Origin of the sequence: Streptomyces sp. NPDC006335, from assembly GCF_040612795.1 — a bacterium.
Taxonomy (GTDB): domain Bacteria; phylum Actinomycetota; class Actinomycetes; order Streptomycetales; family Streptomycetaceae; genus Streptomyces.
In genome coordinates, this window is sequence record NZ_JBEXQX010000006.1 from 57,672 (window position 1) to 287,092 (window position 229,421).

The 229,421-nt window shown below is 70.7% G+C and carries 207 protein-coding genes, 1 tRNA gene and 4 pseudogenes (2 of these 212 cut by a window edge); 117 read left to right on the top strand and 95 right to left on the bottom strand.

The window, feature by feature from the left end; translation table 11 throughout:
• The 5 genes from trpA to ABZ098_RS18910 form a co-directional block, all read left to right on the top strand.
• On the top strand, positions 1-357 hold the 3' end of the coding sequence (trpA, locus tag ABZ098_RS18890; RefSeq protein WP_356592468.1) for a tryptophan synthase subunit alpha. It extends 477 nt beyond the left edge of the window; 357 of the gene's 834 nt are visible here — the last part of the coding sequence; the start codon falls outside the window, past its left edge; its stop codon occupies positions 355-357.
• Positions 358-399: 42 nt separating this feature from the next.
• Positions 400-942, top strand: a complete 543-nt coding sequence (locus tag ABZ098_RS18895; RefSeq protein WP_356592470.1) for a hypothetical protein — start codon at positions 400-402, stop codon at positions 940-942.
• 108 nt (positions 943-1,050) lie between these two features.
• Positions 1,051-1,593: a hypothetical protein gene (locus ABZ098_RS18900; RefSeq protein WP_356592472.1), complete on the top strand. Its 543-nt coding sequence runs from the start codon at positions 1,051-1,053 to the stop codon at positions 1,591-1,593.
• 299 nt (positions 1,594-1,892) lie between these two features.
• A complete protein-coding gene (locus ABZ098_RS18905; protein WP_356592474.1) occupies positions 1,893-2,207 on the top strand; it encodes a hypothetical protein in 315 nt (104 codons plus the stop codon).
• A gap of 149 nt (positions 2,208-2,356) precedes the next feature.
• Complete coding sequence (locus ABZ098_RS18910; RefSeq protein WP_356592476.1) at positions 2,357-2,647, top strand: SH3 domain-containing protein; 291 nt, start codon at positions 2,357-2,359, stop codon at positions 2,645-2,647.
• A 310-nt stretch (positions 2,648-2,957) separates the two neighbouring features.
• On the opposite strand, the gene ABZ098_RS18915 is transcribed toward ABZ098_RS18910, so the two are convergent.
• Both ABZ098_RS18915 and ABZ098_RS18920 read right to left on the bottom strand, forming a co-directional pair.
• Complete coding sequence (locus ABZ098_RS18915; protein ID WP_356592478.1) at positions 2,958-3,851, bottom strand: aminoglycoside phosphotransferase family protein; 894 nt, start codon at positions 3,849-3,851, stop codon at positions 2,958-2,960.
• Positions 3,848-5,245 (bottom strand): helix-turn-helix transcriptional regulator, encoded by a 1,398-nt coding sequence (locus ABZ098_RS18920; RefSeq protein WP_356592481.1) that lies wholly within the window; start codon positions 5,243-5,245, stop codon positions 3,848-3,850. Before ABZ098_RS18920 ends, ABZ098_RS18915 begins: the two co-directional genes overlap by 4 nt.
• 163 nt (positions 5,246-5,408) lie before the next feature.
• Between ABZ098_RS18920 and ABZ098_RS18925 the strand changes: the two genes are divergently transcribed.
• From ABZ098_RS18925 to ABZ098_RS18990, 14 genes are all read left to right on the top strand, one after another.
• Positions 5,409-5,885 (top strand): ATP-binding protein, encoded by a 477-nt coding sequence (locus ABZ098_RS18925; RefSeq protein WP_356592483.1) that lies wholly within the window; start codon positions 5,409-5,411, stop codon positions 5,883-5,885.
• Positions 5,886-5,918: 33 nt separating this feature from the next.
• Complete coding sequence (locus ABZ098_RS18930) at positions 5,919-6,437, top strand: hypothetical protein (protein WP_356592485.1); 519 nt, start codon at positions 5,919-5,921, stop codon at positions 6,435-6,437.
• A 186-nt stretch (positions 6,438-6,623) separates the two neighbouring features.
• On the top strand, positions 6,624-7,985 hold the full coding sequence (locus ABZ098_RS18935) for an ATP-binding protein (RefSeq protein ID WP_356592487.1): 1,362 nt from the start codon (positions 6,624-6,626) through the stop codon (positions 7,983-7,985).
• Between the two features lie 67 nt (positions 7,986-8,052).
• Positions 8,053-8,526 (top strand): roadblock/LC7 domain-containing protein, encoded by a 474-nt coding sequence (locus tag ABZ098_RS18940; protein ID WP_356592489.1) that lies wholly within the window; start codon positions 8,053-8,055, stop codon positions 8,524-8,526.
• Positions 8,526-8,939: a DUF742 domain-containing protein gene (locus ABZ098_RS18945; RefSeq protein WP_356592491.1), complete on the top strand. Its 414-nt coding sequence runs from the start codon at positions 8,526-8,528 to the stop codon at positions 8,937-8,939. Before ABZ098_RS18940 ends, ABZ098_RS18945 begins: the two co-directional genes overlap by 1 nt.
• A gap of 55 nt (positions 8,940-8,994) precedes the next feature.
• Complete coding sequence (locus tag ABZ098_RS18950; protein ID WP_356592493.1) at positions 8,995-9,555, top strand: ATP/GTP-binding protein; 561 nt, start codon at positions 8,995-8,997, stop codon at positions 9,553-9,555.
• Entirely contained in the window at positions 9,552-10,181 is a 630-nt protein-coding gene (locus ABZ098_RS18955) for a GAF domain-containing protein (protein ID WP_356592495.1), read from the top strand. Before ABZ098_RS18950 ends, ABZ098_RS18955 begins: the two co-directional genes overlap by 4 nt.
• Positions 10,182-10,274: 93 nt before the next feature.
• Entirely contained in the window at positions 10,275-11,519 is a 1,245-nt protein-coding gene (locus ABZ098_RS18960) for an acyl-CoA dehydrogenase family protein (protein ID WP_356592497.1), read from the top strand.
• A gap of 135 nt (positions 11,520-11,654) precedes the next feature.
• On the top strand, positions 11,655-12,491 hold the full coding sequence (locus ABZ098_RS18965; RefSeq protein ID WP_356592499.1) for a hypothetical protein: 837 nt from the start codon (positions 11,655-11,657) through the stop codon (positions 12,489-12,491).
• Positions 12,492-12,623: 132 nt separating this feature from the next.
• Positions 12,624-13,097, top strand: a complete 474-nt coding sequence (locus ABZ098_RS18970) for a hypothetical protein (protein ID WP_356592501.1) — start codon at positions 12,624-12,626, stop codon at positions 13,095-13,097.
• Between the two features lie 117 nt (positions 13,098-13,214).
• Positions 13,215-13,979: an SAM-dependent methyltransferase gene (locus ABZ098_RS18975; protein ID WP_356592504.1), complete on the top strand. Its 765-nt coding sequence runs from the start codon at positions 13,215-13,217 to the stop codon at positions 13,977-13,979.
• Between the two features lie 77 nt (positions 13,980-14,056).
• Positions 14,057-15,598, top strand: coding sequence for a hypothetical protein (locus tag ABZ098_RS18980; RefSeq protein ID WP_356592506.1), 1,542 nt, complete (start codon positions 14,057-14,059; stop codon positions 15,596-15,598).
• Positions 15,599-15,867: 269 nt separating this feature from the next.
• The gene (locus ABZ098_RS18985; protein WP_356592508.1) at positions 15,868-16,515 is read left to right on the top strand and encodes a hypothetical protein; all 648 of its coding nucleotides are present in this window, start codon (positions 15,868-15,870) and stop codon (positions 16,513-16,515) included.
• A gap of 432 nt (positions 16,516-16,947) precedes the next feature.
• Positions 16,948-17,811, top strand: coding sequence for a hypothetical protein (locus ABZ098_RS18990; protein ID WP_356592510.1), 864 nt, complete (start codon positions 16,948-16,950; stop codon positions 17,809-17,811).
• Between the two features lie 691 nt (positions 17,812-18,502).
• Here the strand turns inward: ABZ098_RS18990 and ABZ098_RS18995 are convergent.
• The 3 genes from ABZ098_RS18995 to ABZ098_RS19005 are packed head-to-tail and all read right to left on the bottom strand — an operon-like array spanning position 18,503 to position 20,894.
• The gene (locus ABZ098_RS18995; protein ID WP_356593062.1) at positions 18,503-19,102 is read right to left on the bottom strand and encodes a gamma-glutamylcyclotransferase family protein; all 600 of its coding nucleotides are present in this window, start codon (positions 19,100-19,102) and stop codon (positions 18,503-18,505) included.
• Positions 19,008-19,553 (bottom strand): GNAT family N-acetyltransferase, encoded by a 546-nt coding sequence (locus tag ABZ098_RS19000; protein WP_356592512.1) that lies wholly within the window; start codon positions 19,551-19,553, stop codon positions 19,008-19,010. The genes ABZ098_RS18995 and ABZ098_RS19000 overlap by 95 nt, the downstream gene beginning before the upstream one ends.
• A gap of 21 nt (positions 19,554-19,574) precedes the next feature.
• Positions 19,575-20,894: a hypothetical protein gene (locus ABZ098_RS19005; RefSeq protein WP_356592514.1), complete on the bottom strand. Its 1,320-nt coding sequence runs from the start codon at positions 20,892-20,894 to the stop codon at positions 19,575-19,577.
• Positions 20,895-21,129: 235 nt separating this feature from the next.
• On the opposite strand from ABZ098_RS19005, the gene ABZ098_RS19010 reads away from it, so the two are divergent.
• The 8 genes from ABZ098_RS19010 to ABZ098_RS19045 all read left to right on the top strand — a co-directional run bounded on the left by ABZ098_RS19010 (position 21,130) and on the right by ABZ098_RS19045 (position 26,475).
• Positions 21,130-21,711, top strand: a complete 582-nt coding sequence (locus ABZ098_RS19010) for a hypothetical protein (protein WP_356592516.1) — start codon at positions 21,130-21,132, stop codon at positions 21,709-21,711.
• Positions 21,711-22,190, top strand: coding sequence for an ATP-binding protein (locus ABZ098_RS19015; RefSeq protein ID WP_356592518.1), 480 nt, complete (start codon positions 21,711-21,713; stop codon positions 22,188-22,190). The genes ABZ098_RS19010 and ABZ098_RS19015 overlap by 1 nt, the downstream gene beginning before the upstream one ends.
• A complete protein-coding gene (locus tag ABZ098_RS19020) occupies positions 22,187-22,597 on the top strand; it encodes a DUF6302 family protein (RefSeq protein WP_356592520.1) in 411 nt (136 codons plus the stop codon). Before ABZ098_RS19015 ends, ABZ098_RS19020 begins: the two co-directional genes overlap by 4 nt.
• A 68-nt stretch (positions 22,598-22,665) precedes the next feature.
• Positions 22,666-22,863 (top strand): DUF5999 family protein, encoded by a 198-nt coding sequence (locus tag ABZ098_RS19025; protein ID WP_356592522.1) that lies wholly within the window; start codon positions 22,666-22,668, stop codon positions 22,861-22,863.
• Positions 22,860-23,525, top strand: coding sequence for a hypothetical protein (locus tag ABZ098_RS19030; protein WP_356592524.1), 666 nt, complete (start codon positions 22,860-22,862; stop codon positions 23,523-23,525). The genes ABZ098_RS19025 and ABZ098_RS19030 overlap by 4 nt, the downstream gene beginning before the upstream one ends.
• A 132-nt stretch (positions 23,526-23,657) precedes the next feature.
• Positions 23,658-24,122 carry a DUF6082 family protein gene (locus ABZ098_RS19035; RefSeq protein WP_356592526.1) on the top strand — a complete coding sequence of 155 codons (465 nt, stop codon included), beginning with the start codon at positions 23,658-23,660 and terminating at the stop codon, positions 24,120-24,122.
• Positions 24,123-24,322: 200 nt separating this feature from the next.
• A complete protein-coding gene (locus ABZ098_RS19040) occupies positions 24,323-24,637 on the top strand; it encodes a hypothetical protein (protein ID WP_356592528.1) in 315 nt (104 codons plus the stop codon).
• A gap of 59 nt (positions 24,638-24,696) precedes the next feature.
• Positions 24,697-26,475, top strand: a complete 1,779-nt coding sequence (locus tag ABZ098_RS19045) for a glycoside hydrolase family 15 protein (protein WP_356593064.1) — start codon at positions 24,697-24,699, stop codon at positions 26,473-26,475.
• A 245-nt stretch (positions 26,476-26,720) separates the two neighbouring features.
• Here ABZ098_RS19045 and ABZ098_RS19050 read toward each other — a convergent pair whose 3' ends face one another.
• The 3 genes from ABZ098_RS19050 to ABZ098_RS19060 all read right to left on the bottom strand — a co-directional run bounded on the left by ABZ098_RS19050 (position 26,721) and on the right by ABZ098_RS19060 (position 30,584).
• Positions 26,721-27,326 carry an HD domain-containing protein gene (locus ABZ098_RS19050; protein WP_356592529.1) on the bottom strand — a complete coding sequence of 202 codons (606 nt, stop codon included), beginning with the start codon at positions 27,324-27,326 and terminating at the stop codon, positions 26,721-26,723.
• A 186-nt stretch (positions 27,327-27,512) separates the two neighbouring features.
• On the bottom strand, positions 27,513-28,979 hold the full coding sequence (locus ABZ098_RS19055; protein WP_356592531.1) for a peptide deformylase: 1,467 nt from the start codon (positions 28,977-28,979) through the stop codon (positions 27,513-27,515).
• A 264-nt stretch (positions 28,980-29,243) separates the two neighbouring features.
• Positions 29,244-30,584, bottom strand: a complete 1,341-nt coding sequence (locus ABZ098_RS19060; protein ID WP_356592533.1) for a helix-turn-helix transcriptional regulator — start codon at positions 30,582-30,584, stop codon at positions 29,244-29,246.
• A gap of 225 nt (positions 30,585-30,809) precedes the next feature.
• Here ABZ098_RS19060 and ABZ098_RS19065 point away from each other — a divergent pair, with 225 nt between their 5' ends.
• The 23 genes from ABZ098_RS19065 (at position 30,810) to ABZ098_RS19175 (ending at position 51,483) form a co-directional block, all read left to right on the top strand.
• The gene (locus ABZ098_RS19065; protein ID WP_356592535.1) at positions 30,810-31,220 is read left to right on the top strand and encodes a 6-carboxytetrahydropterin synthase; all 411 of its coding nucleotides are present in this window, start codon (positions 30,810-30,812) and stop codon (positions 31,218-31,220) included.
• On the top strand, positions 31,217-31,963 hold the full coding sequence (locus ABZ098_RS19070) for a 7-carboxy-7-deazaguanine synthase QueE (RefSeq protein ID WP_356592537.1): 747 nt from the start codon (positions 31,217-31,219) through the stop codon (positions 31,961-31,963). Before ABZ098_RS19065 ends, ABZ098_RS19070 begins: the two co-directional genes overlap by 4 nt.
• Positions 31,964-32,019: 56 nt before the next feature.
• A complete protein-coding gene (gene folE, locus ABZ098_RS19075) occupies positions 32,020-32,658 on the top strand; it encodes a GTP cyclohydrolase I (RefSeq protein WP_356592539.1) in 639 nt (212 codons plus the stop codon).
• Positions 32,659-32,698: 40 nt separating this feature from the next.
• Positions 32,699-34,513, top strand: coding sequence for a non-ribosomal peptide synthetase (locus ABZ098_RS19080; RefSeq protein WP_356592541.1), 1,815 nt, complete (start codon positions 32,699-32,701; stop codon positions 34,511-34,513).
• On the top strand, positions 34,510-35,160 hold the full coding sequence (locus tag ABZ098_RS19085; RefSeq protein WP_356592543.1) for an HAD family phosphatase: 651 nt from the start codon (positions 34,510-34,512) through the stop codon (positions 35,158-35,160). The genes ABZ098_RS19080 and ABZ098_RS19085 overlap by 4 nt, the downstream gene beginning before the upstream one ends.
• The gene (locus ABZ098_RS19090) at positions 35,157-37,205 is read left to right on the top strand and encodes a hypothetical protein (RefSeq protein WP_356592545.1); all 2,049 of its coding nucleotides are present in this window, start codon (positions 35,157-35,159) and stop codon (positions 37,203-37,205) included. The genes ABZ098_RS19085 and ABZ098_RS19090 overlap by 4 nt, the downstream gene beginning before the upstream one ends.
• Positions 37,206-37,210: 5 nt before the next feature.
• A complete protein-coding gene (locus ABZ098_RS19095; protein WP_356592547.1) occupies positions 37,211-37,801 on the top strand; it encodes a phosphoribosyltransferase family protein in 591 nt (196 codons plus the stop codon).
• 13 nt (positions 37,802-37,814) lie between these two features.
• Positions 37,815-38,510, top strand: coding sequence for a 7-cyano-7-deazaguanine synthase (locus tag ABZ098_RS19100; RefSeq protein ID WP_356592549.1), 696 nt, complete (start codon positions 37,815-37,817; stop codon positions 38,508-38,510).
• Positions 38,511-38,612: 102 nt separating this feature from the next.
• The gene (locus ABZ098_RS19105; RefSeq protein ID WP_356592551.1) at positions 38,613-39,440 is read left to right on the top strand and encodes a TIM barrel protein; all 828 of its coding nucleotides are present in this window, start codon (positions 38,613-38,615) and stop codon (positions 39,438-39,440) included.
• Positions 39,441-39,482: 42 nt separating this feature from the next.
• On the top strand, positions 39,483-40,340 hold the full coding sequence (locus ABZ098_RS19110; protein WP_356592553.1) for a hypothetical protein: 858 nt from the start codon (positions 39,483-39,485) through the stop codon (positions 40,338-40,340).
• Entirely contained in the window at positions 40,328-41,032 is a 705-nt protein-coding gene (locus ABZ098_RS19115; RefSeq protein WP_356592555.1) for a ribulose-phosphate 3-epimerase, read from the top strand. The genes ABZ098_RS19110 and ABZ098_RS19115 overlap by 13 nt, the downstream gene beginning before the upstream one ends.
• Positions 41,029-41,820: an HAD family hydrolase gene (locus tag ABZ098_RS19120; protein WP_356592557.1), complete on the top strand. Its 792-nt coding sequence runs from the start codon at positions 41,029-41,031 to the stop codon at positions 41,818-41,820. The genes ABZ098_RS19115 and ABZ098_RS19120 overlap by 4 nt, the downstream gene beginning before the upstream one ends.
• The gene (locus ABZ098_RS19125; protein ID WP_356592559.1) at positions 41,813-42,631 is read left to right on the top strand and encodes a hypothetical protein; all 819 of its coding nucleotides are present in this window, start codon (positions 41,813-41,815) and stop codon (positions 42,629-42,631) included. The genes ABZ098_RS19120 and ABZ098_RS19125 overlap by 8 nt, the downstream gene beginning before the upstream one ends.
• Complete coding sequence (locus ABZ098_RS19130) at positions 42,628-43,767, top strand: hypothetical protein (RefSeq protein WP_356592561.1); 1,140 nt, start codon at positions 42,628-42,630, stop codon at positions 43,765-43,767. Before ABZ098_RS19125 ends, ABZ098_RS19130 begins: the two co-directional genes overlap by 4 nt.
• Positions 43,764-44,669, top strand: a complete 906-nt coding sequence (locus ABZ098_RS19135) for a nucleotidyltransferase family protein (protein ID WP_356592563.1) — start codon at positions 43,764-43,766, stop codon at positions 44,667-44,669. The genes ABZ098_RS19130 and ABZ098_RS19135 overlap by 4 nt, the downstream gene beginning before the upstream one ends.
• On the top strand, positions 44,666-45,238 hold the full coding sequence (locus ABZ098_RS19140) for an AAA family ATPase (RefSeq protein WP_356592565.1): 573 nt from the start codon (positions 44,666-44,668) through the stop codon (positions 45,236-45,238). The genes ABZ098_RS19135 and ABZ098_RS19140 overlap by 4 nt, the downstream gene beginning before the upstream one ends.
• Positions 45,235-46,065 carry an inositol monophosphatase gene (locus ABZ098_RS19145; RefSeq protein ID WP_356592567.1) on the top strand — a complete coding sequence of 277 codons (831 nt, stop codon included), beginning with the start codon at positions 45,235-45,237 and terminating at the stop codon, positions 46,063-46,065. Before ABZ098_RS19140 ends, ABZ098_RS19145 begins: the two co-directional genes overlap by 4 nt.
• Positions 46,059-46,736 carry a dTMP kinase gene (locus ABZ098_RS19150; RefSeq protein ID WP_356592569.1) on the top strand — a complete coding sequence of 226 codons (678 nt, stop codon included), beginning with the start codon at positions 46,059-46,061 and terminating at the stop codon, positions 46,734-46,736. The genes ABZ098_RS19145 and ABZ098_RS19150 overlap by 7 nt, the downstream gene beginning before the upstream one ends.
• A gap of 59 nt (positions 46,737-46,795) precedes the next feature.
• Positions 46,796-47,752 (top strand): aminoglycoside phosphotransferase family protein, encoded by a 957-nt coding sequence (locus ABZ098_RS19155; RefSeq protein ID WP_356592571.1) that lies wholly within the window; start codon positions 46,796-46,798, stop codon positions 47,750-47,752.
• Between the two features lie 78 nt (positions 47,753-47,830).
• Positions 47,831-48,880: a radical SAM protein gene (locus ABZ098_RS19160; protein ID WP_356592573.1), complete on the top strand. Its 1,050-nt coding sequence runs from the start codon at positions 47,831-47,833 to the stop codon at positions 48,878-48,880.
• 2 nt (positions 48,881-48,882) lie between these two features.
• Positions 48,883-49,977, top strand: coding sequence for an aminotransferase class I/II-fold pyridoxal phosphate-dependent enzyme (locus ABZ098_RS19165; RefSeq protein WP_356593066.1), 1,095 nt, complete (start codon positions 48,883-48,885; stop codon positions 49,975-49,977).
• On the top strand, positions 49,974-50,624 hold the full coding sequence (locus tag ABZ098_RS19170; protein ID WP_356592575.1) for an HAD family phosphatase: 651 nt from the start codon (positions 49,974-49,976) through the stop codon (positions 50,622-50,624). Before ABZ098_RS19165 ends, ABZ098_RS19170 begins: the two co-directional genes overlap by 4 nt.
• Positions 50,625-50,712: 88 nt before the next feature.
• Positions 50,713-51,483: a class I SAM-dependent methyltransferase gene (locus ABZ098_RS19175; protein ID WP_356592577.1), complete on the top strand. Its 771-nt coding sequence runs from the start codon at positions 50,713-50,715 to the stop codon at positions 51,481-51,483.
• 41 nt (positions 51,484-51,524) lie between these two features.
• On the opposite strand, the gene ABZ098_RS19180 is transcribed toward ABZ098_RS19175, so the two are convergent.
• Positions 51,525-52,172, bottom strand: a complete 648-nt coding sequence (locus ABZ098_RS19180; protein WP_356592579.1) for a hypothetical protein — start codon at positions 52,170-52,172, stop codon at positions 51,525-51,527.
• 339 nt (positions 52,173-52,511) lie between these two features.
• Between ABZ098_RS19180 and ABZ098_RS19185 the strand changes: the two genes are divergently transcribed.
• The 12 genes and pseudogenes from ABZ098_RS19185 to ABZ098_RS19240 all read left to right on the top strand — a co-directional run bounded on the left by ABZ098_RS19185 (position 52,512) and on the right by ABZ098_RS19240 (position 66,020).
• The gene (locus ABZ098_RS19185; protein ID WP_356592581.1) at positions 52,512-54,380 is read left to right on the top strand and encodes an ATP-binding cassette domain-containing protein; all 1,869 of its coding nucleotides are present in this window, start codon (positions 52,512-52,514) and stop codon (positions 54,378-54,380) included.
• 95 nt (positions 54,381-54,475) lie between these two features.
• A complete protein-coding gene (locus ABZ098_RS19190) occupies positions 54,476-54,970 on the top strand; it encodes an HIT domain-containing protein (RefSeq protein ID WP_356592583.1) in 495 nt (164 codons plus the stop codon).
• Complete coding sequence (locus ABZ098_RS19195; protein ID WP_356592585.1) at positions 54,967-56,331, top strand: MFS transporter; 1,365 nt, start codon at positions 54,967-54,969, stop codon at positions 56,329-56,331. Before ABZ098_RS19190 ends, ABZ098_RS19195 begins: the two co-directional genes overlap by 4 nt.
• Positions 56,328-57,932: an NUDIX domain-containing protein gene (locus tag ABZ098_RS19200; RefSeq protein ID WP_356592587.1), complete on the top strand. Its 1,605-nt coding sequence runs from the start codon at positions 56,328-56,330 to the stop codon at positions 57,930-57,932. The genes ABZ098_RS19195 and ABZ098_RS19200 overlap by 4 nt, the downstream gene beginning before the upstream one ends.
• Positions 57,929-59,224, top strand: a complete 1,296-nt coding sequence (locus ABZ098_RS19205; RefSeq protein ID WP_356592589.1) for a methyltransferase domain-containing protein — start codon at positions 57,929-57,931, stop codon at positions 59,222-59,224. Before ABZ098_RS19200 ends, ABZ098_RS19205 begins: the two co-directional genes overlap by 4 nt.
• The gene (locus ABZ098_RS19210) at positions 59,221-60,090 is read left to right on the top strand and encodes a methyltransferase domain-containing protein (protein ID WP_356592591.1); all 870 of its coding nucleotides are present in this window, start codon (positions 59,221-59,223) and stop codon (positions 60,088-60,090) included. The genes ABZ098_RS19205 and ABZ098_RS19210 overlap by 4 nt, the downstream gene beginning before the upstream one ends.
• The gene (locus ABZ098_RS19215) at positions 60,087-61,523 is read left to right on the top strand and encodes a phosphotransferase (RefSeq protein ID WP_356592593.1); all 1,437 of its coding nucleotides are present in this window, start codon (positions 60,087-60,089) and stop codon (positions 61,521-61,523) included. The genes ABZ098_RS19210 and ABZ098_RS19215 overlap by 4 nt, the downstream gene beginning before the upstream one ends.
• On the top strand, positions 61,520-62,560 hold the full coding sequence (locus ABZ098_RS19220) for a GNAT family N-acetyltransferase (protein ID WP_356592595.1): 1,041 nt from the start codon (positions 61,520-61,522) through the stop codon (positions 62,558-62,560). Before ABZ098_RS19215 ends, ABZ098_RS19220 begins: the two co-directional genes overlap by 4 nt.
• On the top strand, positions 62,557-63,213 hold the full coding sequence (locus ABZ098_RS19225) for a M15 family metallopeptidase (RefSeq protein WP_356592597.1): 657 nt from the start codon (positions 62,557-62,559) through the stop codon (positions 63,211-63,213). The genes ABZ098_RS19220 and ABZ098_RS19225 overlap by 4 nt, the downstream gene beginning before the upstream one ends.
• Before the next feature lie 38 nt (positions 63,214-63,251).
• Positions 63,252-65,564, top strand: a complete 2,313-nt coding sequence (gene fxlM / locus ABZ098_RS19230) for a methyltransferase, FxLD system (protein WP_356592599.1) — start codon at positions 63,252-63,254, stop codon at positions 65,562-65,564.
• A 40-nt stretch (positions 65,565-65,604) separates the two neighbouring features.
• Positions 65,605-65,730: pseudogene (locus ABZ098_RS19235) on the top strand (PIG-L family deacetylase); the annotation flags it as partial.
• Positions 65,718-66,020, top strand: a complete 303-nt coding sequence (locus ABZ098_RS19240) for a hypothetical protein (protein WP_356593093.1) — start codon at positions 65,718-65,720, stop codon at positions 66,018-66,020. The pseudogene ABZ098_RS19235 and the gene ABZ098_RS19240, both read left to right, overlap by 13 nt.
• A 185-nt stretch (positions 66,021-66,205) precedes the next feature.
• Here the strand turns inward: ABZ098_RS19240 and ABZ098_RS19245 are convergent, their stop codons facing one another.
• Entirely contained in the window at positions 66,206-67,042 is an 837-nt protein-coding gene (locus ABZ098_RS19245) for a sugar nucleotide-binding protein (RefSeq protein WP_356592601.1), read from the bottom strand.
• Positions 67,043-67,331: 289 nt separating this feature from the next.
• Positions 67,332-69,509, bottom strand: a complete 2,178-nt coding sequence (locus ABZ098_RS19250) for an NACHT domain-containing protein (RefSeq protein ID WP_356592603.1) — start codon at positions 69,507-69,509, stop codon at positions 67,332-67,334.
• 547 nt (positions 69,510-70,056) lie between these two features.
• Here ABZ098_RS19250 and ABZ098_RS19255 point away from each other — a divergent pair.
• Together ABZ098_RS19255 and ABZ098_RS19260 are read left to right on the top strand one after the other, a co-directional pair.
• On the top strand, positions 70,057-73,791 hold the full coding sequence (locus tag ABZ098_RS19255) for a hypothetical protein (protein WP_356592605.1): 3,735 nt from the start codon (positions 70,057-70,059) through the stop codon (positions 73,789-73,791).
• A 321-nt stretch (positions 73,792-74,112) separates the two neighbouring features.
• The gene (locus ABZ098_RS19260) at positions 74,113-78,783 is read left to right on the top strand and encodes an ATP-binding protein (RefSeq protein ID WP_356592607.1); all 4,671 of its coding nucleotides are present in this window, start codon (positions 74,113-74,115) and stop codon (positions 78,781-78,783) included.
• Between the two features lie 276 nt (positions 78,784-79,059).
• On the opposite strand, the gene ABZ098_RS19265 is transcribed toward ABZ098_RS19260, so the two are convergent.
• The gene (locus ABZ098_RS19265; protein ID WP_356592609.1) at positions 79,060-79,221 is read right to left on the bottom strand and encodes a hypothetical protein; all 162 of its coding nucleotides are present in this window, start codon (positions 79,219-79,221) and stop codon (positions 79,060-79,062) included.
• Positions 79,222-79,557: 336 nt separating this feature from the next.
• Positions 79,558-79,677 (bottom strand): annotated as a pseudogene (locus ABZ098_RS19270) (hypothetical protein); the annotation flags it as partial.
• A 388-nt stretch (positions 79,678-80,065) separates the two neighbouring features.
• On the opposite strand from ABZ098_RS19270, the gene ABZ098_RS19275 reads away from it, so the two are divergent.
• Both ABZ098_RS19275 and ABZ098_RS19280 read left to right on the top strand, forming a co-directional pair.
• Positions 80,066-80,209 carry a hypothetical protein gene (locus tag ABZ098_RS19275; RefSeq protein ID WP_356592611.1) on the top strand — a complete coding sequence of 48 codons (144 nt, stop codon included), beginning with the start codon at positions 80,066-80,068 and terminating at the stop codon, positions 80,207-80,209.
• Entirely contained in the window at positions 80,190-80,459 is a 270-nt protein-coding gene (locus ABZ098_RS19280; RefSeq protein WP_356592613.1) for a DNA-binding protein, read from the top strand. The genes ABZ098_RS19275 and ABZ098_RS19280 overlap by 20 nt, the downstream gene beginning before the upstream one ends.
• A gap of 510 nt (positions 80,460-80,969) precedes the next feature.
• Here the strand turns inward: ABZ098_RS19280 and ABZ098_RS19285 are convergent.
• Both ABZ098_RS19285 and ABZ098_RS19290 read right to left on the bottom strand, forming a co-directional pair.
• Complete coding sequence (locus tag ABZ098_RS19285) at positions 80,970-81,248, bottom strand: hypothetical protein (RefSeq protein WP_356592615.1); 279 nt, start codon at positions 81,246-81,248, stop codon at positions 80,970-80,972.
• Positions 81,140-81,397, bottom strand: a complete 258-nt coding sequence (locus ABZ098_RS19290; protein WP_356592617.1) for a hypothetical protein — start codon at positions 81,395-81,397, stop codon at positions 81,140-81,142. The genes ABZ098_RS19285 and ABZ098_RS19290 overlap by 109 nt, the downstream gene beginning before the upstream one ends.
• Before the next feature lie 789 nt (positions 81,398-82,186).
• Here ABZ098_RS19290 and ABZ098_RS19295 point away from each other — a divergent pair.
• Positions 82,187-82,306 (top strand): annotated as a pseudogene (locus tag ABZ098_RS19295) (3-hydroxyacyl-CoA dehydrogenase family protein); the annotation flags it as partial.
• Between the two features lie 210 nt (positions 82,307-82,516).
• Positions 82,517-82,774, top strand: coding sequence for a hypothetical protein (locus ABZ098_RS19300; RefSeq protein WP_356592619.1), 258 nt, complete (start codon positions 82,517-82,519; stop codon positions 82,772-82,774).
• 25 nt (positions 82,775-82,799) lie between these two features.
• Here the strand turns inward: ABZ098_RS19300 and ABZ098_RS19305 are convergent, their stop codons facing one another.
• The 10 genes from ABZ098_RS19305 to infC form a co-directional block, all read right to left on the bottom strand.
• Positions 82,800-83,345, bottom strand: coding sequence for an NUDIX hydrolase (locus ABZ098_RS19305; RefSeq protein ID WP_356592621.1), 546 nt, complete (start codon positions 83,343-83,345; stop codon positions 82,800-82,802).
• Between the two features lie 75 nt (positions 83,346-83,420).
• Positions 83,421-84,761: a transcriptional regulator gene (locus ABZ098_RS19310; protein WP_356592623.1), complete on the bottom strand. Its 1,341-nt coding sequence runs from the start codon at positions 84,759-84,761 to the stop codon at positions 83,421-83,423.
• 218 nt (positions 84,762-84,979) lie between these two features.
• Complete coding sequence (locus ABZ098_RS19315; RefSeq protein ID WP_356592625.1) at positions 84,980-86,032, bottom strand: PP2C family protein-serine/threonine phosphatase; 1,053 nt, start codon at positions 86,030-86,032, stop codon at positions 84,980-84,982.
• Positions 86,033-86,182: 150 nt separating this feature from the next.
• Complete coding sequence (gene pheT, locus ABZ098_RS19320; protein ID WP_356592627.1) at positions 86,183-88,681, bottom strand: phenylalanine--tRNA ligase subunit beta; 2,499 nt, start codon at positions 88,679-88,681, stop codon at positions 86,183-86,185.
• Entirely contained in the window at positions 88,681-89,802 is a 1,122-nt protein-coding gene (pheS, locus tag ABZ098_RS19325; RefSeq protein WP_266378797.1) for a phenylalanine--tRNA ligase subunit alpha, read from the bottom strand. The genes pheT and pheS overlap by 1 nt, the downstream gene beginning before the upstream one ends.
• Positions 89,803-89,941: 139 nt before the next feature.
• The gene (locus ABZ098_RS19330; protein ID WP_356592629.1) at positions 89,942-91,060 is read right to left on the bottom strand and encodes an ATP-binding protein; all 1,119 of its coding nucleotides are present in this window, start codon (positions 91,058-91,060) and stop codon (positions 89,942-89,944) included.
• A gap of 49 nt (positions 91,061-91,109) precedes the next feature.
• Entirely contained in the window at positions 91,110-91,955 is an 846-nt protein-coding gene (locus ABZ098_RS19335) for an RNA methyltransferase (RefSeq protein ID WP_356592631.1), read from the bottom strand.
• A gap of 96 nt (positions 91,956-92,051) precedes the next feature.
• Positions 92,052-92,435, bottom strand: coding sequence for a 50S ribosomal protein L20 (gene rplT, locus ABZ098_RS19340; RefSeq protein ID WP_007380809.1), 384 nt, complete (start codon positions 92,433-92,435; stop codon positions 92,052-92,054).
• A gap of 99 nt (positions 92,436-92,534) precedes the next feature.
• Entirely contained in the window at positions 92,535-92,729 is a 195-nt protein-coding gene (rpmI, locus tag ABZ098_RS19345; RefSeq protein ID WP_356592633.1) for a 50S ribosomal protein L35, read from the bottom strand.
• A 109-nt stretch (positions 92,730-92,838) separates the two neighbouring features.
• Positions 92,839-93,510, bottom strand: a complete 672-nt coding sequence (infC, locus tag ABZ098_RS19350; protein ID WP_356593068.1) for a translation initiation factor IF-3 — start codon at positions 93,508-93,510, stop codon at positions 92,839-92,841.
• 360 nt (positions 93,511-93,870) lie between these two features.
• Here infC and ABZ098_RS19355 point away from each other — a divergent pair, with 360 nt between their 5' ends.
• The gene (locus ABZ098_RS19355) at positions 93,871-94,245 is read left to right on the top strand and encodes a DUF1844 domain-containing protein (RefSeq protein ID WP_356592635.1); all 375 of its coding nucleotides are present in this window, start codon (positions 93,871-93,873) and stop codon (positions 94,243-94,245) included.
• A gap of 1 nt (position 94,246) precedes the next feature.
• Here ABZ098_RS19355 and ABZ098_RS19360 read toward each other — a convergent pair whose 3' ends face one another.
• Positions 94,247-94,978 (bottom strand): SseB family protein, encoded by a 732-nt coding sequence (locus ABZ098_RS19360; RefSeq protein WP_356592637.1) that lies wholly within the window; start codon positions 94,976-94,978, stop codon positions 94,247-94,249.
• Positions 94,979-95,128: 150 nt separating this feature from the next.
• On the opposite strand from ABZ098_RS19360, the gene ABZ098_RS19365 reads away from it, so the two are divergent.
• Positions 95,129-96,118, top strand: coding sequence for a serine hydrolase (locus tag ABZ098_RS19365; RefSeq protein ID WP_356592639.1), 990 nt, complete (start codon positions 95,129-95,131; stop codon positions 96,116-96,118).
• A gap of 16 nt (positions 96,119-96,134) precedes the next feature.
• Here the strand turns inward: ABZ098_RS19365 and mycP are convergent, their stop codons facing one another.
• Together mycP and ABZ098_RS19375 are read right to left on the bottom strand one after the other, a co-directional pair.
• The gene (gene mycP, locus ABZ098_RS19370; protein WP_356592641.1) at positions 96,135-97,319 is read right to left on the bottom strand and encodes a type VII secretion-associated serine protease mycosin; all 1,185 of its coding nucleotides are present in this window, start codon (positions 97,317-97,319) and stop codon (positions 96,135-96,137) included.
• Positions 97,316-99,469 carry a hypothetical protein gene (locus ABZ098_RS19375; protein ID WP_356592643.1) on the bottom strand — a complete coding sequence of 718 codons (2,154 nt, stop codon included), beginning with the start codon at positions 99,467-99,469 and terminating at the stop codon, positions 97,316-97,318. Before ABZ098_RS19375 ends, mycP begins: the two co-directional genes overlap by 4 nt.
• Before the next feature lie 269 nt (positions 99,470-99,738).
• Between ABZ098_RS19375 and ABZ098_RS19380 the strand changes: the two genes are divergently transcribed.
• Positions 99,739-100,941, top strand: a complete 1,203-nt coding sequence (locus tag ABZ098_RS19380; RefSeq protein WP_356592645.1) for an amino acid deaminase/aldolase — start codon at positions 99,739-99,741, stop codon at positions 100,939-100,941.
• A gap of 13 nt (positions 100,942-100,954) precedes the next feature.
• Here ABZ098_RS19380 and ABZ098_RS19385 read toward each other — a convergent pair.
• From ABZ098_RS19385 to ABZ098_RS19400, 4 genes and pseudogenes are all read right to left on the bottom strand, one after another.
• Positions 100,955-101,595, bottom strand: a pseudogene (locus ABZ098_RS19385) (DUF2510 domain-containing protein); the annotation flags it as partial.
• Between the two features lie 21 nt (positions 101,596-101,616).
• Positions 101,617-102,417 (bottom strand): 3-oxoacyl-ACP reductase, encoded by an 801-nt coding sequence (locus ABZ098_RS19390; protein WP_356592647.1) that lies wholly within the window; start codon positions 102,415-102,417, stop codon positions 101,617-101,619.
• Complete coding sequence (locus ABZ098_RS19395; RefSeq protein WP_356592649.1) at positions 102,414-103,787, bottom strand: aldehyde dehydrogenase family protein; 1,374 nt, start codon at positions 103,785-103,787, stop codon at positions 102,414-102,416. The genes ABZ098_RS19390 and ABZ098_RS19395 overlap by 4 nt, the downstream gene beginning before the upstream one ends.
• A gap of 43 nt (positions 103,788-103,830) precedes the next feature.
• Positions 103,831-105,189, bottom strand: coding sequence for a glutamine synthetase family protein (locus tag ABZ098_RS19400; RefSeq protein ID WP_356592651.1), 1,359 nt, complete (start codon positions 105,187-105,189; stop codon positions 103,831-103,833).
• A gap of 95 nt (positions 105,190-105,284) precedes the next feature.
• Here ABZ098_RS19400 and ABZ098_RS19405 point away from each other — a divergent pair, with 95 nt between their 5' ends.
• Positions 105,285-106,022, top strand: a complete 738-nt coding sequence (locus ABZ098_RS19405; protein ID WP_356592653.1) for an FCD domain-containing protein — start codon at positions 105,285-105,287, stop codon at positions 106,020-106,022.
• A 67-nt stretch (positions 106,023-106,089) separates the two neighbouring features.
• Positions 106,090-106,782 carry a gamma-glutamyl-gamma-aminobutyrate hydrolase family protein gene (locus ABZ098_RS19410; RefSeq protein ID WP_356592655.1) on the top strand — a complete coding sequence of 231 codons (693 nt, stop codon included), beginning with the start codon at positions 106,090-106,092 and terminating at the stop codon, positions 106,780-106,782.
• Here ABZ098_RS19410 and ABZ098_RS19415 read toward each other — a convergent pair.
• Complete coding sequence (locus tag ABZ098_RS19415) at positions 106,769-107,725, bottom strand: phosphotransferase (RefSeq protein ID WP_356592657.1); 957 nt, start codon at positions 107,723-107,725, stop codon at positions 106,769-106,771. The two genes, ABZ098_RS19410 and ABZ098_RS19415, sit on opposite strands and share 14 nt — an antisense overlap.
• 127 nt (positions 107,726-107,852) lie before the next feature.
• Positions 107,853-108,776, bottom strand: coding sequence for a LysR family transcriptional regulator (locus tag ABZ098_RS19420; protein ID WP_356592659.1), 924 nt, complete (start codon positions 108,774-108,776; stop codon positions 107,853-107,855).
• 70 nt (positions 108,777-108,846) lie between these two features.
• Between ABZ098_RS19420 and ABZ098_RS19425 the strand changes: the two genes are divergently transcribed.
• A complete protein-coding gene (locus ABZ098_RS19425; protein ID WP_356592661.1) occupies positions 108,847-109,971 on the top strand; it encodes a TDT family transporter in 1,125 nt (374 codons plus the stop codon).
• Here ABZ098_RS19425 and ABZ098_RS19430 read toward each other — a convergent pair.
• From ABZ098_RS19430 to ABZ098_RS19445, 4 genes are all read right to left on the bottom strand, one after another.
• Entirely contained in the window at positions 109,883-110,599 is a 717-nt protein-coding gene (locus ABZ098_RS19430; RefSeq protein WP_356592663.1) for a helical backbone metal receptor, read from the bottom strand. The genes ABZ098_RS19425 and ABZ098_RS19430 overlap by 89 nt on opposite strands.
• A complete protein-coding gene (locus ABZ098_RS19435; RefSeq protein ID WP_356592665.1) occupies positions 110,596-111,165 on the bottom strand; it encodes a helix-turn-helix domain-containing protein in 570 nt (189 codons plus the stop codon). Before ABZ098_RS19435 ends, ABZ098_RS19430 begins: the two co-directional genes overlap by 4 nt.
• A 293-nt stretch (positions 111,166-111,458) precedes the next feature.
• Positions 111,459-114,068 (bottom strand): ABC transporter permease/substrate binding protein, encoded by a 2,610-nt coding sequence (locus ABZ098_RS19440; RefSeq protein WP_356592667.1) that lies wholly within the window; start codon positions 114,066-114,068, stop codon positions 111,459-111,461.
• Complete coding sequence (locus ABZ098_RS19445) at positions 114,061-115,110, bottom strand: betaine/proline/choline family ABC transporter ATP-binding protein (protein WP_356592669.1); 1,050 nt, start codon at positions 115,108-115,110, stop codon at positions 114,061-114,063. The genes ABZ098_RS19440 and ABZ098_RS19445 overlap by 8 nt, the downstream gene beginning before the upstream one ends.
• 215 nt (positions 115,111-115,325) lie before the next feature.
• On the opposite strand from ABZ098_RS19445, the gene ABZ098_RS19450 reads away from it, so the two are divergent.
• The 3 genes from ABZ098_RS19450 to ABZ098_RS19460 all read left to right on the top strand — a co-directional run bounded on the left by ABZ098_RS19450 (position 115,326) and on the right by ABZ098_RS19460 (position 119,294).
• Positions 115,326-116,255 (top strand): 5'-3' exonuclease, encoded by a 930-nt coding sequence (locus ABZ098_RS19450; protein WP_356593070.1) that lies wholly within the window; start codon positions 115,326-115,328, stop codon positions 116,253-116,255.
• Between the two features lie 93 nt (positions 116,256-116,348).
• Positions 116,349-117,194, top strand: a complete 846-nt coding sequence (locus ABZ098_RS19455; RefSeq protein WP_356592671.1) for a siderophore-interacting protein — start codon at positions 116,349-116,351, stop codon at positions 117,192-117,194.
• A gap of 564 nt (positions 117,195-117,758) precedes the next feature.
• Positions 117,759-119,294 carry an amino acid permease gene (locus ABZ098_RS19460; RefSeq protein WP_356592673.1) on the top strand — a complete coding sequence of 512 codons (1,536 nt, stop codon included), beginning with the start codon at positions 117,759-117,761 and terminating at the stop codon, positions 119,292-119,294.
• Positions 119,295-119,350: 56 nt separating this feature from the next.
• Here ABZ098_RS19460 and ABZ098_RS19465 read toward each other — a convergent pair whose 3' ends face one another.
• Positions 119,351-119,932, bottom strand: a complete 582-nt coding sequence (locus ABZ098_RS19465) for a GNAT family N-acetyltransferase (protein ID WP_356592675.1) — start codon at positions 119,930-119,932, stop codon at positions 119,351-119,353.
• 1,054 nt (positions 119,933-120,986) lie between these two features.
• Here ABZ098_RS19465 and ABZ098_RS19470 point away from each other — a divergent pair.
• Together ABZ098_RS19470 and ABZ098_RS19475 are read left to right on the top strand one after the other, a co-directional pair.
• Positions 120,987-121,997: a hypothetical protein gene (locus ABZ098_RS19470; protein WP_356592677.1), complete on the top strand. Its 1,011-nt coding sequence runs from the start codon at positions 120,987-120,989 to the stop codon at positions 121,995-121,997.
• Between the two features lie 90 nt (positions 121,998-122,087).
• Positions 122,088-123,032 carry an RluA family pseudouridine synthase gene (locus ABZ098_RS19475; protein WP_356592679.1) on the top strand — a complete coding sequence of 315 codons (945 nt, stop codon included), beginning with the start codon at positions 122,088-122,090 and terminating at the stop codon, positions 123,030-123,032.
• Positions 123,033-123,048: 16 nt separating this feature from the next.
• Here the strand turns inward: ABZ098_RS19475 and ABZ098_RS19480 are convergent, their stop codons facing one another.
• From ABZ098_RS19480 to ABZ098_RS19505, 6 genes are all read right to left on the bottom strand, one after another.
• Positions 123,049-124,503: a cytochrome P450 gene (locus ABZ098_RS19480; protein WP_356592681.1), complete on the bottom strand. Its 1,455-nt coding sequence runs from the start codon at positions 124,501-124,503 to the stop codon at positions 123,049-123,051.
• 129 nt (positions 124,504-124,632) lie between these two features.
• Positions 124,633-125,253, bottom strand: coding sequence for an ATP/GTP-binding protein (locus ABZ098_RS19485; RefSeq protein ID WP_356592683.1), 621 nt, complete (start codon positions 125,251-125,253; stop codon positions 124,633-124,635).
• Positions 125,234-125,665 (bottom strand): DUF742 domain-containing protein, encoded by a 432-nt coding sequence (locus ABZ098_RS19490; protein ID WP_356592685.1) that lies wholly within the window; start codon positions 125,663-125,665, stop codon positions 125,234-125,236. The genes ABZ098_RS19485 and ABZ098_RS19490 overlap by 20 nt, the downstream gene beginning before the upstream one ends.
• Positions 125,662-126,069 (bottom strand): roadblock/LC7 domain-containing protein, encoded by a 408-nt coding sequence (locus tag ABZ098_RS19495; RefSeq protein ID WP_007380839.1) that lies wholly within the window; start codon positions 126,067-126,069, stop codon positions 125,662-125,664. Before ABZ098_RS19495 ends, ABZ098_RS19490 begins: the two co-directional genes overlap by 4 nt.
• Positions 126,066-127,655, bottom strand: coding sequence for an ATP-binding protein (locus ABZ098_RS19500; RefSeq protein ID WP_356592687.1), 1,590 nt, complete (start codon positions 127,653-127,655; stop codon positions 126,066-126,068). Before ABZ098_RS19500 ends, ABZ098_RS19495 begins: the two co-directional genes overlap by 4 nt.
• A gap of 249 nt (positions 127,656-127,904) precedes the next feature.
• Positions 127,905-128,570, bottom strand: coding sequence for a TetR/AcrR family transcriptional regulator (locus ABZ098_RS19505; RefSeq protein WP_356592689.1), 666 nt, complete (start codon positions 128,568-128,570; stop codon positions 127,905-127,907).
• Positions 128,571-128,852: 282 nt separating this feature from the next.
• On the opposite strand from ABZ098_RS19505, the gene ABZ098_RS19510 reads away from it, so the two are divergent.
• From ABZ098_RS19510 to atzF, 4 genes are all read left to right on the top strand, one after another.
• Entirely contained in the window at positions 128,853-129,719 is an 867-nt protein-coding gene (locus tag ABZ098_RS19510) for an urea amidolyase associated protein UAAP1 (RefSeq protein ID WP_356592691.1), read from the top strand.
• Positions 129,716-130,354, top strand: coding sequence for an urea amidolyase associated protein UAAP2 (locus ABZ098_RS19515; protein ID WP_356592693.1), 639 nt, complete (start codon positions 129,716-129,718; stop codon positions 130,352-130,354). The genes ABZ098_RS19510 and ABZ098_RS19515 overlap by 4 nt, the downstream gene beginning before the upstream one ends.
• On the top strand, positions 130,351-133,872 hold the full coding sequence (locus tag ABZ098_RS19520; RefSeq protein WP_356592695.1) for a 5-oxoprolinase/urea amidolyase family protein: 3,522 nt from the start codon (positions 130,351-130,353) through the stop codon (positions 133,870-133,872). The genes ABZ098_RS19515 and ABZ098_RS19520 overlap by 4 nt, the downstream gene beginning before the upstream one ends.
• 129 nt (positions 133,873-134,001) lie before the next feature.
• The gene (gene atzF / locus ABZ098_RS19525) at positions 134,002-135,648 is read left to right on the top strand and encodes an allophanate hydrolase (RefSeq protein WP_356592697.1); all 1,647 of its coding nucleotides are present in this window, start codon (positions 134,002-134,004) and stop codon (positions 135,646-135,648) included.
• A 70-nt stretch (positions 135,649-135,718) separates the two neighbouring features.
• On the opposite strand, the gene ABZ098_RS19530 is transcribed toward atzF, so the two are convergent.
• The 12 genes from ABZ098_RS19530 to ABZ098_RS19585 all read right to left on the bottom strand — a co-directional run bounded on the left by ABZ098_RS19530 (position 135,719) and on the right by ABZ098_RS19585 (position 148,085).
• Positions 135,719-138,583 (bottom strand): DEAD/DEAH box helicase, encoded by a 2,865-nt coding sequence (locus ABZ098_RS19530; protein ID WP_356592699.1) that lies wholly within the window; start codon positions 138,581-138,583, stop codon positions 135,719-135,721.
• Positions 138,584-138,623: 40 nt separating this feature from the next.
• Positions 138,624-139,514: a diacylglycerol kinase gene (locus ABZ098_RS19535; RefSeq protein ID WP_356592701.1), complete on the bottom strand. Its 891-nt coding sequence runs from the start codon at positions 139,512-139,514 to the stop codon at positions 138,624-138,626.
• Between the two features lie 31 nt (positions 139,515-139,545).
• The gene (gene tatC, locus ABZ098_RS19540; RefSeq protein ID WP_356592703.1) at positions 139,546-140,505 is read right to left on the bottom strand and encodes a twin-arginine translocase subunit TatC; all 960 of its coding nucleotides are present in this window, start codon (positions 140,503-140,505) and stop codon (positions 139,546-139,548) included.
• A gap of 48 nt (positions 140,506-140,553) precedes the next feature.
• Positions 140,554-140,841 (bottom strand): Sec-independent protein translocase subunit TatA, encoded by a 288-nt coding sequence (gene tatA / locus ABZ098_RS19545; protein WP_123988073.1) that lies wholly within the window; start codon positions 140,839-140,841, stop codon positions 140,554-140,556.
• A gap of 258 nt (positions 140,842-141,099) precedes the next feature.
• Positions 141,100-141,294, bottom strand: a complete 195-nt coding sequence (locus tag ABZ098_RS19550) for a hypothetical protein (protein ID WP_356592705.1) — start codon at positions 141,292-141,294, stop codon at positions 141,100-141,102.
• A gap of 55 nt (positions 141,295-141,349) precedes the next feature.
• Complete coding sequence (locus ABZ098_RS19555; RefSeq protein WP_356592707.1) at positions 141,350-141,640, bottom strand: hypothetical protein; 291 nt, start codon at positions 141,638-141,640, stop codon at positions 141,350-141,352.
• On the bottom strand, positions 141,637-142,701 hold the full coding sequence (locus tag ABZ098_RS19560) for a WYL domain-containing protein (RefSeq protein WP_356592709.1): 1,065 nt from the start codon (positions 142,699-142,701) through the stop codon (positions 141,637-141,639). Before ABZ098_RS19560 ends, ABZ098_RS19555 begins: the two co-directional genes overlap by 4 nt.
• A 19-nt stretch (positions 142,702-142,720) precedes the next feature.
• On the bottom strand, positions 142,721-143,674 hold the full coding sequence (locus ABZ098_RS19565; RefSeq protein WP_356592711.1) for a WYL domain-containing protein: 954 nt from the start codon (positions 143,672-143,674) through the stop codon (positions 142,721-142,723).
• 188 nt (positions 143,675-143,862) lie between these two features.
• A complete protein-coding gene (locus ABZ098_RS19570) occupies positions 143,863-144,234 on the bottom strand; it encodes an FKBP-type peptidyl-prolyl cis-trans isomerase (protein WP_020117713.1) in 372 nt (123 codons plus the stop codon).
• Between the two features lie 88 nt (positions 144,235-144,322).
• Complete coding sequence (locus tag ABZ098_RS19575) at positions 144,323-145,327, bottom strand: FKBP-type peptidyl-prolyl cis-trans isomerase (protein ID WP_356592713.1); 1,005 nt, start codon at positions 145,325-145,327, stop codon at positions 144,323-144,325.
• Between the two features lie 127 nt (positions 145,328-145,454).
• Positions 145,455-146,816, bottom strand: coding sequence for a Pup--protein ligase (gene pafA / locus ABZ098_RS19580; RefSeq protein WP_053192758.1), 1,362 nt, complete (start codon positions 146,814-146,816; stop codon positions 145,455-145,457).
• A 9-nt stretch (positions 146,817-146,825) separates the two neighbouring features.
• Entirely contained in the window at positions 146,826-148,085 is a 1,260-nt protein-coding gene (locus ABZ098_RS19585; RefSeq protein ID WP_356592715.1) for an MFS transporter, read from the bottom strand.
• A gap of 88 nt (positions 148,086-148,173) precedes the next feature.
• Here ABZ098_RS19585 and ABZ098_RS19590 point away from each other — a divergent pair, with 88 nt between their 5' ends.
• Positions 148,174-149,190, top strand: coding sequence for a LacI family DNA-binding transcriptional regulator (locus ABZ098_RS19590; RefSeq protein WP_356592717.1), 1,017 nt, complete (start codon positions 148,174-148,176; stop codon positions 149,188-149,190).
• Positions 149,191-149,259: 69 nt separating this feature from the next.
• Here ABZ098_RS19590 and prcA read toward each other — a convergent pair whose 3' ends face one another.
• The 6 genes from prcA to arc all read right to left on the bottom strand — a co-directional run bounded on the left by prcA (position 149,260) and on the right by arc (position 155,425).
• Positions 149,260-150,015, bottom strand: a complete 756-nt coding sequence (gene prcA / locus ABZ098_RS19595) for a proteasome subunit alpha (RefSeq protein WP_356592719.1) — start codon at positions 150,013-150,015, stop codon at positions 149,260-149,262.
• Between the two features lie 60 nt (positions 150,016-150,075).
• Positions 150,076-150,921, bottom strand: coding sequence for a proteasome subunit beta (gene prcB / locus ABZ098_RS19600; RefSeq protein WP_356592721.1), 846 nt, complete (start codon positions 150,919-150,921; stop codon positions 150,076-150,078).
• Complete coding sequence (locus ABZ098_RS19605; protein ID WP_356592723.1) at positions 150,873-151,478, bottom strand: endonuclease VII domain-containing protein; 606 nt, start codon at positions 151,476-151,478, stop codon at positions 150,873-150,875. The genes prcB and ABZ098_RS19605 overlap by 49 nt, the downstream gene beginning before the upstream one ends.
• Before the next feature lie 49 nt (positions 151,479-151,527).
• Positions 151,528-151,746: a ubiquitin-like protein Pup gene (locus ABZ098_RS19610; protein ID WP_053852487.1), complete on the bottom strand. Its 219-nt coding sequence runs from the start codon at positions 151,744-151,746 to the stop codon at positions 151,528-151,530.
• Between the two features lie 155 nt (positions 151,747-151,901).
• Positions 151,902-153,413, bottom strand: coding sequence for a depupylase/deamidase Dop (gene dop, locus ABZ098_RS19615; protein WP_356592725.1), 1,512 nt, complete (start codon positions 153,411-153,413; stop codon positions 151,902-151,904).
• A gap of 245 nt (positions 153,414-153,658) precedes the next feature.
• Positions 153,659-155,425 (bottom strand): proteasome ATPase, encoded by a 1,767-nt coding sequence (gene arc, locus ABZ098_RS19620; protein ID WP_053852485.1) that lies wholly within the window; start codon positions 155,423-155,425, stop codon positions 153,659-153,661.
• Between the two features lie 244 nt (positions 155,426-155,669).
• Between arc and ABZ098_RS19625 the strand changes: the two genes are divergently transcribed.
• Positions 155,670-155,975 (top strand): ferredoxin, encoded by a 306-nt coding sequence (locus tag ABZ098_RS19625; RefSeq protein ID WP_356592727.1) that lies wholly within the window; start codon positions 155,670-155,672, stop codon positions 155,973-155,975.
• Positions 155,976-156,032: 57 nt separating this feature from the next.
• On the opposite strand, the gene ABZ098_RS19630 is transcribed toward ABZ098_RS19625, so the two are convergent.
• From ABZ098_RS19630 to ABZ098_RS19640, 3 genes are all read right to left on the bottom strand, one after another.
• On the bottom strand, positions 156,033-156,611 hold the full coding sequence (locus ABZ098_RS19630; protein ID WP_356592729.1) for a hypothetical protein: 579 nt from the start codon (positions 156,609-156,611) through the stop codon (positions 156,033-156,035).
• Between the two features lie 215 nt (positions 156,612-156,826).
• Positions 156,827-157,729: a tRNA (adenine-N1)-methyltransferase gene (locus tag ABZ098_RS19635; RefSeq protein WP_356100130.1), complete on the bottom strand. Its 903-nt coding sequence runs from the start codon at positions 157,727-157,729 to the stop codon at positions 156,827-156,829.
• 38 nt (positions 157,730-157,767) lie between these two features.
• The gene (locus tag ABZ098_RS19640; protein ID WP_356592731.1) at positions 157,768-159,366 is read right to left on the bottom strand and encodes a site-2 protease family protein; all 1,599 of its coding nucleotides are present in this window, start codon (positions 159,364-159,366) and stop codon (positions 157,768-157,770) included.
• 1,122 nt (positions 159,367-160,488) lie between these two features.
• Between ABZ098_RS19640 and ABZ098_RS19645 the strand changes: the two genes are divergently transcribed.
• On the top strand, positions 160,489-161,370 hold the full coding sequence (locus ABZ098_RS19645; protein WP_356593072.1) for a RecB family exonuclease: 882 nt from the start codon (positions 160,489-160,491) through the stop codon (positions 161,368-161,370).
• A 14-nt stretch (positions 161,371-161,384) separates the two neighbouring features.
• Positions 161,385-162,056 carry a response regulator transcription factor gene (locus tag ABZ098_RS19650; protein ID WP_093774523.1) on the top strand — a complete coding sequence of 224 codons (672 nt, stop codon included), beginning with the start codon at positions 161,385-161,387 and terminating at the stop codon, positions 162,054-162,056.
• A 98-nt stretch (positions 162,057-162,154) separates the two neighbouring features.
• On the opposite strand, the gene ABZ098_RS19655 is transcribed toward ABZ098_RS19650, so the two are convergent.
• From ABZ098_RS19655 to metH, 4 genes are all read right to left on the bottom strand, one after another.
• Positions 162,155-163,735 carry an ABC transporter substrate-binding protein gene (locus ABZ098_RS19655; protein WP_356592733.1) on the bottom strand — a complete coding sequence of 527 codons (1,581 nt, stop codon included), beginning with the start codon at positions 163,733-163,735 and terminating at the stop codon, positions 162,155-162,157.
• A gap of 110 nt (positions 163,736-163,845) precedes the next feature.
• Positions 163,846-165,450: an ABC transporter substrate-binding protein gene (locus tag ABZ098_RS19660; RefSeq protein WP_356592735.1), complete on the bottom strand. Its 1,605-nt coding sequence runs from the start codon at positions 165,448-165,450 to the stop codon at positions 163,846-163,848.
• A 431-nt stretch (positions 165,451-165,881) separates the two neighbouring features.
• Positions 165,882-166,580, bottom strand: coding sequence for an HAD family phosphatase (locus ABZ098_RS19665; protein ID WP_356592737.1), 699 nt, complete (start codon positions 166,578-166,580; stop codon positions 165,882-165,884).
• Positions 166,581-166,689: 109 nt separating this feature from the next.
• The gene (metH, locus tag ABZ098_RS19670) at positions 166,690-170,211 is read right to left on the bottom strand and encodes a methionine synthase (protein WP_356592739.1); all 3,522 of its coding nucleotides are present in this window, start codon (positions 170,209-170,211) and stop codon (positions 166,690-166,692) included.
• A 305-nt stretch (positions 170,212-170,516) separates the two neighbouring features.
• Here metH and ABZ098_RS19675 point away from each other — a divergent pair, with 305 nt between their 5' ends.
• From ABZ098_RS19675 to ABZ098_RS19695, 5 genes are all read left to right on the top strand, one after another.
• Complete coding sequence (locus ABZ098_RS19675; protein ID WP_356592741.1) at positions 170,517-171,290, top strand: IclR family transcriptional regulator; 774 nt, start codon at positions 170,517-170,519, stop codon at positions 171,288-171,290.
• A gap of 322 nt (positions 171,291-171,612) precedes the next feature.
• Positions 171,613-172,413, top strand: coding sequence for an MIP/aquaporin family protein (locus ABZ098_RS19680; RefSeq protein ID WP_356592743.1), 801 nt, complete (start codon positions 171,613-171,615; stop codon positions 172,411-172,413).
• Between the two features lie 84 nt (positions 172,414-172,497).
• Entirely contained in the window at positions 172,498-174,036 is a 1,539-nt protein-coding gene (gene glpK / locus ABZ098_RS19685) for a glycerol kinase GlpK (protein WP_356592745.1), read from the top strand.
• Between the two features lie 53 nt (positions 174,037-174,089).
• Positions 174,090-175,706 carry a glycerol-3-phosphate dehydrogenase/oxidase gene (locus tag ABZ098_RS19690; protein ID WP_356592747.1) on the top strand — a complete coding sequence of 539 codons (1,617 nt, stop codon included), beginning with the start codon at positions 174,090-174,092 and terminating at the stop codon, positions 175,704-175,706.
• 160 nt (positions 175,707-175,866) lie between these two features.
• A complete protein-coding gene (locus tag ABZ098_RS19695) occupies positions 175,867-176,436 on the top strand; it encodes an SMI1/KNR4 family protein (protein WP_356592749.1) in 570 nt (189 codons plus the stop codon).
• Here the strand turns inward: ABZ098_RS19695 and mtnK are convergent.
• Genes mtnK through ABZ098_RS19715 form a run of 4 tightly spaced genes read right to left on the bottom strand, consistent with a single transcriptional unit; the run spans position 176,425 to position 181,280 of the window.
• Positions 176,425-177,597, bottom strand: coding sequence for an S-methyl-5-thioribose kinase (gene mtnK, locus ABZ098_RS19700; RefSeq protein ID WP_356592751.1), 1,173 nt, complete (start codon positions 177,595-177,597; stop codon positions 176,425-176,427). The genes ABZ098_RS19695 and mtnK overlap by 12 nt on opposite strands.
• 11 nt (positions 177,598-177,608) lie before the next feature.
• Positions 177,609-178,649: an ABC transporter permease gene (locus ABZ098_RS19705; RefSeq protein WP_356592753.1), complete on the bottom strand. Its 1,041-nt coding sequence runs from the start codon at positions 178,647-178,649 to the stop codon at positions 177,609-177,611.
• A 26-nt stretch (positions 178,650-178,675) separates the two neighbouring features.
• On the bottom strand, positions 178,676-180,196 hold the full coding sequence (locus ABZ098_RS19710) for a sugar ABC transporter ATP-binding protein (RefSeq protein ID WP_356592754.1): 1,521 nt from the start codon (positions 180,194-180,196) through the stop codon (positions 178,676-178,678).
• Positions 180,183-181,280 (bottom strand): substrate-binding domain-containing protein, encoded by a 1,098-nt coding sequence (locus ABZ098_RS19715; RefSeq protein WP_356592756.1) that lies wholly within the window; start codon positions 181,278-181,280, stop codon positions 180,183-180,185. The genes ABZ098_RS19710 and ABZ098_RS19715 overlap by 14 nt, the downstream gene beginning before the upstream one ends.
• Positions 181,281-181,796: 516 nt before the next feature.
• Between ABZ098_RS19715 and ABZ098_RS19720 the strand changes: the two genes are divergently transcribed.
• The 3 genes from ABZ098_RS19720 to mtnB are packed head-to-tail and all read left to right on the top strand — an operon-like array spanning position 181,797 to position 183,702.
• Positions 181,797-182,381, top strand: coding sequence for a cupin (locus ABZ098_RS19720; protein WP_356592758.1), 585 nt, complete (start codon positions 181,797-181,799; stop codon positions 182,379-182,381).
• Complete coding sequence (mtnC, locus tag ABZ098_RS19725) at positions 182,378-183,097, top strand: acireductone synthase (RefSeq protein ID WP_356592760.1); 720 nt, start codon at positions 182,378-182,380, stop codon at positions 183,095-183,097. Before ABZ098_RS19720 ends, mtnC begins: the two co-directional genes overlap by 4 nt.
• The gene (gene mtnB, locus ABZ098_RS19730) at positions 183,094-183,702 is read left to right on the top strand and encodes a methylthioribulose 1-phosphate dehydratase (protein WP_356592762.1); all 609 of its coding nucleotides are present in this window, start codon (positions 183,094-183,096) and stop codon (positions 183,700-183,702) included. The genes mtnC and mtnB overlap by 4 nt, the downstream gene beginning before the upstream one ends.
• Before the next feature lie 55 nt (positions 183,703-183,757).
• Here the strand turns inward: mtnB and mtnA are convergent, their stop codons facing one another.
• Positions 183,758-184,789, bottom strand: coding sequence for an S-methyl-5-thioribose-1-phosphate isomerase (gene mtnA, locus ABZ098_RS19735; protein ID WP_356592764.1), 1,032 nt, complete (start codon positions 184,787-184,789; stop codon positions 183,758-183,760).
• 351 nt (positions 184,790-185,140) lie between these two features.
• Here mtnA and ABZ098_RS19740 point away from each other — a divergent pair, with 351 nt between their 5' ends.
• Positions 185,141-185,812: a FadR/GntR family transcriptional regulator gene (locus ABZ098_RS19740; protein WP_356592766.1), complete on the top strand. Its 672-nt coding sequence runs from the start codon at positions 185,141-185,143 to the stop codon at positions 185,810-185,812.
• A 1-nt stretch (position 185,813) separates the two neighbouring features.
• Here ABZ098_RS19740 and ABZ098_RS19745 read toward each other — a convergent pair whose 3' ends face one another.
• Positions 185,814-188,267: an NACHT domain-containing protein gene (locus tag ABZ098_RS19745; RefSeq protein WP_356592768.1), complete on the bottom strand. Its 2,454-nt coding sequence runs from the start codon at positions 188,265-188,267 to the stop codon at positions 185,814-185,816.
• Between the two features lie 293 nt (positions 188,268-188,560).
• Between ABZ098_RS19745 and ABZ098_RS19750 the strand changes: the two genes are divergently transcribed.
• Entirely contained in the window at positions 188,561-189,577 is a 1,017-nt protein-coding gene (locus ABZ098_RS19750) for a PAC2 family protein (protein WP_356592770.1), read from the top strand.
• 41 nt (positions 189,578-189,618) lie between these two features.
• Here the strand turns inward: ABZ098_RS19750 and ABZ098_RS19755 are convergent, their stop codons facing one another.
• From ABZ098_RS19755 to ABZ098_RS19775, 5 genes are all read right to left on the bottom strand, one after another.
• On the bottom strand, positions 189,619-190,551 hold the full coding sequence (locus tag ABZ098_RS19755) for a superoxide dismutase (protein ID WP_356592772.1): 933 nt from the start codon (positions 190,549-190,551) through the stop codon (positions 189,619-189,621).
• A gap of 206 nt (positions 190,552-190,757) precedes the next feature.
• Positions 190,758-191,987, bottom strand: a complete 1,230-nt coding sequence (gene mshC, locus ABZ098_RS19760) for a cysteine--1-D-myo-inosityl 2-amino-2-deoxy-alpha-D-glucopyranoside ligase (RefSeq protein ID WP_356592774.1) — start codon at positions 191,985-191,987, stop codon at positions 190,758-190,760.
• Between the two features lie 125 nt (positions 191,988-192,112).
• Positions 192,113-192,925: an SCO1664 family protein gene (locus ABZ098_RS19765; RefSeq protein ID WP_356592776.1), complete on the bottom strand. Its 813-nt coding sequence runs from the start codon at positions 192,923-192,925 to the stop codon at positions 192,113-192,115.
• Complete coding sequence (locus tag ABZ098_RS19770; RefSeq protein WP_037715380.1) at positions 192,889-193,479, bottom strand: DUF3090 domain-containing protein; 591 nt, start codon at positions 193,477-193,479, stop codon at positions 192,889-192,891. Before ABZ098_RS19770 ends, ABZ098_RS19765 begins: the two co-directional genes overlap by 37 nt.
• Positions 193,480-193,575: 96 nt before the next feature.
• A complete protein-coding gene (locus ABZ098_RS19775; protein WP_356592778.1) occupies positions 193,576-194,262 on the bottom strand; it encodes a histidine phosphatase family protein in 687 nt (228 codons plus the stop codon).
• A 61-nt stretch (positions 194,263-194,323) separates the two neighbouring features.
• On the opposite strand from ABZ098_RS19775, the gene corA reads away from it, so the two are divergent.
• Complete coding sequence (gene corA / locus ABZ098_RS19780; RefSeq protein ID WP_356592780.1) at positions 194,324-195,319, top strand: magnesium/cobalt transporter CorA; 996 nt, start codon at positions 194,324-194,326, stop codon at positions 195,317-195,319.
• Between the two features lie 7 nt (positions 195,320-195,326).
• On the opposite strand, the gene ABZ098_RS19785 is transcribed toward corA, so the two are convergent.
• Positions 195,327-196,115: a ferritin-like domain-containing protein gene (locus ABZ098_RS19785; protein ID WP_356592782.1), complete on the bottom strand. Its 789-nt coding sequence runs from the start codon at positions 196,113-196,115 to the stop codon at positions 195,327-195,329.
• Between the two features lie 357 nt (positions 196,116-196,472).
• Positions 196,473-197,528: an LLM class F420-dependent oxidoreductase gene (locus ABZ098_RS19790; RefSeq protein WP_356592784.1), complete on the bottom strand. Its 1,056-nt coding sequence runs from the start codon at positions 197,526-197,528 to the stop codon at positions 196,473-196,475.
• Positions 197,529-197,702: 174 nt separating this feature from the next.
• Here ABZ098_RS19790 and ABZ098_RS19795 point away from each other — a divergent pair, with 174 nt between their 5' ends.
• Together ABZ098_RS19795 and ABZ098_RS19800 are read left to right on the top strand one after the other, a co-directional pair.
• Positions 197,703-198,686, top strand: coding sequence for an aldo/keto reductase (locus ABZ098_RS19795; RefSeq protein WP_356592786.1), 984 nt, complete (start codon positions 197,703-197,705; stop codon positions 198,684-198,686).
• Positions 198,683-200,983 (top strand): helix-hairpin-helix domain-containing protein, encoded by a 2,301-nt coding sequence (locus ABZ098_RS19800; RefSeq protein ID WP_356592788.1) that lies wholly within the window; start codon positions 198,683-198,685, stop codon positions 200,981-200,983. Before ABZ098_RS19795 ends, ABZ098_RS19800 begins: the two co-directional genes overlap by 4 nt.
• A gap of 60 nt (positions 200,984-201,043) precedes the next feature.
• Here ABZ098_RS19800 and ABZ098_RS19805 read toward each other — a convergent pair whose 3' ends face one another.
• A complete protein-coding gene (locus tag ABZ098_RS19805; RefSeq protein WP_356592790.1) occupies positions 201,044-201,712 on the bottom strand; it encodes a hypothetical protein in 669 nt (222 codons plus the stop codon).
• A 47-nt stretch (positions 201,713-201,759) separates the two neighbouring features.
• Between ABZ098_RS19805 and ABZ098_RS19810 the strand changes: the two genes are divergently transcribed.
• Positions 201,760-201,948 carry a DUF5703 family protein gene (locus ABZ098_RS19810; protein WP_007380901.1) on the top strand — a complete coding sequence of 63 codons (189 nt, stop codon included), beginning with the start codon at positions 201,760-201,762 and terminating at the stop codon, positions 201,946-201,948.
• Positions 201,949-202,009: 61 nt separating this feature from the next.
• Here the strand turns inward: ABZ098_RS19810 and ABZ098_RS19815 are convergent, their stop codons facing one another.
• The 3 genes from ABZ098_RS19815 to ABZ098_RS19825 all read right to left on the bottom strand — a co-directional run bounded on the left by ABZ098_RS19815 (position 202,010) and on the right by ABZ098_RS19825 (position 204,698).
• A complete protein-coding gene (locus ABZ098_RS19815) occupies positions 202,010-202,843 on the bottom strand; it encodes a chaplin family protein (protein ID WP_356592792.1) in 834 nt (277 codons plus the stop codon).
• Between the two features lie 149 nt (positions 202,844-202,992).
• Complete coding sequence (gene chpH / locus ABZ098_RS19820) at positions 202,993-203,226, bottom strand: chaplin ChpH (RefSeq protein WP_123988121.1); 234 nt, start codon at positions 203,224-203,226, stop codon at positions 202,993-202,995.
• A gap of 146 nt (positions 203,227-203,372) precedes the next feature.
• Positions 203,373-204,698, bottom strand: coding sequence for a M20/M25/M40 family metallo-hydrolase (locus tag ABZ098_RS19825; protein ID WP_356592794.1), 1,326 nt, complete (start codon positions 204,696-204,698; stop codon positions 203,373-203,375).
• Between the two features lie 195 nt (positions 204,699-204,893).
• On the opposite strand from ABZ098_RS19825, the gene ABZ098_RS19830 reads away from it, so the two are divergent.
• The 4 genes from ABZ098_RS19830 (at position 204,894) to ABZ098_RS19845 (ending at position 210,992) form a co-directional block, all read left to right on the top strand.
• A tRNA-Leu gene (locus tag ABZ098_RS19830) sits at positions 204,894-204,978 on the top strand.
• Positions 204,979-205,270: 292 nt separating this feature from the next.
• Entirely contained in the window at positions 205,271-209,146 is a 3,876-nt protein-coding gene (locus ABZ098_RS19835; RefSeq protein WP_356592797.1) for a Pls/PosA family non-ribosomal peptide synthetase, read from the top strand.
• Between the two features lie 77 nt (positions 209,147-209,223).
• Positions 209,224-210,600 (top strand): M1 family metallopeptidase, encoded by a 1,377-nt coding sequence (locus ABZ098_RS19840; RefSeq protein WP_356592799.1) that lies wholly within the window; start codon positions 209,224-209,226, stop codon positions 210,598-210,600.
• Positions 210,597-210,992 (top strand): YchJ family metal-binding protein, encoded by a 396-nt coding sequence (locus ABZ098_RS19845; RefSeq protein WP_356592801.1) that lies wholly within the window; start codon positions 210,597-210,599, stop codon positions 210,990-210,992. The genes ABZ098_RS19840 and ABZ098_RS19845 overlap by 4 nt, the downstream gene beginning before the upstream one ends.
• A 1-nt stretch (position 210,993) precedes the next feature.
• Here ABZ098_RS19845 and ABZ098_RS19850 read toward each other — a convergent pair whose 3' ends face one another.
• Positions 210,994-211,695, bottom strand: coding sequence for a FadR/GntR family transcriptional regulator (locus ABZ098_RS19850; RefSeq protein WP_356592803.1), 702 nt, complete (start codon positions 211,693-211,695; stop codon positions 210,994-210,996).
• Between the two features lie 137 nt (positions 211,696-211,832).
• On the opposite strand from ABZ098_RS19850, the gene ABZ098_RS19855 reads away from it, so the two are divergent.
• From ABZ098_RS19855 to ABZ098_RS19865, 3 genes are all read left to right on the top strand, one after another.
• Positions 211,833-212,339, top strand: a complete 507-nt coding sequence (locus tag ABZ098_RS19855) for a gluconokinase (protein WP_356592805.1) — start codon at positions 211,833-211,835, stop codon at positions 212,337-212,339.
• Between the two features lie 42 nt (positions 212,340-212,381).
• On the top strand, positions 212,382-213,779 hold the full coding sequence (locus tag ABZ098_RS19860; protein WP_356592807.1) for a gluconate:H+ symporter: 1,398 nt from the start codon (positions 212,382-212,384) through the stop codon (positions 213,777-213,779).
• A 107-nt stretch (positions 213,780-213,886) separates the two neighbouring features.
• Positions 213,887-214,504, top strand: a complete 618-nt coding sequence (locus tag ABZ098_RS19865) for a YdcF family protein (protein WP_356592809.1) — start codon at positions 213,887-213,889, stop codon at positions 214,502-214,504.
• A 14-nt stretch (positions 214,505-214,518) separates the two neighbouring features.
• Here the strand turns inward: ABZ098_RS19865 and ABZ098_RS19870 are convergent, their stop codons facing one another.
• The 4 genes from ABZ098_RS19870 to ABZ098_RS19885 all read right to left on the bottom strand — a co-directional run bounded on the left by ABZ098_RS19870 (position 214,519) and on the right by ABZ098_RS19885 (position 218,474).
• The gene (locus tag ABZ098_RS19870) at positions 214,519-215,139 is read right to left on the bottom strand and encodes a cytochrome b/b6 domain-containing protein (RefSeq protein WP_356592811.1); all 621 of its coding nucleotides are present in this window, start codon (positions 215,137-215,139) and stop codon (positions 214,519-214,521) included.
• Positions 215,123-215,851, bottom strand: coding sequence for a molybdopterin-dependent oxidoreductase (locus ABZ098_RS19875; protein WP_356592813.1), 729 nt, complete (start codon positions 215,849-215,851; stop codon positions 215,123-215,125). Before ABZ098_RS19875 ends, ABZ098_RS19870 begins: the two co-directional genes overlap by 17 nt.
• 111 nt (positions 215,852-215,962) lie before the next feature.
• On the bottom strand, positions 215,963-217,495 hold the full coding sequence (locus ABZ098_RS19880) for an APC family permease (RefSeq protein ID WP_356592815.1): 1,533 nt from the start codon (positions 217,493-217,495) through the stop codon (positions 215,963-215,965).
• A 28-nt stretch (positions 217,496-217,523) separates the two neighbouring features.
• On the bottom strand, positions 217,524-218,474 hold the full coding sequence (locus tag ABZ098_RS19885; RefSeq protein WP_356592817.1) for a hypothetical protein: 951 nt from the start codon (positions 218,472-218,474) through the stop codon (positions 217,524-217,526).
• Positions 218,475-218,997: 523 nt separating this feature from the next.
• Here ABZ098_RS19885 and ABZ098_RS19890 point away from each other — a divergent pair.
• The 7 genes from ABZ098_RS19890 (at position 218,998) to ABZ098_RS19920 (ending at position 224,230) form a co-directional block, all read left to right on the top strand.
• The gene (locus ABZ098_RS19890) at positions 218,998-219,891 is read left to right on the top strand and encodes a DMT family transporter (RefSeq protein WP_356592819.1); all 894 of its coding nucleotides are present in this window, start codon (positions 218,998-219,000) and stop codon (positions 219,889-219,891) included.
• A gap of 182 nt (positions 219,892-220,073) precedes the next feature.
• Positions 220,074-220,589 (top strand): NUDIX domain-containing protein, encoded by a 516-nt coding sequence (locus tag ABZ098_RS19895; protein ID WP_356592821.1) that lies wholly within the window; start codon positions 220,074-220,076, stop codon positions 220,587-220,589.
• 27 nt (positions 220,590-220,616) lie between these two features.
• Positions 220,617-221,009: a DUF202 domain-containing protein gene (locus tag ABZ098_RS19900; RefSeq protein ID WP_356592823.1), complete on the top strand. Its 393-nt coding sequence runs from the start codon at positions 220,617-220,619 to the stop codon at positions 221,007-221,009.
• The gene (locus ABZ098_RS19905; RefSeq protein WP_356592825.1) at positions 221,006-221,329 is read left to right on the top strand and encodes a DUF202 domain-containing protein; all 324 of its coding nucleotides are present in this window, start codon (positions 221,006-221,008) and stop codon (positions 221,327-221,329) included. The genes ABZ098_RS19900 and ABZ098_RS19905 overlap by 4 nt, the downstream gene beginning before the upstream one ends.
• A 151-nt stretch (positions 221,330-221,480) precedes the next feature.
• A complete protein-coding gene (locus ABZ098_RS19910) occupies positions 221,481-221,777 on the top strand; it encodes a hypothetical protein (protein WP_356592827.1) in 297 nt (98 codons plus the stop codon).
• A gap of 189 nt (positions 221,778-221,966) precedes the next feature.
• Complete coding sequence (locus ABZ098_RS19915) at positions 221,967-223,010, top strand: phosphotransferase family protein (RefSeq protein WP_356592829.1); 1,044 nt, start codon at positions 221,967-221,969, stop codon at positions 223,008-223,010.
• 5 nt (positions 223,011-223,015) lie between these two features.
• Positions 223,016-224,230 (top strand): acyl-CoA dehydrogenase family protein, encoded by a 1,215-nt coding sequence (locus ABZ098_RS19920; protein WP_356592831.1) that lies wholly within the window; start codon positions 223,016-223,018, stop codon positions 224,228-224,230.
• A gap of 17 nt (positions 224,231-224,247) precedes the next feature.
• Here the strand turns inward: ABZ098_RS19920 and ABZ098_RS19925 are convergent, their stop codons facing one another.
• Genes ABZ098_RS19925 through ABZ098_RS19935 form a run of 3 tightly spaced genes read right to left on the bottom strand, consistent with a single transcriptional unit; the run spans position 224,248 to position 227,293 of the window.
• Positions 224,248-224,841 carry a TetR/AcrR family transcriptional regulator gene (locus ABZ098_RS19925; protein WP_356592833.1) on the bottom strand — a complete coding sequence of 198 codons (594 nt, stop codon included), beginning with the start codon at positions 224,839-224,841 and terminating at the stop codon, positions 224,248-224,250.
• Positions 224,842-224,867: 26 nt separating this feature from the next.
• Positions 224,868-226,535: an AMP-binding protein gene (locus tag ABZ098_RS19930; protein ID WP_356592835.1), complete on the bottom strand. Its 1,668-nt coding sequence runs from the start codon at positions 226,533-226,535 to the stop codon at positions 224,868-224,870.
• Positions 226,532-227,293, bottom strand: a complete 762-nt coding sequence (locus ABZ098_RS19935) for an SDR family oxidoreductase (RefSeq protein ID WP_356592837.1) — start codon at positions 227,291-227,293, stop codon at positions 226,532-226,534. Before ABZ098_RS19935 ends, ABZ098_RS19930 begins: the two co-directional genes overlap by 4 nt.
• Before the next feature lie 188 nt (positions 227,294-227,481).
• On the opposite strand from ABZ098_RS19935, the gene ABZ098_RS19940 reads away from it, so the two are divergent.
• Complete coding sequence (locus ABZ098_RS19940; RefSeq protein WP_356592839.1) at positions 227,482-228,714, top strand: DUF1343 domain-containing protein; 1,233 nt, start codon at positions 227,482-227,484, stop codon at positions 228,712-228,714.
• 72 nt (positions 228,715-228,786) lie between these two features.
• A protein-coding gene (locus ABZ098_RS19945; RefSeq protein ID WP_356592841.1) for a serine-threonine protein kinase crosses the window boundary here: on the top strand, positions 228,787-229,421 show its 5' end (the start). Its footprint extends 682 nt past the window's final position; 635 of the gene's 1,317 nt are visible here — the first part of the coding sequence; it begins with the start codon at positions 228,787-228,789; its stop codon lies beyond the right edge, outside the window.

The window sequence follows — 229,421 nt, forward strand, 5'->3', positions numbered from 1 at the left end:
CTAGCGCCCCCGCACGCCTCCAGGGCCCGGCTCGCCGATCTCGGCAGCAGCACAACCGGCATGCTCTACGCCCCCGCGTCACCTGGGCTGACCGGCAACGGCCGACCGCTCAGCCCGTATCTGCCGCGCCAGGTGCGCCGCCTGCGCGAGTGCACCGGCCTGCCGGTCGCGGTCGGGATCGGTATTAGCACGCCTGACCAGGCCTCCCGGGTCTCTCTGTTCGCCGACGCGGCAGTGGTCGGCTCCGCCGTCATCCGCCGAATGCAGGCCTCCCCCAACGCTCCCGCGGCGGCCGCCGCGGCCGCCGCGGCCGACTTCGCCGAGGCCGTGCGTCACGGCCCGCCGCACGCGGCCTGACCCCCACACAGCCCCCTGCCCGACGAACCCGGAGATCCCAGCGTGACCGCCTCCGACCAGCCGCGCCCCCACTCCCCCGGCGACGCTTTCGTTCCCAAGTACCGGCTTCCGGACTGGTACCTGGACCACGCCACACCGCCCGCCGACCCCGCACCGGTGGCATGGCACAGCGTCGACAACCCGGCGATCGATTTTGCGGCCAGGTGCCGCATGTGCGCCGCCGCCGAAGTCGTGCCCGTCACCATCCGGTCCCACCAGGGCCTCCTCGTCTGGATGCGCGGCCAGTCACTCGACGGCCCTTGGTGCCGACGGTGCGGCACCTCGTTCATCCGCAAATACAGCACCCGGACCCTGTGCCTGGGCTGGTGGAACCCGCTGTCCTTGCTCGTCGGAGCCCCGGCCGCCCTGGTGGCCAACGCGGCCGCCTACCGGCAGCTGCGCCGCCTGCCGCCGCCCGTCCCGCTACCCGGGCACCCGCAGCCCGACCTCGGCAGGCCCGTCCTACAGCGACCGCCGGCCTACGTCGCGCTCATCCCCCTGGCCTGCTGCATCGCCCTCATCGCAGCCCTGGTCTCACGCATCTGACCCCGGCATCCCGGCACGTCGGCCGCCGCGCGCACCTGAAGCGGCCCGGCGGACCGACCCCACAGACCACCCCCCACAACACATCCGTCACTCACAGGAAGGCTCCACATGTCCAGCCTGAAGCGGTCCACATCCACCGCGGTCATCATCGCCGCCCTGGCAGGCAGTGCCGCCATCGCGACCGCCACCCCGGCGGCCGCCGCCAGCTACCACTGCAAGACCAGCACGAAGAGCATCGACGACCCGTCGTACTCCGGCCCGTGGGCCGACAACTGGGACTTCACGGTCCGGATCTGCGCGAAGCGCTCCGGCTCCACCGTCTACAGCTACGCCAACATCAGCTGGGACGGCCCGGTGTACGCGGATGCCGATGACACCTCGATCTTCGACGACGCTTATTTCAAGCTCCAGATCAAGAAGTCGCAGGCCGGCACCGACCCAGTGAAGAAGCAGGCGAACTTCGGCGGCATCGAAGCGAAGCTGGAGCACTCCGGCTCCGACGCCAACTACAACGGCAGCTACACCACCGGAACCATCTCCTACAAGATCGGCTCCACCAAGGGACTCGGCGACGGCGAGCTGAAGCTCGACTGGAACAACGACGGCGCGGGCGTCCGCACGTACCCCTTCACCGCGTCACCCACAGTCTGACCGCGGCCTCCAGTGTGCGCGTCCGGTGCGAGAACGCCCGGCTCGTCCCTGATCCGTCACCTCGGCTTGCCCCTGGAGCGGTTCCTCACCGCGGCGGGCTCCCCTCACCTGACGCACCCAACCACGCCGGCAATCCATCCGCGATTCGCGCGCGGGGCGCGAGCCCCGACGCAGTTCGGCATGCCCTTCCAGTCCCCCTGTCACCAGCAAGACGACACCTACAGAACGGAATCATTGTGAAGATGCGGAAGACCGCGGCCCGAACTCTGGGCCTCGGCGCGGCAGTTACGGCCTGCCTCATGCTTACGTCCGGCGTCGCCCAGGCGGGCAGCTTCGGCCCCAGGGCCATGGTCGACGTGTACGGGGTGAAGCGGGGCACGGCCCAATTCGTTGCGAACGGCGACAAACTCACCGTCTGCGACACCAGGGCGGACGGTTTCGCACCCAAGGTCAGCGTGTACCTGGCCAACACCGACACCCTCGTGTGGCGTGTCACGGCGAACCTCGGCAAGGGCTGGTGCGTGACCAGCTCCAAGAACCTGGGCGAGCGGACCCGGTACGACTTCTGGTCCACGGGCCTCAACCAGCGGCTCTACGTCGGTACGGCCGGATAACCGCCCCGCGATCCGCGCTGCCCAACTCGGGCTTCTGTCCAGCGGCTTCTCAGCCATCCTCCTCTGCTTCAGCGAAGGGAATATCCATGCAATTTCGTCGGCGAATTGCGACATTCGCCCTTTCTGCGAGTCTCCTGACTGGCGCTTCGGTGGCGCTCGCGCCCACCGCGTCCGCGGTCGGCTCCAGTGCCTGCACCGTCAACACCCCCGACGGCGATGACGTCGTCACGGTGAACGGAGCCAACTTCCGTACCGGCCCAGGCACCTCGTACTCGGTCAAGGGCTCGCTCTACAAGGGCGACCGGCTCCGCGACTACTGCACCAGGGCTGGGAGCGACGGCTACCTCTGGTTCTACGCCAAGCTCACGCAGAAGTCGGCTGGCGGTCTTCCCTCCGGCACGTACGGATGGATACGAATCGACATGATGCGCTCCCTCTGAGCAGGAGGTAGCGCAACCCATTGCTGGTCGGCGCTCACGTAATCCGCCGGGCGTCGAACTCGCCATACCGCAGCGGCCCCGTGTCCTCGCCGGAACCTGATCGCGCGAGGACACGGAAGGTCCGCTGGCGGCGGGCCCCGAAGATTCCCCCGTCGGGGCCCGCTCGGGAACAGGTTGCCGAGAGCTCACGGTAGGAACGCATTAGAAGTTGCCTATGGCCGCGGTAGTCAGGGCCGCCGAGTTCGGGCAGCCAGCCGAGCGATCAAGGCAGGTGGACCAAGAGGGACCAAGACGCGAGCGCACTCTGTCCCTACATGATTCCCTTCCATTTCCAGGGGCGTGGGCCGCAGCGACCACGCAGGCAGTCAACTCGGTACTGAGCCTGATCTATCCATTCCGGGTTACTGGCTGCGTGTTGAGCGGCCATGGTCACCATGCGGAGCTCACGGGCACCAGCCAGAGTCGCGTACCCGGGCCACTCCGTGACGTCGCACCCGTACGCCTCGCAGAAGGCGTCATACTCAGCCGCAGAGACTGCGCCTGTAGTGCGGGCTCGTACGGCGGTGGAAACCAGATCCCATTCCGGGGGCCCGAGGGAGAACCGTTCGAAATCCATCATCAGTCGGCGGGGGGTGCCGGTGATACGGACGAGGTTGCCAGGCCAGGCGTCCCCGTGGACGGCGCAGTCGGGGCGACCTGCGGGCCGCTCCGCCCAAGCCGCGGCAAGGTCTCGGTGGCGGGCGTGCAGCCAGGAGCGGTCGGCGTCATCGATGGTGACTGCCGCCTGGAGCCGCTCCGGGACCCGGACGAACGGGTCCAGGTAGCCGAGGTCGATGTCTGGGGCGGGCAGGTGGTGGAGCTCGCGCAGCAGGAAGGCCACATCAGCGACGGTGCCGTGCTCCTGTGGAGGGAGCTCCTCCCAGAACGTCACTGGTCGCTCGTGGGCCTCAACTGGTTGGTGGGGGACGTTGGCGAGCCGTACGGCCGGGATGGCGTTGTCGGCGAGCCAGCGGGCGACCCGCACTTCACGTTCAGCGGCCGCCATCTGCCCGGGCCTGGCGATTCGTACGATCACCCGGCCTGGGAGGCGCCATATCTGGTTCTCGGCCAGCCGTACCGGCTCGGCGCCGTCGCTGGCCAGGCCTGCGGCGGCGCACGCGGTGGTGAGGACGAGCCGGTCGGCCGTGGTCTCTGGAGCGGTCATGCTGTGACGGTAGTGGCGATCCTTTCCCGCAGTCCGACCGCCTCCGGGACCCGGGGGTGCTTCGCGGCGAACGCGGCAAGCTGACGGAGATCATCGGCGGCCCTGCGGGAGGTGAGACGCCCGGCTTCGTCGAGGGCCTTGTTGCCAATGGCGGCTGCCTGCCGGGGGTCGCCAGTGGCCATGACGAGGGACGCCAGTTTGGTGCGGGAGATCGCCCGGGAGCGTCGGTAGGCGTCGCTGTGCCCTCGGACCGCGTGTTCGAAGCGTCTGGCTGCACGGCCCGCGTCCTGACCCTCCCGCACGGCAAGATCGTAAAGCGCGTGGCCGGTGTCGCCGTTGTGCTGGGCCTCGTCGTAGTAGGCCATCCACGGCGGGTCCTCGTCGGGGCGGGCGTGCGCGAATGCGTCGTCGGCCTGACCGACCGCAGTCAGGCAGGCGCGCACGTTGCCGAGTTTCCCGAAGGCACGGGCCCTCGCGGAGTACAGCATGGCCTGCTCGGTCGCAGTGATCCGGTCGGATCGGACGAGGCCCGTCTCCGCATAGGTGAGGCCTTGGTCGGGGTCACCAGTCCAGATGGCCTGGCGGGCGAGGAAGGAGTAGGCCTTGGCCCGCAGATGGCGGTCGTCTGCCTCTTCGGCGGTCTCCGCGGCGAAGATGAGGGCGCGGGTGGCGTAGGGGTGGCGGTAGGCGTCGAAGGCGCTCGCGCCGACAACGATGGCCAGCCAGGAAACGGCCGCGAACAGGTCAGCGTGCAGATACTCGGGGCAGGGCCGGTGGAGGAGCCCGGCGGCCCGCTGCATGGCGGCACCTGCGACGTCGGAGACGACGCCCCCGCCTCCGTGCCGGTTGTCGAGATGGCTGATGACTGCGGCTGCTTCCCGGACTTCGGCGATGGTGCCGACGCCGATCGTCGGCGGCAGAGTCAAGGCCGGCAGCGCGAACGACTGGATGAGGTCCAAGGGGGTGGCGGCGGCGAGACTGCCAGCCCGGAGGAGGGCTCGTCGGTACATGGGATCAGGACTCCCTGAGCGAGGAGACAGACCGTCCCGGCCCACTGTGCCCGTTTTCGCCTGAACCGTCGCTTCCGCTCTTGTCGGCCGTTTCTCGGCATCAGCGGGCCTGCGGTCGGCATCGCGTTTCGCGAAAGCCATGCCCCACGCACGGTCGAAGAGCCCGTCGGCGTCCAGAGCATGGTCGAGGCGCTGGGCAACGTCCCGCTTGAGGGAAGGGTATTCGCCCTTCTCCACCAACAGGATGATGTCGTCGCTGACCTGCGCCAACTGGCCCAGAGCGCGCGCGGACAGACCCTCGGCCTTGCGTCGGCGGCGCAGTTCCGCACCGAACCACGCCTGCGGTGACGCGTCTGGATCGAGTCGTCTTTCCGGCTGCGGCATTTGATCGCCCCTCTCCCCGTGATGCCGATTTCTCAAGTATCGGCATCAGCCTCTACACGGCTGTCGGTCTGCTCTGCCTGAATGGTTGCGGAGCGGTTCAGTCCAGTACAACACCGCAACTACCCCCATATGAAGGGGGGTTGACCTATCGGACGGAGAATCGGTGACCTCGCTCGTCGACACCCCCACGGGCACTTCTGCGCGGTCCACATCCAGAAGCAGCAGCTACGAGTCCGAGATCGACCTCACGGCTGAGAGCCTCAAGACGGTGCGGCGCATCGTGCGTGCCCACCTGCGCCTGTGGGGCGTCGACGCCGACCAAGCGGAGTGTGTCCTGCTCTGCGTCAACGAACTCTTGACGAACGTCCTCCTGCACACCACGCCCGACCCCTGCGGGCATCGCACCGCGATCCTCCTCGTTCAACGGGTCGCCGGCGGCATCACCACGGTCGTCACCGACAAGGACCCCCGCTCGCCAGTCAGGACGACACCCGGGCCTCTGGACGAGAGCGGGCGCGGCCTCAACCTGGTTCGCGCCCTGGTTGACGAAATCCAGATCTCACCGACTCAAAGCGGCAAGGACGTGTGGTTCTTCGTCGCCGACCCCGACACGTGCGCGCTTCCCGCGCTTTCTCACTAACCTGCACGCCACCTCAACGGGAGACCTCCAGCCATGCCGCCCGCAGCTGACGCTGACCCGATCGGCCCCAACGACATACCCGGCGCTCTTGCCGCCGTCCCGCCCCCGCAGGTCAAGACCGACGTCAAGGTCGCGTTCGAGCAGAGCCTGAGGATGGTGGCGGGCGAGGACGTCACCCCACTCACCCGCGAGCGGGTGTGGGCTGTCCTGGAGGGCGGCGCCTGGCAGGGCAACATCAGCAAAGCAGCCCGTGTCGCGGCTGTCCTCGTGGAGAACGCTGTCCGCCATGGCGGGCCCTTCCCCGACGGGACGATCAGCCTGCGCATAGCCGTGGACGCAGAATCACGCGAGCTGATCCTTGAGGTCGAGGACGCCTTCCGTGAGTTCCCGGGCTTCCCCGTGGCCGCCCAGTGCAGCGACGTCGTATGGGGAAGGCCGCATGGACTGTGGTGGATAAGCCACTACAAGGGCCGCCTCGCGTGGACGGTGAAGACGGACCAAGACACCCAGACCGTCGGCAAGTGCGTGCAGGTCATCCTCCCGGTCTCCTGACGGGCGCCTTCAGCCCCTCTGCCCCTCTACTTCGAGGACCTCATGTCTGCCCCCACCTCCCTGCTCGCTCGGCCCGCCCACAGCCGGAGTGAGGGAAAGCACCGTTCAGTAGATCGGCTTGTTCGCGAACAGATCCGCGCCGCCGTCTTCGTTCCGCAGGTCATCAGTCTTGCCGCTCTCGCTGCCGTGACCGCCCTGTGGCGAACCACCACGCTGACCACCGGGCAACTCCTCGCGGTAGCGGCGTGTGGGCTGATCGTCGCGGCCGGAGCCGGCGCCCGCGGCGCGAACACCGCCGCCAAGGGCGCCTCAGCGGCACAACAAGCCGCTGACGCCGTACACCAGGAGCATCTGGCACAGATCACGACCGCGGCAGCCGCCTTGGACAAACTTATCCACTTCAACACCACGGAGCTTCTCCAGGGCGGCACACCTGCCATACCCGAGGTGAGTCCCGAACTCGTCGGGGTGAGCCCGGCCGCCAGGCTGGTCCAGCACCTCGGCGACCTCCAGGTCCACGTCGCCGAGGCCCTGGAACGGGTGCACTCCGAGTCCCAGTCCCAGGTGACCCTCGACATGCTGTCGCAGTTCGCCGAACGGGAGCACGCTCTTGTGGAGCGGATTCTCGGTCACCTCGACACCGTCCAGGCCAAGACCGACGACCCGGACCAGCTCGACATCCTTTGGAAGCTCGACCATCTCGTGACGCGACTGCGGCGTTGGGTGGAGAGCAAGTCCGCTGCCGCCGGGCAGTCGCTGCGCAGCGCTGAGAAGCCGGTGACCGTGGTGCAGGTCCTGCGGGGCGCCGTCCAGGAAGTCGAGCACTACCAGCGGGTCACGATCGCTGCGGGCACGGTCGGCGTCGACCTGGGACTGCCCCGCCATGTGGGCCCGGACGTCACCCATCTTCTGGCCGAACTCGTCGACAACGCCACGGTGTACTGCGACCGCCAGTTCAACGTGGAGGTGCGTGCCATGCAGGTGGCGACCGGGCTGACCGTGGAGATCGAGGATCGGGCGACCATCCCCATGGCGGCCACCGTGCGGACGGAGCTGAACCTGCTGCTGAGCGACCCCGACCGGGTCAACGTGCGCGGCTACGTCAAGCACGGCAAGATCGGCGTGCTGACCGCCGCGAAGATCGCTCGCGTTCACGGCATCGCCGTCCAACTGACGGAGAATCCCATGGGCGGCACCACGGCCGTGGTGACCGTGCCGAGGCGGCTCCTGGTCCCCATGCAGGCGCAGACGGCCCCGGCCCGGGTCTCGGCTCCGGCGGGGACACCTCCCGTGCCGCGTCACTTGCCGCGCCGCATGCCCGTACAGCCCGTCGCCGACGCGGCGTCAGCAGCCGCCTTCCAAGGTGGGGCAGATGTGCCCCCGCCGCTGCCCCGGCGCATGGCCGAGGCCACGCCTGAAGCACCGCCTAAGCGGGTGCACCGCCCGCGCAGCATGCCCGACTTTTCCCTGGCCGGCGACATCGATGAAGGATTCGAGGCAGCACGTGCCGCACAGGCCCGTCCGGGCCCGCCCACCTCACGCTCCTAGCCGACCCCTTACCTATACGCCCAGGCCGGCCGTGATGACGGCTTGGCCCACCTCAGGAAGCTCCGTCATGATCGAGACCAGCACGGACCACATCCACACCCGGCGCAAGGAAATTCGCAAGGAGATGGCCGCACGGCTCGCAGAGTTCGTCGCGGCGGTTCCCGGCGTTACTCACGCCCTGCTCTTGTCCCGGGACGCGCTGCCGCTGGTGACCAGCGGATTCCACCGCGACTACGCCGCGAAGTGGTCGGCCGTGTTCGGATCGATGACCTCCATGGCCGAGAACATCCCCGGTCGGAACGGTGAAACGGGCACCCTTAGCCAGCTGATCATCGAGCGGCACGACGCCCGGTTCCTTCTGGTGAACGCAGGCAGCAGCCAGCACTTCCTAGGCCAGGCGGGCACCCGCGACGGCGTCGTGGAGACGGCCCTCGTGGTGGTCTGCGAGCCTAACGCCAAGATGGGCGCGGTGGGGTACGAGACGGGCCTGCTCGTCAACCGGTTCGCCGAGTACATGATCGAGCCCGTCCGCGTCCGCTGATGGCTGGCCATGGCCAGCCGGTGCAGCCCCGGCGCGGGGCTACCGCGTTCGTCCGGAACTACGTCCTGACGGGCGGCCGCACCCGCGCACGGCACATGCTGAGCGCTGACACCATGGTCGAGGCCGGGCCGGGCCACCCCGGCAGGTTTTTCACCGACGGCGAGTATCACCAGTTCATTGCTCTGTGCCGGGTGCGGTGCCGATCGGTGACCGAACTGGCGGGCACGGTCGGTGTCCCTCTCTCGGTGGCTCGGGTCCTGATCTCTGATCTCCTCGACGCCCGCGTACTAGTCCTGCCCGTCGTCGGCACCGGCTTTGAGCGTGCCGACTCCCCCGACGACCCGCGCGGGGACTCCCCCTCTCGACAGCTCTTGGAGAAGCTCCGTGTCGGTCTCGTCAACCTGCCCGCCTGACCCCGCCAGCGCATCACCCCCGCATGCGGGGTCAGCACCGGCCGGCCCCATCGACATGCTCAAGATCCTCGTGGCAGGCGGGTTCGGCGTAGGTAAGACGACGTTCATCCGCACGATCAGCGAGATCACGCCGATCACCACCGAGGAGGTGCTGACCGAGTCGAGCACCGCCACCGACGACCTGGAGGGAGTGGCGGCGAAGGAGACCACGACGGTGGCCTTCGACTTCGGCCGGCTCACTGTCGGCGAACAGTTGGAGCTGATGCTGTTCGGTACCCCGGGCCAGGACAGGTTTGCCGACTTCTGGTTCGACCTGGCCCGGGGTGCCGTCGGCATCGTTGTCCTCGCTGACACACGACGCCTGGACATCAGCTTCCCGGCCGTGACGTTCTGCGAGCGGGCAGGCCTCCCACACATCGTCGCCGTCAACCAGTGGGACGGCGCGTACCGCTACCAACTCAACGACGTTCGCCGGGCGTTCCAGCTGCGGCCCCACGTCCCTATGACCACGTGCGACGCCCGGGAGAAGTCGTCCGTGCGCGACACCCTGCTGCGCCTGGTCGACCACGCCCTGGACCCCACCCCGCCCGCCACAGCCCTCTTGGATGCCCGATGACACAGCCCCCGTACAACTCGATGCCTTCCGATTTGCAGGCTGCGTTCCGGCCCGACATGGTCGTTCCGCCGCCTGGTGCCATCCAACTGGGCCAGGAGATCAGCGCGGCGCAGGCCCGCAGGATCGCCGAGGACCAGGCCCGCATCGACGTGCTCCACCAGTTGGGTTTCCCCGATGGGCCGGACCAGCTGATGGACCAGTTCGCCGACCACCTCGCCGAGGTGACCGGCATGGCGTACGCGTTCGTGAACCTCTTCTACGGCGATCAGACCTTCGTCGGCCTGCACATGCCGGATCCGGAAAGGGGCCTGGTGCCTGTCGGCCGGTCCATGGGCTTCGACCGCGGATGGTGCCCTGTCGTTGTCGAACAGAAGAAAGCCCTGCCGCTGTTCGACGTGTACGCCTCGCCTCGCTTCGCCGGGAACTACGTCGTCAACGCGGTCGGGATCCGCTCCTACATGGGAGCGCCCCTCATTCACGAGGAGACCGGCATCGCACTGGGCACCGTGTGCACGATCGACCCGGAACCGCGCACCGTACAGGACGCCCGCCATCTCATCGCCCGCGTCAAGGACGTCGGGGCCGAGGTCAAGAACGCGCTGCCCGCCTCCGCGCCTGCGCGCTAACCCCCTTTCGCCGCCCCCCACCCGGCAGCCCCACAACCGTGGGACCTGGCCGCACTGCGCCTTGCGACCCCGTACAGGGAGAGGGAGACGACCATGCCGACGACACCGCCCCCCGCACTCGAACCCATCCTCACCCCCGCCCACCTCAGGCTGTGGCAGGAGACCGACGCCTTCGCAGCCCAGTACATCGCGCCCTGTGTGCAGGGCATGGAGGCAAAGCCCCACAGGGTCGAGCGTCTGGCGGCCCAACTCATGGCGGAACGGCATTGGTTCGGGGTCACGATCCCCGCCCAGTACGGCGGGATGGCAGCCGGGCATGTCGCCAAAACGATCATCATCCACCGGACCGCCGTGGTCTCCGCCGCGGTGGCGGCCATCCTCCAAGCCAGCCTGATCCCAGTCGGAGCGGTGCGGCACTGGGGCACGGTCGAGCAGAAGGCCCAGTGGCTCCCGCAGGCAGCAAGCGGACAGACGCTCTTCTCGATCGCGGTCACCGAGCCAGAGATGGGCGGGCACATCGGCGGGATGGAGACGATCGCCGAACGGCAAGGCGACTGGTGGGTACTCAACGGCAAGAAAGCCCACATCGGCAACTCTCACCTTGCCGGCCTCCATGTGGTGGTCGCCCGCACGGCACCACCCGGCGTCGGCGCCTCCCAGGCTCTGACGGCGTTCCTGGTCGAGGACGACCGTAAGGGCCTGACCAAGGAACGACACCGGCCGGGACTGGGGCTGCACGGCTTTACCTTCGGCCGTCTGCGCCTCGACGGCGTCCGCATACCCGCGGCCAACGTACTCGGACCCATCGGCAAGGGCCTGGACATCGCGCAGAGCATCAGCATCACCTACGGCCGCCCCAACCTGACCGCCGTCAGCCTCGGCATCCACGAAGCCCTCGTCAACACCACGGCACAATGGCTGTCCAGCCGCCGCCGCTACGACGGATACCTCTCCGACCTTCCCGTCCCACGCGACCGACTCGGACGCATGCAGGCCCGCCTCCAGATCGCCGAGAGCTCAGCCTACGGAGCCGTCAATCTCTTCGACCGCGGCAAACGTTGCGACGCGCAGCTGATCGGGGCCAAACACAGCGGCCACGAACTGGCCGCCGACTCCGCACGGGACGCGATGGAGTCGCACGGCGCCCACGCCCTAGACGGCGACTACGCACTCCAACGTCTCTTCCGCGACATCCAGTGCACCTACTCACCCGCCGGGACCGCCGAGTTCCAGGCCATCCAACTGGCCAAGACCGCGCTCGACGAGCCCACGGTGGAGTGGTCCGAACACTTTGCCGCGGAAGCCGCCTGGGCCCGCCCGGACCCGACCCCCGCATAGACCCCCGTTCGCGGCATTCCACGAGCCTGCCGCGCACGGGTCCCACTTCCTGTGGCCGCGCCATGAGCCCGTCGTTGCTGGCACGTCGGCAAGGCCCCGCCTCGCTTCCGATCGTTCTCCTGAAAGCAGCACACGATGTCCTCCGTTGTCGTACGCAACGAAGCCGGTCCCTCCTCCGATTCGCTCGTGGACCGCCTCCTCTCCATAGGCGCAGAGAGCCTGCCGGTGGTCCAGGCAGTGACGGGACTGCCGCTGCCCGATCCAGTTGTCATCCGCACGATGACCGTCGACAAATGGCTGAGAGAGCACCAGGAGAGTGCCAAGCGACGTCTGGTGGCCGAGACCGAGCAGCTCGCCCCCTCCCTGCGAGAAAGACTGACTGCCAAGGTCAAGCACCGCGCCAGGACCACGTTCTTGAGCACATTCTGGCCGACGATGGCCGCCGAGACGGTGCTGTTCGAACCGGGGCGGCCCGAAGTGGTTCTCCTACCCGAAGCGCTTGAGCATGCCGGCCGCCTGGACGACATCCCTTTCCTGTACAAGGCCCTGGGGCACGAAATGACGCATCTGGGGCAGTACGCGGCCAGCGACGGCGCGGTGTGGACGGCCCAAGAAGCCTTCTTCCCAGCCCGTAGCGGCACAGCCGACCGGGCCTATGAGTACCTGCTGGAAGGACACGCCTACTGGGCGGACCGGGAGATCACCACCAAGATCCTCGGCAATCCCGTCTCAACCGACAAGCCCAGTCCGGAAGCATCCGACCGCTACCGGAAACTCTTCGCGATGCCCATGCGGCTGAAGGTCATCGAGGAGTATCGCCGGGCCTGCGACAGCATCGCCCGGATCATCGATGTTCACGGTCTTGCCGCCCTCAACAAGATCTGGACGAACCCTGATCTGGTGCCCCGGCGCAAGGAGACGGACGACCTCGTCGCATGGACGGCTCGGCTCACGGAGGGACACGCCGCCTGAGCCGCTGGCTGTCGTCTTCCGGAGAGTCGGTGATTCGGAGGACGGCAGCCAACTCTCCCGCACTGCACAAACACCGCGGCGGCCCCGGCGCCGCGCACGCCTTGCCCGAAACACCCCTAGGACACGAAGCCAGTGGAACAGAACCATGCCAGTAGCCCGCTGACCATCCGACAGTCGCAAGTCCTGACCTTTCTCACGCAAGCGAGTACTCGCCTCGGCTATGCGCCCTCCCTGCGCGAAATCTGCGAAGGGACCGGCCTCCGCAGCACGTCGACTGCCGCTCACCACATCAGGACCCTGGCGGAGCGGGGGCTGATCACCCATGACCCGAAAATCCCACGCTCCATCCGAGTCGTCGGAAACCTCTCCGTCCCCAGCCCGGCCGGCACTCCGCAGAGTGCAGCGTGCAGTCTCCTCGATGCGAGCGATGACGGCGAGGGAGCAGGCACGACGTTCGTCCTTCAAGCCCTCCTCGGACCTGGCGTAGGTCGCGCCCTGATCAAGGGCGCGGTGTTGACCGTGCAGTACGACCCGTCCTGCCTGGCCGACTCACGGGACGACGCCATCCTCATCGGCCGGGTAACGGGCATCACGCACCCCCTGTAGGACAAGCGTCCGACGCCGCACCTACCTCCGACAGACAGTCCTGTGCCTCGCCCGCGCCTCGACCTGTGACCCCCTGGTGCCCGAGGACCCGGCGCCCCGACCTTTTTGGAACAACCCATGATCGATACCTCTGTCCCCAACTCGGCCCGCGTCTGGAACTACTGGATGGGCGGCAAGGACCACTACCTAGTCGACCAAGAGCAAGGCGACGCCTACGCGGCGGTGGCCCCCCAGATCAGGGACATGGCCTGGGAGTCACGCGAATTCTTGATCCGCGCGGTGAGACACCTCGCAGAATGCGGCATTCGACAGTTCCTCGACATCGGGGCAGGCCTGCCGACGCACTACAACACCCACGAGGTCGCGCAGCGGATCGCTCCCGACTGCCGGATCGTCTACGCGGACAACGATCCCGTCGTGCTCATGCATGCCCGAACCTTGCTCCACGGCACGAAGGAGGGCCAGACCGCGTACATAAGCGCCGACCTGCGCGAGCCGGAGAAGATCCTCTCCGCGGCGGCCGACGTTCTCGACTTCAACCAGCCCATCGCCTTGATGCTCATGGGCGTCCTCGGGCACATCGAGGACTACGAAGAGGCGAAGGCGATCGTGCGCCACCTCCAGGGGAGCCTGCCCTTGGGCAGCTACTTCGCTCACTACGACGGCGTCGACACCAACGCGGATCTCCGGGCCGCCCAGCGCGGTTACGACGCCACCGGCGCCTTCCCCTACATGCTGCGCAGCCCCGAGCAGATCGCCACGTTCTACGACGGACTCACCCTGCTGGACCCAGGGGTCGTCTCGTGCCCGCGGTGGCGCCCGGACCCAGGTGCTGCCGACGAGCCGACAGACATCCACGGCGGCATCGCCCGAAAAGACTGACCGCTCCGCAATCGGACCTTGTTGTTCGCGCGGAGCAACCCAGCTCTGCCGGCTATCGCCCACTGCCCGCCAGACCCATGGACCAGCCGACAATGCCCCCAGCCCCTCATTTGCCTGCCCGAGCACCCCGCTATCTGACGCCCACGGAGCTGCATGTCGCCACGCAGCTCGTGGCCGGGGCGTCGAACGAGGAAGGCGGGATCGCCCTCAAAATCACGCCCCGAGCGTTTTCCGGCCATCTCGGCCGTATCGGCGCGAAGTTCGGCGCGTACTCCCGGCCAGAGCGCGCGCATGCGCTCCTCTCTACCGGCCAGGTCCCCCCGCCGCCCGCCCCATCTCCCGCGCCGCAATTCGACGCCACCGAGCTGCGGCTGATTCGCGCCCTGGCCAAGCACTCGGACCCCGTGCGCATCGCGAGCGCCGTCGGCATCGCAAAGTCCGAGGTCCGGACCCTGACCAAGTCGGTGGTCACGAAGGCCAAGGCGAAGAACACGACTCACCTGATCGGCCTGTGCCACACCTGGAAGCTGCTCGACGAGGCAGACGCACACGCCGACGGCAGCCGAAGCAGCGACACGATCCGCGCGCACCAGATGGGACCGGTGTTGCCCCCCAAGCCGCCATCTGACCGGATACGCGTCGGCTTCCTGAACTTGAAGAACGACGGCGGCCCCGAACCGGCACCGGGAGTCCTGCCCACGCTCTGGCATGACACGTACGACCTGCTCGTCGCCCTCCACTTCGACTGGCTCGGTTTGGGCGAGCTCACGCACTCCCAGACCCGCCCGAACGCCACCGACCAGGAGAAGAAGGCCGCGGAATTCCGCTGGCAGGAAGCCCAGAAGAAGACAGAGATGCGCGGCTTCCGCGCCGCGATGGGACAGGGTCGCAATCCGACCGGACTGCTGGTGCGGCCGTCGACGTTCACCATCGGCCCCCGCCCTCAGCAGCATCTGACCAAGGTCTTCAGGACACCCCCCACCGTGGTCGAGCTGGGCCTGCGCGAGGTCCCCAAGGCGCGGATCCTCACCGCGTCCCTCCACGCCAGCTACTGCAACCCGTTCGTCCGAGAGGCCGAGGTCTACGAACTCACTGCCCTGGTCGACAAGGTGAAGACCCACCTTCCCGCGGAAGGGACGAAAGCCGTGGCGTGCTGGCTCCTCGGCGACTTCAACGAGCTGCCCGTGCCCTCACCCGGTGACGTTCCGGACATCGACTGGAACGCCCCGGAACTCACCGACATGGTGCACCGCCTGCACCGAGCCCGCGAGCAACCTGACGGCACCTGGTGCAGCCGCACCGACGTCGACAAGATCCTTCTCCACAGCGGCATGCATGACCCGGCCCGCTACGCCGCCCGGCGCCTCGGTAAACCCGCCGCCCTGGCCACAGCGACCGCCGGCCGAGCCGACAGTGCCGTGGGCCAGGGTGGCCCCTGCCGCATCGACCGCGCAGCCGTAGACGGCTGGAGTATCCAGGCCGTCACCGATGTCCAGGTCATCCCTATGGGCGGCAGAAGCGACCACGACCTCCTGATCGTGGACTTTTCCCGTCGCAAGCTCATCGAAGGGCTTCGGCGAAAGTTTCAGCCGCTCGCGCCCTGGGCGCTGATGCGCTGATCTCTCTCAAGCCTGCCCCGCTGGCAACTCCCCTTCCGTCTCAGGAAACGCATGACCACCGTCTGGATCACCCCTATGGCCACCATCCTCGGCCCCGCCCTTGTGGGTTCCCTCACCACACTCTTGGCCTTCCGCACCGCGCTCCGGACCTTAGCCACCACCTTCACAGGCGTGGCCCACACCCTTTACGACGCGTCGCAGACACAGACCCCCGCCCCCACGCCTCAAGGCGGGGGCCACCGCCGCGTACGGCTGGGCAGGCGGCCGCGATGACCAGTAAGCGCGACTCGAAGATCGCCGCCATGCTCCGCGCCGGAGCCACCTACGACGAAGTCAGACGGCAGTTGAAGGTCGGCAACACGGCGATCATCCGCGTCCGCTACAGCTACACCATCACCTCGCCCCGCGCTAAGCGATCCGCCGATGACCTCGCCAGGGCCGAAGCCCAGGCCGTTGGCATGCTCCGCGCTGGAGCCACACACGCGAGCATCCGGGCCGCGACCGGCCTCAATAGCAACAAAATCGCTGAACTGCGAAGAGAGAACCGCATCCCCATCCCACTGAAGAACCGCAAGCCGAGGCTCGTCGCTGTCGACGAGGCGTTCAGGAGCTATACCCGGTCAGGCACCGACGGGCATGTGCTCTGGATCAAGCCCGCGGGCAGCCGCACTTTCGATTTCAAAGCTTCCGGCGGGAGATACAACGCCCGCCGCCTTGCTTTCGAGCAGCATCACGGTCGCCCGCCCGAAGGGCGCCTCAGGCGCACGCCTGACTGCGCGATTCCTAACTGCATCGCCGGCGCCCACCACGCCGACAACCGCATCAGCGACAGACACGGCTCCCCCTATGAGCCGGGCAGCGACAGACCCACACTCACGTCGTGCCCGAGTCCCACCAGCCCCTTGGCAGCTTCGTGACCCGGAGGAAACTGATCACGACCGATGAAGTTCGTGTCGTTTCATGGAATTTCGAACGCAATGGCACGACTTCCACTGGTGACGAGACCCGCTGGCATCTGGCCATGGTCAACCGCTTGTGGGCCACAGGCCAGTCCGCGGAGCGCAAGCGGCCTCCTGCCGGTTCGGCCGCCTCTGGTCCGGCACCCCGCCGCCGGACCACACAAGGGCACCCACCGCCTAACGTCCTAGTTCCTGAGGACCGACCAGCGCCACGACGACCAGCACAACCGCAACGCGCACGGCGGCTAGCAAAAGCGGCAACTCGCTGCACGTCTCCGCGCGGCCCCCTCTGGGTAATGCCCCCGGATCACCGAGGTGAACGTGCCCGCCCAGCGCTTCCCTCAAGGCCATTCCCTCACCGACCACTCCATCAACGAAAGACGGCACTCCATGAATCACAACGGATTCTCTCTGACCGCGGCAGAACTCGCCGGCCCAGGCCGGCCCAGCGAAGACCGCCTCATCCGAGCTCCAGGAGCCGTCATCGTCCTCGACGGCGTCTCCACCGTCACCGACGAAGAGCCCCGCGGCGGCTGGTACGCCGAAGCCCTCGGCAACCGTGTGGCCTCACTACTCGCCGCCGCCCCCTCATCTGACCTCAGGCAGGTCCTCGAACAGGCCATCGCCTGGGTCGTCGACGCGCACCGGCTGGTGCCGGGTACGTCCCCCGCCGCCACCATCGCCATCGTGCGACGCCACGGCGAACGCGTCGACGCCCTCGTCCTGGCGGACACACCCGTGATCGCACGCACCCTCGCCGGAGACGTCGATGCAGTGCGGGACGACCGGCTCGCCCGGCTGATCGCAGGCCGCCCCGAACGGACGGAATACCGCAGCTGGCTGCAGGCAGGCCGCGGCTTCCAGGACCCCGAGCACCGCGCACTGCTCCAGAAACTCAGGACCCACCAGCTGCGTCATCTCAACAACGGTGCACCGAACGGGTATTGGGTCGCGGAGGCCGTGCCCGAAGCTGCCCGCCACGCCGTGGTGCGCTCATGGCCCGCCGCTGATCTCGCCGACATCCTCGTCATGACAGACGGCGCCAGCGCTGCCGTCGAGGAGTACGGGCTCTACGCCACCTGGGACAGCCTGGCCCAGGCCTGTCTCACCGACGGACCGGACAGGATCGTGCAGGCCATCCGCGATGCCGAGGTGGACGATCCTGACGGGTGCCGTTGGCCCCGCTACAAACGCTCAGACGATGTCACCCTGGCCTTCCTCCGGTTCGCGCCCCTCGCCCGCTCGGCCGCATGAGCGCAACCGCCGACGCGAATCGTCAACGACCGGTAGGGACCCGGCCGAGCGCCAGAGAAGTCGTGCTGAACGTCGCGTTTGATCTGCACGCAGACGGTGCATGGGAGCGAACCAAGCTGCGGACCCTGGCATCTGCTGCTGGCGGGAGTCGACCAACGGTGGCGGCGGGCCCTCGCTAGTGGCGCGGATCTTGGCAACTGCCTCTCGGCAGTTATGAGCTGGACGCTCGCCTCCTGCCGTTCCCATCCCTTGCTCAACGGTGTGCTCGCGGGCTGCATCCATGAGGCGGCGGGCCCAGGCGGCGGGCGAGGGCTGGCCAACGTCATCACGGAGCTCTGTCAACGCCTGGCCAGTGCAGCCGGGACCAACGGACACCCCCGCCCTCTCGACCAGTTCCAGGCTGTTGAAGCCGTCGTCCGGATGACGCTGTCGTACCTCCTCGTCCCAGCGGAGTGTCACCAGCAGGCGCGTCTACAGATCGCGCGCACCGCGCGAGCCCTGCTCGTCGACAGCTGCCCTCCCAGGGGTCAACCCCTGAGCGGCGCGAGTGATGGCGAAGCCGGTGCCCGGCAGCCACCCGCCTGACCCAGGTCGCCCGAGCCCCCGTCGACGGGGAGTCTGTACCGAGCCGCAGGCGTGTGATCGGCCGAGGGCGGTCGAGGGCGTCCCTCTCGACCGCCGTTCGCTTCGCTCAGCTCTGGCCCACGCGCTCGGCCAACGACAGGCCTATCCGCGCGCACCGCGCGGCGTAGGTCTGGAGATGCTCGTCGGCGAAAGCGTCGGGGTCCCAGTCCTGGTCCAGGACTTCTCCGGCCGGCCATACATACGCCCATCCCGACCTGCCGGAGGCGAGCATCACTGGCCGGAGCTCGTAGACGTCATCCTCGAACGTGTCGAGGATTCGCCACTCCTTGTCGCTGAGGTCGGTGAGGATCATTCCGTCAGCGGAAGCGCCATGCGGGCTGTGGACGAGTCCGGGATACACACGGCCTTTGAGCGCAGCGGCTCTCCAGCCTGGTGCGGACGCTGGAGCACGTGCGGGTATGCGGCCCAGTAGGCCTTCAAGCACGGCATCGAACTGAAGGGTGCCGTAACAGAACAGGATGTCAGGTCCTGCCGTGAGTCGGTCCCGGCGACCAGTAGTCTCCGGGACCGAGGCAGAGTGAGTGATCGTTTGGATCATGAGCGTTCCAGTTTCAGCGTGAGGGCAAATACATCGCGTCGTAGACGGGCGACTCTGGGGCGTGCTTGATCTGTCCCATAATCGTGTACCCCCACCGCAGGTATGCATCGTGGGCGGGCTGATTGTCAACAATGCAGGTAAGGGCCGTGACGGTCTCAGAGCGACCGGCAATGACCGTGTCGTGGATCAGGCGGCCGAGCCCTTTGTTCTGCAACTCGGGGAGCACCATCAGTTCCCGCAGCCAGAACACGCCTCCGCCGTCCGCCAGTTCGACGAGGTCGGTCGGCCGCCGGTCACCCAGGGAAGTCCACCACGGTTTTTCTGGGGGCAGGGTCGCACCGTGCACGTATCCGACGATCCGACCGTCCTGGTGGGCGGTGACGGTCTCGAACCCCTCGGTGTCGTACGCGGCCTCCAGGCGTTCCTGGAAGGAGTCGGCGGAGAAGAACGGGTCACCGATGTACGGCGGTACGTCGTACACCTTGGCGTAGACGTCGACCAGTTCACCGGTTAGGGCCTTCACCGACTGCGCGTTGTGCCGCTGGAACTCCGGGTCCACGGTGTGTATCTCCTTTGTTGATCACGCGACGTGAGCGCGGATCTGTTCAAGTAGGTCCCCCACGCCGCGGGCACGGTGGTGGGGAAGCATTCCGTTGTGAACGATCTTCAACTGTGCGGCCGTCCGTGTGGAAGACATGCCGTTCTCGACGAGCCGGAGGGCTTCCGCCGCGGCGTTCAGGCCGCGATCGACGTCGCCGTTTGCGACCGCCGCAACCGACAGCCGGCCCAGGCACATCCCCCGGTTTCGGGAGTGGGCGACATCCTGTTCGGCTTCTGATCGAGCCAGCAACTTCTGCGCGCGGTCCGTCTGGCGGAGATCGAGACGACACATGCCCTCAAGGCAGGTCAGCTCCGCGAGATTGAGGAACAAGGCCCAATCCGGGTCCCGTTCATCCTCTCCGCTCTCCCACTCCTGCCAGGCCCTTTTGATGGCGGCTTCTGCGTTGAAGGCGTCTCCAAGACGCGCATACCCCTGAGCCTCCCGGATCGACAGGAGGGCTATCACTCGGCGGGGTGCGTCCCACAGTTCTGCGTGTCGCTGTCCGAGCTTGGCAAAGCGGACGGCCTCACGCCCCTTGTTCACGTCGACGGCCTGTCGAGCCATGTTGCTCAAGGTACGGCTGGCCAGCACGTCGTCGCTGGTGTAGTTGGCCGCGTTCAGCGCTTCGGAGAAGTACTGGCGCGCCTGCTCTTGCAGGCCGGCGTCGTAGCAGAACCACCCGAGCGAGGTGGTGAGCTTGCCCGCCAGCGCGTGGAGCTGCTGGCCCAGGGGCTCGTCGTAGATACCTCGGTCGATCATGTGGTGCGTCCAGAGCAGGTGTGCCCGGGTTGGCCGCCACAGCCGGTTCGCGCCGAACTGCTGGTCGATCGCATAGTTGTCGTCGGCCGCGGCTGACAGGAACGCCACCTCCTCCGGGACGATCCGCCACTCACTGGATCGGCTGGTGCCGACTGTGGTCTCGGCCAGCCACGGGGGAGGCGCCTCATCGGAGTGCGGTCCGGCGCCTTCCGTGACCATCAGGGGGCTAGAGGCGGGATCCTGAGTGATCAGTGGAACCGGCGTGAGAACCACCGGGCCACTGTCGTCGTTGGCCGATGGCTTCAGTCCCAGCTCCTCAACGGGCCGCCGCCAGTAGGCGGCTAGCACCGCGCGGCTGTCCGGGTGCGGCCACGGTGGTGGGTCCTTGGTCTCCCACTTCGAGAGCTGACGGACGGTGAAGGTGGGGAGCCCGCTGATTCGGCCCTCGGCGTGGAGTCGAGCGGCAAGGTCGGTGAGTTCCTTGACCATCGCCTCTTGCGTGCGGTTCGCGCTGATGCGTAACCGCTTCAGTTCACGCACATCCACCGCCCCCTTGCCGTCCAGTTTCGCCTCACGGTAGCGACTCCGATAGCGGTGCGTGAGGGTTCGCCAACGAAAGTCCCTGGTCAGGCATGAAGGGCGGCTGAAAGGGCGGGTAAAGGGCGGGTAGGAGGCAGGCAGAGTTCCGGCGAAAAGACCTGTTCACTGATCGGCGTCTTCGCTGCACTGGGTCACGCCGCACACACCGCGTGTGTCGTTGACATCGGGAGGGCTCATGCAGACCCGCGAGATCGCCGAGCACGAGATCGTGTCCGCTTGGCTCGCCGCGGCGACGGGCCGCCCGGAGACGGCCACCGCCCTGTGGCACGAAAACCCCCACTTGCCACGGCGCCTCGGGTGCGGCATGACCTTCGACATCGTGCTGGCCGACCGGTCCTTGATCGAGGCGGCGTACCAGCTCCTCGACCAGTACGAGCAGCCGCTGGGCCCCGCCGTGGTCTTCACCAACCTGCGCTCCGCGGCCGTGCTGGTGCCGCGTGGCACCGGAGCGGTCTGGCACAGCCTCATGGCAGCCTCACAGTGGCCCGACCGGCTCCCCCGGCCGGCGTGCCTCGGCGAAGGGCACGCGATCCTCGTGCCCGCGCTCGCCCCTCGGCCGCCGTCAGGAATCGTGCGCTGGCTGGTGCCCCCCGACGGCGAGCAGTCCGTCGGCGGTGCACCGCTGCTCACCAGTCCCGCCCCGCTCGCACGCTGCCTCTCCGAGGCGGGCGCCCTCCTCGCGCCGCCGGAACGAACCCCCCTCAGCAGGGCTGTGTCGGCAGTCAGGTCGGTCCTGCCATCCCCCAAGAGGACGTAATGACGACGACAGCCGTACGACCGTCCCACGCGGTCCCCCGCCGCGACCAGGACGTGATGAACCAGTGGGTCGACATCGACCCCCGCCACGCTGATGCCCCGCCCGGTCGGGCAGGTGCGCACTACGTGGGCGTCCTGCGCCGAATCGCCGCCGCCCGCATCCGGCACCACGGCCTTGGCGCCCTGACCGACGAGGTGATGCTCCTCGTCTCCGAGCTAGTGACCAATGCGGTGCTGCACAGCGGGACCCGGACAATCGGCCTGGAGATGGCTGTGAAGGACGGCTTTTTGAACATCGCTGTCATCGACGGCATGCCGGGCGTCGCGACGCTCAGGGAGGCCGACGAGGACGCGGAGTCAGGGCGGGGCCTCGCCTTGGTGCAGAGGGTGGCGAAGGAGCGCGGCGGGGCCTGGGGAACGAGGGACGGCGGCGCGACGACTTGGTGCCGCCTCGCCCTGCCGGAGGAGTCGGAGGAATGACGGCCGCCGCCCTCTCGGACATCACCGTCATGCCACCGGCCGAGGCCTACGACTTCGACTACTTTCGGGACCGGGTCGACGCCGAGCTCTTCTCGCGCAGCATCGCCATCCGTGTGTTCCGCATGCCGCTCCTCGCCGTGCCCGCGGGCCGGACCAGGCGCGGCGGGTGGTTCGGCGTTGACAAGCTTGCCATCGCGCTGGCTGTCCGCGACATCCTGGCACCTCTTAGCGGGTTCCCCGACCTGCGCATCACCTGGCAGCGCGAGCCGCGCGGTTCGTACATCGTCGAGTGGGGCGAGTGCCCTCCGGCCACCTGGTCGGACGAGAACGAACGCCTGACCTTCTACGGCCTCGTGCAGCCCAGCCCCGGTTGCCCGTGCACTCCCCTTTCGGCTGTCTCCAGCTGATCCCCACGGCCCCGTAGACCGCCCGAGAGAGCCCCAACCGTCCTACACACCCAAGGAAGAAGACCTCCATGTGTCGGCACGAACCCCCCTGCCCTACTGCGGACGCGGCCGATCGTGATGCGGCCGCCGTTGTCGCTCGCTGCGACGAACAGGGGTGGGTCCTTCTGTGCAATGGGGTCCTGCTCTTCGACGACACGGGCGAGCTACTCCCCAGCGGCAAGATCGTTCCCCCGCTCCGCCCCGTCCCAGCGAGCGTGGCGTCGTGAGCGATGACGGACCGCGCCAGTTCTACTGGCGGGGGGTGCGGGTGCCGTTCATCGCCCCGTGGTCCGGCGAGAAGCAGCCCCGCGTCCCGCTCGTGCTGCGCCCCAGCCTGCTTGGAGGCGAAATCGGGTACGAGGGTGAGCACCCCCGGCTAGACCGACGTAACGGCATCCTCTGGGTGCGAATGCCGGCAGTTCGCGGTGTCGGCTACCCGCGTCTCGCCAAAGTGCACGCGCTCCGACAGCGGCAGGCCATGGCTCACATGCTGTGCCAGGTGTGCGGTCGCTCTACGTATGGCCGCGAGGACGGCACCCATCTGTTCCTCATGGCCGACCGGGGCGGAGCCCCGATCAGCGAAGGCGAGACGACGGCCATGCCTCCCATCCACGAGTCCTGTGCCGCCGAAGCCCTTCAGCACTGCCCGCACATGAGCGACGGAGCCGTGGCCGCCTGGGTAAAGGACCCACTGCCGTGGGGAGTGGCCGGCGTCGAGTACAACCCCATCACGCTCGCTCCGATCCCCACTGCCCGCAAGGGCCAAGAGCTGACCTTCGCGCCCTACGAGTCTCCGCGAGTGCAGTGGACCATCGCCGCGCGCGACGTCGTCTCCTTGCACGGCTGCATCCCCGTCGACGTCAAGCACCTGGTGGCCCTGGCCGTATAGACCCGTCCGGCGGCCCGGTGCCCAACTCAGCCTGGATCGTCGGACGGCTCAACGCCGGTCGGGGAGCGGCGCTTCCTCCTCGCGCCCCGCACCGGCCACCCTGACCCGCCCCTTCCACATCAGGAGAGTGCCTTGCCCACAGTTTCAAAGACCTCGAGCGCCGTTCTCGCCGCCACGGCGGTCGGGATCGGGCTCGCGCGGGTCCTGCAGGTCGAGCGGTACCACCGGCGGAAGCTGGCACTGCATGCGGCGGAGATGCATCAGGCGTGGCTGTCCGACGTCGCCTCGGAGCCGGCGCTGCGGGCGGCCTGGGCGACCCAGGGCGAGAGCCTGTCGTCCGACGACTATGCGCTGTTGGTGCAGTGCAACCGGCAGGTCTCCCTATTGTCCGCAAAGTTCCGGGCCGGGCTCCTGAACCGGCACACGCTGCGCATTCAGGCGCGCTGGCTGATGAAACGCGAGATCGGCCGGACCTACTGGCGCGAGTTCGGCGCCTTCCGTGAACAGGAAGCGCAGGACCGCGTGGATCGCGTCTTCAACCGGATCCTGGCCGACGAGTACGTGGCATTCAGCGATCCGGACGCGGTCGCCGCATGAGGCCTTAGCGCCTGCCCTATAGAGCGCCATCCACGAGCGGAGGCACCGGTGAGCATTCCGGTAACGTCCCAGCCGGGCACAGGCCAGGCAGCCACACCCACGAAGTTGCCGTACGGGGAGCCAGTCGTGCTGGTCGTCTCGCTGAACCTGGAGCGAGACGGTGGCCCGGACACCCGGGCGGCGATATCCCGCAACGCTGGGTGGATGCCCACGAGCTGGCGGCCAGCCGCCGCCCCGACATCCTGCTCAGGCAGGAGGCAACCTACAGCGATCTTGACGACGAACGGCGCCTCAAGCGCCTCAAGGCCGATGAGGAACCGCTGGAGATGAAGGGTTACCTGTCACCCAACAACGGCGGCCGCAATCCCACCGCCATGTTCATCCGGCAGACGACCTTCCCGATCAGCGAGCGCGTGCACTGGGCGGAGATCGAGCCAGGGATCGCAGTCACCAGATCAGCCTTCCAGTCCCACGCCTACCTCGTACCCGCCACTACCGGAGACCGGACCGCATGAACACGCCGCGCATCTTGAACAGCCGCCAGCGCATTGAGGATTACGCGCTGATCGGCGACATGCAGACCGCTGCCCTAGTCGGCCGGAACGGATCGATCGACTGGCTGTGCCTGCCCAGCTTCGACTCTGCTGCCGCGTTCGCTGAGCTGATCGGGACGGACGCGCACGGATCGTGGCGGATCGGCCCCACCATCCCCGAAGGTGATCCCGCCCCGTACGCGGACCGTCGCCGGTACCGGGGGGACACGCTCATCGTCGAGTCCGAGTGGGACACAGCGACCGGGACCGTCCGCGTCCTGGATCTCATGCCGCCCCGGGACGGTCACCCGCAGGTGATCCGGATCGTTGAGGGTGTCATTGGCACGGTGGAGATGACGTCGACGCTGTCCCCGCGCTTCGGGTACGGCCGGACGATGCCGTGGATCTACGACGAGGGCGGGCGGATGGCCGCAGTCTCCGGGCCCAACGCACTGTGGCTCGATACCTCCGTGCCCGGCCAGGAGAAAGACGGCACCATCCACCACCATTTCACGGTCACGGCCGGCGCGCGCGTGGCCTTCGCCCTGAGCTGGCAGTCATCGCACGCCCCCGCTCCCGAAGTCCCCGCCGCCGGGGAGGCGCTCGCACAGACCAGCAGTTTCTGGGAGGAGTGGGCCCACCATCTGGCCTACGACGGCCCATTCCGCGAGCCGGTCATGCGCGCCCTGCTCACACTCAAGGCCCTCAACGACGCCCGAACCGGCGGGATCGTCGCCGCGCCCACCACTTCGCTGCCCGAAGAACTCGGCGGGGTACGGAACTGGGACTACCGGGCCTGCTGGCTGCGCGATGCCTCGGTCACCCTGTCCGCGCTGCTGCGCACCGGCTACGGCGACGAGGCCGTCGCGTGGCGGCGGTGGCTGTTGCGCACCCTCGGCGGAGATCCTGAAAACCTGCAGATTATGTACCGCCTCGACGGGAGCAGGGAGCTGCCCGAGCGTGTGCTGGACTGGTTGCCCGGGTACGAGGGCTCTCGACCGGTCCGCGTTGGCAACGACGCAGTGCACCAGTTACAGCTGGATGTACCCGGCGAGGTGATCGAAACTCTTGCCCTGGCCCATGAGCACGGCGTCGCACGGTGCGACAGTACCGAAAGCTTGATCCTGAAGCTCGTCGACTACGTGCGCCGGCACTGGCGCAAGCCCGATGACGGCATCTGGGAGGTCCGCGGGGCCCGCCAGCACTTCACGCACTCCAAGATCATGTGCTGGGTGGCGGTCGACCGTGTTGTCCGCCTTGCCGAAAACGGGCTGCTGGACACCGACTTGGGTGAGCTGGTGCGCCTGCGCGACGAAATCCACGCTGAGGTATGCGCGCAGGCCTACGACCCAGTCCGCAACACCTTCACGCAGTCGTACGGCTCTCAGAAGCTGGACGCCTCGCTTCTGCTGCTGCCGCGCACCGGGTTCCTGCCGGCCGAGGACCCACGCGTCGTCGGCACCGTGGACGCCGTCCGCAGAGAACTGGGCACCGACGGCGTCCTGGTTCACCGGTACCCGACCGCCGGCCATCGCGAGGGCATGGATGGGCTCCCTGGTGACGAGGGCTCCTTCCTCCTGTGCTCCTTCTGGCTGGTCGACGCACTCGCGCTCACCGGCCGCCTCGCCGAGGCCGAGGAGCTATTCGAACAGCTGCTGGCGCTGCGCAGTGACATGGGCCTGCTGGCGGAGGAGTACGACGCGGTCACCGGGCGGCAGCTGGGGAACTTCCCGCAGGCCTACTCGATGCTCGGCCTCGTAGACAGCGCTGTCCTGCTGCACGAACTACGAAGGGCGGCCGCGACCGTGATCACCGCGTGAGAACGCCGATCGCTACACGGAACCGCCGCACCGGTCGTCATGCTCATCCACTTCCTGGTCCTGGTCTTGCCCGCGGCCAGGCTATGGCATCTCCTGTGCGCCCTCTGAAGTACAGGGACGAAGGATGCTCGGTGAATCTGACCGACGACGAGAGCTGGGGTGCACGCTGCTCTGAAGGGGAGGCTGGACCGGATCGCCACACCCTGGTGGTTACCGACGTCGATCCAGTACTGACTGCGGGCGGGTCAATGTGCTGCTGGTGCCCCGAGCAGAGTGTGCTGCCACTGGGCCGGATCCATTGCGGTGGCGGCGTCCGCAAGGCTGCGGGCGGAACCAGTCCTCAGCGCGGCCCGGCACCTTTCGACCTTCCCGTCAGTGCGGTAGCCACTTGTCCGGTACTCCAGAGCCCGGTAGAGGCAGTCCAGCTTGTCGGCGTCGCGGGCACACCAGGCTTCGAGGGTCTCACCGGCCTCGAACTCCTCGACGGCCGCCGTCACAGTGCCTCGGACGGCCGGATGCGTTCCGGTTACCTGGTCGGCTGTCACCTTGCGTGGCTCCGCGGCTGTGACGTAGCGGCGGGTGACCGGCGTTTGATCGCCGATGCGGGTCCCGTGGAGATCGTGAAGCGCGCACAGCAGGGCGGTGCGGGCGGGATCAGCTCCCTCCATCGCGGCCAGCGCGACGCCGATGAGGGTAGTGCGGTGGCTGTGCTCGGCGACGGTCTCGGCGGCAGAGACGGGAACATCGTCGTAGTGCCAGCCGGTGCGCGTTTGGTTCCGCAAGGCGCCGGCCTCGAAGAGCAGGGCGGCTGTGCCGGCGGTCTCGGCGTCGGTGGGGGTCTGTTCGGGCACGTCGTTGCTCCTGGCGGTGCGTCAGTTCGTCTGCCGGAGAAGGTTAGGGACCGCTTCGATGTCGCGCCGCGATACCGGCGACAGGACCGCCGCGTCGAGAAGTTCGACGGCCCGTTCCTTGCCGTGCGGCCTTTCGTGACACCTCACTACAGCCCGCTGGCTCAGTCGCCGCCCCGGGATCCCGGCTCAGCCATACTTCCACTGCGTCCCGGTGCCTCGGTACTCCTCAACCGGGATCGGTTGGACACCGGGTCGCATGCGCTCGCGGTAGAGAACTCCGTCGAGGTGGTCGACCTCGTGGGCGACGAGACGGGCCATCCCTTGCGTGAAGCGGGAAAGCCGAGGGCTGCCGTCGAGGTCGCTGTGCGCGACAACGATGCTGAGGGGGCGAGGTACGCGGCCGCGGATGTCGAAGAAACTCAAGCATCCCTCGAACTGCTCGTCCTGGTCGGCGGACGTCTCCTCAATGGTGGCGTTGAGCAGCACGATCGGCTCGGCCTCCGGGTCCGGAGGGAGGACCACGGCTGCGGAACGGTCGATGCCGAGCTGAGGGGCGGCGATGCCCATGCCCTTGCCGAACGTGTGCAGTTCGCGGACCCGTTCGATCGCACCGAGGAGTTCACCGACGATGTGCTGCGCCTCAGCAATTTCCGCCGGCAGGTCGAACGGGCGGACCGGGCTCGTGAGGACAGGGGCGCCTTCCTGGACGATGCCGGCGTTCGCCATGGCCTGGCTCGCGGAGAGGGTGCTCACAGGGCTGTTCTCTTTCGTGTCGGGATTCTTCAGACGCCATTCCAAGCGGAAACGGGTGTGCAGGGGTGGGTCCATCGTGCTCCAGGCGAAGACCGTCCGGTCACCCCTCATGTTCTGTCGAGGCGGCGTACGCAGAGGCGCAAAGTCCGTACTCATGGAGGTCTCGGTCCCCCAGACTGTCGGCTCGGTCTCGGTTGGAAAGGCGAGTTCCACGGACAGGCGCCGGGTCGGCAGCCGGACAGCCCGCTGAAACCAGGGGCCCCATTTGTCGGCGCTGACGCTGTAGGAGTAAGTGATCTCCGCTTCCTGGCCCGGGTAGAGAGGGAAGCGGCTGGTGGCGCTCTGGAACTGAAGCCACACCTCCTTGAACGCGTCGCGGTCGTGTTTGACGGTCCAACCCATGGGCTCGTCGCCGCAGTGGGCTTCCAGCCCGAGTTCCTCCCAGGTCAACGGGTGGCGCCGGTACAGGGCGTTGGAGCGCTCAGGTTCGGAGGGGTAGCGATCCACATTGATGCGGACGAGGTATCTGGTGACGGGATCAGCACCGTCGTTACGCAGAAGCCGGCGCATGCGCAGGTGGAAGGTGCTGCCGTCGAGGTCCAGGGCCGCATCGTCTTCCAACACCAGCAGGGCTGTGTGGGAAGAGGGCTCGGCCAGCTCACCCTTCGTCGAAGATGCGTCCGTCCGCTGCCACGCAACCCACAAGGCGCCGCCTGCATCGAGTTCCGCATCCGCTCGGCGGGCGAGGTGGGCGCTCCCATGCTCGCGTCCGGCCTCGAGGTGGCTGACGTACGAGGGGTCGACGTTGAGTCGCGCCGCCAAAGCCCTCTTGGACAGACTGCGAACGGTGCGCCAATGCGTGAGTTCTGCGGCGAATGTGCCGCGCTCCTCGTTGTCCAAGGCGCCTTCCTTCTCCAGGAGTTGGGCAAGTCCATGAGTGAGGGCCCCTCACCGTCGCCTCATCCTGCCCGGCGAGAGCTCAATGGTGCTAGCAGGCGGGCGTTGTGTAGTGATCGGCGCGCGCCAGCGGCCACCCTTCACTCGTCGCTGCGGGAGGTCGGCTACTTGAAGCGCTGGGCACGCCTCGCAACACGTCATTTCGCCACTCGTTCTGTATCTGCAGCGCGCGTCCGACCGGCAACCTTCGTGAAGACCGTTGGTGTGTCACGCAGCGGCGAGGGCCAGCAGCTCAGGCACTCCTTCGACGCTGGAGTGTGCCTCGAAACGAGGAACGAGCCCTTGCACCAGCTCGACGCACCGGGGGGCGCCGATGCGCTGGGCGACCTGAAGTGCTTCCAGGGCGGCCGCGGCCGCCCGCTCGGGCTCTCCCAGGTCCAAGTGGCTACGCGCCTCGTAGGCACGGAAGACACCACTCGTCTTGGCACGGCTGGGTGGCAACAACTTCCGGCCCTCCCGGATGAGCTGGTGGGCACGCCGGGTGTCACCCAGGTCGAGCAGGGCCTGCCCCGAGTCGACGGCCAGATCGGCGCTGGAAATCCACGCACACCAAGGCGGCACCGGCTCCCCGGACGAGGCATCGAGGAGGTGTTCGGCTGCCGTGAGGGCACGCAAGGTAGCTCGCCGCTCGCCTTGTACCGCCAGGGCCCGCGCGAGCCGGAGCTGGAGCAGGGACCGGGCAGCCGGGTGCCGGGTCCCGGAAAGGGCCCGTTCGAGAATGCCGGCGGCCGTACGCGGATCGTCCCGCCAGGAGGCCTGGTAGGCGAGGTCGCCGAGCAGAGCCGCGCCCATGTCGCGGTCGCCTCCGGTGTGGGCGCTGTGCAGTCCGGCGATCCAGTACTGGCTCGCCTCGGCGTGCAACCCATAGTCGAAACGATGCCACCCCACGGTCTGGCTCAGGCTCGCGGCAAGTGCGTGGAGGCGCAGTTTGACCGGCCGGTTGTACCGGCTGCCTTCAATGATGTCTGTGACCGTGGTCAGGAGCGCGTCAACCAAAGGTGCAGTGTGTTGACGCTGCTCGGTTGCCCGAACGGCCAAGCGTGCGCTGGTCTCCTCGAGCAGAGCGACCAGGTCCTCCCCGACCGCTTTGGAGCCGTGCGCCGTCTGGGCCGTCAGGGCCGAGGTATCAGTCGACGCCCAGGTGCTGGCCAGTGTGACCAGGGCACTGCCGGAGACGGCGGTCAGGAAGGTACGGCGGGAGGAGCGTTCCATGGTCGTTCGCAATGCCTCTCGGAGGGCCGGGACCGGGCTGGTAGGACCGAGTGGGATCACCATGGCGCCGACGCCCGGGAGCCAGTTCGGCCACGAGTGAGGATTGACCACCTCGGCCGGAACTCCCAGCGTCTCGGCGATGTAGGACTGCGAGTCGGCATCGGGTGTGACGCCCTCTGTTTCCCATTTGTAGACGCGTTGCTTGGTAGCACCCGATCTCAGCCCGCGGCGTTCGGCCGCGCTGCGGATCTCCCGGGCGAGATCAACCCCTGTCATCCCGCGCGCGATCCGAGCCCGTGCCAGAGGGTGATTCTTCTCGGCCACGTCGTCATCCAATCAACGGTCCTTTCGCTGAGCGTAGCCGCGAGACGGTCGGGATTACCGCGGGATGACCGCCAACTCCTATGGCAATACGTGCAGTTGATCGACACTCGATCACCTCGGCGATCTGGTGCGTGGTGCGAGCGTACGGCCCGGCAGGGCTCAGCCCCGAGGGCCGACCCCTGCGTGAACTCCTCCGGCGGCCGGTGTCGCCTCGTCCCCAACTCACGAAGGAATGTCGTGGATCACAGTTCCATTCCGTTGCCGCCCGGGGCCTTCACCATCGGCAAGAAGTTCGGCTTCGAGGCAGGCCATCGTCTTCCCGGACTGGCGCCCGAGCACAAGTGCTCCCGCCAGCACGGCCACAGCTACGAGGTCGAGATCGTCCTGACCGCTTCGCGTCTGGAGGCACCCGGGTTCGTCACGGACTTCGGCGCGCTTGCCCCGTTCAAGGAGTTCCTGGCCATCGAGTTGGACCACCGCAATCTGCACGAGATCCTCCCCTTCGAGCCGACCTCGGAGCGCCTGGCCCAGTTCTTTGCGGGCTGGTTCATCCAGAACCTCCAATCGAATATCCCCGGCCGCCTGGTCGCCGTCGTCGTCCGCGAGACCGGCAGCAGTTGGGCCCGCTTCGAGGTGGAGGGGCAGTGACCACACTTGAGCCGATCACGGACGGACCGGCGACGGACGACGCCGGCTTCTGGCTGATTGTCGCGGAGTGTTTCGGCGTCGAGGTTCCAACCTTCCAGGGCGAGGGACCGAGTTGTGGGCACCCCGCCCTGTTCATCCGCCTGTCCCGGTGCAACCTCACCTGCATCAAGTGCGACACCAAGTACACCTGGGACTGGTCCCAGTTCGATCCCCGCAAGGAGTCGACGAAGAAGACGGTGGCCGAGCTCGTGGCCTGGGCCACCTCCTCGCCGGTGGAGCTGGTCGTGATCACCGGCGGGGAGCCGCTGCTCCAGCAGGCCCGCCTGGTGCCGCTCGTCGAGGCACTGCTGGCAGCCGGGAAGCGGGTGGAGTTTGAGACGAACGGCACCATCGCGCCGGTGTCTGAGCTGCTGGTCGACGGGGTCCGTTTCAACGTCTCGCCCAAGATCGCCAGCTTCGGCATGGACGAGGCCAAGAGCGTGGTGCCCGTCGCGCTGGAGGCGTTCGTGGCCTCCGGGCGGGCGGCGTTCAAGTTCGTCGCGTCCTCGGTGGCCGACCTCGACCGCATCGCCGAGCTCGTCGACGCCCACCGGCTCGCGCCGGTGTGGGTGATGCCCGAGGGCACCACCGCCGACGGGATCACCGCCACCACCTGGATCCTGGCGGATGCGGTCGCGGTCCGGCGCTGGCACTTCACCACCCGGCTGCACGTGCTCGCCTTCGCGGACGCGCGAGGCCGCTGACCTTCCCGCTCTGCCTGACCCGTTCGTTCCCCAGCACCTGGAAGCGAGAGAAGCCCATGACGACCTCGATCGCCGGCCCCGACGCTGCTCTGAACACTGCCCTCCCCGTTTCCGGCCGGCCCGCCGCGGTCATCGACACCGCGCGGGTCACCGACCTGATCTCTCAGCTCCTGATCGCGTTGGGCGAGGACCCTGCCCGCGAGGGGCTCATCGACACCCCGGACCGCGTCGCGGCGTGGTGGGACGACTTCCTGTCGCCGCACGGCGCCGCGGTGGCCACCTGCTTCACCGAGTCGCAGCTGAGCGATCAACTGGTCATCGTGGGCGGCATGAGCGTGTGGTCGCTCTGCGAACACCACATGCTGCCCATGAACTTGCAGGTCACGGCCGGATACGTGCCCGACGGCGAGGTGGTGGGCCTGTCGAAGTTCGGGCGCGTCGCCCAACACTTCGCTGGCCGCCTCCAGGTCCAGGAACGCTTCACCCGCGAGATCGCCGAGCACCTCACCGGCGTGCTCGGACGCAAGGACCTCGCCGTCGTCGTACGGGGCCTGCACCTGTGCATGAGCATGCGGGGCGTGCGGATGGAGGACGCCCGCACCACCACCGTGCACACCGGGGGCCGGTTCGCCACCGACCCGGTGCTCAACCAGCAGTTCGTCATCCTCGCCGCCGCCCAGTGGAACGCCACCTGACCCCGGGCTCCGCCGAGCAGACCAGAAAGGAGGTGAGCTGATGTCCACATCACCGGCTGTCGTTCTGTCGTGTGCCGAGACACCGCTCGGTCCCGTATCAGGTTCGGTGCTCTCTCTCATCGCCGGGCAGGCTCAGGATCGTGCCCACGTCTGCGCTGTGCGCTCGGGCGAGGAAGGGGTGACGTACGGGGAGCTGTGGGAGCGGGCTGGGCGGGTGGCCTCCGTCATCTTGGCCGTCGCAGGGGGCCGCGGAGAGCTGCGGGTCGCGATCGGCTTGGCGCCAGGTGCCGACTGGGTGGGGTGCCTGCTGGGCATCTGGCGGGCCGGGGCGGTGGCGGTCCCGGTCAACCTCGACCACCCGCCGGCCCGGCTGCGTCTGTTGGCTGGGAGCGCGGATCTGCTGGTCCACACGGGCGGGGCGATACCGGGCTGGTGGCCGGACGGCAGATCGGCCGTCGCCTTCCCCGGGACGGAAGCGGCGCGTTTGCCCGAATCTGGCCCCGAGTTCGCCGCGGCTGCGGGCGGCCGGGCCGCGTGCATCCTGCACACCTCCGGTTCGACGGGTGCGCCGAAACCCGTGGTGCTCCCGCACAGCGGACTGGCCCGCCGGATCGCCGACTTCGCGGATCTGTACGGCATCACGGCGGAGGATCGGATCGCGCAACTGTCCGCGGCCTCGGTCGATGTCGTGCTCTGGGAGACGCTGCTGGCCCTGACCGTCGGCGCAACCCTGTGTGTTCCCCACGGCCGTCAGCGGGTCCCCGGGATCGGACTGGTCCGGTGGCTCGCTGGGGAGCAGGTCACGGTCGCCACGATGACCCCGACCATGCTCGCGGCCTTACCGGAGGTGACGCTGCCCGAGCTGCGGCTGCTTGTCGTCGGCGGCGAGGCGTTGGCTGCGGCCCGCTTCCGCTACTGGATTGACCGACACCAGGTCGCCAACGCGTATGGCCCGACCGAGGCGACCATCGCCACCCACGTGGCACCGCACATCACGGCCGACGACCAGCCGGCGCTGCTGGGCCGACCCGTGCCGGGGGTGGAGGACTTCCTCCTCGACGGAGATGACCAGCCCGTGCCCGACGGACAGCCCGGTCACCTACACCTGGCCGGGGTGGGCCTTGCCGACGGGTACGCGGGGCTGCCCGACCGTACGGACCGCTCCTTCCCCACGCTCACGATCGGCGACCGGGCCGTGCGCGTGTACCGGACCGGTGACCGCGCCCGGCGGCGCCCGGATGGACAGTTGGTGTACGAGGGACGGATCGACCGACAGCTCAACCTCGGCGGCGTGCGCCTGGAGCCGGAGGAAGTCGAAGCCGCAGCGCTGGCCCTCGACGGCGTGACCGCGGCGGCGGCCCTCGCCGAACCGGCCGACGGCCGGGACGTCCTCGCCCTGCACGCGGCTGTCCCCAGCGGCCGGATCACCGAGGCGGCACTGCGCGCGCACCTGGCCAGCCGGCTTCCATCGACCGCCGTCCCCGCCCGCATACACCTGCACCCCTCGCTCCCGCTGACCGGGTACGGCAAACCGGATCTGCGCGCGCTCGCCGCCCTGGTCTCCCCCGGCGCCCCACCGGCCTCCGCGGACGGCACGGCTCCGGCCGCGGACAGCACGGCCGTGCCACTGCCGGACGCGGTCCGGAGGTGGTGGCGGCAAGCCACCGGCGCCGAGCCCGCCACCGCGACGAGCGACTTCTTCTCCTGCGGCGGGGACTCCTTGGCCTGCGTGGAGCTCCTGCACCGCATCAACGAGCTCTTCGGACACGAGATCCCCCTCGCGGACTTCACCGCCCAACCGACGCCCGCGTTCCTCGCCCGTGCTCTGGCCTCCGCCACCGAGGAGTCGGCATGAATTCCCGCGTGAGTGCCGCCCTGTTCGACCTGGGCGGAGTCATCCAGCACTTCCGGGGCAACGGCCGCGCTGAAGCCGAGAAGGCGGTCGGCCTGCCGCCGGGGACCCTGCGCCGTATCGCCTACAAGGGCTCGTTCGCGCTGGCCAACTACGGCGTCTACTCCCACCAGGAGTGGCTGGAGGCCGTCCGGGGCGACCTGGTGGCCGAGTTCGGGCCCCACGCGGGCGCCGCCGTGGAGGTGTGGGCGAAGGACCCCGGGGAGTTGGACGAGGACGCGGTGGCCGTCCTCAAGGGTGTCCGCGCCCAGGGCATTCCCGTCGGCATCCTCACTAACAACACCACCGGGCTGGAGGCGGACCTGGCCCGGCTCGGGTTCGACGCCTTCGACAAGCTGATCAACTCGGCGGACCTCGGCGTGATCAAGCCGTCCCCGGTGGCCTTCCGGCTGGCTATCGAGGCCATGGGTGTGCCCGCCGAGGAGATCTTCTTCGCCGACGACAACCCCACCAACGTCATCGCCGCCCGGCACGTCGGACTGCGCGCCGTCGAGTTCGTCTCCGTCCCGAGGCTCATCGCCGACCTTGCCGCATGCGGCATCACCCTGCCCCCGCCCACCCCGGACACGAAGGGGGAACGCCGCGGATGACCATCTTGGACCCGGTCGCGGCCCCGGACCTGCCCAACGGATTCTGCTGGGCCGAGGACCTCACCGAATGGTGCAAGCGCCTGGAAGGCGGACGGATCGCGCTGCTGCGGCCGGCCGACCCGCAGCGGGCCGCCCGTTGGGCGGACGTCGCCGCCTTCTACGGAGCCCAGCCTCCCCTAGCCTCCTATCCGGCCCCGGCCGGCGGGAGCTTCGTGGTCGGCGTCGGCGCGACCGGCCAGCTCGCCCAGAGCGCCGCCCGAGTCCTGGGCCGAGGCTTCGTCCACGTCGACGACCTGAACGGCGCCGTGACGGTGCCGGTCCCGGACGGCGGCAGCGTGCTGCTCACCGCCCCGGCCAGCACTTGTTCCCTGGCCGCCCTGGCCCCGCTGCTGCACACCTGGTCCCAGCGCTCGGTACGCGTCGGGCTGCTGACCGGAGTTGACCTTCCGGGCGTCGCCTTCTCGCTCGCCAAGATCCTGGCCGCCCGCACCACGCAGCTCGAGGAGCACGACGTGCTTCTCGACGGGCTGACCGGCACCGCCCGATGCGGGCTGGTACTCGACGAGCGCACCGCCCTGGACACCGCCGTCGGCGGCAGGTGGCGCACCGCCGTGGTGGAGGCCCACGGCTCGGGATCGCACGCCCTCCTCGGCCCCTACAGCGTGTGCGGGCTGACCGGCGAGCAGGAGCTCGACAGCACCGGCTCACCGGTGCCGGGCGGCTGCACCCCGGACCGGTGCCGCGCGGGCGGCACGCTCGCCCCCCTGCTGCTGCGCGACGTGGCGTGCCGGACGCTGGCGCTGTTCGTGTGCACCGCGCTCATCCTCGACCCGCGCGAGCACTACCCCTCCAGCGTGTCGCTCGCCCACGCCGCCTTGGAAGGGCATCCGGCCGCGGTGATCGGGATGGTGCACCAGGACCTGCCCGTGAACACCGAGCCGCGCCTGGCCGGCCGGCTGCTCGCCGCCGGCCGCCCGCTGGGGGCCGTCACCGCCGACCTCAACGACACCGTGGGTCGAACCAGCGGATACCTCCTGCTCGGCGACCCCGACCAGTCCTTGGGTGCCGCGCCCGAGCCCGGACCGGCGCCGGTCCTGACCCCGTGGCCCGCCCGGCGTCCAGCTCTCCTCACTGCGCCCTCCCCCGGCGGTCGGCTGACGGGGCTGGTGACCCGGGACGGGATCTGGCACGGCCCCGAGGACCCGGCACATGTCAAGGACGGGCACGCGGTGGCGCTCGGCCTCCGTACGGAGCTGACCAGCTGGCTGACCGCCCTGGACGCCGGCGCCCTGTTCGAGGACAACCTGCGCGCATGGGCGATGGCGGCCGACCGCCCCAAGAACCGCGTGGTCGAACGGCTCAAGGTCATGCGGCGTCATCGCGAAGCCGCCCGGGAGAGCGCCCTCGCCACGCTGCAGCTCGTCCAGAAGTCGCTGCGAGCCGGGTACGGGCCCCTGCCGGACCTTCCCGCCGAGCTCAACCGGCACGCCACCAGCTGGGCGAAGGCCCTGTCCGAGATGAGCGAGCACTCCCGCTTCGGCATGCTCGACCAGCTCACCGACGCCGCGAGCGCAACCCACACCCGATCCCACCGGCCCACGGCCGCCGGCCCCTGCGGATACTGCCGCGGCCCGCTGGAGCGGACCGTGTGGTCCGGGCCTGTGCCCGGCGCCGTGGAGCGGATCCGTGTCGCCTGTCCGCGCTGCGGCCTGGTGGCCGACCGTCCCACCTCGCCCGCCCACGAAGCCGTCCGCCTCCATGCGCCGGGTGAACTCGTGCCGGGCCGGACCGTACGGACCACTGTGAAACTGCCCGGTACGGCGCCGGGGGTGTGGCTGACCGTACAGCTGCGTGACCGCGGCCGGCACGCCCTCGCGACCCACCACCACCCCGGAGCCGTCGGCGCGACCCCGGTGGAGATAGCCGTCCCCGCAGACCTTCAGCCCGAGGTTCACCGCATCTGGGCCCTGATCGTCGACCGCTTCCTGCCCGCCTGGCACCAGGTTCGCGTGCCGAGCACGCCGGGCTCCCACCGTGAGGAGTAGCTTCCGTGACCACACCCACCTCCCCTCCCGCCTCCGCGCAGGCCCCCATACGCCTGACCTGGAACGGAGTCGAAGCAATCGTCAACGAGCTGGCCGTCCGGGCCAACGTTGACGGCGTGCCGGAGACTGTCGTCGGGATCATGCGTGGCGGGATGATCCCGGCCGTGATGATCGCCCACCAGCTCGGCATCCGCGATGTCCGGACGGTCGAGGTCACGCACACCGCGACGGACGGCGTCAACGCCACCAAGACCAGCGCCCCCGCCTACAAGAACCCCGCCTCCCTCGGCGATCTGGCCGCACGGGACGTCCTGCTGGTCGACGACATTGCGGGGAGCGGCGCCACTCTGGAGCGCACGCGCCGGATGGTCGAGGCGCTCGGAGTCCGGCGGCTGCGCACGGCGGTCCTGACCGTGAACCTGGCCAACTGGGCGGCGTCGGAGGCGCCTAAGGAGCGCATCGACTACGTCGGCGAGCAGACCGACACCTGGGTGATCTTCCCCTGGGAGACGGGGGACGGGCCTTCGGCGGCGGGCACGCCGAAGGCCGTCCAGGGCCAGATGCCCGCGCCGCGTGCCGCTGCCAGCCCGAGCTGAACCGGAGAACCCGATGGGCAACGACGTACTGCTGTACTCCGCCGGGCTGGACTCTTTCCCGGCCTGGTACTTCCTGGGCAAGCCGCGCGCGGTGTACTTCGACATCCGCCACCACTTCCGCGAGCAGGAACTTGAGTGCGTGCGCGAGCTCGCCGAGCGGTGCGGCATCGACCTGACGGTCAGCACCGCGCTGGACCTGTCCGACTGGGACACCCGCCCGCTCATCCCGTTCCGCAACATCTACTTCGCGATGCTCGCCTCCAACTACGAGGCGGACACCATCTGGTGCGTCGGCGTCAGGGGCGACCACACGCTCGACAAGAGCCCCGAGGCCTTCGCGCGGATGAGCGAGGTCCTCTCGGAGTTCGCCGGCCGTCCGATCAAGGTCGACAGCCCCTTCTGGGACATGACCAAGACCGACATCGTGCGCTGGTACGTCGAGGCCCGCCTGCCCGTACGGGACTTGCTGGACACCCTCTCCTGCTTCGAGCCGAGCGGGCGACGCGTGCACTGCGGGCGCTGCTCCAGCTGCCTGCGCCGGTGGATCGCCCTGGCCAACAACCAGATCGCTGGCGAGTTCGCCGCCAACCCGTGGGAGTGGGAGCGCGTGCAGAGCTACTACCTGGGCGCCATGCGCGACGGCACCTACCCCGAGCACCGGGCCGAGGAGTTCTTCGCTGCCCTGGAGACGGTCGGTGTCCCGACCTGACCGTGGCTCGCAGCGCTCTTTCTGCCTCTGAGCAGCACACCGACATCCCCAGTCCCGCACGGCGGTTTCGCCGTGGGCCCACCGGACGGAGACCTGACCACGATGAACACCGGCACCCTGAAGTTCGCCGCGAACCTGTCCATGCTGTACGGCCACCTGTCCCTCCTGGAGCGGCCCGCTGCCGCGGCCGCCGCCGGATTCGAGGCCGCCGAGATCTGGTGGCCCTTCGACTCCCCCGCCCCGGACGACCGCGACGTCGACGCCCTGGCCGGCGCCCTGAGCGACGCGGGCCTGCAGCTGGTCGCGATGAACTTCCTCGAGGGCGACATGCGCGCCGGCGACCGCGGGCTGCTGTCCGTCCCCGGCCGCGCGGACCGGTTCCGCGACAGCATCGACACCGCCGTCGCCTTCGCCGACCGGACCGGCTGCCGCGTCCTGAACGCCCTCTACGGCAACCGGCAGCCGGACGCGGACGACGGCGCCCAGGACGAGCTCGCCCTGGAGAACCTGGTGCTGGCGGCGCGCGCCGCAAACCAGGTGGGAGCGTCGGTGGTGCTGGAGACCATCAGCCGCCAGGAGGCCCCCAACTACCCGCTGAGCAACGCCGATGCGACGGTTGCCATGGCCGACCGCGTGAACGAAGCCTCGGGACTGTCGAACACCGGATTCCTGTGCGACCTGTACCACCACGGCCGCAACGGCGAGGACATCCCCGCCCTCCTGCAGCGCCACGAGAAGCGCATCGTGCACTTCCAGATCGCGGACACCCCCGGCCGCGGCCGCCCCGGCTCCGGAGTCCTCGACTACCCGGACTACTTCGCGCGCATCGACGCCTCCGGCTACGACGGCTGGATCGGCCTGGAGTACGAGCCGACCCGCAACCAGGCCGTCGACTTCGACTGGCTGCCCTCCCTGACCGCCCGCACCTGAACCAGCCGCATCCCGCCCGTCACCTGCCCGAAAGGAGGCCCGATGCGCCCCGGCACACAAGGCAGCACCGTCGGCCCCCCGCTAAACACCGACCCGGCCCCGTCAGCCCGCCCGCCGGCACCGGCCGGCCTGTGTCCCCCCGCGTGGCGGCTCGGCAGCACGCGCGGGCTGCTGGTCAGCACCGAAGGAGTCTGGGGAGCGGGCAAGACCACGACCGCCGAACTGGCCGGGAACCAGCTGCGGGCCGCGGGCTTCACGGTGGCCGTCCTCCACTACGGGCCCCGCCCCGGCACGATCAGGCGGCTGTCCGAAGTCCTCGAAACGCAGCCCCTGCGCGCCCGCACCGGCGCCGGCGGCTACGCACTCGCCCATCACGCCACCGTCGACGTCCTGCTGCGCCTGTGCCGCGAAGCCCACCAGCACCAAACGTTCTACGAGCCGGCGCAGGCCGAGCACGACGTCGTCATCATCGACCACGGCGTCTACTCCAAGATCGCCTGGGCGCTGACCGTCCTGACCGAGACCCAGCCCGACGCCCCCGCGGAGGAGACCCTTCAGCGCCTACTCGACATCGTGGCGCCCTGGTTCCTCCACCCCGACCTGGCCGTCTTCCTGAACACCCCCTGGCCGCTGGCCCGTGAACGCGCCATCGCCCGCGGCCGGGGAGGCGGCAACCCCGCCGCGATCGAGCGCCTGCTGTTCCTCCCCCGGTACGAGGCCGCGTACCGGCGGGTGCTCGACGCCCACCGCCCGCACGTCCTGCCCCTCCAGGTGGGCCTACGCGAAGCGTCGGAGGTGGCCGACGAGATGGCCGCCGCAATCACCGGCCGGCTCCGCGCCTCCCTGCCCGCGCCCCGTCCCCACGACCTTGACGAGATGAGTGCCCTGTGTCCTTCCTGACCGACCGCCCGCACGAGGGCACGCTGATCGACGCTTCTTTGTGGTCCGCCGACCTCGGGGCGCTGACCGCCGAAGTCGAGCGGATCGGTCCGCACGCCGACTCGTTCCACATCGACGCCTCCGACACCTCCTTCACCCGCGACGCGATCTTCTTCCCGGACCTAGTCCGTGCGCTGCGCCCCCGCACCACGGTTTCGTTTCACGTCCACCTGATGGCGCACCGTCCGGCCGAGCTGGCCGCGGCGTTCGCCGACGCCGGCGCGGACCTGATCACCGTCCACGCGGAAGCCGACGGAGCGTTAGAGGCAATCGACCGCATCCGCACCGGAGGCCAGGCGGCCGGTCTCGCGCTCACCCTGGACCTGGCCCCCGAGCGCGTCAAGGACCTCCTCGAATCCGTCAACGCCGTCACCATGGTCGGCACCCCGCTGGGCACCAAGGGCACCAGCATGGTCCCCGAAGCCCTGGACCGCATGCGGGTCATCCGCCAGATCCTCGACCGTCGCGGCACGGACATCCCCCTCCTGGCCGACGGCGGCATCCGCGAGCACACGGTGCCCGACCTCGTCGCCGCCGGTGCCAGCGGCGTCGTGGCGGGCTCCCTGCTTTTCGGCAGCGCCGACCCGGCCGCGACCGCCGCGTGGATCCGCAGCCAGCACACCACCGCGCACGCGGACGGAGGTGCCCGGTGACCTCCTCCGTGCTGCCCTTGTCGGGGTGGACGGTCAGCCTCGACCTGTGGGGCACCCTCATCACGCACGGAGACCGGAAGGCCGCGGCCGCCTGGCGGATCACGGAGTTCGGCCGCGTCCTTGACGCCTACGGCCACCACCCCACTCCGGAGAAGCTGAGCGGGATCGTGGGGCGCACCCGCCAGCAGGCGGCGCACCAGCAGCGCACGACCGGGGCGCAGCCGGACGTCGAGGCTCAGGTCGGGGCGGTGCTCGACGAACTCGGCATCGATCGGGGCGCGCCCGATCTGCTGAAGCTGCTGCTCGCGGTGCACACGCATGCGGTGCTGCGGGCCTGCCCGCAGCCGATCCCCGGGGCGAGCGCGGCCCTGGACGCGATCAAGGCCGCGGGCGGGCGCCTGGTGCTGACGTCCAACACGCTGGCGACACCGCCGGACGTCCACCGGCTCCTGCTGACCGATCTCGGCCTGCTGGACCGCTTCGACGACGTGCTGTTCTCCGCAGACCTCGGGGTGGCCAAACCCCACCCTGAGGTGTTCGCCGCCGTCGCCGAGCGGGCCGGCATGCCGCTGGACCGCATCGTCCACGTCGGCGACGACCCGCTCACCGATGTGGACGGCGCCCTGGGCGCCGGATGCCGCGCCGTCCACTACAACCCCCACCGCGAGGCCACCGCCGGGCCCCGCGTCCCCGACTTCGCCGACCACGCCGAGCTGCCGGACGTACTGGTCTCCTCGTGCAGCGCGGCCCCTGCGGAGCTGATCCCACGGAGTGCTTCCCATGACTGACCTGGCCACCGGCCCCGGCTCCAACGCGGACACGGCCCTCCTGACCGCTGCGGGCGACGGGGTGAACCGGCGCCTGTCCGACCTGCTCGCCACGGGGGCGAACGGCGACCCGGCCTGCTACCTGGCCGACCCCGACGCCGCCCGCGCCGTCGACAGCGACCCAGTCCTCTACACGGCGCACCGAGACATCCTCCCACCCACCCGGGCCCTGGGGGCCGAGTGGTTCGCCGACCTGTGCACCTACCAGCCCGGCCAGCTGCCCGGCGGCGAACTCAACCGCTCGATCGGCCACTGGAACACCCCGGCCCAGCTCGAGGTGTTCGAGGTACTGTCCGGGCGGGTGCTGATGATCACGGCCTGGCACGACTCGTCCGGTAGCCCCGTGCTGAACTGGCAGGCGTGCGGGCCCGGCGACCTGGTAGCCGTGCCGTTCGCAGCCTGGCACCAGACCTCGGTCCTGGACGGACCCGCCGTCGTGTTCAACATCTACACCGACCTGCCGGGCACCGAGCAGCAGCACACCAGCCGGCACGCCGCCCAGCACGCCGAGATCAAGTACCGCTCCAGCGCGCGGGTGGAGATCACCGCGATCCGGTCTGCAACCGGCTTCACCCTCACCGGGTCCCCGCGCGGCCGAGACCACTGGGGGCGCGGGGTGCAGGCCGTCGAGCCGGCCTGGTTGCGCGAGGCCGTCGGCTCCGACGGTCTCGTCGCCCTCCACACCTCCGGTGACCAGCTGTCCCGGCTGGTGGACGCCGCCCGCGCGCACCTGCCCCAGGCGCAGCCCTGGCCGGAAGGGGAGCGCCCGTGACGACCTCCGCTGCTGACCAGCTGCTTGCCCGGCAGCCGGGCGAATTCTGGGACACCACGTTCCGTCAGGCCGAGGCCAGCGTCTGTCTGCGGACCAACTCCAAGACCGCCTTCACCCACGCCACGGGCACCCTGTACGCCTACGAGCAGACCGGCCCCTCCTTCGCACGCTGGCAGATCGACCTCCTGGTCGACGGCGGCCCGGCGTGCGAAGAGGTCGAGGGCTTCGCCGACGCGCCCACGGTCGAGATCGGGCCCCGCCTGATGGCCGCCGTGCACGCGCGGCCCGGCGGCCACGCCTTCTGGGTGGAAGCACTGCACACCCTGATCGTGACCGATACCCAGCAGGCGACGATCACCGTGCGCTGCGCCCAGGAGAGCGCGGCGCTGCACTGGGCGGCACGGCTGCCCCGGCAGGCCATCACCGCCCAGCTATTGGAGAACGGCGCGGTCTATGCGCACACCGCAGCCTTCTCTCGGGGCGGGCGCGGCGTCGTCATCGCCGGACACCGAGGCCGCGGCAAGACCACCACCCTGCTCGCCTGCCTGCACCGCCTCGGCGCCGACTATGTCACCAACGACCGGCTGCTGCTGCGCACCGAGGGCGAGGGTCGGCTCGCCGGGTACGTGTGGCCCGCGCGGCTGCGGGCCGGCATCGGCACGCTGAGCGCCCTCCCGCACCTGGCTGACCTCGTCCCCGAGGACCAGCGCACGGTGCCCGCCGAACAGCGGTGGTCGAGCCGCCCCAAGGTGCCCATCGAGCCGTGGGACTTCGCCCGGCTGCTGTCCAGCGACGGCCGGGTACTCGGCTCGGTCTGCCCGAGCATGCTGGTGTTTCCCCAGCTCAGCCCCAACCGGACCACGGCGCACGTCGAGCCGGTCGGGGTCGACGAGGCCCGCGACGAGCTGATGCGCACCCGCCTGTTCATGACCGATCCCGGACGCGGGCCCAGCTCCCACATCAACCACTGGCTCTGGCCCGCGCCCGACCCGGCCGTCACCGACCGCGACCTGACCCACGTGGTCGTCGCCCTCGCCGAACTGCCCTCCTACCGGATCCACGCCGGCGGCGACCCGGCCGCTCTCGCCGATGCTGTCGGCCGCCTCCTTGACGCGGGCCCCGGGGTGCACGAGTGAACGCCCCCGCCACGCCCAGCCCTGCGACGCTGCCAGTGCTGCCCGGGGCCGCCGAGCCGGCCTCGACGGCCCTGCGATGGCTGTGCGATCCCCGCCCGGGCATCGTCCCGACCCTGCTGGCTTCGGCCCCGCTCGGCGCGGTGCTGGAGGCGGCCATCGACACCAAGCTGGTCTGCCTGCTGGCCAACCGCCTGCTCCACGACCGGCCGGACGCGGACCTTTCCCGTCCGATGCACTCCTTTCTCGGCCAGACCGTGCGCGCCAACGCGCTGCACAACCGACTCCACCGCGGTGAAACCGTTCGCATCGTGCGGGAGCTGGCCCACCACGCCGTGCCCGTCGCGGTGCTGAACGGACTCGCGTACGACACCGCCTTGTACCCGCCCGGCGGACTCCGGCAGTTCACCGACATCGACCTCCTGGTCAGCACCGCCGACCAGGACACGGCCCTGGAAGTGCTGGCCGAGCTCGGCTTCACGGAGCCCGGACGCGGTGCGCACACACGCCGGCGGTCCACGGGAGACGCGCTGACGCCCACCGTGAGCGTCGACATCGCCACCAACCTGGGCCACACCGCCGACTCGGCGGATGTACAGGCCGCGCTCGCCCGGACCGAGACCGAAGGCGGCGTCGACGGCGGGGAGGAGTTGCCGGTCCTCGCCCGGGCGGACGCGCTGCTGCACGCGCTCGCCCGTCTCGCCGCCCGCCCGCGGTGGTCCGGTCTTGCCGATGCCGCCCGCCTCGCCCTGGCCACCCCGGACCTGTCGCCCGGGGCCCGGGCGCCGCTTCCGGAGACAGCCCGCGCAGGCTGGGCGGTGCTGCGCACCCACCTGTCCGACCTGTTCACCAGCACGTCTTCCGGCACCGATGCCAGGCCGGGCCGAGGGGAGGCGGCCCGGTGATCATTCAACTGGCCGGGCTGCCCGGCACAGGCAAGAGCACCCTCGCCCGGGAATTGACCCGGAATCTCGGCCCGACGAAGACCCTGCTGCTCGACAAGGACCGCGTCCGCGACGCGCTGTTCGGCCCACACCTGGTCGACTACACCCAGGAGCAGGACGACTTCTGTGTCAGCGTCATGCACCTGACGGCGGCGCGGCACCTCGGCGAGCACCCGGGCGCGGCCGTGGTCCTCGACGGGCGCACCTGCTCACGCCGATACCAGGTCGAGGACGTGCAGCGGCTGGCCGAGGAAACCGGCCGGCCGCTGCGCATCATCGAATGCGTCTGCCCCGACGACGTCGCCGCCGCCCGCCTTCACAGGGACGTGCAGGCGGGCACCCACCCAGCCGCCAACCGCGACCCCGACCTCCACCGACGACTCAACGCATCCGCGGAGCCGATCACCGTCCCCGCGCTGCGTCTGGACACCAGCACCCCCGTCCCGGACTGCACCCGCACCGCCCTGGCCTACCTGATGGCCGAGCACCCGCCCACCCGACATGCTCCGAAGGGATCCCTCACCGCATGAGCCCCGAACTCCCGGTGCTACTCAACCTCGCCCGCTCGGTCACCGAACGGGCCGAGCAGCAGCTGCGCGGCCTCACCCCGGACCTGATCACCGCCAAGGGCGACCGCGACATGGTCACCAACGTCGACCTCGCCATCGAACGCGAGGCTCGCAAGGCCCTCCTGAACGGGGCCCCCGGCATCGGGTTCGTCGGCGAGGAAGAAGGCGGCGACACCGACGCCGACACCTACTGGATCATCGACCCGGTCGACGGCACCGCGAACTTCATCCGCGGCCTGCCGCTGTGCGGGATCTCCCTCGCGCTCGTCCACCACGGCGTGCCCGTCCTCGGCGTCATCCACCTGCCCCTGATCGGCCGCCGCTACTGGGCCGCCCAGGGCCTGGGCGCCTACCGCGACGGCCAACGCATCCGCGCCGCCGGCACCAGCACGCTGCCCGAGGCGATGATCGCCGTCGGCGACTACGGGACGGGCCCCGACGGACCTGAGCGCAACCGCGTCGCCCTCGCCATCCAGGCCCGTCTCGCCGAGCAGGCCCAGCGCGTGCGCATGCTCGGGTCCGCCGCCGTGGACCTCGCCCTCGTCGCCGACGGCACCCTCGACGCCACCATCACCCTGGGCAACCACGACTGGGACATGGCCGCGGGCGTCGTCCTCGCCCGCGAGGCCGGCGCCGTCGTCATGGACACCGACGGCAGCCCCCACACCCCCGCCTCGCTCACCACCATCGCGACTGCGCCCGGCCTGCGCGACGCCGTCCTGGACATCCTCGCAACCACCACCACGGGCACCGCGTGGGCGGCCAAAGCGGGGAGCCCGGCATGCTGATCGCGTTCGAAGGCTTGCCCGGCGCCGGGAAGACCACCCAGTCCCGGCTCCTCGCCGACCACCTCACCCGCGAGAAGGTGCCGGTCAACTACCTGCCCGACAACCTGACCCGCACCGAAGACACCCTGGGCAGCACGCTCCTGGACCTCTTCGCCAGCGGGGACCCCTTCTCCCGGCACGGCAGCGTCGTCACCGACACGATGCTCGCCACCGCCATCCGCACCAACACCGTCGCCACGCACATCGCCCCGGCCCTCGCGTCCGGACAGACGGTCATCGAGGACCGCGGCATCCACAGCATCCAGTCCTACAGCCTCGCCACCCTCCTGCAGAAACACACCGGCCGCCCCGCGGACGGCATCGGGTGGCTGCGGACGGTCTCCGCGATGTCCGGGCCGCCGGCCGACGTGGCCGTGTGGCTGCGCCTACCCGCCGACGAGGCCATCGCCCGGGCCACCCAACGCGAGGGCCGCCCCTACACCGCCGAGCAGCACGCCTTCCTGCGACACGTCCACGACGCCTACACCCACCTCGCCGCCGACGACACGGCCCTGGTCACCGTCGACGTCCTCGGGATCACCCCCCTCCAGGTCCACCAGGCCGTCGTCGACGCGCTCGCCGAACACGTCCCCGTACCCATCCCGACCGACCACAGTTCTTCCATGCAGTAGAGCGAACCGACCTGCTTTCTCACGTACCGACGACCACCAGACGCCACGGAGTACCCCGCATGCACCCCACGCGCCTCGCCCCGCCCGCCGAGCTCCTCACCGACCTGCGCGAGGCCTGCGCCGGCAGCGAGAACCGCCTCAAGGAAGTGCTGGCCGACCACGAACTGCGCCCCCTCACCGGCGGCTTCCAGAACCACGTCTACGCCTGGAGCGACCCCGAGGCCGGGCCCATCTGCGTCAAGCTCTACGCCAAGGGCAACCACCGCCGGCGCCTGGACCGCGAGTGGGCGGCCCTGACCCTGATCGCCAAGCACGACGTCAGCGACGTCCCCCGCCCGCTCTGGCTCGACCAGCACGAGAGCATCCCCGCCATCGGCATGACGCTGCTCAAGGGCACGCCGCTGCTGGAGAGCCCCGACCTGGAAGCCGCCCTCAAGGGCCTGGCCCACACCACCCAGCGCCTCCACGACGTGCCCCTGTCCGGGCTGCTCGCCGACCTCGAACGCATCGACTCCGGCTCTCACTACATGCTGCGCCTGACCGGCAGCTGGCCCGAACTCCTCGCGGGCCACGAGGACGACCCGCTGACCGCCGACATGCGCGCCCTGCTCACGGCGTGGCACGCCAGTGGCGACGCCGAACTCGTCGACGACACCACCACCCCGGCCGTGCTCTCCCGCGGCGACTCCAACCTCAACAACTGGCTCCGCGACGGAGCCTCCAGCCCCTGCGTCGACTTCGAGTACAGCGGGCACAGCACCGTCCACTTCGACGCCGCCGACCTGATCGAACACATCAGCGCCCGCGAGATCCCCGACAGCACCTGGATCACGCTCCTACCCGACCTCGGCATCACCCCCGCCAACCGCCACCTCTTCCTCGCCGCCCAGCGCACCTGCGCCCTGCGCTGGCTCGCCGTGCTGTGGAAGCAGCGGCACACCCGCGCCGACGAATTCGCCACCCAGCACGCCCGCGTACGGCTTCTCCAGAGCCCCGACAACCCCTGGCACGGCTGACTCCCCGTCCAACCAGCCGCCGAGCAGCGGCGGCCGCCCGCGCGCGGTCGCCCCGCTCCGACTACGTGAGGGAAGACCATGACCGCGATACCGAGGACCGCCAGTCTGCTGTGGGCGCTGCGTTCCTACTGCGCCTCGCACAAGTGCAAGCCCTGCTACTTCACCTGGCTCGACGAGCAGCGTGTCGACAAGACCCCCGGCCTGCTCTCGCACTTCTCGCCCCACGACCTGCCCACCGAGCAGGTGTTGGCCTTCGCCCGCACCCTTCCCGGCTCAGCCGTACGGCGAGTGTTCCTTGCCGGCGGCGAGCCGCTCATGTGGCGACCCATCCTCGACCTCATCGAGATCCTCAAAGGCGGAGGGCTCGAGGTCGTAGTGTGCACCAGCGGTGTGGCCCTGAACCTGCCGAACATGGCCCGCCGCCTGGTGGAGCTGAGCGTGGACGGCGTCTCCGTCTCCCTGGACTCCACCGATCCCGACTACAACGACACCTGGCGCCCGCCCCGCAAGGACGGCGACGGCTGGGAAGGCGTCATCAGCGGGATCAAGACCCTGCTGGCCGCCCGCGGCCCGGCGGCCCAGCCCCGGGTCGGCCTCTACACCGTCATCACCAAGCTGAACCTGCCGGACATCACCGGCGTACCGCAGCTGGCCGCCGATCTGGGCTGCGACTACGCCGTGCCCCAGCCGGTCGCCCTGCCCGAGGGACACAGCCTCCACGACACCCTGGCCCTCACGGACAGCGAACTTCCCCTCTTGGAGGAACAGTTCGACCGTCTCTACGCCTCCGGGCTCCCCCTCAAGCTGCCGCCGCGCACCTACCCCGGTCAGGTCGCCTCCGCCGTCCACCAGCTCACGGGAGCCGTCGAGGGCTGCTTCGGCGGGGACACCCTGTACTTCGCGGAACCCGACGGCTCGCTCTGGGACTGCCCATCCTCCCTCAAGATGGCCGCCACGCCTACCGAGCGTCACCGCACCATCAAGGGCGCCGACGCGGCCGAGCTGTTCGGCAGGCCCTCCGGCTGCGGAAGCGACTGCGCGCTGTTCAGCGTCGACTGCGTGAACATGTGGCCCCTGATGGACTTCGACCGGGTGCTGGACACCACGACCTCCGGGAGCCCGGCGTGACGATGACCTCCTACGCCCTGGACGCGCTGAAGGCGCCCCTCGACCGCATGCCGGACCCAGTCGGCCGCGCCGAGGCCGCCGCCCTGGAAGCCGAACTCGCCACCGTCCACGGGGTCCGGCACGCCATCGCGGTCTCCTCCGGCACGGCGGCGCTGCACACCGCGCTGATCGCCTGCAACGTCGGCCCCGGCGACGAGGTCCTCCTTCCCGCCGCCACCGTGATCATGACGGTGTCGGCCGTGACCGCCGCCGGTGCCCATCCTGTCTTCGTCGACGCCGCCCAAGACGGGCGCGGCATGGACCTAGCCGACGTGGCCGCCAAGACCACCGCACGCACCCGCGCGATCGTCCCCGTCCACCTCGCCGGACGGACCGACGGCCTGCTCGACCTGGCCGCCTACGCGCAGTCGGTCGGCCTGCACGTCGTCGAGGATGCCTGCCAGGCCCAAGGCAGCACCACCCGCGGCCGCGCGGCCGGAACGGTCGGCAGCATCGGCTGCTTCTCCCTGAAGGACGGCAAGATCATCTCCTGCGGAGAGGGCGGCTACCTCCTCACGGACGACGACACCCTCGCCGCCCGCGCCGCCGCGTACCCCACGCACTGGCTCATCCCCGCCCCCGGAGCACCAGCCGCCAGCCGGCGCGGGATGAACTACCGCCTGGCCGAACCCCTCGCCGCGCTAGCCCGGCACAATCTGAAGGGCCTGGACCAGGCCCTGTCCCGGCGCCGCGAGCAGGCCCGCCAACTCTACGAGCTCGTCGGAGACACCCCGGGGCTCACCGTGCACGCCCCGGGGCCCGAAGACACCCCCAACGGCTACAGCGCCCTGTGGCGGGTCGACCTCGACCGCCCCCGGGACTTCAGCACCCTCCTGGCCGAGGCCGGGGTCGCCAACTCCGTCGGCACCTACGGGCTCCGGGCGGCGCACCAGAACTCGGCCTGCCAGGACCTGAGCCCGGCCGACTGCCCGCGCGCCGCCGAGGCCGTGGACCGGATGCTGGCCGTCACCCTCCAGCAACGGACCACCGAGGCCGACCTGCACCGCTTCGCCGAGACCATCCGGCGCGAAGCCAAGACCTGGGCGGAGGGCCGATGACCGCCAACCCCCCGCCCCCGCTCGTGCCGGCGGTCGATCCCGCGGTGGACGAGCTGCTGCAGGACGTCGACGGTGTCGTCGTCGACTGGGATGGCACCGTCGTCGACAACGCCGAGATCCGGTTGAGCGCGCTCCAGCAGACTCTCGCCCCGTACGGCGTGGATGTCGACTCGCAGTGGTACACCCTGAACTGCGGGCTTCCCATCCGCGAGCTCATCACCCGGCTCGCGGGCCGGCGCACACTGCCCGTCGAGGAGATCGTGCACGCCAGTCGGCTCCTGCTCCTGGGCGGCCCGCCGCCGCGGCTGATCGACAGCACGATCGACCTCCTGCGCCGGGCCGAGGTTTTGGGCCTGCCGCGGGCCGTCGCCTCCGCTGCGGCCGGAGTCCTCGTCCATCACTTCGTCCAGCGGCTCGGCCTCGGCATGCTCCTGCCGGTCGTGGTGACGGCCGAGTCTGTGACGAGGGGGAAGCCAGCCCCCGACGCGTACTTGGAGGCCGCCCGGCTGATCGGGCGGGCCCCCGCCCGGTGCTTGGCCGTCGACGACGCACCGGACGGCATCACGTCCGCGCTGGAGGCGGGCATGCGGGTCCTCGCCGTCCGTGATGGCCTGCTCGTCCCCGTGCCCGGGCTCATCCCCGGGTGACCTGCGGTGCCCCTGCCCACCCCCTGGCAGGGGCACCGCGGGAACCCGCCAGAACCCGACCGCCTCACCCGTTCGCCCTCGGAGTGCCATGCCCCGCAACGAAACCGTCGCCGATCAAGAGCCCTGGTGGATCACCAACTACCGTGGCCGCGGCCCTCACCAGCGCTACGGTCACCACAACCATGCCAAGACGCACCGCACCGTCGGCTTCTTCATCCAGCACATGGACCTCGAGCCCGACCAGGCGATCCTCGACCTGTGCTGCGCCTTCGGCCACCACACGCACGAGTTCACCCGGCGTGGCTTCCACCGCGCGATCGGGGTGGACCTGTCCCCCGACATGCTCGCGCACGCGGCCTCGTCGGCCGGCACCCACGGCCGGCGCCCCTCGTTCGTTCGCGCCGGCGTCCGGGCACTGCCCTTCGGCGACGCGTCCGCCGACGCCGCCCTGATGCTGCGGAGCTTCGGGTTCCTCGACACCCCCGAGGAAGACCTCGACGTCCTGAAGGAGATCGCCCGCGTGCTGCGGCCCGGCTCCCTCCTGGGCATGGACCACTTCCCGCCCAACAGCGCCACGGCCAAAGTGGGCACCCGTGTCCTGAAGGGTCCCGAGGCCACGACCACCTTGCACACCACCTGGGGCCCGGTGACCGCCCGCCTCAACAGCCGCATGTCCACCCGCTACCCGGACGGCCGCGTCGAGCCGTACCGCAGCTCCTTGCGCCTCTACACCCCGGAGAGCCTTCGGACGGCCCTCGCCCAGGCCGGGTTCGCGGTGCACGCGACGTTCGGCGGGTATGACGGCAGCGCCCTCGGCGAGGACAGCACGCGATGCGTTGTCATCGCACGCCGGATATGACCGGCTCGGCGGCCCGGAGCCCGCGGCGGAACCGGGCGCCGTCAGTCGAACAGGGAGTCTTGCACCGTGGGCGGCGGGAGGTACTGCTCCTCGACCGGCTTCGGCGCGGTCCCTGCTATCTCCTCCAGCTCGGCGAAGGTCGACCACCGGCCCGCGGCCGCGCCGCGCTCGACCGCGCGCTGAAACATCTGGGCCACCGCCCATGCCTCCTGGGTGGCGGGCCGGCGACCCGGGCCGAGGGGCACGCCCAGGTTCTGAGCGAGCGGCTCGAACCCTCCCTCGACTTCGGGGCAGGCCCTTCGCGCCAACTCCACCGCGTCCCACCGGGTCAGGGAGGCCAGGCGCGGGCACGCGGCTCGCTCGGTGTGCAGCAGCGAGGCCTCGATGAAGCCCAGTGCCGCGACGATCCGGTGCGGCTGGGCCGTGACATGCCGCTCGATCTCCCGCAGGGCGAGGCCCGCCGAGCCGTCGGGGAGTTCGTGAGGCAGGCGGGGCGGCCGCGGTTTCTTCCAGGAGGAGTGGGGCTCCTCGCGGATCTCCTGGTGAACTCGCCACAGGGGCTGGAAGTCCGCGCCGCTGAGGGCGAGGGCGGCCACGGCCGCTGGGACGAGGCCGCCGGGCTGACGGCGCATCTCCACATCGACGACCACGAAGGTCGTGGAACCGAACTCGGCATCCATCATCCGCACCGGCACCACGATATCGACCTCGCGGTGCCACGGGGCACGTCCCAGCGTGGCCGCGCCCCGTCCGCTGAGCCCGTCGGCGCGATCCTCGGCGATTCGGCCAACTCCGCCACTCGGCAGACCCGTTGCGCCGGACGGATCCATGCATCTTCCACACGCCGCCGCCCGCTCTATCTCGGGAAATCCGGAGCGACTGAAACACACCAGTTCGATATCTCCGCCGGCTCGTTGAGCCTCACGGATCAGCCGTGACCGACAGATCGGGGTAGCAGCTTGAGCACGGGCAGTACATCCGCTCAGCAGGGTGAGGACGCACCCGAGGCGAGCCCGCCGGAGGACGCCGTGAGCACGCCGCAGGAGGAGGAGTTCCTCTACCGGGACACCTCCCGGCTCCAGGCCGGGGCGCAGATGACGACCGTCACGATGGCGCGGCGCCTGCCCGCGCTGGTGGTGCGGTCGTTGAAGATGGCCTGGCGGGTGGACCGGGTGGCAACGGCTGGCCTGCTCGCCTGTCAGGTCGGCACCGGCGTGCTCGCGGCCCTGGGTCTGCTGGCGGTCACCGGGACGTTGACCGCGCTGATCTCCTCCGGCGACATCTCTGACCGGCTGTGGGAGGCGGCTCCGCAGCTGGCCGTCATCGCCGTGGCGACCGGACTTCGCGCGCTGCTGGGCATCACCGTGACGTGGCTGACCGGGCGGCTGCGGCCGGTGCTGGCCCGGGCCGCGGAGCTCACCATGATCAAGGCGGCACTCGGCGCCGAGCTCGCCGCGAACAACCAGCCCGGCTACAACGACTTCTACGACATCGCTGACCGCGGTGCCCAGGTCACCCCCGACCTGGTGGAGGAAGCCCAGGACGTGCTGGCCGCCACCGCGACCCTGGCGGCCGGAGCCACCGTTCTCACCGTGATCCACCCGCTCCTCCTCCCCCTGCTGCTCCTGGCGTGCCTACCTCAGGCCGCTGCGTACGTGCGGGCCGCCCGCGTGGTGTATCTGGCCGGTCTGGAAACCTCCGGCCGCCGCCGGATGCTGCACAAACTGCGCTGGCACATGGCCTACATGGAATCCAGCGAGGAGATGCGAGCCTGCCTGGCCGGCCCCTTCCTTCTCGGCCGGTACCGGCGGCTCGCCGCCTCGGTCAACGCCGCCGAGCGCAAGGCCGCGAACACTGGCGCGTGGATGGGCCTGGCGGGCGCGGCCGCCGGCGGGATCGCCTCGGCCGCGGTGTGGGCCGCCCTGCTGTGGTTTCTGGCCTCCGGGCGCATGGACCTGGCGGCCGGCGGTGGCGCGGTCTTCGCCCTCCAGACCGCGACCGGATCCGTCCGCGGCATCATCAACGGCGGCGCCCGCCTCGTACGCACCGGCTGGTACGTCCAGGACTGGCAGAACTTCCTCGACAACGCCCATGGGCAGGCCATGGCGGGCTCCCGCGGCACGAAGACGCTGCCCGCGGCGCCCGAACGGTTCGAGGTCCGCGACGTCACCTACCGGTACGACGGCGCCGAGCGGGACAGCCTGAGGGGGGTGTCGCTGCAAGTGAGACGCGGCGAGATCGTGGCGCTGGTCGGGGAGAACGGATCGGGGAAGTCCACGCTGTCCCGTCTGATCTGCGGCCTGCTGCTGCCCACCTCCGGTGAGGTGGCCTGGGACCACACCACCATCGCCCAGATGGAGCCTTGGAAGGCGTGGAAACACGTCGCCCTGGCCCCGCAGCGGTACACGTACCTGCCGCTGACCCTCCGCGACAACATCACCTTCGGGCAAGGCGACACCGGCGACGCCGCCGTCCTGGCCGCCTGCCGGGCATCCGGAGCCGCGAACATGCTGCCCACACTCCGATCGGGCCTCGACACCCTGCTCACGTCCGAGTGGTTCGGGGGCCAGCAACTGTCCGGCGGACAGTGGCAGCGCGTGGTGCTCACCAGGGCTTTTCACCGCAATGCGGCCCTACTGGTCATGGACGAACCCACGGCCGCCCTCGACGCCCGGGCCGAGCACCACGTCTTTACCGGGCTGCGGGAGCTGGCCAAGGACCGGGCCATCCTGCTGATCACGCACCGGCTCGCCAACGTCGCCCTGGCCGACCGGATCGTCGTCCTCGACCAGGGTCGCCTGGTCCAGGAGGGGACGTACGCGCAGCTCACTCGGGAACCGGGCTTGTTCCGCTCCCTGTGGGAACTGCAGCAGCGCACCGGCGGGGAGGCAGCATGATCCCCGACCCTTCTCGGCCGCGTCCCGCGCCTTCGTCAGCCCCCGGCGCCTGGCCGGCACGCTTCACCTCGCACCGGGCTGGTACTGGCTGTCCGATGTGCCAGAACGACTTCAACGCCGAGGACCTCGGCTGGGGCCTCCTTGTCCGGCGCGGGGAGGTCAGCAACGCCTACCTGTGGCGCAGCGGCCATGTCCGCGGCTACGCCGTCGTGATCTACACCGGGCGGCATGTCGCCGAGCCCACCGAGCTGGACGAGCGGGAGGCGGCCGCCTTCTGGCGCGACGTCCTCGCCCTGGGCCGCGCTGTGGAAGTGTTCTACGAACCGCTGAAGATGAACTACCTGCTGCTGGGGAACCAGATCCCGCACGCCCACTGGCACTGCGTTCCGCGACGCGAAGCCGGAACGGACCCGGCTCCGGGTGGTCCGCTGCCCTTCGACGTGCTCGATCTCGGACGCCAGGACGAGGAGCAGGTGCAGGCGGAGGCCCGAGCGCTGCGACAGTTGCTGAACCCCACCGGGCCGGTTGGGGGCGGGGCGATGAATGACGTCGAGTCTGACCCTCACGCAAGCCGAGGGGGTACTCCATGACCTCCTCCGGCGCCCGCCCGTCGCTGTGGCGGCACCGCGACTTCCGCCGCTACCTGACCGGGCAGGCAGCCAGCGTGACCGGCAGTTCGATCAGCACCATGGTGATCCCCGTGCTGGCGGTGCTCGAACTGGACGCTACCACCGCCGAGGTCGCCTGGCTGACGTTCCTGAGCCAACTGCCGCCCGCACTGCTGGCGTTGCACGCCGGGGCCCTCGCCGACCGCCACTCCAAGCGGAAGCAGATGATCACCGGCGACCTGGTCAGCGCCGCTGCACTGGCCAGCGTGCCGGTGGCCGCTGCGCTGGACCGGCTGTCCCTGCCCCAGCTGATGGTGGTCGCGGCCGTGCAGGGCGCGGCGGGCGTGCTACACGATGCCGCCGCGATCAGTCTCCTGCCCAGCCTGGTCGACCGGTCCCTGCTCCAGCGGAGCAACAGCCGCATCGGCGGGCTCTTCGCCATCGCCGCCACCGCGGGCAGCAACCTCGGCGCCGCCCTGACCGCGCTCCTCGGCCCGGCCCGGGCGCTCCTCGGGGACGTCCTGTCCTACCTCGTCAGCGCCTGGTGCACCGCCCGCATCCAGGCACCCGACGGCCCCCGGTCAGCAGCGGAAGGCCGCCGGCTGCACACCGAGATCGGTGAGGGCCTGCGCTACGTGCACGGCGACCACCAGCTGCGCACGCTGACCCTCGTCAACGCCACGACGTCGTTCGCCCTGGCGCTCCTGAATACCTTGTGGGCGCTGTACCTGCTCCGGTCCCTCGCGATGAGCGCGACCGCCTTCGGCGTGGTCCTGGGGCTCGGAGCCGTGGGTGCAGCGGCCGGTGCGCTGGCCGCCCCGTCACTCGCGGCGCGGTACGGGCCCGGGCCGATGATGCTCGCCGCGCTCGCGATCACCCCGCTCACCCAGCTCCCTCTGCTCCTGGCCTTCCCGGGCCTCGCCTGGCAGTTCGCCGTCGGCGGCGCACTGTTCGTGCAGCTGGTCTGCGCCGCGGCCGCGGGGACGACCCAGCGCACCATTCGCCAGGTCGTCACCGCCGACGGCATGCAGGCCCGGATGCAGGCCGTGAGTACCTGGCTCACCTCCGGTGCACGGCCGGTGGCCGCGCTCCTCGCCGGCGGGCTCGGGACCTGGATCGGCGTGCGCCCCACCCTGATCGTCGGCACCTGCCTTCTCGTCGTCCCCCTGGTGGTCCTCTATCGGTCTCCGCTGCGCGGCCTGATGGAAATGCCTGGCTCAGCCGCCGCGGCTCCTGCTCCAGCAGAGGCTTTCACACCCCCGACGCCGCCGGGGCCGAGCGTCCCCAATCCCGCAGTCGCCGTGGATGTGCGGCGCGAGCGCTCTGCGGAAGGCGGCCCGTGAGCGCGAACCCTGATACGGCCCCTGGCCCGGAGCCGTCGGCGGCCTACCCGCCGCCGGGCGCGCCCCTCCAGCCCAGCACCTACTTCCTGCCCTCCAACGTCCGAGGTGATCACGTGCCGCCCTCCCGCTCTCATATCCGCGCGACCGTCGAGGCCTATCTCAGCCGGCATGCCGAGGAACGGGAGGCCCTGGAAGGGCTGCTGAATGTCCTGGACAGCACCGAGGAGCCGTCCAGCCGCACCACGCTGCCCGGTCACGTCACCTGCAGCGCGGTGGTCATCGACCGCGACCGTCGGGTGCTTCACATCGGCCATCGGGTGACAGGGCTGCTCCTTTGCCCAGGCGGCCACGTTGAGGCGGGTGACCGTACGCTCCTGGCCGCAGCCGTGCGGGAAGTGTGCGAAGAGGCCGGACTCCGCCCCGGCGACCTCTGCCTGACCACTCAGTTCCTCGGCGAGCCGATCGATGTGGACGTCCACGACATCGACCCCGATCCGGCCAAGGGCGAGCCCGCTCACCAGCACTTCGACGTCCGCTTCGCGTTCTACCTCACAGCCGAGCAACCGCCTGCCCTCGCTCTGCAGGACGAGGAAGTCGCCGGGGCCCAGTGGCTCCCGTACGCCGACGTGCGGTCCCCTACCTTGCGGGCCAAGCTCCTGGACGCCGAGGCGGACGGCCTCGATGGGCGCCCGGAGCCCGTCAACGCGAGCGCCCTGATCCACGACGGGGCCGGCCGGTACCTCCTTCATCTTCGGGATGACCGGGAGGGCATCTGGGAGCCTTGGGTGCTGGCCCTCCTCGGTGGCGGCCGTACGAGGGACGATTCCTGCCTTGTGGCGACGCTGCGGCGCGAGCTTGCCGAGGAGGTGCCGGGCCTGGAGCCCACGGAACTGGTGCCGTTCGCCGTGGAGGAGGCAACGAGCGTCCACGGCCTTGCGGTGCCCGTCCAGGTCTACGTCGGCCGCTGGAGTGGACATGCTGAGGCGGTGGAGCTCCGCGAAGGTGTCCTGTTGACGTGGTGCACCGTGGACATGCTCGACCGGCTGCGCCTGAGCCCCGGTCTCGGGGAGCTGATCCGGCGCCACGCGGCCGAACACCCCGCCGCCGAGGGACCGCCGGACGACACCGATTCGCTGCCCGAGGAGGCGCCGCCGGGGACCGAGCTGCACATCGTCGGCGTGCACCTCCATCTCCAGGACGACCAGGGTCGGATCCTCCTCGGCCTGCGCCACCCGGACTCCGCCTTCGCGCCGGACACCTGGCACTTCCTGGCCGGCCACTGCGAGCGGGAAGCCGCGATCGACTGCCTGATCCGGGAAGCGAAGGAGGAAGCAGGCCTCACCATCGCGCCTGAGGATGTCGACCTCGTCCACACGGTGCACCACGTCGACTCCCCCCACGTGCGGCCCAGGATCGCGCTCGTGTTCCAGGCCCGGTCCTGGGCCGGCGACCCGGAGGTCCTGGAGCCCGACCGGTGCGTGGAGTGGCGGTGGTGGAAGCCCCAGGAACTTCCGGGCGCGGTCGTGCCGTACACCCGCCGGGCGATCGACGGAATCCTTCGGGGGCGCCGGTACTCCGAGCAGGGCTGGGACGAGCGATGAGCACTCCGGACACCTGTCGCGCCGCAGGCGACCGGTCACTGGAGTGCACCGCTGGCCCGGTCGGCGGAGCCACGCCGACGGGTGCGGAAGCGGATCCGGCAGCCGCGCGGGCGGCGATGGTCGCCCGGCTCGAGGAGGAAGGGTCTCTGCGGCCGGGCCCGGTCCGCGACGCACTCCTCGCGCTGCCCCGCGAAGTGCTGATGCCGCAGGCGTACGTACGGCGCAGCGGGCCGGGCGAGGAGCCGCCGCGGTGGGATCTGCTGGACTGGTCGGCGCCGCAGGACCGCGCCGAGCTACTCGGGCTGCTGTACGGCGGGGGAAGTGTGCTCGTCCAGCACGAGGGGGAGCCGCTGCTGGGCCGGGCACGGGGGACGCGGTCGGGGGCGTCGATCACGTCGATGTCGACGGTGATGGGCCTGACCGCCTCGCTGCTGGAGGAGCTGGATCTGCGCCCGGGTCTGCGGGTGCTGGACGTCGGGACGGGCGCGGGGGTGACCGCCGCGGTGGCCTGCCAGGTCTGCGGCGACCATGGGGTTACGACCCTCGACCGGGACCGGCACCTCACCGACGCGGCCGCCGCCCGGCTGGCCGACCTCGGTTTCCGGCCGCAGGTGGTGTGCGGATCAGGCGAACAGGGCGTGCCGGGCCGGGAGTTCGACCGGATCTTCATGTCGTACACGGTGCAGCGCGTGCCGACGGCCCTGGTCGAGCAGCTCGCTCCGGAGGGCAAACTGCTGGCGCACGTGACCAGCGCCTCCCCGTCGTGGCCCGGCCTTGCCGTCGTCAGGCGCACCGCCGACGGGCAGATCACGGCGGAGCTGCGGGCCGTGGAGTTCGCCCACCGGGCGGGGCACGGCATGGCGCGGATCTGGCTCACGGAGGAGTTCCGGCACCGCATGGCCACCGAACCGGGCACGTGGACCCAGCGGAGCATCCTGGCGCCGCCCGCGGACAGCGACCGCGGTTTCTGGCTGGCGGCCGACCATCTCCTCGGCGGTGATCTGGTGCGGGACTTCGCATCTGAGCACCTCGCGATCGGCGCACCCGGCTGCGGATCCTGGATGCGCGCGGAACCGGCAGGCCACCGGCGCTGGAGCGTCACCGCCGCGGGGCCGCGGGACATCTGGAAAGAGATCCAGGACCTCGCCGCCCGGTGGCGGGCCGCACGCTCCCCCGATCGCTACCGCCTCTTCTTCGACGCGGACGGCGGGCAGCGCGCCGCGTCCGAGTGCGGACGCCTGTCCTGGCACCTGCCCGCCCCCCACCCGCTCGATGAGGGAGCCACCTCGTGACCTACGCCGACGGGCCCCTTCCGGGCCTTTCACCGGAGCAGGAGCCCATGTTCGAGGGCGCGGCGGTGACCTACGCCCGCCACCGCCCCGGCCTGCCGGACGCGGCGGTGCGCCTGCTCGCCGACACGCTGCGGGGCCGGCCGTCCCCGGTACTGCTCGACCTGGGCACCGGAACCGGACAGGTGCCCCTCGCGCTCCTGTCCGCCGGCGCTGACCTGACGCACATCGAAGCCGTCGACGTCAGCCCGCAGATGCTGCATCAGGCCAGGCAAGCCCTCACCCCCGTGCTCGGCCACTGCACCCTCACCCTGGTCCACGCGGCGGCCGACGCCTACGAGCCGCTCGCGACATTGCCGGGCGAACCGGATTCCGGCCCGGACCTGATCACCTGCTGCCGGTCCTACCACTGGATGAACAGTGAGGCGGTCCTGGAGATGGCCGACCGGGTCGCCACACCGGGTGCCGCAGTGGCGATCATGGGCGACGGGAGCCTGTGGACCCACAACGCCGACTGGACCCGTGCGCTGCGCGAGTTGATCCAGCTCTACCTCGGCCCCGAACGCAGGGCGGGCGCCCGCAGTTCCTACGCCGAGCCCCGCCGCTCGTATGAGGAGGACCTCGCCGCCTCAGCGTTCAACGACGTCACCGAACATCTCTTCCCGGTGACCCGCACCTGGGCGCCGCAGGAAGTACTCGGCTACCTGCGCACCACGTCCTTCGCTGGGGCTGAGCTCTTCGCAGAGCGGCACCAGGCGTTCGAGGACGAGGCCCTCGCCCTTCTCCACGCCCACGCGGTGGACGGATCTCTGGTCGAGGAAGCGACGTTCAGGGTTCTACTCGCCCGTCGTCCGGAGGGAGCGCGGTGAGCGGCGGGCAGCGGCACACCGAGCCGGTCGACGTCCACCTGATCCTGCGCCGGGAGACCCCGCAGGGGCCGCAGGTCCTGCTGTCGCGGCGGGCCGGGCAGGTGTACGCCGCCGGCCTGTGGCACCTGCCGTCGGGGCATCTGGACGGTCCGCACGAGGACGTGGTCACCGCCCTGATCCGCGAGGCGAGGGAGGAGACCGGTGTCGTCATCGACCCGGCCGACGTGCGGTCCGCCGTGACCGTGCACCACCGCAGTCCCGGAGGCGCCAGCCGCACCGGGTACTTCTTCGAGGTCCGGCAGTGGAAGGGCGAGCCCGGGATCGCGGAACCGGACGTCTGCGACGCGATGGACTGGGCACCCCTTACCGCCCGGCCCGCCCAGATGGTGGCGTACTGCCGTGCCGGATTGGACGCCTACAGCGCCGGCGCGCACCTTGCGGTGCACTTCCAACTGCCCGGCGACAGCATCGCCTTCGACCCCGGCGCCGACCGGCTGCGCCTCGTGCCGGACGTGACCGGCCAGGCGTCTGGTGCCCGTTCCGACGCTGCGGTCGTGGAGTTCGCGGAGCGGGCGGTCGGCCGAATCGCGCAGTGGACGGATACGTCATGGGCGCGCGAGGAGAGCCGCGTGTGGCGGGTCCACGGCGGCACCTGGTACGTGAAGGTGCACCACAATGAGCGTTTCCACGGCCGGGAGGTGCGAGGGCTACGGACGTGGGCGCCGGAGCTGGGGGCGCCCGCGCCCCGGCTGGTCGCCGCCGACGAGACGCTGCGGGCGGTGGTCCTCACCGCGGTGCCGGGCCGCCCGCTGCACGGCACCGTGTTGACACTGGGGCGGGAGAGGGCGGTCTTCCAACGGATCGGCGCGCTGGCCCGCCGCATCCACCAGTCCTCTCCCCCGCGGCCCGCTCCCGCCGGCAGCGGCCCCGCCGTGGCCAAGGCCGACCGGCACCTGGATGGGGCGCGGTCTCACTTGCTCCCGGGTGATGAGGAGTTCGTCCGCGAGCTCGTCCGCCAGGCCGAGGACCTGCAACCGCTGGAGTGGGTGGAGACCCACGGAGATTTCCAGCTCCGCAACATCCTCTACACCCCCGACGACGCGGACGAGACGGACGACCTTGATGTCTTCGTGGCGGTGATCGACCTCGAGCGTAGTGAGCCGGGGCCGGCGGTACGAGATCTGGTCCGCCTGTCCGACGCCTGGGCCGGCCGCCCCGACCTGTTCGAGGCGTTTCTGGCCGGGTACGGCAGGTCCCTGACCGCCGCCGAGGAGGCCCGCCTCGTCATCGACGCAGCGCTCGATTCCGTGAGCGGGATCGCATACGGCGCCGTCCACGGCGATCCGGAGCTGGTCGAACGCGGCCGGCGGACGCTGGCCCGGCTGCGCGCCGAGCACCGTGCAGCCCTCTCACCGACAGGAGATGTGACGTGAACGCCGACACGTCCCCCACTACCGCGGCCGAGCCGCGCGACGTCGCCGGGCGGCCGCCGGTCCGCGCGGCAACCGCCGCTGACGCCGAGGCCATCACCCGGATGCGCTCCGCATACGTCCTGTCCTCACCGCTGACCGAGGACTGGGTTCGGCAGTGCACGGACGAGCTGGCGCCACGGCTGACGCCGGAGGGAGACGCCCGGGCCTTCGTCGTCGACGCCCCCGACGGCACGATGGCCGCCTGCGCCCTCGGCCTGATCCACCCCGTGCTCCCGGCCCCGGCCTACCCCCGAGGCCGGGCCGCCCGCGTGCAGATGGTCGCCACGCACCCGAACCACCGGCGCCGCAGCTACGCCCGGGCCGTCGTATCCGCCCTCCTGAACCACCTCGCCGACGTCGAGGACGTCACCCTGTTCGAGCTGCACACCAGCCCGGAGGCCGCGCCCCTGTACCGGGACCTCGGCTTCAGCGGCAACCCGGCACTGATGCGGATGACCCGCCACCGCCCACCCGCCAGTGCCGTGCCCGGCGCGCAGCCGGACTCGACGTGGGTGCCGCCGCAGCAGTACGCCGACGCACTGCCCCGGGCGGCCTCGTACGTGTGCCTCTACGTCACCGACGAGGACAACCGGCCACTGCAATTGCACTCCGTCTACTCCCCCGGCCACCCCTGGCACATGATCGGCGGCGCGATGGATCTGGGCGAGCGGCCCTGGGACGCAGTGGTGCGCGAGTGCCGGGAAGAGACCGGCCTGACCGCCGCGGGTCCGCCCCGGCTGCTGGCCACCGTGTACGGGCAGCCCCGGGCGCAGCGTCCGTACAGCACGCTGCAGCTGATCTTCGACGGCGGGCGCCTCACCGATGCACAGATCCGGGGCATCACCCTCAACCCGCGCGAGCACGACGAGGCCCGCGTCCTGCCCTTGGCCGAGTGGGAGGCATTGATGCCGGCCCGGGATTTCGCGCGGCTGCGCGCCGTGGAGGAGGCCCGCAGCACCGGCGTGGCCGCATACGTCGACACCTGGGGGGACGCATGACCACCAGCAGCATCGTCTTGATGTCCGACCGGCGGGTCGCCGCGATCCCTGTCCAGGAGAGCGGCGAGGTCCTCCTCGACGCCCGTGTGCACGGCCTGAGGGTCGACGACCGTAAACAGGATGCTGCGGGCGCCTGGGCTCACGTCCGCCAGGGGGTGCTCACGCGGCTCCAGCAGGCGCAGGCGCTGCTCCCCGTCGGCGTGCAGTTGCTGTTCATCGAGGGCTACCGGCCCCCGGCCCTGCAGCGCCGGTACTTCGAGGAGTACTCCGGCGAGCTCGCCCGTGCCCACCCGGACTGGCAGGCCGCCGAGCTCCGGGAGGCCGCCAGCCGCTTCGTGTCACCGCCGGAGATCGCGCCGCACTCCGCCGGCGCGGCCGTCGACGTGACGCTGATCGACCACCGGGGCCGCGAGCTGGACATGGGCACGCGCGTCAACGCCTCCCCCGAGAAGTCCGAAGGCGCTTGCTACACCGACGCCCCCAACCTGAGTGCCCGGGCCCGCACGAACCGGGCCACCCTGGGCGGCGCGCTGTCCACCGCAGGCTTGATCAACTACGGGACCGAGTGGTGGCACTGGTCGTTCGGCGACCGGTACTGGGCGCTGCAGACCCAGCAGCCAGCCGCCCTCTACGGCCCCATCGAACTGCCCTGACACAGCACCACCACCCCCGCACGAACGAGGAGCGACCTGTGGGATACACCCGGACTGACTGGTCCGAGCACTACAACGGCGGGCGAGGCTTCCGGCGACTCGGCGACGAGGAGAAAAGCCTGCTGGTCGAGCACGCCCCGGCACCCGAGGGGGGTCGCGCGCTCGACATCGGCTGTGGCACCGGCGAGATGTCCGTCTACCTCGCCTCGATCGGCTACACCGTCGACGGAGCAGACTTCGCCGAGGGCGCGCTCGAGCGGGCCCGCGCGGAGCACGCCGGGGTGGAGGGGGTGCGCTGGCTGAGCCTGGATGTCGAGCGCGACGACCTGGCCGCTCTCGCCGAGGACGGCTACGACCTGATCGTCCTGCGGCTGTGCATCGCGTTCATCCGCGATCGCGCCCGTGTCCTTCGCGCTCTGGCCGCCCGGCTGCGCGAGGGCGGGGCGCTCGTCATCATCACGCCGATCGTGGAGCACACGCCGGAGGAACGGCGCCACATCGCCTTGGACGAGAATGAACTCGCCGCGCTCACCGACGGGTTCGAGCACGTCGAGCAGCTCGACGCGGCGGGCCTGGCGGTGCTGGTCCTGCGCAGACCGGCCGGATTCAGCGCGGAGGAGAAGCTACGGCCCGAGCCGCAGGCCGTCTTCGGTGCCGCAGTGGTGGTCACCGATACGTTCGGCCGGGTCCTGCTGGGACGCTCCACCCGACGCATGTGGGAGCTACCCGGCGGCCGCATCGAGACAGACGAGGCCGCACCAGCGGCCGCCGTGCGGGAGCTGAACGAGGAAACCGGACTGACGGCGCGCGTGGAGGACGCTCACGTCATCACCGTGCTGCACGACGACCGCCTGGACGTGCGCCGCGTCACCGCCGTGGTCCGCATCTCCCGTTGGGACGGTGAGCTCGCTCTGCCCGAGCCACACCGCTTCGTACGCTGGGAGTTCCACGACTTGAACACCTTGGTGACCCTCGGGAAGATCTTCGCGCCAAGTGCTCAGGCTCTGACCTCGGTGTGGCCCGGGGTGCTGCCGGGGCTCCCGCCGGTCCACTCCTACGCGTGCTCCGCCACCGCCCCGCCGGTGCCCGGGGAGCCGGCCGAGGCGGTCCGGCTGCGCGAGCGGATGGCGGACATCGTGATCAGCAAGGGCTGGGCACCCTCGCCGCGGGTCCAAGCCGCGTTGCGCGAGGTGCCCCGGCACCGATTCGTCCCCGAGACCCGGCTGGAGACGGCCTACCACGACGACCTCGCCGTAGTGACGGTCCGCGAGTCACCCCAGACAGCGCTCAGCTCCGTCTCCGCGGCCTGGCTGCAAGCCGACATGATCGAACAACTCCGGCTGGAGCCGGGGATGACCGTGCTGGAGGTCGGCTCCGGCGGATACAACGCGGAACTCCTGGCCCACGTCCTCGGGGAACGCGGGCGCGTGGTGACCGTGGACATCGACCCGTACGTGGTGCATCGAACGCAACGGCTGTGCGCGGAGGCCGGCAGCGGCCGGGTCACCGCCGTCCTCGGCGACGGCCGGCTCGGCGCGCCGGGCCACGTCCCGGCCGGAGGGTTCGACGGGATCGTGATCACGCACAACGCGTCCGACATCGCACCAGCATGGCGGGAGCAGCTCGCCGAGGGGGCCCGGCTGGTCGTGCCGCTGGAGATGGGCGGCTACACCCGCTCCCTCACCCTGGTCCGGCGCGGCGACGTGCTGCACTGCGAGCACTGGACGTACTGCGGGTTCGTGCGGGACCGCGGTGCCGCCGCTCGTACCGCCCCCGCCGTCCCTCTGGCCGACGGCAAGGTCACGTTGCGGTGGGAGGACGGGACGCCCGCCGGCACCGCCGGTCTCGACGAGGCTCTGCGCGGGCCCCGGCACGAGCGCTCTACGGGCCTGGTCGTCCGGGGGATCTTCAACTTCGAGACGTTGCAGGTCTATGCCGCAACGACCCTGCCGGGGTTCTGCCGTCTGTCCGCGCCGAAGGGGTCCACGTTCGTGGAGCAGCAGGACGCGGCCGCGATCCTGGCGGACGGCTCGCTCGCCTACTTGACCTACCGGAAGGTCAGGGATGCCCCGGAGCCGGCCGACCGCATGACGGAGTTCTTCATCCACGCCTACGGCCCAGCAGCGGAAGAGGTGGCAGAGCGCTTCGCCGAGTGCGTGCGCGTCTGGGACCGCAAGGTGCGCGAGAGCGGCTATCCGCCGATGACCGTCCACCCGGCCGCAACGCCCGACGACCAGCTGCCGCCCGGCGACGTGCTCGACAAGCCCAGCGCACGGCTTGTCCTCCAGTGGCCGGGCCGGACCCCCGCCGGCGCACTGAACCTCTCGACCGCAGGGGGACAGCGTGCCTGACTACGACGAGTTGATCCCCGAGAAGGCGGCGTCCTCCACGATGCCGTCCCTGCTCGGCGTGTTCGCCCATCCCGACGACGAGAGCCTCCTCGCCAGCGGCGTCCTCGCCCAGCACGCCGCCGCGCACGCGCGCACCGCCGTCGTCACCATGACGTGGGCGCCCGACAGGCGTACGGGACGCTCTACAACTACTGGGTCGGCTACTCCGTCCCGTCCCAGTTCAGCGCTACGGTGCCGTCCGGGGTCGTGGCGCCCGGCGGAAGGTGGCTGGCGCGCTGTCCCGCAGACGGACATCCTGCCCTCGCGATCGCGGACATCGACCTCGACTCGCAGGACGAAGACATCGACGTGGCCGTTCGCTGCGCCCGCCCGTGGCGGCGCACTGCGCGAGCCGGACTCTACGAGGGACGGACCCCCGTCGGGGATCCCCGCACCAATGCACGCACAGCGTTCTGAGACCGCCCTACTGCCAGCTTCCCTCGGCATCCCCACGGCCCCTCAGCAACCCGTCACCGAACTCGCCGGCCCGGCTGGCCCGAGTCAGTAACAGGGCGAGGGTCTGGGGGTTGTCGTCGGTGGTGGCGGCAAGCTCGCGTTGGTGGTCAAGGCGCGCGCTCAGAGCTGGCCCCAGCGCCGTCCGATCAGCGGTCGGGGTTTCGGCGCCGGAGGAACTCCCGGGCTCCGCGAAGGCGGGTGGCCAGGTATGTCTGGGTGACGCGGCTGTCGAGGTGGACGCGGAGTCCGCCAAGGAGGCCGCTGTCGGCGCGAAGGCCGGTCGGCAACAGCGATGGGTCAAGGCCGTCCCGCTGTGCAATGAGGATGCCGAGTTCGTGGCGGGTGACGGCGTCCGGGCCGGCGAGGTGAAAGACGCCAGCCGCATCGGACAAGGTGAGCTCCCACAGTGCGGCGGCCAGATCGCCGACGTGGACTGGGCATCGGACATCGTCCGTGAACAGGGCCCCGTCCCGCGTGCCGGCGGCCAGGGCGTGCACCATGCGTTCGTGCTCGGACTGGCCATCGCCGATGATCAGGGAGGTCCGTGCGACGACGGTGTCGTCCAGGAGCCGCACGGCGGTCTCGGCCGCCGCCTTCGCCGCCCCGTACGGCGTTACCGGGTCGGGTAGACACGTCTCGTCGTACAGGTCGTGGCGGCGGCCGGAGAAGACGGCGTCACTCGAGACGTGGACCAGGCGGATGCCGCGTTGAGCCGCGGCTTGGGCCAGGCGCATCCCGCCTTCGGCCGTGACTCCCCACTCGGATCCGCCACTGCTCGCGTTGACGACCGCCGTTGGGCTGACCGCATCCAGGACCTCCCGCAGGCTCGCAGGGTTGCGTAGGTCAAGGCGGTGCCACGTCACTTCGGCGTTCTCGCCGGGGTGTGAGTGGAAGGTGGCGGCCGTCTCCCGGCCCGCTGCACGTCCCTGGCGGGCCAGCTCACCGCCCAGGAACCCGCTGCCACCCACAATGAGTACCGTCATGTTTTCCCACGCTAGGACAGTTAGGTCCGTCCTGAGGGCCGAACCGTCTGAAGTGCATCGTGGGCCGGCGCGTCCAGCCGGTCGGTGCGGAATCACCTGGTGGCGTCGCCGACGCAGCCACGATCGACCGGCGGGGGTCGCGCGTGCAGCCCTGGTGGCGGGGTCATCCACACATCGCTCAGGCGACCCGTGGTCAGGCCAGGTCAGGCGGTACGGGGCATCGGCGCACGGACGGTCTGGTGATGACCACAGCTCGCACGGCAGACGGGGCAACATGCCGAGGAGCAGTTCAGGTAGGCGGCTGGGTTTGCGGGAGGGTTCCGCTGGGCTGTTGCAATGAATGGGAAACGAGCCAGCGCTGGATTTCTCGGTGACGGAATTGATACGCCGGCCCGGCGCGGCGCAGTAAGCCTGAGCCGCAGGCCCAGTCTAGAAATGTGATCAGACGGATGGGCAGGCGGTTTTGGGAACAGAACAGGAAGACAAGATACCGGCGGGTCGCGGGGAAGCCAGCTGCGATGCCGGTGGGAATTCGGGGCAGGATGCCGTCGACGAGCCTCGCTGTGATGCCTGCGGTGAGGCCGACGATGCCGCTGACGAAAGCGACGGTTCCGAAGGCGAGGCCGGTTTGCGGGCCCAGGACAAGCCCGGCCAGTACAGCAGCGGCCAGTCCCCAGGCGGCTCCCGACATCAAGCCATAGGCAAGATCATTACGCAGTATCTGCCGAGGACCTGCAGCGCTCGCCGGCTCCCCGATGGCGCCGACCACCAGACCGCCGATCAGGCCACAAGCGAGGCCGAAGCCGATCCCGAGCAGAGTATCGGCGAAGAGGGAGAGTCCCACGCCAGCGATAAGACCGGCGGTCAGCCCAAGGGCCAGATCAATGCGCCCGTGTGGCGTGGTGAGGCGGCCCCAGTGCAGGCGATGAGGGACAGGTGAGGTGTTGAGGGCAGCGACAACACCTGCGCCGGCCGCGACCACGACGACGCCGGGCGCGAAGACCGCCGGGTACGGAGTCACCCAGGCAACAGGAAGGGTGAAAAGGACGGTAACTGCGCTGAGTACGGCGTCCACGATACGGACTCGTTGGCGACCGGCCGATGGCCACAGCTCGTGGAGAAGTAAATCCGTTCTCGCAGCTCCAGCTGGTTCTGAGGGCGTGCCGGGGTGAACAGAAGCCAGATGGATGGCGAGCGTAGACAGCCAGCGCTGTACGTCATCCGCCTTGTACCGGCGCCGGAGACCTGTAGCGGAATGCTGGCGTGCAACTGCGTCGAGTTCTGTTGCGGCGGGGATGAGACGACTGAGTAGGTGGTTGTCGAGGGATGCCGGAGTCGTATGCTCCAGCAATTCGTTGGGATCTCCACTGTACTGGTAGATCGTTGCCGCGAGACTGAGCCGCCACGGCGTGGACAAAGCCCGGGCGGCGGGGCCGCCCGGATGGGAACCAAGGTGATGCAGAAGGGAATGCCAGCGGGGGGAGCCGCCGCTGCGCTGGGCGAGAAAGGCGGTAGCTCGCTGAGGGATGATGTGGGCGATATGGATGCGGGCGGCAGTCCGCAGCCGGTCAGCTTCGGGCAGGGCGTCGTAGTGGGCCCCGCGGCAGGTCAAAATTAGTGGAGCGGGTGAGAGGCCGTCCTGGTAGGTGTTGAGCAGACTCAGGGCGGTGCGGGCACGTGGTGCGTCGGGATCTGGCTGGGTGTTGCCTTGGGCGTCGAGGACGGGAAGACCATCGTGGCTAAGCAGGGGATCCATTTCGTCCAGGCCATCCAGGACCGGCAGCACCAAGCGGTGCTGGACCAACCGCGTGGCAAGGCGCGGCGGCCAGTCCAGGGCGTGTACGAGATGCCGAACAAGAAAGGCCTCCAGGCCCATGGCGGACGTGTCCCATTCAGCCAGCGACAGACGGACGGGAACCGGCTCAGTCTCGGACCGGTTCTCGATGATGGCCAGCAGCAGTTCCAAGGCCAGAACGGTCTTGCCGCCGCCGGGCGAACCGGTGACAACCAGTCGCGCTGGACGGGTGTCTCGGTAGAAGGTCACAATGTCCGGCACACTGGCAGCGCCGTCATTGAACAAAGTGCCCGAGGATGCTGTAGTTGCTGCGGCCCGCCGTTGACCGTCGGTCCGCAGCGTGAAGTGAAGGTTTATGCGCTCGGCGTCTCCTCCGACCAACCGTAGCCACTCGCGTTGTTCTGCTCGGCGAATCTGCTGGGCCAGCGTCGCTGCGGCAGCGCGGGCCGCAGCAGCGTCGTCCGGAGCCTGCGTCATCGCGCTCACAGCGGCAGGAACACCGGCGACCGCCACCACCAGGCTCGCAAGCGCCACTGGAAAGCCCAGCAGCGTGGCAGAGTCGACCGCCGACGCTCCCTCCCCCAGGACCCATACCGTGGCAATGACGACCACGAGGCCGCCGGCCCCAGCCAGCCCAACAAGAAACGTGCGCCCTCTGCGTCCCCAGGCCATGCCGGGAGCTTCCCCAGTCGCGCGGTGTCGTAGACCCAACGGCATCCGGTTCTGTGTGGGTAGGGCCGAACCCTGCACGGCACTTCCACTAACCGCGCGGCTGCTCAAGTCTCTCGTGGCATGCAGCGACTCCTATTGGCTCACCAGCACCCGGGCGCGAACCGCGAATCGGTCTTTGGTGCGCCCGCAGCGAGCCGATCGGACCCGGCGTCCGGGCGCACCCCTCGTAACACTACTGCTGCTGGAGCCACCAGCCGATGCCCGCCACTAGTGCTGAGCCCAGGGCCCAGCATGCGCCGCGGACGAGACTGAAGAGTGCGGCATGGCCCAGCTTTCGGGCGATAGGGGTCATGGTGTCGTGTTCCTCTCCTCGGTGGCTGCCGGCTCGTGGGCCGGACGTGGAGAACGGTTGCGTGTCGGGGTGGACGCTGTCCGAAAGGGCGGGCAAGGCGGGAGAACTGCCTCTACGCTCCTGGTCATCGGCGTGCCCGCCATGCCCCGAGGCGGGCAGTGCAGGGCAGGCGGGCGCAGGGGGAAGGTGGCGTGGGTGGGCAAGTCATCCAAAGCCCGTGAGCTGTACGAGGCGCTTCGGGCCCTGGAGGTCAGGGCTCGAGCTGGTTACGGCGAGCAGGTAGGGCACGCGTATTCGCGTCGCGCTCTTGCCAAGGCGGTCGGCGGCCGGCATTCGAAGCTCGACCGGCGCTTGGCCGGTTGGCTGCACGACGAGTGGGAAAGGGCAAAGACCCCACGGCTGAGCAGCACCGAGCAGTTGATCGCCGTTGTCCGACAGTTGAGCGCGTGGGCGGATGAGCGGTTTGACGAAGGCTGGTGGCGCACGCTCCTGGATCAAGCCCAGCCGCCCCGCTCGCCGCTCCCGTCCGCAAGGGCACGAGAGCGGGGGGACGAGAGCTACGCCGCGTGGATCGAAGACCACATCCTGTCGGCGCAGTTGGTGGACAGGGAGGACGAGCTTCAGGAACTGGCCGAGTTCTGTTCCGGACCGGATCTCCCCGGCGTGTCCGCGTACAGGTGGTGGCAGGCGCCTCCTTGGGCGGGCAAGTCCGCCTTGGTCGCTGACTTCGCGCTCCGGCACCGGCCGGACAGCGTGGACGTCGTGTCCTGTTTCATCACCGATCGCCTGGGCCGCAACGACCAGTCGGCATTCCTAGAGACGGTGATGCGACAACTGGCGCTGATCGCCCAGCGGGAAATCGAAGCAGCGGGAAGCCGTCCCGAGGATTTGCCCGGGCTGTACCGGGCCGCGGCGGAGGCGTGCCAGAGCCGGGGGCGGCGCCTGGTGCTGATCGTGGACGGCCTGGACGAGGACCAGGGCGCCGCATCCGGCGGGCCGAGTGTTGCCGCCCTGCTGCCGAGGGTCCCGCCGGCCGGGATGCGGGTGGTGGTCACGAGCCGGCCCAGTCCGCCCGTTCCGGACGACGTTCCAGACGACCACCCCCTCCGGGCCCGAGACGTCATCCGCACGCTCGCCCCGTGGCCCCACGCCACGGGCATCAGCGTCCTGGCACGGCATGAGCTGCGGCGGCTGCTGGACGACGAAGCGGTCGGGGTCCCGCTGCTCGGATTTCTGGTGGTGGCCCGGGGTGGCCTGACGGCCGCCGACCTGGCCCGTCTCGTCGGGGTACGCCCGTACCGGGTGGACCGACTCCTGCGGGGGATCACCGGCCGCAGTTTCGTACCGGGAAGCCACGGCCAGGTCCTGCTGCCCGACTCCCCTGTCACCCCGCACGCCCACGCCTTGGGCCACGAGGAGCTTCGCCAGGGAGCCCTGATCGCCTTGGGCGATGTGAGCGGGTATGAAAGGCAGCTGCACGTCTGGGCGGACGGCTACCGCGACCGGGAGTGGCCGTCGGACACCCCGTCCTACCTGCTCTACGACTACCCACGCATACTGCACAGCGCCGGCGATCTGAAGCGGCTGACCGACATCGCCCTCGATCCGCATCGTCAACGGGCCCTGATGGAGCGCGCTTCACTGGACACCGCTTTCACCCACATCGAACTGACCGCCCAGTTGGTGCGACGTCAATGCCCCGAGGACCTGGTGGCGTTGACGGCGCTCGCGGGGTCAACGGCCGTTCTTGCCGAGCGGGCCAGAGCGCTGCCGGCCGAGGTGCCGCTGACGTTCGCCCGGCTGGGACATGCTCGGCGTGCCATGGACCTTGCCCTCGTCGCCCCCTTCCCGGCGGAGAAAGCCATCCGTCTCGCAGGGGTCGCCCGTGTGCTGGTGGGAGTCGGCGACCGGCTCGCCGCCGAGGCGGCATCCGAGGCAGCACGATGGGCTGATCGCGCGCGCTGGGAAAGCGCTCCACCGAGCGGGGATGAACAGGACGCGAAGGAGGCCACCGGGGAGGCGGCCATAGCACTGATGGCCGTCGGCGAACTGAACCGGGGCCGCGAACTGGTCGGCTGGCTCGGGGCGTCGCCACATGCCGGCGACGAGGCGGGAGCCACTGTGGTGGCCCGGGCCGCTCTCGCCGCACGTTGCCATAACCCTGCTCTGACCGAGGAGTTGCTCGACCAGGCCGAGCGGTATGCCGAGGAACTGGCCACGATGTCTCCCGCCGATCCGAGCGCGCCGGTCGCGGCCTGGGCCGCCGTCGCCGCGGCCGACAAGGGGCCACGAGCCGACCGGATGTACGGGCGGATCAGCCAGTACGCCCTAGAGTTCCCGTCCCGGCTCACCGCCTGCTTCGTCCACGCCTCCGCAGCCTCAGCCCTGGCGAACGTCCGCCCGAAACAGGCAAACACGCTGGCAGACCAGGCGGCGGAACGTCTGGAGGCCGCGCTCGACGATCCCGAAGGTCTGCCGACGGACGACGGACGTGACCTGACCGTGCTGCTCTCACCCATGCTGACTGCCGTCGTACGGGCCCTCGTGAAGACCGGGTCGGTGGACCGTGCACGTGCTCTCGTCGCATGCGTACCAGAGGACAGGCACACCAGGGTGTGGGGCATGGACACGCTCGCAGGTGCTCTGGCCGTGCTCGCCGATGACGTCGACGACTCGGATCAGGAACCGTCGGCGCGGACACTGGCACAGCAGGCCTACCGCCTCGCGGAGCTAGGCGAGCGTGACGCGGCGAGCCGACGGCTGTCTCAAGCGCTGGAAGCGCTCGGCTCTACCCAAGGCCAAGGTCCCCGGCGTCTCCTGCCGCGGGAGACCTGGCTCATCTCGTTGTGTTCGGCGCTTTCGGCCATCGGCAGGCAGGGTGAGGGCGCGCAATTGGCTCGGAGTCTACGAAACCCGGTCGAGCAGGTGCAGGCGCTCGCTGCAGCAGCTGTCTCGGCCTCGCGGGCCGGGCATCTCGAGGATGCTCGACGCTTGGCGCACGAGGCTGCGGACCGAACCCGGGCCTTGGAAGGAGGCGACAACTTTTCCATCTTCGACGGCGCTCCGGGCCGAGATGTGGCCGACGCGAAAGGAGCTGCCGCGCAGGCCTTGGCCCACGCCGGCGACCGTGACCGCGCCCTGGCCCTTGCCGAGGAGACCGGCCCGGCGGATCACGACAGAAGACACCGTACCCTCGTGGCCATCGCGGCCGGCCTGCGGTCCTACGACCCGGTCCTCGCCGTAGACCTCATCGACCGCCAACGCGAACGTCTCCTCACCGCGGACCCGCACCGCAGTTGGAGCGGACGTATGGTCGATCTCAGCGAGCTCATCGCCGCCATCGCCGATGCCGACGCAGGATGTGTCGACCGTCTTCATCAGGCCGCCGAATGCGTGGCGCAACAACTCAGCACCTCGGTGACCTGGCTGGACACGGAGGATCGGCTCACAGTGCTGCTCCTACTCGCCCGAGAAGAACGCGACGAGGTCCGCAGCACGCTGATGTCGTGGGAGCAGAAGTCGACCGGGAGCGCCCCTTGGGGGCTGCCGACCGGGGCCATCGCCATCGCCCACGCAGCGCTCGGCAATCTTGACGCTGCACGCCATCGAGCGAACCGCCACAACGTCCCGTCCGACCGAGCCGAAGCCTTCGCGGCCGTGGCCGGTTACCTCGCCGGAATGCCAGCAGGTCTCCGCACGGTCTCGGACTCCACCAGCACCGCCTTCACCGAAACGTTCCGGACGTTCGCTCTGACGCACATTCCGCCCGACACGACGGAAACGGCTAAGGAGGCCCGGAAGTTCACGGCCAGTGCACTCAGGGGCGACGGTTGGCACTGCGCCTTGGACATCCTGGCCCACATCGCGCCGGCAGCTGTAGAACGCGTGCGGGACATCGTCTTTGCTCACCGCCGTCTTCCCCCCGCCTAACGGCTGAGCCGCGCACGAGGCTGGCTAGGCAGTTTCACGAACTCGCCGTCGGTACCGGGCGGCTGGACGTACGCGCCGATTGACCGGCTGGTGCCGGGTACGGGTGGGTAGCGCGGGCCGCGATCTTCACACGCGCAGTGAAGAGGCGGAAGTTCTTGGGGGAAGTGGGGAGGCGGTCACTAGAATCCCGTCGACAGCGGTGGGGATCGCCGGGGGGGGCATGTAGTGGACAGAGGAAACTCCCCGGCCGGAACGGGCGGCGCCGGCACCTTCTACGAATGCCACATCGCGGCCTTGGACCTGGGTTTCATGCTGTGTCGCGTGCCCGTGACAGGGCTTCACGCGGCGCCGACGGAGATCCGGCTCCAGCAGGGCGACACGGGGTTCCCGCTCGACGACGTGGTCGCCGTCGACCGGTCGGGACCGTTCGAGTTCGTGGTGGAAAAGCAGGTCAAGCGGACGCTGAAGGTTGCGCCGGGCGAGGAGGCATGGCGCAAGACGATCCGGCAATGCCTTGCGAGCCTGGAGAGGTTCGGAACACAGCTGGACCAGCGCCAGCGGTGGCTCGGCATTGTCGCGACCGGCCCGATGTCCGCCCTTCAGGACCTTCAGCGGCTGGCAGAGGCAGCCGACAAGCCGCATCTGGAGGACTTCCTCGCCGATCTTGGGATCCCCGGCCGACGGGGCGAGCCGTACCAGAAGATGTGGCGACACCTGACGGCGACAGTTGGCCAGTTGCTGACTGAGCCCCACGGACCTGCGCCGGAGCAACGGCACATCGACGAGACGGCCTTCCGCCTCGCGCGCCGGCTGGTGGTCCAGATCGAGCCCGAGCGGGAGGGCCCCAGCTACCAGGCGCTGCTCGGTCTGCTGGACACCGTGGTCGACAGTGCGCGCGGTCCGGGCCCGGCCGCGGTCTTCAGGATGCTGGTGGAGATCGCGCGAGAGTTCGGGCCGCAGGCCGGTGTGATCGATGTGGCGATGCTCCGCGATCTGCTTCACGTCCGCCACGCAGTACTGCGGGGCGATCCCCCAGCCCGCCCGGAGCTGGAGGCGGTGGACCGGTGGACGCAGCGGTTCCTGGACGGCGGCCGCGTCGCTCACCGGGTGGGTGGCCGGCTGCACCTGGAGCGGCAGCACCTGTCCCAAGCCCTGCGGAAAGCGGTAGGTACGCACGAGCGGGTACTGCTGACCGGGCCGGCGGGTGCCGGCAAGAGTGCCCTGGCCCGGTCCTTCGCCCGCACGGTGCAGGCCGCGGGCGGCACGGTCTTCGCGCTGTCGCTGACGGAGCGCACCTGGCGGTCGGCGGCCGACGTCGGGCAGGAGGTCGGGGCACGGCTGGAGCGGACGTTCGCCGCGGCCGCGGGCGGGGAGCGGCTGCTGCTTGTCGACGGCTGCGAGCAGGTCCTCACCGATGGCGGTGCCCTGCTGGCGTCGCTGCTGGACGTACTCCCCCGCGCCGACGGCGGCCGGTGGCGGGTTGTGGCCGTGGCCCGTGAGCAGGCGGCCGACAGGGTCGAGAAGGTCCTGGGCGGCGCCGAGCAGGGTGACGTCCACCGGTTACAGACGCCGGGGCTGGACGAGGACGAGGTCCGTGCCGTCCTCGCCGCGTTTCCCGCGCTGGCCCGGCTGTCCCGCTCTCGCCGTTCGGCGCGGCTGCTGCGCAACCTGTTCGTCGTCGAGCAGCTGGTGCGCGCAACGGTCGACGGTCATGGCCCGCGGCAGGTCCTGGGCGAGGAGGACGTCGCCGCATGGGTGTACGGGGGCCTGGTGCGTGGTGAAGATGTCCACCAGCCGGGGCGCGGGGGACCGGATGAGCGCACCGACGCCTACCTGGCCATGGCGGACATCGTCATCGGCGGTCGCGCCTGGGCTTCTCTGCGCGGTGTACCCGGCGCTGCCCGGGAAGGGCTCGTCAGTGACGGCATCCTGGTGCGCGACAGAGCCGAGTTCACCTTCGCCCACGACGTGCACCAGGACTACGCCATCGCCGTACGCCTGGACATGAGCGACGCCCCGGACCTGGCCGACGTGCCCAACCCGCGCCGGCTCCTGCGTGGGTTCCGGCTGTGGGCGCAGATGCTGCTGGCCCGCACCGCAGAACGTGCTCCGGGCCGGCTTGCGGCGGTCTGGCAGGACATCACCGCCCGGGCCCAGGCCGTAGCAGGCGTCGACGATGTCCGCTGGACGGACGTGCCCTACGAGGCGTTGTTCGAACTCGGCAGCGGCACGGCCGTATTGGAGGCCCTGACCGCTGAACTCCTCGACGACGGCGGGCTGATGCTGGCCGCCGCCGTCTCCCGCCGATTGCCCGACCCCGAAGCGGCTGTGCCGGTCCTGGCCTTCCTCCTCGCCCATCACGCGGACCTCGCGCCCCTCGCCGCCGACACAGCTTTGGTCTGCACGGCCACGTGGCTCCTGGCGCTGGGGGAACGGGTCCCGAAGGATCTGCTGGCGCGAGTGCCGCAGGCGGTGGCGGGCTGGTACGACGGCGAGCGGCGCCGCGCTCAGGAGGCGGCGTGCGCGCTGGCCGCGGCCGCCGGCCACCTGGACGACGCCGGCTGTGCGCTGCTCGCGGGCATCGCTTTCCGGCATCCCCTGTCGGTGCAGTGCGTGCTCGAGGACCGCCGGCTCAGCCGCCCCCTCGCACGCTGCGCGCCGACCCTGCTGGCCCGTCTCGCGAAGGCCTTCTACCTGGGCCATCCCTACGCGCGCGGCCATGTCGACCCCCGCGAGGGTGTGCGCGAACTCGGCTGGCCCTTCGTGGACAAGGTGACACGGGACCTGCGTGGCGGGCCGGACCCCGCGGGCCTGGGGCCCTTCGGCCTGCTGCTTGAACATGCGCCCGAGCACGGCCTTGCTCTGATCGGCGCGGTGGCCGACGCGGCCACCACCGCGGTGACCCGCCGCGGCGACGAGCACGCGGAGCGGCAGCTGGTGGTGACCTGGCCCTTGGCCGACGGCCCACGCACCTACACCGGCACGAGCCGGGTGTGCGAGTGGCCAACCGCAGGACAGCCAGGGCCGGCACCGGCGATCGCCGCACTCGCGGCGCTGCACCGGTGGGCCGACGCCCGCGCCAAGCAGGGTGCCCCGCTGGCCGAGGTCGTGGAGCAGGTGATGGGGTGCGGCACGAGCATCGCCCTGGTGGCTGTCATCGTGGATGTGCTGTGCGGACAGGCAACCCGCGTGGAGACAGAACTGGACCCGGCACTGGAGCAGTTACAGGTCTGGCTGATGCCCACAAGCAGCCGTCTGCACACGGCCATCCAGTCGATCGTGGTGCGCGCGGGGCGCGAACGCCAGGACGCCTACCGCCTCCTTGGCCGGCGGATCACTGCCGAGCACGCCAGCATGCGTGATCCGTGGCCCACCGCACCGGGAACCAAGGAGCGTCGGCGCACCCGCGATCAGATCGTGGAGACGATAGCCAAGCTGCTGGATTTCAACGAGTACGTCCCGGTCGACTTGGAGGGCACCAGGTACCTCACGTTGGTCCTGGTGCCGAACGTCCTTGCCACGCGCGAGGAGGGCTCCGCCGACCTGTACCGGTTCGCCGAACAGTACGTGCTCCGCGACGACGCCTGCCGGGCCCGGGACACCGGCAGCGCCGTCGACGTCCAGCGGCTGATCGAGCGGATGGCCGTGCTGGAGACCTCTCTCGAGGCCTCTCCCACCAGCGAGGACATCGGCGCGCTCAAGGACATCCGCGCGGCCGTGGCAGCCGTCATCCTCCAGAGCGCCGGCCGCCAGGTAGCTGTCGAGCCATGGCAACTGGACTGGGCGGCAGGGCAGATCATGGCTGCGGCCGCGGCCACCCCGGCAGCCCTCACGGAAACGGACCTGGTGTGCGAGGAGCACAACGACCAGGCCGGCGACCGCTCCGCCGCCGTCATCGTGCCCGTCCTGCTCGGCGATGAGGATCTGCGGCGGCGAACCGGCTTGAGCGCGCAGGAGGCGATCGACGCAGTCGCATGGCTGGCGGGCAGCGGCTTCGTCGAGGTCCGCGCGGCCCTGGCCGCCTCCCTGGCCAACCAGTGGGCGCACAGCCCGTGTCCGGGACCGTCCGACCTGCTCCATGGCGAAGGGCTCGCGGCGCTGACCACGATGGTGGCCACCGCCGGCCTGCACCCGGCCGACGAGCAGGGGACGAGACACCGCTACCAGCTGACCGATCCCGCCCAGACACTGAGCACCAGCACCACAGCCCTTCTTGACCTGCGCCTGGCGGCGCCGGCCATCGCCGCGCTCCACCACGCCGCCCGCACCGACTGCGGTCACCAGGCCCAGGCCGCCGCGTTGTCCGAGGCCCTGTGGGCCCACGACCGACGCACCTGGACCAGTCAGGACGCGAGTATGGCCGCCCACTCCCGATCCTGGCGCCAGGCCCACGACGAGATCACCGCCGCACAGGCACTCGCCGGGGACCGGCGACGCCTGGAGCAGTCCGTGGAGGCCTGTGCCGGTGCACCCAACGCGATCGTCGGCCTCCTGCTCGCACTGGCCCGGCAGGCCGTCACCCCCGCCCACGTCACCGAACTGCTCGCCCTGTGGCCAGGGCTTCTCGAGCACTTCCTCAGCCCCGAACGGCCACTGACCTGGCACCTGCGCGAGGCACTCCTCCCCTTCCCCGCCGACGGTGTCGACTGGCCTCCTCTGCCGACCGAGCACGTGATCAAGACATGGGCCACGGCGCATGCCGGGCATGCAACGTGTGCGGACCACCTCATCCGGGTCCTCGACCGGCACCGGCTGGACTCGCCCGCCGCCATGAATGTCGTGCTCGATGTCCTGGGCACCGACGCCGCTGCCATCACCTGCTCCAGTCGCAGCGCCGTCGCCTTCTTGCACCACGTCCTCAGCACCCCGCCGGTGCGCACCAGCGCGACCGGACAGCGCGCCCACCGCCTGCTCGACGCCCTGGCTGCCACCGGGGACGCCGACGCCCTGCGCGCACAGCACACCCTGGAGGAAGCACCCACCCTCGACTGACCGAACCACCGTAGGGGACTCTGCTTCGGTGCCGCGCGGCTGGTCGCCAACTAGCCACGCAACTGAACTGCTCGAAATCGAGATGGCATCTTGGGCATGGCCACGCCCCTTCCGCTGATGGGCCTATCCCTGAACCACTGGTACAGCCTCGGAGACGCACTCGCCCCCCACAGTCGAGGCCGTGGTCTTCCGCCCTCGCCAAGCGTCCTGTCCCCGGCTGACTCCTGTCAGCAACGAACACGCCCCGGCTTACCGGGGGTGTTCGTGTGTGTCAGGTCAGCGCAGGCCGTCTGTGTCGTCGTGCTCTTCGCCGACTAGGAGTGGCCGACGGTCGTCCCCCGGGTCCTCGCTGTAGATAACCGCGGAGACCGCGCTGTCGTAGGCATCGCTGAGGCCGTTGCCGCTTGTGCCGAGCATGTTCTCCCAGTCGATTCCCATGCCTACGGAGCCTAGTCGTATTGTTCGAGGAGCTCGGCAATGCGGGCGTTGAGCTCGTCAGCCCGGGCGAAGAGCGCTGCTTCTTCTTCCGGAGTGATGGCCGCCGCGCGACCGACTTTTCGCCGAACAGCTCCCTTGCGGGAAGCCGGTCGTTGCCGTGGGGGACTGCATCTGCGCCATCTGCGGACAGCCCTGGCGCCCAGCGGCTGGGGATCGAGGAAGCCGAGCGCGGCATCACGTGCACGCACGAGGGAACGTGGCGGCCTGCCCTCCGGTAGTTCCCATGACAGGGGGCCCGGTGCGCTACCCCGCGCATACCGGGCCCCCGTCGTCAGCTCACGCCGACTGAAGCTTCGCGACTGCCACGTCGATCCGCGCCGACGTCCGCTCCCGGCCCAGTACCTGCACCGACTCGAACAGCGGCAGCCCCATCGTCCGGCCCGTCACCGCGACCCTGCGCCTGTTCCCGTGCGCTGGTCCTGCGCGATCCGATCATCCCTGCGGCCCAGTCGTCCCACACCTCATCCGTTGCGGGGCTCTGGCGCGTGCGGGACGGTCATCGCAGAGCGCGCCTCGAAACACTTAGTGATCAAGTGAGGCAGAGGCGTCACAGGCATGTCCTACACGATGAGGTACGACAGTCCGGCCACGATCGATTCAGGTTCGAGTGGCGACGGATCGCCAGGTAAGTAGTGACACAAATTGAAGAACCATAGACTTGATTGACTAGTCGATACACGAGTCGATAGGCTATTCAGACAGACTTGATAGGTGAACCGGGGAGACGCTACTCGTGAGAACTTGACATGCGCCGGGAACCGACTCGACATCATCGCCATTCGCGTTGTCCAAGGACCAGACCAACCCCAGCCCGACCGTGCTGCGGCTGATCGCTGAAGAGCTCCACAGCCGGCGCCGCACCCGGGCCGTGATCGCCGAGATCACCGACACCGAAACCGAGGCATCCCATGACCAGCCCCCCGGCTGAGGACTCCCCCCACCTCACCGTCGCCGAACTGGCCAAGCGCTGGAAGACCACCCCGAACGGCATCCGAATCCGCCGCCATCGAGGTCGCGCTCCGAAGGGCTTCAAGAGCGGAATCCAAGTGCTCTTCCCGCTCTCCGAGGTCGAGGCATGGGAGGCCAAGCGGATGGCTGAAGACAAGCCCTCCCACCGCGGCACGACGGTCGAGCACCGGCCGGCCGAGCGGCTCCGTGCCCGCCGTGCGAAGGTCTAGCACCCCCTGAAAACGCCGAAGGGGCCACTCCGACTTGCTGGCCTCTACCGTTGCGAGCGCGGGGCGGACGAGCGGCCTACCCCTGACGCCACCTCCGCTTTGCAGGCGCCTGCAAACCCAGCAATACGTCCGCGTCCGGCGGTCGTACGGCGGAGCTAGGCGCTGCCGCGGTTCCGATCCTCTTCCTCTGTCTGAGGCAGCCGCTGGTCAGACAGCTGCTTTAGGCGAGCGTGGGCGGCAGCAGCTCCAGCGTCCTCTCCGATTTACCTCGCGAGTGCCCGCATGGTTGCCCGCGCCTGGTGTCGGCGGCGGCTGAAGTCTGGATCACTTCAGTGCCAGAGCTACGGAGGGTCACCCACCCGCGATCATGAACGGCCTCGCGTGGCGAGGAGGTCTCGTTTGCGGAGGAGGTCGAAGTTGGCGCGGCCGACCATCTACACCTTCAGCATCTTGATCATTCTGTGAATCAGGCTTGTAGAGTTTGGCTGAAATGAGCCAGAGGGGTACGCGTCAGCGACGTCGGGCAATGGTGAGCCCGTCACGCACCGGTAGCCTCACCGAGTTCATTCGCTCATCGGCCGCAACCCGGTCGTTCAGGCGCCGAATCGCCAGGTGGTGGTCCTCCTGGTATGCGGGATCGAGGGCGCGGCCGCCGAGAAGAGGTTGTCCAGCGCCACCAGTCAGCCGGGGCGCAGCCGGTGCACGACCTCCTCGAAGTAGGCCAGGTAGTTGTCCTTGTCGGTGCCGATGAAGGCGATGTCGATGACCGGCTCGGGACTGAGTGCGCACAGTGTCTGCAGCGCGGGGGCGATGCGTAGGTCGATTCGGTTGTCGTCGGCCAGGCGGCGGGCGATGCAGAGGGGTCGAGTAGCTGGTGAAGACGCCGACCTCGACTGCGAAGTGCGCGCCTGCCAGCCGGGGCAGCATCGTGATACCACGTGCGCGTGCTGCGCGAGGCCGGATTGGTCCGGCTGGCCGGACCGCCAGGTACGCGGCGGCACCGAGCAGTACTTCGCGCTCGTCAGCCATGGGTAGTTGACCCGGGGCGGGGCCCGATGGCGTGGGGATGGCCGCGAGGCGTTCCAGGAGCCGGTTGAGCGCGGCCTGGCCATCGTCGACGGTGGCTTGTTCGTCGTCGGTCAGCGGGATCGCTGCCCGCTTGCGTTGGAGATTGTCCTTCGCCTCTAGGAGCTGGGCCTTGCTGGAGTGTTTCGGCGTGTAGTCGTAGCGGGCGCAGGCCATGCGGTGCGGGGCACTGCTCGAAGCAGGTGTAGGTGTGCACCAGCCGTGGCCGAGGTCGAAGTACTGCCAGGGCTCACCCGGCGCGGCGGCGCCGGGGGTGACCGCGACGCGGTCGACCAGAACCTCGATCGTGCGGACGTTGCGGGAGAGGTACCCCGCGCCGTCGTAGGCCCGGGTCAGCGTGGTCGGGTTGATCTTCGCGTGAAATTGAACTGAGTGGACTGCGGCGAGCGGTGGCCGAGCCAGGCCAGCGCATCGGAAGTCCCCGTGCATCCTCAGATGGCGCAGGGGCCTGCCATTTCCCAGCTCACAGCCCTCTCCGCGAGGGTGATGCCAGGGAGTTCTCAGGGGGTGGGAGTCCGGCGAGGGAGTTCTCAGGGGGGTCCCGAGCGAAAGACACTGGAACATCGGGAAACACCACGAAATACGCTCTGGTCCTGGTCACAGCCCCATAAGAAGATCCCACCGCAGTTCAAGCCCACATCTTCTCGATGTACGAGGAGTACAAGGAGCCGCTGTACGCCGCTCCCCCGCTGCTCCAGCGCATGGTCGACGCGGGCCGGCTGGGCCGCAAGACCGGCTCGGGCTTCTACACCTACGGCTGACCCGCACCCTGTCCCTTCCAGGGTGCTGATGACACAGTGCTACGAACGCGGGCCCGGCACTCCTCGGAGCGCCGGGCTCGCGTCATTCACACACCGTGTGCGCGCCGGGCCCGCATATGCCTGTCGCACACTCTCCCCACGCGCCCACCAGGCGAGTTGACTCTTCATGCGCATGCAAGGGATGTGACGACTACGGAAAGGAGCGGACCTGTGACCGCCGAACCGGAGCATCCCGTGGTCCATGGAGAACTCGCAGAGTTACGACGTCGCCTCGACGTCGCGTACGCACGTGTCGAGGGCGGTCTCGCCCTGCTCAGTCACCGTACGGAGGAGACGGACAAGGAGATCGACGATCTGAGCGCACGGATCATCGCCCTGGAGCACGCCCGCTGGCCGCTTCCCGCGGTCGCGGCGATCACCGCCGTGGGCGCGCTCGTCGTGGCGATCTGGCAGGCCCTCGGTCACTGAGGCCTCGGGACATTCCGGTGGGGGATCAGGGCAAGGTGTCCTGACCGAGCCTCAGATGATGCAACAGGAGTAACGCGGCCGCCATGTTGGCGGCCGGGACCTCCCCACGGGCGACCATGTCGGGAACGAGCTTCAGGGGGACCCATTCCCGACGGTCCGACTCGAAGTCGTCCACGGGGTGCCCGATGTACTCGCCCTCGTCGGCCCAGTAGATGTGGTGCCGGGCGTCGGTGAGTCCGTTGGAGGGCTCCACGCTCATCAGGTGCTGGAGCGGCCCCGGTCGCCAGCCGGTCTCCTCCTCGAGTTCCCTGGCGGCCGCGAAGGCGATGTCCTCGCCGTCCTCGACCACGCCCGCGGCGAGTTCCCAGCCCCAGCTGTCAGTGATGAAGCGGTGGCGCCACAGCAGCAGGACCTCGTTGGCCTCGTTCACCACCGTGGCGACGGCGACGGGCCTCAGCCGTATCAGGAAGTGGTCGAGATGCCGGCCGTCCGGCAGTTCGACATCGGCGAGATTGACGCTGAACCAGCGGTTTTCATACACAGTTTGTTCGTTCTGTTTCGTCCACTGCACGGTTCTGCCACCTTCCGTCGAGTAAGTGGCAATATCGCAGCAGGGACTGTGGGGTGTCGGCCTCCGTGTGCCGGTCTACAGGGGCACTCGCAGTGCGCCGTCGATCAGTTCGGCTGCCTCGGACGTGCCCGCGCAGCCGCTCCGGACCAAGTGTTCGCGTACCGCTCTGAGTCTGTCGCGCAGGCGCTGGGACTCCATTCCCCGCGCCTGTTCCGCCATCTGCACGGCGGTGGCCACCGCCTTGTCGGCGTTGCCCTGGCGCAGCTCGATCGTGCTGAGCATGGCGAGCCGGTGCACCCGGCCCCGGTCGTGGGCCGGGTTGTCGACGGCTGCCGCCGCGTGCGCGGCGGCGGCCGCGAGTTCGCCGAGGCTGAGGAGCGCCTCCGCCACCTGGACGTTGACGAGGCCCGGCTGGACATAGCCGGTCTCGTCGGGCTCGTATCCGCGCCGGATGCGTTCGGCGGCCTGCTCGGCCCGCCGGATGCAGGACAGGGCGGTCGTGCCGTCGCCGAGGTGGGCGTACGCCTTGGCCTGCATCGCGTAGAGGTCGCAGGCGAGCGCCGGGGTGATGTGCTTGCCGGCGGCCCTGAGCGCGGCCTCGGCGAAGGCGACGGCCTGGCGGTACTCCCGCATGAACAGGGACTGGTTGACCAGCAGCGCGATGACGTACGCGCCGAGGCCCCTGTCCCCGCTGGCCTTGGCGAGCCTGAGGGCCTGGTGGAAGTAGCGCTGGGCGAGGCCGTGGGCGTCGGAGTCGTAGGCGCAGATGCCGGCGACGGCGACCAATCCTCCGGTGGCGCGGTGCAGTTGGCGGCCCGTCTCGTCGGTGTAGCTGCCGCGCAGCAGCGGGGCCGCCTCGGCGTTGAGGAAGCCGACGATCCGGGTGCGGGTCGCGATGCCTCCCGCCTTGCGGTACATCTGCTCGTAGTGGGTGCGCGCCGCGCGGAGCATCTCGATGTCGGCGGAGGTGACCCGGTGCCTGCCGCCCCGGGAGACGTCTACGTCCTCGGGCGGGTTCTCCCACTCCCACACCGGCATGACCGCGGGCGTGCCGGTGACCGCGGGGGCGCCCAGGATGTGCGGGCGCTGCTGTTCGTCGGAGCGCCACAGGGCGGTGGCCCGCTCGACGAAGCCGGACAGCGAGGTGCCGTGCGGGGCGGACGGTTCGCCGGGCACGCCGAGGCCGATGTCGTCGAGGGTGACGGGGCGTCGGAGGCGGCCCGCGAGCACCTCGCAGATCAGGTCGGGCACCTGGCCTCGCGGGCGCTGGCCCTTCAACCACCGTGCCACGGCGGTGTGTTCGTACCTCAGCGCGAGGCCGCGTGCCCTCCCGGCCTGGTTCACATGTGCGGCAAGCCCCGCGTGCGAGATCCCGGCTTCGTCGAGGATCGCGTCGAGCAGAGTGTTGGGCTGCATGGATGCCCCCCGGGTGGCTCGGTGCCGTCAGAGTAGTGGGTTCGTCTTCACACGGGGTGTGATCGGAGTGCTCGAATCCGCAGGGTGTGCGCACTGTTGCGGAGAGTTTCCAGCCGGTTGACTGAAATGCCTCGCAAGAGGCCGGCCGGGCCGCCGGCTCCCCCTCGTACAGTGCGGTGGCCTGGCCGTGGGCTGAACGGTCAGAGGTGTGTTGTCGGCTACGGGTGCGTGGTGGCTGGTCGCGCCCGCGCGGCGGAGCCGCTGATGTCGCCGCCCCGCGCCCCTTGAGCGGGTTGCGGTTGACGGTCGTTTCTCAGTACCAGTAAGGCCACGTCGTCCTTCGGTGTGCCGGCCGTGTGGTCGAGGAGCTCGGTGAAGACGGTGCCCAGCACGGACTGGGGAGGAGCCTCCACCGCCTTGCCCATTGCCTCGGGCAGCGAAAAGAACCGGCCACGACCGTCCCTCGCGTCTTCGACGCCGTCCGTGTGCAGCACCAGAGTCTCCCCCGGGAGCAGCTGACCGCACTCGAGTACCGGCGTCTCACCAGGCAAGGGGAACAGGCCGAGAGGAGGGAGAGGGTCCGCGCAGGACATAGGCTCGACCACTGAGCCGCTGAGCAGGTACGGCCACGGGTGACCGCAGTTGAGGGCGCTCAGCTCGCCGTCCACACCGATCTCCAGCAGCAGCACGGTCACGAAGTCCTCCACGGCCGTGCCGTCCCGTTCGGCGCGCTCGCGCAGGTGCCGGGCCAGCGCGCGGTCCAGTCTGCGCAGCACTCCGCCGAGGTCGGCCTCGTCGTGGACGGCCTCACGGAAGCTGCCGAGGACGGCGGCGGTCGTCCCGATGGCGGCCAGCCCGTGGCCGCGGACATCGCCCATGACGACCCGTACGCCGTGCTCCGTGGCGACGGCCTCGTACAGGTCGCCGCCGATGCCGGCGCCCCGGTCGGCGGACATCTGGGCCGCGGCCACGGTGAGTCCGTCGATGCGCGGGGGCAACGGCCGCAGCAGCACGCTCTGGGCGGCGCCCGCGACCTGGCGGGCCTGCCGGAGCTCCCGCAGCAGGGCGCGCCGGACGTGGACGATCAGGCCGGTGCCCACCGCGAAGAACACGGCACTGGTGGCGACCCGGGCGCCCAGACCGTTCTGCTGAGCGAGCGGGCAGGTCAGCTTGTAGGTGACCGCGACGGCACCCCACATGGTGGGCAGCCCCATCGAGAGCACACGGCGCAGCGATCCCAGCCGGGGAACCGCAGCCTTGACGCACATCATGCCGATGGCCCCCCCAAGCAGGCCCTGCACACGCAATCGGACCGGCCTCGTAAGGCCGGTCCGATTCTGTCGAGCGTGGCGGCCGAAAGGGCCAGATCGCCAGGAGAAGTCACCCTATCGAGTGAGGTGACCGACTATGGGGGTGCGCAGCTAGCTGCGCAGCGCCGCCCCCGTCCGCTCACTCGCCAGGGCGACCGCCGCGTCCCGAGCCGCGGAAGCCTCGTCCACGGTCAGCGTCCGGTCACCCGCGCGGAAGCGCAACGCGTACGCCAACGACTTCTTGCCGTCGCCGAGCTGCTCCTCGTTCTCGTACACGTCGAACAGCCGGATGCCCTCAAGGAGTTCACCCGCGCCCGCACGCAGCGCGGCCTCGACGTCGGCGTGCGGCACGAACTTGTCGACGACCAGGGCGACATCCTGCGTGGCGACCGGGAACGTGGAGATGCCGGGCGCCTGCGGGGTGTCGTCGCCGGCCGCCTCCAGGACGTCCAGGTCGAGCTCCATCGCGCAGGTGCGCGCGGGCAGCCCGAACGCCTTCACGACCCGCGGGTGCAGCTCACCGGCGTGCCCCACCACGGTGTCCCCGACGACGAACTCGGCGCACCGCCCCGGGTGCCACGGCCCGTACTGCCCACGGCGGACGACCAGTTCGACCCCGGCCTCCCGCGCGACCAGGCGCCCGGCCTCGACCGCGTCGGCCCAGTCGGCCGGACGGCCCTTGCCCCACCAGCCGGCCTGCTCGCGCGCACCGGCGAGCACCACGGCCACGTGGCGCGGCTGTTCGGGCAGCGCGGCGTCCAGCTCGGCGATCTCCTCGTCCGTGGGACGCCGGTCGACCGGCAGCACCGCGGCCACCCGCTGCTCCGAGCGCGGCAGGAACACCAGCCCGGTCTCGAACAGCGCCAGGTCGTGCGAACCCCGCCCGTCGTTGCGCCGCAGCGCACCGAGCAGCCCCGGCAGCAGCGAGGTCCGCAGCGCGGGCTCCTCGTCGTTGAGCGGGTTGGTCAGCTTGACGACACGGCGGGCCGGGTCGTCGGCCTCCAGGCCCAGCTGGTCGAAGACCTGCTCGGAGACGAAGGGGTAGTTCGGCGCCTCGACGTACCCGGCACCGGCCAGCACCCGCCCGGCCCGGCGGTGCAGCCGCTGGCGGTGGGTCAGGCCACGGCCGGCCGGCGGCCTGGGCAGCGTGGAGGGCAGGTTCTCGTAGCCCTCCAGCCGGATGACCTCTTCGGCCAGGTCGTTGATCTCCTGGAGATCGGGGCGCCAGGACGGCACGGTGACGATCAGCTCGTCCTGCCCGTACACGTCGCAGCCGACCTCCTGAAGACGCCGTACGACGGTCTCGCGGCCGTAGGAGACACCCGCGACCTTGTCGGGGTGGTCCGCCGGGACGCTGATGGTGTGCGGGGCCGACGGCGCGACGACCTCGGTGACACCGGCCTCGGCGGTGCCGCCCGCGAGCAGCACCAGCAGGTCGACCGTGCGCTGCGCGGCAGCGGCGGCGGCCTGCGGGTCGACACCGCGCTCGAAGCGCCGGGAAGCCTCGGAGGACAGCTTGTGGCGACGGGCCGTACGCGCGATGGAGACGGCGTCGAAGTGGGCCGCCTCGATGACGACGTCGGTGGTGCCCTCACCCTCGACGTGGTCGGCGATCTCCGTGTTGGCGCCGCCCATCACACCGGCGAGGCCGATCGGGCCCCGCTCGTCGGTGATGACCAGGTCCTCGGCGTGCAGCTTCCGCTCGACGCCGTCGAGGGTCTTGATCCGCTCGCCCTCCTCGGCCCGGCGCACCCCGATGGTGCCCTGGACCAGGGAGCGGTCGTAGGCGTGCAGCGGCTGGCCGAGCTCCATCATCACGTAGTTGGTGACGTCGACGGCGAGCGAGATCGGGCGCATGCCGACCTTCTGGAGCCGGCGCTGGAGCCAGAGCGGGGAACGGGCCTCGGGGCTGAGACCGGTGACGGTGCGCGCGGTGAAGCGGTCGCAGCCGAACGGGTCGGAGACCTGGACCGGGTAGCCGAAGGCGTTCGGGCCGGGTACGTCGAGCAGAGCCGGGTCGCGCAGCGGGAGGCCGTAGGCGATGGCGGCCTCGCGGGCCACACCGCGGATGGACAGGCAGTCGCCGCGGTTGGCGGTGACGGCGATGTCCAGGACCTCGTCGACCAGCTCCAGGAGCTCGATGGCGTCCTTGCCGACCTCGGTCTCCGGCGGCAGCACGATGATGCCATGGCTGCCGTCGTCGCCCATGCCCAGCTCGTCGCCGGAGCAGATCATGCCGTGGGAGGTCTTGCCGTAGGTCTTGCGCGCGGAGATCGAGAAGCCGCCGGGCAGCGTGGCACCCGGGAGGACCACGACGACCTTGTCGCCGACGGCGAAGTTCCGGGCGCCGCAGACGATCTCCTGGGGCTCGCCGGTGCCGTTGGCCTGGCCGACGTCGACCGTGCAGAAGCGGATCGGCTTCTTGAAGCCCTCCAGCTCCTCGATGGTCAGCACCTGGCCGACGACCAGGGGGCCCTTGAGGTCGGCGCCGAGGTGCTCGACGGTCTCGACCTCAAGACCCGCGGAAACGAGCTTGGCCTGGACGTCACGGCCGGTTTCGGTCGCCGGCAGGTCGACGTACTCCCGCAGCCAAGAAAGCGGGACCCGCATCAGATCTCCATCCCGAACGGCCGGGTGAACCGGACGTCACCCTCGACCATGTCTCGCATGTCCTCGACGTTGTGGCGGAACATCAGCATCCGCTCGATGCCGAACCCGAAGGCGAAGCCGCTGTACTTCTGCGGGTCCACGCCACAGGCGGTCAGCACCTTGGGGTTGACCATCCCGCAGCCGCCCAGCTCGATCCAGCCCTCGGAGGAGCAGGTGCGGCAGGGGCGGTCGGGGTTGCCGACGGACTCGCCGCGGCAGACGTAGCACACCATGTCCATCTCGGCGGACGGCTCGGTGAAGGGGAAGAAGTTCGGGCGCAGCCGGGTCTTCATGCCCTCGCCGAACAGGGCCTGGACCATGTGGTCCATGGTGCCCTTGAGGTCGGCCATGGTCAGGCCCTCGTCGACGGCCAGCAGCTCGACCTGGCGGAAGACCGGGGTGTGCGTGGCGTCCAGCTCGTCGGTGCGGTAGACGACACCGGGGCAGATCACGTACACCGGCAGCTCACGGCTGAGCAGCGAGCGGATCTGCACGGGCGAGGTGTGGGTGCGCAGCACGACTCCGGACTCGGTGCCGCCCTCGGGGCCCTCGACGAAGAAGGTGTCCTGCTCGCCGCGGGCCGGGTGGTCCGGGCCGATGTTGAGCGCGTCGAAGTTGAACCACTCGGCCTCGACCTGGGGGCCCTCGGCGACCTCGTAGCCCATGGCCACGAAGACGTCCTCGATGCGCTCGGAGAGCGTGGTGAGCGGGTGGCGGGCGCCGGCCGGTACGCGGTCGTACGGCAGGGTGACGTCCACCGCCTCCTCGACCAGCACGCGCTGGTCGCGCTCGGCCTCCAGTTCGGCCTGCCGGCCGGCGAGGGCCTTGTTCACCGCGCCCCGGGCCTGGCCGACGAGCTTGCCGGCGGCGGCCTTGGCGTGCGGGGGCAGGGCGCCGATCTCGCGGTTGGCGAGGGCCAGCGGGGAGGTGCCCCCGGTGTGGGCGACCTTGGCCTCCTGGAGCGCGTCGAGGGAGTCCGCTGCGGCGAAGGCGGCGAGCGCCTCTTCCCGCATGCGCTCGATCTCTTCCGGTTTCAGGGCCTCGACCTCTACAGGGTCGTACGACTTGTTCGGTGCCGACATCTCTTCCCGTGCTTCCGATTGGCTGGCTGAAGGTCCCCGTCACCGACTCACTCAGAGGTCAGAGGGCCGTCCATGGGACACATGGGTGCCAAAGGCCGAGTCTAACGGGGTGGGGATGTACGCATGTGCCCGCGGGCACTCAGGTCAGATAGGCCGGAGCGCTCACGGGCAACGTAAATCGGAACTCGGCGCCGCCCTGGGGGCCGCGGCCGACCGTGATGGTGCCGCCGTGGGCTTCGACGATGCCCTTGACGATGTAGAGCCCGAGGCCGGTGCCACCGCGCTTGCTGCCCCGCCAGAAGCGGGTGAAGACGCGGTTCATGGACTCCTCCGGGATGCCGGGACCCTCGTCGCTCACCGTGACCGACGTGCCGGTGTCCTCCCCTTCGCGGGGGGACGCCGTGGGCGTGATGTCAATGGTGACGGTTCCCTCGCCGTGCCGCACCGCATTTTCCAGCAGGTTGCTGAGCACCTGGTCGATCTTGTCGGGGTCGGCCCAGAGCATGGGCAGCGGCTGCTCCAGGCGGAGCAGGAACCGGTCGGCAGCGAGACCGGCGGCGACGTAGGCCTGGATGTGGCGTCCGACGGCGGCGCCGATGTCGACGGGCTGGCGGCGCACTTCCAGCCGCCCCGAGTCGATCCTCGAGATGTCCAGCAGCTCGGCGATGAGCCGGGTGACCCGGTCGGCGTCCGCGTCGACGGTCTCCAGCATCAGCCGCTTCTGGTCGTCGGTGAACCTCTCCCACTTGGCGAGGAGGGTCGCGGTGAAGCCCTTGACGGAGGTGAGCGGGGACCTGAGTTCGTGGGCCACGGTGGCGATCAGCTCGGCGTGGCTGCGCTCGGTGCGGCGGCGGGCCTCGGTGTCCCGGAGGGCGACGACGACACGGTGGACGGGCCCGGTGGGTCGGGTGCGCACGTACTGCGCGGAGACGAGGACCTCACGGCCGCCGGGCAGCAGCAGGTTCCGCTCGGGCTGTCGCCTGCGGATCGCGAGCCCGCCGTAGGGGTCCGTCACCTGCCACCAGCGCCGTCCCTCCAGGTCCTCTAATGGGAGGGCTTTTTCCAGCCGCTGTCCGAGGGCGTCCTCGGCGGGCAGGGCGGTGATCCGGGCCGCGGCGGCGTTGAAGCAGATCACGTGGCCCTGCTCGTCGGCGACGACGAGTCCGTCGGGCAGCTGGTCGGGGTCGATGCCGAGCCCGGCGAGACCACCGGCACAGGCCTCGGACACGCCCCGCGTGCTCCTCGTGCCGACACTCATCCCCGTACCCCACCTCTCAGGCGTCTGAGGGGCCCCCGAGCTGGTCACCCTACTGGTTCTGGGTGACGGAGCGGCACCCTCCGGAGGCGCGCTGTGCACGAGCCGACGCATAGAGACATACGGCGGCCGCGGTGGCGAGGTTCAGGCTCTCGGCCTTCCCGTGGATCGGGACGCGCACCACGGCGTCCGCGAGTGCGCGGGTCTCCTCCGGGAGCCCCCAGGCCTCGTTGCCGAACACCCAGGCGGTCGGGCCGCCCATGGTGCCCTGGTCGAGTTCGTCGTCGAGGTCGTCGGTCCCGGCGCCGTCGGCGGCGAGGATCCGCACCCCGGCCCGCCTGAATCCCTCGACGGCCTCCTCCACGGGCACACCGACGGCCACGGGCAGGTGGAACAGGGAGCCCACGGAGGCCCGTACGGCCTTGGGGTTGTACAGGTCGACGGAGGCGTCGGTCAGTACGACGGCCTCGGCACCGGCGGCGTCCGCGCAGCGCAGGACGGTGCCGGCGTTCCCCGGGTCCCGGACGTTCGCGAGCACGGCGACGAGCTTCGGCCGGGCTGCGAGGATCTCCTCGAAGGGTGTGTCGAGGAACCGGCAGATCCCGACGACCCCCTGCGGGGTGACCGTCGTCGAGATGTCCGTGATGACGTCCTCGGAGGCGAGGTGCACACGGGCCCCGACGGCCCGGGCCTCGCCGACGATGTCGGCGTACCGCTCCGCCGCCTCCACGGTGGCGAACAGCTCCACCAGCCCGTGCCCGGCGGCCTCCCGCACGGCCTGCGGCCCCTCGGCCAGGAACAGCCGCTCCTTCCCCCGGAAGTTCCGCTTGGCGAGCCGCCGGGCGGCGGAGACGCGGGGGGAACGGGGGGAGATCAGCTCGGGGGTGACGGGGGGCATGCTCTTCACCTTCGGAAGTGTTCGGGAAACAGCGGACCCGCAGGCTTCACAGCCTGCGGGTCCACTCAGTCACGTCGGCCTGGGCCTAGCGCGGCGTCACGCGGCCTTCGGCGCGTTCACGTCCGCGGGCAGAGCCTTCTGCGCGACCTCGACGAGCGCCGCGAAGGCGGTCGCGTCGTTGACGGCCAGCTCGGCCAGGATCTTGCGGTCGACCTCGATGTTCGCGGCCTTCAGACCCTGGATGAAGCGGTTGTACGTGATGCCGTTGGCGCGGGCAGCGGCGTTGATGCGCTGGATCCACAGCTGGCGGAAGTCACCCTTGCGCTTCTTGCGGTCGTTGTAGTTGTAGACCAGCGAGTGGGTGACCTGCTCCTTGGCCTTGCGGTACAGGCGCGAACGCTGACCGCGGTAGCCGGAGGCCGCCTCGAGGATCGCCCGGCGCTTCTTGTGGGCGTTGACTGCCCGCTTGACGCGTGCCACTTGTTAACTCCTTGTAGCGGGGCCGTGGTTGGACTCACACGGCCCGGAAACGATTGGGTCCCGGTCCTGACGTACGGCGCTCACGGGGGCGCCGGTACGTCACTTGCCGAGAAGCTTCTTGATCTTCTTGGCGTCGCCCGGGGCCATCTCGGCCGTGCCGGTGAGGCGGCGCGTCAGGGTCGACGGCTTGTGCTCGAGGTAGTGGCGCTTGCCGGCACGCTCACGGAGCACCTTGCCGGAGCCGGTGATCTTGAAGCGCTTGCTGGCACCGCTGTGCGACTTGTTCTTCGGCATAGCGCCGTTCTCTCCTCGTCGGTGGCGCTCCGGTGCCCGGTCCTGAAACCGGGCACTGTGAGCGTCGCTCTTGTATCGGTTGTGTCCTGGGGACTGGCGTCCCCCGGGGTCACGCCTCGGCGGAAGCCTCGGCCGGGGCCTCGGCCTCGACGTCGGTCTCGTCCTCGACGTAGTCGGACGCCGCGGCGTTCTGCGACTTGCCGGGGTTGGCCTTCGCGTCTGCCTTGCGGGCTTCCTGCGCCTGGCGGGCCTCGGCCATCGCCTCGGTCTTCTTCTTGTGCGGACCGAGAACCATGATCATGTTTCGGCCGTCCTGCTTCGGGTTCGACTCCACGAACCCGAGGTCGGCCACGTCCTCCGCGAGACGCTGCAGCAGTCGGTAGCCGAGTTCCGGCCGGGACTGCTCGCGACCACGGAACATGATCGTGATCTTGACCTTGTCGCCCTGCTTGAGGAACCGGACGACGTGACCCTTCTTGGTGTCATAGTCGTGCGGGTCGATCTTCGGCCGGAGCTTCATCTCCTTGATGACCGTGTGCGCCTGGTTCTTGCGCGCCTCACGGGCCTTCATGGCCGACTCGTACTTGAACTTCCCGTAGTCCATGAGCTTGCACACGGGCGGACGGGCGTTCGCCGCGACCTCGACCAGGTCCAGGTCGTACTCCTGCGCAAGCTCCAGTGCCTTGGCCAGCGGGACGATGCCCACCTGCTCGCCACTGGGACCGACAAGTCGCACCTCGGGAACGCGAATCCGGTCGTTGATGCGGGGCTCGGCGCTGATGGATCCTCCTCGGTTAGCACCACACGGCGGTCTGGCGGACAGCCGCGTATGTCATTTTCGTCAGACCTAACCGCGCCGAGGCACAAAAAATGCCCCGGACGATCACAGACGGGGCTCCAAACACTGCCGGAGCACCGCCGCGATGCCGCGGGGCGCGCTTTCGGGCGACTCCATCGTCCGTACGGAACGATGGTGGCCGCCTGACCGGGGTGACCCGCCGTCCCAGGGGGCGGTCGGGTGGGAGATCGGAGCCTCCACTTGTGGGCCGGACACGCGAATGTCCAGCCGGTCGTCACATAAGGTTAGCAGCAACCCGGGGGTGGTGCGAACCGCCGAGCGCCGGGCCCTATCGTGTGGGACATGAGTGACACCCCTCCCCCGTCTGCTGACACCGCCGGCTCTCCCGACTTCGACGAGATGACCCGCGACATCGCCGAGGTCCCCGCCGTCGAGGTGATCGTGACGGTCGCGGTCAACCTGATGAGCGCCGCCGCCGTGAAGCTCGGTCTGACCGAAGAGGGCGACAAGTACAAGGACCTCGACGAGGCCCGCAAGCTGATCCACGCCCTCGCCGGTCTGCTGGACGGCAGCGCGACGGAGATCAGCTCCTTCCACGCGGCCCCGCTCCGGGACGGCCTGAAGTCCCTCCAGCTCGCCTTCCGCGAGGCCTCCCTGGTCCCGGACGAGCCGGGCCAGGGCCCCGGTGAGAAGTACACCGGGCCGATCTACGGCTAGTTCATCCCCGTACGTACAAGGGCTCGCCCGGAGGCGTGGCACCGGCCGGCAGCAGTGCCAGGTCGAGGCCGCGCACCAGGCGGGCCCTCAGTGTCTCGTCGGCGGCGAGGCGCTCGGCGACGGCCCGCGCGGCCTCCGCGGGCTTCGCGGACGGCTCCAGCACGAGGGCCAGGGTGCCGTCGGCCTGCCCCGGCCCGAGGTGGGCGCGGAGCACGGCGGGCTCGGCGGCCACGGCGTCCCGTACGGCCCGGATGACCGCCGGATCGGCCAGCGGGTCGGCGCTCACGCGCCCCTCGGCGAGCGCGAGCAGCGCGGGTCCGGTCAGCTCGAAGGGCACCGGCCCCGCCAGGTCCAGTACGACGGTGTCGGCCTTCTCGTGCGCGGCGGCCTGGAGCGCCTGGTGCAGGGGTACGGCGACGGGGCGGGCCCCGGGGTCCCAGCGGGCCAGCGAGTCGGTGGAGGTGAAGGCCGGCAGGGCGGTCCGGGACCCGGCTTTCAGCGTCGGCACGGCCATGTCGCTGGTCTTCTCGCGGCGCAGCCCGTTCTCGTCCTCCTCGACCTCGCCGAGCACGGCGACCACGGGGACGAGCAGTCGGGCGCCCTTGAGGGCCTCCAGGACGGGGCCCACGGCGGCGCGGTCCTCGGCCCAGGCCGCGAGCGCCGCGTTCAGCCGGGGATCGGCGGAGCCGTCGTCGTCGGAGAAGCCGGGGTCGGGAATGTTCTTGTTCGCCACGGTCACCGACCCTATAGGGGGCTTGCTGCTGCGGTTGTGCGGGCCCGGAAACCCGCCCGTGACGGCTTTCACGGGTTTCTCAGAGTTCGCTGACACAGCTCTAACGTCCGCCTAACGGCCCGCACAGCCGACGGCCCGAGCATCGGCGCCATGGAGTCCTCCAGAGCCGCCCGGCGCCGCGCCCGCAGGTCCCCTCGACGGCCTCTGACGTACACCGCGCTCGCCGTCGTCGCCGTCGTCGGTGCCACGGCCGGCGGGACCGTGTACGTGAAGGCGCGGGCGCACCCCGCGGCGAGCGCCGTATCGTCGGCGGCGACGCCGTCGGTCTCGTCCTCGTCGGCGGACACGACTCAGGAGGCGGCCGTGGCGGACCCTGTGGTGGATCTCGACGTGCGGCTGGCCGACGCCATGAGGGCGGTGGACGTGACGGGCGAGCAGAAGGTCTCGGCGGCGGTGCTCGACCTGGAGACCGGCGACAGCGCGGTCCACGGCGACGCCGCCTTCGACACGGCGAGCATCGTGAAGGTCGACATCCTGGCGGCGCTGCTGCTCCGGCACCAGGAGGCGGGTACCCGGCTGAGCGAGCGGGAGAAGGCGTACGCCACGACGATGATCGAGAACAGCGACAACGCCTCGGCGTCCGCGCTGTGGGACGCCATCGGGCGGGCCGCGGGGCTCGACGCCGCCAACGAGACGTTCGGGCTGACCGGTACGGAGGGCGGCGACGGGGCGTTGTGGGGGCTGACCCGGACGACGGCGGCCGACCAACTCACGCTGCTCCGGCAGGTGTTCGGGGACGACTCGAAGCTGAGCGAGGCCTCGCGGTCGTACCTGCGGACACTGATGGGGCGGATAGCGGCCGATCAGCGGTGGGGGGTGTCGGCGGCGGCCGACGGGTCCGGCTGGGCGCTGAAGAACGGCTGGCTGCCGCGCAGTACGACCGGGCTGTGGGACGTCAACAGCATCGGGCGGGTGACGGTGGCCGGGCACCCGTACCTCGTGGCCGTGCTGTCGGACGGCAACACCACGCAGGCGCAGGGGATTTCGCTGGTGGAGGCGGCGGCGAAGGCGGCGGTGTCGGTGTTCACCGCCGAGGACGTGTCCGCGGCGGCCGACGCCACGAGTGCGGCGGCGCGCTGAGGGCTTCGGTCCGGCCTCAGAAGCTCTCGGAGGACCGACGGGGACCGCGGCGGCCGCGCCACAGGACCACCGCGGCGACCAGCAGGGCCACACCCAGGCCGCCCGCCAGCGGGGCCGCCCAACTGGCCGTGTCGTCCCCGGACTCGGCAGTGTCGGGGCCCGAGCCGAAGTACTTCTCGCCGTAGGACGCCGGTCGCAGGCCCTCCGGCTTCAGGCGGTCCGCCGCCTTGAGCGCGGCCGCGGGGTCGACGAAGCCGAAGCCCCGGGAGTCGTCACGGCCACCGGTGGGGGCGTTGCGGGCCGTGTCCTCCAGGAGGCGCTTGATCTGTGCGGGCCTCAGCTCGGGATGGGCGGCCTTGACGAGGGCTGCCGCGCCCGAGACGAACGCGGAGGCGGCGCTGGTGCCCCACCCCTCGTAGTACTTGTGGTCGGGATCGGCGATGACCACGTCGTCACCGGGTGCGGCGACCGTGGCGTACCAGCGGCGGGTGGAGAAGGAGGCGCGGGTGCCGAACTTGTCCACGGCGGTGGCGGCGATGACGCCCGGGTAGGCGGCCGGGTAGGAGATGTGGTCGCCCTTCTCGCCGCCGTTGCCCGCCGAGGCGACGACGACGGCGCCCTTCTTGAGCGCGTACTGGACGGCGTCGTCCTCGCCGGCCTCGGGGTGCGCCGAGGCCGAGTCGTCGCCGAGGGAGAGGTTGATGACGTCGGCGCCGTGGTCGGCGGCCCAGCGGATGCCCTCGGCGAGGGCGTTGCCGCGGGTGTTGCGGGCCCTGGCGCGGGCCGGGTCGCCGTCCTCCAGGATCACGCGGACGGGGAGGATCTTGGCCTCGGGGGCGATGCCCATGACCCCGTCGGCGTTGCCGGGCCCGTGTCCGTGACCGGCGATGATGCCGGCCATGGCGGTGCCGTGCCGGGCCCAGGCACGCTGGCCGCGCACGGCCCCGAAGCCGATCATGTCCTTGCCGGTGAGGACGTTGCCGACGAGGTCGGGGTGGTCGTTCTCGACGCCGGTGTCCAGGACGGCGACGGTGACGCCGGCGCCCTTGGTGGTCTGCCAGGCCTGCTGGGTGTGCATGGCGTCCAGGGCCCACTGCTTGGCGCGGATGCCGTCGGCGTGCGCGGCGGTGGGCGGGACGAGGGCGACGGAGGCGGCGAGGAGGACGCTCAGGAGGCCGGCCCTGCGGGTGGTGAGGCTCATGAGGACTGCTCCGGGGGCGAGGTGACGGTCTTGCGCAGGGCGCGTTCGACACGGTCGGCCAGGCCCTTGGCCTCGTTGCCCAGACCGGCCTGGGCAGCGGGGGTGGTGTCGCCGGACTCCATGGCCTTCTCGGCGGGCTCCGGGGTGTCGACCGCGCGGCCGTCCGCCCAGCCGGAGACCGCGTAGGCGACGACGGGGGCGTCGGTGAGGACGGAGATCGTCCAGGAGGCCCGCTGCCTGGCTCCGAACCCCGCCGCGAGGGTGTTCTTCGCGGCGTACGGGAGGGGCATCAGGTCGGTGCGGGTCTCCAGGCCCTCCCGGGTGAAGCGGGTGTCGAGGTCGCGCATGGCGGTGGCGTCGGCGTCGGCGAAGAGGAGGCCGACGGTGGTGACGTAGCTCTGGGTGGCGTCGGTGTAGGTGGCGCGCAGGAGGCGTTCGCAGCCGACGGGGGCGAGGGCCTTGCGCAGCAGGGGGTCGAAGGCGTTCTGGCAGCCGCTGTCCGGGGCGACGGCGATCCGCGTCCAGGTGCGGTCGGCCCCGCCGGGCCCGGCGCCCCGGCCGTCCACGGTCGGCGGGAACAGTTGGTCGACGGGCACGCTGTGCCACAGCTCGCCGGCCTGGGTGAAGGTGTCGCCGCCGCCTTCGTCCCCGGAGCCGCCGATCAGCCAACTCCCGGTCACGGCACCGCCGATGAGCCCGAGCCCGAGCACGACGCACGCGGCCACGGCGGCGATCCGGGGAGGGATCCGCACTCCCCACGACCGCTGCTTGTAACCGACCTCGGGCTCCCCGAACGACACGACGGGCCGCCCACTGCCGGGAGTTCCGGCGTGCGGGGGCATGGCGGCGCTCCACGAGAGGGCGGGGTCGGGAGTGAGGGGGGCGGCGGTCCGAGGCGGCGCGGCGGGCGGCGGAGGCGTACCCGTGCCACCGGAGGCGGGCGCCGCACGCGTGGGGCGCGGCGGGAACGCCGGGCGGGCGTCGGGCCCGGGCGGTACGGCGGTGCCGCCCGAGTCGGCCCGGCCGTCCCGGGCCGTCGGAACGGGCCGCATCCGGAAGGTCGTCTCCGAGGCGCTCTCGGCGGGGGCACCGGTACGCCGCGGGGGCACCGAGGGCTGGGACCGCGGCCGGGGCGGCGCGAACGCGCTGCCGGTGTCCGCCGAACGCGACCGGGCACCCGAAGCGGGCGGCATGGGGCCGGGGGCGGCCGATCCGGGGTTCGTGGAGGAGCCACCGGTGCCCGGCCGGTACGACTCACGCGGCGCGCTCACCGGACGCGACTGGGCACCCGGAGCGCGGTTCCCGGCGCTCGAAGCGGGCGGCATCGGGCCGGAGGCGGCCGGACCGGAGTTCGTGGAAGGGGACGCGGAGGAGCCACCGGTGCCCGGCCGGTACGACTCACGCGGCGTGCTCGCCGGACGCGGCTGGGCACCCGGAGCGCGGTTCCCGGCGCTCGAAGCGGGCGGCATCGGGCCGGGCCGGGGGGTGGAGTCCGTGCCGTCGGAGGCGGGTGGGGCGTCGGGGAAGCGGGCCGAGGCCGGTGGCGGGGGCGGGGTGCTGCCGGGGTGCGGGGGCTTCTGGCGCCGGGTGTCCTGGGGGCCGGAGTCCGCGGGCGTCGAGGGGGCGGGGCCGCCGGAACCGTCCCCGGCGGTCCTGCGGCCGTCCGACGCGGTGCGTGCCTCGTCACGGGTCGGCGTCGCAGCCGGGCCGTTGCCGTTCGTCGTGCGTATCGGCGGCCGGCCCGCGGCGGTCGGTCCCTGGGAACGCTCCCCGCCCGGCCGGCCGGACTCCCGTCCCGCGTTCATGGCGCCGGGCGCGCGGGACGCCGTAGCGCCGACGCCGTCCGGCGTGCGGGCGTCGGTGTCTGCCGCACCCTGCCAGTCGAACCCGGCGAACGCCTGTCGAGGCGCCGTCCCGGAACCGGAGCTCCTTCGGGTCCGTTCACCGAAGGCCTGCCAGTCGGAGTCGTCGTTCATCCGTCCGCCCGGCTCGACGATCTCCCGTCCGACCGACTCGACGGCTTCCCGTCGGCCCGGCTCATCGGACGGCTCGGGGCCGGGTCCGCCCGCGCCCACGGTCGGCGGCTGGGCCGGCCTCGGCGGGGTCGTCGGGCGTGGGGGAATGGAGGCGCGGCGTGCTTCCGTGCTCATGCGCCCCCCGTTTCCTCATGTCCGGGCCGTTCGGTCGTGCGCGGGCCTCGTCGGGGTCGTCGGTGTGGAAGACGGCCGTCCGGGCACGCATACCCGCACGGGAGGGCCGGCATCCCGGCGCGGCGGCGACGGGGGGCGTACGGCCCTGCGTGCGTGCGCGTCACTCTACGGGTTGTTGCCGGTCGAACGGGAACCAGTCCGCCAGGCCGGGGGCATCTGCCCGGAACGTCCCCCTACCCTGCGGTAATCCTGTCTGGCAGGCTTCGTTCATGACTGCGCGCGCCGCCGACCGGGCCCGTTACGACCGGGCCACCGCCCATCTCGACGCCCCTCTCGCGATCGTGGACCTGGACGCCTTCGACGCCAACGCGGACGATCTCGTCCGCCGGGCGGCGGGGAAACCCATCCGCGTCGCCAGCAAGTCCGTGCGGTGCCGGGCGCTGCTCGAACGCGTCCTGGCGAAGGAGGGCTTCGCGGGGATCATGTCCTTCACCCTCGCCGAGTCCCTGTGGCTGGCCCGGAGCGGCTTCGAGGACATCCTGCTCGCCTACCCCTCCGCCGACCGCGCCGGATACGCCGAACTCGCCGCCGACCCCAAGCTCGCGGCCGCCGTGACGGTGATGGTCGACGATCCCGCGCAGCTCGCCTTCATCGACGCCTCGCGCGCGGGCGGCACCGAAGTGATCCGGGTCTGCCTGGAGTTGGACACCTCGCTGAAGCTCCTCGGCGGCAGGGTCCGCGTAGGCGCCCGGCGTTCGCCGCTGCACTCCCCCGCCCAGGTCGCCGACATGGCTCGCGCGGTGGCCCGGCGCCCGGGGTTCGAGGTCGTGGGGATCATGGCGTACGAGGGACACATCGCCGGTGTCGGGGACTCGGTCGCCGGACGGCCGCTGCGGTCCCGGGCGGTGCGGCTGATGCAGGCCACCGCCCGCCGGGAGCTCGCCGAGCGCCGGGCCGCCGTGGTGCGCGCGGTGCGGGCCGTCGTACCGGGCCTGGAGTTCGTCAACGGTGGCGGCACGGGCAGTGTGCAGCACACCGCCGCGGAGGACGCCGTCACGGAGATCGGCGCGGGTTCGGGGCTGTACGTGCCGAGGCTGTTCGACAACTACACGTCCTTCAGCGGGCGTCCGGCCGCCCTCTTCGCGCAGCCCGTGGTGCGCAGGCCGGGCGTCGGCGTGGTGACCGTCCTCGGCGGCGGCTACCCGGCCTCCGGCGCGGCCGGTCCCGACCGGCTGCCGGTGCCGTATCTGCCGGAGGGGCTGAAGTACGACCCGCAGGAGGGGCCCGGCGAGGTGCAGACCCCGCTGCTCGGCGCCCCCGCGGACGACCTGCTGCTCGGCGACAAGGTGTGGTTCCGGCACGCGAAGGCCGGTGAGCTGTGCGAGCGGTTCGAGAGGCTGCACCTGATCGAGGGGGACGAGGTGACGGCGACCGTCCCGACGTACCGCGGGGAAGGCCACACCTTCCTCTGAGTCGACGCTCGGCCGGCCGGATCCCGCCGGTGATCCGGTCCATGTCGGTGAGCGGCGGCCCGTCCGGACCGGCGTCGAAGGCGAAGCGGACGAGGACGGCGTCCGGGGGTCCGCCGCGCCCGGTGTGAAGGCCAGCGACTGGACGTAGCCACCGGGTCCCTGGGCCGTCCGCACCCGCCAGCGGACCAGGTATCCGGCGCATCCGGCGACGGCCACGCGCTCCGACCTGACGACCCGGTGGCCGCGGATGCCGCCGTAGGAGCGGTCGGCTGCCCGCGGTATGTCCTTCTTCGCGAGGGCCGCCGCGGAGGTCCCGGAGACCGTATGCGTGAAGACCCTGCCCCCGTCGGTGGTCATCACGACGTTGTCGCGGGTCACGTGCCTGGAGGGGACCCAGCCGTCGGGCAACGGCAGGCTGATGCCGTCGAGTTCGTCGACCACGGCCGTCGGTGCCGTGTCCGCCACCACGTCGTCCGCCTCCCCCCGGGCGAGGGCGACGGCCCTGGCGCGCCCCGACGCCCCGCCGACCGCTCGTGGCGGGCCGGGGGCCTAGGGGACGCGCCGGTGGCCGGTCCAGGCGGTCCCGTCCCACCAGCGCTCCAGCAGCGGAGCGTCGGGGTCCGGGTACGAGCCGGGCGGGAGCGTCCTGCTCATCCAGGCACGGTAGGGCGGGACCTACAGCGGTGTGACGTACGCCCCCGAGATCCCGCCGTCGACGAGGAAGTCGCTGGCGTTGACGAAGGAGGAGTCGTCGCTGGCCAGGAAGGCGACGGCGGCGGCGATCTCCTCGGCCTCGGCGAACCGGCCGACCGGAATGTGCACGAGCCGGCGCGCGGCCCGCTCGGGGTCCTTGGCGAACAGCTCCTGGAGCAGCGGGGTGTTGACCGGACCCGGGCACAGGGCGTTGACGCGGATGCCCTCCCGCGCGAACTGCACGCCCAGCTCCCGGGACATGGCGAGCACGCCGCCCTTGGAGGCGGTGTACGAGATCTGGGAGGTGGCCGCGCCCATCCGGGCCACGAAGGACGCCGTGTTGATGATGGACCCCTTGCCCTGCCGCCGCATGTAGGGGATCGCGGCCTTGCAGCACAGGTAGACGGAGGTCAGGTTGACCTCCTGGACGCGCTTCCAGGCCTCGAGGCCGGTCTCCAGGATGGAGTCGTCGTCCGGCGGGGAGATGCCCGCGTTGTTGAAGGCGACGTCGACGCTGCCGTAGGTGTCGTACGCCGTCTTGAACAGGGCCTCGACCTGCTCCGGGTCGGTGACGTCGACCTTGACGAAGAGCCCTCCGACCTCCTCGGCGGCGGCCTTGCCGCGGGTCTCGTCCACGTCGGCGCAGACCACGTGGGCGCCCTCGGAGGCGAGCCTGCGGGCGGTGGCGAGGCCGATGCCGCTGCCGGCTCCGGTGATGACGGCGGTACGGCCGACGAGGCGGCGGCACACGATCTGCTCGGTCGGAGAGGTCGAAGAGGTCACTGGGTGGGGCCTTCCGTGCTGATGAAGACGTTCTTGGTTTCGGTGAAGGCGGTCAGGGCGTCCGGGCCGAGTTCCCGGCCGAGTCCGGACTGCTTGTAGCCGCCGAAGGGGGTCCAGTAGCGGACGCTGGAGTGGGAGTTGACGGACAGGTTGCCCGCCTTGACGGCCCGGGACAGGCGCAGGGCCCGGCCGATGTCGCGGGTCCACAGGGAGCCGGAGAGTCCGTAGGGGGTGTCGTTGGCGAGCCGGATCGCGTCCTGTTCGTCGGTGAAGGGCAGCAGGACGGCGACCGGGCCGAAGATCTCCTCACGGGCGGCCTCGGAGTCGGACGCCTCGCCGGTGAGGACGGTCGGCGCGAACCAGAAGCCGGGCCCGTCGGGGGCGCTGCCGCGCAGACCGGGGGCACCGGAGGGCACCAACCGCCGTACGCGGTCCAGTTGCTGACGGGAGATCAGCGGTCCCATCTGGGTCTTCTCGTCGGCCGGGTCACCCACCACGACGGCCTTCAGGGCCTCCGCGAGCAGCTCCCTGACCTCGTCGTACACCGACTCCTGGACCAGGATCCGGGTGCGGGCGCAGCAGTCCTGGCCGGAGTTGTCGAGGAAGGAGAAGGGGTCGACGGCCTGGGCGAGGTCCGCGTCCGCGAAGACGATGTTGGGGCTCTTGCCGCCGAGTTCGAGCGTGACCGGTTTGATCTGGCGGGCGCAGCGTTCCATGACGTCACGGCCGGTGCGGGTGGAGCCGGTGAAGACGATCTTCGCGACGCCGGGGTGCTCGACGAGTGCGGTGCCGGCGACCGGTCCGTGGCCCGGCAGCACCTGGAACACGCCCTCCGGGAGCCCGGCCTCCAGGGCGAGTTCGGCGAGGCGCAGGGCGGTGAGCGGGGTGGTCTCGGCGGGCTTGAGGACGACGGCGTTGCCGGCGGCGAGCGCGGGTGCCGTGCCCCAGGCCGCGATCGGCATGGGGAAGTTCCAGGGCGCGATGACGCCGACCACGCCGAGGGGTTCGAGGATGGTGACGTCGAGGCCGCCGGGGACCGGGATCTGGCGGCCGTTCAGTCGCTCCACTCCCCCGGCCGCGTAGGCGAGCAGGTCGCGGACGTTGCCGGCCTCCCAGCGGGCGTTGCCGAGGAGGTGGCCGGCCTCTCGGACCTCCAACCGGGCCAGCTCCTCGACGTGCTGGTCGACGACGTCGGCGAACCGGCGCAGCAGCCGGGCCCGGTCGGCGGGGGCGAGGGCCGCCCAGCCGGCCTGCGCCCTGGTGGCGCGGGCGACCGCCGCGTCCACGTCGGCCGCGGTGGCGGCGGGGACGGTGGCGACGACCTCCTCGGTGGCCGGGTTGAGGACGGTCAGCTCATGCTCGTACGACAACGAAGAACCTTTCACGAGCGGTCGGGATCACGGACTGTCGGGATCACAGGCGTTCGAAGGAGCGGCGCAGCTCCCAGTCGGTGACCGCCGCGTCGAAGGCCTCGAGTTCGACGCGGGCCATGTTGCGGTAGTGCGCGACGACCTCGTCACCGAAGGCGGCCTTGGCGATCGGGCTGTTCTCCCAGAGTTCGGCGGCCTCGCGCAGGGTGGTCGGGACGTGGGCGTACTCGCCGGTGTACGCGTTGCCGGTGCAGACCTCCGGCAGCTCCAGTTTCCGCTCGATGCCGTACAGCCCGGCCGCGACGAGTCCGGCGACGGCGAGGTGCGGGTTGACGTCGCCGCCGGGGAGCCGGTTCTCGAAGCGCAGCGAGCGGCCGTGGCCCACGACCCGCAGGGCGCAGGTGCGGTTGTCGTGGCCCCAGGCGACGGCCGTGGGGGCGAAGGAGCCCGGCTGGAACCGCTTGTAGGAGTTGATGTTGGGGGCGTAGAGGAGCGAGAAGTCCCTCAGGGCCGCGAGCTGCCCGGCGAGGAAGTACCGCATTACGTCCGACATGCCGTCCGGGCCCGCCATGGCGTTGTCGCCGTCGGCGTCGGTGAGTGAGAGGTGGATGTGGCAGGAGTTGCCCTCGCGCTCGTTGTACTTGGCCATGAAGGTGAGCGACACGCCTTCCTGGGCGGCGATCTCCTTGGCCCCGGTCTTGTAGATGGCGTGCTGGTCGCAGGTGGTCAGGGCCTCGTCGTACTTGAACACGATCTCGTGCTGGCCGGGGTTGCACTCCCCCTTGGCGGACTCGACGGTGAGACCGGCGGCCGTCATGTCGTTGCGGATGCGGCGGAGCAGCGGCTCGATGCGGCCGGTCCCCAGCACCGAGTAGTCGATGTTGTACTGGTTCGCCGGCGTCAGCCCCCGGTAGTTCGCGTCCCAGGCCTGTTCGTAGGTGTCCTTGAAGACGATGAACTCCAGCTCGGTGCCGACCTGGGCGGTGTAGCCGAGCTCGGCGAGCCGCTCCAGCTGGCGGCGCAGGATCTGGCGCGGGGCGGCGACCACGGGCGAGCCGTCGTTCCAGGCGAGGTCGGCGATCAGCATGGCCGTACCGGCGTTCCAGGGGACGCGGCGCAGGGTGCGGAGGTCGGGGTGCATGGCGAAGTCGCCGTAGCCGCGGTCCCAGGAGGACATGGCGTAGCCGTCCACAGTGTTCATCTCGGTGTCGACGGCCAGCAGGTAGTTGCAGCCCTCGGTGCCGTGGTGGAGTACCTCGTCGAGGAAGAAGCGGGCGGCGAACCTCTTGCCCTGGAGCCGCCCTTGCATGTCGGGGAAGGCCAGGACGACAGTGTCGATCTCACCGCTCGCGACGAGGGCGTGCAGCTCCTCGACGCTGAGCGGGGGTGTGCGGTCTGCCACGGGAGAGCTCCTTCGGCTGCTGCGCGTTTTTCCGACCGGGCCGGGAGCCATAAGGTATTGCTCTGAACCATTGCTTGGGAAGGGGGCTCGGCCATATGTCGGTGGACGCTGACGGCGGCCCGGACGACCGGTTGACCCCGGTGCTGCGGCCGGTCAGGGCGGGCAACGGCTTCGAGGAGGCGCTGGAGCAGATCCTCCAGGTGGTGCGGCTCGGGCTGGTGCCGGGGGGCGAGCGGCTACCGGCCGAGCGGGAGCTGGCGGAGCGGCTCGGGATCAGCCGGGTGACGCTGCGCGAAGTGCTGAAGGTGCTCCAGGACCAGGGACTCGTGGAGTCGCGGCGGGGCCGGTACGGGGGCACGTTCGTACTGCCCCGCGCCCATGCCGCGGTCGGCGAGGAGGAGCTGCGGCGCCGGATCGCCGAGGTGGACATCGAGGACGTGCTGCGTTTCCGGGAGGTCCTGGAGGTGGGCGCGGCGGGCCTGTGCGCGGCGCACGGCCTCGCGGACGAGCAGGCGCGGCGGCTGCGCGAGGCGCTGGCGGCCACGCAGGAGGCTCCGCTGGCGGACTACCGGCGCCTGGACACCCTGCTGCACCTCACCCTGGCGGAACTGTGCGGTTCCCCGACCCTGACCGCGCAGTACGCGGCGGTCCGGGCCTCGGTCAACGACCTCCTGGACTGCATCCCGCTCCTGGTCCGCAACCTGGAGCACTCGCAGCGGCAGCACGCGGCGCTGGTCGAGGCGGTCCTGGACGGGGACGCCGACGGGGCGCGGGAGATGATGCGGGAGCACTGCGCGGGGACGGCGGCACTGTTGCGCGGGTTCCTGGCGTGACCTTGCCTCCCGGGCCGCCGAGCCGCAAAGGTATGCGTATGGGCCATTGCAAGCCTGGGAGGACCGAGTGTCGACCGTACGACCGCTGATCGGCGTCAGCACCTATCTGGAGGCCGGTGCGCGCTGGCGCGTCTGGGAGCTGGAGGCGGTGCTGCTCCCGGCCGGCTATCCACGGCTGGTGCAGCGGGCCGGCGGCCTGGCCGCGATGCTCCCGCCGGACGCCCCGGAGCACGCGGCGGCGACGGTGGCCCGCCTGGACGGCCTGGTGATCGCGGGCGGTCCGGACGTGGAGCCGGTGCACTACGGCGCCACGCCCGACCCTCGCACGGGCCCGCCCGACCGCGCCCGCGACACCTGGGAACTGGCCCTGATCCAAGCGGCGTTGGCAGCGGGCGTCCCCCTGCTGGGCATCTGCCGGGGCATGCAGCTCCTGAACGTGGCCCTGGGCGGCACCCTCACCCAGCACATCGACGGCCACGCGGTGACCCCGGGCGTCTTCGGCCACCACGCGGTCAAGCCGGTCCCGGGCACGCTCTACGGCGACCTCGCCCCGGAGGAGACCTCCGTACCGACCTACCACCATCAGGCGGTGGACCGGCTCGGGAAGGGCCTCCTCCCCTCGGCGCACGCGGCGGACGGTACGGTCGAGGCCGTCGAACTCCCCGGCCCGCATTGGGTGTTGGGGGTGCAGTGGCATCCCGAGATGGGTGAGGACGTGCGGGTGATGCGGGGGCTGGTGACGGCCGCTAGCTCCAGGTGAGCCGTCGCCTGAGCCAGGCCAGGGCCGTGTCGCCCTGGGCCCGTTGGAAGGCCCGGAGGGTCGGGATGCCCGGGGGCGGGGGCAGCAGGGAGTGGTACAGGAAGTAGCCGGTCAGGGCGGCGAGGGCGGTGGTGACGGCGTCCGGGTCGGCGGTCGCTCCCAGCGGATGTGCCGTGAACAGTTCCTCGGGATCCGGGCCGCCCTGGGCGCGGACGCACGGCAGCATCACCAGCAGGTCGAACCAGGGGGTGCCGCGCAGGGCGTGCGGCCAGTCGACGAAGACGGTGCGGCCGTCGTCGGTGAGCAGGATGTTGTCGGCGCGGAGGTCGCCGTGGGCGAGGGTGTCGCCCGTGACGGCGTCGGGCCAGGGGGTGGAGAGTTCCGCGAGGCGGGTCAGGTGGGCGGCGGTCCAGGGGTCGAGGCGCTCGGCGAGATCACCGTGGCCAAGGAGCTCCTGCCAGCCGGTGAATGAGCCTGCCAGGGCCGTGGCGGCGGGCGGTGCGTCGAGCGGGGGCGGGGTGAGGGTGCGGCTCAAGTCCGTCACGGCGTCCAGGACGCGCGACAACTCGTCGCCGCGCCACGGGACATGAGGATGCCGGCCGGGGACGTCCTCGTAGACGAGGGCTACCCAGGTGCCGTCGTCGTAGGTACCGAGGAGACGGGGTGCCGGGACGGTGGCGGGAAGCGCGGCGGCGTTGCGGGCCTCGGCGCGGTGGAGCCCGGGGCTGTGGGGGTTGGTGTCGCCGCTGACGGCCTTGACGAAGGCACGGTGGCCGGTGGCGGTGCGGACGCGGGTGGCGGCGCCCGGGGAGAATCCGCCGGGCTGGGTGGTGGCGTGGGTGACCGGATCGCCGAGCAGGTCCACGACGGCGTCGCGCACGCCCGCGGGGAGTCCTTCCCAGGGGACGCGGACGCCGGTGGCGGGTGGAGCGGTGGCGGTCATGCGCACATGGTGCGGGTCAGCGGGGTCGCGGTGCGAAGGGTTTTTGGGCCCGGCCATGCGGACACGGAACCGGTCCACGGGGCCGCGACGCGAAGGGTTCTTGGACCCGGCGGGGGTGAGCCGAGGTTCACACCCGCGTCAGCGACAGCAGGTCCCGGGCCGGGCCCACCGGGCGGTGACCCGTGGGCCACACCGCCCGCAGGTCCCGGGCCAGCGACACCCCGTCCACCGGCACCCGCACCAGCCGGCGCATCGACAGTTCCTCGCCCACGGCCAGTTCGCTCAGGACCGCCGGACCCGCCCCGCTGACCGCCGCCGCCTTCACCGCCGTGGTGGACGAGAGCTCGATCAGGGGCCGGGCCAGGCCGCCCAGAGCCGCGTCCAGGACCTGACGGGTGCCCGAGCCCTTCTCCCGGAGGATCAGCGGCGTCGCGGCCAGTTCGGCGGCTTCCAGGGGGCGCCTGCGGCGGGCCCAGACGTGCCCCGGGGCGGTCACCACGATCAGGTGGTCGTGGGCTATCACCACCGAGTCCAGCCCTGACGGGACCGTCAGGCCCTCCACGAAGCCGAGGTCCGCCTCGTCCGAGAGCAACCGCTCCGCGACCGTCGCGGAGTTCCCCGCGTGCAGCGACACCGCCGTGTCCGGGCGGCCCGCGCGCAGGGCGAGCAGCCACCCCGGCAGCAGGTACTCCGCGATGGTCATGCTCGCGGCCACCCGCAGCCGGGAGTCCCGGCGCACCCGCAGCGCCTGCGCCCCGGCGTCGAAGGCCTCCGCGGCCTCCACGATCCGTCGCGCCCAGTCGGTCACCAGCGCCCCGGCGTCCGTGAGCCGGGATCCGCGGGGCGAGCGGTCGACCAGGGCCACCCCCAACTGCCGTTCCATGGAGCGGATCCGGCTGCTCGCCGCCGGCTGGGTGATGTCCAGCTCCCGCGCCGCCCCGCCCAGACTGCCCAGCCGCGCCACGGCCAGCAGCAGCTCCAGCGCGCCCAGATCCGGCACCCGGTGGGACAGTCCGCCGCTCACCGCCGCCCCTTGCTCCACACCGCTCATAAAGACAGCTTATGCCCCCATAGACCCGAACTCCCTGGTCGCCGCCCTCCCCGCACGACACCGTGGGGACATGGTCACCGCCGTCCGTCACCTCGGGCCGAACTGGTACGCCTGCGTCATGGGCACCGCGATCGTCGCCACCGCCGGCGTCGCGCTCCCCGTGCACCTCCCCGGCCTGCGCACGATCTGCGCCGCCGTCTGGCTCCTGTCCCTCGCCCTGCTCCTCGCCCTCCTCTGCGCCCGTGCCCTGCACTGGCGCCACCACGCCGACCAGGCCCGCGCCCACCTCCTCGACCCCGCCACGGCCCCCTTCCACGGCTGCCTCGCCATGGCCCTGCTGGCCGTCGGCGGCGGCGCCCTCACCGTCGGCAAGGACTGGATCGGGACGACGGCCGCGATCGCTCTCGACGCCGTGCTGTTCACCGCCGGTACGGCCGTGGGGCTCGCGGCCGCCGTCGTCGTGCCGTACCTCATGGCCGTACGGCAGCGGGCCGAGCCGGGGCAGGCCACGCCGGTGTGGCTGCTCCCCCTGGTCGCGCCCATGGTGTCCGCCGCCCTCGGGCCGCTCCTCGTGCCGTATCTCCCGGCCGGCCAGCCGCGCGAGACCCTGCTCCTCGCCTGCGTCGCGATGTTCGGGCTCAGCCTTCTCGCGACCCTCGTGATGCTGCCACTCGTCTTCGCCCGGATCGTCACCGGCGGCCCGCTCCCCCTCGCCCTGACCCCGACCCTCTTCCTGGTGCTCGGCCCGCTCGGCCAGTCCACGACGGCCGTCGGCAAGTTCGCGGACGCGGCCCCCGGTGTCGTGCCGGCCCCCTACAACCAGGGCTTCGGCGTCCTCGCGGTCCTGTACGGCGTTCCCGTGATGGGGTTCGCGCTGCTGTGGCTGGCCCTGGCCACCGCGCACGTGGTCCGCGCCCGTCGGCACGGGATGCGGTTCTCGATGACCTGGTGGGCGTTCACCTTCCCGGTCGGCACGTGTGTCACGGGCGCCGAGGCGCTGGCCCGGCACACGGGGCTCGTCGTCTACGACTGGCTCGCGACGGGGCTCTACGTCCTTCTCGTCGCCGCCTGGGGCACGGCCGCCCTGCACACCGCGCGCGGGCTGCTCAGCGGAGCGCTGCTCGCAGGGCCTCGCCCAGTGCCCGTGGTGCTGCGGCCAGTGACGGCCCGTACCACGTCAGGTGCCGTCCGCTGACGAGCGCGCAGGGCAGACCGGGGAAGGCCTCGGGGCCGTCGTCGGGAGTGAAGCGGTACGGCTCGTCGGGGAGGACGACCACGTCGGGGGCCGCCGCCCGCAGCTCCTCCAGCGGGATGCGCGGATAGCGGTCCGCGTGGGCGGCGTACACGTGGTCGACGCCCAGGCGGGAGAGCACATCGCCCGCGAAGGTGTCCCGGCCCAGCACCATCCAGGGCCGCCGCCAGATCGGCACGACCGCCGTCGCGCGCTGTGCAGGGGGTGCGAGCGCCGACCACGCCTCCTCGGCCTCGTCCAGCCAGCGCGGCCGTACGACGCCACACGCCTCGACGACCCGGGCCAGCTCCCGGAAGGCCTGCGGGACGGTGCGCACCTCGGTGACCAGGACCTGAAGGCCCGCCTCGCGCAGGACCGCGAGATCCGACTCCCGGTTCTCCTCCTCGTTCGCGATCACCAGGTCGGGGGCGAGGGCGGTGATCCGGTCGAGCTTCGGGTTCTTGGTGCCGCCGATCCGGGTGACGTCGAGGTCCGCCGGACGGGTGCACCAGTCGGTGGCGCCGACCAGGGCGCCGGGTGCCGAGCGGGCGATCGCCTCGGTCAGCGACGGGACCAGGGAGACGACCCTCACTGCCGGGGCCGGTCCCAGGCCGCCTCGACGTGCTCGGCCACGGCGACGACGACCACGCGGGTGTCGGAAACGGTCGCCCGCCAGCGGTGCCGTACCCCGCCGGTGAGGTACAGGGTGTCCCCGCGGCCCAGCCGGTACGCGCGGCCCTCGGCCTCGACGTCCACCGCGCCGTCGGCGACGTACAGCAACTGGTCGTTGCGGTACTGGAATTCACGGCCCGCGTCATGGTCGCCGGTGAACTCCTGGGCGTGCATCTGGTGGTGACCGCGCACCAGGGAGCGCATCCGGGGTTCACAGCCCGGCTCCGGGTCCTCGGCGTGCACGACGTCGACGCTGCACGCCGGGTCCGCGGCGGCGAGGAGCTCGACGGCCGTGGTGCGCAGGGCGTCGGCGACCTTCTCCAGGGAGCTGCGACTGGGGCGGGCGCGTTCGTTCTCGATCTGGCTCAGGAAGGGGACGGAGAGGCCGCTGCGCTCGGCGACGACGGCGAGGGTGAGCTCCAGCGCGCGGCGCCTGCGGCGCACGGCCGCGCCGACCCGAAGGGGCTGTTCTTTGTGGTCGCCCATGGCTCCGGCTCCCTCCTCCGCTCGTCGGTCCTGTGACCCGTCCCCTGATGAGTTGTCTGCACCCTACGCATGTTCGGCAAACCGTTTCATGCGGCCGTCGCATCGAGGTCACACGGCGTGCGACCGTACCTCACGATTCGCGCCAGCCGAACGGCCCCCTGGAAACAGCCAGGGGGCCGGGTTTCGGTCACCCGTCCGTCGCGGGCCGCCCAAGTCCCCTCGTCGGCATCGGAGTTCGGGCGATGACGTAGCTCTATGTGGTTGGCCGGATCCTTACCGTGCTCCTGGAGCGGTTATGACGGTGTCATCCGCCCGACCATCTCCGGGTGCTCCTTCAGCCAGGCGACGACCGCCCGCTCCTCGTGCCCCTGGCCGTACTTGTTGATCTCGCTCTCCAGGGTACCGAGCTCGTCCTCACTCATATGGAAACCCTTGATCCACTTGGTGAGCCGGGGGTACCGGTCGGGGAAGTCCTCGTTGGAGATGGTGCGGATCGTGTTGCCCTCGCCGAAGAGCTTCTTGTCGTCCTTCAGCTTGGTCAGGTCGTACCGGCTGTACGCCCAGTGCGGGGACCACAGGACGACGGCGACGGGCTGCTTCCTGGCGTAGGCGCGCTTCAGCTCGGCCAGCATCGCGGGCGTGGAGCCGTCGACGACCTCGTACTCCTTGTCGAGGCCGTAGCCCGGCAGGACCTTGTTCTTGAGGAGGTTCATCTCACCGGTGCCCGGTTCGATGCCGATGATCTTCCCGTCGAAGAGTGACGCCTTGCCCTTGAGGTCCTCGTACGTCCTCACGCCCTTGACGTACGAGGGCACGGCGACCTCCAGGGAGGTCGGCCGGTACCAGGTGCCGAGGTCCTCGAGTCTGTCCTTGCTCTGGTCCCAGTAGTTCTTCTGGGCGTACGGCAGCCAGGCGTCGAAGTTGAGGTCCAGGTCACCGGAGGCGAGGCCGGTGTAGACCGGGCCGACGTCCATCTGCTTGAGGTTCAGCCGGTAACCGCGCTTTTCGAGGACGTTCTTCCAGAGATACGTGACGGCGATGTCCTCGTCCCAGGGGAACCAGGCCACGTTCACCGGCCGCTTCGCCTCGGCCGGAGTGCCGCTGTCCTTGACGGGGGCCAGCTTGTCGACCAGGCCGGGGTTCCGCTTCAGCCAGGTGCGCACGGCGTCCTGCTGCCTGCCCTTGCCGGCCTTGTTGATCTCGGCCTCCAGGCTGGTGAGCTGCTTCTCGTCCAGCTTGAAGTTCTTCAGCCACTGCCCGACGACCGGGTTGTCGTCGGCGAAGCCCTTGCGGGCCACCGTGTGGATGCCGTCTCCCGAGCCCCAGGCGCCCTCGGGGTCCTTGAGCTTCTTCAGGTCGTAGTCGTTGTACGCCCAGTGCGGCGACCAGAGCGTGACGACGATCGGCGCCTTCCGGGCGTACGCCCGCTTCAGCTCGGCCAGCATGGCGGGCGTGGAGCTGTCGACGACCTTGTACTCCTTGTCGAGGCCGTAAGCCTTGAGCACCTTGTTCTTGAGGAGAGTCATCTCACCGGCGCCGGACTCGATGCCGGTGATCTTCCCGCCGAACCGCGAGGCCCTGCCCTTGAGGTCGGCCAGGGAGTCGACGTCCTTCATGTACGACGGGACGCTCAGCTCCAGGGACGTCTTGTCGTACCAGGCACCGAGGTCGTCGAGTTCGTTGCCGTACTTCTTCCAGTACTGCTCGTGGGTCGTGGGCAGCCAGGCGCCGGTCATGAAGTCGGCGTTGCCGGAGGCCAGGGAGGTGTAGAGCGGCCCGGCGTCGAACTGCTTGGCGTCCACCCGGTAGCCGCGTTCCTCCAGGATCTCCTTCCAGAGGAAGGTGGAGGCGACGCCGTCGTCCCAGGGGACGTAGCCGATGGTGATCTTCTTGCCCTGGCCGACGTCCTTGCCGGAGACGGCGGTGGCCTCGCCCGAGGTTCCGCCGAAGATCCCCATGCCGCCCGCGACCAGGGCGAGGACGACGACACCGATCACGGCGATCTGGGGGCGGGGACGGTACGACCAGATCCTGAGCCCCTGGCTCGCGCGGGCCTTGGCGGCGGCGCGGCGGCCCAGCGGGGAGACCTGGGTGCCGAGCGCGCTGGTCATGCGGTCGAGGTAGATCGCCAGGATCACGATGGCGACGCCGGCCTCGGAGCCGAGGCCCACGTTGAGCTGGCCGATGGCCTCGTTGACGTCGCCGCCGAGGCCGCCGGTGCCGACCATGCCGGCGATCGCGGCCATGGACAGGCCGAGCATGATGACCTGGTTGACGCCGGCCATCACGGTGGGCAGCGCCAGGGGGAGCTGGACGCGCAGGAGGGTGTCGCGAGGGGTGGTGCCGAACGCCTCGGCCGCCTCGACGAGTTCCTTGTCGACCTGGCGGATGCCGAGCTCGGTCATGCGGACGCCGGGGGCGAGGGCGAAGATCAGGGTGGCGACGATGCCGGCGGAGGCGCCGGTGCCGAAGAACAGGATCGCCGGGATGAGGTAGATCATCGCGGGCAGCGTCTGCATGAAGTCCAGGACCGGGCGGACCAGGCCGCTGACCCGGTTCGAGCGGGCCGCCCAGATGCCCACGGGGACGGCTATCACCAGCGCGATGATCGTGGCGACGAGGACCAGCGAGAGGGTCGTCATCGCGTCCTCCCACAGGTCGAGGGAGTCGATGAAGGCGAATCCCGCGAAGGTGAGGACGCCTGCCAGGGTGCCGCGCAGCCAGAACGCGATCACGGCGAAGATGCCGGCGAGGAGAAGGGGCTGGGGCGCCTGGAGGACGGCGTCGATACCGTCGTAGGTGCCGGTGAAGACGGTCTTGAGGAAGTCGAAGAGCCAGGCCACGTGGTCGAGCAGCCAGTCGACGGTGTCGTTGACCCAGTCGCCGAGCGGGATCCTAGGCATGGGCGGCCTCCTGAGGGGATTCCGCGTCGCCCATGAAGGCGATCAGGCGCTCCTGGCGGACCACGCCGACGAGCTCGCGCTTCTCGTCGAGCACCCTCACCGGGCGGCCGGAACGGGCGCTCATCGCGCAGAGTTCGGTGAACGGCGTGTCGGGCGTCGCGGTCTCGCCGTCGTCCGTGCCCTCGTCGCCGCGCACGTCCGTGTCCATGACGGCGGACGCGGTCAGGACGCGGGAGCGGTCGACGTCCTTGGTGAAGGAGGCGACGTAGTCGTCGGCGGGTCGCACGAGGATGTCCTCCGCGCTGCCGATCTGGACGATCCGGCCGTCGCGCATGACGGCGATCCGGTCGCCGAGTCGCATGGCCTCGTTGAGGTCGTGGGTGATGAAGACGATGGTCTTCTTGAGGGTCTTCTGGAGGCCGAGGAGCTGGTCCTGCATGTCCCGGCGGATCAGCGGGTCGAGCGCGCTGAAGGACTCGTCCATGAGGAGCAGGTCGGCGTCGGTGGCGAGGGCGCGGGCCAGGCCCACCCGCTGCTGCATGCCGCCGGAGAGCTCGTCGGGCCAGGACTTCTCCCAGCCCCCGAGGCCGCACAGCTCCAGGGCCCGGGTCGCCCGCTCGACGCGCTCGGCCTTGGCGACGCCCTGGACGGCGAGGCCGTAGGCGGCGTTCTCCAGGACGCTGCGGTGCGGGAAGAGCGCGAAGTGCTGGAAGACCATGCTGATCTTCCGGGCGCGGACCGCACGCAGTTCGCGGTCGGTGAGCGCGGTGAGGTCCTGTCCGTCGAAGCGGACGTGGCCCGCGGTGGGCTCCAGGAGGCCGTTGAGCATGCGCAGCAGGGTGGACTTGCCGGAGCCGGACAGGCCCATGACGACGAAGATCTCGCCGGGGTCCACGGTGAAGGAGGCGTCGATCACCGCCGCGGTGGCGCCCTCGGCCCGGAGCCCCTCCCGGTCGGCTCCCTCGCGGAGTCTCTCGACCGCCTCGTCCGGCCGTCTTCCGAAGACCTTGTACAGCTGCTCTGCCTCAAGCCTTGATGACACGCGTGCCTCTCGTCTCTTCGACCACGGGGGGAGACGAAGGGCCGCGAACAGTTGAAGGTGCAACCTGCCTCGCTCCGGGGCCGCGCCTGCCCACATGTCCCTGGGCCAAACACACGGATGTCCCCGGTTCACAGGACGCTGCCCTCGGTTCACAGGTCGCTCACACCGCCGAACGAGTCAAGCGGCGAGGGCCGGTGTCGGTGCCGTACGGCATGATGCGAGGCGTGACCGGACGACTGATGCTCCTCGACACCGCCTCGCTCTACTTCCGTGCCTACTTCGGCGTGCCGGAGTCGGTGAAGGCCCCGGACGGCACGCCGGTGAACGCCGTGCGCGGCCTCCTCGAATTCATCGACCGCCTGGTCAAGGACCACCGCCCCGACCTGCTCGTGGCCTGCATGGACGCCGACTGGCGGCCCCAGTGGCGGGTCGACCTCATCCCCTCCTACAAGGCGCACCGCGTCGCCGAGGAGCACGAGAGCGGCCCGGACGAGGAGGAGGTGCCGGACACGCTGTCGCCGCAGGTGCCGGTCATCGAGGCCGTCCTGGACGCGCTCGGCATCGCGCGCGTGGGCGTGCCCGGCTACGAGGCGGACGACGTGATCGGCACGTTCACCGCCCGGGCGACGGGCCCGGTCGACATCGTCACCGGCGACCGCGACCTGTACCAGCTGGTGGACGACGAGCGTCAGGTGCGGGTGCTGTATCCCCTCAAGGGCGTCGGCACACTCCAGCTCACGGACGAGGCGTGGCTGCGGGAGAAGTATGGCGTCGACGGCCGTGGGTACGCGGATCTGGCGCTGCTGCGCGGCGACCCGAGCGACGGCCTTCCGGGCGTGCCCGGGATCGGCGAGAAGACGGCGGCCAAGCTGCTGGCCGAGTTCGGCGACCTGGCCGGGATCATGGCCGCGGTCGACGACCCGAAGGCGAAGCTCACGCCGTCGCAGCGCAAGCGGCTGGACGAGTCGCGGCCGTACGTGGCCGTGGCGCCGAAGGTCGTGAAGGTGGCGGGGGACGTCCCGCTGCCGCGGGTGCAGACCGCGGTTCCGCGCGCGCCGCGTGATCCGGCGACGCTGGAGAAGCTGGCAGAGCGATGGGGGCTGGGTGGATCATTGCAGCGACTGGTTGCGACGCTCGGCGCGTAAATATTGCCGTCGCTTTTCCCGAGTGGCATGCCATCGCCAGGGGGGCTGATGCTAACTTAGGTAAGCCTAAGCATAGGGAACTGGGAGGTCGCCATGGCAGAAGGACCGGGACGCAAGCCGCGGAAACCCCATTCCGCGCAGGTCGTCCGCACCGAACGCCTCACCCCGCACATGCAGCGCGTGGTGCTCGGCGGCGACGGACTCGCCGAGTTCGCGGCGGACACCTGCACCGACCACTACGTCAAGATCCTTTTCCCGGCCGAGGGCGTGACCTACCCCGAGCCCTTCGACGTGCAGCGGATCCGCGAGGAGTTCCCACGCGAGCAGTGGCCCGTGACCCGCACGTACACCGTGCGCCACTGGGACCCCGAGCACCGCGAGCTCACGCTCGACTTCGTGATCCACGGCGACGAGGGCCTGGCCGGCCCCTGGGCGGTACGCGTCCAGCCCGGCGAGACCGTGCACTTCATGGGCCCCGGCGGCGCCTACGCCCCGGACCTCGACGCCGACTGGCATCTGCTCGTGGGCGACGAGAGCGCGCTGCCCGCGATCGCCCGTTCCCTCGAGTCACTGCCCGACGGCGCCCGGGCGCACGCCTTCATCGAGGTCTCCGGGCCCGAGGAGGAGCAGAAGATCGACTCCGACGTGGAGGTCGTCTGGCTGCACCGAGGCTCCCGCCCGGTCGGCGAGGCCCTGGTGGAGGCGGTTCGCGCGCTGGAGTTCCCGGAGGGGCGGCTGTGCGCGTTCGTGCACGGCGAGGCGCACTTCGTGAAGCAGCTCCGCCATCTGCTGCGGGTCGAACGCGGAATCCCGCGCGAGGACCTGTCCATCTCCGGCTACTGGCGCCTGGGCCACAACGAGGACGGCTGGCAGGCCTCCAAACGGGACTGGAACGCCCGCATCGAGGCGGAGCAGGAGGGCGCGGCGCCCGCCGCTTAGGACTCCGTTCCGGGCATTCACGTCCGAAAGGGGCGGCACCTTCGAGGGTGCCGCCCCTTTCGCGCGCCCGGGAGGGTTACATCTTCGCGTGCCCGTGAGGGGGCACACCTTCGCGTGCCCGTGAGGGGGCACACCTTCGCGTGCACGGGAGGGGTCACACCGACCGCTGGCACGACCGGAACGTCCGGAGCACAGGGCGGGGACGGCGGCGACCCCGTCGTCGGCGCGGACGCTGACACGGTGGACGTCGAGGGTGGTGACTTCACCGGCGCGGGGGTCGTGATCCGCGACAGCGCGACAGGACGTCCATGGACACGACGCATCGCGTACGGCCGGCCCGCGCGAGACCGGGAGGACGGGAGACCGCGAGACCGCGAGACCGAGGCGGCCGCGAGACCGCGAGGACGTGAGACCGCGAGGACGTGAGGACTTGGGCGCCACTTCGACATGCCTGCGTCACGCACCCGAAACAGCCCCTCCCTAATTTCTGTCACCCGACAGGAATTCAGCTCCCGCACCGCTGTTCCGCTCCCCGCCCTCATGCCGCCGAAGGCAGGTGCCGCCGTGACGACGACCAGTCCCTCCGACGTCCGTCCCGATCCCCCGCACTCCTCCTCTCCCTCCCCCTCCGACGACCGGTCCCTCGCCGAGTTCGGCTACCCCCAGGAGCTGCACCGCAGCCTGGGCCGGTACGCGTCCTTCGCGGCGGGGTTCTCCTTCATCTCGGTCCTGACGACCGTCTTCCAGTTCTTCGCCTTCGGGTACGCGTTCGGCGGCCCCGTCTTCTTCTGGGCCTGGCCGGCGGTACTGGTCGGACAACTGCTGGTGGCGGCCTGCTTCGCGGAACTGGCGGCGCGCTACCCCCTCTCGGGCGCGATCTACCAGTGGTCGTCCCGCCTCTCCACCCCGGCCTTCGGCTGGTTCGCCGGCTGGATCATGGTGATCGGGCAGATCGTCGTGGTCGCCGCGGCCGCGCTGGCCCTGCAGATGGTGCTCCCGGCGATCTGGTCGGGCTTCCAGATCGTCGGCACCGACCCGTCGCCGGCCTCGGCGGACGGCGCGGCGAACGCGGCGGTCCTCGGCGTGATCCTTCTCGTCCTGACGACCCTGGTGAACGTCCTGGACAACCGCGTCATGTCCGTGATCAACCGGGTCGGCGTGACCGCCGAGATCATCGGCGCGGTGCTGATCATCGTGCTCCTGCTGACGCACTCCGAGCGCACGCCGAGCATCACCTTCCACACCGGGGGCGCCGCGCAGAGCGGCCTGTTCGGGGCACTGCTGGTGGGCTCGTTCACGGCGGCGTACGTGATGATCGGCTTCGACAGCGCGGGCGAGATGAGCGAGGAGACCCGCAACCCCCGGCGCACCGCGCCCCGCACGATCCTCACCGCGCTCGGCGCGGCCGGCGCGCTGGGCGGCCTGATCGTCCTGGGCGGTCTACTCGCCGCCCCCAGCCTCACCGACGGGCGCCTGTCGGTCGACGGCCTCAGCTACGTCCTCACCAGCAGCCTCGGCGACGGCGTCGGCAAGGCCCTGCTGGCCGATGTCGTGGTCGCGATCGCGGTGGCCACCCTCGCCATTCAGACGGCGGCCTGCCGCATGCTCTTCTCCATGGCCCGCGACGGCCAACTGCCCTTCGCGGGCCGCCTCGCGCGCGTGAACCCCCGCACGGGCATGCCCACCGCCCCCGCCCTGGCCGTCGGCATCCTGGCCGCCGCCCTGCTGCTCCTCAACTTCGCCTCACCGGAGGCGTTCCTGGCGATCGGCACGACCTGCATCGTGATGCTGTACCTGGCGTACGCGATGGTCACGGGTCCCTTGCTGATCCGCCGTGTGCGGGGCGAGTTCACCTCGTCGGGCACCGACGAGGAGGGCGCCCGCCTGTTCTCGCTGGGCCGCTGGGGCATCCCGGTCAACGCCCTGGCCCTCCTCTACGGCCTCCTCATGACCGTCAACCTGGCCTGGCCCCGGGCCGCGGTGTACGACCCGGCGGGCGGACACTGGTACTTCCAGTGGTTCACGGTGCTGTTCCTGGCGGCGACGCTGGCGGTGGGCGTGGCGTGGCGCGCGGTACGGAGGCGCGCGGCGGCGGGGTAGCGGGACGGGTCGGGCCGGGTCGGGTCGGGTACGACCGCGGCTGCCGTCGGTGGTCTCTAGTCGCCCCGCACGCGCGCGTGCAGATGCATGTCGTGCCAACCGTCCGGATGCAGAACCGCACTCCGCTTGGTCCCTTCCAGAAGGAAACCCGTCTTGGTCGCCACCCGACAGGACGCCTCGTTGCGGACGGCGTGCATGAGCTCGAGACGGTGGAAGCCGACGTCGTCGAGAGCCCAGCGCGCCAGGGTGGTCGTGGCGCGCGCCGCGACACCCCTCCCCCGGGCCTCCGGGGTCGTCCAGTACGCCATCTCGGCCTGTCCGTCGTCGAGATGGATCTCGCGCAGGGCCACCCGGCCGAGCAGGAGATCGGTGTCCGCGTCCACCACGGCCCACTGAGCGGTCTGCTCCTGGGTCCAGGCCTTGCGCCACTCCTCGATCCAGCCGCCGACCTCGTCCAGGGAGTCGGCGGCACGGGCGTGCCACTGGTGCATCACCGGGTCCTGGAAGGCGGCGTGCACCGCGGGAGCGTCCTCGGGCCGCCAGGGACGCAGGAGCAGCCCGTCACCGGTGGGGAGGGTGGGTTGGGCGGTGCCGGCGAGGGTGCCGGGTAGGAGCACCGGGTCGGTGAGGTACGGCATGACCCGCATCCTGCCAACGTCGCGAAGCGCATCCCAACGGGTTTTTCCGCTCACGGACGATGAGACGCGGGCCCTCTCGCCCCACCCTCGGGCGCCCGATGTCGTGGCCCCGACCGCCCGGGCCGATGTGCCGTCCCCGCGCCGAACTTGCTTCCCAACTGCCGCAAACGAGGGTGGTACCCGCGGCGCATCGACGGGCTGAAATGCGCGGCCGTGCATCCGGCGGCCAGGGGATCCGCTCCGTGCGCCGGGGCTGCGCCCCCTTTTCCCCGGCCGGAAATCGTCGCATGGTGCGAAGTGGTGGGCTGTCAGGGCGAATTGCGAGCATGAGCGGTGTCGCACCCGGGCCCGTGAGGGTGGTGGCCGAATGCCTGCGACGGTCGGCGGAGGGCCTCGGGGACATAGTGCGTGCGAGGCACGGTCGCGGTTTGTTGAGTCGTGTACCAGTGCGAATCCACCCGGGATGAGCGCCGGCCTCTTACCAACCGGGCTGTCCGAAATGTCGCCGGGAACAGCGAGCCGGCGGCCACCCGGCAGGCCTGTCGCAGCGGTCCCCCGCGGCGCCTCGCACCAGCGCCAACTCGCCCCGCACAGTTGACGAAACCCACGGTGGCACTGGAAGGTAGGGATGATCCACGACCTCGCCTCCGACAACGCTGTCGCGGCGGTGGTGGCCACCGATTCTCCGTACCGTCCGGCTGCCGCCGCGAAGACAACGGCCGCCGGGCGCGCAGTTGACGAGGCCGGGTTCGTGCACGAGTTCAGCCACGCTGCGGTCGCAGCGTATGGAACACAACGCGTAGTTCATGGACTTCGTCGGCTCCGCCACCCGGAGGGCATCATGAATGGCTCTGCTCCAGGCGAGTCGCCCGAGCCGTTCCACTGATCGGGCACGCACACCTCGCTCGGCGCACGTCACCCTGGCCGTGACCCGCGCCCCCTCGCGTCCCGTATACCCCCGGAACGCCTGACGATTCCGTGTTCTACCCAAGCCGAAGGACCTGAGAAGGACTGGCCGTTCCAGGTCTTGAATACGCGACGGGAGATCAGCACGATGAGTATTACCTCGTCCTCGATACCTTACGCGTGGCGGGAAAATCCGAGCGTCGACCTGCTGCGCCGCGACGGCGACGCGTGGACGTACAGCATGGAGCTCCTGCCCGTCTCAGCCACTCCGGACGAGTGGTCGGCCATTCGACTCCCCGAATGTGCCGCATGGTGCTATCCAGCCGCGCCGAGGGACGAGTTGTTCCTGATGTACCACGTGTACGCGTGGATGTTCGCTCTGGACCTGCTGTTCGTGCGGACGTTCAAGGCCGACCGCGACCTCGCCGGAGCACGCGCCATGGTCGACCGGCTTCCTCTGTTCATGCCACTGGACGGCACCGCCCGCGCGATGCCCGAGCCGGAGAACCCCATCGAGAGGTCCCTCGCCGACATCTGGCTGCGGCTGGCCCCGACCCGCTCCACCGCGTGGAAACGCGACATGCTGAAAGCCCAGATGGAATATGCCGACGGGCAGTGCTGGGAGCTGGAGTGCATCCGAAACGGCCGGATCCCCGATCCGGCCGAGTACCTCGTACGCCGTCGCGGCTCGTACGGGGGCCCCGTCGGGGTCTGCCTCGCCGAGCACGTGGCAGGTGCGGAGGTTCCGGTGCGCGTGCGCCGCTCACGGCCGTTCCGTGCGCTGATGGACGCTTGGACGGACATCCAGGCGCTCCACAACGACATCCGCTCGTATCGCCGCGAGGTCGAGGACGAGGACGAGACATGCAACTCCGTCCTGGTGTTCGCGAGGTTCCTGGAGCTCACCATCGACCAGGCCGCGGCCTCGGTCACGCGGCTGCGCGCGGCCAGGTTGTCGGAATACGAACACTTGGAAACCACTCAGCTCCCCGAGCTCTGCGACCAGCTTCGGCTGGACAGCGAGGACCGCGCGCAGGTGTACGCCGTCATGAAGGCCCTGCGGGACCACCTCACCGGCTTCCACGTGTGGCAGGACAGCGCCACGCGGTATCAGACTCCGGCCCCGGGCCAAGGCCCCTCGAAGAGGCTTGGATATTGACAGGCCGCTTCCGTCACCGCTCCGGTGGCACACCCCTGCCGGCTCGCGGCTCGCCGCCGCTGTCGGTACCACCTCGTACGCTTGATCGTGATGAGACGCCGTACCCCGCCCCCGCCCTCTCCCCTGCCGCAGCGCGACGGGGTCGATCCGGTGCGGGTGCGGCTGCCGCCCGGCGACACCTGGGCGACCGTGCGGGATCATCTCGTGGCTCGGCTCGCGGCCGGGGCCGAGGTCATCGACGGGATGCTGGAGACGGGGCAGATCGTGGACGCCACCGGACGTCCGGTGACACGTGACTCGGCGTACGTGCCGGGGACGTCCGTGTGGTTCCACCGGGAACTGCCCGACGAGGAGCGGGTGCCGTTCCCGATCGACATCGTCTACCGGGACGAACACCTGGTGGTGGCCGACAAACCGCACTTCCTCGCCACCACCCCGCGCGGCAGCCATGTCGCCGAGACGGCCCTGGCACGGCTGCGCCGGGAGCTGGCCATCCCCACGCTCGGCGCCGCACACCGGCTGGACCGGCTGACGGCCGGCCTGGTGATGTTCACCGTGCGCCCCGAGGAACGTGGCGCCTATCAGTCGCTGTTCCGGGACAAGCGGGTGGCCAAGGAGTACGAAGCCGTGGCCCCGTACGACCCGGCCCTGCCCCTGCCCAACACCGTGCGCAGCCGCATCGTCAAGGAGCGTGGGGTCCTGGCGGCTCGGGAAGTCGAGGGGGAGCCGAACGCCGTCAGCCGGATCGAGTTGCTGGAGCACCGGGGCGAGCGTGCCCGGTACCGGCTGACGCCGCATACCGGGCAGACGCACCAGCTCAGGGTGCATATGAGCGCTTTGGGCGTGCCCATCCTCGGAGACCCCCTCTATCCGGTGGTCACCTCCCCCGTGGCACCCGGCGACTTCCGGCGTCCGCTGCAACTGCTGGCGCGTGTACTGGAGTTCACCGATCCGGTCACGGGACGCGAGCACCGGTTCGTCAGCCCGCGCGTGCTGCGGGCCTGGTCGTCCTACGAGGAGTGGGCGGCCGGATAACCCCGGTGGCCCAGGCTCACTCGCCACGCCACCAGCGCAGGAGACGTTGGAACGCACCGAGCCGTACGACGGGTTCGGGCACCGGAACCGGAGCGGCGGGCGCCGGAGCCGTCGGCTCCGGCTGCGGCATGCTGACCTGCCAGTCGGTGCGGCGCTGGGACGGAACCGGGTGCGCGGGGCGGGCCATGACGTCCTGCTGGGGCTTGGGCGCGAACTTCACCGGCAGCGCCACCAGATGCCGGTTGGAGATGGTCTCCTCCCACTCCAGCTCGTCCTCGTCGCAGGCGAGTTCGGCGTCGGGAAGCCGGGTCAGCAGCGCGTCGACGCCGACATCCGCGATGGCACGGCCGATGTCCTGGCCCGGGCACTCGTGCGGACCTCCGCTGAACGCGAGGTGGGAACGGTTGCCATGCATATGGGCCTTGGTGTCGGGACGGACACGCGGATCGACGTTACCCGGAGCGATGCCCAGGATCAGGCCGTCGCCCTTTCGAATGCGCTGCCCGCCCAACTCGGCGTCCTGCTTGGCGAAGTAACCCAAAATGGTACTGAACGGCGGTTCGTCCCACATGGACTGCTCCACCGCTTGCGGCACCGTCATCTGTCCGCCGTTCAACTGGGCACGGAACCGCGGGTCGGTGAGTACCACCCTCAGTACGTTGGCCAGCAGGTTGGCGGTGCTCTCGTACGCGATGATCAGGACGAGTCGCAGGTGCTGGCTGACCTCCTGATCGGTGAGCCGCGCCGGGTGGTTGATGAGGTGGCTGGTGAAGTCGTCCTCGGGTTCGGCCCGGCGGCGAGCGGTGAGCCGCATCAGGACGTCCATGATGTACTCGTTGCTTGCGATGGCTGTCTCGGTGCCCTTGGGCAGGTCGCGGGCGGCTTCGACGATCCGGTCGTTGTACTCGTCGGGCATGCCGAGGATCTCGCACATCACCATCATTGGCAGGCGCTCGGCGAACTGGCTGACCAGATCGGCGCTGCCCCGCTCACAGAACTTGTTGACGAGGTGCTGGGTCGCGCGGTTGATGTGGCGGCGAACACCACGGTGGTCGATGGTCGAGATGGCGCCGTTGACCGCGCCACGGAGCCTCAGGTGCTCGTCGCCCTCGGCGTGACAGCACAGCGGCTGCCAGGCGAGGTGCGGCATGAGCGGGTGGTCCGGCTTGACGGTGCCGTCCTGCATGGGGCCCCACAACCGGGTGTCACGGCTGAAGTGCGAGGGGGTGCGCACCATGTGCATGTTCTCGCTGTGGCCGAGTACCACCCAGATCGGCACGTCATCGTGCACCAGCGCTGGGGCCACGGTTCCGTGCTCGGTGCGGAGTTCCTCGTACACGGCCTCCAGGTCCTCCGCCCCGGGACCGTACAGCCGACGCAGTCCTCCGGGGCCGATGCCGTGCGCGGGGCAGCCGGGCGGGGGGCCCGCGGGGTCGTACGTACCGGCCGGGGTAAAGGGTTCAGGCGTCACGATGGTCGCTCCGGAGCTGAGGTCGATCTGGTCTGAGGGAAGTCATGGGCTGCCCCGGCCCGAGGGGTTCGGATGAGGCCGGGAGCGTGGGAGAGGGTCGTGCGGCGTACGGCTCTGCCAGGTCTCGCCTCACACAGGCGCCTTCTCCACCGCCAGCGAATGAAGGAACCGCATCAAGGTCATCAGCACGTCCCGGCTGGACGCCCGCCGGCGCGCGTCGCACTCGATGATGGGGATGTCCTCGCTGAGGTCGAGCGCGGTGCGGAGGTCCTCGATGGCGTGGCGGGGGCCGTCGGGGAAGGTGTTGACGGCGACGACGAAGGGCACGCCCCGTTCCTCCAGGCGGTCCATGACGTCGAAGCTGACTTCGAGGCGTCGGGTGTCCACCAGGACCACCGCGCCGAGTGCGCCTTCGAACAGGCCGTTCCACAGGAACCAGAAGCGCTCCTGGCCTGGGGTGCCGAAGAGGTACAGCACCAGTTGCTCGGTGATGCTGATGCGGCCGAAGTCCATGGCCACGGTGGTGGCCGTCTTGGTCTCGGAGCCGTAGTTGTCGTCGACCCCGATGCCGGCCTGGGTCATGGTCTCCTCGGTGGTCAGCGGTTTGATCTCGCTGACCGAGCCGACCATGGTCGTCTTGCCGACGCCGAAGCCGCCGACGATGACGATCTTGACCGCGGCTTCGGCGGTCTGGGGCAGGTGGTCCTCTGTTCGCGGACCGGGGATGGTGTCAGAGCCTTTGAAGTCCATGCATCACCGCTTCGAGGAGGGAACGGTCGGCCAGCGCCTGGCGGATCACAGGGGCGCGCGCCGTCACCAGTTCGGCCGTCAGCAGCTCGGTGAGCAGGACGGTCACCACGCTGAACGGCAGGCTGAGATAGGCGGACAGCTCGGCCACGGACAGGGGGGCCGTGCAGAGCCTGAGCAGCGCCGCCTGTTCGGGCGTGGCGGAGGGCGGTGGGTCGGCGTGCGCCACGATTAAGGTGACCAGGTCGAGTTCCGAGCGCTCGGTCCCGTCGGGGCCGGTGATGACGTACAGCCGCTCGGGGTTCTTCTTCGGTCCCTCGGGTGGGTCCTGGCCCTCCTGCGGGGGCTGCGGGGCCTGCGGGGTCGGTTCCTGACTGGCCTTGGGGAATCGCCGTCGGCGTTGTGGAGGAGTCATACGGTCTGCCCGTTGCGGCGGGGCGGACTCGTCAGGTGCGCGCCGATGCGGACGACCAGGTCGCTCATGCGAGCGCTCATGTGGCCGGGTTCGGTGATGATGTCGGAGAGCACCGCGAGATAGGCGTTGGGGCCGGCGGCCATCAGGTAGAAGTAGCCCCCGTGGATCTCGATGAGGACCATCTTCATCTTGCCGTCGCTGCCGGGGATCTCCCCGGCCACGGCGCCCGCCAGGCTCTGCAGGCCCGCGCAGGCGGCGGCGACGCGGTCGGCGGTGTCCGGGTCGCCGCCGTGCCGTGCGATGCGCAGGCCGTCGGCGGAGAGCACCACGATCATCTGGATGCCCGGTACGCCTTTGGCGAGGTCCTGGAGCATCCAGTCGAAGTTGCCTCGCTGCTGGATCACTTGAGGTTCCCCTCGTCTTCGGCCTCGGTACGGGCCGGTTCGTCGGTCGGCTGGGTGACTGCGGAAGAGGTGGGGCGCTTGAGGCCGTCCATGAACGCCTGGACCCACAGGCCCGGCGGGGTGTCGTCCGGCTTCGGCCCGGGCTCGGGTTCGCGCCGGGCCGTCGACCAGATGGTCGGGCGGCCTTCCCGCTCGGCGCGTTCGATCTCGGCCTGCTCGGCGTAGCGCTGGGTGAGGGAGGTCTTGACCCGGCTGCGGCGCTGCGGCAGCCCGTTGGCCGTCCACTCGGTGACCTCGGGGACGTCGTCCTCCATGGAGACCGGGGTCGTGAACTTGGGGCTGGTGGGGCGGCGCTTCTTGATCGTGCGCTTGGGGCCGGGCAGGGCGCCGAGTTCCGCCTTGGGCACGGCGGTGGCGCCGATGCCGTGGGCGAGTCCGACGCCGGGCTCGTCGGTGAGCATGTCGCTGGGCACGACGAGGATCGCGCGGACGCCGCCGTACGCGGAGGCACGCAGGGAGACCTGCATGTCGTACGCCTGGCAGAGCCGGCCCACGACGGCGAGGCCGAGGCGCGGAGACTCGCCCAGGTCCTGGAAGTCCACGCCGGCCTTGGCCCGCTCCAGCATGCCCTCGGCCCGCAGCCGGGCCTCCTCGCTGAGGCTGACGCCGGCGTCCTCGATCTCGATGCAGACGCCGGTCTGCACCTCGGTGGCGGTGACGTGCACCTTGCTCTGGGGCGGCGAGTACCGCGTGGCGTTGTCGAGGAGCTCGGCCGCGGCGTGGATGACCGGCTCGACGGCGGTGCCCTTGACGTTGACCTTGGCGATCGAGGAGAGGTCGATGCGCCGGTACTCCAGGATCCGGGACATGGCGCCGCGCAGCACGCTGTACAGCGCGACGGGCTCGGGCCACTGGCGGCCGGGGCGGCCGCCGCCGAGGACGGAGATGGAGTCGGCGAGCCGGCCGATCAGCGCGGTGCCGTGGTCGATGCGCAGGAGGTCGTCGAAGACCTCGGGGTTGCGGCCGTGGTCCTCCTCCATCTCCCGCAGTTCGTTGGCCTGCTGGTGGACGATGGCCTGCACGCGCCGGGCGATGTTCACGAAGGAGCGCTGCGCGGCGTCACGCATGATCTCCTCGGTGTCGACGATGGTGAGCACCGTCTTGAGCAGCCGGATCTGCGGCTCGGGCAGGTTCGCCCACGCGGGGTCGAACTCACCGAGTCGGCGAATCACCTCTCCGGGGGAACTTCCGCGGCGCAGCCAGTCCAGCGCGGCGGGGGCGATCTCCTTGGCGAACCGGATCATGTCCCGGTCGTGGTCGGCGATGCGCTGCTGGAGATGAGCCGTGTGACGGATGTGCTCGAGTCGCTGCTCACGCAGTTCACGACCGCGCCGGACGGCTTCGGCCGCCACCGCGATCACCAGCAGCGTGGCGACGGCACCGCACCAGCCGACCGCGGCCCTGGCGGGCTGCTGCACCAACGCGACACCGGTCCCGGTCACCGCGGCCATGACTATGGCGGGGAGCAACAGCACGCGCGCATACGGCAGTTCACGGCGTCCTGGGGGGGATTGAACACTCACCATGTGGGCCCTCTGAGACGTATCGACGGGGAGTCGCACATATAGGGAACAAGCGCACGAATACACATCAACTCGGTGCGCTGCGGGCGAGCTTAGTCCGACCGGATCATCGCCGTGTCATATTCAGCAAGCGCCTGAAACGGGCATTGCGACTGGAGTACCCTCAGCCCATTTACACGCTCCGACACCACTCGAACACGCCGAGTCATGGCGTACGGGCATACGAAACCCGCTCACCGTGGCGAGTGAAGATCAGCTTCCGGCCGGGTGCCGGACCGGGATCCCGGCGATGCGCAGGGCCGCGTCCGCCGCGGCCTCCGCGAAGACGGAGGCGGGCCGCTCGGGGTCGGAGCGGTGGACGAGAATCACGCCCTCGATCAGGCCGAACAGCAGATCGGTACGGAGTTCGAGCTCACTCTTGGCCAGCGCGCCGCCCGCGGCCGTCGCGGCCAGCAACTGCCGGTAGGCGTCCTTGAGTTCGGCCCGCACGGCATGGAAGCCGGCGAACCGCTCGGTGCGCACCTCGGGGAGCAGATAGAGCCCGCCGAGGTTGTGCGGACCGTCGCACAGCACCTCGACGTCCGCGCGGCACAGCTCCCACAGGCGGCTCTCCGCCGGAACCGTGTCGTCCGCCAGCAGCTCACGGGCGTACGCCAGCGAGGGCGTGACGGTGGACTCCAGGAGCTCGGCGAGGAGCTCCTCCTTGCCGGAGACGTAGTGGTACATGGACGCCTGCCGCATGCCCGCGCGCTCGGCGACGGCCCGGGTGCTGGTGGCGGCATAACCCAGGGTGGTGAACAACTCGGCCGCGGCGACGAGGAGTTCCTCGCGCGGCGCCAGCCCGCTGTCCGGCCGCCGTGCCGCCCGCGGCCTGCCGACCCGCCGCCCGGACTCCGCCGCCCCACCTGTCGTACCCATGCGTTCGATCCTCGCACACGGGGCCCGAGCACCCGGTGCGCGCGGGCGAGTGGTGGGGGCTGATCGCGCAGTTCCCTGCGCCCCTGGGGGTTGCGGCGTGCCGGGGTGCGGTGGTGGCTCGGGGGTGCCTTCGCGGGCCCGCACTCGACGACGCCCCCCACCCACACCCAAGAACGGTGAGCCCCCGGTAACCCCACCGCAACACCCGAGCAATCCTCCCGACCTACCCCGCCCCTAATTTCTGTCAAGCGACAGAAACACCCCCGGAGCCGGAGGTCCGCCATGGCCACAGAGACCACATACGGAGCCCGAGACCACGCCCGTGCCCAGGAGGGCACCCGCGCCGAGGCCATGCCCGTAGTCCCGGCCGGCGACTGGCCGGACCCGCCCTCCGCGGCGGGCCGCCTCGTGTGGGCGGAGACCGTAGCGGGCGGCAACTACACCCACCGCGTCCTCGCCCGCGGCACCGAACTCCGTCTCACCGACCTCCACGGGGACGCCTGCGCCCACCTCCTGCTGTACGCGGAGGGCCGCCCCTGGGAGCGTCTGAACGTCGCCGACACGGTCAAGGTGCAGTGGAACGCCTACCTCGGCGAGGGCCAACTGCTCCTGTCCGACCAGGGCCGCGTCCTCGCGAGCGTCGTCGGCGACACCTCCGGCCGCCATGACGCCCTGTGCGGGACCTCCACCCTGGCCCGCAACACCGGGCGCTACGGCGACGGCACCCCCCAGAGCCCCTCCCCCGCCGGCCGTGAGCTCTTCAAGCTGGCGGCCGCGAAGAACGGCCTCGAACCCCGCGATCTCCCGCCCTCCCTCTCCTTCTTCCAGGGCGTACGGATCCGCGAGGACGGCACCCTCGACTTCACCGGCTCGGCGGGCCCCGGCGCCGCCGTCACCCTCCGCGCCGAGCAGGACGTGACCGTGCTGATCGCGAACGTCCCCCATCCTGCGGACCCACGCCCCGCGTACGTCAGCACCCCGCTCGAAGTGCTCGCCTGGCGCGCCGAACCCACCCGCGCCGGCGACCCCCTCTGGGACGCCACCCCCGAAGGCCGCCGCGCCTTCCTCAACACCGCCGAATTCCTCGCCTCCAAGGGACGCGCATACAGCTCCGAGGGACGCGCATACAGCTCGAAGGGACGCGCATGAAGACCGTGGTTCCGGCCCGCGCCGCCTGGTCCTCCGTAATCCGCGAGGGCGAGACGCTCACCATCACCGACCTGCACGGCAACCAGGCCGTCGACTTCCTCGTCTACGACGCCCACGACACCTCGGTCCGCTACAGCGCCCCCGACACCATCCAGGCGCAGGGCGGCATCTTCCTCACCACGGGCAGCGTGCTCATGTCCAACGAGCACACCCCGCTGATGACGGTCACCGCCGACGACGTGGGCCGCCACGACACGGTCGGCGGCGCCTGCTCCAAGGAGTCGAACACCCTGCGCTACGGCCACCACACCTGGTCGCAGCACGCGTGCGTGGACAACTTCCTCGCCGAGGGCTCGAAGTACGGCCTCGGCAAGCGCGACCTCGTCTCCAACATCAACTGGTACATGAACGTCCCGGTCGAGAAGGACGGCACCCTCGGCATCGTCGACGGCATCTCCGCACCGGGCCTCTCCCTGACCCTGCGCGCGGAACGGGACGTCCTCGTCCTGGTCTCCAACTGCCCCCAGATCAACAACCCTTGCAACGGCTTCGACCCGACGCCGGTGCGGATGACGATCGCTGCCGCGGAGAGCGCCGACGGCCTCGCGCAGACCACGAACGGCGCCGCCGCATGACCTTCGACACCCTCCTCATCGCCAACCGGGGCGAGATAGCCGTCCGGATCATCCGCACGGCCCGCGAGCTGGGCCTGCGCACCGTCGCGGTGTACTCCGACGCCGACCGGGCCGCACCCCACGTCCGGCTCGCCGACCAGGCCGTACGCCTCGGCCCCGCGCCCGCGAAGGAGTCGTACCTCGACGCCGACCTGGTGCTGAAGGCGGCCAAGGACTCGGGCGCGGGCGCGATCCACCCCGGTTACGGTTTCCTGTCCGAGGACGCCGTCTTCGCCCGCCGCTGCGAGGAGGCGGGGATCGTGTTCGTGGGCCCCACGCCCGAGCAGTTGGACCTGTTCGGCGCGAAGCACACGGCACGGGCCGCGGCGGAGGCGGCCGGAGTGCCGCTGGCGCCGGGGACGGGCCTGCTGCCCTCACTCGACGAAGCCCTCGCCGCGGCCGGAGCCATCGGCTACCCCGTCATGCTCAAGGCCACCGGCGGTGGCGGCGGCATCGGCATGTCCGCCTGCCGCTCCGCCGACGAACTGACCGACGCCTGGGACCGGGTGCAGCGTGTGGCCGCCGCCTCCTTCTCCTCCGCCGGCGTCTTCCTGGAACGGCTCGTCGAGCACGCCCGCCACGTCGAGGTGCAGGTCTTCGGCGACGGCGAGGGCGAAGTCGTCACCTTCGGCGACCGCGACTGCTCCCTCCAGCGCCGCAACCAGAAGGTCCTGGAGGAGGCCCCGGCCCCCGGTCTCCCCGCACACGTCCGCGCGCAACTCACGAAGAGCGCCCGCGACTTGTGCGCCTCGGTCGACTACCGCTCCGCGGGCACCGTCGAGTTCGTCTACGACGCCGCCCGTGAGGAGGCCTACTTCCTGGAGGTCAACACCCGTCTCCAGGTGGAGCATCCGGTCACCGAGGAGATCTACGGCGTCGACCTGGTCGCCTGGATGCTCCGGCTGGCCCGGGGCGAGCGGGACGTCGTACGCGAACCGGGTTCCCCGCGCGGCCACGCCGTCGAGGCTCGCGTGTACGCCGAGGACCCCTCCCGCGAACACCGGCCCAGCGCGGGCCTGTTGACCCGGGTCGAGTTCCCCCCGGGGGTCCGTGTCGACGGCTGGGTGGAGACCGGCACCGAGGTGACGACGTCGTACGACCCGATGCTCGCGAAGATCATCGCGTACGGCCCGGACCGCGCCCACGCGCTCCAGCGGCTGGACGAGGCCCTGACACGCACCCGTGTCGACGGCATCGAGACCAACCTGGGCCTGGTCCGCGCGGCGCTGACGGACTCCGGTTTCAGGACGGCCACCCACTCCACGACGACCCTCTCCGGGATCCAGGACCCCACCCCGCGCATCGAGGTCGTGGCCGCGGGCACCCTCACCACGGTCCAGGACTGGCCGGGCCGCACCGGCTACTGGCAGGTCGGCGTTCCGCCGAGCGGTCCGATGGACGACCGTTCCTTCCGGCTCGGCAACCGGGCGCTGGGCAACCCGGAAGGCGCCCCCGGCCTCGAATGCACCTTGCAGGGACCGTCGTTGAGGTTCACCCACACCACGACCGTCTGTGTGACGGGCGCCCCGGCCCCGGTCACCGTCGACGGCACACCGGTCGGCACGTGGGAGCCGGTGACCGTGCCCGCGGGCGGAGTCCTGGAGGTCGGCGCCCCCGCCGAACACGGGCTGCGCACCTACGTCCTGTTCGCTGGGGGCCTCGACGTCCCGGCCTTCCTCGGGAGCGCGAGCACCTTCACGCTGGGCCGCTTCGGCGGCCACGGCGGACGGGCACTGCGGACGGGCGACGTACTGCACGGAGGGCGCCCGCACGAGGGGACGCCGATCACGCCGACACCGGTCGACGACCGCCCCTGCTTCACCTCCACCTGGCACATCGCCGCCGCCGAAGGCCCGCACGCCGCCCCGGAGTTCTTCACCGAGGACGACATCCACGACTTCTACGCCGCCGAGTGGAAGGTCCACTTCAACTCGGCCCGCACCGGAGTCCGCCTGATCGGACCCAAGCCCCGCTGGGCCCGCGCCGACGGCGGCGAGGCCGGCCTGCACCCGTCCAACATCCACGACACCCCGTACTCGGTCGGCGCGGTCGACTACACCGGCGACATGCCGGTGCTGCTGGGACCGGACGGGCCCTCCCTCGGCGGGTTCGTGTGCCCGGCGACCGTGATCAGCGCCGAGCGCTGGAAGCTGGGCCAGCTGCGCCCCGGCGACACGGTCCGCTTCGTGCCGGTGCACACCGACGGCTCGGCGCGCCCGGCGATCGTGGACGGCGGCATCCTCGCCCGCGACGGCGACGTGACGTACCGCCGCAGCGGCGACGACAACCTGCTGGTCGAGTTCGGCCCCATGCAGCTGGACCTGGCGCTGCGCATGCGCGTGCACGCGCTGATGGAAGCGGTCGGCGAACAGGGCCCGGACGGCATCACCGACCTCACCCCCGGCATCCGATCCCTCCAGATCCGGACCGACCCGAACCGCCTTCCCCAAGACGAACTCCTCGCCGCCGTACGGGAGATCACCGCGTCCCTCCCCCCGTCCGACGAGCTGGTCGTCCCCTCCCGCACGGTCCACCTCCCGCTCTCCTGGGACGACCCGGCCACCCGCGAGGCGATCGCCCGCTACATGGCGGGCGTCCGCGACGACGCCCCCTGGTGCCCGTGGAACATCGAGTTCATCCGCCGCGTCAACGGCCTGGACTCGGTGCACGACGTCTACCGCACGGTCTTCGACGCGGAGTACCTCGTCCTGGGCCTGGGCGACGTCTACTTGGGCGCCCCCGTGGCCACCCCCCTCGACCCGCGCCACCGCCTGGTGACCACCAAGTACAACCCGGCACGCACCTGGACGGCCGAGAACTCGGTCGGTATCGGCGGGGCGTACCTGTGCGTCTACGGCATGGAGGGCCCCGGCGGCTACCAGTTCGTGGGCCGTACGACCCAGGTGTGGTCGCCCTGGCAGCAGCGCGGCGCGTTCGAGCCGGGCTCGCCCTGGCTGCTGCGCTTCTTCGACCGCGTCAAGTGGTACCCGGTGGAGGCGGACGAACTCCTGGAGCTGCGCGCCGACATCACGTCCGGCCGCTTCGTGCCCCGCATCGAGGAGGGCACCTTCTCGCTCGCCGAGTACCAGGCGTTCCTCTCCGAACACGCCGAGTCCATAGCGGAGTTCAGGGCGACCCAGCAGACGGCCTTCTCCGCGGAGCGGGACGCGTGGGAGGCGGCGGGCGAGTTCGCGCGGGCCGAGTCCGTGTCCGCCCCGGCAGCCGACCCCGCCGACATCGCGGTCCCTCCGGGCGGCCGCCTGATCGAGGCCGAGTTCGCCGCGTCCGTGTGGCAGTTGAACGTCGAGCCGGGGGACGAGGTGACGGCCGGACAGCCGCTCCTCGCCCTGGAGGCGATGAAGATGGAGTCCAGGGTGCACGCGCCGACGGCCGGCGTGGTCGCGGAGATCCTGGCCAGGCCGGGCGACCAGGTGGAGGCGGGGACGGCCCTGCTCGTCCTGGCCCCGCCCGCACAGTGACCCTCGTCCCGGCCCCGCCCGCACAGTGACACTCGTCCCGGCCCCGCCCGCACAGTGACCCTCGTCCCGGCCCCGCCCGCACAGTGACCCTCGTCCCGGCCCCGTCCGCACAGTGAAAGAGAGCGACCCATGTCCAGCACCCTCACCCGGGTCCGTGCCGCCTACGAGCGCGTCGAGGCCGTGGACCGCCCCGAGATCTGGATCGACCTGCGCCCGCGCGAGGAGGTCGAGCGGGAGGCCCGAGCGATCGACGAACGGCTCGCGAGAGGCGAGCGACTGCCCCTCGCGGGCCGCCTGTTCGCCGCCAAGGGCAACATCGACGTGGCCGGCCTGCCCACCACCGCGGGCTGTCCGTCGTACGCCTACCGTCCCGGGGCCGACGCCCCGGTGATCGCCCGGCTCCGCGCGGCGGGCGCGATCGTGCTCGGCACCACGAACCTGGACCAGTTCGCGACGGGCCTGGTCGGCACCCGCTCCCCGTACGGCGCGGTCCGCAACGCGTACGACCCCACGAGGGTGAGCGGCGGTTCCAGCTCCGGCTCGGCGGTCGCCGTGGCGCTGGGCATCGTCGACTTCGCCCTGGGTACCGATACGGCGGGCTCGGGCCGGGTCCCGGCCGCCTTCAACGGCATCGTGGGCCTCAAGCCCACCCGCGGCCTGGTCCCCACGGCCGGGGTCGTGCCGGCCTGTGCCTCGATCGACTGTGTGACCGTCTTCGCCCGCACCCTCCCCGAGGCCGAGCAGGCGCTGTCCCTCATGACGACCGGCACGGCCCCGTCCCTGCCGGGGCGCGGGCCCGGCCCCTGGCGGGTGGCGGTCCCTCCCCGCGAACAGCTCGGCGAACTGGACGAGGGCTGGGCGGAGGCGTACGAGCAGGCGGTGGAGCAGCTCGCGGCGGCGGGCGCGACCCTGCGCGAGCTGGACCTCACCCCCTTCACCGAGGCGGCGGCGATGCTCTACGAGGGCGCGTTCGTGGCCGAGCGCTACACAGCGGTGGGTGCCTTTGTCGACAAGGCGACAGCGGCGAACGACGACACCCTCGACCCCACGGTCGCCACCATCATCACCCGGGCCCGCGACCTCCCGGCCCACCAGCTCTACGCCGACATGGACCGTCTTGCCGAGCTCCGCACCCGAGCGCTGGCCGAACTGGCCGACGCGGACGCCCTGCTCCTGCCCACCACACCCGGCCACCCCACCCTCGCCGAGGTCGCCGCCGACCCCCTGGGCGCCAACGCCCGTCTGGGCCGCTTCACCAACTCCACGAACCTCTTCGACCTGGCCGCGGTCGCGGTCCCGGCGGGTGAGGTGAACGGCCTCCCGTTCGGCGTGATGCTGATCGGCCCGGCCCACACCGACGACCGCCTGGCGAGGATCACGGGCCTGCTCCGGCCGGAGACCCGCCTGGTGGTGGTGGGCGCCCATCTGACGGGCCAGCCGTTGAACCCTCAACTCCTGTCCCTGGGCGCCCGCTACGAGCGTACGACGACCACGGCCCCGGTCTACCGCCTGCACGCCCTGAAAACGGACCCGCCGAAGCCGGGCCTGGTCCACGTGGGCGAGGGCGGCGCGGAGATCGAGGCGGAGGTCTGGCGCCTGCCGGCGGAGGGCCTGGGCCGCCTGCTGTCGGCCCTCCCCCGCCCGATGGCGCTGGGAAGGGTGAGACTGTCGGACGGCACCCATGTGCCCGGCTTTCTGTGCGAACCGAGCGCACTGGAGGACGCCGAGGACATCACGGAGTACGGAGGCTGGCGGCCCTATGTGAACGCCGGGTAGCGCAACTCCCCCAGGGGCGCGGGGAACTGCGCGACCAGCCCCCACGCACCCGCACCCGCCTCCCGGCCCGTCACCCCACCGACGAGTAGGCCACAACCCCCCGCAGCAGCAGATCAACGGCCTTGCGCGCGTTCTTCGCGACGGACGAGGACCCCTCACCTCCGGCCACCGGCGCCGCCGCCGAGATCTGCCCCAGCACATCGATCACCTGCTTGCACCACCGCACGAAGTCCCCGGCCGGCATCTCCGCCTCCCGCAGCACCTCGTCCAGGCCCTTCCCCGAGGCCCACATGTACGCGCACCAGGCGAACCCGAGATCCGGCTCCCGCTGCCCGACCCCCTCGGTCTGGCTGATCCGGAAGTCCTCCTCCAGGGCGTCCAGCCGCCCCCAGATCCGCACCATCTCCCCCAGCGCGGCCTTCGCCTTGCCGGTCGGCAGCTTGGGCGCCATGGCGTCGTCGCCCACCCGGGACTCGTACACCAACGCCGACACGCACGCGGCCAGTTCGGCGGGGCCGAGGCCCTCCCAGACGCCTTCCCGCAGGCACTCGCTGGCCAGCAGATCGAGCTCGCCGTACAGGCGGGCCAGCCGCTTGCCGTGCTCGGTGACCTCGTCGCCGCGCAGGTAGTCCAGCTCGGTCAGCAGGGCCACGATCCGGTCGAAGGTCCGCGCGATGGTGTTCGTGCGCCCCTCGATGCGCCGCTCCAGCTGCGAGGTGTCACGCAGCAGCCGGTGATAGCGCTCGGCCCAACGGGCATGGTCCTCGCGGTCGTTGCAGCCGTGGCAGGGGTGTGCCCGGATGGCCGTCCGCAACCGCGCGATCTCGCGGTCGTCGGCCGCCTGCGCCCGCTTCTTGCGGGCCCGCTCCGGCGGAATGTGCCCGGCCTTGGTGCGCAGCGCGGAGGCGAGGTCCCGACGGGACTGCGGTGAGCGCGGGTTGAAGGTCTTCGGGATCCGCATCCGCTCCAACGCCTCGACAGGCACCGGGAAGTCCATCGCCGCGAGCCGCTTGACCTGCCGCTCGGCGGTCAGCACCAGCGGCCGCGGACCGTCGTGGTGGTCGAAGCCCCGGTGGCCGTTGGACCGCCCGGCGGGCAGCCCCGGATCCAACACCAGCGCGAGACCGGCGTACTTGCCCGTCGGCACATGGATGACGTCACCCGGCTTGAGCTTCTCCAGCGCGACGGCCGCCTCCGCTCGCCGCTGGGCGACTCCCTGCCGGGCCAGCTCCGTCTCCCGGTCCGAGAGTTCGCGGCGCAGCCGCGCGTACTCCTCGAAGTCGCCGAGGTGGCAGGTCATGGAGGCCTTGTAGCCGTCGAGGCCCTCCTCGTTGCGCTGCACCTGCCGGGAGATCCCGACGACCGACTTGTCGGCCTGGAACTGCGCGAACGACGTCTCCAGGAGCTCACGCGAGCGGTGCCGCCCGAACTGCTCCGTGAGATTGACCGCCATGTTGTACGACGGCTTGAAGCTGGACCGCAGCGGGTACGTGCGCGTGCCCGCGAGTCCCGCCAGGTGCTCGGGGCTGCTGCCGCGCTGCCACAGCACCACCGCGTGCCCCTCGACGTCGATGCCGCGCCGCCCCGCACGCCCCGTGAGCTGGGTGTACTCGCCGGGTGTGATGTCGGCGTGCTGCTCGCCGTTCCACTTGACGAGCTTCTCCAACACCACCGAACGGGCGGGCATGTTGATGCCCAGTGCCAGCGTCTCGGTCGCGAACACGGCCTTGACGAGGCCGCGTACGAACAGCTCCTCGACGACCTCCTTGAAGGTCGGCAGCATGCCCGCGTGGTGGGCCGCGATACCGCGCTCCAGGCCTTCCAGCCACTCGTAGTACCCGAGGACGTGGAGGTCCTCGGTCGGGATGGACGCGGTGCGCTCCTCGACGAGGGCGCGCACCCTGCCCCGCGCCTCGTCGTCGTTCAGCCGCAGACCGGCGTACAGGCACTGCTGTACGGCCGCCTCGCAGGCGGCGCGGCTGAAGATGAACGTGATGGCGGGCAGCAGGCCCTCGGCGTCCAGCCGCTCGATGACCTCGGGCCGACTCGGCGTCCACACCCGCGACCGCTGCCGCCGCTCGCGCTCCCGGTCGGCCTCGCGCATCGCCCGGCCGCGCCTGCGGTCCTGGTACGACGGCCGCTGGGCCTCCATCCGGGCCAGCCGCACGAGATCGGGGTTGACGGCCTTCTTGTTGCCCTCGCCCTCCTCGAACAGGTCGTACATCCGCCGTCCGGCGAGCACGTGCTGGAACAGCGGCACGGGCCGGTGCTCGGAGACGATCACCTGGGTGTCGCCGCGGACGGTGTCGAGCCAGTCGCCGAACTCCTCGGCGTTGGACACGGTCGCCGACAACGACACCAGGGTCACCGACTCGGGCAGGTGGATGATCACCTCTTCCCAGACGGCGCCCCGGAAGCGGTCGGAGAGGTAGTGCACCTCGTCCATGACCACGTAGCCGAGGCCGAGGAGGGTCTGCGAGCCCGCGTACAGCATGTTCCGCAGGACCTCGGTGGTCATCACGACCACGGGGGCGTCGGAGTTGACGCTGTTGTCGCCGGTGAGCAGGCCGACCTTCTCCGCGCCGTAACGGCGGCTCAGGTCGGCGTACTTCTGGTTGGAGAGCGCCTTGATGGGGGTGGTGTAGAAGCACTTCTTGCCCTGCTGGAGGGCGAGGTGGACGGCGAACTCGCCGACGATCGTCTTGCCGGAACCGGTGGGGGCGGCCACCAGCACGCCCTTGCCGGCTTCGAGCGCCTTGCAGGCCTCGATCTGGAAGGGGTCGAGACCGAAGTCGTACATCTCGCGGAAGCCCGCGAGCGCGGTGGCCTGCTCGGCTGCCCGCAATTTGGCTGCCGCGTACCGCTCGGCCGGTGAGAGGTCCTCTGTCATCGTGCTTTCGAGCGTACCCGGCACCACTGACAACAGGACGATCATTATCCGGATCGGATTCCGTGAAACCTGCCCTTCACGCAGTTCAAGGGCCGACCACCGACACCGCCGCGCGGACGCAGCGCGCGCTCAGCGGCAGGGGCCCGAGCGGCTCGCCGTCCGCGTACCCGGTGACGCCCTGCGCGGTGATCTCGACGCCGGCCGCCCTCATCACGGTCACCTTGGGATGGTCGACGTGGGTGCCCCGGTACACGCTCGGGAACACCCGCAGCAGGGTCGTACGGCTGCAGTCTCCGACGACGGTGATGTCGAAGAGCCCGTCGGCGAGGTCCGCGCCCGGGCAGATCCGCATGCCTCCGCCGTACGACGATCCGTTGCCGACGGCCACCAGGGTCGCCTCGACCTCGTGGACCCGGCCGTCGTCGAGCGTGATCCGGTACGGGACGGGCCGGAAGGCGGCCAGTTCGGCGAGCATCGCCAGGTCGTACTTGAGGCGGCCCGCGGGCCATCTCATGCGGTTGCCGCGGTCGTTGACCCGGGAGTCGAAGCCGGAGGCGAGGACGGTGCCGAACCAGTGGTCGCCGACCTGCCCCAGGTCGGTGTCGTGGACGCGGCCCTCCTTGAGGGCCTCGGCGATCAGCCGGCCCGCGGCGGCGGGGTCGCGCACCGGCAGCCCCAGGGCGCGGGCGAAGTCGTTGCCGGTGCCGGCGGCGACCAGGCCGAAGGGGGTGCGGGTGCCGGCCACGGCCTGGAGGGCGAGGTTGGCCATGCCGTCGCCGCCGACCGCGATCAGGGCGCCGGTGCCGTCCCTGACGGCGGCACGCGCGCGTGCGAGGGCGTCGGCGGCGTCCCCGCCGAGCACGGTCCGCACGGCGAAGCCCGCCGCCCGCAACGCGGAAGCGGCCGGCTGCGCCGCGTGGGCGCCCCGGCCGCGACCCGCGGTGGGGTTGACGAAGAGGGTGATCTCGCTGGTCACAGAAGTGACCTTACGAGCCGCTTCCCAGTCGTCAGGTCACGTCGTCATAACCGTTGACCCGGTCCGTGCCGGCCTGCTCGGGCAGGGCCCGGCTGGCGGAGACGGTCTCGACCTCGCCGATGTCCTCGGGGGTGAGATCCAGGTCGGACGCCTCGTCGTCGGCGGGGCCCTCGGCCTCGCGGCGGCGTCGACGCTTGTCGTTGACCAGGGAGAAGAGCACCGCGAAGAAGTACAGCACCCAGATCGGGCCGGCCAGCGCGAGCATGCTCAGCGGGTCCGTGCTCGGGGTCGCGACGGCGGCGAACACGGTGATGCCCATGATCATGCCCCGCCACCAGCCGAGCATCCGCTTGCCGGTGATCAGGCCGGTGAGATTGAGCATGACCAGCAGCAGCGGCAACTCGAAGGACAGGCCGAAAACGATCACCATGCGGGTGACGAGTTGCAGCAGGTCGTCGAGCGGGAGCAGGTTGTCGATGCTGCCGCTCGGCGTGAAGTCGATCAGCACCTTCGCGGTGGTGGGGAGCACCGAGTACGCGAAGTAGGCGCCGCCGATGAACAGCGGGGCACCGGTGAAGACGAACGCGTACGCGTACTTCTTCTCGTGCCGGTGCAGGCCCGGGGCCACGAACGCCCAGAGCTGGTACAGCCAGATCGGCGAGGCCAGCACGATACCCGCCGTCAGGGAGACCTGGAGGGCCAGCGTGAACGGCGCGAGCAGGCCGTTGATGGTGATCCTGGCGCACTTCTGCGTGGAGTCGTCCGCCGATGCCTTGGCGAGTTCCTCGAAGCTCTTGCTGCACCCGATCGAGTCCAGGATCGGCTTCGTCAGGAAGTTGATGATGTCGTTGTAGAAGAAGGCGGCGACGACCGTCACGATGACGATGGCCAGCAGGGCCTTCGCAAGCCGGTTGCGGAGCTCACGAAGGTGATCCGCGAGAGGCATCCGCCCCTCGGGATCCCTCTCCTCTTTGCGGGCAGACTTCAGCAACCCACGTTCCCATCTCGTGCGGGCGGGCCGGAGGTCACCGGCCCCGCGTCAGCGCTTGGTCGTGTCCGTCGGCTCGGTCACCGGGCGCGAGCTGGTCACGTCGCCGGGCGAGGCCTGGATGGTGCGCTGAGCCGGGGTCTGCTCGTCGGTGTTGGGCGGGCCGGCCGGGGTGGCCGTGCTGCTGCCCTCGTCCTTCATCGCCTTGGCCTCGCTCTTGAGGATGCGAGCGGACTTGCCGAGCGAGCGCGCCATGTCGGGAAGCTTCTTCGCGCCGAACAGCAGGATGATGACGACGAGGATGAGAATGATCTCGGGGGCGCCGAGCCTTCCGAACATAAGTCTTTACCTTCTCACCGAGGCGGCTTGTGGGGTGCTGTCCGACCGGTCGGACAAGTGTCCGATCAGTCGTGCTGGCAGCGATCGTAACGCTCAGGGGTGAACGGCTGGCAATCCCTGTGCGTACTCCCGGTTCGCGGCCGAGCCTCGTTATCCGGTCCGCGACCAGCAGCGTACCTGCCGATCCCGTCACGGTGACAGGTCGAAGTGGCCCAAAACGCATGCGGGGCTCGACTCACACCGAACTCGCGGCCGTACTCACAGCGAGTCCACGGAGCGGGCCGTGCTCACCGCCGCGCGCTCCAGGTCCTCCGCCGCCCTGCTGATACGCCGCGCCGAGTCCGTGACCTGGCGTCCGAGGCGCTGGGCCTCCAGGAAGACCCGGACGGCGAGCACGCCCAGCACGACGAGACCCACGAAACCCACAGCTACCGCGAACATCGGCCAGAACATGACACCGAGCCTAAAGGGTCTGGAGGGTCTGAAAGGTCTGGAGGGCCTGGAGGGTCTAGAGGGTGGAGTGCAGTCGCAGCGTACGGACCCCGCCGCCGGTCAGCAGTTCCACGATCCGCTCGCCGGCGGGCTTGCGGACGGCCGCGCCGCACTCGGGGCAGGTGAAGGAGTAGAAGGTGGTGCGGCTGGTCGCGCCGATGGCCAGGCGGAACGCGCCGGCGCCCAGCTCGAACCGCTCCCGGCAGTCCGGGCAGCCCGCCTTGAAGGTCACCGGGGCCGCGCTCCGCATCCCCGCGAAGGCGGCAGCCACCGTGATGCCCGCACCAGACGTCGCCGACTCGCTCAAAGCCCCTGCTCCTGCCTGTCGTACTGACCGTCGTCCTGCCTGTCGCGCCCCGTGTCCGCCGCGTGCGCGCCCTGCGCCTCGACCCCGTCGTAGGCCGCCAGGGCCTCGCGGGCGGCCTCCCGGGCGCTGTCGGCGAGGTCGCGCGGCGAGACGATACGACCGTCGCGGCCGAGCCGGAGCGCCAGCCTGCGCAGCGACGCCGGGTCGGGGGTGCGGAGGGTAATACGCAGCCCGCCGTCGGAAAGCTCATCCGCACTGTCGTGCGGGTAGTACTCGGCGACCCAGCGGCCGCCCGGACCGACCTCCACGACCACCTCGGGGTCCTCGGCCGCGGGCTGCACGAGCCCCTCGGAGAGGTCCCTGAGCTCGATCTCCGGGGGCGCGGACGGCTCGTCGAGGATCTTGATCTCGGCGACCCGGTCGAGCCGGAAGGTCCGTCGCGCCTCGGAGCGCCGGCACCAGGCCTCCACATAGGTGTGACCGACGCTGACCAGGCGGATCGGGTCGATCTCGCGTTCGGTGACCTCGTCGCGGGCCGGGGAGTAGTAGCGGATCCACAGTCGGCGCCGCTCGGAGATGGCGCGGTCGACGTCCGCGAAGACCCCGCCCTCGGCCTCGAAGGTCACCGACAGCCGGGAACTGGCGCCCGCCTGTTCCCCGGCCGCGGTCTCGACCTTGGCGGTAGCCCGCAGCAGCGCCTGCCGGTCGCTCTCCCTGAGGCCGGGCAGTGTGGAGACCGCGCGGGCGGCCACCAGCAGCGCGGTCGCCTCGTCGGCGGCGAGGCGCAGCGGTTCGGCCGTCTCCTCGCCGAGCGCGGCGGGGTTGTGCCACCAGATCCGCTCGCCGTCGGTGTCGATGTCGAGCAGGTCGCCGCCGCGGAAGCTGGTGCCGCACATGGGCAGCACATCGAGGTCGGAGACCAGCTCGTCCTCGGTGATCCCGAAGGCGCGGGCCACGTCCTCGACCCGGGCTCCGGGGCGCTCCTTCAGATAGGTCACCAGCGAGAGCATCCGCCGGGTCTGGTCGATGGCGTTCGTGGGCCTGACCGGTTTGCCTGCCACAGTTCTCTTCCGCTCCCCCTCAGCCCTTGGCCACGGCACGCAGCCGGTCCACCACGTCGGCCCGCAACTCGGCGGGCTCCAGGACCACCACGTCGGGACCGAACTCGACCAGCCACGCGTCCAGACCGTGGCCGTACGGGATCTCCAACTCGTCCCACCCGTCGCCGAGTTCCCGCACGGCGGTGGCTTTCGCCCGCAAGGGGTACCCGGCGCCCATGCGCAGCCGGATCAGCGCGCTGCGGTCGGCGGTCTCCCCCGCCCAGCTCGCCACGGTCTCGCGGACGGTGACGACATCGGGGACCGGGGCCGTGAACCGCGCCCCGCGCGAGCGCACCTTGCCGGTGATCCGCGAGAGCCGGAAGACCCGCTCGGCACCCCGGTCCCGGTCGAATCCGGCCAGGTACCAGTGGCCGCGCCAGCACTCCAGCGCCCACGGCTCGACATGGCGCGGCTCGGGGCGGGCGGCGGTCGCCTTGCGGTAGTCGAAGACGACCGGGCGGCGGTCGCGGCAGGCGAGCATCAGCGGCTCGAAGGAGGCCTCGTGCACCGGGATGCGCGGCTCCAGGGCACCGTGCGCCTCGTACGGGTCGACGTCCTCCGGCAGCCCCGCCGCGCGCAGCTTCTGCAACGCGCCGCTGGCCGCGCCGGCGAGCCGGGCCTGCTGCCACACCTTGGCGGCCAGCCCCAGGGCGGCGGCCTCCTCGGCGTCGAGGGTGATGGGTGGCAGCCGGTTGCTGTCCCGGCGGGCGAGATAGCCGACTTCGCCGTCGAGGTTCTCAACGGTCTCGATCACCAGCCCGAGTTCGCGCAGATCATCCTTGTCGCGCTCGAACATCCGGTTGAAGGAGTCGTCGGAATTGGCTTCCAGGTAGGCCTCGATGGACTCCCTGAGCTCGCGCTTGCTCAGCGGCCGTCGCGTCCCGAGCAGACACAGCGCCAGATTCATCAGCCGCTCGGCCTTGGCAATGGCCATCGACGCCCTTCGCCTCCCTATGGTGCTTACGGACGATGACCGTACCGCCCCGAAGGAGCAGGGCAAAAGCCGAGGGCCCATGCCCGGACAGGCATGGGCCCTGGTCGATCAGGTCCGGTCGGATGCCGCACGGCGATCAGACCGTGACGCGATCTTTTAACGACTTCTCGGTGACTCCGGTACGACGATCAGACGCCGAGGAGGTCGACCACGAAGATCAGGGTCTCACCGGGCTTGATCGCCGGAGTGGGGCTCTGGTTGCCGTAGGCGAGGTGGGCGGGGATGGTCAGCTGGCGACGGCCGCCGACCTTCATGCCCTGCACACCCTGGTCCCAGCCCTTGATGACCCGGCCGCCGCCCAGCGGGAAGCGGAACGGCTGACCGCGGTTCCAGCTCGCGTCGAACTCCTCGCCGGTGCTGAAGGCCACGCCCACGTAGTGGACGGTGACGGTCTGGCCGGCCTGCGCAACCTCGCCGTCGCCCTCCCAGATGTCCTTGATCTCCAGGTCCGCCGGGGGCTCGCCGCCCGGGAAGTCGATCTCGGGCTTGTCGATGCTCACGTCACTCGCTCCTGCTTGTTCACGGAAAGGCAACAGGGACCAGTCTTACATCCCCGCCGCGAGGACCTGCGCGCATGTCCCCCGTGCGTCACATCTTCGCGAGGATGTCCACGGTGAAGACCAGCGTGGAGTCCTTCTCGATACCGCTGCCGGCCGGCGGGTTGTCGCCGTAACCCAGCTTCGGCGGAATGGAGATCAGCACCCGGCTGCCGACCTTCTTGCCGGTCAGACCCTGCGCCCAGCCCTTGACGACCTGCTGGAGCGAGAACGACGCCAGCTGCCCCCGCTTGTACGTCGAGTCGAACTCCTTGCCGGAGTCCCACACCACGCCCTTGTACTGCACGAGCAGCGTGCTGTCGGCCGCGACCTCGTCGCCGTCGCCCTCGATGACGTATTCCGCCACCAGCTTGGTCGGCGCGTCCGCCTTGGGAATCTCGATCGAGGGGGCCTTGCCGTCGGTGTTGGTGCCCACCTTGGGCAGCTTGGCGTCAGCCTGCGCGACGTTCTTGCCCTTGGCGGAGCTCTTCGCGTTGAACGTGGCCTGCACGTCGACGACGAACACCAGCGTGTCGGTGCCCTTGATGCCCGCCTGCGCGTTGCCCTCCTTGCCGTACCCCCAGGTGGGCGGGACGGCCATCTGGACCCGGCTGCCGGCCTTCTTGCCCGTCAGGGCGTACCGCCAGCCGTCGATGATGCTGTTCTGCGCGAGCTGGATGACCAGCGCCGTCTTGCGGTCGTAGGAGTTGTCGAAGACCTTGGCCGTGTTCCACACCTGGCCCAGGTAGTGGGCCTGGATGTAGTCGCCCTCGGCGATGGTGGTGCCACCGCCCGCGATGAGCGTCTTGACCGCGAGGTCCTTCGACGGGTCCCCGCTGCCCTTGGCGACCGTCGGCTTCTCACCGAACTTCCTGCCCGCCGTGATCGCCGGCAGCGGACCGTCGACGATCTTCGGCGGCGGCGCCTGGGAGGCCGAGGAAGACGCCGAGGGCGACGCACTGTCGCTCGCCTTGCTCGAGTCGGACTTTTCGTCACCGCATGCGGCGAGAGTGGCCAGTCCTGCGGGAACGGCGATGAGAAGTGAGCGTCGGCGCACGGTGGGGGCCTCGTAATCGGTCGATCTTGTTGATGGCGTGCGCGCAACTCTACGGCGTGCGAAGGGCGCCGTACGGGAAACGTACGGCGCCCGTGTTGCGTTCCGGCGGTGACGCGGAACGCTTCGCTCACATTCCGGCGATCAGTTTCTCCACCCGGTCGTCGACCGATCGGAACGGGTCCTTGCACAACACGGTGCGCTGTGCCTGGTCGTTGAGCTTGAGGTGGACCCAGTCGACGGTGAAGTCCCGGCGCTGTTCCTGGGCCCTGCGGATGAAGTCACCGCGCAGCCGGGCCCGAGTGGTCTGCGGCGGAACGGACTTGCCCTCGAAGATCTTCAAGTCGTTGCAGATCCGGGCGGCTTGCCCCTTCTTCTCCAGAAGGTAGTAGAGCCCACGACGGCGGTGGATGTCGTGATACGCGAGGTCTATCTGCGCGACCCGCGGGTGGGACATGGTCATGTTGTGCTTGGCCCGGTACCGCTCGATGAGCTTGTACTTCATGACCCAGTCGATCTCGGTGCCGATCCGGTCGAGGTCCTCCGCCTCGATCGAGTCCAGCGTACGGCCCCACAGCTCCAGGACCTGCTCCACGGTTCCGGTGCGGATGCCCCGGCGCTCGCAGAAGTCCACGGCCTTCTCGTAGTACTCGCGCTGCACCTCCAGCGCGGAGGCCTCCCGGCCGCTGGCCAGACGTACCTTGCGCCGGCCGGTGATGTCGTGGCTGACCTCGCGGATGGCCCGGATCGGGTTCTCCAGGGTCAGGTCACGCATGACGGTGCCCGCCTCGATCATGCGCAGCACCAGGTCGGTCGCGCCGACCTTCAGCAGCATGGTCGTCTCGGACATGTTCGAGTCGCCCACGATGACGTGCAGACGACGGTAGCGCTCGGCGTCCGCGTGCGGTTCGTCGCGGGTGTTGATGATCGGCCGGGAGCGGGTCGTCGCCGAGGAGACGCCCTCCCAGATGTGCTCGGCGCGCTGGCTGACGCAGTACACCGCGCCCCGCGGGGTCTGCAGCACCTTGCCGGCACCGCAGAGAAGCTGCCTGGTGACCAGGAACGGAATGAGAATGTCCGCGAGCCGGGAGAACTCCCCGTGGCGTGCGACGAGATAGTTCTCGTGGCAGCCGTAGGAGTTGCCGGCCGAGTCCGTGTTGTTCTTGAAGAGGTAGACGTCGCCCGCGATTCCTTCCTCGTGCAGGCGTCGTTCGGCGTCCACCAGGAGTCCTTCGAGAATGCGCTCGCCCGCTTTGTCGTGGGTGACCAGTTCGGTCACGTTGTCACATTCGGGTGTCGCGTATTCCGGATGTGAGCCCACGTCGAGATAGAGGCGTGCGCCGTTTCGCAGAAAGACATTGCTGCTGCGGCCCCATGACACGACACGGCGGAAGAGGTACCGCGCCACCTCGTCGGGAGACAGGCGTCGCTGTCCCCTGAACGTACACGTGACGCCGTACTCGTTCTCCAGCCCGAAAATGCGGCGGTCCATGACTGAACATTACGCCCGATCCCCCGAGCTGAAACGGGGTTCGGCCGCACGGTTTGGATCATTTTCCGATGAAGCCGCAAGCACCCCCTGCCGCGCGGGAGCTGCGAGGACCCGTCCGGTGGCCAGCAGGACCACCAGTGAGACACCCCCCGCGACAGCCGGCACGGCGAAGCCCCACAGGGCCCCGCCGCCCTCGACGACCGGGCCCGCGAGCCCCGTTCCGACCGAGGCGCCCACGGTGAACGTCGTCACGATCCAGGAGAACGCCTCTGTGACCGTCCCGGCCGGCGCGTGCCGGTCGACCAGGACGAACGCGCAGGCGATCACGGGCGCCAGGAACACACCCGCGAGGACCATCAGCAGCGTCATGGCGACCGCGCCCGGCATCAGCGTCAGCGGGAGATAACACACCGCCAGGAAGCCCACCAGCACCTGCAGTCGCCGCGCGGGCTCACCGGCCCACTGCCGGGCCCCGTACACCGTGCCGCCCACCAGGGCCCCGAGACCGATCCCGGCCATCAGCCAGCCGTACACCGCGTCCCCGCCGTGCTCGTCCGCGTACGGCACCGAGGCGACCGTGATGGACCCGAGCGCGATCCCGACGAACAGGAAGGCGCCGAGCAGCGCCAGGAGTCCGGACGAGCGCAGCGCACCCAGCCAGTGCGCCTCACGCGGCCCGGACCGCCACGCGCGCGAGGGCGGCGACACGACCACCGACAAAGCCCCGAGGACCCCGACGACGTTCAGCACCACCAGCGCCGCCTGCGCCGACCACAGCGACACGCACAGCGTCACCAGCAACGGCCCCACGGTGAACATGACTTCCTGCGCCACCGCGTCCATGGCGTACGCCGTGTGCACCTGGTCCTCCCGGCGCAGCACGCTCGGCCACAGCGCCCGGAGGCCGCCCTCCAGGGGCGGCGTGAAGAGCCCCGCGGCCGCCACGGCCACGTAGGCGAGCGGGAGCGGATCGGTGCCGGTGAAGGCGAACAGGGCCATCGCGAGGGCCGACACCACGGCGGACGGGAGCTGCACCCGCGGCTGGCCGTGCAGGTCGACGAGCCGCCCGAGCACCGGCTGCCCCACGGCGTTGGCCACCCCGTAGACGGCCGCGAGAGCCCCGGCGAGGCTGTACGTACCGCCCTCCGCCCGGACGAACAGCACGATCGCGATCGCCGCGGTGGCGTTCGGCAGCCGCCCCACCAGCGTCCCCGTCAGCAGGCGCGCCGCATGCCTCGCCCTGAGGATCTCCAGGTATCCCGCGGCCATGTCCCGCCTCCAAGTCATACGTATAACGTCCGCTCCCATACGTACCATGTGCGCTGTTCGGACGTCCAGACGAAGGAGCGGACCCACGGTGGCACGCAGCAGCACGCGACCGACCAGCCGCGACGTCGCCCAGGCGGCCGGAGTCTCCCAGGCCGCCGTCTCACTCGTCCTCGGCGACAAATGGCGCGGCCGCGTCTCCGAGACCACCGCCGAACGCGTCCGGGAAGCCGCCCGCGACCTCGGCTACCGCCCCAACCTCGCCGCCCGCAACCTCCGCCTCGGCCACACCCGCACCGTCCTCCTCGTCGTCCCCGCCCTCACCACGGAGTTCTTCGCCGGCGTCTACACCGGCGCCGCACGCGTCGCCGCCGAGAACGGCTTCGGCGTCGTCCTGTACCCCTCCCCCGAGGGCATCGGCCCCGCCCGCGACCCCTTCGCCTCCGCCCAGGCCGCCCTGGACGGCGTCATCGCCTCCTCCATGGCCGCCGACGCCCTCACCGCCATCCGCGGCGACCAGCTCCCCCTCGTGATGCTCGACAGCGACCCCTCCGGCAGCCTCGGCGCCGCCATCGTCAACCTCGACATCGCCGACGGCGTCCGCCAGGTCGCCGCCCACCTCCTGGACCTCGGCCACCGCCGCTTCCTGCACCTCGCCGCCGACGTCCCCTCCTGGACCTTCGAGGTACGCGCACGCGAACTGGCCACCCAGCTCGACGCGGTCCCCGGCACCTCCGTCCGCACGGCCCGCGCCCCCATCTCCATCGACGGCGCCCTGACCGCAGCCGAGGCCGCCCTCGCCGCCCCCGGCCCCCGCCCCACCGCCCTGGTCTGCGACGACGACAAACTCGCCGCCGGCGCCTACAAGGCCGTACGACGACTCGGCCTGCGCGTCCCCGACGACATCTCCGTCACCGGCCTCGACGACCTCGCCCTCGCCACCGCCATCGACCCCGAGCTCACGACCGTACGACTCGACGCCGAACTGTTCGGCGAACGCGGCATGCAGGCCCTGCTGGCGGTCCTGGAGGGCCGCACACCCGAGGCAGGCGACATCCCCGTCGAGTTGGTCGTACGAGGCTCCACAGCGCCCCCCAGCGCCCCGTGAACGCCCTGTGCCCCGGCCGGAAAATCGGCCGGGGCACAGAAAGGGTGAGGATCAGGCAGGACGGACGGGCTACTCCTTCCCGGAGTCCTCCGCCTCGTCCGCGCTCTCCGCCTCGGTGGACGCACCGCCGGCCTCCAGCAACCGGCCGAGCTGCCGCCCCACGATGCGCTTGAACTTGCGCTGCTGCGGACGCGTACGGTCCAGCACCGCGACCTCCAGCCGCTCCGCCGGGATCTCCCGCTCACTGCCGTTCGTGTCCCGGGACAACGCCTGCACGGCCAGCTTCAGCGCCTCCGCCAGGCTCATACCGTCCTGATGACGCTGGTCCAGATAGCTGCTGATCGTCTCCGCGTTGCCACCCACCGCCACCGAGCCGTGCTCGTCCACGATGGAACCGTCGTGCGGCAGCCGGTAGATCTGGTCGCCGTCCGGCGTCTCACCCACCTCGGCCACGACCAGCTCCACCTCGTACGGCTTCTCACCGGCCGAGGAGAAGATCGTGCCCAGCGTCTGGGCGTAGACGTTGGCGAGACCGCGCGCGGTCACGTCGTCACGGTCATAGGTGTAACCACGAAGATCGGCATACCGGACGCCACCGATCCGCAGGTTCTCGTACTCGTTGTACTTGCCGGCGGCCGCGAAGCCGATCCGGTCGTAGATCTCGCTGAACTTGTGCAGCGCGCGGGACGGATTCTCGCCGACGAACACGATGCCGTCGGCGTACTGCAGCACGACCAGGCTGCGACCACGGGCGATGCCCTTGCGGGCGTACTCCGCCCGGTCGGCCATCGCCTGCTGGGGAGAAACATAGAACGGCGTCGACACCGGTTATCCGTCCCTTTCTGTGGAAGTCACTGCGATCACCTCGAACAAGACGGCAGGCGCCTACAGCAGCGCGGCCCGCGGGCCGTCGGGCTGCTCAAGGCGCCGCTCGAGAATCGAACGGGCGATCTCGGAGGACTCCTCGTCGGTGAGCCGACGGAAGCCGTCCTCGGTGATCACGGTGACGATCGGGTAGATCCGGCGGGCGACATCGGGACCACCGGTCGCCGAGTCGTCGTCAGCCGCGTCGTACAGGGCCTGCACCACGAGGGTGGTGGCCTCCTCCACGGTCAGGTCGTTGCGGAAGAGCTTCTTCATGGCACCGCGCGCGAAGATCGAGCCCGAGCCGGTGGCGGCGAAGTTGTGCTCCTCGGAACGGCCGCCGGTCACGTCGTAGGAGAAGATCCGCCCCTTCTCACGATCGACGTCGTACCCCGCGAACAGCGGCACCACGGCTAGCCCCTGCATCGCCATGCCCAGGTTGGAACGGATCATCGTGGACAGCCGGTTCGCCTTGCCCTCCAGCGACAGCTGGGCGCCCTCGACCTTCTCGAAGTGCTCCAGCTCCAACTGGAACAGCTTCACCATCTCCACCGCGAGGCCGGCGGTGCCGGCGATCCCGACGGCCGAGTACTCGTCGGCCGGGAACACCTTCTCGATGTCCCGCTGGGCGATGACGTTCCCCATGGTCGCCCGACGGTCACCGGCGAGCACGACGCCCCCGGGGAACGTGACGGCGACGATGGTCGTCCCATGCGGCGCCTCGATCACGCCCTGCGTGGGCGGCAGTTGCCGGTTCCCCGGCAGCATCTCCGGCTGATGCTCGGACAGGAAGTCCATGAAGGACGACGACCCAGGCGTCAGGAAGGCAGCTGGTAGACGCCCGGTGCTACGAGTGTTGGCTTCCACGCGATTCCTTCCACGTAAGCAGCAGCCCGCCTTATGGCATCGGGCCGATCCTTGAACTGCCCCAGTGCGGCATTGCAGCTGAAGCACAGTACGCCTCGGACCCTACCCGTCTTGTGGCAGTGATCCACATGCTCCGGCAGAGCCGACAAACATATGCAGCAGACGCCCCCTTGAGAGGCGAGCAACTCATCACGCTCGGCTTCGGTGATGCCGTACTGACGCATCAGATGGTCCTGGCGCCCCTGGATCGACCGACACGCCTTGCAGCGTGTCGACAGGCCGTCGGACGCACTGGCATTTCGATGCCAGTCGCCGTGCGGCTTGACCTCACCGCACGTGCGACAGAGCTTGTGTCCGTCCGGAACATCCACATGCTCCCGAACCGACTTACCCACGGCCTCCCGGCGCCGCCGGTAGTGCGCGGCGCTGTACTCCGCCACGCACTCCCGGCAGTGCACCTGAAGGCCGTCACGCCGATTCCTGTCACGCGCGAAGGCCGCAAGAGGCAGATCCCGGCCGCACTTCCTGCATTCCTTGGCGTCGAGCTCCTCAGCCACCCAGCTCCCCCGCAACCTTCACTTCAAAGGAAGACTGGCCAATCGGCCTTTACTCTCCACCCTTTTGCACGAAGGAGCGCACGAAATCCTCGGCATTTTCCTCGAGTACGTCATCAATCTCGTCCAGGACGGAGTCGACGTCGTCGCTCAGCTTCTCCTGGCGCTCCTTGAGGTCCTCGGAACCCTGCGCTTCCGCAGTCTGCTCCTCGACCTCCTCGGTGTTGCGGGTGGCCTTCTGCTGTCCGCCGCCGGTGTCCTTGGTCGCCATAACCCCTCACCCCGCTCGGTTCGACGTTCTTGATCAGACCCTACAAGCAGGGTCTGACATCGGCCCCGCAGTTCTTACAACGTACGGGGGCCATCTCGATGATTCCCTCTGGCCGGGTTTTCCACCCTGTCGGAACGCCCGGCCCAAGGACCCGCTCAGCCTCCCGACAACACCCTGACCAGGTCTTCTGCCGTGCGGCAGCGGTCCAGGAGCTCCTTGACGTGATTTCGCGTTCCGCGAAGCGGTTCGAGGGTTGGGACCCGCTGGAGCGAGTCCCGGCCCGGGAGGTCGAAGATCACCGAGTCCCAGGAGGCCGCGGCGACGTCGTCGGCGTACTGCTCCAGGCAGCGGCCGCGGAAGTACGCGCGGGTGTCCTCCGGGGGCTTGGTGCGGGCCCGCTCGACCTCGTCCTCGTCGAGCAGGCGCTTGATGCGGCCGCGGGCCGCGAGACGGTTGTAGAGGCCCTTGTCGGCCCGTACGTCGGCGTACTGGAGGTCCAGGAGGTGCAGCTTGGCGGCGTCCCAGTCGAGGTCGTCACGGCGCCGGTAGCCCTCCATGAGTTCCCGCTTGGCGACCCAGTCGAGCTCGCCGGCGAGGCTCATGGGGTCGTTCTCCAGGCGGTTGAGGGTGTCCTCCCAGCGGGCCAGGACGTCCTTGGTCTGGTCGTCCGCGTCGGCGCCGAAGCGTTCCTCGACGTACTTGCGGGAGAGTTCGTAGTACTCCATCTGGAGCTGGACCGCGGTGAGTGTGCGGCCACTGCGTAGGGTGACCAGGCGCTGGAGCGTCGGGTCGTGGGAGACCTGGTGGAGAGTGCGGACGGGCTGGTCGACGGCGAGGTCGACGGCGATGAAGCCGTCCTCGATCATGGACAGGACCAGGGCCGTGGTGCCGAGCTTCAGGTAGGTGGAGATCTCCGAGAGGTTCGCGTCGCCGATGATCACGTGGAGGCGGCGGTACTTCTCGGCGTCGGCGTGGGGTTCGTCGCGGGTGTTGATGATGGGGCGCTTGAGGGTGGTCTCGAGGCCTACCTCGACCTCGAAGTAGTCGGCGCGCTGGCTGAGCTGGAAGCCGTGTTCGTGGCCGTCCTGGCCGATGCCGACGCGGCCGGCGCCGGTGACGACCTGCCGGGAGACGAAGAAGGGCGTGAGGTGGCGCACGATGTCCGAGAAGGGGGTTTCCCGCTTCATCAGGTAGTTCTCGTGCGTGCCGTAGGAGGCGCCCTTGTTGTCGGTGTTGTTCTTGTAGAGGTGGATGGGCTGGGCGCCGGGGAGCTGGGCGGCCCGCTCGGCGGCCTCGGCCATGATGCGTTCGCCGGCCTTGTCCCACAGGACGGCGTCGCGGGGGTTGGTCACCTCGGGGGCGCTGTATTCGGGGTGTGCGTGGTCGACGTAGAGCCGTGCACCGTTGGTGAGGATGACGTTGGCGAGGCCGATGTCCTCGTCGGTGAGCTGGCTGGAGTCGGCGGCTTCGCGGGCGAGGTCGAAGCCCCGCGCGTCCCGCAGCGGATTCTCCTCCTCGAAGTCCCAGCGGGCCCGGCGGGCCCGGTGCATCGCCGCCGCGTAGGCGTTGACGATCTGGGATGAGGTGAGCATGGCATTGGCGTTGGGGTGGCCGGGGACGGAGATCCCGTACTCCGTCTCGATGCCCATTACTCGCCGTACGGTCATGCGGCCCTCCTTGCCCGGCGGCGCCCTCGGTCGGGGGCGGCGCTCAAGTACCGCTGGCGCTCCGGTGCGTGTGCGGTGCCCGTCCCCGCACTGCGCGACTCGGCGGTACCGAAGAGCCTAGAACGGCTCTGCGCTGGTGGGGAGATCATTTGCGTCATTGCCTTGCTCGCCTTTGTTCCGGTTAGTTGCCTGAAAAACAGTCGGCTGCGGGTACCCCGTCGAGGGCACCCGCAGCCGCCCTGTCTTTACAGGTACTGACCGGTGTTCGCCACCGTGTCGATGGAGCGTCCGGTGTCGGCGCCCTGCTTTCCGGTGATGAGGGTGCGGATGTAGACGATCCGCTCGCCCTTCTTGCCGGAAATACGGGCCCAGTCGTCCGGGTTGGTGGTGTTGGGCAGGTCCTCGTTCTCCTTGAACTCGTCCACGCAGGCCTGGAGGAGGTGGGAGACGCGGAGACCCTTCTGGTTGTGGTCGAGGAAGTCCTTGATCGCCATCTTCTTGGCGCGGCCGACGATGTTCTCGATCATGGCGCCGGAGTTGAAGTCCTTGAAGTAGAGGACTTCCTTGTCTCCGTTGGCGTAGGTGACTTCCAGGAAGCGGTTTTCCTCGGATTCGGCGTACATGTGTTCCACGGCCGTCTGGATCATGCTCTGGACGGTGGTGGCCTTGCTGCCGCCGTGCTCGCCGAGGTCGTCGGAGTGCAGGGGGAGGCGCTCGGTGAGGTACTTGCCGAAGATGTCCTTGGCGGCTTCGGCGTCCGGCCGCTCGATCTTGATCTTCACGTCGAGCCGGCCGGGGCGCAGGATGGCGGGGTCGATCATGTCCTCGCGGTTGGAGGCACCGATGACGACCACGTTCTGCAGGCCTTCGACGCCGTCGATCTCGGCGAGGAGCTGCGGGACGATGGTGTTCTCGACGTCGGAGCTGACGCCGGAGCCGCGGGTGCGGAAGAGGGACTCCATCTCGTCGAAGAAGACGATGACGGGTGTGCCCTCGCTGGCCTTCTCACGAGCACGCTGGAAGACGAGGCGGATCTGCCGCTCGGTCTCGCCGACGTACTTGTTGAGGAGCTCGGGTCCCTTGATGTTGAGGAAGAAGCTCTTGCCGGTGGCCTGGCCGGTGACCTCGGCGACCTTCTTGGCCAGCGAGTTGGCGACGGCCTTGGCGATGAGCGTCTTGCCGCATCCGGGGGGTCCGTAGAGCAGGACGCCCTTGGGCGGCCGCAGTTCGTGCTCCTTGAACAGGTCCGGGTAGAGGTACGGGAGCTCGACGGCGTCCCGGATGGCCTCGATCTGGCCGCCGAGTCCGCCGATCTGCTCGTAGCCGATGTCGGGGACCTCTTCGAGGACGAGTTCTTCGACCTCGCTCTTGGGAACGATCTCGTAGACGTAGCCGGATCGGGGTTCGAGCAGCAGGGCGTCGCCGGGTCGGATGGTGACGTCCAGCAGCGGCTCGGCGAGCCGTACCACCCGTTCCTCGTCGGTGTGCCCGAGCACCAGGGCGCGTTCGCCGTCCTCGAGGATCTCCTTGAGGGTGACGATGTCCCCGACGCGCTCGAACTCCATGGCTTCGACCACGTTGAGCGCTTCGTTGAGCATCACTTCCTGGCCGCGCCGGAGCTCTTCGAGTTCGACGCTGGGGCTGACGTTCACCCGCAGTTTGCGGCCGCCGGTGAAGATGTCGGCGGTGCCGTCCTCGTTCGCTTCGAGGAAGACGCCGAAGCCGGCCGGTGGCTGTGCGAGCCGGTCGACCTCCTCCTTGAGGGCCACGATCTGGTCGCGGGCCTCACGGAGCGTGTTGGCGAGTCGCTCGTTCTGGGCGGACACGCCGGCCAGGTTGGTCTGCAGCTCGACGATCCGCTCTTCGAGAATCCTCGTGTGTCGCGGAGAGTCGGCGAGCTTGCGTCGCAGGACGGCGATCTCCTGCTCAAGGTAGGCAATCTGCCCGGACGGGTCGTCGGACCCTCGTCCCGGGCGGATGCCGCGGTTCATGTCGTCGTCGTGGGCTGCCACGGTCCTCACCTCCTCCAAGGGGAGCTGGACGCTTCCAGACCCTACCTGGGTGGGTGTCGATTGAAACCCCTAGATCACAAAGACTGTCGAGGTGTGTCCGATCTTCACCCTTGCGCTCTCCCTCACGCCAGGGGAATACCCACCGAACAAGATTGGAAAGCTGCCGAAGGTAGGGTCGAAGTGTTCAACACCCGTCAGAGCTGGCCGGATTCCCGTTCGGCTCGACGCATAAACGGCAGGAGAGATGAGAGTGCAGCAGGAGGTCGGGGCCGGCGGCGAGACCCTGGAGGTCTGGATCGATCAGGACCTCTGTACCGGTGACGGCATCTGCGCGCAGTACGCGCCGGAGGTGTTCGAGCTGGACATCGACGGTCTGGCCTATGTGAAGGGCGCGGACGAGCAGCTTCTGCAGGACAAGGGCGCCACAACGCCCGTACCGCTGCCGCTTCTCACCGATGTGGTCGACTCGGCCAAGGAGTGTCCGGGCGAGTGCATCCATGTACGTCGGGTTTCGGACAGCGTCGAGATCTACGGTCCGGACGCAGAGTGACCGGAAAGACACCCTGCGTGATGGCTGTCTGATTTCTCACAGATGTGATCGCTTCGGTCAGACGGTGTGCGTGCCCGCGGGTGTCGAGCGGATGAACGAGCCGTCCTTCCACTGCCACTTCGCCTCGTCCTTCACGTCCGGGCAGCAACTGGGTACGTCGGACGTGGAGTAGCCGAGCAGGGTCGCGAGGACGGCGCCGTCGCTCAGCGTGAAGTCGGTGACGGTGTTGCGGGTCTTCGGGCTCAGCAGGGTGGCGACGACGCGGGGTTCGCCGGTGTCCTTCGCGTGTGTGATGACGTAGACGGCGTCGGGCGGGGTGCCCATGGGGGCGTCGCAGTGCACCACGACGACTGTTTCCGGCCGTCCGTCGCCGTCGAGGTCTCCGGAGACCTTCTTCTGCACCTTCGCCTTGACCGGGCCGCAGTCGATCGGGAAGTGGACGTCCGCGGGGTCGGGCGCCGTCGTGACCACCGGGGCGGGTCTGGCTCCGGGGCCGGCCGCCTGCGCCGCCGTCGCGGGGTTGGGCTGCAGGACGGAGGAGAGGGCCACGACTCCTGCCACGGCGGTGGCGGTGGCGACCCAGTGGATGGGGCGGGTGTGGGTGTGTGCCAGTTCCGGGACGGCGGATTGCTGCACTAGGAGCGTCTCCTGTGAGGGCTGTGCCGGTGGGGGGGTGGCCAGCATGGTGCCACACGTCACAGGTCGGGGGAACGGCGGGGTGGGTACTCGTGCGGGTTTGCCAACCGCAGGTCTCTGTCGCTCCTTCAACGCGGAGGCGCCGGGGTGGAGTTCCGCTGGTCTGCGGGAACTCCACCCCGGCGCCTGTACGTTGGCTGCGGCACGGGGCCGTCTCAGCGGCCGGAGCCGCCGTCGGCGTTGGGGCCGGTGTAGTCCTCGCCGTAGGCGCCCTTGGCGGGGCGGCGGCGGCGCATGGGGGGCTCGACCCCGTCGGCGAGGCGACGAGCGGTGAGGAGGAAGCCGGTGTGGCCGATCATGCGGTGGTCCGGGCGGACGGCCAGGCCTTCCACGTGCCAGTTGCGGATCATCGTCTCCCAGGACGTCGGCTCGTTGAAGGAGCCGATCTCGCGGATGGACTCGACGGTCCGGGCGAGCTGGGTGGTGGTGGCCACGTAGCAGCACAGGATGCCGCCGGGCACGAGTGCCTTGGAGACCGCCTCCAGGCATTCCCAGGGGGCGAGCATGTCGAGGATGACGCGGTCGACGTCGGCGTCGGACAGGTTGTCCTGGAGGTCGCCCACGGTGAGCTGCCAGGCGGGGTGCGGGCCGCCGAAGTAGCGTTCCACGTTCTGCTGGGCGATCTCGGCGAAGTCCTCGCGGCGCTCGTAGGAGTGCAGCATTCCCTGATCGCCGATGGCGCGCAGCAGGAAGCTGCTGAGCGAGCCGGAGCCGACGCCGGCCTCCACGACGCGGGCGCCGGGGAAGATGTCGGCGAAGGCGAGGATCTGCCCCGCGTCCTTGGGGTAGACCACGGCGGCGCCGCGGGGCATGGACAGGACGTAGTCGGGGAGCAGGGGGCGCAGCGCGAGGTACGCGACGTTACCGGTGGTGCGGACAACGCTGCCCTCGGGGGCGCCGATCAGCTCGTCGTGCGGGAAGGAACCCTTGTGGGTGTGGAAGTTCTTTCCCTCTTCGAGCGTGAACGTGTAGTGGCGGCCCTTGGGGTCGGTGAGCTGAACCTGGTCCCCGACCTTGAAGGGCCCGCGCCTGCGGGCGGCACCGGTCGGTTCGGACATGTGAACAGCCTACCGGTCCGCGGAGGGGCCGCTGACCACTAGGAGGGTCTGGCCATGGCCTTCACGAAGGCCCGCTCCACGTCGGCCGCGGACAGGACGCCGTAGATCTCGCCGGTCTCCTCGACGACGAGGTATTCGGTGGCGGGGGTCGCGCGGAGGGTGTCCAGCAGGTCCTCCCCCGCGAGTTCGGCGGAGACGCGCATGCCGTCGGTGAGGTCCTGGGCGAGGCCGCTGACGGCGACCCACGGGCGGCGGTGTTCCGGTACGCCGACGATGGCGGCCTCGCGGACGAGGGAGAGCGGGGTGCCCTCGGCGTCGACGACGACCAGGGCGCGGGCGCCGGCGTCGTTGGCGCGGCGCAGGGCCTCGGACAGGGGGGTGTCGGTCTCGACGGGGACCGCGCGGCGGGTGAGGGTGCGGGCGCGCAGTTCGGGGAGGTGTTCGCGCAGGCGTGCCATGCGCAGGCTGTTGCCGGCGCCGGTCCAGATGATCGCGGCGAGGATCGCGGCGAGCAGGGCGTCCATCACGGTGTCCATGCCGACGTTGTCCTCGGCGGAGGAGCCGAGGGCTCCGGACTGGGTGAGCAGCGGGAGGCCGATGAGGACGCAGACGGCGAGGGCGCGGCCGACCCAGGCGGCGGCGATGGTGCCGCTCATGGGCCTGCCGGTGATCTTCCAGACGACGGCGCGGAGCATGCGGCCGCCGTCGAGGGGGAGGCCGGGCAGGAGGTTGAAGGCGGCCACGATGAGGTTGGAGACCATCAGGCCGGCGAGCAGGACGCCGGGGACGGTGCCGGGTTCGACGGGCTGCATGGCGAGGTAGAAGAGGCCGGCGAGGACCAGGGAGAGCAGCGGGCCGACGAAGGCGAGCACGAACTCCCGGCCGGGGGTCTCGGCTTCTTTCTCGATCTCGGAGACGCCACCGAAGAACTGAAGCTGGATGCGGCGGACGGGGAGCTTGAAGCGCAGTGCCGCGACGGTGTGGGCCAGTTCGTGGACCAGGACGGAGGCGTAGAAGGCGACCGCGAAGAAGAGGGAGACGAGGTAGCGGGCGGCGCCGAGTTCGGGCAGCACGCGCTCCAGTTGGCCGCCGAACACCCACGTGATGAGCGCGGCGACGAGGAACCAGCTCGGGGCGACGTAGACGGGCACGCCGAAGGGACGGCCCATCAGCAGTCCGCCGCGCGGCTGGGGGGACTGGGGCGGGCGGTTCTTGGGGGCGCCGGAGTGGGCGAGGGTGCGGTGCTCGTCGGCGGGGTGGGGGTCGTGGGGCGCTGCGGGTTTCCGCAGGTCGGTGGGTGCCGGGGGTGTCGTGTCGGCGTGCTCGCCGGGGGCGGGAGCGTGCGGGGCGTTCCCGGTACCGGTGTCGGTGTCGTCCGGCGTCGGTGGGTCCTGGGCGGCGTTGTCGCCGGCGGTCGGCTGTGGCGCGGCGGGGGTGCCGTCGGTCGTGGCTTCGGTCGCACCGCCGACGTCGGGGACCTCGGTGGCGGGGCTGGTGGGCGAGGTGGCCGCCCGGGAACCGTGGTCGTGCTGGTCGGGGGTCGTGGGGTCGGTGGTCTGGGCCGTGGGCCCTGTGTGGGGCTTGGCCGGCCGGTCCGTACCGGGCCGCGGCTGCCCGCTGCCGCCGCTCTCGTCCACGATGTCCCCTCGTTCGAAGCGTCTTCCGCGTATGCCGTGCGGAAGGGTCTCGGGTCGATGGTATGCGGCGGTCGCGGCGCGTTCCGCCCCGGCACCCCCGTGTCTCCTCGGGGCTCACGGCGGTCACGGCCGCGAATGGGTCACTGTCAGTGGCGGCCCGTATGGTCTGTGGTCATGGAGACGAGCACGGAGGGCGTGGCCGAGGCCGCCACCGACGACCCGACCGCAGCGGAAGCGGCGACCGCGGCGCGCCCCGGGACGGCTGGGGAACCGGACGCGGTCGGCGCCGGGACCGGGCCTACGGGGGGCGCGGTCGCGCAAGAGGGCGGGGACGCGTCCGTCGACGGCCCCCGGGCGACCGAAGCGGCGTCCACGGCGCGACCCGGGACGGCTGAGGAACCGGACCCAGCCGGCGCCGAGACAGCGGTCCAGGCGGGGCAGCAACGCGGGGACGCGTCCGTCGACGGCCCCCGGGCGACCGAAGCAGCATTCACGGCGCGACCCGGGGCGGCTGAGGAACCGGACCCAGTCGGCGCCGGGACCGGGCCTACGGCGAATGCGGTCGGCCACGGAGGCAGGGACGCCCTCGCGGCCACGGGAGCGACCGAAGCGTTGCTCACGGAGGGGGCCGCCGGGACGGCTGAGGCACCGGACAGGGCCGACGCCGGGACCACGCCTACGCAGGTCGCGGACGGGCAGGAGGGCGGGGACACGTCCGCCGACCGCCCCGGGGCCGCCGAAGCCGCGCTCGCAGCCCGGCCCGAGACAGCTAAAAAACCGGACGCAGCCGTCGCCACCACGCCCACGGCGGTCCCGGACGGGCAGCAGGACGTGCACACCTCCGCCGACCGCCCCCGGGCCGCCGAAGCCGCGCTCGCAGCCCGGCCCGAGACGGCTGAGGAACCGGACGCAGCCGTCGCCACCACGCCCACGGCGGTCCCGGACGGGCAGCAGGACGTGCACACCTCCGCCGACCGTCCTGGGGCGGCCGAAGCGGCCGACGCCCGGAGCACGCCCACGGCAGCCCCCGTCGGGCAGTCGGACAACGACGTCGCCGTCAATGATCTGCCGACGGCGGACGCGGTCGGTGCCGAGATCGCGTCGGCGGTGGTCGAGGCAGGGGTGGTGACAGGTGCCGGGGGCGGGTCCCGGGCCGGCGGGACGGCCGCGCCCGCTTCCCTGTCCCCTTCCCGTGCCAACGACTTCATGCAGTGTCCGCTGCTGTACCGGTTCCGGGTGATCGACCGGCTGCCGGAGAAGCCGAGTGCGGCGGCGACCCGGGGGACGCTCGTGCACTCGGTGCTGGAGCGGCTCTTCGACGCCCCGGCCGGGGAGCGGACCGCGCCGGCGGCCAAGTCGCTGATCCCCGGTCAGTGGGACCGGCTCCGGGAGAGCCGGCCGGAGGTGCTGGAGCTGTTCGCCGACGATCCGGACGGTGAGCGGCTCGCCACGTGGCTCGCTGAGGCGGAGCAACTGGTCGAGCGGTGGTTCACGCTGGAGGATCCGACGCGTCTGGAGCCCGCCGAGCGGGAGTTGTTCGTCGAGGCGGAGCTGGACTCGGGACTGCGGCTGCGCGGGATCATCGACCGGGTCGACGTGGCGCCGACCGGCGAGGTGCGGATCGTCGACTACAAGACCGGCAAGGCGCCCCGGCCCGAGTACGCCGAGGGCGCGCTGTTCCAGATGAAGTTCTACGCCCTGGTGGTGTGGCGGCTGAAGAACGTGATCCCGCGCCGGCTCCAGCTCGTCTACCTCGGCAGCGGTGACGTCCTGACCTACGACCCGGTCCTCGCCGACCTGGAGCGGGTCGAGCGCAAGCTGCTGGCGTTGTGGGAGGCGATCCGGCAGGCCACCGAGTCGGGCGAATGGCGTCCGCGTCCCACCAAGCTGTGCGGCTGGTGCGACCACCAGGAGCACTGCCCGGAGTTCGGCGGCACTCCCCCGCCCTACCCCCTGCCGGTGAAGTCCGCGACCGGCGAGCAGGGCAGAATGGGGCCGGACTAGCGAAGGAGACTTACGTGGCCATCCGCGTCCTACTGGTCGACGACCAGCCGCTGCTGCGTACCGGGTTCCGGATGATTCTGGAGGCCGAGCAGGACATCGCGGTCGTGGGCGAGGCCGGAGACGGCCTTCAGGCTATCGACCAGGTGCGGGCGTTGCAGCCCGACGTGGTCCTGATGGACATCCGTATGCCGCGGATGGACGGTGTGGAGGCGACCCGGCAGATCACCGGTCCCGGTCGGGACGGTCCGGCCAAGGTGCTGGTGCTGACGACGTTCGACCTCGACGAGTACGTGGTGGAGGCGCTGCGGGCGGGGGCCAGCGGGTTCCTGCTCAAGGACGCCCCGGCCAACGAGCTCGTGCAGGCGATCCGGGTGGTGGCCGCGGGCGAGGCGATGCTCGCGCCGAGCATCACGCGCCGGCTGCTCGACAAGTACGCCACGCATCTGCCGTCCGGTGACGAGCCGGTGCCGGACACGCTGCACACGCTCACCGACCGCGAGGTCGAGGTGCTGAAGCTGGTGGCGCGCGGGCTGTCGAACGCGGAGATCGCAGCGGATCTGTTCGTCAGCGAGACCACCGTGAAGACGCATGTCGGTCATGTCCTGACGAAGCTGGGGCTGCGGGACCGGGTGCAGGCCGCGGTGTACGCGTACGAGAGCGGTCTGGTGCGGCCCGGCGCGCAGTAGCGGGAGCATCGACGGTACGAAGAGCGAAGAGGGCGTCCCCACCTGACTGGGGCGCCCTCTTCGTGTGTGCGGCGCCGGATCAGCGCTCGCCGTCCGGATCAGCCCTTGCTGAGCTCCCAGAAGCGGAACACGGTGGAGGCGTCGAGGCAGTACTCCAGGCCGTAGACGTCGTCGCGGACGACGGCGTACTGCTTGGCCTGCCAGACCGGAAGGACGGGGACGTCCTGGGCGACGAGGTCCTGGAGCGTGCCGAAGTGGTCGTCCGTCGCGGAGCGGTCCGGCTGGGCGGCGGTCTCGGGGATGAGCGAGCCGGTGATCTTGTTGTTGCTGTAGTTGTTGTCCAGCACGTTGCCCTTGCCGAAGAAGGGGGCCGTGAAGTTGTCGGCGTCCGGGTAGTCGGGCACCCAGCCCTTCACGTAGACGCCGTACTTGCCGGCGGCGATGTCCTTCTCGTACTGGTCGAAGGCCACGGACTTGACGTCGGCGGCGAACAGCCCGCTGGCGTTGAGCTGCTCGGCGATCGTCTTGAGTTCCTGGTCGGTGGCCGGGCCGTAGCGGGACGGCGTCGACCACAGGGTCAGCTTCACCTTGCCGGTGATGCCCTCGTCGGCGAGGGCGGCCGCGGCCTTGGACCGGGAGGGCTGGGCGCCGTAGGTGTCGAAGAAGGCCGTGTTGTGGCCCGCGATACCGGCCGGGACGATCGAGTACAGCGGGGTCGCGGTGCCCTGGTAGACGTCGTGGATGAGGGCTTCGCGGTCGAGGAGGTGGGCGATGGCCTTGCGGACGCCGAGCTGTCCCGCGACCGGGTCGTCCATGTTGAAGACGAGGTGCTGGACCTCGGCGCTGGTGCCCTCGACGACCTCGACGCCGGAGTCGGGCGCGGCGTTCTCGATGTCGGCGATGTCGCCCGCGCTCAGACCGCGGTAGGCGATGTCGATCTTGTCGCCGGACAGGGCGGTCTTCAGGGCGGCCTGGTCGCCGTGGAAGAACTTCAGCGTGACGCCGGGGTTCTGGGGCTCGGCGGTGCCCTTGTAGTTCTCGTTGACGGAGAACACGGCCTGGTCGTCGTCGAACGAGTCGAGCTGGTAGGGGCCGGAGCCGACCGCCTTGCCGTCCTCGCGGAGTTTGCCGGCGTCGTACTGCCTGTGGTCGACGATCGAGCCTGCGCCGGAGGCGATCTTGCTCGGGAAGGTCGCGTCGGGGGTGTTGAGCCTGAAGACGACGGTCTTGTCGTCCGGGGTCTCGACCTTGTCGAGCATCGGGAACATGATCGCGGGACCGGCGTCGTCGTTGATCTTCAGCATGCGGTCGAAGGAGAACTTGACGTCCTCGGAGGTGAGCGCGTCACCGTTGCTGAACTTGAGGCCGGTCTTGAGGGTGCACTCGTACACCTGGGTCCGGGTGTCCGTGAACTCGCAGCTCTGGGCGGCGTCCGGCTCCGGTTCCGTGCCGCCCTTGGGGAAGCTGAGCAGCGACTGGAAGACGTTGTTGAACAACATCCAGGAGCCGGGGTCGTATCCGGAGGCCGGGTCGGTGGCCAGGACGTCGTCGGACATCCCCATGACCACGGAGGAGCCGCCGGAACCGGAGTCCCCCGACTCCGTGCCGCAGCCGGTCAGCAGACCGGAGGCCAGCCCCGCCACGATGGGCAGGACCTGCCACTGGATGCGCTTGTTCACGCGAGTGCCTTGTCGTCGATTCTTGTGGAATCCCGGGCCCGTCCGCTCGGGCCCGGGTCGAAGGAGGCGTGCCGGTGGTCAACCGCTCACGCCGTGTGACGAGCGGCCGGTCAGCCGCTCACGCCCTTGCCGAGTTCCCAAAGCTGCAGCGTCGACGAGGAGTTGAGGGCGTAGGCGCTGCCCGTGACGTCGTCGCGGGCGGCGACGTACTGCTTGCCCTGCCACAGCGGCAGTACGGGGACGTCCTTGGCGACGATGTCCTGGATCTCGGTCAGGCTTCCGGACGCGGCGAGGCGGTCGGCCTCGCGGCGGGAGTCCGGGATCAGGGTGTTGCGGATCTCGCTGTTGGAGTAGGGCGATCCGAGGAAGTTGTCCTTGTCGAGGAACGGGGCGAGGTAGTTGTCGGGGTCCGGGAAGTCCGGGAACCAGCCCATGCCGTAGACGTCGTACTGGCCCTTCTGCTCCGCGGGGCGGAAGGTGGACCAGGGGGCGCCCTTGATGGTGATGTCGAAGAGCCCGCTGGCGTTGAGCTGCTTCTGGAGGTCCTCGAACTCCTCCTTGGTGGCCGAGCCGTAGTGGTCGGTCGTGTAGTGGAGGGTCAGCTTCACCGGGGTGGTGATGTCGGCCTGCGCCAGCAGCGCCTTGGCCTTGCTGACGCTCGGGTCGCCGTACTTGTTGAAGAAGGAGTTGGAGTGGCCGGTGATGGTGGCCGGGACCAGCGAGAACAGCGGCTCGGCCTGGGTGCCGTAGACCTTGGAGACGAGCTCGCTGCGGTTGATGACCTGGGCCATCGCCTGGCGCACGGCACGGGACTTCACGGCCGGGGCGTCGGTGTTGAAGGCGAGGTAGCGGATCTCCAGGCCGGCCATCTCGACGAGGTCGACGTCGCCGCCGGACTCGTTCGACAGCTTCCGGATCTGCTGGGGCGACATGGTGCGGGTGATGAGGTCGATGTCGCCCTTCTCGAGGGCGGTGCCCATGGCGTCGGCGTCCGTGTAGGAGCGCAGTTCGACCTTGTCGTTGTTCACCGTCAACGCCCCCTTGTAGTGGGGGTTCTTGGTGAACTCGGCGTCGACGAGCTCGTCGTTCTTGACGTCGGCCTTCATGGTGTACGGGCCGGAGCCGTCGACGTCGAAGCCGTCGCGGAGCTTGTTCTTCGCGTAGTCGTCGGGGTTGACGATGCCGGCGACCGGGGTCGACAGCTTGTACGGGAAGGTGGCGTCGGCGGTCTTGAGGTGGAAGATGACCTCGCGCTCGCCCTTGGTCTCGACGGTGTCGATGGTGGACAGCAGGGCGAAGACGCCGGAGTCGGCCTTGATGGCGCGGGCGCGGTCGATGGAGTACTTCACGTCGGCCGCGGTGACGGCGTCGCCGTTCGCGAACTTCAGGCCGTCGCGCAGGGTGCAGACGTAGCGTTCGTTGCCGCTGTCGCTGAAGCCGCAGGACTGGGCGGCCTCGGGTACGGGGTCGCCCTCGCCCTTGGGCTGGATCATCAGGGTCTGCACGGTCTGGCGCAGGACGTTCCAGGTGCCGACGTCGTAGGCGTAGGCGGGGTCGAGCGGGGCCGGAGCGTCCTTCGTGGCGGTGAACCGGTCCGTGGTGCCGACGGCGATCGCGTCGCCCCCGCCGCTGCCGCTGTCGGACCCGCCGCAGGCGGCGAGCACCGGCGCGAGCAGACCTATGACGGCCGGCAGCACCAAAGTCTTGCGGTTCATGCTCGAGTTTCTCCAGAGCTTCAGTCCGTGTACCCGGCATGCAAGGGTGGCGCGGCGGGTCACGGGGTTAGGGCGATGTTCTCACCAGGAGGTTAGTCCGAGCTTGCAGGAGGGCTCGCTGCCACCGGAGTTGGGCTTCCATCACGCAGTGAAACCGGGTGCGGACACACCGAAAGCCCGCCAGGGGAAGGATTGGTGCAGGGTTTCATCAATCGGGACACATGGACGCGCCCGCGGCCCTTACGGCGGGGTGTCCGGCACAGCCTCGACCGACTGTCGAGGGGCGGTCGAGTGGGGAACCTCACACCCGTAAGGGGGCGCCGACGGGCTGGAATTCAGCCGTCCGGCGCGCTTTCAATTCGGCGACAGGGCTCTGGGGAATTACCGCGTTATGCGCGCTGCACGCTCGGTGAACACCCGAGGCATTTCCGTCATCGAAGAGTGATCAACCCGCGCAGAAATGTCAGGTCGACCTCTTCGAGCGAGCCGACGACCGTGCGGCCGGGGGCCGCGGGGATGGGGGCCACGGACGGCACCGCAACGACCTGGCAGCCGGCGGCCTCGGCGGCGGCGACACCGGTCGCGGTGTCCTCGACGACCGCGCATCTGGCCGGGTCCGCGCCTAGTCCGGCGGCGGCGAACAGGTACGGGTCGGGGTACGGCTTGGTGCGCGGCACCTCGTCGCCGGCGACGGTGAGGGCGAAGTGCTGCGGCCCGAGGGAGTCGAGGACCCGGTCGATGATCCGCCGGTGCGAGGCGGAGACCAGGGCGGTGGGGACCCGGTGCGCGGACAGTTCGGCCAGCAGCCGGGTGGCACCGGGCATCAGGGGCAGGGAGCGGCCGATACGGTCCTCGAAGCCCTGGTTGAGCAGGACGGTGAGCTCGGCGAGGGTGATGTCGGCGCCGGTGGCCTCGATCAGGAAGCCGGCGCTGCGGGTCATGGGGCCGCCGACCACGACATGGCGCCAGGAGTCGTCGAGGGCGTGGCCGAGACCGGCGAAGACCTCGACCTCGACGTCCCACCAGAAGCCCTCGGTGTCCACCAGGGTGCCGTCCATGTCGAGGAGGACGGCCTGGAGGGCGGAGCCGTCTGCCGTACGGGTCAATGGCGCGGGGACCGTGCTGGTCATCCACGTACCTCCTTGAAGGGACGAGCAGGCCGGTTCCCACGAAGGGAACCGGCCTGCGGTGGACCGACCAGTGTACGACTTATCCGATCAGCGTGCTGAGTGAGAGACCTCAGCGGGCGTTGAAGTACTTCGCCTCCGGGTGGTGGATGACGATCGCGTCGGTGGACTGCTCGGGGTGGAGCTGGAACTCCTCGCTGAGGTGGACGCCGATGCGCTCGGGCTGGAGGAGGTCGGCGATCTTGGCCCGGTCCTCCAGGTTGGGGCAGGCGCCGTAGCCGAGGGAGAAGCGGGCGCCCCGATACTTCAGGGCGAACATGTCTTCGACGTCGGCCGGGTCCTCGCCCGCGAAGCCGAGCTCGGAACGCACGCGCGCGTGCCAGTACTCGGCTAGCGCCTCGGCCAACTGGACGGACAGGCCGTGCAGTTCGAGGTAGTCGCGGTAGGCGTTGGACTCGAAGAGCTTGGCGGTCTGCTCCCCGATGCGCGAGCCGACGGTGACGACCTGGAGGCCGACCACGTCGGTCTCCCCCGACTCCTCGGGGCGGAAGAAGTCGGCGAGGCAGAGCCTGCGGCCGCGGCGCTGGCGCGGGAAGGTGAAGCGGGTGCGCTCGTTGCCCTGCTCGTCCAGGATGATCAGGTCGTCGTCCTTGGACACGCACGGGAAGTAGCCGTAGACGACGGCCGCTTCGAGGAGGTTCTCGGTCTGGAGCTTGTCGAGCAGGCCGCGCAGCCGGGGCCTGCCGTCGGTCTCGACGAGCTCCTCGTACGTCGGTCCCTCACCGGTGCGGGCCTGCTTGAGCCCCCACTGGCCCTTGAACAGGGCGCCCTCGTCGAGCCAGGAGGCGTACTCCTTGAGCTGGATGCCCTTGATCACGCGGGTGTCCCAGAACGGCGGCGTGGGCACCGGGTTGTCGGTGGCCACGTCGGAGCGGACGTGCCCCTCCTCGGGCCGCTCCTCCTCGACGGTCACGGCACTGGCGCGCACCCGGCGCTGCTTGAGCTCGGGCAGCTTGGCGCCGGGCACGCCCCGCTTGACGCCGATGAGGGCGTCCATGAGGCGCAGTCCCTCGAACGCGTCGCGGGCGTAGCGGACTTCGCCCTCGTAGATCTCGTGGAGATCCTGTTCGACGTACGCCCTCGTCAGCGCGGCTCCGCCGAGGATGACCGGGAACTCGGCGGCGAGGCCGCGCTGGTTGAGCTCCTCCAGGTTCTCCTTCATGATCACCGTGGACTTGACCAGGAGCCCCGACATGCCGATGACGTCGGCGCGGTGCTCGGCGGCGGCGTCCAGGATCGCGGAGACCGGCTGCTTGATGCCGAGGTTGACCACGTTGTAGCCGTTGTTGGACAGGATGATGTCGACGAGGTTCTTGCCGATGTCGTGGACGTCTCCGCGGACGGTGGCGAGCACGATGGTGCCCTTGCCGGCCTCGTCGCCCTCGACCTTCTCCATGTGCGGTTCGAGATAGGCGACCGCGGTCTTCATGACCTCGGCGGACTGGAGGACGAACGGCAGCTGCATCTGGCCGGAGCCGAAGAGCTCGCCGACGACCTTCATGCCGTCCAGGAGGGTGTCGTTGACGATGTCGAGGGCGGGGCGGTCCTGGAGGGCCGCGTCGAGGTCGGCCTCCAGGCCGTTCTTCTCGCCGTCGATGATGCGGCGCTTGAGGCGCTCCTCCAGGGGGAGGGCGGCCAGTTCCTCGGCCTTGCCGGCCTTGAGGGACTTGGCGGTGGCGCCCTCGAACAGGGCCATCAGCTTCTGGAGGGGGTCGTAGCCCTCGGCGCGGCGGTCGTAGATGAGGTCGAGGGCGGTCTGGACCTCCTCCTCGCTGAAGCGGGCGATGGGGAGGATCTTCGACGCGTGGACGATCGCCGAGTCCAGGCCCGCCTTGACGCACTCGTCGAGGAAGACCGAGTTGAGCAGGATGCGGGCGGCCGGGTTGAGGCCGAAGGAGATGTTGGACAGGCCGAGGGTGGTCTGGACGTCCGGGTGGCGGCGCTTGAGTTCGCGGATCGCCTCGATGGTGGCGAGGCCGTCCTTGCGGGACTCCTCCTGACCGGTGCAGATGGTGAAGGTCAGGGTGTCGATGAGGATGTCGGACTCGTGGATGCCCCAGTTGCCGGTCAGGTCGTCGATGAGCCGCTCGGCGATCTCGACCTTCTTCTCGGGGGTGCGGGCCTGGCCCTCCTCGTCGATGGTCAGCGCGATCAGCGCGGCGCCGTGCTCCTGGGCGAGCTTGGTGACCTTCGCGAAGCGGGACTCCGGCCCGTCGCCGTCCTCGTAGTTGACGGAGTTGATGACCGCGCGGCCGCCGAGCTTCTCCAGGCCGGCCTCGATGACGGGGACCTCGGTGGAGTCCAGGACGATCGGCAGGGTGGAGGCGGTGGCGAAGCGGCCGGCGAGCTCCTTCATGTCGGCGACGCCGTCGCGGCCCACGTAGTCCACGCAGAGGTCCAGCATGTGGGCGCCCTCGCGGATCTGCTCGCGGGCCATCTCCACGCAGTCGTCCCAGCGTGCCTCCAGCATGGCCTCGCGGAACTTCTTCGAGCCGTTGGCGTTGGTGCGCTCACCGATGGCCAGGTAGGAGGTGTCCTGGCGGAAGGGGACCGTCTGGTAGAGGGAGGCGGCGCCGGGCTCGGGCTGCGGGGTGCGCTCGCCGGGCGTGAGGTCGCGGACCCGCTCGACGACCTGGCGCAGGTGCTCGGGGGTGGTGCCGCAGCAGCCGCCGATCAGGGAGAGGCCGTAGTCCCGGACGAAGGTCTCCTGGGCGTCGGCCAGTCCCTCGGGGTCGAGCGGGAAGTGGGCGCCGTCCTTGGTGAGGATGGGCAGGCCCGCGTTCGGCATGCACAGCAGCGGGATGCGGGAGTGCCGGGCGAGGTAGCGCAGGTGCTCGCTCATCTCGGCCGGGCCGGTCGAGCAGTTCAGGCCGATCATGTCGATGCCGAGCGGCTCCAGCGCGGTCAGCGCGGCGCCGATCTCGGAGCCGAGCAGCATGGTGCCGGTGGTCTCGAACGCCATCGAGACCACCAGCGGCACGTCGGCGCCGGTGGCCTCCAGCGCGCGACGGGCGCCCAGCACGGAGGCCTTCGTCTGGAGCAGGTCCTGGGTGGTCTCGACGATCAGGGCGTCGGCGCCGCCGGCAAGCAGTCCCTCGACGTTGGCCTGGTAGCCGTCGCGGATCGTGGCGTAGTCGATGTGGCCCAGGGTGGGCAGCTTGGTGCCGGGGCCGACGGAGCCCAGGACCCAGCGCGGGCGGCCGTCGCGGGCGGTGTGCTCGTCGGCGGCCTCACGGGCGATGCGGGCGCCCGCCTCGGACAGTTCGTGCACGCGGTCGGCGATGTCGTACTCCGAGGCGGCCGTGTGGTTGGCCCCGAAGGTGTTGGTCTCCACGCAGTCGACGCCCACCGCGAAGTACGCGTCGTGGACGGAGCGGACGATGTCCGGGCGGGTCACGTTGAGGATCTCGTTGCAGCCCTCGAGGTTCTCGAAGTCCTCGAGCGTGGGGTCCTGCGCCTGGAGCATGGTGCCCATCGCTCCGTCGGCCACCACCACTCTGGTGGCGAGCGCCTCACGGAGCGCGGACACACGGGTCCGGCTGTCGGCGGAAGGGGTCAGTGGCGACGAGGCCATGAAGGGGCTCCCTCGGTTGCGACGGCTGTCGGCTTCAGGCGCCCGCGAGTCGTCCCACGCCGGGCGCACCACGCCAGGGTAGCCGGGTCCCCTGGAGGATGGTCGGCACGTCCACGGGGCGGACGAAGGTGGCGGGCAGGTCACCGGCCGGATACCAGTGACGCAACAGATGCCGACCGACCATTAGCGGGAGGTCGGCATCGACCGGTAGTGTTCGACATTGCCGAACGGCGACAGTAAAGCCGTAACAGTGGCAGCGACGCCGTCAACGGTCGGCTGTCGAAGGGGACGGAGGCAGAACGGCGATGGCACGGAACATCCAGTCGCTCGAACGGGCGGCCGCGATGCTGCGGCTCCTCGCGGGCGGCGAGCGGAGACTCGGCCTGTCGGACATCGCCTCGTCCCTGGACCTGGCCAAGGGCACCGCGCACGGCATCCTGCGCACCCTCCAGGCGGAGGGGTTCGTGGAGCAGGACGACGCCTCCGGGCGCTACCAGTTGGGTGCCGAGCTGCTGCGTCTGGGCACCACCTATCTGGACGTGCACGAGCTGCGCGCGCGTGCCCTCGTGTGGACGGACGACCTGGCCCGCTCCAGCGGGGAGAGCGTGCATCTGGGCGTGCTGCACCAGCAGGGCGTGCTGATCGTGCACCACGTCTTCCGGCCCGACGACAGCCGTCAGGTGCTGGAGATCGGGGCCATGCAGCCCCTGCACTGCACGGCGCTCGGCAAGGTGCTCTCGGCGTACGACCCGGTGGCGCACAGCGAGGCGCTGGAGAGCGACCGCAAGGCGTTCACCGACCGGACCGTGTGCGACCTGGCGGAGTTCGAGCAGATCCTCGACCTCACACGCGCGCGTGGGTACGCGGCCGATGTCGAGGAGACCTGGGAGGGCGTCGCGTCCATCGCCGCGCCCATCCACGACCGGCGGCGCATGCCGGTCGGCGCGGTCGGCATCACGGGTGCCGTGGAGCGGCTGTGCCGGTCCGACGAGGAGGGCGCGCTGCGCCCCGAGCTGATCGCGGCGGTGCGGGACTGCGCCCGCGCGGTCTCGCGGGACCTGGGTGCCGGGCGGTTCTGACAGGCGTAGGGACAGGGCCGGTACGTCGAATGACGTGCCGGCCCTCGGTCGTACCCCGACGCAATGGCACAAATCACCCGAACAAGATCGTTGACTCACAGTTATGAATAACGATCGTGTTTTCGACTACAGAACCCTTGACGTGCATGTAACCCCGGGGCAAGACTCCCGTCCATCGGTCGGCATTGTCGAACACCTACCGGCAATACGCGCTAGAGTGTGACAACGCCACGGGCCGGCATCGCTCTCACCCCGAGGGCAGCTCGAACCTCCGGAGGGACCCGGGGTTCGGTCCCCTGGACGAAGGACAAAGGAGTCGCGGGTGTCCAGCTCCGACATCTTCATCGGCGAGACCATCGGTACCGCCATACTCATCCTGCTCGGCGGTGGCGTGTGCGCCGCCGTCACGCTGAAGGCCTCCAAGGCCCGCAACGCCGGCTGGCTCGCCATCACCTTCGGGTGGGGTTTCGCCGTTCTGACGGCTGTCTACACCTCGGCGCCGCTCTCGGGCGCCCACCTCAACCCGGCCGTGACGCTGGCGCTCGCGCTCAAGAAGGACGGCATCTCCTGGGGCGACGTCCCGATCTACTGGGGCGGGCAGCTGCTCGGCGCCATGATCGGTGCGGCGCTGGTCTGGGTCGCCTACTACGGGCAGTTCCACGCGCACCTCACCGACAGGGAGATCGTCGGTGCCCCGGGTGCGCAGGCCACCACCGCCAAGGCCGTCGAGGCGCAGGAGAAGGGCGCGGGACCGGTGCTGGGCGTCTTCTCCACCGGCCCCGAGGTCCGGGTCGCCTGGCAGAACGTCGCCACGGAGGTCATCGGCACGATCGTGCTGGTGCTGGCCGTCCTCACGCAGGGTCTCAACGGCGACGGCAAGGGCCTGGGCACCCTGGGCGCCCTGATCACCGCACTCGTCGTGGTCTCCATCGGCCTGTCCCTCGGTGGCCCGACCGGCTACGCGATCAACCCGGCCCGTGACCTCGGTCCGCGTATCGTGCACGCCCTCCTCCCCCTGCCCAACAAGGGCGGCTCCGACTGGAGCTACGCCTGGGTCCCGATCGTCGGTCCGCTGATCGGCGGGGCGATCGCCGCAGGCATCTACAACATCGCTTTCGCTTAGAACATCCGAAGCGGTCGTACAGCAAAGCTGTCGTAGATCAGTCGTAGACAGTCCCCCTTACTCATGGAACCCCGGGAGCACACAGTGACCGACGCCCACACCGCCGGCCCCTTCATCGCCGCCATCGACCAGGGCACCACCTCCAGCCGCTGCATCGTCTTCGACCGTGACGGCCGTATCGTTTCGGTCGACCAGAAGGAGCACGAGCAGATCTTCCCGAAGCCGGGCTGGGTCGAGCACGACGCCAACGAGATCTGGACCAATGTCCAGGAGGTCGTCGCCGGAGCCATCCAGAAGGCCGGCATCACCCGCGACGACATCAAGGCCATCGGCATCACCAACCAGCGCGAGACGACGCTGCTGTGGGACAAGAACACCGGTGAGCCCGTCCACAACGCCATCGTCTGGCAGGACACCCGCACCGACGCCCTGTGCAAGGAGCTCGGCCGCAACGTCGGCCAGGACCGCTTCCGCCGCGAGACCGGCCTGCCGCTGGCCTCCTACTTCGCCGGCCCGAAGGCCCGCTGGCTGCTCGACAACGTCGAGGGCCTGCGCGAGCGCGCCGAGCGCGGCGACATCCTCTTCGGCACCATGGACACCTGGGTCATCTGGAACCTGACCGGTGGTGTCGACGGCGGCAAGCACTACACCGACGTCACCAACGCCTCCCGCACCATGCTGATGAACCTCCACACGCTGGAGTGGGACGAGAAGATCGCCGAGTCCATCGGCGTGCCGCTGGCGATGCTCCCCGAGATCCGCTCCTCCGCCGAGGTCTACGGCGAGGTCACCGGCGGCAGGCTGGGCGACCTGCTCGGCGGGATCCCGGTCGCCTCGGCGCTCGGTGACCAGCAGGCGGCCCTGTTCGGCCAGACCTGTTTCGCCGAGGGCGAGGCCAAGTCGACGTACGGCACCGGCACCTTCATGCTGCTGAACACCGGCGAGAAGATCATCAACTCGTACTCCGGGCTGCTGACCACCGTCGGCTACCGCATCGGTGACCAGAAGCCGGTCTACGCCCTCGAGGGCTCCATCGCCGTCACCGGTTCGCTGGTGCAGTGGATGCGCGACCAGATGGGCCTGATCTCCACCGCCGCCGAGATCGAGACGCTCGCGCTCTCCGTCGAGGACAACGGCGGGGCCTACTTCGTGCCGGCCTTCTCCGGTCTGTTCGCCCCGTACTGGCGCTCCGACGCCCGCGGTGTGATCGCCGGCCTGACCCGGTACGTCACCAAGGCGCACCTGGCGCGTGCCGTTCTGGAGGCCACCGCCTGGCAGACCCGTGAGATCACGGACGCCATGACCAAGGACTCGGGCGTCGAGCTCGCGGCCCTCAAGGTCGACGGCGGCATGACCTCCAACAACCTGCTGATGCAGACCCTCTCGGACTTCCTGGACGCCCCCGTGGTGCGCCCGATGGTCGCCGAGACCACCTGCCTCGGCGCCGCCTACGCCGCCGGTCTCGCCGTCGGCTTCTGGACCAGCACCGACGACCTGCGCGCCAACTGGCGCCGGGCCGCCGAGTGGACCCCCCGCATGGACGCGGACACCCGCGACCGTGAGTACAAGAGCTGGCTCAAGGCCGTCGAGCGGACCATGGGCTGGCTCGAGGACGAGAGCTGAGCGACGGCCCGTAGAGAGGCCCAGCCGGCTCTGAAGAGGAGTAAGAACCCCACATGACCAGTCAGTCCACCCTGCAGTCCGTGCCTGCCCTCGGTACGCGCCCGGCCTCCGGCTCCCTTCCGAGCCGCGCCGAGACCCGGGAGCAGCTCTCCAAGGCGTCGTACGACCTTCTCGTGATCGGCGGCGGCATCCTGGGCATCTCCACCGCCTGGCACGCCGCGCAGTCCGGCCTCAGGGTGGCTCTGGTCGACGCCGGCGACTTCGCCGGCGCCACCTCCTCCGCCTCCTCCAAGCTGCTCCACGGCGGTCTGCGCTATCTGCAGACCGGCGCGGTGAGGCTGGTCGCGGAGAACCACTTCGAGCGCCGTGCGGTCTCCCGCCAGGTGGCACCCCACCTGGCGAACCCGCTCACCTTCTACCTCCCCGTGTACAAGGGCGGGCCGCACGGCGCCGCGAAGCTCGGGGCGGGCGTCTTCGCCTACTCCGCGCTCTCGGCGTTCGGCGACGGCGTCGGCCACCTCCTGTCCCCCGCCAGGGCGGCGCGGGACGTGCCCGAGCTGCGCACCGACAACCTCAAGGCCGTGGCCGTGTACGGCGACGACCAGATGAACGACGCGCGCATGGCGCTGATGACGGTCCGCGCGGCCGTCGAGGCGGGCGCGGTCGTCCTCAACCACGCCGAGGTGACCGGCCTCAGGTTCACCAGGGGCCGGGTGACCGGCGCGGATCTGCGCGACCGGCAGTCCGGCGACGAGTTCGGCGTGAACGCCCGGCTCGTGCTCAACGCGACCGGGCCGTGGGTGGACCACCTGCGCAAGATGGAGGACCCGAACGCGGCACCGTCCATCCGCCTGTCCAAGGGCGCGCACCTGGTCCTCAAGCGGACCGCGCCGTGGCGGGCCGCGCTCGCGACCCCGATCGACAAGTACCGGATCACCTTCGCGCTGCCGTGGGAGGACATGCTCCTGCTGGGCACCACGGACGAGGAGTTCGAGGGCGACCCGGCGGATGTCACGGTGACCGAGAAGGACACCGCCCAGATACTCGACGAGGCCGCGTTCTCCGTCCGCGACCAGCAGCTCTCCCGTGACCTGATCACGTACTCCTTCGCGGGGCTCCGGGTGCTGCCGGGCGGTCCCGGTGACACCGCCAAGGCCAAGCGCGAGACCGTGGTCACGGAGGGCCGGGGCGGCATGCTGTCCGTCGCGGGCGGCAAGTGGACGACCTTCCGGCACATCGGCCGTACGGTCATGCAGAAGCTGGAGGCGCTGCCGGGCGCTCCGCTCGGTGACGACTTCGAGCCCATCTCCTCGCTGCCGAAGCGGCTCCCGCTGCCCGGTGTCGCCAACCCGCGCGCGGTCGCGCACCGCCTGCTGGTGGACAATCCGGCGCCCGGTCCGCGGATGGCCGCCGACACGGCGAAGCACCTGGCGACCCACTACGGCTCCCTCGCCTTCGACATCGCGCGCCTGGCCAACGAGAACCCCGAGCTGGGCGAGCGGGTCCACCCGGACGCCCCGGAGATCTGGGCGCAGGTCGTGTACGCCCGGGACAACGAGTGGGCCGAGACGCCGGACGACGTGCTGCGCCGCCGTACGACGCTGACGATCCGGGGTCTGGCCACGGACGAGGTCCGCGCGAAGGTCCAGGACCTGCTCGACAAGAAGTAGCCCTCGGCCCGGTCCCCGTCCCTCCCCGACCCGGACCGGCGTTCCGAGAACGGCCCCTCTCCCCTAGGGGGCCGGCATGCGAAAGGGGGCGGCTCCCCGCCGACGGAGCCGCCCCCTTTCGCATGCCCCGTTGTCGGTGCGGGGTGCTTTCATGGCACGCATGAACAATGATCACGCCGCCCCCGAGGACCTCGCCGCGCTGCGGGAGGCGTTCGGGGTGGACGACGGGGGTGCCTCGGCCCTCGGATGGGAGGCGGTCCGGGCCTTCGAGGCGGAGCACAAGGTGGTGCTGCCGGAGCCGTACCGGACGTTCGTCGCGGAGATCTCCGACGGTTCGTTCCAGGGTCCGCCGGAGTACGGGCTCGTGGGGCTGGCCGAGTTGCCCGGGGACTGGGGCGGCGACGGAGCGGACCGGGACCTGGGCAAGCCGTTCCCGCTGACCGAGCGCTGGCTCTGGGAGGAGGACGAGGGCCCGTACGAGGACCCCGACGCCGTCATCGACCAGGTGCTCCACCACGGTTCGATCGTGCTCGGCACCGACGGGTGCGCGATGAACTGGCATCTCGTCGTCACGGGCCCCCATCGGGGACACATATGGCACGTCACCGACGTGGGCGCCCTGCCCTTCGGCTCGGAGTTCGGGTACACGAGCTCCGAGCCCGGTTTCGCCGGCTGGGTGCGGCACTGGGCCGCCGGCAAGGAGTGGTTCGACGCCGTGTCAGCCGAGTGAGGTCACGGCCTCGCGGACGGCGTCAGGGGACCGCAACTCCTCGCGGCGCAGGATGAGTTCGCGGCCGAGCAGCAGTGCCCGCCGGGACGCCGGTACCGGGTCCGGGAGGGTCGTGAGGTCGGTGAGGTGGGCGAAGCCGATGATGCGGCGGATGATCTCGGTGCCCGCGTAGCCCAGGGACTCCGTCCAGACCTGGCGCAGGAAGCGGTCCAGGTAGGCGTCGTCGAAGAAGGTGTCCACCCGGGTCGGCCACAGGCGGCGGAACTCCGTCTCGAACGCCTCCCAGGACAGGCCGAGTTGGTCGGCGTGGTCGCTCGACGTGCCGAGTGCGCGGGCCCGTTCCTCCGAGACCAGGGCGTTGGCCCAGTAGAGGCCGAGGTCGAAGCCGATGGGTCCGACGAAGGAGAACTCGGGGTCGAACACCCGGACCACGGGGGCGCCTTCGCGTTCGCCGACCATGATGCTGCCGGTGTGGAGGTCGCCGTGCAGGAGGGCCTGGGCGCTGGTCATGAAGCGGTGCCTGAGGTCGGCGACCTCGGTGCGGAGTTCGGTGTCCGCACGGAAGGACACCGCCAGGTCGTCCACGCCCTCGTGCCAGTGGTTGTGCTCGTGCTCGACGTACGGCTCGGAGAGGACCACGTCCTCGGTGATCTTGCACAGCTCCGGGCTGACCGAGGCGGCGATCAGGGCCTTGCGCTCGGCGGACGGCATGCCGAAGTCGCTGGTGGCGAAGGAGAGTTGCGCGACCAGTTCACCGACGCGCGCCGAGGTGTGGGGGCCGTACGACGCTCCCTCGTTGAGGAGGGTGCGCAGGACCTCCAGGTCCGACATGTCCTCCATGACGAGCGCGTGGTTCTCGGGGTCGTAGCCGTGGATCGCCGGGATCTTGTCGGGGGCGACCTTCGCGATCTGCTCGTAGGCGCGGGCCTCGGCGTCGGCGCGGTCCGGGTTCATCGGCCAGGAGGGCCCCGCCACCCGCACCCAGGGCAGCGCCTGCTTGACGGCGAGGCTGCGGGTGCCGTCGGCCGAGGTGGCGAGGAAGACCCGGTTCATGTTGCCGTCGGAGACCTCGCGGACCTCCGGCTCGCTCCCGCCGTCCCAGTGGCCGCGCTCGCGCAGGTACGCCGGGATGTCCTCGGTCTCCAGGATGCGGTAACCCATCGTGAACTCCCCTATGCGGTGCGGCGCTTGGACAACGTGAAGCTGAAGACCAGGGCGAGGATGAGGACGGCGCCCTCGACCACGTCCTGGGTGTAGTACGGCAGGCCCTTGATGGTCAGGCCGGTGGTGATGATGCCGATGAGCACCGCGCCGAGGGCCGTGCCCCAGACGTTCGGGCGCCCCCGGCCCAGCACGGAGGTGCCGACCAGTGCCACGGCCACCGCCTCCAGGAGCTGGGAGGTACCGGCGGAGACATCGCCCTGGCCGATACGGGACGCGAGGATCAGGCCGCCGATGGAGGCGAGCACGCCGGACAGGACGTAGGCCAGCGCCCGGTACGCGCCCACCCGGATGCCCGCCAGCCTGGACGCCTCGGGGTTGGCGCCGATCGCGTAGAGCACGCGGCCCCAGCGGGTGCGGGCCAGGAAGACCCAGGCGGCGACGGTCAGGCCCCCGAAGACGAGGACCGAGATGGGGATGCCGAGGACCGTGCCGCGGTCGATCTTCAGGAAGCCCGCGGTGAACTTGCCGGGGGCGGTGGAACCGTCGTCCATCGTCATGCCCGGAGTGATCGACTGGCCGTCGACCAGGATCAGCTTGCTGCCCTGGATGACGAACATGGTGCCGAGGGTGGCGAGCATGTCGGGGATCTTCAGTACGACGATCAGGAGCGCGTTGAGCAGGCCCGCGAGGGCGCCCGCCGCGAGGACCGCGATGATCGCGACCGTGCCGACCTGGTTGAAGACGACCATGGTCTGGGCGGCGACCGAGACTCCGAGGCCGGCGACCGCGCCGACGGACATGTCCATTCCGCCGACGGCCATGGTGAGGGTGACGCCGAGGCCGAGGATCGCGGCGACGGAGACGTAGCGGAGGGTGTCGAGGAGGGTCGCCGACTCGCGGAAGGAGCCCTCGCTCAGCGCGAAGTACAGGAAGAGGGCGACCGTGACGAAGATGAAGCCGTACTTGATGACGGCGTTCTGGACGCGGACGGCCGTGCCCGCGGTGGACGGGGTCGCCGTCTTCACCGGGGCGCTCTGGGTTGTGGTCATGGCGAACTACCTCAAGTGGGCCGGGGTCACACGGACGCCGAGATGGTCTGGATGACGCGGTCGCGTTCCGCGTCCTCGCCGTACGCGTCGAGGTGGATCTCACCGGCGGCGAGCACGACGACCCGGTCGGCGATCTCCAGGACCTCGTCGACGTCGGCGGACAGCACGAGGACGGCGGCACCCTCGGCGGCGAGGGTCCTGGCGCGGCGGCCGATGTCCCGACGGGCGCCGATGTCCACGCCTCGGAACGGTTCGTCCAGGATGAGGACGCGGGGTGTCTCGGCGAGCCAGCGGCCGACGACGACCTTCTGCTGGTTGCCGCCGGACAGCTCCTCCACCGTGCTGTGCTCGTCGCGGGCCACGACACCGAGGGCCTCGATGGTGTCGCGGCCGAGGGCGTCCTCCTTCGAGCGCTGGACCAGTCCGGCCTTCGAGAGGGACCTCAGGAACGGCAGCGAGACGTTCTGGGCCAGCGACCAGCCGGGGACCAGCGCGTCGGCGTGCCGGTCCTCGGGGACCAGGTGGATGCCGCCGCGGATGGCGTCGGAGGGCCGCTTCGGCCGGTACGGCTTCCCGTCCAGCTCGACGGAGCCGGTCGCGAAGGGCTCGGCGCCGAACAGGCCGCGGGCCAGCTCGGTCTTGCCGGCTCCCAACAGGCCTACGACGCCGGTGACTTCGCCGGTGCGGAGATCGAGGTCGAGGGGGGCGCGGCCCTCGAAGAGGCGGACGCCCCTGAGGGAGAGGATCACGTCACCGGTCCCGTCCCCGTGAGCGACCGGCCGTGCCGTCGTCGCCTCCTGCGCCTGGGCGAGCATCGCGCGCAGGGCGCTGTCCCAGTCGAAGGGCTTGGTCTGGTCCTCGGTGAGACGGCCGTCCCGCAGGACGACCAGGCGGTCGGCGAGGGCGTCGATCTCGCCGAGGCGGTGGGAGACGTAGAGGACGGCGATGCCGTCGTCGCGCATCCTCTCCACGAGCGCGAAGAGCCGTTCGGCCTCGGCGGCGGACAGGGCCGAGGTCGGTTCGTCGAGGATCAGCAGCCGGGGGCGGGTGGCCAGGGCGCGGGCGAGGATGAGCAACTGGCGGTCGGAGATGCCGAGTTCGGTGACGTCCCGTCTGAGGACCGTGTCGCTCCAGTCGAGGCCGAGGCCCGCCTGGATCTCGCGGGCGCGCGCCAGCAGCTTGCCGCCGTTGAGGAACGGGTTGCCGCGCGCCTGGGCCAGCTCCTCGAAGACCAGGTTCTCGGCGACCGAGAGACCCGGGACGATGCCCTCGCCGATGCGCTGGTGCACGGTCTGGATGCCCAACTGGCGGGCGGCGAGCGGGGACTGGAGGGCAGCGGGCTCCCCGGCGACCCGCACCACTCCCCCGTGGCCGGTGTGCACGCCCGACAGGATCTTGATCAGCGTGGACTTGCCGGCGCCGTTCGCGCCGAGCAGCGCGACCACGCTGCCCGGGGCGATGTCGAGGGAGACAGACTCCAGGACCGTCTTGCCGCCGAAGGCCATGCTGACCTCGCGGAGGGCGACCGCCGGTTCAGTGGGCGACATTCGAGATCCAGTCCGCGGTCGAGACCTGGGACAGGTTCAGCGCGGGAAGGGCCGCCCGCAGCTGGTCCATGTTCTCGATCTTCTTGGCGCGCAGGAAGTCCTGGGTGATGGCCACGGCCGGGAACTCCACCGAGGACTTGTTCAGCTGACCGGCCAGCTCCAGGGCGGTCGTACGGACGACGGCGGCGCCGACCGCGGACGGGTCGGTGCCCGCCGTGGCGACCCAGGGGCTGCCGGCTGCGGTCATCTGCTGGATGTCGGCGTTGGAGACGTCCGCGCCGAAGACCTTCACCTTGTCCTGGAGCTTCTTGTTCTGGACGGCGAGGACGGTGCCCTTGGCGAGCTCGTCGTAGGGCGCGAAGACGCCGGTCACGTCGGAGTGCTGGGTGAGCGCGGCGGAGACGAGCGGGACGTTGTCGGTGGCGGTGGAGTCGGTGACCTTGCCTACCTTGAACTGCTGCTTCCAGCCCTGCGCGGCGAGTTCCTTCGCCCAGACGGTGTTCCGCTTGTCGAGGGCGGCGTATCCGGCGACGTTGACGTAGCCGACCTTGGCGTTCTTGCCGAGGTCCTTGGACATCACGTCGAGGACGGCCTGGGCCATGCTGGCGTCGTCCTGCTCGGTGCTGACCACGCCCTTGGTGGGGGTCTCGACGTCGTAGACGACGACCTTGATGCCCTTCTTCACGGCCTTGTCGATCTCCGGCTGGATCGTCGCCGGGAAGCCGTGGTCGATGATGATCGCCTTGGCGCCGGAGTTGATCGCCGAGGACAGGTCGGTGGCCTGCTTGGCGTTGTCGGCCTGGGCGTCGTACACGGTCAGGTCGATGCCGAGGGCCTTGGCCTGGGCCTTGGCGCCGTTGCCCCACTGCTCGAAGTAGTCGCCGGCGCCGCTCTGCCGGACCAGGGCCACCTTGACGGAGCCCGCGCTGAAGGGGGCCGGCTTCTTGCCGGTGGCGGCGGAGGCGGAGGCGGCGGTGTCGCCGGTGTTCTTGGACGCGTCCGTGGACTGCGAGCAGCCGGAGAGCACGAGGGCGGAGACGGACGCGAGGGAGAGCGCGGCGAGGGGCAGACGGCTGCGGGACATGAGGGGCTCCAGGTGCGGGGTGGTGCGAGGGGATGAAGGGGGTGCTTGGCCCGGAGCAGGGGAAAGGGATGCGCCACCGCAACAGGGGGCGGGCAGGCCGGGGCTCCGGAAGGGGTCAGCGACAGCTGGCTGTGGTCGACCGGAGCAAGTCCACGTACAGCCGCCGCACGAGCAGCAGCGTCTTCATACGCAGATCATGAGAACGATTTCAGCCACACGTCAAAGATCTGGAACCGCTTTCTCACCACATGAGACAACGACTACGTCACACCCGGCCCAGGTCACGGCCGGAGTTACCATCGCAGGACCGGCACCCGACCCGGCACAGTGAGGCCCTGATGACGACAGCTGGCGCGAAAGCGACGCACATGCCCTGCATGCGCCGCTGTTGCCGCGCGCTGTGTCGAGGCTGACCGACCACTGCCGCTCGCCCCTCACCGCCCCTCTTCCTCCCCCGCCCGTCCGGTGCTTGTCTCGGTATCCGGACTTCCCTTCCAGAGCCCTGGAGTTGCTCCCATGACGCTGCTGACCACTTGGTCCGAGTCCGGCCCCGAGACCCTGGTCCGCCGCACCTCGGACCCCGCCGAGATCGCCGAGGCACTGAAGCCGATCGGTGTGCGCTACGAGCAGTGGCCGGTCCGCGAGGACGTCCCGTTCGACGCCGACAGCGAGACCGTGTTCGCCGCCTACGGCCCCGAGATCGACAAGCTGAACGCCGAGGAGGGGTTCACGACGGTCGACGTCCTCGGTCTGCACCCCAGCGACGACCCGGAGTTCCCGGCGAAGGCCAAGGCGGCCCGCGAGAAGTTCCTCCAGGAGCACACCCACGACGACGATGACGAGGTCCGCTTCTTCGTCTCCGGCTCCGGGATCTTCTACCTGCACGTGAACGGCGAGGTGCACGCGGTCCTCTGCGAGAAGGGCGACCTGCTCGGCGTGCCGCGCGGCACCACCCACTGGTTCGACATGGGCACCAACCCCTCCTTCACCGCGATCCGCTTCTTCCACGAAGAGGACGGCTGGATCGGCAACTTCACCGGCTCCACCATCGCCTCCCGCTTCCCGGACTACGACACGATCGCCGCCGGGTACCACGCGTGAGCCCGTACTACGACGTCGACGCCGTGGTGCTCGACATCGAGGGCACCACGAGCGCCACGGGCTTCGTCGTCGACGTGCTCTACCCGTACTCCCGCGCGCGGTTCGCCGCGCTGCTCACCGAGCGGTCCGAGGACCCCGAGGTGGCACGGGCCGTGGCCCAGGTGCGCGAGGAGATCGGCGACCCGGACGCCGACACCGTACGCGTCGAGAAGGCCCTGAACGCCTGGCTCGACGAGGACCGCAAGGCAACCCCGCTGAAGACCCTCCAGGGCCTCATCTGGTCCGAGGGCTTCGCCCGCGGTGACCTCGTCTCGCACTTCTACGACGACGTCGTACCGCGGTTGCGCGCCTGGCACGAGGCGGGCGTACGGCTCCACGTCTACTCGTCCGGGTCGGTCGCCGCGCAGCGGGCGTGGTTCACCAACAGCCCGGAAGGCGACCTCACTTCACTGGTCTGCGGGTTCTACGACACCGAGAACGCCGGGCCCAAGCAGGAGGCGGAGTCGTACCGCCGCATCGCCTCGGCGACCGGCGTCGCGCCGGGCCGCCTGCTGTTCCTCTCCGACCGCCCCGGCGAGCTGGACGCGGCCCGCGAGGCCGGCTGGCACGCCGTCGGGGTACGGCGGCCCGGGGAGCCGTACTACGAGCAAGGTGTCGGCGACCACGCCGCGGCGGGGACGTTCGACGAGATCACCGTTTCAAGGAGCACTTCGTGACCGCCGACATCAGCGCACTCGACCTGGAGGAGGCGGGGGCGGTGCTCGCCGCCGAGTCCGCCCGCTTCGCCTCGTTCGGCTGGATGCGGGGCACGTCAGGGAACCTCTCCGTGGTGCTCTCCCGTGAGCCGCTGCTGCTCGCCGTCACCGCCAGTGGGCACGACAAGGGTGAACTGACGCCCGCGGACGTGGTGTTGGTGGACGGCCAGGGGGCGGCCGTACAGGGCGGGAAGCCGTCCGCGGAGGCCGAGCTGCACGCCCGCGTGGCCGCGCTCACCGGAGCCGGTGCCGTGGTCCACGTGCACACCGTCGCCTCGGTGGCGATGGGGAGGCGTGAGCCGGGCGGCATCGTCTTCAGCGACCTGGAGATGCTCAAGGGCGTCGGCCAGCCCGCGCACGACGTCGAGGTGATCCTGCCGGTCATCGCCAACAGCCAGGACATGAAGGTGCTCGGGGACCGTCTTGAGGAGGCGCGGAACCCGCGGATGCCGGCGGTGGTCGTGGCCGGGCACGGCCTGTACGTGTGGGGCGCGGACCCGCGTCAGGCCCGGCATCACACCGAAGTGGTGGAATGGCTGCTGGAGTTGGAGCTCACGGGCCGCTGAGGCGGCGAGAGGGGATCCCCGGGCAGGGGATCCCCTCTTTGTCTGTACTGGGCGGCTACTTCAGCCGGTCGCCCGGGAGTTCGCCCGCCGAGATCTCCAGCACGCCCCGCTCGGTCACCAGGCCGGTCACCAAGCGGCCCGGTGTCACGTCGAACGCCGGGTTGTGCCCCCGCGACTGGGCCGGAGCCGTCCGCACCCCGGACCACTCCAACACCTCGGACTCGCCCCGGAGTTCGATGTGGATGTCGTCGCCCGTCCTGGTCGAGAGGTCGACCGTCGTGGTCGGTGCCGCGACCAGGAAGGGGATGCCCGCGTCGGCGCAGGCGAGGGCGACGCCCACCGTGCCCACCTTGTTCGCGGTGTCGCCGTTGGCCGCGATGCGGTCGGCGCCGACGATCGCCGCGTCCACCTCGCCGCGCAGGATCGTGCCCGCTGCGGCCCCGTCCGCCTGGACGTAGTGCGGGATGCCCTCCTGGACCAACTCCCAGGCGGTGAGCCGGGATCCCTGGAGAAGGGGACGCGTCTCGTCGGCGTAGACGACCTCCAGGCGCCCGCGCGCGTGGAGTTCACGGATCACGCCGAGGGCCGTGCCCCAACCGGCGGTCGCCAGTGCCCCGGTGTTGCAGTGCGTCAGGATCCTCAACGGCCGTTCCGGGCCCGCCTTTTCGAGCAGCCAGTCGGCTCCGAAGGCGCCCATCGCCCGGTTCGCCTCGACGTCCTCGCGCTGGACCGCGGCAGCCTCCTCCAGCACCGCGTCGAGCCCCTCCTCGAAGCGGGTCATCACCCGGTCCACGCACACCATGAGGTTGACGGCGGTGGGGCGGGCCTCGCGGACACGGGCGACGGCCGCGCGCACCTCGGCCTGCGACCAGCCCTCGCGCTCCCCCTCGATCAGCGCGAGGGCGACCCCATAACCCCCTGCCGCGCCGATCGCGGGCGCGCCCCGCACCACGAGGCGCTGGATCGCATCTACCAGAGTGTCCACATCGCGGACATCCACCGTCTCGGTGCGGTGCGGCAGCAGCGTCTGGTCGATGAGCGCGAGGCCGGATCCGGTCCATTCGACGGCGCGCAGTTCCTGGGGCATTTCGGGACACTCCTGATGTTCCGGTGGGTCTCGCCACCGTACATGACCTGGGCGAACCATAGTTCGAGACAGTCGAGCAGCTGTCTGGAAACGGGTGGTGAAGTCCGGCACCCGGTCCGCGGATCGAGACGAAGGAGGAAACCCGTGCTGCTGACCGAGCGCCGTTTCCTGACTTCAGCCGGTGTGCCGCCCGGCATCTGCGGCCGCTGCACGAACCCTGGTCGAGCCGGCATACGGCGGACTCCTGGAACGGGCGGTGATCGCGGATCCCGAGGCGTACGTCCGGTCGGCCTCCATAATGGGCTGAGACATCCGACGTCTCAGCGCAGTGAGGCGAGAAGGAGGCCGGACATGGCTGTCACCGACGAGGCGATCGAGAAGATCAAGGGCATGATCGTCTCCGGCGCGCTGCGCCCCGGCGACCGGCTCCCCAAGGAGAGCGAACTCGCCTCCGAGCTGGGGCTGTCCCGCAACTCGCTGCGCGAGGCCGTGCGGGCCCTGTCGCTGATCCGCATCCTGGACGTGCGGCAGGGCGACGGCACGTACGTGACCAGTCTGGACCCCCAACTCCTGCTGGAGGCACTGAGCTTCGTCGTCGACTTCCACCGCGACGACACGGTCCTGGAGTTCCTGGCCGTGCGCCGCATCCTGGAGCCGGCCGCCACCGCGCTGGCCGCCTCCCGGATCAGCGAGCAGCAACTGGACGCTTTGAGCGCCCAGTTGGACAGGCTCGGCGACAGCCCGTCGGTGGAGGAACTGGTCGCCTGCGATCTCGACTTCCACCGCGGGATCGTGCAGAGCTCCGGCAACTCCGTGCTCTGCTCCCTCCTGGACGGCCTGTCCGGGCCCACCACCCGGGCCCGGATCTGGCGCGGCCTGACCCAGGAGGACGCGGTCAGCCGCACCCTGCACGAGCACCGCGCGATCCTGGCGGCCCTGCGCGACCGGGACGGCGAGGCGGCCCGCTCGTGGGCGACGGTGCACATCGCGAGCGTCGAGCAGTGGCTGCGCTCCACCCTGTGAGTCACTCGGGCCCGGGCTCCGCCAGCCGGTGCTGGAGGGCGACATGCCGGAACTGGTGGACGGCGCCCACCCGGCGCAGCACACCCCGGTCATGGGCGTCGGCGAGGAAGCCCATGAGGTCGTACGGAAGTCCCCGCCGCAGGGCGAGATAGCAGCGGGCGACCGCGTAGTGGCCCCAGGCCGCCTGCCGGATGCCGACGGCGAGCCCGGTCAGCAGGGCGGGGATCAGTCCGACGACGAACATCCACGGGTAGCCGCCGGTGGACTGCGCGCCCCACACCCGTGTCGACCCCCACAGCGCCGCACACCAGCCCTGGGCGCCGATCACCACGGCGCCGACGACGGCCGAGGTCAGGACGCAGACGCCGAGGGTGCGCCGGTCGTTGGCGAGCAGGGCACGTTCGTCGACATGGGCGGCGAGGTCGACGGGGACGGTCCGCAGGCCGTGCACCAGCAGGCAGGACACGGCGAACACGGCCGCGAGCTGGGCGCCGGCCTCGCAGGCCTCGACCGGGTCGGCGGGCGCGATGTTCTCCACGCCCGAGGGCCCCAGGAGCGCGTACGCGACCAGCCCCTCCAGGACGATGCTCGCGCCCAGCAGGGCCCCGACCAGCAGTCCCCGGCCGACCCCCGCGGTGCTCCAGTGCCAGCGCAGCCGGGCCACGGGACGGACCGGGTCCGCGGGCACCCCGTCCGTGCCGATCACGGCGGCTGTCACGCCGTAGAGGAGGGCGCTGACGATCCCGCACGCGTTGCCGAAGGCGGCCACGTAGCAGAGGGCGGCGAGGGCGCCGGTCAGCAGGGCGCGGCGGTCCCAGCGTGAGGGGCGCCGCAGCCGCGGCCGGACTCCGAAGGCGAACCCGGAGATGATCAGGCCGACCAGGGCGAGCGCCCCGGTGTCGGCCAGCCGGCTGAACAGGAGTTCGGGGAGGCTCCCCGGTGGGGCGGCCGGCACGCACAGCAGCGTGATCGCCGCTCCGGCCGCGAGAGCGCACACCAGCCCGCCGCAGATGCCCGCGGCCACGACGCCGAGGCCGCCGCGCTGCTCCCAGTCGGCCGACATCCCCTGCGCGGTGAAGTGGCCGGTCAGCGCCATGACCGAGCCCTCGAACAACCAGGCCACCACCCCGAGGAGCACGCCGGCGAGGATCTTGGGCAGCACGGCCGGCACGGCGTGGCGCAGTTTCCACCAGGCGACCTCCGCGGCGCCGTCGTGCCCGCGTTCCATGTGCCGGGCGAGGAACCCGAGCGCGCGGCGTGCCTGTGCCGTCGGCCAGTGGCCGCTCCGGCGCGGGTGCGGACGGTAGGCGGCGTCGACGAAGGCGTCGAGGAGGTGGTGCTCCACGGCGGTCCGGTCGCGCAGCCACACCAGGTCGGCCGGGTCGGGCAGCACGTCGTATCCGTCGTCCGGCCGCGGGTTGTACACGGTGCGTGCCAGGGACACCATCAGCGGGCTGGTCAGTGCCCGGGCCACGGGGGTGTCCGTCCGCAGCGCCCGGATCACCGGGTTCCAGCGGCGTGCGGCCGGGGCGCGGGGGCCGCCGGCGTCGTGCAGGAGATAGGCGGCGACGTCGTCGCGGTCCAGGGGTTCGAGGTGGATGCCGGCCAGCCCCGCGAGCCGCGCGGGGACTCCGGTGCGCGGCCGCAGCGCCGCCCGGTACTCGGCGGGACGGCTCGACAGGACCAGCTCGCGCCCCGGCGGCAGCGCCCGGGCGATGCGGTGCAGTGCCGTCGCGGCGACGTCCGCGGGGAGTTCGTCGAACCCGTCGAGCACCGGAAGGATCAGCCGCCGGTCCAGCAGCATGCGGGCGAGGGTGAGCCGTCCGTACGGTTCGGGCGCGGGCGCGGCCAGGTCCGCGTGGTCCTGCACCAGCCTGCGCTCCATCCAGTCGCGCAGGTCCAGCGCCGTGGGGTTCCAGGAGGCCAACGGGAACAGGACGGGCACCGGTTCGCCGGCCCGCCGACGCTCGATCAGCGCGAGCAGGAGCCGTACGAGGAACAGGGTCTTGCCCGCGCCCGGGTCGCCGAGCACCAGCAGCCGGGTGGGTACTCCCGCGGCGAGGACGCCGGTGATCTCCCCCCGGCCGCCGCGCGGGTCGGGGCCGGGTGTCTCGGCCAGATCGGGACCGGCGTCCCGCCAGCCGACGGGCAGCGGATACGGCTCCGCCAGCCGCCGTACCTCCGCCTCCCCCTCCCACTCGTGCCGTACGGCGGCGGCGAGCCGGTCGGCGACGGCCTCCGGGGTCTGCCCGGCGGCGGCCTCGGCCCGCTCGGCCCGGTAGCTGCTCCACGCCAGATAGGCCCCGGCCCAGGTCGGCAGCAGCGCGGCGAGCACGGTCGCCGGGTCGTCGAGGCGCGGGGCGAGCAGCAGCGCGCCCAGGGTGCCCGCGGCCAGCAGGGTCAGATAGATGATTCCGGCGCGCCGCACGCGCGACCTCGGGACAACTTCGCTCACCCGACGAAGAGTTCCGTACGGCAGCGGCGGCGGGCGGCCGTTGGGCGCCGCTCCACACGAGTGGGTGAAACGGTGTGGTCAGGGGGACATCGAGCTCTTCCGCGGCAGGCGGGCACGGTGTCCGGTACGAGGGGTTCGGCGGCGGTGATCGCGAGCCGAGGTCGCCGGGGGTGTTCGGGGGTGGCGAACGGGGCAGTGATCGTTCACGCCCCGTGCAAGGGGGCTGCGGGCGCCCCCGCCGGACGCCGTAAGGTTGGTGCGTTAAGCGAGGGCACGTCGGAAGGAGGCGCTGGGTGATCGAGCTCGAGGGGGTTCCCGAGCTGATCGACCCGGTCATGGTGGCCGCGTTCGAGGGCTGGAACGACGCCGGCGACGCCGCCTCCACCGCGGTCGCGCATCTGGACAAGGAGTGGAAGGGCGAGGTGTTCGCGGCGCTGGACGCCGAGGACTACTACGACTTCCAGGTGAACCGCCCCACGGTGTGGCTGGACGGCGGAGTGCGCAAGATCACGTGGCCGACGACGAGGCTGTCGGTGGTCCGCGTGGGCGGCGAGAAGCCGCGCGATCTCGTGCTCGTCCGGGGCATCGAACCGTCGATGCGATGGCGCTCGTTCTGCAACGAGTTGCTGGGTTTCGCCCACGAACTGGGCGTTGAGCTGGTGGTGATCCTGGGCGCCCTGCTCGGCGACACCCCGCACACCCGTCCGGTCCCGATCAGCGGGACCACGTCGGATCCGGACCTGGCGCAGCGGATGGACCTGGAGGAGACCAAGTACGAGGGCCCCACGGGGATCGTCGGCATCCTCCAGGAGGCCTGCACCCACGCGGGCGTGCCCGCGGTGTCGCTGTGGGCGGCCGTTCCGCACTATGTGTCGCAGCCGCCGAACCCGAAGGCGACGCTGGCCCTCCTGAACCGTCTGGAGGACCTGATCGACGTGCGGATCCCGCTGGGCGAGCTGGCCGAGGACGCGCGGGCCTGGCAGGTGGGCGTGGACCAACTGGCCGCCGAGGACAGCGAGGTGGCGGAGTACGTCCAGACGCTGGAGGAGGCCCGGGACACCGCGGAGCTGCCGGAGGCCTCGGGCGAGGCGATCGCCCGGGAGTTCGAGCGGTATCTGCGGCGCCGGGACGGCGGCCAGCCGGGCCAGCCGGGCGGACACGCGACCGCGGACGGGAGCGACAGTTCCACCTATCTGCGGGACACCCCCGGTGGTCGTACGAAGCCTCCCAAGCCGCCGCGGCCGGAGGCGGAGACCGGACCGGAGCGGGAACCGGGGACGGACGACGAGGACTCGTCGCCGGAGGACTGAGCGGATGAGGGCGGTGCGCACGCACCGCCCCCCCCGGTCTTTCAGATCCGGTCCACCGCCACCGCGTCGTACTCGGTGGTGGGTGTGGGCTCCACGTCGAAGCGCGCGTTGGGCAGGTAGAGCCGCTTCCCCCAGGCGGCGACCGTCGTCGGGATGCGGAAGCGCGGGTCGGTGATGCGGGTGAGCGCGGTGCCGCGGGTACCGGAGTCGTTCAGCCGGAACACGTCGATCGCGTTCTGCTGCTGCTGGACGGCGTACAGGATCCGCCCGAGCAGCAACAGGCCGTCGCCGTTGGGGAGTTTCGCCGCGCCCAGGTCGACGGCGCGGGCGGCGCCGGTGCGCGGGTCGACCCGCATGAGGCCGCCGCCGTTCGCGTAGGCGTTCACCACGAGCAGGGCGCTGCCGTCGGGGGTGCGCTCGATGCCGTTGGCGGTGAAGTCGGGTCCCTGCTGCCAGTCCCCCGTCAGCGGTACGGTCGTCACCGCGCCCTTGGCCAGCTTGTAGAGCACCGGCTTGAAGGAGTCGGTGAACCAGGCGGCGCCCGGGGTGAGGATGACGTCGTTCACGAAGGTGCCGCCGGTGGCGTACACGTGCTCGGTCTCGCCGGAGCGGGCGTCGACGATGCGGATCTCGCCGCTGTCCCCGCCGGCGAGGAAGAGTCTGCGGCCGTGCCGGTCGATCTTCAGGCCGACGGTCGGACGCCCGGAGCCCTTGGCGACGACCTTGCCGCGGCCGGTGGCCAGGCTCGCCCGGTAGACGTCGCCGTTGGCGAGGGAGCCGAACCAGGCGTACGGCTCGGAGCCGATGGTGATGCCCTCGGGCTGGAAGCCGTCGGGCAGGGGGAACCGCGCGGGCCACGCGGTGTGCCGGGTTCCGGCCGCGTGCGCGGTGCCGCCGAGCAGGGCCGCTCCGGTCAGCGCGGCGGTCGTGGTCAGGAGTGTGCGACGTGCGAAGGAACGGTCTGCGGGTGCCACGGTGCGTCCTTCCGCCAGGGGGCCGGCGCACGGCCGGCCGAACAGTCAAGCGAGGCTCCCACCCCATCACATGACGGCCGCCTCCACAGCCGTTGGCCGGTTTGTGACGTGACATCAGTTCCCGGACGGATCGCATTGTCCGGCGCCGGAGCGGCAGGAAGGGGTGCTTCCGCCGCGCGGCGGAAGCACCCCTTCGTCCCGTCCTTCTACAGGGCCACGCCGAGCAGCGCGTCCACCGCGCGGGACACCACGCCGGGCGCCCCCATGTCGGTGCCCCCCTGCTCCTCCTGGAGGGCGGCCCAGCGGTCGACGGCGGTCAGTGCGGCGGGCGCGTCGAGGTCGTTCGCGAGGGCCTCGCGGATCTCCTCGACGAGCGTCTCCGCGGGCGGTCCGTCGGGCCGGGAGACGGCGGCACGCCAGCGGCCCAGCCGGTCCACGGCGTCCTGGAGGACCTGGTCGGTCCACTCCCAGTCGGCCCGGTAGTGGTGGGCGAGCAGCGCCAGGCGGATGGCGGCGGGGTCGACGCCCTCGCGCCGCAGTTGCGACACGAAGACCAGGTTGCCCTTGGACTTGGACATCTTCTCGCCGTCGAGGGCGACCATGCCGGCGTGGACGTACGCCTTGGCCATGGGGAACTCGCCGGTCAGCACCTGGGCGTGCGAGGCGCCCATCTCGTGGTGCGGGAAAGCGAGGTCCGAGCCGCCGCCCTGGACGTCGAAGGTCATGCCGAGGTGGTCCAGGGCGATCGCCACGCACTCGATGTGCCAGCCGGGGCGGCCGCGCCCCAGGGAGGCACCGTCCCAGCTGGGCTCGCCCTCGCGGGCGGCCATCCACAGCATCGGGTCGAGGGGGTTCTTCTTGCCCGGACGGTCCGGGTCGCCGCCGCGCTCGGCGGACAGCAGCCGCATGGCGGCCGCGTCGAGGTTCGAGACCTTGCCGAAGTTCGGGTCGGACTCGACGGAGAAGTAGACGTCCCCTTCGAGCTCGTAGGCGGCGCCGGCGTCCCGAAGCCGCTCGACGAGCGGCACGATCCCGGGTATCGCCTCCACCGCGCCGATGTAGTGCTGCGGGGGCAGCATGCGCAGGGCGGTCATGTCCTCGCGGAAGAGGACCGTCTCTTTCTCGGCGAGGGCGGCCCAGTCGAGGCCGTCCCGCTCGGCGCGCTCCAGGAGCGGGTCGTCGATGTCGGTGACGTTCTGGACGTAGTGAACCTGGCGCTTGGTGTCGAGCCACACGCGCTGCACGAGGTCGAACGCGTTGTAGGTCGCCGCGTGCCCCATGTGGGTGGCGTCGTACGGCGTGATGCCGCAGACGTAGATACGGGCGACGGGACCGGGGTCGAGGGAGACCAGACCGCCGGTCGCGGTGTCGTGGATCCTCAGGTCGCGGCCCTGACCAGGCAGGGCGGGGACCTCGGAAGCGGGCCAGGCATGCATGTCATGAGCCTAACCGGACTGATGTTCCGTATACGAACCGGACCGGGCCGGATGGCCGGTAAGGCCTTCTTGCGCGGTACGGGCCCATGTGCGAGGTGCCCCACGGGCCCGTGTGCGGTGGGCCGCTAAACCGGTGGCCAGGGGATCGCCGGCCACTCGCCGCTCGGTTCGGGGTGCTTCCCGGAGTCCAGCAGCGCGTCGACACGCGCGCGTGTGGCGTCGAGCTCGGCGGGGGTGATCAGCGCGGCCAGCCGGTCGGCCAGCTCGCCCGACAGTGCCTGCCTGAGGCCCTTCAGGACGTCGACCGCCTCCCCCGTCAGGGGCTCCCCCGCCCAGCCCCACAGCAGGGTCCGCAGCTTGTTCTCGACGTTGAAGGTCACACCGTGGTCGATGCCGTAGAGACGGCCGTCCTCGGCGGGCAGCAGATGGCCGCCCTTGCGGTCCGCGTTGTTGATCACCGCGTCGAGGACGGCGAGCCTGCGCAGCCGCTCGTCGTCCGCGTGCACCAGCAGCGCCGTCCTCCCCTCGCCGACCTCGGCGAGGCCGATGGCCTTCCAGCCCGGCTCGGGCTCCTCGCCGTCGACCAGGGCGAGCAGCTCACCGCCGGGCGCCCCCTCGATCCACAGCTGGCACATGCCCTCGCCGAACGGCCCGTCCCGCAGCACGGTGGGCGGCACCAGACCCCAGCCGGTCGCCTCGGACACCTCGTACGCGGCGACCTCGCGCTGGGCGAGGGTGCCGTCGGGGAAGTCCCACAGGGGCCGCTCGCCGCGGACCGGCTTGTAGACGCAGAGAGCCTCCTGGCCCTCGTACGCGACGGAGCAGTGCAGCACCGCGTTGGAGGCGTCCCGGATCTGCCCGCGTACCGTCAGCTCACCCCGGGCGAGCAGCTCGGCCGTGGTCACGCTCCGCGGCGGTATCCGTTCTGGCGCGGACATACGTGTCCTTCCGGGTCGAGCGGGAGGCTGCACAGCGGGCACGGCGGCCGCCCGGCGTTGACGACGTCCAGGGCGCGCTTGGCGAAGGCCCGGGCCTGCGCGCCGGTGAGCCGGACCCGCAGCATCGGGGGTCCGTTCTCCTCGTCCTGGAGGAGTCTCTCCTCGGCCTCGGCCAGGTCCTCCTCGGACTCGGCCTCCAGCTCCACGAGGGCCTGCGCCTCGACGATCATGCGCTGCTCCTCGCCGTCCCAGGCGAGGGCCATGGTGCCGACCCGGAACTCCTCCTCGACGGGGGTGTCGAGGGGCGCGGTGTCGGCGATCTCGGTGGGCGGCACGGCCGGCACGGAGGCACTGCCTCCGCTGCGGCGCACGACCTCGTCGAGGAGTTCGTCCATCCGCTCGGCCAGGGCGGCCACCTGCGTCTTCTCCAGAGCCACGCTGGTCACACGGGGGCCGGCCGTGGCCTGGAGGAAGAACGTACGGCGCCCGGGCAGTCCGACCGTGCCGGCCACGAAGCGGTCCGGTGGGTCATAGAGGAACACCTGACGGGACACGTCCTGTCTCCATTGGATTCGTGAGTACGGGAACGACGGGAACGTCCATGTGTGAACGCGCTTGTGTGAACCGCTTCACCCTACTGCGCCCGACGATCACGGTGCGCCCGCACCACCACCGACCGGGGCGTCACCGCCCGCGGCCTCCTCGCGCGGCACCAGGGAGGCGAAGTCACCGGTGTCGCCGAGGCGGACGAGGAACGGCCTCAGGCGGGTGTAGCGGATGACGGTGATGGAACACGGTTCGACGGAGATCCTCTGGAAGAGGTCGAGATGGAGTCCGAGTGCGTCGGCGACGAGCGACTTGATGATGTCGCCGTGCGAGCACATCAGATAGACGGCGTCGGCTCCGTGATCGCGCTCCACGCGCGCGTTCCACTCGCGTACGGCCTCCGCCGCGCGCGTCTGCATCGCCCGCATGGACTCGCCGCCGGGGAACGCGGCCGCCGACGGATGCGCCTGCACGACCTCCATGAGCGGTTCGTCCATGAGCTCGGCGAGCTTGCGCCCGGACCAGTCGCCGTAGTGGCACTCCCCGATGCGCTCCTCGGTGTGCGCGGGGAGGCCGGGGCGGGCGTCGAGCAGCGGCTGGACCGTCTCCTGGCAGCGCTGGAGGGGGCTGGCGACGATCTCGGAGATCGGCACCCCTTCGAGCCGGCCGGGCAGCGAGGCGGCCTGTGCGGTGCCGCGCTCGTCCAGGGCGACCCCGGGCGTCCACCCGGCGAGCAGTCCCTCGGTGTTCGCGGTGGAGCGTCCGTGCCTGACAAGGATCAACGTGGGCATGCGGCAAGAGTAGGCGTACGCCGGAATGCAATGTCTTGCGAGCGACGGGAGAATACGCTCCGTGATCGTCGACTGTGCCATCTACCGGGAGGGACACCGCTCGGAGGGGCCCGAGGACCTGTCGGACGCGCTGGATCAGGCGCGGCTGGCGGGCGGGTTCGTCTGGATCGGGCTGCATGAGCCGACGGAGAAGGAGTTCGACCTGGTCACCAAGGAGTTCGGACTGCATCCGCTGGCGGTGGAGGACGCCCTCAAGGCGCATCAGCGCCCCAAGCTCGAGGTGTACGACGACTCGCTGTTCGTGGTCCTCAAGCCCGTGGTGTACGAGCCGGAGAGCGACACCGTGTCCACGGGCGAGGTCATGCTCTTCCTCGGCGACGCCTTCGTGGTGACGGTCCGTCATGGCGTGGGCTCGCCGCTGAAGGCGGTGCGCGAGCGTCTGGAGCATGAGCCGAAGCTGCTCGGCAAGGGGCCCACGTCGGTGTTGTACGCGGTGGCCGACGCCGTCGTGGACCACTACCTGGAGGTGGCGACGGAGCTCGGAACCGATCTGGAGGAGCTGGAGGCGGAGGTGTTCTCGCCGGACGGCGGCGGCTCGCGCAACACCGCGTCGCGGATCTACACCTTCAAGCGGCAGGTGCTGGAGTTCCGCCGGGCCACCGTCCCGCTCACGATGCCACTGAACCGGCTCGCGGGAGTGGGGTCGTCCGGCGGGACGGTGCCGTTCGTGAACGATCGGGCGCGGCCCTTCTTCCGGGACGTCAACGACCACCTCGCGCGCGTGAACGAGTCGGTCGAGGGCCTGGACCGGCTGGTGTCGGACGTCCTGTCGGCGCATCTCGCGCAGATGAGCGTCCGGCAGAACGACGACATGCGCAAGATCTCCGCGTGGGCGGCCATGGCGGCGATCCCCACGATGATCGCGGGGATCTACGGCATGAACTTCGAGCACATGCCCGAGCTGCACTGGGTGTGGGCGTACCCGGCGGTGATCGTGCTGATGGCCGTGCTGGAAGTACTGCTGTACCGGACGTTCAAGCGCCGGGGCTGGCTGTAGCGGGCGCTCAGGCGAACTCGGGGGCGGAGGTGGCGGGTCCGCCGAGGGCGTCGCGGCGCTCCGGCTGCTTCAGGGAGACCATGCGGCGCCAGCCCGTGGCGCGTTCGTAGACGTAGACGGCGTGGATGCCCGCGGCGAGGATCGCGGACTTGGCCCGGGACCAGCCGAGGATGCGGCCCATGTGGGCCATCACCGCGAGGCTGACGTCCCGGTAGACGCGGATCTCGGCCAGCGCGCACTCCCTGAGCGTGTGCTGGATGGCGCGGCCGTGGCCGGCGTGGGCGAAGCGCAGCAGTTCCTCGTGGCAGTAGGCGAGGTGGTTGTCCTCGTCGGCCGAGATCATGCGCACCGCCCGGCCCAGGTCGGGGTGGTCGGCGAAGTGCTTGCGCAGCAGCTCCATCTGCTCGGAGGCGCGCTGTTCGGTGACCCGGCTGTGGGCGAGGTAGGTGACGATGTCGTGCACGGTCAGCGGCTCGTCGCTGTGCAGCTTCTCGTGGGCGAGACCGATGCCGTGCTTCTCCAGGAGCATCGTGTAGTCCGTCTCCGGGGGCACGGGGACGGGCGCGAGGCCGCGCTTCTTGAGCAGCGCGTTGAAGATCCGCCCGTGCTTGTCCTCGTCGGCGCCGTGCCGGGTGATCTTGGGGGCGAGTCCGCGTTCGCTCGGCGGCACGAGCGCGGCGATCCGGGCGTTCTCCCAGCCGCCCTGCGACTCCCCGCTGGCGGCGATGGAGCAGAACAGGCGGAAGGACTCGTCGTGGTCGAGGATCTCCTGGAACAGACTCTTGGCCGAAAGCATCGTGGGCACCTCTCTGCCGGACTCCGCGGCAATCCGCAAAGAACGAGTCAAATGCGGCGCGAGGGGTGCTGCAACAGCAGTGCCGGACAACTCCGCCAAAAGGAGGACCACGGGGGTCACCACAGGGGCGTAACCGCGCGGGCGTGGGCGCGTTGAATCACGTGACGGCCGTGGCGGGGAAGACCCCCGAGCCCCCACCACGGCCGCTGAAGCCTCCGGCGGTGGAGCCGGGCACGCGCGAGGTGGGGACCACGCCGGGGCCGCTGCGCCCGAGCGGCGTCGCGGCCCCGGAGACGGGGGAGGGAGCCGACGGATGGCCCCTCCCCCGCACGGTTGCCGAGAGCTTGCGTCCGAGACTCAGGCCAGTCCCGCGCGCTCCAGGGCCTGCGTGCCGGCGCGGAGGGAGGCGAGGCGCTCGTCGAGCGTGAAGCCCGCGGGGGCGAGGCTGAGGGTGGTGACACCGGCCGCCGCGTACTCCTTCATCCGGTCCGCGATGCGGTCCACGGAGCCGAGCAGCGTCGTCTTGTCGATCAGCTCGTGCGGGACGGCGGCCGCCGCGCCCTGCTTGTCGCCGGCCAGGTACTTCTCCTGGATCTCGGCGGCCGCGGCCCCGAAGCCCATGCGCTGAGCGAGCTGGTTGTAGAAGTTCTGCTTGGCGCTGCCCATGCCGCCGACGTACAGCGCGGTGTAGGGACGGAAGGCGTCGGCGAGCGTGGTGACGTCCTTGTCCTCACCGACGGCGAGCGGGAGCGTCGGGCAGACGTCGAACCCGTCGAGGGTCTTGCCGGCCTTCTCGCGCCCCGCGCGCAGGTACTTGATCGTGGTCTCCTCCAGGTGCTCGGCGGAGGGGAAGATCAGCAGGGCGCCGTCGGCGATCTCACCGGTCTGTTCGAGGTTCTTCGGGCCGATCGCGGCGATGTACAGCGGGATGTGCTCGCGCTCCGGGTGCACGGTCAGCTTGATCGGCTTGCCGGGGCCGCCGGGCAGCGGCAGCGTCCAGTGCTGTCCCTCGTAGGAGAGGCGCTCGCGCGTCATGGCCTTGCGTACGATCTCGACGTACTCACGCGTGCGTGCCAGCGGCTTGTCGAACTTGACGCCGTACCAGCCCTCGGAGACCTGCGGTCCCGAGACGCCGAGGCCAAGGCGGAAACGGCCGCCGGAGAGGGAGTCGAGGGTGGCGGCGGTCATCGCGGTCATCGCCGGCTGCCGGGCCGGGATCTGGAAGATGGCCGAGCCGACGTCGATGCGCTCGGTCTGGGCGGCGACCCAGGTGAGCACGGTGGCCGCGTCCGAGCCGTAGGCCTCGGCGGCCCAGCAGACGGCGTATCCGAGCCGGTCGGCCTCCTGGGCGACGGCGAGATTGTCCGCGTCCATTCCGGCGCCCCAGTAGCCGAGGTTGATCCCGAGCTGCATGGCCGATTCCCCTTACCGATCAGTAACGTCCTTGTCGGCAGACCTTAGCGCGGCAGGGCCGCCCCGGGCAGGTCGCGGCCGTGCCAGGACCGGACGGCGATGGGCGCGCACCTGTCGGAATCCGTTGTCCACAGGCCCCCACGCGACAGGTTCTGGCCAGTAATCTCGGCGTTCATGGAGCAGAGGCATCTCGGCCGGACCGGCCTGCGTGTGTCCCGCATCGGGCTCGGCACCCTCACCTGGGGCAGGGACACCGACGAGCACGACGCGGCGGACCTCCTGAAAACGTTCTGGGAGGCGGGCGGGACGCTGGTCGACACGGCGGACGTGTACGGCGACGGGGAGGCCGAGTACCTGCTCGGACGCCTCATAGAAGGCCTGGTCCCGCGCCGGGACCTGGTCATCTCCACGAAGGCGGGCAGCGTGCCCGACCCGGAGGTCCGCGTCGACGGCTCGCGCGGCCACCTGCTCGCCGCGCTGGACGACTCACTGGCCCGGCTCGGCACGGACTACGTCGACGTGTGGCACGTCCACTCCTACGACCCCCGCACCCCGCTGGAGGAGACGCTCGGGGCCCTCGACCTGGCCGTCAGCAGCGGTCGCGCCCGCTATGCCGGGGTCTCCAACTTCTGCGGCTGGCAGCTCGCCAAGGCGGGGACGTGGCAGTTGGCCGCGCCCGGGACGCGGACCCGGCTGGCCGCCACGCAGCTCGAGTACTCGCTGCTCCAGCGCGGGGTCGAGCGGGAGGTGCTGCCGGCCGCGCTCGATCTGGGCATCGGACTGCTGCCCTCCTCGCCTCTCGGCCGTGGTGTCCTGACGGGCAAGTACCGCACCTCCACTCCGGCCGACTCGCGCGGGGCCTCGGAGCATCTGGCGCCGTTCGTCGCGCCGTACCTCGACGACACCGCGAGCCACATCGTGGACGCGGTGACCACGGCGGCCGACGGGCTCGCGGTGACACCGCTCCAGGTGGCCCTCGCGTGGGTCCGGGACCGGCCGGGGGTGACCGCGCCGATCGTCGGCGCGCGCAACTCGCAGCAGCTCACGGCGGCATTGTCAGTGGAGGCCCTTAGTCTTCCTGACGAGATCTGCCGGGCGCTCGACGATGTGTCGGCGCCCGTGCACCGCTATCCCGATCACGACTGGAGCACGCTGTGAGCACGGAGCCGGAGCCCACGGAGAAGACCGAGCCGGGGACGCGGGGCGACGCGCCCGAGCCGGAGGGCACAGGCGTGGCACCGGGCCGGGAGCCGGACGGCGCCGGGGCCGGCGAGGGCGTGCGCGAGGCCTCCCCGGACGGCGAGGACGCCGACGCGGAACCGGCGGCGGCCGAGGACGGTGACTCGGGCGGCGGTGACGCGGAGGGTGCGGCCAAGCAGTTGTCCGAGGCCGAGGCCGAGTTGGCGGCGCAGCGGATCGAGCGGGAGCGGATCGCCCGGCGCAAGGCCGAGAAGCAGGGGCCGGTCAAGAGCGGGACCAAGCTCAGCGGGAAGGCGGCCGACCTCCTCGCCGCCGTACGGGCCGTGGAGAGCGGGGCGAAGCCCGTGGCCGCCGTCTTCAGCGAGCCCGAGCCACCGCGTCGGCCCGCCCAGGAACCGGCGCGGCCCCGGCCGGTGTCGGCGGAGGCCGCCGCGTCCGGGTCCGGAAGTGCGGCCGGTTCCGTCGGCGTGCCCGTGCCGGAGACCGTGGAGGCCGTGCGGCGTGTGCTGGCCGAGGGCGGGGCGCCGGAGGCCCTCGCGGCGCAGGTCGCCGCGGCCCTCGGGGAAGGAGCCGACGACGGGCTGCGGTCGGACCCCTGGCAGTTGCTGCGGGTCGTGGGCGTACGCCCCGAGCAGGCCGATGGATTCGCGCGGGCGCTGCTCGGCGCGGACTGCGCGCCGGACGACGAGCGGCGCGGGCGGGCGGTCACCGTCTGGCTCCTGGAGCAGGCGGCGCTCGCCGGGCACACCGCGCTGGAGATGCCGGCGCTCACCACCGCGCTGGCGCAGCGGGGCGTGCCGGACGCCGACGCGGCCGTCCAGAGCACGATCGCCGAGGCCGAGGCCCTGGTCTTCCAGGACGCCCTGGACCCGGCGGCCCCGGAGCCCGCGGAGGACGACGAGGAGGGGGCCGAGCGGCCGGTCCGGATCCTGGTCGGGCTGGAGCGGTACGCCCTCGCGGAGGAGAGCCTCGCCGACGGGCTGGCCCGGCTGATCAACTCGGTGCCCAAGGAGGACGGTTCGGCCGAGGACTGGGAGCGCGCCGCGGCGTCGGCCAAGGGGTCGGCCGCCGAGCTGATCCGCGCGGTCGCGGCGGGCGGACTGGTCCTGCACACCGGCGGCGAGGCGTCCCTGACGGAACCGGCGGCGCTGCTGGCGGCGGCGCGAGGGCTGGGGCTGCGGGCGTGGGCGGCCACGCACGGCCCGCTGGGCCGTGACCGCTTCGGCGCCCTGCTCTCCGGCCCGGACCAGCACGACACCGCGGCCCCCGCCGATCCCGACCGGCCCGGCGGGCCCGCTCACCCCGTCGCCACCGTCGCCGGGCTCCTCTCCGGTGCGGAGGGGCCCGGCCGGGATACCGACGGCACGTTCGACCTCGACCTTCTCGTCGTGCTCGACGCGCCCCAGCTCGACGTCGAGACGGCCGCGCTGCTCGTGGAGTCCCTGCCGGACGGGGCGCGGCTGGTGCTGTGCGGGGACCCGGCGGTGCTGTGGTCGGCGGGGCCCGGGCGGGTGTTCGCGGATCTGCTCGCCGCGCGGATCTGTCCGCAGATCGCCTCGCGCAGGCCGGATCCCGGCCCACTCGGCGAGCTGGTCTCCGGGATCGGCATCGGTGAGCTGAACCAGGTCGAGGCGCCCGGCAAGGAGGTCGTGATCGTGCCGGTGCGGGACGCGGGCGAGGCCGTGCACCGGACCGTGCAACTGGTCGCGGACTCGGTGCCGCGGGCGATCGGGGTCCCCGCCGAGGAGACCCAGGTGATCACCCCGGGTCACGGCGGCGCCGCCGGCACCCGGGTGCTCAACGCGGCCCTGAAGGAGCGCCTCAACCCCGGCCCCGGCCGCTTCGGCGGCTTCGACCCCGGTGACCGCGTCGCCTACTCCCCCGCACCGGGCCGTACGCTGCCGGGCCAGGTGGTGGGGGCCGGTGCCGACGGCCTGCACCTGATCTGCGACGGGGTGCCCGTGGTCGTACCGAAGGAGCGGGTGGAGCAGTCCGTGCGGCACGGCTGGGCGCTGACCGCGCACCAGGCGGTGGGCGGGCGGTGGCCCGCGGCGGTCGTAGTGCTGCCCGGGGACGCGGCGCAGGCCCTCAGCCGGCCCTGGGTCTACACGGCGTTCGGCAGGGCGGACCGCCACCTGTCCGTGGTGCACGGCGTGGAACAGGCCCTCGCGAGGGCGGTCGCCGAGGTCCCGGCCAAGCCCCGCACGACCCGGCTGCCCACCCTCCTCGCGACGCAGTCGCCGACGTCCGGCTGACCAGCCGGAAAAGGGGCGCGGCCCCGGAGATCGTCTCTCCGGGGCCGCGCTCGTATCGCCTCAGTGACGGTCCACGTCCAGCGGTTCCAGATCATCGTCCTCGACGTCGGGCCCGTCGCCGTCGTCGTCGAGGTCGTCGTCGAACATCGCGCTGACATCGAACCGGCACACCACCCGCTCCACATCGACCTGCTCGAACGGCGTCTCCAGCCACTCCCCCGGCTCGGCCGGTTCGTCCGCCGCGGTCACCCACAGCGTGGAGTCGCCCTCCTCGAGACCGAACTCCTTGTGCCGGGAGGCGATCTCGTCGGGCTCGAACTCACCGAACAGCACTTCCAGCGCACCGTGGACCGTGCCGGAGGCCTCCGTGCCGAGACCCTCGTCGGCCGCCTCGACCCGCTGGGCCTGTGCCAGCAACCGCTGCGGCTCCACCACGGCGTAGTCGCGGCGGATCAGCACGCTCAGCGCGTTCGGCTCCTCGGGGCCCGTGTACGGCGGGGCGTCCTCCGCGCCCGGGATCTCGAAGGGGGTGACCTCGTCGTAGCGGTCGTAGAGCAGCTCGTCGTACACCTCGGCGGCCGCGGCCAGTTCGTTGAAGGCCTCGTAGACGGCGGGGTCGTCCTCCCCCGACCTCCGTTCGACCGCGGCCAGGTGGCGGTCGAGCGCGGTCTTGACCGCCTCGGCGGCGGCACGTACCTCGGCAGCGGTGGGCTGCACAGCATCAGACATAGTGCAGACGCTATCCGTAGCGGGCCCCGGCCCGCACAATAGATGCGATGCCGGAATACGAATTTGTCGACGTGTACGTACCGCGGGGGGTCTCCCGCAAGGACGCCACACGTCTGCTGACGGACCATGCCGAGTACGGACACTGGGAGTTGGACCGACTGAGCCTGATGCGCGATGGCAGCCGCAGGGTGCGGTTGCGCCGGCGGATCATCCGCCAGGTGCGTGCCACGTGGTGAGACAGGACGAACGGAGTGGGCCCCGCCTCGGCGGGGCCCGCTCCGTTTCAGGCGGTGTGACCTAGGCCGAGGCCCGTGCCCTGCGGTAGAGGACCGTGCCCGCCAGCAGCGCTCCGGCGCCCACCGGGAGGGCCAGCCCGATCGGCAGGTCGCTGCCGGTCTGCGCGAGCTGCGCGCTGCCCAGGGGCTGGGAGAGCGTCTGGGTGCCGGGGTGGTTGCCGCCGCCCGGTGTCCCGGTGCTCGCTCCGGGCGGGGTGGCCGGGGAGCCGGGGTGGCCGGGCTGTTCCGGGTTGCCGGGCTGTTCCGGGGTGCCGGGCTGTTCCGGGGTGCCGGGCTGTTCCGGCGATCCGGGCGGGGTGTGCCGCCCGCCGCCGGAGCCGCAGTCGTTGCCCATGGCGGGGTTGCCGATGCCGATGACGTCGACGCTGTTGCCGCAGACGTTCACGGGAGCGTCGACCGGGACCTCGACGTGGTTGCCCGAGCCCACGCCGGGGGAGCCACCGGTGTGACCGCCGGCGTGCGAGCCGCCGGAGCCCGAGCCTCCGGAACCGCCGTGTCCGCCGTGTCCACCGGGCCCGTGCCCTCCGTGACCGCCGCCGTGTCCTTGGGAGCCGCCCGAGCCGCCGTTCCCGCCGGGCGTTCCGCTGCCACCGCCCTTGTTGGCGCAGCTGTTGCCCATGGCGGGGTTGAGGACCCCGACGACGTTCACGGTGTTGCCGCACGCGTTCACCGGGGCGTGCACCGGCGCCGAAACCGTGTTGCCCGACAGCACGCCGGGAGAGTTCGCGCTTGATCCGCTCGCTCCCGAGTCGGCGTGGGCGGCTCCGCCCGCGGCGGCGATCACGCCGGTCGCGGCCGCCACTGTCATCAGGCCCTTGCGGGTGACTTGTCGCATGTACCTAATCCCTGCTTTCGACCTTGCCTCGAAATACCGCTGCACCGCGGTTCTGTTTCTTTTCGAAAAGGCCGGTCGGCCCCGGAGCGCATGGCTTGCGCTCCGGGGCCGACGGGCTCAACCCTCTTAACTGAGGGCGAGGCACAACGTCACTGGTTGACGCACGTGTTGCCGAAGGCGGGGTTCAGCAGGCCGATCACGGAGACCGTGTTGCCGCAGACGTTCACCGGGACGTGAACGGGAACCTGCACGACGTTGCCGGACAGCACACCCGGGGAGCCCACAGCGGCACCCTGCGCACCCGCATCGGCGACGGCAAGGCCCGCGCCCGCGAGAACCAGGCCACCAGTGGCAGCCGCAGCGGCGACGACCTTCTTGATCATTATTCCTCCTTGTTGGCAATGCGATCCCAAGCAGCGGATCACATGAGTTGTAACGAGGAGGGAGTAATGGGGATACGAGCTTATGAGCGCATTCACCCTTCCCGGCCGATCTCGTACGCGCGGCCGAATAGGAGCGTCAACACACGTCAGCTCGCGTCGATGAACCGGTCGAGAACCCGCACGCCGAACTTCAGCCCGTCCACGGGCACCCGCTCGTCGACACCGTGGAACATCCCCGCGAAGTCCAGCTCCGGGGGCAGCTTGAGCGGCGCGAAACCGAAGCCGCGAATGCCGAGCTCGTCGAAGGACTTGGCGTCGGTGCCGCCGGAGAGCATGTAGGGGATCGCCTTGGCGGCCGGGTCCTCGGCGACCAGCGCGGACTGCATGGCGTCCACGAGCGCGCCGTCGAAGGTGGTCTCGACGGCCTTGTCGGAGTGCACGTCCTCGCGCCGGACCTTGGGGCCGAGGATCTTGTCGAGGTCGGCGAGGAACTCCTCCTCGAAACCGGGCAGGAAGCGCCCGTCGACGTGTGCGGTGGCCTCGCCCGGGATGACGTTGACCTTGTAGCCGGCGCCGAGCTGGGTGGGGTTGGCGGTGTTGCTGAGGGTCGCGCCGATGAGCTTGGCGATACCGCCGAGCCGGGCGAGCGTGCCCTCCATGTCCTCCGGGTCCAGTTCGGTGCCGAGCGCGTCGCCGAGCTCGTCGAGGAAGGCCCGGGTGGTCTTGGTGACCCGCACGGGGAACTTGTGGCGGCCGAGGCGCGCGACCGCCTCCGACAACTCGGTGATGGCGTTGTCCCGGTGGATCATCGATCCGTGCCCGGCGGTGCCGGCCACCGTCAGCTTCATCCAGTGCATGCCCTTCTCGGCCGTCTGGATCAGGTAGAGCCGCCGCTGCTCGTTCACGGTGAAGGAGAAGCCGCCCACCTCGCTGATCGCCTCGGTCACCCCTTCGAAGAGGTCCGGGTGGTTGTCGACGAGGTGCCGGGCGCCGAACGTGCCGCCGGCCTCCTCGTCGGCGAGGAACGCGAGGACGATGTCCCGAGGGGGCTTGCGGCCGCTGCGCAGCCGGTCACGGACGACCGCCAGGGTCATCGCGTCCATGTCCTTCATGTCGACCGCGCCCCGCCCCCACACGCACCCGTCCGCGACCTCGCCGGAGAACGGGTGGTGGGTCCAGTCCTGCGCGTTGGCCGGTACGACGTCGAGGTGGCCGTGGATCAGCAGGGCGGGCCGGGACGGGTCCTCCCCCGCGATCCGGGCCACCGTGGAGGCGCGGCCGGGGTGCGACTCGAAGATCTGCGGGTCGAGGCCCACCTCGGCGAGCTTGCCGGCGACCCACTCGGCCGCCTTGCGTTCGCCCGGCCCTGAGTGGTCGCCGTAGTTGCTGGTGTCGAACCGGATGAGCTCGCGGCAGAGGTCCACGACCTCGTCCTCGCCGGTGACGCCCCTGGCCGTGTCCGTGTCGCTCACGCTGTTCCTCCCGCTGTCACTGCTGGTGGTTGCCCTCATCCTCCCTCCGTGAGCCGGTCGGCCCAAGACGGGGCCCGGCCCGTCACACGCCGTTCACGCCCGCCCGGGGCGGGGACGGGGGGTGATCGGGCCCCTTCGAAAGCCTGGTAATGTTTCCTTCGTCGCCGCGGGGAAAACCCGCACGACAGACACCTTGTCCGGGTGGCGGAATGGCAGACGCGCTAGCTTGAGGTGCTAGTGCCCTTTATCGGGCGTGGGGGTTCAAGTCCCCCCTCGGACACATGTAACGGTGCTGACCGGTTCTCGGTCGGCACCGTTTTCTTTTGCCGTGGAGCGGGCGTCCTCACGCACTGTGTGGGCGATCTCTCTCACGAGTGAAGACGCCCAGGTCACAGCGTTCCCGATGCTCATGAAGGGCCCCCGATCGGCCCTCCCGCGTGGCCGACCAAGCGGCACGGACCTAGCTTCGTACTAAAATTTCCGGCTTGTTACGAGCTGGAGCCGGACAACCCCAGGCAGACCTGCGGGCCCGCCAGCGCCCCGGGGGCTCCGGGATCGAGACGCGAGGACCGATGGCAGCCATAGACGAGAGCAGCGCTCTCGGCCTGCTCAACGAAGAGCTCAGCGCAGAGATCCGTGAACAGTTCGAACAGTTCGGTGACACCGCCCGCTTCTCCGGGGGCCCCGCGGCCTCCCCGCGCACCCTCGTCGACGTCTTCGACGCGTCCGTGCGGTCCTACCCCGACGAGCTCGCCCTGGACGACGGGACGACCCGGCTCACCTACCGCGCCCTGGCCGTCGAGGTCGAGCGGCTGCGGCGGCGGCTCGCCGAGGCCGGGGTGGGGCTCGGCGACCGGGTGGGCGTCCGGGTGCCGTCCGGCACCAACGACCTCTACGTCGCGATCCTCGCCGTGCTCGCCGCCGGTGCCGCCTATGTCCCCGTCGACGCCGAGGACCCCGACGAGCGGGCCGAGCTGGTGTTCGGGGAGGCGCAGGTCCGGGCCGTGGTCGGCGCCGGGCACGAGCTGACCGTCAACGGCCGCGGTGACTCCCCCGCCGCCCGGCCCGGCGTCGGGCACGACGCGTGGATCATCTTCACCTCCGGCTCGACCGGCAAGCCCAAGGGCGTCGCCGTCTCGCACCGCAGCGCCGCCGCCTTCGTGGACGCCGAGGCCGCGCTGTTCCTCACCGACGACCCCATCGGTCCCGGTGACAGGGTCATGGCGGGCCTGTCCGTCGCCTTCGACGCGTCCTGCGAGGAGATGTGGCTGGCGTGGCGCTACGGGGCCTGTCTGGTGCCGGTGCCGCGTTCCCAGGTCAGGAGCGGCGCGGACCTCGGGCCCTGGCTCGTGGAGCAGGAGATCACGGTCGTCTCGACCGTGCCGACGCTCGCCGCGCTGTGGGAGCCCGAGACCCTCAACGACGTACGGCTGCTGATCTTCGGCGGGGAGGCCTGTCCGCCCGAGCTGGCGCAGCGGCTGGTGACGGAGGGGCGGGAGGTGTGGAACACCTACGGGCCGACGGAAGCGACCGTGGTGGCCTGTGCCTCGCTCATGTCCGGCGAGGAGCCCATTCGGATCGGGTTGCCGTTGGACGGCTGGGAGCTGGCCGTCGTGGACGAGGCCGGGGAGCCCGTGGCGATGGGTGCCAGCGGGCAGTTGGTGATCGGCGGGGTCGGGCTGGCCCGGTACCTGGACGCCGAGAAGGACGCGGAGAAGTACGCGCCGCTGAAGTCGCTGGGCTGGGAGCGGGCGTACCGCAGCGGTGACCTGGTGAAGGCGGAGCCCGAGGGGCTGGTCTTCCTCGGGCGGGCCGACGAGCAGATCAAGCTCGGTGGCCGGCGGATCGAGCTCGGTGAGGTCGACGCGGCTCTCCAGGCTCTGCCGGGGGTCGCGGGAGCGGCCGCCGCCGTGCGCACCGCCCGCAGCGGCAACCAGCTCCTCGTCGGGTACGTCGTCACGCAGGACGGCTGGGACCACACGGCCGCGGTGGAGAGGCTGCGGGCCGAACTGCCCGCCGCGCTCGTGCCGTTGCTCGCCCCGGTCGCCGACCTGCCGACCCGGACCTCCGGCAAGGTGGACCGCGACGCACTGCCCTGGCCGCTGGAGGGGCTCGAAACGGGCGGTCCCGCCGAGGAGTTGTACGGCACCGAGGCCTGGCTCGCCGAACAGTGGGCGGAAGTCCTCGGCATCCCGGTCTCCGGCGCCCGCGACGACTTCTTCGCGATCGGCGGCTCCAGCCTGGCCGCCGCCCAGTTGACCACCCGGCTGCGCACCCGCTACCCGAGCGCGGCCGTCCTCGACATCTACCAGCGGCCCACCCTGCGGAAGCTGGCCCGCCATCTGGAGGAGTCCGCGCAGGACGACGGGGCCGCGCGGGTGATCGCACCGGTGCCGCTCCGGGCCCAGGTGATCCAACTCCTGCTGCTGCTCCCCCTGTTCACGCTGATGGGGCTGCGCTGGCTGGTGCCGCTGGCCGCCGTCGGGAACCTCCTGCCTTCCTACGGCTGGCTGCCGACCGCCTCCTGGTGGCTCGTCGGCGCCGGTGCCCTGCTGCTCTTCAGCCCGCCCGGGCGGCTCGCTCTGGCGGCCGGCGGGGCCCGGCTGCTCCTGCGCGGCCTCCAGCCCGGCCGGTATCCGCGCGGTGGCGGCGTCCACCTGCGCCTGTGGACCGCCGAGCGGCTCGCCGAGTTCAGCGGGGCGACCTCGCTGACCGGCTCCTGGCTGGAGCGGTACGCGCGGGCGCTCGGCGCCAAGGTCGGTCCCGATGTGGATCTGCACTCGTTGCCGCCGGTCACCGGCATGCTCAAGCTGGGCCGGGGCGCGGCCGTGGAGTCCGAGGTGGACCTGTCCGGCTGGTGGCTGGACGGCGACCGGCTGGAGATCGGCCAGGTCAAGGTGGGCGCGCACGCCGTCGTCGGCACGCGCAGCATGCTCTTCCCGGGCGCCAGGGTCGGCAAGCGGGCCGAGGTGGCGCCGGGTTCGGCGGTCACCGGGCAGATCCCGACCGGTCAGCGCTGGGCGGGCGCGCCCGCGGTCAAGCTCGGCAAGGCCAAGCGCAACTGGCCGAAGGAACGGCCGGCGCGGGGCACGTACTGGCGTGTCATGTACGGCCTCACAGGGCTCGCCCTCACCGCGCTTCCCGTGCTGGCGGGCGGCGCCGCGTTCCTGGTGGCCCGGCCCTTCGTCGCCGGGTCCGCTCCGCTGGCCGGCGCCTTCCTGGCTCTCGTCCCGGCGACGCTCGCCTTCGGGCTGGCGTACGCGCTGCTGCTCCTGGTCTCCGTGCGGTTGCTGAGCCTGGGGCTGCGCGAGGGGACGTATCCGACGCACAGCAGGGTCGGGTGGCAGGCGTGGACCGTGACGCAGCTGATGGACCGCTCGCGCGAGACGCTGTTCCCGCTGTACGCCGGGCTGGTCACGCCGGTGTGGCTGCGGCTGCTCGGGATGCGGATCGGGCGCGGTGCCGAGGTGTCGACCGTGCTGGCGCTGCCGAGCCTGACAACGGTCGGTGAGGGCGCGTTCCTGGCCGACGACACGCTGACCGCGCCGTACGAGCTGGGTGGCGGCTGGGTCAGGATCGGGCGCGCCGAGATCGGGCGGCGGGCGTTCCTCGGGAACTCCGGGATGACCGCGCCGGGGCGGACCGTGCCGGACGGCGGGCTGGTCGGGGTGCTGTCGGCGACGCCGAAGAAGGCGAAGAAGGGCACGTCATATCTGGGGCTGCCGCCGGTGAAGCTGCCGCGCAGCGCGGCCGACAGCGACCAGAGCCGGACGTACGAGCCGTCGGCGGGGCTGCTGTGGGCGCGCGGGCTGGTGGAGCTGTGCCGGATCGTGCCCGTGTTCTGCTCGGCCGGGCTCGCCGTGCTGACGATCGCCGCGCTGTGCGTGCTGGGGCCGTGGGCCTGGCTCCTGGCGGGCGCGGTGCTGCTCGCGGCCGGTGCGGTGGCGGGGCTGGTGTCGATGGTCGCGAAGTGGCTGCTCGTGGGGCGGCACCGCAGTGGGGAGCACCCGCTGTGGAGCGGCTTCGTGTGGCGCAACGAGCTCGCGGACACCTTCGTCGAGGTGCTGGCGGTGCCGTGGCTGGCGGGTGCCGTGCCCGGTACGCCGGTGCTGACGGCGTGGCTGCGCGGGCTCGGGGCGAGGATCGGCAAGGGCGTCTGGGTGGAGAGCTACTGGCTGCCGGAGACCGATCTGGTGACCTTGGAGGACGCGGCGACCGTGAACCGGGGCTGTGTGCTCCAGACCCACCTCTTCCACGACCGGATCTTGCGGACGGATACTGTGGTGCTCCGTGAGGGCGCCACGCTGGGCCCTGGCGGGATCGTGCTGCCCGGCAGCACGATCGGGGCCCGCACCACGCTGGGCCCCGCGTCGCTCGTCATGGCCGCGGAGTCCGTCCCGGACGACACCCGCTGGCTCGGCAACCCGATCGAGGCATGGCGGCCCTGAACGCGGGCCACTCGGAGTCGGTGAGCGGTGTACCGGCGGATCCGAGTGGCGACGCGGCGCAGGGAGCGGAAGCGGCAGTGGCAGTTCAGCAGGCGGCGGGTTCGGACCCGTACTTCCCGGACCACGGTGACGCCCGGTACCGGGTGCACCGCTACGAGCTCGCGCTGGACTACCGCCCCGCCCCGAACCGGCTGGCCGGGAGCGCCCGCGTCAACGCCATAGCGGGGCGCTCGCCGCTCGACGAGTTCATGCTCAACCTCTCGGACTTCAAGATCGGCCGGGTGCGGGTGGACGGCCGGCCGGCCCATTACACGCACCGGGGCGGGAAGCTGCGGGTCAAGCCCGCGAAGGCGGTACGGCCCGGGGCCGCGTTCACGGTCGAGGTGCACTGGTCGGGCAACCCCAAGCCGGTGCACAGCCCTTGGGGCGGGCTCGGCTGGGAGGAGCTGGAGGACGGGGCTCTGGTGGCGAGCCAGCCGATCGGGGCGCCGTCCTGGTACCCGTGCAACGACCGGCCCGCCGACAAGGCGTCCTACCAGATCTCGATCACCACGCCGTCCGCCTACGCGGTCGTGGCGGGCGGGCGGCTGCTGACCCGGACGACCAAGGCGTCCACGACGACCTGGGTGTACGAGCAGGCCGCGCCCACCTCCAGCTATCTCGTCGGGCTGTCGATCGGCAAGTACCAGACGGTGCTGCTGGGCGATCCGGGTCCCGGCGGGGTGCCCCAGCACGGGCACATCCCCGCGCATCTGCTGCCGCGGTTCTCACGGGACTTCGCGCGGCAGCCGCAGATGATGGACCTGTTCCAGGAGCTGTTCGGGCCGTATCCGTTCGACGAGTACGCCGTCCTCGTCACGGAGGAGGAGCTCGATGTGCCCGTCGAGGCCCAGGGGTTGTCGCTGTTCGGCGCCAACCACGTGGACGGGGCCCGGGGTTCGGAGCGGCTGGTCGCGCACGAGCTGGCGCACCAGTGGTTCGGCAACAGCGTGTCCATCGCCAACTGGCGGCACATCTGGCTGAACGAGGGGTTCGCCAAGTACGCCGAGTGGCTGTGGTCGGAGCGCTCCGGTGGCCGTACGGCACAGCAACTCGCCGCCGCCGCACACCGGTTGCTGTCCTCGCTGCCCCAGGACCTGCGGCTGGCCGATCCCGGCCGCAAGTCGATGTTCGACGACCGGCTCTACGAGCGCGGCGGCCTCACCGTGCACGCGATCCGCTGCGCGATGGGCGACGAGGCGTTCTTCCGGATGCTGCGCGGCTGGGCCGGGCTGCATCGGGGCGGGGCCGTGACCACGGCGACGCTGGCGGCCCATGTCAACCGCTTCGCGGAGGAGCCGCTGAACGGTCTGTTCGACGCGTGGGTGCACGGGGCTTCGCTGCCGCCGCTGCCGACGCTGGGGCCGGCGCGGCCGGCGCATCCGCCGACCAACACGGGACGGGTGCAGCCGTGAGCCGACGACGTAACCCGCGGCAGCGGCCCGGCTGCACCTGCGGTCTTCAGGAGACGTACGACAACTGCTGCGGCCGCTTCCACCGGGGCGAGGCCGCCGCGCCGACCGCCGAGGCGCTCATGCGGTCGCGGTACAGCGCCTTCGTGAAGCTGGAGCGGGACTACCTGCTGCGCACCTGGCATCCCCGGACCCGTCCCGGCGTGCTGGACCTCGACGCGGGCATGCGCTGGACCGGGCTCGAGATCCTGGACACGGCCGACGGCTCGGCCTTCCACGCCACCGGCACGGTGACGTTCCGCGCCTCGTTCAAGGGCGGCACGCTGCACGAACGCAGCCGTTTCGAGCGGGTCGGCGGGGCCTGGGTGTACGTCGACGGGGAGTTCCTCGACTGAACTACGGCGCGAGGATGTCGAGTTCCTGAAGGGCGCCCTCGGCGATCTCGCGGGTGAGCTCCTCCGCGTGGCCCGCGTCGCCCGCGCGGACGGCCTCGGCGAGCCGGACGTGGAGGGTGACGGCGGCAGGGTCGGGGTCCTCGAACATGACCTCGTGGCGGGTGCGGCCGGTGAGGACCTCGGCGACGACGTCACCGAGGCGGGCGAACATCTCGTTGCCGGAGGCGTTGAGGATCACCCGGTGGAAGGCGATGTCGTGGAAGAGGTAGCCCTCCAGCCGGTGGCCCTTGGAGTTGGCGACCATGCCGAGCGCGCACTCGGTGAGCTGGGCGCACTGTTCGGCGGTCGCGTTCTTCGCGGCGAGGCCCGCCGCCACCGGCTCGATCGCCGAGCGCAGCACGGTCAGTGAGCGCAGTTGCTGCGGACGGTCGGCGCCGGCCAGCCGCCAGCGGATGACCTGGGGGTCGTAGACGTTCCACTCGGCCTTCGGGCGCACGGTGACGCCCACGCGGCGGCGGGACTCGACGAGGTGCATGGACTCCAGGACCCGGACCGCCTCGCGCATCACCGAGCGTGAGACGTCGAAACGCTGGGCGAGCTCGTCGGTGCGCAGAACACTGCCCGGAGGGTACTCGCCCGCGGTGATCGCGGGTCCGAGGGCGTCCAGTACGCGTCCGTGCAGCCCCCGGCCCAATGTGCTCATGCACTCAGAGTACGGGGCGTGTCACACCCAGAAAAAGTCAGACTTATTTGTCCCTGGGTCTTGAATAGTCCTACCTAATCGGTTTCAGTTGCTCGACATCGAAGGTGTCGACGAGGACAGCAGACAGTGAGGCAGCGATGAGTACCCCGAAGGTCGTCGTGGTCATGGGCGTCGCGGGCACCGGGAAGACCACCATCGGTCCCCTGCTCGCGGCCCGGCTCGGCGTTCCGTACGCCGAGGGCGACGACTTCCACCCGCCGACCAACATCGCCAAGATGTCGGCCGGCACCCCGCTCACCGACGACGACCGGTGGCCGTGGCTGGACGCCATCGGCTCCTGGGCGCACGGGCGGGCGGGGCTCGGCGGGGTCGTCAGCTGCTCGGCGCTGAAGCGGTCGTACCGCGACCGGCTGCGGGCCGAGGCGCCCGGGGTCGTCTTCGTGCACCTGGCGGGCGACCGCTCCCTCATCGAGGACCGGATGTCGCACCGGCAGGGGCACTTCATGCCCACCGCGTTGCTGGACTCGCAGTTCGCCACGCTCCAGCCCCTCCAGGAGGACGAGGCCGGTGTCGTGGTGGACGTCTCCGGCAGCCCGGAGGAGATCACCGGGCGGGCCGCCAAGGCGCTCGCCGAACTGCCGTAACCCCCCTTTCCGAAGAACGTCCCCGTACTGCAAGGAACCCCCGTGACCAGACTCAGCGTCGAGATGCTGGCAGCGGACGCACCCGAGCCGATCACCTCGGCCGGTCACGCTCAGCTGGGCATCGCCGTCCTGGCGGGCATCGCCGTCATCGTTGTACTCATCACCAAGTTCAAGCTCCACGCGTTCCTGTCGCTGACCCTGGGCACGCTCGTGCTCGGCGCGGTCGCCGGGGCGCCGCTCGACAAGGCCATCGCCAGCTTCACCACCGGGCTCGGCACCACGGTCGCCGGCGTCGGCGTACTGATCGCCCTCGGCGCGATCCTCGGCAAGATGCTCGCCGACTCGGGCGGGGCCGACCAGATCGTCGACACGATCCTCGCCAAGGCGGGCGGCCGTTCGATGCCGTGGGCGATGGTCCTGATCGCCTCCGTCATCGGGCTGCCGCTGTTCTTCGAGGTCGGTGTCGTGCTGCTGATCCCGGTCGTGCTGATGGTCGCCAAGCGCGGCAACTACTCCCTGATGCGCATCGGCATCCCGGCCCTCGCGGGCCTGTCCGTGATGCACGGCCTGGTCCCGCCGCACCCCGGCCCGCTGGTGGCGATCGACGCGGTGCAGGCCAACCTCGGTGTCACCCTCGCGCTCGGCGTGCTGGTCGCCATCCCGACGGTGATCGTCGCCGGCCCGCTGTTCTCGAAGGTCGCGGCCCGCTGGGTGGACGTCCCCGCGCCCGACCGGATGATCCCCCAGCGCGCCTCGGAGGACCTGGAGAAGCGCCCGGGCTTCGGCCCCACGCTCGCCACGATCCTCCTCCCGGTCGTCCTGATGCTCTCCAAGGCGCTGGTCGACATCGTGATCGACGACCCCGAGAACCTCACCCAGCGCGTCTTCGACGTCATCGGCTCCCCGATGATCGCCCTGCTGGCCGCGGTGCTCGTGGGCATCTTCACGCTGCTGCGCCCGGCCGGCTTCGGCAAGGAGCGGCTCTCCCCGCTCGTCGAGAAGGGCCTCGCGCCCATCGCCGGCATCCTGTTGATCGTCGGCGCGGGCGGCGGCTTCAAGCAGACCCTGATCGACTCCGGTGTGGGTCAGATGGTCCTGGACATATCCAAGGACTGGTCGATCCCGGCCCTCCTGCTGGCCTGGCTGATCGCGGTGGCGATCCGGCTCGCGACCGGCTCGGCCACGGTGGCCACCATCTCCGCGGCCGGTCTGGTCGCCCCGCTCGCGGAAGGCATGTCGACCGGGGAGACGGCCCTGCTGGTCCTCGCCATCGGCGCCGGCTCGCTCTTCTTCAGCCATGTCAACGACGCCGGCTTCTGGCTGGTCAAGGAGTACTTCGGCCTGGACGTCGGCCAGACGATCAAGACCTGGTCGATCATGGAGACGATCATCTCGGTGGTCGCGGGCGGTCTGGTACTGCTGTTGTCGTTGGTCATCTAGACGTACGACCACGAGGGCACCCGAGCGGGCGAGGCACGGTCTTCCGGCCTCGCCCGTCGCCGTTGCCGGCCTGGGGAACCGGCACCGAGGTGCCCTAGAGTCCCCGCATGCGGCGAAGGACGGGACTGGTGATCGCCGGGGCTGCCGCCCTGGTCTGGGGCGAGTGGCTGAACCGGCGCTGGTCCCGGGGACTCGTGGGTGACGGCGGGGGCGCCTCCTCGGCCGTGGTGGTCCTGGGGTACCGCAACCCCGGGGACACGGCGAACCTGATCAACCGGTGGCGGGTCCGTGCCGGAATCCGCTCCGTGACCGCCGACGGTACGCACGGTGCCTGCCTGATCCTCAGCGGCGGTGCGACCGGCAGCGGCGCGACGGAGGCCCGTCTGATGGCCGATTACGCGACGTCGGTACTCGGGTTCGAGGGCCCGGTGCTCCTGGAGGACCGGTCCACGACGACGTGGGAGAACATCACGAACGTGATCCCGCTGCTCGAGGGCGTGGACCGCATCAAGATCGTCTCCCAGCCGGCTCACGCCCTCAAGGCCCGCGCCTACCTGCGGCGGCAGCGGCCGGACCTGGCGCAGCGGCTGGTGCGCGCGGACGACTACCGCCCCGGCGAATGGATCGGCGTCAAACCGCTGCTGGCGCTGTACGGCCTGTGGACACTGCGCGGCCTCCGGGGCGACGAACGGAAGACCGCGCGGGGTCGAACGGCTGACGTGTGACGCCTGACGTCACGCTACGGCCGCCACAGCGGATGCTCCCGCTCCGCCCACTCCCGGCTCACCGATCCCGTCCGCAGCCCCCGCCGGGCCTCCGGGTCGCCGAGGGCCATGCCGATGTGGCCCGCGAGGACGATGCCGATGGTGAGGGCGAGCCAGTCGTGGACGAAGGTCGCGCTGGTGCGCCACTGGATGGGGGTGAGGTGGGTGAACCACATCAGGAGGCCGGTGCCGAGCATCACCAGGGTCGCGCCGGCGATCCAGGCGGCGTAGACCTTCTGGCCCGCGTTGAACTTGCCGGCGGGGCGGGAGGCCCGGCGTTTGTCGCGGCGCAGGGCGGCGCGCAGCCAGACGCGGTCGTGCGGGCCGAAGCGGTTGAGGAAGCCCAGGTCGGCGCGGAAGGCGCGGGAGGCCAGGCCCAGGAGGGCCGGGAGCGGCAACGCCAGGCCCGCCCACTCGTGGACGCGGACCACCAGCTCGCGGCGGCCGACGAGTTCGGCGAACTGGGGGACGTACAGACAGGCGGCCGTGGCCACGCAGACGCCCATCAGGGCGGCCGTCGTGCGGTGCACCCACTTCTGGGAGCGGCCGAAGCGCCGGATCCGTGCCTGGGGCGGGGCGTCAAGTCGTAGGTTCATCGTCCCGCCCGTTCGAGCGGCCGACCCAGGCGTCCACGTCGTAGCCCCGGTCCTCCCAGTAGCCCGGCTCCACGTCCTCGGTGACGGTGATGCCGGACAGCCACTTGGCCGATTTGTAGAAGTACATGGGGGCCACGTAGAGACGGACCGGGCCGCCGTGCGAGTGGCCGATGTCCTTGTCCTGCATGCGCAGGGCGACCAGGACGTCCGGGCGGCGGGCCTGGTCGAGGGTGAGGCTCTCGGAGTACGCCCCGTCGAAGCAGGTGAAGCGGACGGCGCCCGCCTTCGCGGTCACTCCGGCGGCGTCCAGCAGCGCGGACAGCCGTACGCCTTCGAAGGGCGTGTCGGGGACCCGCCAGCCGGTCACGCACTGGACGTCCTTGACCAGCCGGGTCTGGGGCAGCGCCCGCAGGTCGGCCAGGGTGTAGGTGCGGGGGCGGGAGACCAGGCCGTCGATCGTGAGGCGGTAGTTCCCGGCGTCCTTGTGCGGCACCGACGACGTCACGGAGTAGTAGCGGAAGCCGCCGCCGTTGGGGAGCAGGCCGGTCAGACCTGTGGGGTCCTTGTCGGCGGCGCCGCCGAGGAAGGCCTCCAGGCCGCGTTGCAGGGTGGGCGCGGCGACCACGCCGAGAGCGCCCAGGCCGAGGGTGCCGAGGAGGACCCGGCGGCCGATCGGGGCGCCCTGTCCTTCCTCGGGTTGTCCGGTGTTCACCTAGCCATTCGAACACCCGCGACCCCGGCGGGGCCAGGAATCGCGGGCGCTCGTCAGACTTCCGTAATCAGTTCTCACCCGGATCTCGCCGGACATCCGGTGCCCCGAGGGCTACGGCGCCTCCCCTGCCGCCTTCTCCAGCTGGAACGCCTCGTTGCCGAGCCCGATCCGGGCGTGCGCCTCGGGGCTGCGGGCCTTCAGGAGCAGGCCCTGCGCCAGGCCCACCAGCACGGCGAGCCCGATGATGCCGGGCAGCGCCCAGCTCAGCGCGGAGTCCGGGCCGGCGCCGACCAGGACGTCGAAGTCCTTCACCGTGTAGACGGCGATCACCAGCAGGGCGATCCCCGCGAGGGCCGAGGTGGCGAGACGCCAGGCCTGGGCGCCCGCCGCGCCGCGCCGGACGAAGAAGACGACGACGGACGCGGACGCCGCCGCCATCAGCACGATCACACCCAGGGAGCCGATGTTGCCGAACCAGGTGAACAGGTGCAGGACCGGCACGGTCGGGTCGCCGGTGGGCTTGTCGTCGGCGACGGCGAAGACGGCCACGACCACCACCGACACGGCGGTCTGGAGCAGCGAGCCGGTGCCGGGCGCGCCGCTCGCGCTGTTCGTGCGGCCGAAGGCGGCGGGCAGCAGGCTCTCACGGCCCATGGCGAAGGCGTAGCGGGCGACGACGTTGTGGAAGCTGAGCATGGCCGCGAACATGCCGGTCACGAACAGGACGTGCAGCACGTCGGTGAAGGTGCCGCCGAGGCGGGACTCGGTGAGCCCGAAGAGCAGTCCGGCGCTCTGCTTCTGGGACTCGCCGACGATCGCCGAGGGGCCGGTGGCGACGGTCAGGGCCCAACTGCTGAGCGCGAAGAAGACGGCTACGCCGCCGACGGCCAGGAACATCACGCGCGGCACCAGGATGTGCGGGCGGCTGGTCTCCTCGGCGTACACGGGAGCCTGCTCGAAGCCGAGGAAGGCGGCGATGCAGAAGCACAGGGCGGTGCCGACGCCCGCGCCGCTGAGGGTGTCCGGGTTGAAGGCGTGCAGGGACAGGCCCTGGGCCGCCGGGTCGGCGACGGCGGCGATGTCGAAGATGACGACCAGGGCGACCTCGATGATCAGCAGGACGCCGAGCACGCGCGCGTTGACGTCGATCTTCAGCCAGCCGAGCGCGCCGACGACCAGGGCGGCCACCAGCGCCGGTATCCACCAGGCCACCGACAGGTCGGTGTAGGTGGCGAACAGGCCGGAGACCTCGAAGCCGAAGATGCCGTAGATGCCGACCTGGAGCGCGTTGTAGGCGACCAGGGCGACCATGGCCGCGCTCGCCCCGGCCGTGCCGCCGAGACCGCGGGAGATGTAGGCGTAGAAGGCGCCCGCGTTGTGGACGTGCCGGCTCATCTCGGCGTATCCGACGCTGAACAGGACGAGGACCACGCCGAGGACGACGTAGAGGAGGGGCTGGCCGACGATCCCCATCACCGCGAATGTGGTGGGCATGACACCCGCGACGACCATGAGGGGGGCGGTCGCCGCGAGGACGGAGAGCAGCAGGCCCCCGGTGCCGAGGCGGCCGGCCCGCAGCGCGCGGTCCTCCCCCTTGAACGTGCTGATGCCTGGTCTGCTCTTGCTGGAACTCTCGGTGGCCATGGGACCGTCCTTCTGGGGTTCGGGGGTGCTACACCGTGCCGAGCGCGCTGTCGCGGGCGGCACGGAAGGCGGAGTACGGCTCGCGGTCCGGATAGGACCAGGGGGCCGGGGTGGGGCGTTCGCCGATGCGGTGGAAGAGGGCGGCGGCCTCGGCGCCACGGCCCTCGCAGACCTTCGCGTGGGCGAGGAAGTTGAGGTCGACCAGACGGCGGGGGTGGCCCTCGTGCTCCCACTCCAGCCACCAGTCGAAGGCCGCCTTCATCACCTGCCGAGCCCGGCGTCCGCTCCAGTGGGCGGAGGCGGCGGGGTCGCGCGGCTCGTGTCCCGCGGCGGCCAGCGCGCGGTAGCGCTCGGCGTGCGCGATGACCGGCAGGATCGCCAGCGGAGAGTCGGCGGGTGCCTGCTCGGCGGCCCAGTTGGCGAAGTCGTACACCTCGTGCAGCGGGTCCGGGCCGGTCTCGGCACGGCGCTCGGCGAGCCGGGCGACCATCAGATGGTGGGCGTGGTGGTGGTCGGCGTGCCGCTGCCGGATCTCGCCGAAGACGTCGGCGACCTCGTCGGCCGCCCCGAGGTCGCGCTCCAGCAGGAGCAGGCCGAGCCAGGGGGTGGGGTCGGCGGGCGCCAGGCGGGCCGCGGTACGGCAGGCCTCGCGGGCCGCGGTGGGCTTCCCCTTGCCCCGCTGGACGCGCTGCACCAGGGCGAGGGCGAGCAGCACGGCCGCGTCGGCGGAGTCCGGCTCGGCCACCAGCCAGTCCCTGGCCCAGGCGTCGCTGTACGGCTCGGCCGCGAGCACCGTGACCCGGTGGCCGCGCCGGTCCCAGTCGTCCCCCGTCCGGGTGAGCAGCGCCCTGGCCGCCTGCCATCTGCCCTGCGCCAACGCGGCGCGCGCGTCGATGAGTTCGGCGTCGTCGAGGGCCGCGTCGAAGGCCTGGGAGGCGCGTTTCCGGCTGCGGCCGAAGGGGGGTGGGGGCGGGGACACCGTGTGGGTTTTCCTCACGGAACATGGGGCGTGGCGGGTGGCGGTCTGGGGGGGCGGGAGGGGCGGGAGGGGCGGTCTGTACAGAGGTGGGTGGAGCGGGTGGAGGGGAAGGCCGTGCTGGTGGGGCGCAGGGGGTGCCTGGCGGTGGCGGGCAGGCCGACCGTCGGTGCGGGCAGGTCGGGGGGACGATTCGCACCGCCATCGACTGATCACGGACAGCCAACCCCCCGCCAATGGTTTGCGTCAAGGGCCGAAGGCGCGTTACACGCGTCAACTCTCCATACGTGAGAGGAAGTTGTGACGACACGGTGCTGGTGGGAACGGGTCAAGGCCCCGTTTCTGTGGCGTACGCCATGGCGCCGCCCTCCGGCGCACCGCACCATGGCGGGACACCCGTCGCCGAGAAGGATCCGGCGGCCGAGTCGACGGCCCGATTCCGGGTACTCCCAGGGCAAGCCGGACACTGGGACGCTACAGTCGGCGCCTACCCCCCGCCGCCCGGCCGGACGATCGAGGTACCCGCGTGTCGGTTCTGGTTCTGATTCTCGCCGTGAGTGCTGCCTGTTGCCTGGGCTTCGGCTTCGTGCTCCAGCAGAACGCGGCCCGCCAGGCCCCACTGAGCGACTTCCTCTCGCCCCGGCTCCTGCTCGACCTGGTGAAGGTGCCCCGCTGGCTCGGCGGCATCGCCCTGATGGTCGTCGGCATGGCCCTCGGCGCGATCGCGCTGGGCCAGGGCGAGGTCTCCCTGGTCGAACCCCTCCTCGCCACGAACCTCCTCTTCGCCCTGGCCCTGTCCCGCAGACAGACCAAGCAGCCGCTGGGCCGCCAGGGCTGGGCGGGCCTCCTGCTGCTGGCGGGCGGGGTGACCGCGTTCATCGTGGCGGGCGAACCCCGCGGCGGTACGGCGGTCACCGACCCCTTCCGCCACTGGCTGATCATCGGCGCCATGATCGGCCTCGCCCTGCTGCTCACCACCTACGCCAAACGCTCCCGCCTGAGCGCGGGCCCGGTCCTGCTGGCCCTGGCGGCGGGATTGCTCTACGGCGTCCAGGACGCCCTCACCCGGGTCAGCGGCCAGCGCTTCTCCGCGGGCGGCCTCGCCGAACTGCTGACCGGCTGGCAGCCGTACGCCGTGCTGGCCCTCGGCGTCACCGGGCTCGTCCTGGTGCAGAGCGCCTTCGAGACCGCGCCGCTGCGGATGTCGCTGCCCGCCCTGACCGCGGCCCAGCCGATCGCCGGGATCGTGTGCGGGGTGGGCTTCCTGGGCGACCGGCTGCGCACCGACACCGGCGCGCTGACCTGGGAGGCGCTGGGGCTCGCGGCCGTCGTCACGGGCATCGTGCTGCTGGGGATGCACCCCGCGATGCCCCGCGGAGCGGCCCGATCGGAACCGGCGCGCGACCTTCAGCCGAGCTGAGAGGACGGTCTGCGGGACGCGGGCTCTGGGGTTCGGCGGGGCTCCTGGCGGGGTTCGGGTCGTCTTACGGGGGCGATATGAGGACCGCGTCCCTCGTCAGGTCATGGACGAAGTGAGGGCAGGTTCTCTTGCCGATACAAGTGCGCGCGTCCACACCGACGCCCCCTGCTTGGATGGACGGCATGAGCTCCGCTGATGAGATCCTCGACATCGTCGACGAGCACGACCGTGTAGTCGCACAGTCGCCCCGCGGCCAGGCGTACGCCGAAGGCCTGCGCCACCGCTGTGTCTTCATCCAGGCCAGGGATGCCCAGGGCCGCCTCTTCGTGCACCGCCGGACCCCCACCAAGCTGATCTTCCCGTCCCTCTACGACATGTTCGTCGGCGGAGTGGTCGGCGCGGGCGAGTCCTACGACGACGCGGCCCTGCGCGAGGCCGAGGAGGAACTGGGGGTGCGGGGCCTGCCCCGCCCGGAGTTCCTCTTCAAGTTCCTGTACGACGACGGCGCGGGCCGGACCTGGTGGTCCGCGGTCTACGAGGTCCGCTGCGAGCTCCCCGTCAGCCCCCAGGTCGAGGAGGTCGCCTGGCACGACTTCCTGTCGGACGAAGAGGTGGAGCTGCGGCTGCGCGACTGGGAGTGGGTGCCGGACGGACTCGCCGCCTACGAGCGGCTCAAGGCGTACCGGTCGATGGGCTGAGCGGGCCCGGCCGATAGGCTCGTGCGCGTGATCGATTTCGCACGGAACGTCCGCGTCTGGTTCGCCCCCGAGGAGGTCCGGCAGGAGGGCCGCACCCCCGACTACCGGTTCTCGCTGGCCAACGAACGCACCTTTCTGGCCTGGCTGCGCACCGCCCTCGCGCTGATCGGCGGCGGCTTCGCCGTGGACCAGTTCCTGCCGGATCTGCGCTGGGGCTGGCGGGTCGGCCTCGCGCTCGCGCTGCTCGCGGCGGGCGTGCTGTGCTCGCTGCGGGCGGTCAACCACTGGGTGCGGTGCGAGCGGGCGATGCGGCGGGGCGAGGATCTGCCGGTGTCGCGGTTCCCGGCATTGCTGAGCCTGGTGGTCGCGGTGGTGGCCGTCGCCATGGTCCTCGTCGTGCTCGTCGGGTGGGAGGGATGAGCGAGGGCGCCGCCGCCGAGCGCGACCCGGGACTCCAGCCCGAACGCACCCGGCTCGCCTGGCGCCGTACGACCCTGTCGGGCACCGTCTCCGCCGTACTCGCCGTGAAGACGGCCCTGCACGGCGGCCCGTCCCCCACGACCCTGGTCGCCTGCGCCCTGTGCTGCGCGCTGTGGCTCGGCTTCCTGTACCTCGCCCACCGCCGCATCCACACCCTGACCTCGTCGGACACTCCGGGGGCCCTCACCCCGCGGACCGCCGCGGCAGCAGTCCTGTGCACCGTGGCGATGGCGGTCTGCGGGGCGGCGCTGGTGTTCTGAACGGCTCGGCGCCCGACCCCACGGTCCCGTCCGTGCCCGGCCTCGCCTCTCCGGGGTACTCGTACGCCACGCAGGCCTGAATATCCGCATACGCACCCTTCGCGTGGCAGCCTGTCCGACGTCATCACCCCTCGCTTCGAAGGTGAGCACCATGACCACCCTCCACCACGAACACGCCTCCCACGCCCACACGCACGGCCCGGACTGCGGACACACCGAGGTGCCGCACGAGGACCACGTCGACTACGCGCACGACGGGCATCTGCACCGCGAGCACGAGGGGCACTGGGACGAGTGCGAGCCCGGCGGGCACGTCTCGCACGAGGGGCACGACCACCGGCACGGCCAGGACTGCGGACACGAGAGCGTGCTGCACGGCGACCACGTCGACTACCTCCACGACGGCCACCGGCACGCCAGCCACGAGGGCCACTGGGACGACCACTGACCTGACGTAAAGCCCCCACCCAGAAGCACTCAGAGACACCGAGAAGCACCGACGACAGCTCCCCGCCGCACCACGCGGGGAGCTGTCGTCCTATCGTGGGCCGGATCACGTTCACCGTTCCCCCTGGACGACATACCGACCAGTCGGCATGATGGTCGATGTCCGTTCACGCGCGCGTAAGGAGCCCCGATGAGCCCCGACCATCCGCCAGGCCTCGATCTCGACCGGCTGCGCGGCCTGCTCGACCGTGAGCGGCCCGGCCTGGTGCAGGGCCCCCTGACCGGCCGGCTGATCGAGGGCGGACGGTCCAACCTCACGTACGCCGTGTCGGACGGCACCACGAAGTGGGTCGTACGACGGCCCCCGCTCGGCCATGTCCTGGCCACCGCGCACGACATGAAGCGCGAGCACCGGGTCATCAGCGCCCTGCACCCCACGGACGTGCCGGTGCCGAACCCCGTCCTGCTGTGCGAGGACCCCGAGAACGAGGCGGCGCCCGGAGCGCCGTTCTACGTCATGGAGTTCGTCGAGGGCACCCCGTACCGCACCGCCGACCAGCTCGCCCCCCTCGGCCCGCAGCGCACCCGCGACGCCGTGCTGTCCCTCGTCGACACCCTCGTCGAGCTGCACGCGGTGGACCCCGCGGAGGTCGGGCTCGCGGACTTCGGGCGTCCGGAGGGCTTCCTGGACCGCCAGCTCCGCCGCTGGGGCAAGCAGCTGGACGCCTCCCGCAACCGCGACCTGGCCGGCATCGACGAGCTGCACGCGACGCTCGGCCGCCGTCTCCCCCGGTCCCCCGCGGCCACGGTCGTGCACGGCGACTACCGGCTCGACAACGTCCTGATGGGCGACGACGACCGCATCAGGGCGATCCTCGACTGGGAGATGTCCACCCTCGGCGACCCGCTCACCGACCTCGGCCTGCTGGTGATGTACAGCCTGCCGCTGGGCATGCCCGACTCCCCGGTCTCCACGACCGCCGAGGCCCCCGGCCACCCGGACCCGGCCGAACTCGTCGCGCGGTACGCCGAGCGCTCGGGGCGGGACGTCTCGGCGGTGTCCTGGTACACGGCGTTCGCCTGGTTCAAGCTCGCCGTGATCCTGGAGGGCATCCACTACCGCTACACCAAGGGCCAGACGGTCGGCCGCGGTTTCGACCGCATCGGCGACCTCGTCCCGGTCTTCATCCAGCACGGTCTGACCACGCTTCAAGACGGCATCCAGGAAGGCTGATCCGCATGGACTTCGCGTTCGACGCACGCACCGAGGAGCTGCGCGCCAAGCTGCTCGCCTTCATGGACGAGTACGTCTACCCCGCCGAGGCCGTCGCGGAGGAGCAGCGCGCGCGGCTGGCCTCGCCGTGGGACACCCCGGCCGTGGTGGAGGAGCTGAAGGCCGAGGCCCGCCGCCAGGGCCTGTGGAACCTCTTCCTGCCCGACGCCGAGTACGGCGCCGGCCTCACCAACCTCCAGTACGCGCCCCTCGCCGAGATCACGGGCCGCTCCCCGCAGCTCGCGCCCACCGCGCTCAACTGCGCGGCGCCCGACACCGGGAACATGGAGGTCCTGAGCCAGTTCGGCGACGAGCAGCAGAAGAAGCAGTGGCTGGAGCCGCTGCTGGCCGGTGAGATCCGGTCGGCGTTCGCGATGACCGAGCCGGAGGTCGCCTCCTCCGACGCCACGAACATCACCACCCACATCGAGCGGGACGGCGACGAGTACGTCGTCACCGGCCGCAAGTGGTACATCTCCGGGGCGATGAACCCGGACTGCAAGATCTTCATCGTGATGGGCAAGACCGACCCGGACGGCGAGGACATCCGCCGCCAGCAGTCCATGGTCCTGGTCCCCCGCGACACCCCGGGCGTCACCGTCAAGCGGGCGATGCGGGTCTTCGGCTACGAGGACCACTACCACGGCGGACACGCCGAGGTGATCTTCGATCACGCGCGTGTACCGGCCTCCAGCCTGATCGGCGAGGAGGGCGGCGGGTTCGCCATCGCCCAGGCCCGCCTCGGCCCGGGCCGGATCCACCACTGCATGCGGCTGATCGGCATGGCCGAGCGGGCGATCGAGCTGATGTGCCGCCGGGCCGTCTCGCGCGACGCCTTCGGCAAGGCGCTGGCCCAGCAGGGCGTGGTCCACAACTGGATCGCCGACGCGCGCGTGACCGTCGAACAGCTGCGTCTGCTGGTCCTGAAGACGGCCTGGCTGATGGACACGGTCGGCAACCGGGGCGCCCACACCGAGATCCAGTCCATCAAGATCGCCACACCCCGCGCGGTCGTCGACATCATCGACCGGGCGATCCAGCTGCACGGCGCGGGCGGAGTCAGCCAGGACTTCCCGCTGGCCGAGCTGTACGCCGGCGCCCGCACCCTGATGATCGCGGACGGCCCGGACGAGGTGCACCAGCGCTCGCTCGCGCGCCGGGAGCTGAAGAAGTACCTCTAGAAGGCCCGGAAGGCGCTCTACGGGCGCAGGGCCCGCAGGAGGAGGTCGGCCAGGTGGTCGGCCACCTCCTGGGGGCTCATCGGGCCGTCGGGGCGGTACCAGGTCGACAGGTGGTGGACCGAGCCGAAGTGGTAGTCCACGACGAGGTCGGCCGGGGTCGCCGTCGAGAAGACGCCCGCTTCCTGGCCCTCCTCGACGAGCGCGCGGAAGCGCTCGTGGTACTTGCGCCGCTCGGCCCGGACCTGCTTGTTCTTCTCCGGGCTCAGGTGGTGCATCGAGCGGAAGAAGATCGACGCGTCGTCGAGGTTCTCGATCGTGGTGACCACGACGTCGGCGGCCACCGCCCTGAGGCGCTTCTCGATCGGCTCGTCGGTGTTCGCGAGCACGTCGAGGCGCTCCTGCTGGACGCGCAGCACGCGCGCGTACACCTCGTGCAGGAGGTCGTCCTTGGAGCCGAAGTAGTGGTACAGCGCCCCCTTGGTGACGCCGGCCGCCTCGACGATCTCCTGCACGGAGGTGCGGTCGTAGCCCTGCTCGGCGAAGAGCCGGGTGGCGGCGGCCAGCAGCCGCTGCGGGACGGGCGTACCGTCTCCGTCCGTCGTCCTGGGCACTGTGCCGCCACCTGCCTTCCGAGAGGTCATTCGCCGTTGCGCGGTCGGGAACGCAGTTCCCGACGGAGGATCTTGCCACTGGCCGTCTTCGGCAGCTCGGGCAGGATCTCCACCTGGCGCGGGTACTTGTAGGCCGCCAGTCTCTCCTTGCAGTACGCGGCGAGCGCATCGGGGTCGGTTTCGACACCCGGACGGAGGCTGATGTACGCCTTGACGGTCTCCCCGCGGTACCCGTCGGGCACTCCGACGACGGCCGCCTCGCGCACCGCCGGATGCGTGTAGAGCACGTCCTCGACCTCGCGCGGCCACACCTTGAAGCCGGACGCGTTGATCATGTCCTTCTTGCGGTCCACGACGTACAGCCAGCCCTGCGGGTCCATGAAACCGATGTCCCCCGTGCGCAGCTCGCCGTCCGGGAAGGTCTCGGCGGTCGCCTCCGGCCGCCGCCAGTACCCGGGCACCACCTGCGGCCCGCGCACGACGATCTCGCCCTGCTCGCCGAAGGGCACCTCGGCGCCCTTGTCGTCGACGATCCGTACGACCGTGTCGGGGCCCGGCACGCCCACGGCGAGCGTCCCGGACACCGGGTCGACGGGCGCCTCCCGCTCCGGCGGCACGGAGGCACAGGGGGCACTGCACTCGGTCAGCCCGTAGCCGTTGCGGATGTACGGCCCGAAGCCGGCCCGGAACTTCTCCACCAGGGCGGGCGGCAGCGGGGCGCCGCCCGAGGAGATGTTGACGAAGGACGAGAAGTGCTCGCGGGTGACGTCCGGGTGGGCGGCCAGGGCCATGAACGCGGTCGAGGGGCCGACCGTGTAGTGCGGCCGGTGCTCGGCGAAGGCCTCCAGGACCACGCCCGCCTCGAAGCGGTACGTCAGCACGAGTGTGCCCACGCTGGTCAGACACGCCCCGAGCTGGCAGACCATCCCCGTGATGTGGAACAGCGGCGCCAGGGCGTAGTACACGGGCCCCTCGGGCAGCCCGAGCCCGGTCCGCTGCCGCTCGGCGTTGTACATGATGTTGCCGTGCGTGTTGGTGGCGCCCTTGGGGGTGCCGCTGGTGCCGGAGGTGTAGCTGATCAGCGCGATGTCGGAGGGCGTCACGTCCCGTCCCTCGGGCGCCTTGTGCCCGGCCCGCGCGACCGCGACCAGGTCGTCGGCGTCCTCGGCCCGCGGCAGCCGCTCGAAGCCGAGCACGCGCGCGTCCCCGCGGGTCTGGAAGTCCAGCTCGCACCCGGTGAGCACGATCCGCACCGGCGAGCCGGCCGCCGTCCCGCGCAGATACGACTCCCAGGCCCGGTCGGAGCAGATCAGCGCGGCCACCTCGCCGTCCCGCAGGACATGGCCGACCTCGCCCGACTTGTACATGGGGTTGACGGGCACGACGACCGCGCCCGCCTTCCAGGCGCCGAGCAGCGCGAGCACGAACAGCGGCGAGTTCTGGAGCAGGATCGCCACCCGGTCCCCGCGCTCCAGACCGCGAGCGGTGAGGTGCCCGGCCACGGAGTCGCTGAGTTCGTCGACCTCGCGGTAACTGAGCCGTCCGTCGAAGTAGGCGAGGAAGGGGCGCTCCGGTGCCTCGGCGACGGCCCGCCGCAGGGCGTGCACCAGGGAGTCGTCGGGCTCGATCGGGCCGCGCTGGGCCTCGCTGAGCAGGGCGAGCCAGGGCTTGGCGGCGTAACGGGACTCGCTCATCGGACCTCTTCCCACTTGCGCTGGAGGTGGTTCATGCCGGCCAGCCAGCGATCGGGCTCGGTGGCCCGCGCCTGGTAGTACTCGGCGACCTCGGGGTGCGGCAGGATCAGGAACCGGTCCTCCTCGATGCCCCGGAACAACGCCTCGGCCACGTCCTCCGGCTCGACGGCGGTCGGCTTGAGCACCAGGTCCCCGGCGGTCCCGGTGGCCGCCAGCATGTCGGTCCGCACGCCCTGCGGACAGATCGCGTGCACCTTGATCCCGCGGTGCCGGTACGTCAGCGACAGGTACTCGGCGAAGGCGAGCGCCCCGTGCTTGGTGACGGCGTAGGGGGCGGCTCCGATCATGGTCAGCAGCCCGGCGGCGGAGACGGTCGACACGAACCGTCCGCTCCCCCGCTCCAGCCACTGGGGGAGCAGCGCGTGCGCGGCCCGTAGGTGGGCCATGACGTTCACGTCCCAGGAGGTGGCCCAGGCACTCTCGTCGAGCGAGTCGCCTCCGAAGGCGACCCCGGCGTTGGCGCAGTAGACGTCGACGACGCCGTCCAGGGCGTCACGAGCGTCGGAGATCACGGCGGAGGCGTCCCCGGCGACGGCGATCCCGCCGATCTCGTCAGCGACCGCCTTGGCCCGCCCGGCATCCAGGTCGTTCACGACGACCCGGGCCCCCTCGGCCGCGAACCGCCGGGCCAGCGCAGCCCCGATGCCACCTCCCGCCCCGGTCACAACCACTCCGGCACCCTGCAGGGCTTCCACCATCGGTCTCCTTCGACTCCGGCTCGACTGCCCGGTCAGACTAACCGGTCGGTATGTTGAAGGAAAGGGTGAGGGAAACCTCCCCAGGGGCGCGGGGCTGTATCGATGTGCGGCTCCGCCGCGCGGGCGCGACAAGCCACGACGCACCCGCGCCCTCCCCACAACCTGCGGGAGCGCCTACCGTGCACCTCATGCGCCTATCCAGACGAACCCTGCTGGCAGCAGCAACGGCCACGGCGTCACTCACCTCCGCACCCCCCACCCAAGCGGCCCACGCCCGCAGACGCACCGGTTTCGAGAACCTCGCCGCATCCGGCTACGAACAGCTCCAAGGCCAGCGCGTGGGAATCGTCACCAACCCCACCGGCGTCACCCGAGACGTCCACCACATCGTCGACGTGATGCACACCGACTCCCGAGTTCAGCTCACGGCCGTGTTCGGCCCCGAACACGGCTTCCGGGGCACCGCCCAGGCCGGCGGCTCCGAGGGCCGCTACGACGACCCCGCGACCGGCCTCCCCGTCTACGACACGTACCTGAAGAGCGGGCGGCCGCTCGCGGACATCTTCACCGCCTCCGGCGTGGACACGGTCGTCTTCGACATCCAGGACGTCGGCGCCCGCTTCTACACCTACATCTGGACCCTGTACGACTGCATGGAGGCGGCCCAGCTCGCGGGAAAGCGCTTCGTCGTCCTGGACCGCCCGAACCCGGTCACCGGCCGCGCGGCCCTGGGCCCGGTCCTGCACAGGGAGTTCGCGACCTTCGTGGGCAGGCAGCCCATCTCCCAGGCGCACGGCATGACCGTCGCCGAGCTGGCCCGCCTTTTCAACGGCGAGTTCCTCACCAGCCCCGTCACCCTGGACACGGTCCTGATGACGGGCTGGAGGCGCTCGGAGTTCTACGACGCCTGGGACCTGCCCTGGGTCCCCCCGAGCCCGAACATGCCGACCCCCGACACCGCCCTGGTGTACTCCGGCACATGTCTCTTCGAGGGCACGAACCTCTCGGAAGGCCGCGGCACCACCCGCCCCTTCGAACTGCTCGGCGCGGAGGGCCTGGACGGCCGCTGGGCCGCCGCCGCCAACGAACTCGGCCTGCCCGGTGTGCATTTCAGGGAAGCCTACTTCGCCCCGACTTTCTCCAAGTTCCAGGGAAAGACGATCGGCGGTGTACAGATCCACGTCCACGACAGGCCCGCGTACGACCCCGTCCGCACCGGCATCGGCCTGCTGGTGACGGCCAAGAAGGTCTGGTCCGGGTTCGGTTGGCGCGCGGACAACTGGATCGACAAGCTCACCGGCTCCACCCGGGTCCGCACGATGATCGACGCCGGGGCGAGTACCGACGAGGTCGTGGCGGGCTGGCGGGAGGAGCTGAACGCCTTCCGACGGATTCGAAGGAATTATCTCCTCTACAGATGAGCCGTCAGGTATGGCCAACTTCGCCCCGTAGCAGGACGATGCGCACCACCGCGGGGGACGAGGGGGTCGGTGATGGCGGATCCGGCGATGAGTGTGACGCCGTACTGGGAGCTGACGTTCGACGCGGACGGTGACCCCGACGCCGGTCGGCGGGACCGGCTGCTCGCGGAGGTGGTGGACCGGGGCGTCAGGGACCTGGTGGTCTTCTCGCACGGCTGGAACAGCGACCGCTCGGCGGCGACCCGGCTCTACAGCCGCTTCTTCGAGCCGTTTCCCGAGCTCGCGCCGACCGCGCGGCTCGGGTACGTGGGGGTCGTATGGCCGTCGATGCGGTTCTCCGACGAGCCGATCCCGGACTTCCCGCGGGCCGTGGCCGCCGAGATGCCGCCGCGTCCGGTGCTGGACAAGGACACCCGGCACGCGTTGCTGGAGACCTTCCCCGGACGGGCCACCGTGATCGACCAGTTGGCCCGGCTGCTGGACCAGCAGCCGCGTGAGGACGCCGAGTTGGAGGAGTTCGGGCGGCTGGTGCGGATGCTGGTGGAGGTCGTGCCGCCGGGGCCGCAGGCGTTGTTCGCGGCGGACACGCTGGCGGAGGGCGTGCCGCAGGACGAACCGGAGATCCTCGTCGGGTCCGCGGCGCCGGTGTGCGAGGAGTTGGCGCGGGCCGTCTCCCGTCTCGAATCACCCGAGGGCGCCCAGGAGTT

Bases quoted from the DNA above. Each gene is read 5' to 3' on its own strand.
- ABZ098_RS18900 (WP_356592472.1), top strand. From the start codon at position 1,051: ATGTCCAGCCTGAAGCGGTCCACATCCACCGCGGTCATCATCGCCGCC.
- ABZ098_RS18905 (WP_356592474.1), top strand. From the start codon at position 1,893: ATGCTTACGTCCGGCGTCGCCCAGGCGGGCAGCTTCGGCCCCAGGGCC.
- ABZ098_RS18915 (WP_356592478.1), bottom strand. From the start codon at position 3,851: ATGACCGCTCCAGAGACCACGGCCGACCGGCTCGTCCTCACCACCGCG.
- ABZ098_RS18920 (WP_356592481.1), bottom strand. From the start codon at position 5,245: ATGCCGCAGCCGGAAAGACGACTCGATCCAGACGCGTCACCGCAGGCG.
- ABZ098_RS18930 (WP_356592485.1), top strand. From the start codon at position 5,919: ATGCCGCCCGCAGCTGACGCTGACCCGATCGGCCCCAACGACATACCC.
- ABZ098_RS18940 (WP_356592489.1), top strand. From the start codon at position 8,053: ATGATCGAGACCAGCACGGACCACATCCACACCCGGCGCAAGGAAATT.
- ABZ098_RS18945 (WP_356592491.1), top strand. From the start codon at position 8,526: ATGGCTGGCCATGGCCAGCCGGTGCAGCCCCGGCGCGGGGCTACCGCG.
- ABZ098_RS18950 (WP_356592493.1), top strand. From the start codon at position 8,995: ATGCTCAAGATCCTCGTGGCAGGCGGGTTCGGCGTAGGTAAGACGACG.
- ABZ098_RS18955 (WP_356592495.1), top strand. From the start codon at position 9,552: ATGACACAGCCCCCGTACAACTCGATGCCTTCCGATTTGCAGGCTGCG.
- ABZ098_RS18960 (WP_356592497.1), top strand. From the start codon at position 10,275: ATGCCGACGACACCGCCCCCCGCACTCGAACCCATCCTCACCCCCGCC.
- ABZ098_RS18965 (WP_356592499.1), top strand. From the start codon at position 11,655: ATGTCCTCCGTTGTCGTACGCAACGAAGCCGGTCCCTCCTCCGATTCG.
- ABZ098_RS18975 (WP_356592504.1), top strand. From the start codon at position 13,215: ATGATCGATACCTCTGTCCCCAACTCGGCCCGCGTCTGGAACTACTGG.
- ABZ098_RS18980 (WP_356592506.1), top strand. From the start codon at position 14,057: ATGGACCAGCCGACAATGCCCCCAGCCCCTCATTTGCCTGCCCGAGCA.
- ABZ098_RS18985 (WP_356592508.1), top strand. From the start codon at position 15,868: ATGACCAGTAAGCGCGACTCGAAGATCGCCGCCATGCTCCGCGCCGGA.
- ABZ098_RS18990 (WP_356592510.1), top strand. From the start codon at position 16,948: ATGAATCACAACGGATTCTCTCTGACCGCGGCAGAACTCGCCGGCCCA.
- ABZ098_RS18995 (WP_356593062.1), bottom strand. From the start codon at position 19,102: ATGCATACCTGCGGTGGGGGTACACGATTATGGGACAGATCAAGCACG.
- ABZ098_RS19010 (WP_356592516.1), top strand. From the start codon at position 21,130: ATGCAGACCCGCGAGATCGCCGAGCACGAGATCGTGTCCGCTTGGCTC.
- ABZ098_RS19015 (WP_356592518.1), top strand. From the start codon at position 21,711: ATGACGACGACAGCCGTACGACCGTCCCACGCGGTCCCCCGCCGCGAC.
- ABZ098_RS19020 (WP_356592520.1), top strand. From the start codon at position 22,187: ATGACGGCCGCCGCCCTCTCGGACATCACCGTCATGCCACCGGCCGAG.
- ABZ098_RS19025 (WP_356592522.1), top strand. From the start codon at position 22,666: ATGTGTCGGCACGAACCCCCCTGCCCTACTGCGGACGCGGCCGATCGT.
- ABZ098_RS19045 (WP_356593064.1), top strand. From the start codon at position 24,697: ATGCAGACCGCTGCCCTAGTCGGCCGGAACGGATCGATCGACTGGCTG.
- folE (WP_356592539.1), top strand. From the start codon at position 32,020: ATGACGACCTCGATCGCCGGCCCCGACGCTGCTCTGAACACTGCCCTC.
- ABZ098_RS19080 (WP_356592541.1), top strand. From the start codon at position 32,699: ATGTCCACATCACCGGCTGTCGTTCTGTCGTGTGCCGAGACACCGCTC.
- ABZ098_RS19085 (WP_356592543.1), top strand. From the start codon at position 34,510: ATGAATTCCCGCGTGAGTGCCGCCCTGTTCGACCTGGGCGGAGTCATC.
- ABZ098_RS19090 (WP_356592545.1), top strand. From the start codon at position 35,157: ATGACCATCTTGGACCCGGTCGCGGCCCCGGACCTGCCCAACGGATTC.
- ABZ098_RS19100 (WP_356592549.1), top strand. From the start codon at position 37,815: ATGGGCAACGACGTACTGCTGTACTCCGCCGGGCTGGACTCTTTCCCG.
- ABZ098_RS19105 (WP_356592551.1), top strand. From the start codon at position 38,613: ATGAACACCGGCACCCTGAAGTTCGCCGCGAACCTGTCCATGCTGTAC.
- ABZ098_RS19110 (WP_356592553.1), top strand. From the start codon at position 39,483: ATGCGCCCCGGCACACAAGGCAGCACCGTCGGCCCCCCGCTAAACACC.
- ABZ098_RS19125 (WP_356592559.1), top strand. From the start codon at position 41,813: ATGACTGACCTGGCCACCGGCCCCGGCTCCAACGCGGACACGGCCCTC.
- ABZ098_RS19145 (WP_356592567.1), top strand. From the start codon at position 45,235: ATGAGCCCCGAACTCCCGGTGCTACTCAACCTCGCCCGCTCGGTCACC.
- ABZ098_RS19150 (WP_356592569.1), top strand. From the start codon at position 46,059: ATGCTGATCGCGTTCGAAGGCTTGCCCGGCGCCGGGAAGACCACCCAG.
- ABZ098_RS19155 (WP_356592571.1), top strand. From the start codon at position 46,796: ATGCACCCCACGCGCCTCGCCCCGCCCGCCGAGCTCCTCACCGACCTG.
- ABZ098_RS19160 (WP_356592573.1), top strand. From the start codon at position 47,831: ATGACCGCGATACCGAGGACCGCCAGTCTGCTGTGGGCGCTGCGTTCC.
- ABZ098_RS19165 (WP_356593066.1), top strand. From the start codon at position 48,883: ATGACCTCCTACGCCCTGGACGCGCTGAAGGCGCCCCTCGACCGCATG.
- ABZ098_RS19170 (WP_356592575.1), top strand. From the start codon at position 49,974: ATGACCGCCAACCCCCCGCCCCCGCTCGTGCCGGCGGTCGATCCCGCG.
- ABZ098_RS19175 (WP_356592577.1), top strand. From the start codon at position 50,713: ATGCCCCGCAACGAAACCGTCGCCGATCAAGAGCCCTGGTGGATCACC.
- ABZ098_RS19190 (WP_356592583.1), top strand. From the start codon at position 54,476: ATGTGCCAGAACGACTTCAACGCCGAGGACCTCGGCTGGGGCCTCCTT.
- ABZ098_RS19195 (WP_356592585.1), top strand. From the start codon at position 54,967: ATGACCTCCTCCGGCGCCCGCCCGTCGCTGTGGCGGCACCGCGACTTC.
- ABZ098_RS19205 (WP_356592589.1), top strand. From the start codon at position 57,929: ATGAGCACTCCGGACACCTGTCGCGCCGCAGGCGACCGGTCACTGGAG.
- ABZ098_RS19225 (WP_356592597.1), top strand. From the start codon at position 62,557: ATGACCACCAGCAGCATCGTCTTGATGTCCGACCGGCGGGTCGCCGCG.
- ABZ098_RS19245 (WP_356592601.1), bottom strand. From the start codon at position 67,042: ATGACGGTACTCATTGTGGGTGGCAGCGGGTTCCTGGGCGGTGAGCTG.
- ABZ098_RS19250 (WP_356592603.1), bottom strand. From the start codon at position 69,509: ATGGCCTGGGGACGCAGAGGGCGCACGTTTCTTGTTGGGCTGGCTGGG.
- ABZ098_RS19265 (WP_356592609.1), bottom strand. From the start codon at position 79,221: ATGGGAATCGACTGGGAGAACATGCTCGGCACAAGCGGCAACGGCCTC.
- ABZ098_RS19280 (WP_356592613.1), top strand. From the start codon at position 80,190: ATGACCAGCCCCCCGGCTGAGGACTCCCCCCACCTCACCGTCGCCGAA.
- ABZ098_RS19310 (WP_356592623.1), bottom strand. From the start codon at position 84,761: ATGCAGCCCAACACTCTGCTCGACGCGATCCTCGACGAAGCCGGGATC.
- ABZ098_RS19315 (WP_356592625.1), bottom strand. From the start codon at position 86,032: ATGATGTGCGTCAAGGCTGCGGTTCCCCGGCTGGGATCGCTGCGCCGT.
- pheT (WP_356592627.1), bottom strand. From the start codon at position 88,681: ATGCGGGTCCCGCTTTCTTGGCTGCGGGAGTACGTCGACCTGCCGGCG.
- pheS (WP_266378797.1), bottom strand. From the start codon at position 89,802: ATGTCGGCACCGAACAAGTCGTACGACCCTGTAGAGGTCGAGGCCCTG.
- ABZ098_RS19330 (WP_356592629.1), bottom strand. From the start codon at position 91,060: ATGAGTGTCGGCACGAGGAGCACGCGGGGCGTGTCCGAGGCCTGTGCC.
- ABZ098_RS19335 (WP_356592631.1), bottom strand. From the start codon at position 91,955: ATGCCCCCCGTCACCCCCGAGCTGATCTCCCCCCGTTCCCCCCGCGTC.
- rpmI (WP_356592633.1), bottom strand. From the start codon at position 92,729: ATGCCGAAGAACAAGTCGCACAGCGGTGCCAGCAAGCGCTTCAAGATC.
- ABZ098_RS19355 (WP_356592635.1), top strand. From the start codon at position 93,871: ATGAGTGACACCCCTCCCCCGTCTGCTGACACCGCCGGCTCTCCCGAC.
- ABZ098_RS19365 (WP_356592639.1), top strand. From the start codon at position 95,129: ATGGAGTCCTCCAGAGCCGCCCGGCGCCGCGCCCGCAGGTCCCCTCGA.
- mycP (WP_356592641.1), bottom strand. From the start codon at position 97,319: ATGAGCCTCACCACCCGCAGGGCCGGCCTCCTGAGCGTCCTCCTCGCC.
- ABZ098_RS19375 (WP_356592643.1), bottom strand. From the start codon at position 99,469: ATGAGCACGGAAGCACGCCGCGCCTCCATTCCCCCACGCCCGACGACC.
- ABZ098_RS19380 (WP_356592645.1), top strand. From the start codon at position 99,739: ATGACTGCGCGCGCCGCCGACCGGGCCCGTTACGACCGGGCCACCGCC.
- ABZ098_RS19405 (WP_356592653.1), top strand. From the start codon at position 105,285: ATGTCGGTGGACGCTGACGGCGGCCCGGACGACCGGTTGACCCCGGTG.
- ABZ098_RS19415 (WP_356592657.1), bottom strand. From the start codon at position 107,725: ATGACCGCCACCGCTCCACCCGCCACCGGCGTCCGCGTCCCCTGGGAA.
- ABZ098_RS19420 (WP_356592659.1), bottom strand. From the start codon at position 108,776: ATGAGCGGTGTGGAGCAAGGGGCGGCGGTGAGCGGCGGACTGTCCCAC.
- ABZ098_RS19425 (WP_356592661.1), top strand. From the start codon at position 108,847: ATGGTCACCGCCGTCCGTCACCTCGGGCCGAACTGGTACGCCTGCGTC.
- ABZ098_RS19435 (WP_356592665.1), bottom strand. From the start codon at position 111,165: ATGGGCGACCACAAAGAACAGCCCCTTCGGGTCGGCGCGGCCGTGCGC.
- ABZ098_RS19440 (WP_356592667.1), bottom strand. From the start codon at position 114,068: ATGCCTAGGATCCCGCTCGGCGACTGGGTCAACGACACCGTCGACTGG.
- ABZ098_RS19450 (WP_356593070.1), top strand. From the start codon at position 115,326: ATGCGAGGCGTGACCGGACGACTGATGCTCCTCGACACCGCCTCGCTC.
- ABZ098_RS19455 (WP_356592671.1), top strand. From the start codon at position 116,349: ATGGCAGAAGGACCGGGACGCAAGCCGCGGAAACCCCATTCCGCGCAG.
- ABZ098_RS19465 (WP_356592675.1), bottom strand. From the start codon at position 119,932: ATGCCGTACCTCACCGACCCGGTGCTCCTACCCGGCACCCTCGCCGGC.
- ABZ098_RS19470 (WP_356592677.1), top strand. From the start codon at position 120,987: ATGAGTATTACCTCGTCCTCGATACCTTACGCGTGGCGGGAAAATCCG.
- ABZ098_RS19475 (WP_356592679.1), top strand. From the start codon at position 122,088: ATGAGACGCCGTACCCCGCCCCCGCCCTCTCCCCTGCCGCAGCGCGAC.
- ABZ098_RS19485 (WP_356592683.1), bottom strand. From the start codon at position 125,253: ATGGACTTCAAAGGCTCTGACACCATCCCCGGTCCGCGAACAGAGGAC.
- ABZ098_RS19490 (WP_356592685.1), bottom strand. From the start codon at position 125,665: ATGACTCCTCCACAACGCCGACGGCGATTCCCCAAGGCCAGTCAGGAA.
- ABZ098_RS19500 (WP_356592687.1), bottom strand. From the start codon at position 127,655: ATGGTGAGTGTTCAATCCCCCCCAGGACGCCGTGAACTGCCGTATGCG.
- ABZ098_RS19505 (WP_356592689.1), bottom strand. From the start codon at position 128,570: ATGGGTACGACAGGTGGGGCGGCGGAGTCCGGGCGGCGGGTCGGCAGG.
- ABZ098_RS19510 (WP_356592691.1), top strand. From the start codon at position 128,853: ATGGCCACAGAGACCACATACGGAGCCCGAGACCACGCCCGTGCCCAG.
- ABZ098_RS19515 (WP_356592693.1), top strand. From the start codon at position 129,716: ATGAAGACCGTGGTTCCGGCCCGCGCCGCCTGGTCCTCCGTAATCCGC.
- ABZ098_RS19520 (WP_356592695.1), top strand. From the start codon at position 130,351: ATGACCTTCGACACCCTCCTCATCGCCAACCGGGGCGAGATAGCCGTC.
- atzF (WP_356592697.1), top strand. From the start codon at position 134,002: ATGTCCAGCACCCTCACCCGGGTCCGTGCCGCCTACGAGCGCGTCGAG.
- ABZ098_RS19530 (WP_356592699.1), bottom strand. From the start codon at position 138,583: ATGATCGTCCTGTTGTCAGTGGTGCCGGGTACGCTCGAAAGCACGATG.
- tatA (WP_123988073.1), bottom strand. From the start codon at position 140,841: ATGTTCGGAAGGCTCGGCGCCCCCGAGATCATTCTCATCCTCGTCGTC.
- ABZ098_RS19550 (WP_356592705.1), bottom strand. From the start codon at position 141,294: ATGTTCTGGCCGATGTTCGCGGTAGCTGTGGGTTTCGTGGGTCTCGTC.
- ABZ098_RS19565 (WP_356592711.1), bottom strand. From the start codon at position 143,674: ATGGCCATTGCCAAGGCCGAGCGGCTGATGAATCTGGCGCTGTGTCTG.
- pafA (WP_053192758.1), bottom strand. From the start codon at position 146,816: ATGGACCGCCGCATTTTCGGGCTGGAGAACGAGTACGGCGTCACGTGT.
- ABZ098_RS19585 (WP_356592715.1), bottom strand. From the start codon at position 148,085: ATGGCCGCGGGATACCTGGAGATCCTCAGGGCGAGGCATGCGGCGCGC.
- ABZ098_RS19610 (WP_053852487.1), bottom strand. From the start codon at position 151,746: ATGGCGACCAAGGACACCGGCGGCGGACAGCAGAAGGCCACCCGCAAC.
- dop (WP_356592725.1), bottom strand. From the start codon at position 153,413: ATGACCGTACGGCGAGTAATGGGCATCGAGACGGAGTACGGGATCTCC.
- ABZ098_RS19625 (WP_356592727.1), top strand. From the start codon at position 155,670: ATGAGAGTGCAGCAGGAGGTCGGGGCCGGCGGCGAGACCCTGGAGGTC.
- ABZ098_RS19635 (WP_356100130.1), bottom strand. From the start codon at position 157,729: ATGTCCGAACCGACCGGTGCCGCCCGCAGGCGCGGGCCCTTCAAGGTC.
- ABZ098_RS19660 (WP_356592735.1), bottom strand. From the start codon at position 165,450: ATGAACCGCAAGACTTTGGTGCTGCCGGCCGTCATAGGTCTGCTCGCG.
- ABZ098_RS19665 (WP_356592737.1), bottom strand. From the start codon at position 166,580: ATGACCAGCACGGTCCCCGCGCCATTGACCCGTACGGCAGACGGCTCC.
- metH (WP_356592739.1), bottom strand. From the start codon at position 170,211: ATGGCCTCGTCGCCACTGACCCCTTCCGCCGACAGCCGGACCCGTGTG.
- ABZ098_RS19675 (WP_356592741.1), top strand. From the start codon at position 170,517: ATGGCACGGAACATCCAGTCGCTCGAACGGGCGGCCGCGATGCTGCGG.
- ABZ098_RS19690 (WP_356592747.1), top strand. From the start codon at position 174,090: ATGACCAGTCAGTCCACCCTGCAGTCCGTGCCTGCCCTCGGTACGCGC.
- ABZ098_RS19695 (WP_356592749.1), top strand. From the start codon at position 175,867: ATGAACAATGATCACGCCGCCCCCGAGGACCTCGCCGCGCTGCGGGAG.
- mtnK (WP_356592751.1), bottom strand. From the start codon at position 177,597: ATGGGTTACCGCATCCTGGAGACCGAGGACATCCCGGCGTACCTGCGC.
- ABZ098_RS19705 (WP_356592753.1), bottom strand. From the start codon at position 178,649: ATGACCACAACCCAGAGCGCCCCGGTGAAGACGGCGACCCCGTCCACC.
- ABZ098_RS19710 (WP_356592754.1), bottom strand. From the start codon at position 180,196: ATGTCGCCCACTGAACCGGCGGTCGCCCTCCGCGAGGTCAGCATGGCC.
- ABZ098_RS19715 (WP_356592756.1), bottom strand. From the start codon at position 181,280: ATGTCCCGCAGCCGTCTGCCCCTCGCCGCGCTCTCCCTCGCGTCCGTC.
- ABZ098_RS19720 (WP_356592758.1), top strand. From the start codon at position 181,797: ATGACGCTGCTGACCACTTGGTCCGAGTCCGGCCCCGAGACCCTGGTC.
- mtnA (WP_356592764.1), bottom strand. From the start codon at position 184,789: ATGCCCCAGGAACTGCGCGCCGTCGAATGGACCGGATCCGGCCTCGCG.
- ABZ098_RS19740 (WP_356592766.1), top strand. From the start codon at position 185,141: ATGGCTGTCACCGACGAGGCGATCGAGAAGATCAAGGGCATGATCGTC.
- mshC (WP_356592774.1), bottom strand. From the start codon at position 191,987: ATGCATGCCTGGCCCGCTTCCGAGGTCCCCGCCCTGCCTGGTCAGGGC.
- ABZ098_RS19765 (WP_356592776.1), bottom strand. From the start codon at position 192,925: ATGTCCGCGCCAGAACGGATACCGCCGCGGAGCGTGACCACGGCCGAG.
- ABZ098_RS19775 (WP_356592778.1), bottom strand. From the start codon at position 194,262: ATGCCCACGTTGATCCTTGTCAGGCACGGACGCTCCACCGCGAACACC.
- ABZ098_RS19785 (WP_356592782.1), bottom strand. From the start codon at position 196,115: ATGCTTTCGGCCAAGAGTCTGTTCCAGGAGATCCTCGACCACGACGAG.
- ABZ098_RS19790 (WP_356592784.1), bottom strand. From the start codon at position 197,528: ATGCAGCTCGGGATCAACCTCGGCTACTGGGGCGCCGGAATGGACGCG.
- ABZ098_RS19795 (WP_356592786.1), top strand. From the start codon at position 197,703: ATGGAGCAGAGGCATCTCGGCCGGACCGGCCTGCGTGTGTCCCGCATC.
- ABZ098_RS19805 (WP_356592790.1), bottom strand. From the start codon at position 201,712: ATGTCTGATGCTGTGCAGCCCACCGCTGCCGAGGTACGTGCCGCCGCC.
- ABZ098_RS19810 (WP_007380901.1), top strand. From the start codon at position 201,760: ATGCCGGAATACGAATTTGTCGACGTGTACGTACCGCGGGGGGTCTCC.
- ABZ098_RS19815 (WP_356592792.1), bottom strand. From the start codon at position 202,843: ATGCGACAAGTCACCCGCAAGGGCCTGATGACAGTGGCGGCCGCGACC.
- chpH (WP_123988121.1), bottom strand. From the start codon at position 203,226: ATGATCAAGAAGGTCGTCGCCGCTGCGGCTGCCACTGGTGGCCTGGTT.
- ABZ098_RS19835 (WP_356592797.1), top strand. From the start codon at position 205,271: ATGGCAGCCATAGACGAGAGCAGCGCTCTCGGCCTGCTCAACGAAGAG.
- ABZ098_RS19850 (WP_356592803.1), bottom strand. From the start codon at position 211,695: ATGAGCACATTGGGCCGGGGGCTGCACGGACGCGTACTGGACGCCCTC.
- ABZ098_RS19855 (WP_356592805.1), top strand. From the start codon at position 211,833: ATGAGTACCCCGAAGGTCGTCGTGGTCATGGGCGTCGCGGGCACCGGG.
- ABZ098_RS19865 (WP_356592809.1), top strand. From the start codon at position 213,887: ATGCGGCGAAGGACGGGACTGGTGATCGCCGGGGCTGCCGCCCTGGTC.
- ABZ098_RS19870 (WP_356592811.1), bottom strand. From the start codon at position 215,139: ATGAACCTACGACTTGACGCCCCGCCCCAGGCACGGATCCGGCGCTTC.
- ABZ098_RS19880 (WP_356592815.1), bottom strand. From the start codon at position 217,495: ATGGCCACCGAGAGTTCCAGCAAGAGCAGACCAGGCATCAGCACGTTC.
- ABZ098_RS19895 (WP_356592821.1), top strand. From the start codon at position 220,074: ATGAGCTCCGCTGATGAGATCCTCGACATCGTCGACGAGCACGACCGT.
- ABZ098_RS19905 (WP_356592825.1), top strand. From the start codon at position 221,006: ATGAGCGAGGGCGCCGCCGCCGAGCGCGACCCGGGACTCCAGCCCGAA.
- ABZ098_RS19910 (WP_356592827.1), top strand. From the start codon at position 221,481: ATGACCACCCTCCACCACGAACACGCCTCCCACGCCCACACGCACGGC.
- ABZ098_RS19915 (WP_356592829.1), top strand. From the start codon at position 221,967: ATGAGCCCCGACCATCCGCCAGGCCTCGATCTCGACCGGCTGCGCGGC.
- ABZ098_RS19920 (WP_356592831.1), top strand. From the start codon at position 223,016: ATGGACTTCGCGTTCGACGCACGCACCGAGGAGCTGCGCGCCAAGCTG.
- ABZ098_RS19930 (WP_356592835.1), bottom strand. From the start codon at position 226,535: ATGAGCGAGTCCCGTTACGCCGCCAAGCCCTGGCTCGCCCTGCTCAGC.
- ABZ098_RS19935 (WP_356592837.1), bottom strand. From the start codon at position 227,293: ATGGTGGAAGCCCTGCAGGGTGCCGGAGTGGTTGTGACCGGGGCGGGA.
- ABZ098_RS19940 (WP_356592839.1), top strand. From the start codon at position 227,482: ATGCGCCTATCCAGACGAACCCTGCTGGCAGCAGCAACGGCCACGGCG.